The 230,686-nt window shown below is 36.6% G+C and carries 179 protein-coding genes and 10 pseudogenes (1 of these 189 cut by a window edge); 148 read left to right on the forward strand and 41 right to left on the reverse strand.

The annotated features are described in order from the left end of the window. Positions 1 to 608 precede the first annotated feature (608 nt). Both ACI6MV_RS00005 and ACI6MV_RS00010 read right to left on the reverse strand, forming a co-directional pair. Positions 609 to 776, reverse strand: coding sequence for a hypothetical protein (locus ACI6MV_RS00005; protein ID WP_407267714.1), 168 nt, complete (start codon positions 774 to 776; stop codon positions 609 to 611). 62 nt (positions 777 to 838) lie between these two features. Continuing rightward, positions 839 to 991 (reverse strand): hypothetical protein, encoded by a 153-nt coding sequence (locus ACI6MV_RS00010; protein ID WP_407267715.1) that lies wholly within the window; start codon positions 989 to 991, stop codon positions 839 to 841. A 558-nt stretch (positions 992 to 1,549) separates the two neighbouring features. Between ACI6MV_RS00010 and ACI6MV_RS00015 the strand changes: the two genes are divergently transcribed. Beyond that, complete coding sequence (locus ACI6MV_RS00015) at positions 1,550 to 2,032, forward strand: GIY-YIG nuclease family protein (RefSeq protein ID WP_407267716.1); 483 nt, start codon at positions 1,550 to 1,552, stop codon at positions 2,030 to 2,032. 119 nt (positions 2,033 to 2,151) lie between these two features. Further along, positions 2,152 to 4,110 (forward strand): Ig-like domain-containing protein, encoded by a 1,959-nt coding sequence (locus ACI6MV_RS00020; protein ID WP_407267717.1) that lies wholly within the window; start codon positions 2,152 to 2,154, stop codon positions 4,108 to 4,110. A gap of 411 nt (positions 4,111 to 4,521) precedes the next feature. Here ACI6MV_RS00020 and ACI6MV_RS00025 read toward each other — a convergent pair whose 3' ends face one another. After that, complete coding sequence (locus ACI6MV_RS00025) at positions 4,522 to 5,679, reverse strand: DUF6932 family protein (RefSeq protein WP_407267718.1); 1,158 nt, start codon at positions 5,677 to 5,679, stop codon at positions 4,522 to 4,524. 780 nt (positions 5,680 to 6,459) lie between these two features. Between ACI6MV_RS00025 and ACI6MV_RS00030 the strand changes: the two genes are divergently transcribed. From ACI6MV_RS00030 to ACI6MV_RS00040, 3 genes are all read left to right on the forward strand, one after another. Beyond that, complete coding sequence (locus tag ACI6MV_RS00030; RefSeq protein WP_407267719.1) at positions 6,460 to 8,463, forward strand: ATP-dependent nuclease; 2,004 nt, start codon at positions 6,460 to 6,462, stop codon at positions 8,461 to 8,463. Beyond that, positions 8,460 to 10,274, forward strand: a complete 1,815-nt coding sequence (locus ACI6MV_RS00035; protein ID WP_407267720.1) for an ATP-dependent helicase — start codon at positions 8,460 to 8,462, stop codon at positions 10,272 to 10,274. The genes ACI6MV_RS00030 and ACI6MV_RS00035 overlap by 4 nt, the downstream gene beginning before the upstream one ends. A gap of 390 nt (positions 10,275 to 10,664) precedes the next feature. Continuing rightward, the gene (locus ACI6MV_RS00040) at positions 10,665 to 12,128 is read left to right on the forward strand and encodes an ATP-binding protein (RefSeq protein ID WP_407267721.1); all 1,464 of its coding nucleotides are present in this window, start codon (positions 10,665 to 10,667) and stop codon (positions 12,126 to 12,128) included. A 989-nt stretch (positions 12,129 to 13,117) separates the two neighbouring features. On the opposite strand, the gene ACI6MV_RS00045 is transcribed toward ACI6MV_RS00040, so the two are convergent. Beyond that, a complete protein-coding gene (locus tag ACI6MV_RS00045; protein WP_407267722.1) occupies positions 13,118 to 13,942 on the reverse strand; it encodes a DnaD domain-containing protein in 825 nt (274 codons plus the stop codon). A gap of 991 nt (positions 13,943 to 14,933) precedes the next feature. Between ACI6MV_RS00045 and ACI6MV_RS00050 the strand changes: the two genes are divergently transcribed. Beyond that, a complete protein-coding gene (locus ACI6MV_RS00050; protein WP_407267723.1) occupies positions 14,934 to 15,944 on the forward strand; it encodes a hypothetical protein in 1,011 nt (336 codons plus the stop codon). Beyond that, positions 15,925 to 16,128, forward strand: coding sequence for a hypothetical protein (locus ACI6MV_RS00055; RefSeq protein WP_407267724.1), 204 nt, complete (start codon positions 15,925 to 15,927; stop codon positions 16,126 to 16,128). Before ACI6MV_RS00050 ends, ACI6MV_RS00055 begins: the two co-directional genes overlap by 20 nt. A gap of 377 nt (positions 16,129 to 16,505) precedes the next feature. Here the strand turns inward: ACI6MV_RS00055 and ACI6MV_RS00060 are convergent, their stop codons facing one another. Beyond that, entirely contained in the window at positions 16,506 to 17,039 is a 534-nt protein-coding gene (locus ACI6MV_RS00060) for a hypothetical protein (RefSeq protein WP_407267725.1), read from the reverse strand. A gap of 268 nt (positions 17,040 to 17,307) precedes the next feature. Between ACI6MV_RS00060 and ACI6MV_RS00065 the strand changes: the two genes are divergently transcribed. The 21 genes and pseudogenes from ACI6MV_RS00065 (at position 17,308) to ACI6MV_RS00165 (ending at position 37,587) form a co-directional block, all read left to right on the forward strand. After that, the gene (locus ACI6MV_RS00065; RefSeq protein ID WP_407267726.1) at positions 17,308 to 18,201 is read left to right on the forward strand and encodes an LCP family glycopolymer transferase; all 894 of its coding nucleotides are present in this window, start codon (positions 17,308 to 17,310) and stop codon (positions 18,199 to 18,201) included. Beyond that, a pseudogene (locus ACI6MV_RS00070) lies at positions 18,188 to 18,841 on the forward strand (GlgC family sugar phosphate nucleotidyltransferase); the annotation flags it as partial. The gene ACI6MV_RS00065 and the pseudogene ACI6MV_RS00070, both read left to right, overlap by 14 nt. Positions 18,842 to 19,045: 204 nt before the next feature. Continuing rightward, positions 19,046 to 19,201 carry a hypothetical protein gene (locus ACI6MV_RS00075; RefSeq protein ID WP_407267727.1) on the forward strand — a complete coding sequence of 52 codons (156 nt, stop codon included), beginning with the start codon at positions 19,046 to 19,048 and terminating at the stop codon, positions 19,199 to 19,201. A gap of 261 nt (positions 19,202 to 19,462) precedes the next feature. Next, entirely contained in the window at positions 19,463 to 19,861 is a 399-nt protein-coding gene (gene tnpA, locus ACI6MV_RS00080) for an IS200/IS605 family transposase (protein WP_407267728.1), read from the forward strand. Positions 19,862 to 19,872: 11 nt separating this feature from the next. Then, the gene (locus ACI6MV_RS00085) at positions 19,873 to 20,985 is read left to right on the forward strand and encodes an RNA-guided endonuclease TnpB family protein (RefSeq protein ID WP_407267729.1); all 1,113 of its coding nucleotides are present in this window, start codon (positions 19,873 to 19,875) and stop codon (positions 20,983 to 20,985) included. Positions 20,986 to 21,140: 155 nt separating this feature from the next. Continuing rightward, positions 21,141 to 22,163, forward strand: a pseudogene (glmM, locus tag ACI6MV_RS00090) (phosphoglucosamine mutase); the annotation flags it as partial. A 183-nt stretch (positions 22,164 to 22,346) separates the two neighbouring features. After that, positions 22,347 to 24,314, forward strand: coding sequence for an immunoglobulin-like domain-containing protein (locus ACI6MV_RS00095; protein WP_407267730.1), 1,968 nt, complete (start codon positions 22,347 to 22,349; stop codon positions 24,312 to 24,314). A gap of 1,503 nt (positions 24,315 to 25,817) precedes the next feature. Beyond that, on the forward strand, positions 25,818 to 25,994 hold the full coding sequence (locus ACI6MV_RS00100; protein WP_407267731.1) for a hypothetical protein: 177 nt from the start codon (positions 25,818 to 25,820) through the stop codon (positions 25,992 to 25,994). Continuing rightward, positions 25,978 to 26,475: an aspartate/glutamate racemase family protein gene (locus tag ACI6MV_RS00105; protein ID WP_407267732.1), complete on the forward strand. Its 498-nt coding sequence runs from the start codon at positions 25,978 to 25,980 to the stop codon at positions 26,473 to 26,475. The genes ACI6MV_RS00100 and ACI6MV_RS00105 overlap by 17 nt, the downstream gene beginning before the upstream one ends. Positions 26,476 to 27,110: 635 nt before the next feature. Next, positions 27,111 to 27,818, forward strand: coding sequence for a biuret amidohydrolase (gene biuH / locus ACI6MV_RS00110; protein ID WP_407267733.1), 708 nt, complete (start codon positions 27,111 to 27,113; stop codon positions 27,816 to 27,818). A gap of 122 nt (positions 27,819 to 27,940) precedes the next feature. Continuing rightward, positions 27,941 to 28,945 (forward strand): ABC transporter substrate-binding protein, encoded by a 1,005-nt coding sequence (locus ACI6MV_RS00115; RefSeq protein ID WP_407267734.1) that lies wholly within the window; start codon positions 27,941 to 27,943, stop codon positions 28,943 to 28,945. 114 nt (positions 28,946 to 29,059) lie between these two features. Continuing rightward, positions 29,060 to 29,881 (forward strand): ABC transporter ATP-binding protein, encoded by an 822-nt coding sequence (locus ACI6MV_RS00120; RefSeq protein ID WP_407267735.1) that lies wholly within the window; start codon positions 29,060 to 29,062, stop codon positions 29,879 to 29,881. Beyond that, the gene (locus tag ACI6MV_RS00125; protein ID WP_407267736.1) at positions 29,878 to 30,633 is read left to right on the forward strand and encodes an ABC transporter permease; all 756 of its coding nucleotides are present in this window, start codon (positions 29,878 to 29,880) and stop codon (positions 30,631 to 30,633) included. The genes ACI6MV_RS00120 and ACI6MV_RS00125 overlap by 4 nt, the downstream gene beginning before the upstream one ends. Continuing rightward, the gene (gene atzD / locus ACI6MV_RS00130) at positions 30,630 to 31,691 is read left to right on the forward strand and encodes a cyanuric acid amidohydrolase (protein WP_407267737.1); all 1,062 of its coding nucleotides are present in this window, start codon (positions 30,630 to 30,632) and stop codon (positions 31,689 to 31,691) included. The genes ACI6MV_RS00125 and atzD overlap by 4 nt, the downstream gene beginning before the upstream one ends. An 87-nt stretch (positions 31,692 to 31,778) precedes the next feature. Beyond that, positions 31,779 to 32,210, forward strand: a complete 432-nt coding sequence (locus ACI6MV_RS00135) for a cupin domain-containing protein (protein WP_407267738.1) — start codon at positions 31,779 to 31,781, stop codon at positions 32,208 to 32,210. 15 nt (positions 32,211 to 32,225) lie between these two features. Next, positions 32,226 to 33,863 (forward strand): PucR family transcriptional regulator, encoded by a 1,638-nt coding sequence (locus tag ACI6MV_RS00140; protein WP_407267739.1) that lies wholly within the window; start codon positions 32,226 to 32,228, stop codon positions 33,861 to 33,863. A gap of 20 nt (positions 33,864 to 33,883) precedes the next feature. Beyond that, positions 33,884 to 35,671 carry an allophanate hydrolase gene (gene atzF / locus ACI6MV_RS00145; RefSeq protein WP_407267740.1) on the forward strand — a complete coding sequence of 596 codons (1,788 nt, stop codon included), beginning with the start codon at positions 33,884 to 33,886 and terminating at the stop codon, positions 35,669 to 35,671. Between the two features lie 287 nt (positions 35,672 to 35,958). After that, positions 35,959 to 36,258, forward strand: a complete 300-nt coding sequence (locus ACI6MV_RS00150) for a magnesium chelatase subunit ChlI family protein (protein WP_407267968.1) — start codon at positions 35,959 to 35,961, stop codon at positions 36,256 to 36,258. A gap of 1 nt (position 36,259) precedes the next feature. Further along, positions 36,260 to 36,640 (forward strand): annotated as a pseudogene (locus tag ACI6MV_RS00155) (transposase); the annotation flags it as partial. 307 nt (positions 36,641 to 36,947) lie between these two features. Then, positions 36,948 to 37,172: a type II toxin-antitoxin system HicA family toxin gene (locus ACI6MV_RS00160; RefSeq protein WP_407267741.1), complete on the forward strand. Its 225-nt coding sequence runs from the start codon at positions 36,948 to 36,950 to the stop codon at positions 37,170 to 37,172. Positions 37,173 to 37,221: 49 nt separating this feature from the next. Next, positions 37,222 to 37,587 carry a toxin-antitoxin system HicB family antitoxin gene (locus ACI6MV_RS00165; protein ID WP_407267742.1) on the forward strand — a complete coding sequence of 122 codons (366 nt, stop codon included), beginning with the start codon at positions 37,222 to 37,224 and terminating at the stop codon, positions 37,585 to 37,587. 212 nt (positions 37,588 to 37,799) lie between these two features. Here the strand turns inward: ACI6MV_RS00165 and ACI6MV_RS00170 are convergent, their stop codons facing one another. Both ACI6MV_RS00170 and ACI6MV_RS00175 read right to left on the reverse strand, forming a co-directional pair. Further along, positions 37,800 to 38,297, reverse strand: a complete 498-nt coding sequence (locus tag ACI6MV_RS00170; protein ID WP_407267744.1) for a toxin-antitoxin system TumE family protein — start codon at positions 38,295 to 38,297, stop codon at positions 37,800 to 37,802. Then, the gene (locus ACI6MV_RS00175) at positions 38,287 to 39,060 is read right to left on the reverse strand and encodes a MerR family transcriptional regulator (protein WP_407267745.1); all 774 of its coding nucleotides are present in this window, start codon (positions 39,058 to 39,060) and stop codon (positions 38,287 to 38,289) included. The genes ACI6MV_RS00170 and ACI6MV_RS00175 overlap by 11 nt, the downstream gene beginning before the upstream one ends. A 588-nt stretch (positions 39,061 to 39,648) precedes the next feature. Between ACI6MV_RS00175 and ACI6MV_RS00180 the strand changes: the two genes are divergently transcribed. The 11 genes from ACI6MV_RS00180 to ACI6MV_RS00230 all read left to right on the forward strand — a co-directional run bounded on the left by ACI6MV_RS00180 (position 39,649) and on the right by ACI6MV_RS00230 (position 53,340). After that, a complete protein-coding gene (locus ACI6MV_RS00180) occupies positions 39,649 to 41,148 on the forward strand; it encodes a CehA/McbA family metallohydrolase domain-containing protein (RefSeq protein WP_407267746.1) in 1,500 nt (499 codons plus the stop codon). A gap of 22 nt (positions 41,149 to 41,170) precedes the next feature. Then, positions 41,171 to 42,256, forward strand: a complete 1,086-nt coding sequence (locus tag ACI6MV_RS00185) for a Gfo/Idh/MocA family protein (RefSeq protein WP_407267747.1) — start codon at positions 41,171 to 41,173, stop codon at positions 42,254 to 42,256. A gap of 17 nt (positions 42,257 to 42,273) precedes the next feature. After that, positions 42,274 to 43,176 (forward strand): hypothetical protein, encoded by a 903-nt coding sequence (locus tag ACI6MV_RS00190; protein WP_407267748.1) that lies wholly within the window; start codon positions 42,274 to 42,276, stop codon positions 43,174 to 43,176. After that, positions 43,169 to 44,161, forward strand: a complete 993-nt coding sequence (locus ACI6MV_RS00195) for a Gfo/Idh/MocA family protein (RefSeq protein WP_407267749.1) — start codon at positions 43,169 to 43,171, stop codon at positions 44,159 to 44,161. The genes ACI6MV_RS00190 and ACI6MV_RS00195 overlap by 8 nt, the downstream gene beginning before the upstream one ends. Positions 44,162 to 44,192: 31 nt before the next feature. Continuing rightward, positions 44,193 to 45,080, forward strand: a complete 888-nt coding sequence (locus ACI6MV_RS00200; protein WP_407267750.1) for a carbohydrate ABC transporter permease — start codon at positions 44,193 to 44,195, stop codon at positions 45,078 to 45,080. Beyond that, positions 45,080 to 45,913, forward strand: a complete 834-nt coding sequence (locus ACI6MV_RS00205) for a carbohydrate ABC transporter permease (RefSeq protein ID WP_407267751.1) — start codon at positions 45,080 to 45,082, stop codon at positions 45,911 to 45,913. Before ACI6MV_RS00200 ends, ACI6MV_RS00205 begins: the two co-directional genes overlap by 1 nt. 16 nt (positions 45,914 to 45,929) lie before the next feature. Continuing rightward, positions 45,930 to 47,285, forward strand: coding sequence for an ABC transporter substrate-binding protein (locus tag ACI6MV_RS00210; protein ID WP_407267752.1), 1,356 nt, complete (start codon positions 45,930 to 45,932; stop codon positions 47,283 to 47,285). 127 nt (positions 47,286 to 47,412) lie between these two features. Then, positions 47,413 to 49,185 (forward strand): cache domain-containing sensor histidine kinase, encoded by a 1,773-nt coding sequence (locus ACI6MV_RS00215; protein WP_407267753.1) that lies wholly within the window; start codon positions 47,413 to 47,415, stop codon positions 49,183 to 49,185. Next, positions 49,182 to 50,714 (forward strand): response regulator transcription factor, encoded by a 1,533-nt coding sequence (locus ACI6MV_RS00220; protein WP_407267754.1) that lies wholly within the window; start codon positions 49,182 to 49,184, stop codon positions 50,712 to 50,714. Before ACI6MV_RS00215 ends, ACI6MV_RS00220 begins: the two co-directional genes overlap by 4 nt. 58 nt (positions 50,715 to 50,772) lie before the next feature. Beyond that, positions 50,773 to 52,077, forward strand: coding sequence for a sulfatase family protein (locus ACI6MV_RS00225; protein ID WP_407267755.1), 1,305 nt, complete (start codon positions 50,773 to 50,775; stop codon positions 52,075 to 52,077). 942 nt (positions 52,078 to 53,019) lie between these two features. Further along, positions 53,020 to 53,340: a hypothetical protein gene (locus ACI6MV_RS00230; protein ID WP_407267756.1), complete on the forward strand. Its 321-nt coding sequence runs from the start codon at positions 53,020 to 53,022 to the stop codon at positions 53,338 to 53,340. Positions 53,341 to 53,672: 332 nt separating this feature from the next. On the opposite strand, the gene ACI6MV_RS00235 is transcribed toward ACI6MV_RS00230, so the two are convergent. Both ACI6MV_RS00235 and ACI6MV_RS00240 read right to left on the reverse strand, forming a co-directional pair. Next, on the reverse strand, positions 53,673 to 55,325 hold the full coding sequence (locus tag ACI6MV_RS00235; protein ID WP_407267757.1) for a sensor histidine kinase: 1,653 nt from the start codon (positions 55,323 to 55,325) through the stop codon (positions 53,673 to 53,675). An 85-nt stretch (positions 55,326 to 55,410) separates the two neighbouring features. Beyond that, positions 55,411 to 56,943 carry a response regulator transcription factor gene (locus ACI6MV_RS00240; protein WP_407267758.1) on the reverse strand — a complete coding sequence of 511 codons (1,533 nt, stop codon included), beginning with the start codon at positions 56,941 to 56,943 and terminating at the stop codon, positions 55,411 to 55,413. 287 nt (positions 56,944 to 57,230) lie between these two features. Between ACI6MV_RS00240 and ACI6MV_RS00245 the strand changes: the two genes are divergently transcribed. From ACI6MV_RS00245 to ACI6MV_RS00270, 6 genes are all read left to right on the forward strand, one after another. Continuing rightward, a complete protein-coding gene (locus ACI6MV_RS00245) occupies positions 57,231 to 58,559 on the forward strand; it encodes an ABC transporter substrate-binding protein (protein ID WP_407267760.1) in 1,329 nt (442 codons plus the stop codon). 83 nt (positions 58,560 to 58,642) lie between these two features. After that, positions 58,643 to 59,509, forward strand: a complete 867-nt coding sequence (locus tag ACI6MV_RS00250) for a carbohydrate ABC transporter permease (protein WP_407267761.1) — start codon at positions 58,643 to 58,645, stop codon at positions 59,507 to 59,509. Further along, a complete protein-coding gene (locus tag ACI6MV_RS00255) occupies positions 59,506 to 60,321 on the forward strand; it encodes a carbohydrate ABC transporter permease (RefSeq protein WP_407267762.1) in 816 nt (271 codons plus the stop codon). Before ACI6MV_RS00250 ends, ACI6MV_RS00255 begins: the two co-directional genes overlap by 4 nt. A 41-nt stretch (positions 60,322 to 60,362) precedes the next feature. Beyond that, positions 60,363 to 61,781: an ABC transporter substrate-binding protein gene (locus tag ACI6MV_RS00260; protein WP_407267763.1), complete on the forward strand. Its 1,419-nt coding sequence runs from the start codon at positions 60,363 to 60,365 to the stop codon at positions 61,779 to 61,781. Positions 61,782 to 62,075: 294 nt separating this feature from the next. Beyond that, positions 62,076 to 63,491 (forward strand): sulfatase family protein, encoded by a 1,416-nt coding sequence (locus tag ACI6MV_RS00265; RefSeq protein ID WP_407267764.1) that lies wholly within the window; start codon positions 62,076 to 62,078, stop codon positions 63,489 to 63,491. Positions 63,492 to 63,721: 230 nt separating this feature from the next. Then, entirely contained in the window at positions 63,722 to 64,753 is a 1,032-nt protein-coding gene (locus ACI6MV_RS00270; RefSeq protein WP_407267766.1) for a zinc-dependent alcohol dehydrogenase, read from the forward strand. Between the two features lie 385 nt (positions 64,754 to 65,138). Here the strand turns inward: ACI6MV_RS00270 and ACI6MV_RS00275 are convergent. Continuing rightward, a pseudogene (locus ACI6MV_RS00275) lies at positions 65,139 to 65,261 on the reverse strand (glycosyltransferase); the annotation flags it as partial. A 580-nt stretch (positions 65,262 to 65,841) separates the two neighbouring features. Next, on the reverse strand, positions 65,842 to 67,029 hold the full coding sequence (locus tag ACI6MV_RS00280) for a PrsW family intramembrane metalloprotease (protein ID WP_407267769.1): 1,188 nt from the start codon (positions 67,027 to 67,029) through the stop codon (positions 65,842 to 65,844). Positions 67,030 to 67,210: 181 nt separating this feature from the next. Here ACI6MV_RS00280 and ACI6MV_RS00285 point away from each other — a divergent pair, with 181 nt between their 5' ends. Continuing rightward, entirely contained in the window at positions 67,211 to 67,366 is a 156-nt protein-coding gene (locus ACI6MV_RS00285; RefSeq protein ID WP_407267770.1) for a hypothetical protein, read from the forward strand. A gap of 238 nt (positions 67,367 to 67,604) precedes the next feature. Here the strand turns inward: ACI6MV_RS00285 and ACI6MV_RS00290 are convergent, their stop codons facing one another. Beyond that, the gene (locus ACI6MV_RS00290) at positions 67,605 to 67,976 is read right to left on the reverse strand and encodes a zinc-ribbon domain-containing protein (RefSeq protein WP_407267771.1); all 372 of its coding nucleotides are present in this window, start codon (positions 67,974 to 67,976) and stop codon (positions 67,605 to 67,607) included. Positions 67,977 to 68,046: 70 nt separating this feature from the next. Continuing rightward, the gene (locus ACI6MV_RS00295) at positions 68,047 to 68,490 is read right to left on the reverse strand and encodes a hypothetical protein (RefSeq protein WP_407267772.1); all 444 of its coding nucleotides are present in this window, start codon (positions 68,488 to 68,490) and stop codon (positions 68,047 to 68,049) included. A gap of 785 nt (positions 68,491 to 69,275) precedes the next feature. Between ACI6MV_RS00295 and ACI6MV_RS00300 the strand changes: the two genes are divergently transcribed. The 7 genes from ACI6MV_RS00300 to ACI6MV_RS00330 all read left to right on the forward strand — a co-directional run bounded on the left by ACI6MV_RS00300 (position 69,276) and on the right by ACI6MV_RS00330 (position 77,422). Then, positions 69,276 to 70,295: a tripartite tricarboxylate transporter substrate binding protein gene (locus ACI6MV_RS00300; RefSeq protein ID WP_407267773.1), complete on the forward strand. Its 1,020-nt coding sequence runs from the start codon at positions 69,276 to 69,278 to the stop codon at positions 70,293 to 70,295. Between the two features lie 92 nt (positions 70,296 to 70,387). Beyond that, positions 70,388 to 70,852, forward strand: a complete 465-nt coding sequence (locus ACI6MV_RS00305) for a tripartite tricarboxylate transporter TctB family protein (RefSeq protein ID WP_407267774.1) — start codon at positions 70,388 to 70,390, stop codon at positions 70,850 to 70,852. Positions 70,853 to 70,855: 3 nt separating this feature from the next. Beyond that, positions 70,856 to 72,358, forward strand: a complete 1,503-nt coding sequence (locus tag ACI6MV_RS00310) for a tripartite tricarboxylate transporter permease (protein ID WP_407267776.1) — start codon at positions 70,856 to 70,858, stop codon at positions 72,356 to 72,358. 43 nt (positions 72,359 to 72,401) lie between these two features. Then, complete coding sequence (locus ACI6MV_RS00315) at positions 72,402 to 73,847, forward strand: sulfatase family protein (protein ID WP_407267778.1); 1,446 nt, start codon at positions 72,402 to 72,404, stop codon at positions 73,845 to 73,847. An 89-nt stretch (positions 73,848 to 73,936) separates the two neighbouring features. Further along, positions 73,937 to 74,959, forward strand: a complete 1,023-nt coding sequence (locus ACI6MV_RS00320) for a LacI family DNA-binding transcriptional regulator (protein ID WP_407267779.1) — start codon at positions 73,937 to 73,939, stop codon at positions 74,957 to 74,959. Between the two features lie 21 nt (positions 74,960 to 74,980). Then, positions 74,981 to 76,018, forward strand: coding sequence for an aldose 1-epimerase family protein (locus ACI6MV_RS00325; protein WP_407267780.1), 1,038 nt, complete (start codon positions 74,981 to 74,983; stop codon positions 76,016 to 76,018). Between the two features lie 21 nt (positions 76,019 to 76,039). Continuing rightward, entirely contained in the window at positions 76,040 to 77,422 is a 1,383-nt protein-coding gene (locus ACI6MV_RS00330; RefSeq protein WP_407267781.1) for a sulfatase family protein, read from the forward strand. 306 nt (positions 77,423 to 77,728) lie between these two features. Here the strand turns inward: ACI6MV_RS00330 and ACI6MV_RS00335 are convergent, their stop codons facing one another. The 3 genes and pseudogenes from ACI6MV_RS00335 to ACI6MV_RS00345 form a co-directional block, all read right to left on the reverse strand. After that, a complete protein-coding gene (locus tag ACI6MV_RS00335) occupies positions 77,729 to 78,019 on the reverse strand; it encodes an ATP-binding protein (protein WP_407267783.1) in 291 nt (96 codons plus the stop codon). A gap of 248 nt (positions 78,020 to 78,267) precedes the next feature. Next, positions 78,268 to 79,221 carry a formylglycine-generating enzyme family protein gene (locus ACI6MV_RS00340; protein ID WP_407267784.1) on the reverse strand — a complete coding sequence of 318 codons (954 nt, stop codon included), beginning with the start codon at positions 79,219 to 79,221 and terminating at the stop codon, positions 78,268 to 78,270. Positions 79,222 to 79,248: 27 nt separating this feature from the next. Then, positions 79,249 to 80,067, reverse strand: a pseudogene (locus ACI6MV_RS00345) (sulfite exporter TauE/SafE family protein). Positions 80,068 to 80,250: 183 nt separating this feature from the next. Between ACI6MV_RS00345 and ACI6MV_RS00350 the strand changes: the two are divergent. The 7 genes from ACI6MV_RS00350 (at position 80,251) to ACI6MV_RS00380 (ending at position 88,876) form a co-directional block, all read left to right on the forward strand. Beyond that, entirely contained in the window at positions 80,251 to 81,135 is an 885-nt protein-coding gene (locus tag ACI6MV_RS00350) for a LysR substrate-binding domain-containing protein (RefSeq protein WP_407267785.1), read from the forward strand. 462 nt (positions 81,136 to 81,597) lie between these two features. Next, positions 81,598 to 82,614, forward strand: coding sequence for a LacI family DNA-binding transcriptional regulator (locus ACI6MV_RS00355; protein WP_407267786.1), 1,017 nt, complete (start codon positions 81,598 to 81,600; stop codon positions 82,612 to 82,614). Position 82,615: 1 nt separating this feature from the next. Then, positions 82,616 to 84,106 (forward strand): sulfatase family protein, encoded by a 1,491-nt coding sequence (locus ACI6MV_RS00360; protein ID WP_407267787.1) that lies wholly within the window; start codon positions 82,616 to 82,618, stop codon positions 84,104 to 84,106. A gap of 177 nt (positions 84,107 to 84,283) precedes the next feature. Beyond that, positions 84,284 to 85,168 carry a carbohydrate ABC transporter permease gene (locus ACI6MV_RS00365; protein WP_407267788.1) on the forward strand — a complete coding sequence of 295 codons (885 nt, stop codon included), beginning with the start codon at positions 84,284 to 84,286 and terminating at the stop codon, positions 85,166 to 85,168. Between the two features lie 13 nt (positions 85,169 to 85,181). Beyond that, positions 85,182 to 86,000, forward strand: coding sequence for a carbohydrate ABC transporter permease (locus tag ACI6MV_RS00370; protein ID WP_407267789.1), 819 nt, complete (start codon positions 85,182 to 85,184; stop codon positions 85,998 to 86,000). 98 nt (positions 86,001 to 86,098) lie between these two features. Further along, positions 86,099 to 87,541, forward strand: a complete 1,443-nt coding sequence (locus ACI6MV_RS00375; protein ID WP_407267790.1) for an ABC transporter substrate-binding protein — start codon at positions 86,099 to 86,101, stop codon at positions 87,539 to 87,541. A gap of 33 nt (positions 87,542 to 87,574) precedes the next feature. Next, positions 87,575 to 88,876, forward strand: coding sequence for a sulfatase family protein (locus tag ACI6MV_RS00380; protein WP_407267791.1), 1,302 nt, complete (start codon positions 87,575 to 87,577; stop codon positions 88,874 to 88,876). A 1,119-nt stretch (positions 88,877 to 89,995) separates the two neighbouring features. On the opposite strand, the gene ACI6MV_RS00385 is transcribed toward ACI6MV_RS00380, so the two are convergent. Beyond that, a complete protein-coding gene (locus tag ACI6MV_RS00385; RefSeq protein ID WP_407267792.1) occupies positions 89,996 to 90,121 on the reverse strand; it encodes a hypothetical protein in 126 nt (41 codons plus the stop codon). Between the two features lie 373 nt (positions 90,122 to 90,494). Here ACI6MV_RS00385 and ACI6MV_RS00390 point away from each other — a divergent pair, with 373 nt between their 5' ends. From ACI6MV_RS00390 to ACI6MV_RS00435, 10 genes are all read left to right on the forward strand, one after another. Further along, entirely contained in the window at positions 90,495 to 91,271 is a 777-nt protein-coding gene (locus tag ACI6MV_RS00390) for an IclR family transcriptional regulator (RefSeq protein ID WP_407267793.1), read from the forward strand. A 201-nt stretch (positions 91,272 to 91,472) separates the two neighbouring features. After that, positions 91,473 to 92,822, forward strand: a complete 1,350-nt coding sequence (locus ACI6MV_RS00395; protein WP_407267794.1) for a sulfatase family protein — start codon at positions 91,473 to 91,475, stop codon at positions 92,820 to 92,822. A 71-nt stretch (positions 92,823 to 92,893) separates the two neighbouring features. Continuing rightward, on the forward strand, positions 92,894 to 93,346 hold the full coding sequence (locus ACI6MV_RS00400; RefSeq protein ID WP_407267797.1) for a tripartite tricarboxylate transporter TctB family protein: 453 nt from the start codon (positions 92,894 to 92,896) through the stop codon (positions 93,344 to 93,346). A gap of 15 nt (positions 93,347 to 93,361) precedes the next feature. Beyond that, a complete protein-coding gene (locus tag ACI6MV_RS00405) occupies positions 93,362 to 94,870 on the forward strand; it encodes a tripartite tricarboxylate transporter permease (protein ID WP_407267799.1) in 1,509 nt (502 codons plus the stop codon). A gap of 53 nt (positions 94,871 to 94,923) precedes the next feature. Further along, on the forward strand, positions 94,924 to 95,934 hold the full coding sequence (locus ACI6MV_RS00410; RefSeq protein ID WP_407267800.1) for a Bug family tripartite tricarboxylate transporter substrate binding protein: 1,011 nt from the start codon (positions 94,924 to 94,926) through the stop codon (positions 95,932 to 95,934). Positions 95,935 to 96,218: 284 nt separating this feature from the next. Further along, positions 96,219 to 97,409, forward strand: a complete 1,191-nt coding sequence (locus ACI6MV_RS00415; protein ID WP_407267801.1) for a mandelate racemase/muconate lactonizing enzyme family protein — start codon at positions 96,219 to 96,221, stop codon at positions 97,407 to 97,409. A gap of 26 nt (positions 97,410 to 97,435) precedes the next feature. Then, positions 97,436 to 99,220 carry an alkaline phosphatase family protein gene (locus ACI6MV_RS00420; protein WP_407267802.1) on the forward strand — a complete coding sequence of 595 codons (1,785 nt, stop codon included), beginning with the start codon at positions 97,436 to 97,438 and terminating at the stop codon, positions 99,218 to 99,220. A 225-nt stretch (positions 99,221 to 99,445) separates the two neighbouring features. After that, positions 99,446 to 100,390 carry a sugar kinase gene (locus tag ACI6MV_RS00425; RefSeq protein ID WP_407267803.1) on the forward strand — a complete coding sequence of 315 codons (945 nt, stop codon included), beginning with the start codon at positions 99,446 to 99,448 and terminating at the stop codon, positions 100,388 to 100,390. Between the two features lie 9 nt (positions 100,391 to 100,399). After that, positions 100,400 to 101,050: a bifunctional 4-hydroxy-2-oxoglutarate aldolase/2-dehydro-3-deoxy-phosphogluconate aldolase gene (locus ACI6MV_RS00430; protein ID WP_407267804.1), complete on the forward strand. Its 651-nt coding sequence runs from the start codon at positions 100,400 to 100,402 to the stop codon at positions 101,048 to 101,050. Positions 101,051 to 101,427: 377 nt separating this feature from the next. Then, the gene (locus ACI6MV_RS00435; protein ID WP_407267805.1) at positions 101,428 to 102,168 is read left to right on the forward strand and encodes a sulfite exporter TauE/SafE family protein; all 741 of its coding nucleotides are present in this window, start codon (positions 101,428 to 101,430) and stop codon (positions 102,166 to 102,168) included. 321 nt (positions 102,169 to 102,489) lie between these two features. Here the strand turns inward: ACI6MV_RS00435 and ACI6MV_RS00440 are convergent. From ACI6MV_RS00440 to ACI6MV_RS00455, 4 genes and pseudogenes are all read right to left on the reverse strand, one after another. Continuing rightward, positions 102,490 to 102,651 (reverse strand): annotated as a pseudogene (locus ACI6MV_RS00440) (IS3 family transposase); the annotation flags it as partial. Positions 102,652 to 102,681: 30 nt separating this feature from the next. Beyond that, positions 102,682 to 103,347, reverse strand: a pseudogene (locus ACI6MV_RS00445) (IS3 family transposase); the annotation flags it as partial. A gap of 109 nt (positions 103,348 to 103,456) precedes the next feature. After that, entirely contained in the window at positions 103,457 to 103,645 is a 189-nt protein-coding gene (locus tag ACI6MV_RS00450; protein WP_407267806.1) for a transposase, read from the reverse strand. Positions 103,646 to 104,190: 545 nt separating this feature from the next. Continuing rightward, positions 104,191 to 104,442, reverse strand: coding sequence for a hypothetical protein (locus ACI6MV_RS00455; protein ID WP_407267807.1), 252 nt, complete (start codon positions 104,440 to 104,442; stop codon positions 104,191 to 104,193). 253 nt (positions 104,443 to 104,695) lie between these two features. Between ACI6MV_RS00455 and ACI6MV_RS00460 the strand changes: the two genes are divergently transcribed. After that, entirely contained in the window at positions 104,696 to 105,115 is a 420-nt protein-coding gene (locus ACI6MV_RS00460) for a hypothetical protein (protein WP_407267808.1), read from the forward strand. 219 nt (positions 105,116 to 105,334) lie between these two features. After that, a complete protein-coding gene (locus tag ACI6MV_RS00465; RefSeq protein ID WP_407267809.1) occupies positions 105,335 to 105,580 on the forward strand; it encodes a hypothetical protein in 246 nt (81 codons plus the stop codon). An 816-nt stretch (positions 105,581 to 106,396) separates the two neighbouring features. Here ACI6MV_RS00465 and ACI6MV_RS00470 read toward each other — a convergent pair. Continuing rightward, the gene (locus tag ACI6MV_RS00470; protein WP_407267810.1) at positions 106,397 to 107,347 is read right to left on the reverse strand and encodes a hypothetical protein; all 951 of its coding nucleotides are present in this window, start codon (positions 107,345 to 107,347) and stop codon (positions 106,397 to 106,399) included. A 578-nt stretch (positions 107,348 to 107,925) separates the two neighbouring features. On the opposite strand from ACI6MV_RS00470, the gene ACI6MV_RS00475 reads away from it, so the two are divergent. Then, positions 107,926 to 108,120 carry a hypothetical protein gene (locus tag ACI6MV_RS00475; protein WP_407267811.1) on the forward strand — a complete coding sequence of 65 codons (195 nt, stop codon included), beginning with the start codon at positions 107,926 to 107,928 and terminating at the stop codon, positions 108,118 to 108,120. A gap of 439 nt (positions 108,121 to 108,559) precedes the next feature. Here the strand turns inward: ACI6MV_RS00475 and ACI6MV_RS00480 are convergent, their stop codons facing one another. Continuing rightward, positions 108,560 to 109,072 carry a hypothetical protein gene (locus tag ACI6MV_RS00480; protein WP_407267812.1) on the reverse strand — a complete coding sequence of 171 codons (513 nt, stop codon included), beginning with the start codon at positions 109,070 to 109,072 and terminating at the stop codon, positions 108,560 to 108,562. A 59-nt stretch (positions 109,073 to 109,131) separates the two neighbouring features. Beyond that, the gene (locus ACI6MV_RS00485) at positions 109,132 to 109,650 is read right to left on the reverse strand and encodes a hypothetical protein (RefSeq protein WP_407267813.1); all 519 of its coding nucleotides are present in this window, start codon (positions 109,648 to 109,650) and stop codon (positions 109,132 to 109,134) included. A gap of 313 nt (positions 109,651 to 109,963) precedes the next feature. Between ACI6MV_RS00485 and ACI6MV_RS00490 the strand changes: the two genes are divergently transcribed. From ACI6MV_RS00490 to ACI6MV_RS00565, 16 genes are all read left to right on the forward strand, one after another. Beyond that, positions 109,964 to 111,271 carry an alpha/beta hydrolase gene (locus ACI6MV_RS00490; protein ID WP_407267814.1) on the forward strand — a complete coding sequence of 436 codons (1,308 nt, stop codon included), beginning with the start codon at positions 109,964 to 109,966 and terminating at the stop codon, positions 111,269 to 111,271. Next, complete coding sequence (locus ACI6MV_RS00495; protein WP_407267815.1) at positions 111,252 to 111,401, forward strand: hypothetical protein; 150 nt, start codon at positions 111,252 to 111,254, stop codon at positions 111,399 to 111,401. The genes ACI6MV_RS00490 and ACI6MV_RS00495 overlap by 20 nt, the downstream gene beginning before the upstream one ends. Before the next feature lie 94 nt (positions 111,402 to 111,495). Beyond that, positions 111,496 to 111,705 (forward strand): hypothetical protein, encoded by a 210-nt coding sequence (locus tag ACI6MV_RS00500; protein WP_407267816.1) that lies wholly within the window; start codon positions 111,496 to 111,498, stop codon positions 111,703 to 111,705. 155 nt (positions 111,706 to 111,860) lie between these two features. Further along, positions 111,861 to 112,481: an NAD(P)-dependent oxidoreductase gene (locus ACI6MV_RS00505; protein ID WP_407267817.1), complete on the forward strand. Its 621-nt coding sequence runs from the start codon at positions 111,861 to 111,863 to the stop codon at positions 112,479 to 112,481. 1,582 nt (positions 112,482 to 114,063) lie between these two features. Continuing rightward, a complete protein-coding gene (locus ACI6MV_RS00510; protein WP_407267818.1) occupies positions 114,064 to 116,331 on the forward strand; it encodes an ATP-binding protein in 2,268 nt (755 codons plus the stop codon). Next, positions 116,328 to 117,044, forward strand: a complete 717-nt coding sequence (locus ACI6MV_RS00515) for a LytR/AlgR family response regulator transcription factor (protein WP_407267819.1) — start codon at positions 116,328 to 116,330, stop codon at positions 117,042 to 117,044. The genes ACI6MV_RS00510 and ACI6MV_RS00515 overlap by 4 nt, the downstream gene beginning before the upstream one ends. Before the next feature lie 199 nt (positions 117,045 to 117,243). Next, a complete protein-coding gene (locus ACI6MV_RS00520) occupies positions 117,244 to 118,239 on the forward strand; it encodes a LacI family DNA-binding transcriptional regulator (protein ID WP_407267820.1) in 996 nt (331 codons plus the stop codon). Between the two features lie 311 nt (positions 118,240 to 118,550). After that, positions 118,551 to 119,789 carry a substrate-binding domain-containing protein gene (locus tag ACI6MV_RS00525; protein WP_407267821.1) on the forward strand — a complete coding sequence of 413 codons (1,239 nt, stop codon included), beginning with the start codon at positions 118,551 to 118,553 and terminating at the stop codon, positions 119,787 to 119,789. A gap of 63 nt (positions 119,790 to 119,852) precedes the next feature. Beyond that, positions 119,853 to 121,349: a sugar ABC transporter ATP-binding protein gene (locus ACI6MV_RS00530; RefSeq protein WP_407267822.1), complete on the forward strand. Its 1,497-nt coding sequence runs from the start codon at positions 119,853 to 119,855 to the stop codon at positions 121,347 to 121,349. Next, the gene (locus ACI6MV_RS00535; RefSeq protein WP_407267823.1) at positions 121,330 to 122,325 is read left to right on the forward strand and encodes an ABC transporter permease; all 996 of its coding nucleotides are present in this window, start codon (positions 121,330 to 121,332) and stop codon (positions 122,323 to 122,325) included. The genes ACI6MV_RS00530 and ACI6MV_RS00535 overlap by 20 nt, the downstream gene beginning before the upstream one ends. Positions 122,326 to 122,424: 99 nt before the next feature. Then, entirely contained in the window at positions 122,425 to 123,273 is an 849-nt protein-coding gene (locus ACI6MV_RS00540; RefSeq protein WP_407267824.1) for a sugar phosphate isomerase/epimerase family protein, read from the forward strand. A gap of 34 nt (positions 123,274 to 123,307) precedes the next feature. Continuing rightward, positions 123,308 to 124,171: a sugar phosphate isomerase/epimerase family protein gene (locus ACI6MV_RS00545; RefSeq protein WP_407267825.1), complete on the forward strand. Its 864-nt coding sequence runs from the start codon at positions 123,308 to 123,310 to the stop codon at positions 124,169 to 124,171. Positions 124,172 to 124,183: 12 nt separating this feature from the next. Continuing rightward, entirely contained in the window at positions 124,184 to 124,780 is a 597-nt protein-coding gene (locus ACI6MV_RS00550) for a gluconate 2-dehydrogenase subunit 3 family protein (protein ID WP_407267826.1), read from the forward strand. A gap of 16 nt (positions 124,781 to 124,796) precedes the next feature. Beyond that, positions 124,797 to 126,470 carry a GMC family oxidoreductase gene (locus tag ACI6MV_RS00555; protein ID WP_407267827.1) on the forward strand — a complete coding sequence of 558 codons (1,674 nt, stop codon included), beginning with the start codon at positions 124,797 to 124,799 and terminating at the stop codon, positions 126,468 to 126,470. A gap of 822 nt (positions 126,471 to 127,292) precedes the next feature. Further along, positions 127,293 to 128,432, forward strand: coding sequence for a Gfo/Idh/MocA family protein (locus ACI6MV_RS00560; protein ID WP_407267828.1), 1,140 nt, complete (start codon positions 127,293 to 127,295; stop codon positions 128,430 to 128,432). Positions 128,433 to 128,693: 261 nt separating this feature from the next. After that, the gene (locus ACI6MV_RS00565) at positions 128,694 to 128,819 is read left to right on the forward strand and encodes an LPXTG cell wall anchor domain-containing protein (protein WP_407267969.1); all 126 of its coding nucleotides are present in this window, start codon (positions 128,694 to 128,696) and stop codon (positions 128,817 to 128,819) included. Between the two features lie 129 nt (positions 128,820 to 128,948). Here ACI6MV_RS00565 and ACI6MV_RS00570 read toward each other — a convergent pair whose 3' ends face one another. The 6 genes from ACI6MV_RS00570 to ACI6MV_RS00595 form a co-directional block, all read right to left on the reverse strand. Next, positions 128,949 to 129,965: a Gfo/Idh/MocA family oxidoreductase gene (locus ACI6MV_RS00570; protein WP_407267829.1), complete on the reverse strand. Its 1,017-nt coding sequence runs from the start codon at positions 129,963 to 129,965 to the stop codon at positions 128,949 to 128,951. 339 nt (positions 129,966 to 130,304) lie between these two features. Further along, the gene (locus ACI6MV_RS00575) at positions 130,305 to 130,928 is read right to left on the reverse strand and encodes a YesL family protein (protein WP_407267830.1); all 624 of its coding nucleotides are present in this window, start codon (positions 130,926 to 130,928) and stop codon (positions 130,305 to 130,307) included. Positions 130,929 to 130,993: 65 nt separating this feature from the next. Then, positions 130,994 to 131,836 carry a carbohydrate ABC transporter permease gene (locus tag ACI6MV_RS00580; RefSeq protein WP_407267831.1) on the reverse strand — a complete coding sequence of 281 codons (843 nt, stop codon included), beginning with the start codon at positions 131,834 to 131,836 and terminating at the stop codon, positions 130,994 to 130,996. 13 nt (positions 131,837 to 131,849) lie between these two features. Then, the gene (locus ACI6MV_RS00585; protein ID WP_407267832.1) at positions 131,850 to 132,803 is read right to left on the reverse strand and encodes a carbohydrate ABC transporter permease; all 954 of its coding nucleotides are present in this window, start codon (positions 132,801 to 132,803) and stop codon (positions 131,850 to 131,852) included. A 64-nt stretch (positions 132,804 to 132,867) separates the two neighbouring features. After that, positions 132,868 to 134,238: an ABC transporter substrate-binding protein gene (locus tag ACI6MV_RS00590; protein ID WP_407267833.1), complete on the reverse strand. Its 1,371-nt coding sequence runs from the start codon at positions 134,236 to 134,238 to the stop codon at positions 132,868 to 132,870. A 269-nt stretch (positions 134,239 to 134,507) separates the two neighbouring features. Beyond that, positions 134,508 to 136,817 (reverse strand): helix-turn-helix domain-containing protein, encoded by a 2,310-nt coding sequence (locus tag ACI6MV_RS00595; RefSeq protein ID WP_407267834.1) that lies wholly within the window; start codon positions 136,815 to 136,817, stop codon positions 134,508 to 134,510. A gap of 322 nt (positions 136,818 to 137,139) precedes the next feature. Between ACI6MV_RS00595 and ACI6MV_RS00600 the strand changes: the two genes are divergently transcribed. Next, on the forward strand, positions 137,140 to 137,478 hold the full coding sequence (locus tag ACI6MV_RS00600) for a class II aldolase/adducin family protein (protein ID WP_407267836.1): 339 nt from the start codon (positions 137,140 to 137,142) through the stop codon (positions 137,476 to 137,478). 273 nt (positions 137,479 to 137,751) lie between these two features. Here ACI6MV_RS00600 and ACI6MV_RS00605 read toward each other — a convergent pair whose 3' ends face one another. The 3 genes from ACI6MV_RS00605 to ACI6MV_RS00615 form a co-directional block, all read right to left on the reverse strand. Further along, the gene (locus ACI6MV_RS00605; protein ID WP_407267837.1) at positions 137,752 to 141,555 is read right to left on the reverse strand and encodes an InlB B-repeat-containing protein; all 3,804 of its coding nucleotides are present in this window, start codon (positions 141,553 to 141,555) and stop codon (positions 137,752 to 137,754) included. A 489-nt stretch (positions 141,556 to 142,044) separates the two neighbouring features. Next, positions 142,045 to 142,641: a PIN domain-containing protein gene (locus ACI6MV_RS00610; protein WP_407267838.1), complete on the reverse strand. Its 597-nt coding sequence runs from the start codon at positions 142,639 to 142,641 to the stop codon at positions 142,045 to 142,047. Between the two features lie 23 nt (positions 142,642 to 142,664). Then, positions 142,665 to 143,123 (reverse strand): helix-turn-helix domain-containing protein, encoded by a 459-nt coding sequence (locus ACI6MV_RS00615; protein WP_407267839.1) that lies wholly within the window; start codon positions 143,121 to 143,123, stop codon positions 142,665 to 142,667. Between the two features lie 479 nt (positions 143,124 to 143,602). On the opposite strand from ACI6MV_RS00615, the gene ACI6MV_RS00620 reads away from it, so the two are divergent. The 6 genes from ACI6MV_RS00620 (at position 143,603) to ACI6MV_RS00645 (ending at position 150,624) form a co-directional block, all read left to right on the forward strand. Next, positions 143,603 to 144,439: a hypothetical protein gene (locus tag ACI6MV_RS00620; protein WP_407267840.1), complete on the forward strand. Its 837-nt coding sequence runs from the start codon at positions 143,603 to 143,605 to the stop codon at positions 144,437 to 144,439. 1 nt (position 144,440) lies between these two features. Next, entirely contained in the window at positions 144,441 to 145,583 is a 1,143-nt protein-coding gene (locus ACI6MV_RS00625) for a M20 peptidase aminoacylase family protein (protein WP_407267841.1), read from the forward strand. Positions 145,584 to 145,634: 51 nt separating this feature from the next. Continuing rightward, positions 145,635 to 146,528: a MurR/RpiR family transcriptional regulator gene (locus ACI6MV_RS00630; RefSeq protein ID WP_407267842.1), complete on the forward strand. Its 894-nt coding sequence runs from the start codon at positions 145,635 to 145,637 to the stop codon at positions 146,526 to 146,528. A gap of 14 nt (positions 146,529 to 146,542) precedes the next feature. Further along, on the forward strand, positions 146,543 to 147,568 hold the full coding sequence (locus ACI6MV_RS00635; RefSeq protein WP_407267843.1) for a dipeptidase: 1,026 nt from the start codon (positions 146,543 to 146,545) through the stop codon (positions 147,566 to 147,568). A gap of 374 nt (positions 147,569 to 147,942) precedes the next feature. After that, positions 147,943 to 149,082: an o-succinylbenzoate synthase gene (menC, locus tag ACI6MV_RS00640; protein ID WP_407267844.1), complete on the forward strand. Its 1,140-nt coding sequence runs from the start codon at positions 147,943 to 147,945 to the stop codon at positions 149,080 to 149,082. A 90-nt stretch (positions 149,083 to 149,172) separates the two neighbouring features. Next, positions 149,173 to 150,624 carry a serine hydrolase domain-containing protein gene (locus ACI6MV_RS00645; protein ID WP_407267845.1) on the forward strand — a complete coding sequence of 484 codons (1,452 nt, stop codon included), beginning with the start codon at positions 149,173 to 149,175 and terminating at the stop codon, positions 150,622 to 150,624. A gap of 137 nt (positions 150,625 to 150,761) precedes the next feature. On the opposite strand, the pseudogene ACI6MV_RS00650 reads toward ACI6MV_RS00645, so the two are convergent. Beyond that, positions 150,762 to 150,962 (reverse strand): annotated as a pseudogene (locus tag ACI6MV_RS00650) (Abi family protein); the annotation flags it as partial. A gap of 1,266 nt (positions 150,963 to 152,228) precedes the next feature. On the opposite strand from ACI6MV_RS00650, the gene ACI6MV_RS00655 reads away from it, so the two are divergent. Continuing rightward, positions 152,229 to 158,669 (forward strand): glycoside hydrolase, encoded by a 6,441-nt coding sequence (locus ACI6MV_RS00655; RefSeq protein WP_407267846.1) that lies wholly within the window; start codon positions 152,229 to 152,231, stop codon positions 158,667 to 158,669. A 178-nt stretch (positions 158,670 to 158,847) separates the two neighbouring features. Here the strand turns inward: ACI6MV_RS00655 and ACI6MV_RS00660 are convergent, their stop codons facing one another. Together ACI6MV_RS00660 and ACI6MV_RS00665 are read right to left on the reverse strand one after the other, a co-directional pair. Continuing rightward, on the reverse strand, positions 158,848 to 159,939 hold the full coding sequence (locus tag ACI6MV_RS00660) for a M15 family metallopeptidase (protein WP_407267847.1): 1,092 nt from the start codon (positions 159,937 to 159,939) through the stop codon (positions 158,848 to 158,850). Positions 159,940 to 161,075: 1,136 nt separating this feature from the next. Beyond that, on the reverse strand, positions 161,076 to 161,861 hold the full coding sequence (locus ACI6MV_RS00665) for a DeoR/GlpR family DNA-binding transcription regulator (RefSeq protein WP_407267848.1): 786 nt from the start codon (positions 161,859 to 161,861) through the stop codon (positions 161,076 to 161,078). Between the two features lie 361 nt (positions 161,862 to 162,222). Between ACI6MV_RS00665 and ACI6MV_RS00670 the strand changes: the two genes are divergently transcribed. The 13 genes from ACI6MV_RS00670 (at position 162,223) to ACI6MV_RS00730 (ending at position 179,281) form a co-directional block, all read left to right on the forward strand. Beyond that, entirely contained in the window at positions 162,223 to 163,173 is a 951-nt protein-coding gene (locus ACI6MV_RS00670; protein WP_407267849.1) for a carbohydrate kinase family protein, read from the forward strand. Beyond that, positions 163,166 to 164,014 (forward strand): class II fructose-bisphosphate aldolase, encoded by an 849-nt coding sequence (locus ACI6MV_RS00675; protein ID WP_407267850.1) that lies wholly within the window; start codon positions 163,166 to 163,168, stop codon positions 164,012 to 164,014. Before ACI6MV_RS00670 ends, ACI6MV_RS00675 begins: the two co-directional genes overlap by 8 nt. A gap of 368 nt (positions 164,015 to 164,382) precedes the next feature. Further along, positions 164,383 to 165,342: a tripartite tricarboxylate transporter substrate binding protein gene (locus tag ACI6MV_RS00680; protein ID WP_407267852.1), complete on the forward strand. Its 960-nt coding sequence runs from the start codon at positions 164,383 to 164,385 to the stop codon at positions 165,340 to 165,342. A 77-nt stretch (positions 165,343 to 165,419) separates the two neighbouring features. Further along, on the forward strand, positions 165,420 to 165,878 hold the full coding sequence (locus tag ACI6MV_RS00685; protein WP_407267853.1) for a tripartite tricarboxylate transporter TctB family protein: 459 nt from the start codon (positions 165,420 to 165,422) through the stop codon (positions 165,876 to 165,878). A 158-nt stretch (positions 165,879 to 166,036) separates the two neighbouring features. Then, positions 166,037 to 167,551 carry a tripartite tricarboxylate transporter permease gene (locus ACI6MV_RS00690; protein WP_407267854.1) on the forward strand — a complete coding sequence of 505 codons (1,515 nt, stop codon included), beginning with the start codon at positions 166,037 to 166,039 and terminating at the stop codon, positions 167,549 to 167,551. 111 nt (positions 167,552 to 167,662) lie between these two features. Beyond that, positions 167,663 to 169,075: an aldehyde dehydrogenase family protein gene (locus ACI6MV_RS00695; protein WP_407267855.1), complete on the forward strand. Its 1,413-nt coding sequence runs from the start codon at positions 167,663 to 167,665 to the stop codon at positions 169,073 to 169,075. Positions 169,076 to 169,102: 27 nt separating this feature from the next. Beyond that, positions 169,103 to 170,176, forward strand: a complete 1,074-nt coding sequence (locus tag ACI6MV_RS00700) for a tartrate dehydrogenase (RefSeq protein ID WP_407267856.1) — start codon at positions 169,103 to 169,105, stop codon at positions 170,174 to 170,176. 285 nt (positions 170,177 to 170,461) lie between these two features. Continuing rightward, on the forward strand, positions 170,462 to 170,875 hold the full coding sequence (locus ACI6MV_RS00705) for a MarR family winged helix-turn-helix transcriptional regulator (RefSeq protein WP_407267970.1): 414 nt from the start codon (positions 170,462 to 170,464) through the stop codon (positions 170,873 to 170,875). A gap of 15 nt (positions 170,876 to 170,890) precedes the next feature. Further along, a complete protein-coding gene (locus tag ACI6MV_RS00710) occupies positions 170,891 to 172,072 on the forward strand; it encodes an MFS transporter (RefSeq protein WP_407267857.1) in 1,182 nt (393 codons plus the stop codon). Next, a complete protein-coding gene (locus ACI6MV_RS00715) occupies positions 172,069 to 172,215 on the forward strand; it encodes a hypothetical protein (RefSeq protein ID WP_407267858.1) in 147 nt (48 codons plus the stop codon). The genes ACI6MV_RS00710 and ACI6MV_RS00715 overlap by 4 nt, the downstream gene beginning before the upstream one ends. A 50-nt stretch (positions 172,216 to 172,265) precedes the next feature. Further along, entirely contained in the window at positions 172,266 to 172,439 is a 174-nt protein-coding gene (locus ACI6MV_RS00720) for a hypothetical protein (RefSeq protein ID WP_407267859.1), read from the forward strand. A 618-nt stretch (positions 172,440 to 173,057) separates the two neighbouring features. Then, a complete protein-coding gene (locus ACI6MV_RS00725) occupies positions 173,058 to 177,860 on the forward strand; it encodes an immunoglobulin-like domain-containing protein (protein WP_407267860.1) in 4,803 nt (1,600 codons plus the stop codon). Between the two features lie 230 nt (positions 177,861 to 178,090). Then, entirely contained in the window at positions 178,091 to 179,281 is a 1,191-nt protein-coding gene (locus tag ACI6MV_RS00730) for a PQQ-dependent sugar dehydrogenase (protein WP_407267862.1), read from the forward strand. 452 nt (positions 179,282 to 179,733) lie between these two features. On the opposite strand, the gene ACI6MV_RS00735 is transcribed toward ACI6MV_RS00730, so the two are convergent. Further along, positions 179,734 to 182,016 carry an outer membrane protein assembly factor BamB family protein gene (locus ACI6MV_RS00735; RefSeq protein WP_407267864.1) on the reverse strand — a complete coding sequence of 761 codons (2,283 nt, stop codon included), beginning with the start codon at positions 182,014 to 182,016 and terminating at the stop codon, positions 179,734 to 179,736. Positions 182,017 to 182,918: 902 nt separating this feature from the next. Between ACI6MV_RS00735 and ACI6MV_RS00740 the strand changes: the two genes are divergently transcribed. The 14 genes from ACI6MV_RS00740 to ACI6MV_RS00805 all read left to right on the forward strand — a co-directional run bounded on the left by ACI6MV_RS00740 (position 182,919) and on the right by ACI6MV_RS00805 (position 201,592). After that, on the forward strand, positions 182,919 to 183,503 hold the full coding sequence (locus tag ACI6MV_RS00740; protein ID WP_407267866.1) for a hypothetical protein: 585 nt from the start codon (positions 182,919 to 182,921) through the stop codon (positions 183,501 to 183,503). Between the two features lie 420 nt (positions 183,504 to 183,923). Further along, the gene (locus ACI6MV_RS00745) at positions 183,924 to 187,685 is read left to right on the forward strand and encodes a cadherin domain-containing protein (RefSeq protein WP_407267971.1); all 3,762 of its coding nucleotides are present in this window, start codon (positions 183,924 to 183,926) and stop codon (positions 187,683 to 187,685) included. Between the two features lie 371 nt (positions 187,686 to 188,056). Continuing rightward, on the forward strand, positions 188,057 to 189,973 hold the full coding sequence (locus tag ACI6MV_RS00750; RefSeq protein ID WP_407267868.1) for a hypothetical protein: 1,917 nt from the start codon (positions 188,057 to 188,059) through the stop codon (positions 189,971 to 189,973). 134 nt (positions 189,974 to 190,107) lie between these two features. After that, complete coding sequence (locus ACI6MV_RS00755) at positions 190,108 to 190,818, forward strand: N-acetylmannosamine-6-phosphate 2-epimerase (RefSeq protein ID WP_483880215.1); 711 nt, start codon at positions 190,108 to 190,110, stop codon at positions 190,816 to 190,818. A gap of 160 nt (positions 190,819 to 190,978) precedes the next feature. Continuing rightward, positions 190,979 to 191,842, forward strand: a complete 864-nt coding sequence (locus ACI6MV_RS00760; protein WP_407267869.1) for a MurR/RpiR family transcriptional regulator — start codon at positions 190,979 to 190,981, stop codon at positions 191,840 to 191,842. Between the two features lie 118 nt (positions 191,843 to 191,960). After that, positions 191,961 to 193,373: an extracellular solute-binding protein gene (locus ACI6MV_RS00765; protein WP_407267871.1), complete on the forward strand. Its 1,413-nt coding sequence runs from the start codon at positions 191,961 to 191,963 to the stop codon at positions 193,371 to 193,373. A 111-nt stretch (positions 193,374 to 193,484) separates the two neighbouring features. Continuing rightward, positions 193,485 to 194,363, forward strand: coding sequence for a carbohydrate ABC transporter permease (locus ACI6MV_RS00770; RefSeq protein ID WP_407267873.1), 879 nt, complete (start codon positions 193,485 to 193,487; stop codon positions 194,361 to 194,363). Next, positions 194,364 to 195,209 (forward strand): carbohydrate ABC transporter permease, encoded by an 846-nt coding sequence (locus ACI6MV_RS00775; RefSeq protein ID WP_407267874.1) that lies wholly within the window; start codon positions 194,364 to 194,366, stop codon positions 195,207 to 195,209. Between the two features lie 62 nt (positions 195,210 to 195,271). After that, positions 195,272 to 196,828, forward strand: coding sequence for an FAD-dependent oxidoreductase (locus ACI6MV_RS00780; protein WP_407267875.1), 1,557 nt, complete (start codon positions 195,272 to 195,274; stop codon positions 196,826 to 196,828). 32 nt (positions 196,829 to 196,860) lie between these two features. Continuing rightward, positions 196,861 to 197,739 (forward strand): ROK family protein, encoded by an 879-nt coding sequence (locus ACI6MV_RS00785; protein ID WP_407267876.1) that lies wholly within the window; start codon positions 196,861 to 196,863, stop codon positions 197,737 to 197,739. A gap of 18 nt (positions 197,740 to 197,757) precedes the next feature. Then, a complete protein-coding gene (locus ACI6MV_RS00790) occupies positions 197,758 to 198,738 on the forward strand; it encodes an acetylxylan esterase (protein WP_407267877.1) in 981 nt (326 codons plus the stop codon). 45 nt (positions 198,739 to 198,783) lie between these two features. Beyond that, positions 198,784 to 199,665: an N-acetylglucosamine-6-phosphate deacetylase gene (gene nagA, locus ACI6MV_RS00795; RefSeq protein WP_407267878.1), complete on the forward strand. Its 882-nt coding sequence runs from the start codon at positions 198,784 to 198,786 to the stop codon at positions 199,663 to 199,665. A gap of 53 nt (positions 199,666 to 199,718) precedes the next feature. Beyond that, entirely contained in the window at positions 199,719 to 199,946 is a 228-nt protein-coding gene (locus ACI6MV_RS00800; RefSeq protein WP_407267973.1) for an amidohydrolase family protein, read from the forward strand. 5 nt (positions 199,947 to 199,951) lie between these two features. Further along, on the forward strand, positions 199,952 to 201,592 hold the full coding sequence (locus tag ACI6MV_RS00805; RefSeq protein WP_407267879.1) for an alpha-glucuronidase family glycosyl hydrolase: 1,641 nt from the start codon (positions 199,952 to 199,954) through the stop codon (positions 201,590 to 201,592). A gap of 543 nt (positions 201,593 to 202,135) precedes the next feature. On the opposite strand, the gene ACI6MV_RS00810 is transcribed toward ACI6MV_RS00805, so the two are convergent. Further along, positions 202,136 to 202,378, reverse strand: a complete 243-nt coding sequence (locus ACI6MV_RS00810) for a hypothetical protein (protein WP_407267880.1) — start codon at positions 202,376 to 202,378, stop codon at positions 202,136 to 202,138. A 64-nt stretch (positions 202,379 to 202,442) separates the two neighbouring features. Further along, positions 202,443 to 202,709 (reverse strand): hypothetical protein, encoded by a 267-nt coding sequence (locus ACI6MV_RS00815; RefSeq protein ID WP_407267881.1) that lies wholly within the window; start codon positions 202,707 to 202,709, stop codon positions 202,443 to 202,445. A gap of 632 nt (positions 202,710 to 203,341) precedes the next feature. Between ACI6MV_RS00815 and ACI6MV_RS00820 the strand changes: the two genes are divergently transcribed. From ACI6MV_RS00820 to ACI6MV_RS00865, 10 genes and pseudogenes are all read left to right on the forward strand, one after another. Further along, entirely contained in the window at positions 203,342 to 203,770 is a 429-nt protein-coding gene (locus ACI6MV_RS00820) for a hypothetical protein (RefSeq protein WP_407267882.1), read from the forward strand. 181 nt (positions 203,771 to 203,951) lie between these two features. After that, a complete protein-coding gene (locus ACI6MV_RS00825; RefSeq protein WP_407267883.1) occupies positions 203,952 to 204,092 on the forward strand; it encodes a hypothetical protein in 141 nt (46 codons plus the stop codon). A gap of 209 nt (positions 204,093 to 204,301) precedes the next feature. Continuing rightward, positions 204,302 to 204,400, forward strand: a pseudogene (locus tag ACI6MV_RS00830) (transposase); the annotation flags it as partial. Between the two features lie 10 nt (positions 204,401 to 204,410). Next, complete coding sequence (locus ACI6MV_RS00835) at positions 204,411 to 204,647, forward strand: BrnT family toxin (RefSeq protein WP_407267974.1); 237 nt, start codon at positions 204,411 to 204,413, stop codon at positions 204,645 to 204,647. A 2-nt stretch (positions 204,648 to 204,649) separates the two neighbouring features. After that, a complete protein-coding gene (locus ACI6MV_RS00840; RefSeq protein ID WP_407267884.1) occupies positions 204,650 to 204,952 on the forward strand; it encodes a CopG family antitoxin in 303 nt (100 codons plus the stop codon). A 170-nt stretch (positions 204,953 to 205,122) separates the two neighbouring features. Then, positions 205,123 to 205,644 (forward strand): annotated as a pseudogene (locus ACI6MV_RS00845) (gamma-glutamyltransferase); the annotation flags it as partial. Between the two features lie 441 nt (positions 205,645 to 206,085). Beyond that, entirely contained in the window at positions 206,086 to 206,364 is a 279-nt protein-coding gene (locus tag ACI6MV_RS00850; protein WP_407267885.1) for a YesL family protein, read from the forward strand. Between the two features lie 58 nt (positions 206,365 to 206,422). Further along, positions 206,423 to 207,265 carry a helix-turn-helix domain-containing protein gene (locus ACI6MV_RS00855; RefSeq protein ID WP_407267886.1) on the forward strand — a complete coding sequence of 281 codons (843 nt, stop codon included), beginning with the start codon at positions 206,423 to 206,425 and terminating at the stop codon, positions 207,263 to 207,265. Positions 207,266 to 207,743: 478 nt separating this feature from the next. After that, positions 207,744 to 209,510, forward strand: coding sequence for an ABC transporter ATP-binding protein (locus ACI6MV_RS00860; RefSeq protein WP_407267888.1), 1,767 nt, complete (start codon positions 207,744 to 207,746; stop codon positions 209,508 to 209,510). Beyond that, positions 209,507 to 211,336 carry an ABC transporter ATP-binding protein gene (locus ACI6MV_RS00865; RefSeq protein WP_407267890.1) on the forward strand — a complete coding sequence of 610 codons (1,830 nt, stop codon included), beginning with the start codon at positions 209,507 to 209,509 and terminating at the stop codon, positions 211,334 to 211,336. The genes ACI6MV_RS00860 and ACI6MV_RS00865 overlap by 4 nt, the downstream gene beginning before the upstream one ends. A 376-nt stretch (positions 211,337 to 211,712) precedes the next feature. Here ACI6MV_RS00865 and ACI6MV_RS00870 read toward each other — a convergent pair whose 3' ends face one another. After that, the gene (locus tag ACI6MV_RS00870) at positions 211,713 to 213,968 is read right to left on the reverse strand and encodes a helix-turn-helix domain-containing protein (RefSeq protein WP_407267891.1); all 2,256 of its coding nucleotides are present in this window, start codon (positions 213,966 to 213,968) and stop codon (positions 211,713 to 211,715) included. Positions 213,969 to 214,320: 352 nt separating this feature from the next. Between ACI6MV_RS00870 and ACI6MV_RS00875 the strand changes: the two genes are divergently transcribed. From ACI6MV_RS00875 to ACI6MV_RS00895, 5 genes are all read left to right on the forward strand, one after another. After that, a complete protein-coding gene (locus ACI6MV_RS00875) occupies positions 214,321 to 215,229 on the forward strand; it encodes an ABC transporter permease (protein ID WP_407267975.1) in 909 nt (302 codons plus the stop codon). A 38-nt stretch (positions 215,230 to 215,267) separates the two neighbouring features. Beyond that, complete coding sequence (locus ACI6MV_RS00880; protein ID WP_407267892.1) at positions 215,268 to 216,137, forward strand: carbohydrate ABC transporter permease; 870 nt, start codon at positions 215,268 to 215,270, stop codon at positions 216,135 to 216,137. Between the two features lie 41 nt (positions 216,138 to 216,178). Then, positions 216,179 to 217,723, forward strand: coding sequence for a type 2 periplasmic-binding domain-containing protein (locus ACI6MV_RS00885; protein WP_407267893.1), 1,545 nt, complete (start codon positions 216,179 to 216,181; stop codon positions 217,721 to 217,723). A gap of 305 nt (positions 217,724 to 218,028) precedes the next feature. Then, complete coding sequence (locus ACI6MV_RS00890; protein ID WP_407267976.1) at positions 218,029 to 218,088, forward strand: helix-turn-helix domain-containing protein; 60 nt, start codon at positions 218,029 to 218,031, stop codon at positions 218,086 to 218,088. A gap of 287 nt (positions 218,089 to 218,375) precedes the next feature. Continuing rightward, positions 218,376 to 219,020, forward strand: coding sequence for a YesL family protein (locus tag ACI6MV_RS00895; protein ID WP_407267894.1), 645 nt, complete (start codon positions 218,376 to 218,378; stop codon positions 219,018 to 219,020). Between the two features lie 98 nt (positions 219,021 to 219,118). Here ACI6MV_RS00895 and ACI6MV_RS00900 read toward each other — a convergent pair whose 3' ends face one another. Beyond that, positions 219,119 to 220,000: a LysR family transcriptional regulator gene (locus ACI6MV_RS00900; RefSeq protein ID WP_407267895.1), complete on the reverse strand. Its 882-nt coding sequence runs from the start codon at positions 219,998 to 220,000 to the stop codon at positions 219,119 to 219,121. Positions 220,001 to 220,333: 333 nt separating this feature from the next. Between ACI6MV_RS00900 and ACI6MV_RS00905 the strand changes: the two genes are divergently transcribed. The 9 genes from ACI6MV_RS00905 to ACI6MV_RS00945 form a co-directional block, all read left to right on the forward strand. Next, positions 220,334 to 221,794: a sulfatase family protein gene (locus ACI6MV_RS00905; RefSeq protein WP_407267896.1), complete on the forward strand. Its 1,461-nt coding sequence runs from the start codon at positions 220,334 to 220,336 to the stop codon at positions 221,792 to 221,794. 33 nt (positions 221,795 to 221,827) lie between these two features. Continuing rightward, on the forward strand, positions 221,828 to 222,064 hold the full coding sequence (locus tag ACI6MV_RS00910) for a DUF1450 domain-containing protein (RefSeq protein ID WP_407267897.1): 237 nt from the start codon (positions 221,828 to 221,830) through the stop codon (positions 222,062 to 222,064). Then, entirely contained in the window at positions 222,061 to 223,620 is a 1,560-nt protein-coding gene (locus ACI6MV_RS00915) for a sulfatase (RefSeq protein ID WP_407267898.1), read from the forward strand. The genes ACI6MV_RS00910 and ACI6MV_RS00915 overlap by 4 nt, the downstream gene beginning before the upstream one ends. Positions 223,621 to 223,666: 46 nt before the next feature. Further along, positions 223,667 to 224,653 carry a tripartite tricarboxylate transporter substrate binding protein gene (locus tag ACI6MV_RS00920; protein WP_407267899.1) on the forward strand — a complete coding sequence of 329 codons (987 nt, stop codon included), beginning with the start codon at positions 223,667 to 223,669 and terminating at the stop codon, positions 224,651 to 224,653. Between the two features lie 67 nt (positions 224,654 to 224,720). Continuing rightward, entirely contained in the window at positions 224,721 to 225,224 is a 504-nt protein-coding gene (locus tag ACI6MV_RS00925) for a tripartite tricarboxylate transporter TctB family protein (RefSeq protein WP_407267900.1), read from the forward strand. A gap of 15 nt (positions 225,225 to 225,239) precedes the next feature. Then, a complete protein-coding gene (locus ACI6MV_RS00930; protein WP_407267901.1) occupies positions 225,240 to 226,736 on the forward strand; it encodes a tripartite tricarboxylate transporter permease in 1,497 nt (498 codons plus the stop codon). A 27-nt stretch (positions 226,737 to 226,763) separates the two neighbouring features. Next, complete coding sequence (locus ACI6MV_RS00935; protein WP_407267902.1) at positions 226,764 to 228,020, forward strand: ROK family transcriptional regulator; 1,257 nt, start codon at positions 226,764 to 226,766, stop codon at positions 228,018 to 228,020. Positions 228,021 to 228,041: 21 nt separating this feature from the next. Beyond that, positions 228,042 to 228,911, forward strand: coding sequence for an aldose epimerase family protein (locus tag ACI6MV_RS00940; RefSeq protein ID WP_407267903.1), 870 nt, complete (start codon positions 228,042 to 228,044; stop codon positions 228,909 to 228,911). Positions 228,912 to 229,923: 1,012 nt separating this feature from the next. Next, positions 229,924 to 230,686 carry the beginning of an Ig-like domain-containing protein gene (locus tag ACI6MV_RS00945; RefSeq protein ID WP_407267904.1) on the forward strand. 3,164 nt of this gene lie beyond the right edge of the window, so 763 of the gene's 3,927 nt are visible here — the first part of the coding sequence; it begins with the start codon at positions 229,924 to 229,926; its stop codon lies beyond the right edge, outside the window.

The raw sequence follows: 230,686 nt of genomic DNA on the forward strand, positions 1-230,686 counted from the left end.
ATTTTACCTCCCTCGCCATATAAAAGTGTTTGCCAATAAATGTACCGTACAATGCCATTCCGTCTACCAACTATAATAAACCCTACAGATTCTGGGTTTAATAAACTGTAGGGTTTTGCTGTTATGTTGCTGTAATTAGAGTTGAGAATAATTCATGATTATTTTTCTTGAATATACATAAATGTCCTGTTCGGTCTATTTATTGAGGAAAGGCTTCCTATCCTTAGATATTCAGGAGCTTTGTTGTTAGTTCATTACGGAACGGGTGCCAGTTCTTTAACCACACCAGAAAAGTATTCCTGCATCAGCTTTAGAACCATTTTGTATAAGGCAACTCAATTGTACCTCCTCTGCCAAGTTTCTTACCAGTAGTTACCACGGAATTTACCACTTGCTGTCAATGTGTTTACCGATAGATTAAAGTGTTTTAAAAGTAAAAGACATAATCATCTATATTATCATCGTAGAATTAAGCTTATAAAATTCCGCAATCATTCTAGGTTGCGGAATTTTTATATATTGAATGGTATTGTTGTATCTTACAATACATGAATTTTATTATACGTTAGTTGATATTCTATAGAATAATCAACTATAAAAAAAACTTCTTACCAATTCTCATCTCCAGTATCTAGATCTTCTTTGGTTGGACCGTATTCTTCTACGTCTTTTTGGTCTTCCCAATTTCCGCGGTCCGAATCGTCAGTTCCAGTTTCAGCTTGGTAATCTTGCCATTCCTGATCGCGGTCAAACTCAAATGTTTCAGGATCTCTCATTATACTTTCCTCCCTTTATCAATTATTGTGTAATTTTTCGACAACATAGGATATCCTTTCACTTAATTTGGAAATCCTATTTCATCAGCACAGCTATCATAATCTTGATTAAAGTCATTCCAATCAATCTGACCGCTACTATTAGAATAGTCCTCAGGGTCTGGACCCTCATGTCTTAAATCTTCTAAATAATCTTCATTTGGATCAAATCGCACACTTTCCACCTCCTTTCAAAATAAGCTAAAGTCGTTGTTATTACCCAGCGTTCCTTTTCGTCTTCAAATGAAACAGATGCTAACGAAATTTATCATTACCACCTCCTAGAACAACAAAAAAGCCATGCTCATACGAAATATAAGAAATTAAACAAAAGTAAACATCCTTGTTAATTGACGTTTTGATACTTTTTAAAAGTAATTTCTTATTAATTTAACTCGTAGACATAGCTTAAATATTAGTTATTTAGTTACACAAAATGTTTTAGTATTACCTACGACCGTAATTCTAAAAGCATTTTATCGTTAAATAGTATTACCACTATATAACAACTTTATTCATAATTTTTTTACTTTAACTGAAGTTTGTCATAATGTAATGACTGGAGATTGTAGAATTTGAAAGTAATACTTTTGGTGTTCTGTGTCACTCATCAGCCTAAAAAGACGTATTCGTCAGGCCTGAAGATTCATCAACAATAGTTCACTAGTGCTAGATTCAATGTGGTATATTAAAATAAGGTAATGCGCTTTCATATAACACATAGGAGTGAGGAAATGGGTATTTTAAATAAGGTGTTTAAAGGAGCAGGAAAATTAGCATCTGAAGCAGTTTCACAATCACAGAAATCTGTCTATCGCCAAAGTCAGAAAAGTGGACAAAAAATCGCTGGTAAAACAATTCAAGAGTGGGATAGGGAATGGCGATATGTTGGAACATTAAGTCGCATTAACTTAACAGATTTTAATAAATACGTTGGTCTCTATAAAGCAACACTTGCTGGAGAAGTAGTTTATATTGGTAGAGCAATAGAATGGAATAATGGTGGATTTAGAAAGAGGTTATCAGATTACAGGCGAGAAAGTAATAGCGCAAGGATGCATGAATCTGGACAAAAAATGTATCAATATAGAGATGATTTAAGCATTGAATTACTAATAATAGGTAGTAATGAACAGGCTGCAAAAGTCACAAGTACTATAGAAGGTATGATGGTAGGAAAATATGCCCCGAGTTGGAATAAAGTAAGAAACTTTTAGAGAAACATTGGTCAGAAAATGAGTCAGAATACATATGTGATGATGCAGGATATCAAGCTATGCTAAAGAATTAATGAGATGTGGTTTTATAGAAGTTAACTACAAGGAGAAAATTGAATATGGGATTACCTAAGACAGTAGCAGAGCTTGACCGAATCAAGGGAAGATGTCAGGAAATAGTTAAAGCAAGAGCAAGAATGTCCGGAGCCTCATCATTCGTTCCGGTTCCAGGAGTAGATATTGCGACAGATATTACCGTTTTTATTGAATTAATTCCAAGAATAAACAGTGAGTTTGGGTTAACAAAAACACAGATAGACCGCCTGGATAATCACTTGCGAAAAATAGTATTCCGTTCCTTGCATAGGATTTCTACCCGTTACGGAACAAACCTATTAAATGAGACAGTTGGTAAAAACATAAGAGGTGCTGTTCAAAAAAAATTAGCTGCAGCAATACTAAGAAAGCAAGCGGGAAAGCAGTCTGGTAAGCAAATATTAAAATATATTCCACTTGCTGGGCAAGCTGTGGCAGCAGGACTTGGATATATGTCAATCCAAAAGGCGGGAAATGAGCATATTGAAAGCTGCTACCAGCTAGTAAGAGAAATTATTAGAGAAAGAGAAAGATATGAGCAAGAATTAAGGGAAAAGACGAAGAAAACAACAAAGCGAAAAAAATGGGTATTTAAACGTGTGTTTGGAATGTTATTGGCTACAGCTATTGTAGTAGTCCTGTTTGGCCTGTTAGTACCAAAATTTTGGGAGTTACTACCTTTGGACCAAACCGATCCAGTTGCAGTAGGTGCCGTTTCCGAATCAGCTAAAGTTGGGGATGTCGTCATTGCAGTAGTGGAGGATGTTGCAGACGAAACTATAAACATAAAAGATCCTGAGTCGAAAAGAGAAGCCCCCGTTTCAATAGAAATAGTAAACCCAACATCTAAAATAAGAGTTAATCAATCTTTTCCATTGCAAGTGAAGATTGAAAATTCACCTGAAGGACAGAGCGCATATATAACGTATGAGTCAAGCAACCCCGAAGTTGTTTCTGTAAACAATCAAGGTGTTGTTACAGGTGTCAATAATGGCAGCGCGACCATAACAGTCAAAACGCTAGGAGAATCGTCTTCCTTTAACATGGAAGTTTCCAATATTATTTGGACTGCTGATATAGATTATTTAGAGAAGAGTGCTAATATTACCTGGTCTACTGGTGAAGAGTGGGTTGGAATTGATTCACGCCTTATAAACAATAAAACAGGAACTTTAGCAAAAGAATACCAAGGGATTATTCATTTTTACTCGCAGGGTTTACTTGAATTTGAAAAAGATTTTGTGAAGTTGTATGATACGGATTTAGTTCCAACTGAGGAGATAAGATTAGTAGAAGAAGGAGACTATTATTCTGGATATGATAATAGAGTAGAAAAGCATTATCAGAAAGTTTCTAATGATGGTTCTAGGTTGTTTTTTACAACTCATGCAGGAGAAAAAATGCAATATAATTTATTAACAAAAGAATTGGAACATGTATATGAGGAGTATATGACGATATTGGGGTGGTTTGACCTGAGTTCTGATAATAAGCAAATTGCAATTAACTCTGGTGATAGAATCAATATCTATGATGTAGCTAGTAAAGAGGTCGTCCAAATTCTTGATCATGATGAATATATAATTGATTATGGGATTTTTCAGCCGAATGGTAATCAAATAGCAACGATAAATTATTATAATTATAATAAGAGCGTTTATATATGGAACAATCAAGGGGGTATTATTGAACATACATTTGAATCTCCGGAATCCACGGATATTGCATATAACTATGACGGTAGCAAATTTGCCATAAGTAGTGAAGATGGAAGTATATACTTATATGAAACAGAAACCTATAGCCTAATAGATACAATTACTACTGATTATAATAAACAACAACAAGAATTTGAAAAAAGGGGAAACGAAGTCATTGCTCTATCATTCAGTCCCTATAGTGATAAATTATTAGCTGTTTATCAAGTCGGGCTAAATGATGAACCTGAGGTAGTGGTTTGGGACGTTTCAGGTAGTAATTAATAGTATGCAATTTTAGTATAAGGTTCATTTAATATAGTGCTTCTGCCTGTCACATCCCGTATTTTGGCATATAATGTCGAACGAAGTTCGTTTAAGGATAAGCACTAGATGTTAAAATTTGGCGCTGTTACAAGACATGGAAAGTGTTTGTTTATGGAGTATAGGGGTCAGTCCCTCCTCATAAAATTATTGTAAAATATGTAACCAAATATTAACAGGTCTACTCTGATTAATTTATTGATAAAACCAAGGATTAACTGTTCATATTCAAATATTATAGTATAGGATGGTTTCATATACTTGCTAATACAATTTATTAAAGTAAGACGCGGTATTATTACCGCGTCTTATTTGAAAATGAACTTTTTAATTGTAAACGAAATACCATAAGTTAAACAAAGATACTATTTGCTATGTACCTTTTATCCACTCCTCTTCATAGGAATTCCTATTAGCGTTAAGATATGGCATCCACTTACTCTGTATTACATCTCTTCGGATGACATTATTATGAGTAAAGATGTTGTTGGTAGATTCTGTTAAGATTTCACTCTTTTTATCAAAACCATCTACACCTGACTTACCCATTAATTTGTCCATTCCCCAAAGTGTCTTTATATTACTATTAGTTATAGATTTCACCCATTGATCATTTAAAGTTCTTTCATTTAAAACTCTTCCAATATTTATACCTCTATGTTTTTCCCAATCAAAATTCGAATTAATTATTGAACCAGTTAATATTATACTATTAAATTTTACAGGTGGCTTTTCAAAACCTTCTAAGTAGGATGCAAGTATGTACGTTCCAAAAGAGTGTGCGATAATCGATATATTATCCTCATAATTATAATTAAATCTATCAGATAATTCATGTATCCACTCTCTAAATAAGTCAACTATATTATGTCTTTTATGTCGGTTAATTAATAATTCTGGAGTATTTCCTTTATAAATATATGGAGCAACTATCCATCCTTCACTACTGGCAATAGGAGCTATCTCTTTATTCCATTCTGCAGAACTAAGCAAACCATGAACTGTTACGAGAATTCCTTTTGGTTTTCTTAGATCAATAAAGTGTCTATTTAAATAAGCACGTTTTACTATTTCATAATCTTCATAACCTGGTTGTTTGATTATCCATTTTTTATTTTCGTTGTATAAGTCGATTTGAACTATACCAATTTCTTCATCTACCCTACTGTTAGTTAATAAACGAACATATGAATTCACAATGTTTTTGTTTTCTAAGGAAGCAAACATAATATCAAGTTTAACTCCCTCTATCATCAATCTATCAGTTCTTGATGGTATATGCTTGTCTTTAGAAAATACAATTAAACAATCTATATCATTAGGTTTGTTATTGTTTGAAATAAATGAGCCTCCAAAAAATACATACTCAGATCCTCTTTGCACTGCATAATCCAAAATATCAGATATACTCTTTATAAACTGTCTCCTATAATCGGAATTGCAAAAATGATTTATAAACTCATCCCCAGTTGTAATATGGACCCCTTTTGGAAGATAATCTCTATTCGTGAAGTCTGGTATATTTTTCATTATTCATCTCCTATCCAAAATAACTAATTTGTTAATTCAAAATGCTACATAATCATTTGTTATTTTATAGCAATAATAGAGAAATAATTTAGCATATTTGATAATACTAGTAACTATTCTAATTTCTAAAACAGTCTTCAAAATATGACATGCTGTATAGAAAATTAACATTTAAGGTCTTGCTTCGACTATTTTATATATCTAATACATATTTTAACATAAATATCTATATAATCGCGGAACTTTACTTTAAATAATCTGTGCCGATTGTCTCAATCTACCACCACTTTGGATATTAGGATCAGTAAAGGTATGGGTGCCTGGTCACTTCCCGGATTATGCGTATTATGTCGAAAGATGTTTGTGAAGGGATAAGTTTTTAGGAATTTAAAATTAAAGGTTTTAATTGGGTTATGTGGGCTGTTTAAAGCCAGAGCTAAGTTTTGTGTCTTAAATCCATCTTTAGTGAAATAGGAGAGTTAGTGTTTACTTCGTAATCAGATTTATTTTTCTTTAATATGGCTTTATCTTATTTGATATCTAATGCCATACACTTTTTGAACATTTGGATCAGTTATATTAACCATAATCATCAGACGTGTGCAGAAAATCCAAGTTTAGTCAAACTTATTTAGTGACTATACGTAGAAAATTCTGATAATATAAGTGCGTGGATAATCTATACAAAACCAACGGTTTTAGAAATCAGGGCATCAGTACTTTCCTACGACAATTTTTATTAGATGACTGTAACATAGATAAATAAAGGGAGAAGATATCTTGAATCTATCAAATGGTCCATACATTTCAAATCTAAGCATAAAAAATTTTAGGAATTTTAAAGAAACAAAGGTGAATTTAAGCCATAAACAGGTCATAATTGGCGAAAATAATGTTGGGAAAACAAATTTAATAAAAGCGCTACAACTAATTCTAGATCCGAAGCTCTCAGATGATGACCGTTATTTAGTTGAATCGGACTTTTTTGAAGGTTTAGATTCTCCGATGGACAAAGGTGAAGAAGTTGAAATATCCATAGAGATCAAAGGTTACGAACATAATAAAACACTTCTTGCAGTCCTATGTGATAGCTCAATTAATAGTGACCCTGCTACTTTACGATTAACATACAAGTATTTTGCTGAAGAGAATAGTGATGGAACGTATAGCTATCAATATAAAATATATCAAGGTAACAATGAAGATAATCATTTTACACATTATCACCGACGCTTTCTGAACATGAAAGTTATACCAGCAATAAGAGACGTGGATTCGGATTTAAAGAACATCCGGAAGTCACCGGTTAATCAGTTGTTAAAAAGTTACGATATTCGAAAAGAAGAATTAGAAACAATTGCTGCCGAACTGAAAGAAACAAGCGACAAGGTTTTAAATACAGATGAACTCATCCATTTAACCAGTAGCATTAGTACGAGGTTTTCGGATATTATTGGTGAGCAGGTTGATTCAAGTGTTTCTTTGGAGACAATTGACTTGGATCCTAGCCGTATTTTAAACTCTTTAAAAATCATGATGGGTAAAGGCAAACGTCCCACCAGTGAAACTTCTTTGGGGTTAACTAATATTCTTTACATCTCATTAATTTTGTTATTATTAGAGGATAAAACTATTCCATCTATATTGAATGAAGATACTTATATAAAGCTTTTAGAGGAACAAGATAGTGGGATTTTACCTCAGTGTTATGTTAAACGAGATAGTGGAAAATATGTTGTTAAGGAAAATATAGAGAATGATTCAGATGAATTTTATGCACTGTATGGATTCATGGAAGATCATTATTCATCAAACAACGGCTTCACCATACTTGCAATAGAAGAACCGGAAGCTCATCTACATCCGGCTCTTCAAAGGATCATTTTTAAAGATGTGATGGAAAATAGTACTTCTGTTTTAATGACTACTCATTCGCCATATATTACTTCAGTTGCACCGTTAAACTCTATTGTTCACTTGCGTTTTAATAGTAACGGAACTAGTGTTAAAACGACAGCATCATTACAATTAGAACCAAGAGAACGAAAGGATTTAGAAAGATATATTGATGTAAAAAAAGGTGAATTATATTTTGGGAAAGGTGTAGTTTTAGTTGAAGGGGTTGCTGAAGAATATTTAGTCCCTAAGTTCTCGGAGCTATTATTAAATCCGTTAGACAAAAAAGGGATTATTTGTTGCAATATAAATTCCACAAACTTTAAACCATATGTGCATTTTTTGAATGAGCTAGGTATACCTTATGTAGTTATTACTGATGGTGATTATTATTACAAGGTATTAGAAAATGATACGTTGGTGAAGAAATTTGGGTCTATGATTAAAAAAGAACATACTGATTTCGGATATGACGGTCTTGATCGGACTGAAAAACTACTATTAGAATTAGGGATGGTAACAAAGGAAGAAATACCTGAAGATTTAAATGAACGTGATGATTTTTTCGCGGATTATTATTTCTTTATTGGACTTCATACATTAGAAATTGACTTAATGCATGATTCAAAATTCAAAAACTCTGGTAATGTTATAAAGAGATTATTTGATGAACTGACATCTGGAGGACAAAGACAGAAAGAAAATTTCAATCAAGAATTTGATGCAAAGAACTTTGTGTCTTGCTTGAAAAAAATAGAAAGTAAGCATTCTAAGATTGGCAAAGGGCGTTTTGCTCAGGCACTGTCAACTGAATGTACAAAGGAAAATATACCGGACTATATAGAAACGGCAATAGACAACATTTATTCGAGAGTTGATACCTTGTGAATGAACTATTTAATCTGAAATTAGAGCAAATAATGAAAGACGCAGATCAATACGCGGCATTTAATGCAAAAGGAAGTACCGTAGTAAAGGCGGGTCCAGGGAGTGGAAAAACTACTGTATTAACACTCAAGATCGTTGATTTGTTGAAAGAAAAGATAAAAGCTCCAAGAGGTCTTGCTTGTGTTACATATAGTAATGAAGCTGTCAAAGAGTTTACAAACAGACTAAGAAAATTAGGACTACAAAAAAGAAAGAATGTTGTGCTAAGTACTGTTCATTCTTTTTGTATATCTGAAATATTGATTCCCTTTGGAGAAATGTATATTGAAGGCTTTTCACTTCCATTAAGAATTATTCAGAATGCAGATAAAAATCGTATGTTTAAAAATGTACTTAAGGATTTAAACATTGAGGAGGATCAGCTAAGTGTTACAGAGATGGACAAAGAAAGAAATCAATCTATTGGACAAGATAGCACAGTCATAGTAGAATCCTTCGACATAGCAAAGAAAGTTGCAATAGATTATGAAAAACGATTAAGCGATACAGGCAAAGTTGATTTTATAGATATTGTCAGAATGTCAACGAAAATCATTAAGGAACAACCATATGTAAGAAAATGCTTGGAAGCTAAATTTCCTTGGATACTAATAGATGAATATCAGGATCTCGGAAGACCACTTCATGAAATGATATTAACATTTTATACAACTACAAATATAAAAATATTTGCAGTAGGTGATCCTGATCAGTCCATTTATGGTTTTCAAGGTGCAATTCCAGACTATCTATTAGAGATTTATGATAATCCCAATATCAACTCGATAACCCTAAAAACAAATTATCGAAGTAATCAGGATATAATAGACCTGTCTACAATTGTATTAAATATTGATGATAGAGAATATAAAGCAGGGACAAGACACGGAGAAAAAGCTGAAATTTCATTTGTAACATGTGAAGCAGAGATGGAAGAACAATATGATTATGTTATAAATGAGATTATCCCTAAGTGTATCGAGCAAGAAATACCTTATGATGAGATTTGCATCTTAGCAGGAAAGGGCAGTGAACTAAAAGAATTAGCAAATAAGATGGAAGAAAATCATATACCTTATTATTTTTCAAAATATGATTTTTTAAAGAGTAATGTTGTTCTATGGTTAAAGGATTGTGCAAGTTGGATTGTTGGTGACCCGGATGTTGAATTTGGAGAACTGAATGATTTTTTGCAGGGCTTAATGACAGATGTTACAGATGAAAAGATTATTAAAGAGACAAAATCTTTATTCCAGACTCTAACAGTTAGTAAGAAATTTCAACATAACTTATGTAAATGGGTGATTTTTCTAGTAAATGAACTCTCATTAAAAGAAAAGTTGGAAAAATCGAACAAGAACAACGGTGATATAGAAATATTTAATAAATTTATTACGAAGACTATTTATGGCGAGTTAAAGGAATATAATATTCAACAATTTTCCCTTTTAGGAAATGCTAATGATCAAGTTACACTGTCCACAAGACATAGTTCAAAAGGGTTGGAGTTTGAAGTTGTCATAATGCTAGGATTGGAAGAAGGTAATTTTCCTAACTTTAGAAACGTAAACGATGATAAGAAGTTAAATGAAGAAAGAAGAGTCTTTTTTGTATCGATAACAAGGGCAAAGCGCGTTTGTTATTTGTTAAGGTCAAAGAGAATTACTTATCATACAAAAAAGGGGATTTATACTTTTAATAAAGAACCGTCAATGTTTTGGGAGGAATTGTTGGAGGCTTATAATTTCAAACAAGAGCAGAATCAAAAGTAGTGATCAAATAATAATGGAGTGACGAGAATGCTGTTTCTGTACCATTGCTCTAAAAAAGACATCTTCCACACAATATAAAGAGTTCAGGTGTTAGACCCCGCCAGGGAAGACAACTGATATTGAGTCTTTTATTATTTATTGAAAGTGAGTGGGTTATACCCGCACCGTGTTGGTATAATATATTGTTGATTGATAAATGATTAGAATTACCAATATATACCAAATAACATCTTGTGTTTGTTTTTACTATAAATGACAATAAATATTTGTTATTAACTAACAAATTATTAAAGGATAATGATACATGGATATTGAATTTATTAAATAAGATTCTGTGAATAGATCAAAGGAAGCATAATAAAAAAATTTTTTAAAAAAGGAGGAGAGTATATGTTTCGAGATGAAGATTTTCTTAGAAGTCTGCTAACTGAACTTCGAGGGCTGCCGAAAGAAACGGGATGGGTGGAGTTTAAACACAACAATGCCCAACCAGAGATGATTGGCGAGTATATCTCAGCACTTAGTAATACGGCTGCCTTAGAAGGAAAAAAAGATGCTTATATAGTATGGGGTATAGAAGATGATACTCATAAAATTATCGGTACTATTTTTAGTCCTAGTGAAGTGAAAAAGGGAAATGAAGAGCTTGAGAACTGGTTGTTGAGACTTTTATCGCCACGTATCATGTTTAGGTTCTTTGAACTGGAGACTGAACATGGTTTTGTAGTAATACTGAAAATCGAAAGAGCCACTAATAAGCCAGTGCAGTTTTCTGGGCAAGAGTTTATTCGCATAGGGTCATATAAAAAGAACCTAAAAGAATATCCCGAAAAGGAACGTGAGTTATGGCGCGTTTTTGATAAAACTCCATATGAAGATTTATTATCTTTACAGAAAGTACAGGAGAGTAAGGTTCTTAGTTATTTAGATTATCCTACGTATTTTGAGTTGCAGGATATCCCATTGCCAGAAAATCGAAAGTTAATTTTAGAACGATTAGTGGAAGATAAAATGATAATAAAAAATACTGCTTCCGGATATGATATTACAAACTTGGGCGCTATCTTACTCGCAAAAGAGCTATCAACATTTCCTAACCTCAAACGAAAATCAGTACGAGTAGTAATTTACAAAGGAAAAGATAGAATTGAAACTGTTCGTGAACAGGAAGGTGAAAAGGGTTATGCTTCAGGATTTGAAGGTTTAATTGGGTTCATTGATAATCTTTTACCAAGAAATGAAGTGATAGGGAAAGCTTTAAGAAAAGAAGTGCCAATGTACCCTGAACTCTCGGTACGTGAATTAGTAGCAAATGCAATTATTCATCAAGACTTAACTTTACGTGGAACTGGTCCAATGATTGAAATATTTACAGACAGAATGGAAATCACTAATCCAGGTACACCCCTCGTTAATACAGAACGTTTTTTAGATAGCCCCCCTAGATCAAGGAATGAATCACTGGCTTCTTTCATGCGAAGAGTTGGAATATGTGAGGAACGTGGAAGTGGTATAGATAAAGTTGTGTCTCAAACCGAATATTATCAATTACCTGCCCCTGTTATTGAAGAAGTTAGTGATGAACATACTCGTGTTACTCTATATAGCTACAAACCATTTAATGAAATGGAGAAAGAAGAGAAGATACACGCATGTTATTTGCACGCCTGTTTAAAATACGTTTCAAAAGATTATATGACTAATTCAAGTCTTAGACAAAGATTTGGTTTAGATAATAAAGGAAGTTCTACTGCGTCTAGGATTATTAAAGATGCTGTAGATGCAAAAAAGGTTAAACCACTAGACCCAACCACTGCACCAAGATATATGAAGTATATTCCTTACTGGGCTTAAAGGAACACAGTATTTATTTTGTGTACAATTCAAACATATATTCTAGAAATATTTATTGATAATTGGTGAATAATAAATCTCACAGTATTGTATAGTCAATTTTAACTTACCGGTAACTTGCAGAACAGTTTCAAATAGTATAAATAGGTAGCGTAAATAGCTAAACAAAGGTCCAGTTTAACTTGCTGGTAACTTGCAGAACAGTTTCAAATAGTATAAATAAGTAGCGTAAATAGCTGAACAAAGGTCCAATTTAATTTGCTGGTAACTTGCAGAACAGTTCCAAATAGTAAAAATAGGTAGCGTAAATAGCTAAACAAAGGTCCAGTTTAACTTGCTGGTAACTTGCAGAACAGTTTCAAATAGTAAAAATAGGTAGCGTAAATAGCTAAACAAAGGTCCAATTTAACTTGCTGGTAACTTGCAGAACAGTTTCAAATAGTATAAATAAGTAGCGTAAATAGCTGAACAAAGGTCCAGTTTAACTTGCTGGTAACTTGCAGAACAGTTTCAAATAGTAAAAATAGGTAGCGTAAATAGCTAAACAAAGGTCCAATTTAACTTGCTGGTAACTTGCAGAACAGTTTCAAATAGTATAAATAAGTAGCGTAAATAGCTGAACAAAGGTCCAGTTTAACTTGCTGGTAACTTGCAGTACAAATTCAAAAACAGTAAAAAACTATTGGAAGTCCCATTGCCCTTCCCGAAGTCTGTCATAGTTAGTAAGTATGGGTGCCTGTAACTTCCCGAATTTTGGTGTAATGTGTCGAATGGGTCTGGAATATTGGTGTTAGGTACTGGTTTGTTGTCTGTGTAGTGCATCTGTTTTGGATTGGGGTCAGTGATATTAACCCCATAGAGTGGGCATAATGAAGAATTTGTCTGCACAGAGGGATACTTAAGATGTTCTTGTTGTTCACACTAAAGGTGTACTGTCAAAGGTTGATCTATATTTGATGATTTAGTTGGTCAGTGTGATTTTTAACTCATCATTGTACCAGACGTGACTGATATTTCAACATCACCTCACTTATATCTGGCAATGCTGCTGAGGTTGTTGGGGTATTGTTGGTTACGGATTGCCCACGTTTTTCAAACCAGCCTGGAACGACGTCTTTTTTACCAGTCCAAGCTGTCTTTTTCTTTTTCTTTTGCGGTTTGTGTTGCGTTAGAAAGGCAATTCGCTCTTGTCTAGCTGCCTCCACAGTCGTAATTCCTTGATGTAGCCACGTCTCCAAGATATACTTCACATATCCCCAGTGTTCTTTGCCTTGATCCAACGCTCTTTTCATTGCTTCAACGACCATATCATCACCAAGCTTCGCTATCCGATTCGATAACTCATTTTGCATGTAAGCACGGATTTCACCATAATTGTCACGATAAAACGCGTGGGCGTCTGTTGTTGGTATCTTTTTTTCTTTTTCTATATCTTTTTGTTTAATTAATGGGTCCGGTTTGTGATCCAAGTTGCGGTTCACTTTGTCGTCCATATTGTAGTCCGAATTGTCATCCGCGCTGTGGTCCATCATCGCATACAGGCTGGTCATCTGATAGATGGGTGCTTGTCTGCCGCGTTGTGATTCAAAGGTGATGTACCCTTTTTCTACTAGTTCCGTTCGTGCACGCTTGAATGTGCTTTCCGTCAGATTAGCTTTATAGCAAAGCACGGATTGCGCGACGGTGAATGTTTCTTGCCAACACGTTTTATTGTTCATATGCATGAGCGCGTGCCATAAATTGCTGGCAGGTAGCGAAAGTGGATTGATTTCGATTTGGTGGTAAAATGCGTTGATTTCTTTAATATAGTTCATTTGGGAACATCCTTTCTAATATCGGGGATTTTTTTTCGTAGGTTACTAACCGTTTTTAACAGCAGAAGAGAAATGATAGATACACGTCGCAGTGCGGTGCATTTGTTTTTCGAGTAGATAATAGGATTCCTTCATATTAAGAAGTTGATCAGATTGGAAAACAATCGAAGCTTGAAGTCGCGAGCTGGTAGTATGGCCATGGTGGATGGGTTGATCATGTAATTGGGGCGGATTTCGGGCATGTAGCGGGACAACTCCTTTGTATGGGGATGGTGGTGAGAAGTACTTGGTGTGATTGATAGAGAATGAGTATGAGAATCTGGTAGCAGGCAGGTGTGTTATGGAAATCTATGCAGATTTGTCTGGCGTTTTCCTATCAATCTAGTTGCTCATCGATATCAGTGTGAGCCTCATTGATCGATGCATGGAAATCTTGGATATCAATTTTTAATGTCAGGATCAAAGAGGGAAATAATAGGTCTATGCAATGAAATAGTAAATTAAAGAGGATATTTTAATTTTATGGAGAATATTTTAACTAGATAATATATTCATATAGTCAACTGAATCCAATACAAGAAGAATCAAAAAATTATCTAATATGAGTCAATTTCATAATTTCCATATACAGTTATCTGTATCCATATATAGTTCGGAGGTGGTCTAATTCGACTATATATGGATGCGGATAGCTAAAAATCAGTATTATGAAATTGACTAAATCTAATAAACTTAGCTCTATTGAACCCTTTGTACATGTCTAAGTAAACCTAATGAATATTTAAAATCTGACGTTGATTGTGGAAAGGTGGTTTTTCGTCTGTCAAATAAACCAAATTATCATAGTTTCTTATTTAATTTTGCGCCTAAAATAGATAACGTTCTAGATATTTTCCGAGTAGAAAATTCAAGAAATGATGTAACACCTAACACAATCCTTCAGTGCTTTTTTCTTGTTTTAAGAGAATTTAAAAATTTGATTCCCTCTTTGATGAAAATAAATAAAATGAAAGATATAAATCTAACAGGGTTACCGGTTATAGGAGGAATGGTTACTGCAGTAATAATATGGTTTGTGAAATTAAACTTATTATGGACGATAGTTTCTGCATTAACTGTTTTTATTTTTTTATTTGTGATCTTAATTCCGCATTATTTATGGAAAATGATTGATATTTATAGTCCGCATTTTCATTTACCTACTTATAAGAGATTTCGACCAAATGAGTTCGAGTTACTGAATCAAACAGTATTAGATAAACAATTTTCATACTCAGGTTTAGCAGAGTATGTGAACGGCGTCGTAACTAAGCAAGCAGATGAGTTAAAGGTAGTAGAGGCAATTATTAAGCAATTCAATTACGAAAAAGAGGAATATAAGCGAGAAATACAAAAACTAAATTCTAAAGAAAAAGAAATAATAGAAGAATTTACAGATGCAATAGAAAACCTAGATGATGAACTAGAATGGTCAGAAACAGTTATAATGTACTTAATAGAATTTATACAGGATATTTATGTTGTTATGCATCGCATTGCTTCGGGTATATTTAACTATTCTGACTTAAAATTAATATCTGGATTTACTATATACCAAGTAGAAGACAATGAACTTAGGCGTATAGCTGATGAAGGCACAACTGGACAGACACCAATTCATATTAAACTTAATAGACCTTATCATACTCCTTGGGTCCAAACTATAGTAGATGCAGCTAAGAATAACAAACAACTAGTATTTCTGAGTAATCAGCCTAGAGCAGGATATCATGTAGTTTCATTTAAATTTTTCTTGCAGAATAGTAAGAAGACTTGGGTCTTTTCCTTACAAATACATGAATCTACTAACCAGCGTGGTTTTCTATTATCACTATCAGATGATATAATAGATCAAACGGTTATTTACGAGATGCTTTATGGATTGTGTATGATACTTGATGATAATCAAGAAAAAAAGAAAATAAAAGGGGGTAAATCTAGCCATGGAAATGAAGCCAAATAATAATTATGTTGGTAGAACAAGTGTAGAGCTTAAACGAAAATCTCAAGCTGAGATAATCTCGACTCGTAGAAAGGCTAGAAGGGCTAGGATTAATGCTGTACAAATAGGAGTAAGAAAAACATCGAATGAATACGGCTCTGATTATTTCACTTCTTTAGAAGCAGCAGCTACTACCGAAGAATAAAAATAGATATATAGTTTATAAATTCTGATAACTGTCAATACTTGCTAGTAAAATAGCAAGGGAGAGTTATTAAATGAAAGGTAAGGTTATTAATTTAAATTCCAAGTCTAAAGTGCTAGAAAGCCGCTCGCAAAGCAAAATTATTGCTGAACGAAGAAAGCAGAGAAAAGATAGATTGAATTCTCTATTAAAGAAGATGAGGTAGATTAGGTGGTGGTACTCGATTTGATATGAAGATAAGGTATACAATACTAAAGGTCTTACCATTTTGGGCACAAATGATAGATTGTCGGTTAATTAAGGCTTAATGAAATGGAGCTTAATCTTGAAATTGTTTATTTAAATCATCGCTATAACTTTGTAACACATTTAGTTTACTAAAAAACCTCATCCCTAGAACCGCTATCAAGTATTTCTGGATTCTCTAAGAAGAGGCAGTCAATTAATTTGTCACATCGCTGTACAATCTTATTAACATATTCAGACACTTGTTTTTCGTTTACAACACTCTCAGTTGTATGCTCCAATAACTTTATAAAATTTTCCACAGCTTTGTCTTCTTCGCTTACATCCCTTACTATTCTGTTAAATTGATTAGTTATTTTACGTAATGATGCTTGCTTAAGTTTATTTTCCTCCTGGTAGTTTCGCATCCATTCTTGTATTTCCTTCTCTTTTAGCTTGGCTATATAGTCTATTTTTGTTTTGGGATAAGTCTTAATTCTCAAATTGGATGGTGGATCTATTTTCTGATCATGCGGAAGAAAAATGATTCGACCTGCGTATGCTGCTTCTGAATTAGACAGATTGAATTGCCTAGTTAACCGCTCCATTGCTTCTTCTAATAGCTGTTTATCCTGCTCGCTTAGTCTTTCTTCAGTATCTTTAAGTTTATACTCCCTTGATCCCATGCAACATTACCTCCCTTTTTTAGATGCTTATTGAGATAGGGGATTGTCCTATGCATGATTATTTAAAAGTATTATGTGAAGCACCAGGCTCTGTAGACATTGGGCTCAAAATCACTTATCGGTTTAGGTGCTGCAGTCACTTCTCGAAGATTTCAAAATATGACAATTGGATAATTTTAGTATTTAAAAGGAATACACTTTCCAGTTGTTATGTTAAAATAAACTAGTGATTTTCGAGTAATAATATGTAAGTTACATGGAGGACAAAATGAAGAAGCTTATAAAGAATAAAGTATTCCAGGTTTTAATGGCTGTAATCTTTGTTGCGGGGCTTTCTATTGGTGTATATTCAATAAGTATATATCAAAATGCTGCCAAGACGGTTAATGAAAAAATCTATCAACCTGTTCAAACAATTGAACATGATTTCGTTAAGAAGAAAATAAAAGAAGAAAAACCACTTAATATATTGTTATTAGGGGTAGATGAACGCAAAGGTGATGTAGGTAGATCAGATGCTCTAATGGTACTTGCTCTAAGTCCTAGCGAAGACAACGCAAAGCTTATCAGCATTCCACGGGATACCCGCACCGAAATTATTGGTAGGGGAACGCTAGACAAGATTAACCATGCGTATGCTTTTGGTGGACCTGACATGTCAATTCAAACAGTCGAGCATCTACTGGATATTCAATTGGACTATTTTGTTAGAGTCAATATGGAAGGATTGGCAGAGGTGGTTGATGCTATAGGTGGCATTACTGTTAACAATGATATTAAGTTTAATAACTTCGATACTGGTGAAGTATATTTGAGCGGTACCGAAACATTGGAATATGTTCGTATGAGAAAGCAAGATCCTAATGGGGATTTTGGTAGAACAGAGCGTCAGCGAAAAGTAATTCAAGAAATTATTAACCAAGGGGCCAATATAAGTTCTGTTACAAAGATCCATGAATTAATCGATGTTCTAGGTAATAATGTAGCAACAAATATGGACTTTGAAGATATGAAAAACTTATTGTTTAATTATAAGAATACAAGAAATAACCTTACCACATACCAACTACAAGGAAAAGGTACGATGATTAATGGCATTTGGTATATGAACGTCACAGAGGAAGAAGTGGAAAAGGTTCATAACATGATTGTCGAAAGCTGAAGAAATCATGAAAAAACGCATTAATGAGGAGCATATGAGAAATGGCGTGACGTTAATTGACCCTGTACATGCATATGTGTCTGCAGATGCTGAAATCGGACAAGATACTGTGATTTATCCAGGGGCCATGATTTTTGATGATGTTAAGATTGGTGCAGAATGTACGATTGGGCCGAACGCGGAAATTAAGGATAGCGCGATTGGTAGAGGTACTGTTGTTAAACAATCTGTTGTCCATGATAGTGAAATTGGAAACAATGTCAACATCGGACCATTTGCTCATATCTGACCAAACTCTGTGTTGGGAGATAACACGAAAATTGGCAATTTTGTTGAAGTGAAGAAGGCAACGTTTGGTGCAGGGAGTAAGGAAGCTATACCGGGGATGTATAAATTGGTAACAATGTAAGCTTAGGTTGTGGATCGATTACTGTTAATTATGACGGTAAAAACAAGCATCTGACGAATGTTGGAGACAATGCTTTTGTCGGTTGTAACGCTAATTTAATTGCTCCTGTAACAGGGCGCCTATGTTGCAGCAGGGTCAACGATTACGGATGATGTGCCTGGAGATTCGTTGTCAATCGCATGGGCGCGTCAGGTGAATAAGGAAGAGTATGTTGTGAAAAAGAAAAAGTAATAATTGTGGAAGGCGTAAGTTGAGAGTTATGCCTTCCTATATTGTTCATGGAAATAGGACGAGTATGAATATTAGACAAGAAACGTTTGTTTTCACTAAAATATTGTAAATTTCTTAATGTAATTGGAAAATATATGGTATAATGTTTAAAGTTGGTATCAGAAATAAATAAAGCTTTAAAAAGTTATTGGAGGATAAGAGCATATGAAAGAAATGAGCAATGAGGCAGATCAGTTAAGAAAGTTGCTTTTTAACGCACATAATGAAGGGTGCAATGGCGCATCATTCGAAGAAGTGTTTGAGCTTTTAAAAGAAGAATTACCTAAAATTATCGTACAGAAAGAAGTATCCATGAAGTAATTAGCTGCACTCCTTGATTTATTTCCTAATTGCATTTCCTCATCCTACTACATATTTTCAACACAAATATGAAATCGAGATCCAGTAATTTTTTTAACGTACTTCCGAAAGAAGTCTCCCTCTTCAAGCGTGTGAAGGGCGTAGCCCAACGGTAAGGGGGAGATGAATTTCGGTTGGGAGACAGCCCAAAGGCTTTTTTGTTTTGTCTTTTTCCTCAATATGATATAATCAGTCTTATAAAATATAAAGGTTGATATAACAATGAAATTAGATAGTAACAACCATTCAGTATTCTTAATGTATTACCATCTTGTGTTAGTGATTAAATATCGAAGAAAAGTAATAGATGATACGGTTTCGGATTATGCGAAAGATAAATTTTTGTCATTGAGTGAAAAATATAATATCACATTAGTCGAATGGAATCACGATATTGACCATGTTCATATTTTGTTCAAAGCACAACCTAACAGTGAATTATCGAAATTCATCAACGCCTATAAAAGTGCCAGTTCAAGACTTATCAAGAAGGAATTCCCCCATGTTCGTAAAAAGTTATGGAAAGAAATGTTTTGGTCAAGAAGTTTTTGTTTATTGACGACTGGCGGTTCACCTATTGAAGTCGTGAAAAAATATATTGAAAATCAAGGGATAAAGTGAGGTGATTTGATATGGCTAAACAAAATAAAGCGTACAAATTCAGAATGTATCCAACTGATGAACAGGCTTTGATTATACGCAAAACTTTCGGTTGTGTTCGTTTTGTCTACAACAAAATGTTAGCAGAACGAAAAGAAACGTATGAATGTCCAAAAGATGATAAAGAAGTTTTGAAAAAGGTAAAACATCCTACTCCTGCTAAATATAAAAAAGAATTTGAATGGCTAAAGGAAGTAGACTCTTTAGCGTTAGCGAACGCACAATTAAATTTGGATAAAGCGTATAAATCCTTTTTCAAAGGCAATGCTAAATTTCCGAAATTCAAAAGTAAGCGACACAAACAAAGCTACACAACAAATGTTGTAAACGGGAATATTCAGTTGTTGGAGGGTCGTATCAAATTACCTAAGCTAAAAATGGTCAAAGTCAAACAACATAGAGAGATACCATCAGAACACAAAATCAAAGCTTGTACTGTATCCATGAGTTCATCAGGAAAATACTATATCTCTATTCTGACAGAGTACGAGATGGAGATTGAAAGCAAGGAAATCGAAAAAGTAGTTGGATTAGATTTTGCGATGGATGGATTGTTTGTCGATAGTGAGGGTGAGAAAGCCAATTACCCTAAATTTTATCGACAAATGCTTGAAAAATTAGCAAAAGAACAACGTAAATTGTCTCGCAAGAAGAAAGGTTCTTCCAATTGGAAGAAACAACGGATTCGAGTGGCGAAAATTCAAGAAAAAGTCGCCAATCAACGTAAGAATTTCCTTCACCACAAATCAAAAGAATTAGTAATGAACCATGATGCGGTTGTGATTGAAGATTTAGATATGAAAGGTATGTCGCAAGCACTAAAGTTTGGAAAAAGTGTTGCTGATAATGGTTGGGGAATGTTCACTTCTTTTTTACAATACAAACTAAAAGAACAAGGGAAACAACTTGTCAAAATAGATAAATGGTTCCCATCCACAAAAACTTGCTCGAAATGTGGTTCGATAAAAGAAATCAAACTATCAGAGCGTACCTATCAGTGTGCTTGTGGGCTGGATCTCGATAGAGATTACAATTCAGCACTCAATATCAAAAAAGAAGGCATTCGCTTATTAGCAAGTGCCTAATAAAAATATAAAACTTTTGGAACAAGAGGGTTAGCTTGGTCAATTTCGTCAGCTACTAAAAGTGGCGATTACCCAAGAAGCCCCCACTTCAAGCAACCCGTAAGGGTGGTAAGTGGTGGGAGTAGTTCACAAGTGAATAGCGGAAGAGACATATGATGAAGAAGTTTTTTGGAACAGATGGCATACGAGGTGTAGCCAATAGTGAACTTACGGCAGAATTAGCTTATAAAATTGGTCGTTTTGGTGGTTTTGTATTATCAAAAGGTGTAGAAAATCCAACTGTTTTGGTTGGCAGAGATACACGTGTATCTGGGCAAATGTTAGAAAGTGCGCTCATTGCTGGCCTTTCTTCCATCGGTGCAGAAGTGGTCCGATTAGGAGTCATCTCAACGCCAGGTGTTGCCTTTTTAACAAAACAACTGAATGCACAAGCAGGTGTTATGATTTCTGCTTCCCACAATCCAGTTGAAGATAATGGCATCAAGTTCTTCGGTTCTGATGGGTTTAAATTGTTGGATGCTGTCGAGCAGGAAATTGAAGAATTGCTGGAAGGTGATATCGATATTTTACCACGCCCAGTAGGCCGGTCTTTACGATTGATTCATGATAATGAAGCAGCAAGCGAAACGTATTTAGCATTTTTAAGATCTACTATTGAAGAAGATTTTTCGGGATTGCATATCGCGCTTGACTGTGCACATGGAGCTACGTCTCCGCTAGCACCACAGCTGTTTACAGATTTGGGGGCGACTGTATCCTTGATGGGCAATGAACCAGACGGATACAACATAAATGATAAAGTAGGATCAACTCATCCAGAAGAGCTAGCAGCATTTGTCGTTGCTCAAGGTGCCGATCTTGGATTAGCGTTTGACGGAGATGGTGACCGCTTGATCGCTGTTGACCAGCAGGGTGAGATCGTTGATGGAGACAAAATCATGTACATTTGTGCTAAATACATGAAACAACAAGGTTCTTTGAACAATGATACCGTTGTTTCTACGATAATGAGTAATCTAGGTTTCTATAAATCTCTTGAAGCAGAAGGGATTCAGAGTGCAAAAACAGCAGTTGGTGACCGCTATGTGATGGAAGAGATGCGTAACAATGGCTATAATCTTGGCGGCGAACAATCCGGGCATCTGATTTTCCTTGACCATATTACGACTTCCAGTGGATCAGCGGGTCAGGTTTACTGTTCCGGTCTAGGAGAGTAAAACATTAGGGGGACGACAAACCTGACCCCGCGTTCCCCTCCGTTCCAAAAAAATAAACCTAAAGTAGTATAGACAATGTTCATGAAGTAGATATATATTAACATTGGAAGATTTATAGTTTTCTAAAAATTGAATAGAGTAGGGATGACTGTGAGAGGGAAAGGGAAAATATTTTCTCTAATTGTGATTGCACTTGTTACTTTTGTATCAGGCTGTTCTACAGTTGTATTTAGAGGTAGTTTATCTGATGGTGAAAGTTTTTATTTGCAATCGGTTTCAGGGGCGACTACATTAATGGAAATAAGTGAAAATGTAGTCGAAGTGGATGAGCAAGATACAGTAGGAGGATTTATTGAGTCTCCAATTGGAGACTCAACCGTTTATTGGGTACCAGATTACACGATGTCGACTAACGGAAATACGAATTATCAATTAATAACAGATGAGGGAAAACCTACAAAAATAGCTAAACATGCTTCATTCAATGGTTTGTTGATTGATCCAATGGACCCGAATCGTATTCTCGTATCCATCAATGTGTTAGATGAAAATAATGAAAATGTTGACGGTTATACGCATGTTTACGTAAAAGAATCAGATCCAACGCAGAGTATTTCATTTTTTGATTTTGATCATGTAGATGTTCCTAATATTCAAATTACTAGTGGAGATTTACAAGAGAATGATCAACTTGCTACTGAGCCGTTAGGCGAAGGATGGAAAATGGCTGACTCAACGTCTACAATTTTTGGCTACTATAACGTTGGATCTGACTTTTTCGACAAATTAGACGGAATTAGTAATAGCTTTAAAGAAACGATTAATCCATTACTTGAAAGCCTTGGGGAAAATACTGCAAACCCTCAAGAAGGAGTCTCTCAAATTCTAGTAAACATAAATGATACTGTTTGGGCTAATGACAGCTTCTCATTAAACCTAAGCTCTGGTAATAGCAATGCTTTAGGAACCGTTCAGGTCCCACTGCCAAAATTGACAACTACTTTAACTGGTAAAGCAGGGAAAGTAAGTATAAGCTGGCCAGAAGTGTTTGGCACTGTAGAGGGATATAAGATTTATCAAGATGGTGAGGAAATCGACACGGTGGATTCAGGGGTAACGAGTTATGATGTGGAAGGATTAACGATTGGACAATCGTATGAATTCTCTATCCGTGGAATCATTCCAATGGAGGAGGTGTTGGTCCGTGCTTTAGCTGCACCTGATAATACTGTTGAAACGGTGTTTGCTTTATCAGCTAATCAGCTTGTAGAGGATGATGAAAACCCAGTTATCACTTTAAATGGAGAAAATCCTTTAACACTAGCATTCGGAACACTCTACGAGGAGCCAGGTTACAGCGCTTCTGACAACTCCTCCACAGATTTAACGGATGAAGTAGTCGTAACAGGAACAGTCGATAACAATGTACCGGGAACTTATACGTTAACTTACACTGTTTCCGATGCTGCAGGTAACCAAACAGCAGTGACAAGAACTGTGCAAGTTGTAGACGCGGCGGCACCAGTTATTACTTTACATGGAGATAACCCGCTTACGATTAAAGTAGGAAGTAAGTATGAAGAACCAGGCTATACAGCTGTGGATGATGTGGATGGAGATGTTGCTGATCTCGTAGTAGAAACAGGAACAGTCGATAACAATGTACCGGGAACTTATACGTTAACTTACACTGTTTCCGATGCTGCAGGTAACCAAACAGCAGTGACAAGAACTGTGCAAGTTGTAGACGCGGCGGCACCAGTTATAACTTTACATGGAGATAACCCGCTTACGATCAAAGTAGGAAGTAAGTATGAAGAACCAGGCTATACAGCTGTGGATGATGTGGATGGAGATGTTGCTGACAAAGTTGTTGTAACCAGTGATGTTGACACGAATACACCTGGTGAATACACCGTGACGTATACGGTTTATGATCAAGCGAGTAACAAAGCTGAATTAACCCGTATAGTCATCGTTGAAGCTATAGCTGATGGAGTTGTTTTACCTAACACAGCAGCAAACCAATATAACCTGTTATTCGCAGGTGCTCTGTTTGGTTTAATCGGATTTATGACGTTGTTGGTTAGGAGAAGAAAGAGTATAAATTAATTAGTATGGCCAGACCAAATCCAATGGTGGATTAGGTCTGGTTTTTATATTGCATGTAGGTGGGGGGTGCAGACTACTATCACGTCCCGGTATTTGCCATTTTTCCGGTGTGCTTGGAATATACTTATCTAGCTTTATAAAGAGGAAGATGATTATGCCATTTGTTTATATGAAGGAAATCTTTCCAATGAAGTTAATCAGAATAAGTTTTTTATATCCCTAGTGACCGGCCTTATTCAGTACTTCAGGATGATAAGCATAGGAGTAAAAAAGAAGAAATGGAACGGATGTTACCATTCTTTAAAGATATTTAATTAAGGAGAGGAAAGCTTAAGAAACTCATCTTGGTATAGTGCTGAATACTATTCGAAGATGAGTTATTTTTTCTATTAATTATCAAAAAATTAATCAATCAACTATACGCAAAGGCATGAATGATTTATGTGGTCTAGAGCATACCATGCAAAGTATTTGGTATGTTGATCCCAATTCATGCGACTTTAGTACCGATGTTTATTTTAATGTTAAACCTTGGTTTATTAAAGGATTTGCTTCTGATTTTACACCTAATAGGTTGGGAAATGTATATTATTTAGATAAACTTATTGCAAAAAATAGTATTAAGCATTAGCGTAGGTGCCAGTCAGGTCCTGAAGCATGGCATATCATGGGTAATGTAAGGGGCATAGGGTTTGCTGTCCATGTTCTAGATTGAGGATTGGCATTTCTTTAGTGGTTTTTCTGAATGGAGAGGTTCTAACCATCATATGAGTAATTGTTCATATGATGGTTTAGAACCTTATTTGCGAGAGAAGGTTAAAATAAGAGACCTGACCTCATGGACCATAAGTGGATCTATTAATTTAGAGATAATATAAATTGGAAAGAGAATCTGGTCATTGTCTTTTCCGATTGAAACAGTTCGGATGGGAGCACTAGGTGGGAGGAGTGGGATATCAGAGATATTATTTAATTCACAATAAATTAATTCTGTATGATGAAAGAAGCATTAGTTCATGACAGTCACAATCATCTTCTTTTGGTGGCCACTGCAATTCTGTTTTTCACATTAGTATTTCTAATTATTCGAGGTGAAACAAAACATGGACTAATATTTTTATACCTGAATTAATTATTGGATTAATAATGGCGATTTGTTTCAAATTTTATCAAACGAATTATTCGAATAGTGCGATCTTTAAAAAAGTAACAGAACGAAATGGTTATACGTTAACGGAACAAGCAACAATAGAATTTAATTTTTTATTCAGCCTGAGAGGATCAATGAAATGGAGCAGGAAGAGGAAATCATAAATAAAGTAGTTGCAGAAGAAAGTAACACAACTATTTTGCTTAAAAAAGTGACAAAAAGAGAAAATGATATATATTTCCACTTTGACACATTTCCCAAGTTGGAACGTGAAAAAAGGGAGTTTCCTAGCTCATGTTGCTTATCATGAGGGTGGAACGATACGAACGCTCCCACTAACTGGAGACTTTACAATGACAAACAAAAAAATTAATATCGTTCAAGGTGGCGGTAGCGCTCCGTCCAGCTTTGGTTTTGCTATTCCCGATCAAGATTGCAACAAAATCCATCTCCAGATCGAGACTATTTGGAACAGCGGGTCAGGTTTACTGTTCCGGTCTATGAAAATAAAACATGAGTTGGAACGATAAACCTGACCCCATGTTCCAAGGTGCCGATGCCATTTTGAACCAGTGCTCTTCTGTAGGAGAAGCCGTTGATATAGCAAGAAACATGATAAGCATTCCTTATGTAAAAGTAGATGAAGCCATGGCTGAGGAAGCTGTGAAAATTGGTGGAAAGGTTTCAGTTATTGCAACAGTAGAATCAACTATGGCACCCAGTGTGAGGTTAATAGAAAGAACAGCTGAGAAATTAAATAAAAAAATTGAAATAAATCAATGCTTAGTAGAAGGTGCATTAAATGTTTTGATGAAGGAAGGAGATAAAGAAAAGCACAATCAGATGGTTCTAAGTGAAATAGAGAAGGTTGAACACGAAAGTGACGTTATAGTACTCGCACAGGGAAGTATGATTGTTTTATTACCATATCTAAATCATATAAAAAAGCCAGTTCTTACTAGTCCAAGATCAGGAGTGATGGGATTACAGCAAGTTTTACATGATAGGTAATTTTTGAAATCAAATACGTGAAAAATATTTAAGGCGTACCGATATGGTGCGTCTTTATCTTTTGGTGTGCCCGGCATGGGTGCAGGCTTTTGGGTGAAAGTCCCGAACAGTGAAGGCAGTAGTAGCTGTAGCTTATGGCAAGGTTATGGAGGGCGACCTTCATGGCTGAAGGAAGCCGGCGGTAAACTTCTGCTCCAGGATCATGTACCTCATGGCTAGTTGGTACTGAAAGAGTCTGCCCTCATTTAGTGTAGAAGTTTCAAGAAAAGATAGTCATTTCCGGAATTGTATCTAATTAGAATTATCAGACTCCGTTCCAATCGGATAGTAATTAGATTTTCTATTATCCCCACGATTTAATTGGTACTCCAAAACTATGATGTAATAGTCCAATCATAAAGATCTGCAAGCAGTACTGAAGTTAACTTTTCAGCTCTTGTATGTGAACTTACATAAACCTTACTACCTTCATTTGTGATAATTAACAAACCAAGTAGAACAAATATTGTGAATATTCATAAAGACATAGATTGATAAATGGTTTATAATGAGAAACAAGTTAAATATAATTACATTAGATGTTACTAAACCTAACACACGGAAAAAGTTAGTAACTTTTGAAAGGAGTAATTTTGATGCAAGTAGATGCGTCCCCGTACAATTGGCCATTTAACGGTGAGCTAGATCCAAAGAAAACCGCATTAGTAATTATTGATATGCAGGTTGATTTTTGTGGGAAAGGTGGCTATGTCGAACAGATGGGTTATGACATCTCGTTAACCGCAAAAGCAATCAAGCCTATAAAAAAACTTCTGGAGAAAGCTAGACTAATAGAAGATTTTACAATTATTCATACGCGAGAAGGACATCGCCCTGATCTATCTGATTTACCAGAAAATAAACGGTGGAGAAGCAAGCAAATTGGTGCTGAAATTGGCTCAGAAGGTCCGGCTGGAAGAATCTTAGTTCGTGGAGAGCCTGGTTGGGATATCATCGATGAGTTAAAGCCTGAGGAAGGTGAAATAATTATTGATAAACCGGGGAAGGGTAGCTTTTACGCGACGGACCTTGATTTGATTTTAAAGAATAAAGGTATTACGAATCTTATTCTGACAGGTATTACTACGGATGTTTGTGTTCATACGACGATGCGTGAGGCGAACGACCGCGGCTATGAATGTTTAATCCTTGAAGATTGTACGGGTGCTACAGATGATAATAATCATTTAGCGGCACTACACATGGTCAAAATGCAAGGTGGCGTTTTTGGAAGTATTTCTAATTCGGAGTCAGTATTAAAGGCTTTGAATCCATCTATAAATCTAGTAACCGAGTCAATTTGATCATTTTCATATACAGTCTTTTGCAAGAAATTATAGTTTGGAGATAGTTTGTCCAACTGCTAGTTGTTTCTAAGGCACACAACCAGAATTTGAATGAAATAAAGATAAAAAGGGGATATTTTATGTTAATCAAAAAGCTTTCCGTATTTTTAATGGTAACTGTGATCATGTTCTTGGCTGCTTGTAACGGTACTGCTAATTCACAAACAACAGATGGTACGGGTGAGGAAGAAGAATTAGAGAAAGTGGTGTTAAGACTGAAGTGGATTCACCAAGCGCAATTTGCTGGTTTCTATGCTGCAAAGGAAAAAGGGTTTTATGAGGAAGCGGGACTTGATGTTGAGATTAGACCAGGGGGAGCGGATTTCCCATCTGTACAAATGGTTGCGTCTGGAGATGAACACTTTGGTGTAACGGGAGCAGACCAGATCTTACTAGCTCGGGAAAAAGGAGTTCCGGTAAAAGCTTTATCTGTCATTTACCGTGATTCACCGTTTGCGCTATTTAGTTTGAAAGATTCTGGAGTGGAAAGTATTGAAGACCTGGTTGGGGAAACAGTTGGTGTTAAGTTAGGTGGTAATGAAGAGCTTACATACCGTGCGATGGTTGAAAATGCAGGGGTGGACGGTTCTGAAATTACTGAAATGCCAGTTAAATACGATCTTAGCCCATTGTTAAGTGGTCAAGTGAAGGCATGGCCTGGTTATGTGATCAACGAAGTTATTTCAGCGCAGGAGCAAGGTTATGAAGTAAATGTGATTAGCCCGAGTGACTATGACATTAACTTTTATGCAGATACGATATTTGCTAAAGATGAATTAATAGAAAATGATCCTGAATTAGTAGAAAGCTTTGTGCAAGCATCTATGAAGGGTTGGCAATATGCACTAGATAATCCAGAAGAAGCGGCGGAATTCGGACTTGATTATGGAGAAGATTTAAGTCTAGATCACGAGATTGCGATGATGAATGCAAGTGTTCCATTACTTCGTCCAGAAAGTACGCCACTAGGGAATATGGATGAAAGTGAGTGGGCAAGTCTGCAAGATAACTTACTACAACTAGAATTTCTAACAGAAAAACAAGATTTAAGTGATGTATTTACGAACGATTTTATCGCTGAATAATAGACATCAATGATGTTTCGATAGGTAAAGACTAGTCTTGACTAGGGTGTAACACATCAGTGGGGGCAATCCCCCGTTGGTGCATTTTTGATTATTATCATAGGAGTTGTTCACATGATACAGCAAGCTCAAAGCACGATTGAGATTGGTTCTTTTCATGATCCGGATAGCCAGCAAGTAGATCATGAGGTTGCGGTTTCTCTGAAAAACTGCTCACTTTCCTTTGACGACGTTAAAGTGTTAGATGATGTTTCATTGGACATTTATAAAGGTGAATTTTTATCGATTCTAGGACCAAGCGGTTGTGGCAAATCTACAACATTGAGGCTGATGCTCGGTTTACTAAAGCCTGACGGTGACGGCGTCGTGTCCTATGATGCAACGAAAGAATCAATCGGTATGATTTTTCAGAAGCCAGTGTTAATGCCATGGTTAACTGCTTTGCAAAATATTGAGGTGCCTCTTAACCTTGGTCCAGAAAAGAAATTTAATAAAAAGCAACGACGTGAAAAAGCGAATCATGCATTAGAGTTAGTAGGGTTATATGATTTTAAAGATCATTTCCCCCACCAATTGAGTGGTGGAATGCAACAAAGGATTGCGATTGCTCGTGCCTTAGCAGCTGAACCTACCATTCTATTAATGGATGAACCGTTTGGAGCGTTGGATGAATTTACAAGAGAAAAGCTTAATATGGAATTACTTCGGCTATGGAAAAGCCCGGATAATAATTTAAAAACAGTGGTGATGGTGACACATTCGATACAAGAATCGGTTTTATTGTCTGACAGAATCGCGATGATGACACCACGACCTGCTGCAGTAGATGAGATTGTAACCGTGCCATTATCACATCCAAGAAACATTGATATGGAAGAACAACCGGGCTTTTATAAGACAGTGAAAACGTTAAGAAAGAAGGTGAAACAACAATGAACAAAATGGTACTCAAAGATAGTATGTATCCGATTATTTTTGCTGTTGGAATATTTATCCTCTGGGAATTGGTTGTTCGAATCTTTTCTGTTCCAGTTTATTTATTGCCGGCACCAACATCAGTGATTGCTACCATCGATAGTTCGTTATTAGGTCATATGATGGTGACACTTTATGAGTCCATTGTTGGTTTTATCATTGCAAATATTTTGGGATTCGCTACGGCGGTAATTTTTGTCCATTCGAAGCCGATCGAAAAAGGGATGTATCCTTTGGCAATTGCATTAAAAACAACACCGCTTGTGGCGTTAGCGCCTCTGCTAGTTGTTTGGTTAGGGACGGGATATTCTTCAAAGATTGTTGCATCTGTATTGATTTGCTTCTTTCCGATTTTAGTTAATAGTGTAAAAGGCCTTAAGGCAATTGAACATGAAGCTTGGGAACTTTTCACAACATATAAAGGCACAAAGTGGGAGATCTTTTGGAAACTACGTCTTCCGACAAGCTTGCCATATGTTATGTCGGCATTGAAAATTTCAAGCTCACTTGCGATTGTAGGTGCAATTGTTGGCGAATTCGTCGGTGCAAATAAAGGTCTAGGATATGTAGTGCTCGTTTCTTCCTATCATATGGATACACCAGTAATGTTCTCCGCTATTTTTGCTTCTGCGTTATGTGGACTGATGTTATTTTGGACAGTTAGCTGGATGGAAAGAAGATTAATCTTTTGGCAAAGGGTGGATGAAGTATGAAGTGTTCCGTTGTTCGGGTTCCACATGCAGCACCAGATGATGTACGTGAACTAAAGGCCCAAATAGAAGCGGGAGTAATAGATCCGACGAAGGTAATAGCGGTAATGGGAAAAACGGAAGGCAATGGCTGTGTGAATGATTTTACACGAGGATTTGCGACACGGTCACTGGATAGTTTTTTTGCCAATTACAGTCCTGCTTCACCTATATCGTATGTTATGTCTGGTGGGACAGAAGGAATTCTTAGTCCACACTTTACAGTTGTAAGTAGAGATGATGACGAAACGAGTGGTACAGCCAACCTTGAAAAAGCACTTGCGATTGGTGTAGCGAAAACACCGGCTTTTCTACCAGAACAGATTGGGAGAATGGAACAGGTACATGCTGTTGCTAAAGCGGTTGAAGCAGCAATGCAGGAAGCGAAAATTGAAAGTAAATCAGACGTTCATTTCGTACAAGTCAAATGTCCGCTGTTAACATCTGATTTGATTTATCGTGCAAGAAGTGAAGGTCATGCGTTAGTTACAGAGGATACGTATAAGTCGATGGGCTACTCGCGCGGTGCTTCAGCGTTAGGGGTAGCAGTTGCGCTTGAAGAAACATCACGTGAAAACTTAGATGAGTCAGACATCTGCCATTCCTGGGAGAAATTTAGCGGAGTGGCATCTACTTCAGCAGGAAGTGAACTAGATTATTGTGAAGTAATTGTTTTTGGTAATTCAAAAAGCGCAGTAGGACCCTTATTTATTGATCATGTTGTTATGCAAGATGCGATTGATGGGGTGGTTGTGAAAAGCATGATCGACAAGTATCCAAATGCAAGTATTATACAAGTATTAGCAAAAGCGGAGGCGGATCCGACAGGTTTTGTTCGCGAACGGAGACATACGATGCTAAATGATTCTGATATTAACCATACAAGACATGCCCGTGCAGTTGTTGGCGGAGTGTTAGCTTCGATCAGTGGAGACCCAATGATCTATGTGTCAGGAGGGGCAGAGCATCAAGGTCCTTCTGGTGGTGGTCCTGTAGCAGTGATTTTTCAACAAAATAAATAGAATGCTGATTTTTGGCTGTATGGATTCACGTATAGTCTGGTTAGAATCGTTACAGAAAATAAATGTACCCAACTAGGAGGAATAACGATGATTACTACGAAAGAAACAAAAGTGCTACAAGGCGATAAAATGAAATGGGCGCCAATGCCGGATCATATTAATTTATACCACCGTGAAATTGTATCTGCGCAAGAAGCGGATGATATGGGAATTAGTGCAAGTTCATTTTTATGGGAACTGATTGATGTAGGAGGGCAGGTTAGACCTCATTATCATGATGTTGCAGAAATCATACATATTACCAAAGGCAAGGTGAAGGTCCTTTGTAACGGCGAATGGAAATCGTATCAGGCAGGTGACACGATTCAAGTTCCAGCGGGGGCGATCCATTCTGTTGCAAATGATGATGTTGAAGCAACGGAACAACTTAGTGTATTCATTCCTGTTCAAAAAGAACAGCCGAAAAATGCTTTCTTTCATACGGTAATCGTTGAAGCGGACAACTATCCTAAAAAATGAAAAGTGTGATAAGCGATGATGAATAACAATTTAGGTTTTACATGTAGTGATGTTTTGCTCATTCCTCATTTTAATGAGGCGGTTGTACTAGCTGGTTCCAAAGGCATGCACCGGACTATTTCCCGTGTTAACGTCATGGAAGTGCCGGATGTGGTTGATTGGGTACGGCCTGGTGAATTTCTAATCACGAGCGGATTTCCATTTCAAGATCACCCAGAAATAATTACTGACTTGATTCCACAGTTAGTCGATAAAGGTGTAGCTGCTTTTGGCATAAAAACGAAGCGATATATCGATAAAATTCCTGATCGGGCGTTGGAATTAGCAGATAAGCTAGATTTTCCTATTTTCGAACTGCCGCCATCAACTTCTTTTTCTGATGTGGTTAGGGAGATTATGGAACGCGTGCTCGTTCAAGAAGCTAGAAATCTATCGGTTTTACAAAGTCGGGTACAGAAAATGTCGCAAAAGCTACTGCAAAGTGAAGGGTTAGATGAATTTCTGCGGTCATTAGAGGAAATGGTAGAAAATCCAGTCATGATTGTAGACGATGTTAACCAAGTTATTTTGTCACCAGAGGCTAAGCAACTGATCAATGTGGTAGGTGATCATTCTTTCTTATATAAATTGAGAGAGGATAGTAAAACAGGTGTTTCCTTTATCAATATTCATGATCGAAGGATACGCGTCTACATTGCAAATATTAATACCAAACAACATCATCACTGTCTGTTGCTTTTGTTTGAATATAATAAAGAATATGCGGTCGTTGATCAGTTGACCATTGATCGGATCAGCATTTTAGTAGGGCTCGAAATGATGAATATCAATGCTCGGAAAGAAGTCGAATCGAAATACATCGACCAATTTTTGCAGGACTGGTTAACAGGAAAAATAGGTAATGATACTGATTTAAAAATGCGTGCAGATGCCTGCGGTTATCCATTAGATGATAATTCATCTTTCGTTGTTAGTGTTGCCCGGTGGCTCGGGAAAAAGCCAGATTCTGATTCTTTGCAACAACTAATCAAGCAGAACAGATCGCAGTTTTTGTTACATGGCATTCACGTTACTCTGCTAGAAGGTGAACTTACTTTTTTACTTTCAAAATCAACAGAAACGGATCCAGAGATGCTGCTGGACAGTATTCATCGTCAACTAGAGGGACAATTCCAATTATGTATAGGAAAAAATGTGATGTATGTGAATCAAGTTTATGATAGTTACTTACAAGCGAAAAAAATTCATCATATTAGTACGATTTGTAATTTAGAGGCTGCTAACATGCGCTTTAATCAATTGGGTGTTTTTCAATTACTTTTCTTATTACCAGAGTGTGAAGAATTAATTGAGTTTAGAGCAAGGTTTATTACGCCGATTATCCAGTACGATCAAAAGCATAATACGATGCTATTCGAAACATTAAAGGTGTACTTTAAAAATAATAAAAGCACGAAAAAAGCGTCAAAGGAATTGTTTACACACTACAATACGATTGGTTACCGGATCGAACGTGTATGCGAAATTTTGCAATTGAAATTAGAAGATGGTGACGATATGTTATTACTTCAGTTGGCTGTTAAAGTGTATGAAATGAGCCCACAAAACAGTCGAACATTTGAACACAAATTAACGCCAACTGTCAGCCATTAATTTTTAGAAGGGAGACAATGATGGTGAGTGAAAATTACCCAGCACTATTATCAATACAAGAATTAAAAAATAATTATATAGAAAAAAAGTGTACACCTGAAGAGGTAATAGCAGCGATTATTAAACGAGCTAACGATGATGAAACGATGAATATTTGGATTGAAGCTCCTTCTATCGAAAAGATTCAGCCGTATTTAGAACAATTAGAATCGATAGATCCAGAACACGCACCACTCTGGGGTATTCCATTTGCGATTAAAGATAATATTGATTTAGCAGGTGTACCCACTACTGCTGGATGTGCAACATTTGGATATGAGCCGGACGAACACGCGACTGTTGTCGGAAGGCTTATCGCAGCTGGTGCCATACCGGTTGGTAAAACGAATCTAGACCAATTTGCAACAGGGTTAGTAGGCACAAGAAGTCCGTATGGAGAAACACATAACGCACTGCGTCCTGAGCTTATAAGTGGCGGATCAAGCGCGGGCTCGGCAGTAGCGGTAGCAAGAGGACAAGTGGCATTTGCTTTAGGGACAGATACAGCAGGTTCCGGTAGGGTGCCAGCAGCACTAAATAACCTTGTTGGGTTAAAAACTAGTGTTGGCGCGTGGCCTACAAAAGGGGTAGTTCCAGCTTGTGCAAGTATAGACTGTGTCACAGTGTTTGCTAATAGTTTAGAAGATGTCGTGGCGGTTGATGATGTAGCTCGAGGAATTGATAAAAATGATCCTTGGTCTAAGTTGGTTGCTAAGCCAGGATCCGCTTTACCAAAGAAAATATGTTTACCTAAAGGTAAAGTTGCCTTTTATGGTCCATTTGCCGATCAATATGAAGCTGCCTGGAATCGAACATTGGATATGATTACAGCGCTTGATATCCCAGTTGAGTATATTGACTATCAACTATTTAATGATGCGGCGGAAATTTTGTATGGAGGACCTTGGGTAGCGGAACGCTGGTCTGATTTAGGAGAGTTTATTGATGCGCATCCAGGAGAAATATTTCCCGTAACAGAGCAAGTGTTACGGTCAGGTTCAGCAGAGCAATATGATGCTGCTTCCGTTTTTACCGCAATGCATAAATTACAAGCGTATAAAATGGAAGCTCGGAAATTACTTGAAGATGCAGTTTTGGTATTGCCAACAGCAGGTGGAACGTGGACACGTGAGCAAGTTAGGCAAGATCCTATTGCAACGAATAGTGACATGGGAAGTTATACCAACCATTGTAATTTACTAGATTTGTGTGCCATAGCCATTCCAGCAGGGGATGCAGAACCACACACACCATTTGGAATCACGATGTTTGCTTTGGCGGAAAATGAAGATTTGGTCTTAGGTGCTGCTGATTTATTTTTACATGATGGGTCTGAAGCGCGTGCTGAACTAGATGAAGAAAGTACTACACTTGTTGCGGTATGTGGCCTTCATATGCGAGGCTTTCCACTAGAGAAGGAGATGCTTGCTTCAGGTGCAACCTTTGCGCGAGAAGCCACCACGGCAAGTAAGTACCAATTTGTTAAACTGCCAACCACCCCACCAAAACCGGGTCTTATAAAGAAGGAAACTGGTGGCGGTGCTATCGAGGTAGAGCTCTGGAAAATGCCTAAAAGCGCTTTTGCAAATTTTGTACTATCTATCCCGGCCCCACTAGGTATTGGTAAGGTTGAACTTAGTGATGGGTGTGAGGTACCTGGATTTATATGTGAAGGGTATCAGTTGGAGGGTGCAGAGGATATTACGGCGGTTGGTGGTTGGAGAGCGGTCGGTTGTGGGGTGCCTGTCACTTCCCGAAGTTTGTCATAATGTGTCGACTGGAGAGTGTAGGATTTAGAAGGAACACTTTTGGGTGTTCTTTTTTTATATGTCAATGATTGTTCATTCATTAACTGTTTTGGTGGGTAAGTGGTTAATATGTCTAAAGTGTCAATTTGATTTTGTTTGTTTAGTGGTTTTTGGATTTTTCTCTATGGGGAATTGTAATTTGATAGGTGGTAGCAGGTCTAAATTGTTATTCTGGGATTTTTACACTTCTGGAGAAATGGTTTATCTTATGGATAAACTGAATTGTACAAGAGGTGTAATTGATTCAGGTGATAGCTAGTATAGGGCTAAAGGGAATCGAAGGGGACCGAGTCCAAGTGGAAGTGCAGCTGCTTCCTGGGGTGGAGGGTGTTGGATTTATTATCTTAAATGAAGAGCAGCGAAAGATCGTACAGCAATGGGAAAGCGAGTACAATTGTAGTACAAGGGTACAGATGAAGATTCTCCGGCTTGCAAGAACGATCGCTGATTTAAGTGGCAGCGCACATATAACGAGCGAATCAATCTGGGAAGCAGCTAGCATGCGTCGCAGCGGATCACGTATACCAAAGAAAGGAAAGGTGCAATAAATTGGCAAGAAAGAAACGAATTTGGATACCGAACGCCTTCTATCATGTTGTTTGTCGCGGAAACCGCCGCGATGCTCTTTTTAAAGATGAAGGTGATTTTAAGATTTTTCTCCATATGCTCCACAAAGTAAAGGAAAAGACCTCATTTGAACTAGCCTCCTACTGCCTAATGACCAATCATTTTCATCTGCAATTACGCTCCAAAGAGCAATCCATTTCAAAGGTAATGTCCCTCCTCAACAAACGGTATGCCGACTATTATAATACGAAAAACCGAATTACTGGCCACGTCTTTGAGAAGCGTTATTATGACAAGATCATCGACTCGAAGCAAGGCATGCTTGAAGTAAGTCGCTACATACACCTGAATCCTTTCGAAGCATGAATGACCAACAAGGCTGAGGATTATCGGTGGAGTAGCTATCGGTATTATCTGTATGCGTCTGGTTCACCGGTAGTAAATACGAGTTTTATAATGGATTACTATTCGGGGAGTATGTGGGAGAGGCGGCGGAAGTATAGGGAGTTTGTAGAGCGTGATGATATGAGGTTTGGACCTCGTACTTAAGTGAATTAGTTTGATAAGACTGTGGAAGTGACAGGGACCTAATAAAGTGAAATGTACTCAGAATACAACTTGAGTAGTGATACTAAATATGATACTATTCATGAAAGAGAGGTATATAAATTTGACCAGCATTTATAAAATAATTAGTAAAATGAAGCAACAACCAAGAGGAATTAGCTATAGTGATGCGGCAAAAGTTCTTGTTTATTATGGTTATGTGCTTGTTCGCAAAAGAGGATCTCATCGATATTTTCGCAATGATGCTGGTGAATTAATCATGATAAAAGAGAAGAATCCACTCAAGATTTCTTATGTAAATGAAATTTTAGAAAGGATTGGGGAATAATCTCATCATATAATTTAAAATATCCTTACAATCAAGGGGCGTATGTCTAATGAGTAATATAATTACGAAAGACCTTTCTTATTACTTATCTTTAAACTATACAGTAATGGTCAATAAAGTTAACGAAGAGCGTGGCGCGTACTACTTTGGCAAGATTGCTGAATTAGAAGGTTGTCATACGGATGCCGAAACAGTAGAAGAATTAATGGAAGAACTTGAAGAGGTTAAAGAAGAATATTTAAAAATTAAATTGGAACACGGTGATCTAATTCCAGAACCAAATGATATGCCAAGTGGGAGAATTGTATTAAGAATGCCTAAAACATTACATTGGAGATTAGCAGCAGAGGCTGCACAAGAAGGCGTTTCTTTAAATCAGTATATGATTTATAAATTGTCGCAAGGGTTGGAGTAAGATGGGTGCCACTTCCCGAAGTTTCCAATGGAACAGCGGGTTTACTGTTCTGGTCTATGAGAATAAAACATAAGGTCCTGTTGGGACGATAAACCTGACCCCACGGCCAACTAGGCGGTGTATTCAATCAGAGGATAGGTCATTTTGGTGGGATGACAATAGTATTTAAAAATAGAGTATCAAATTGCATAACAATCTAATACTCTATTTCTCTATGGTTTATACTCTTCACCACTTCGAATAAAATGAGCAACAAACTGAAAAGCATCATCTAACGTCCATACATCCCAATTATCTTGTCTTCTATTCCAATCGCCAGGAAAGTAATGATGGTGATGTGGTTCTGAATCGAACTGTAATTCAGGTGGTGTGTCTTCGGGGTTGTGGGGATCATTCCCCCATGCAGAAATGTGTTGTTTATGTTTTCCTTTTTTCGGTATAATAACTCTCCAATGGTACATATATTTAATAACTCTGCCATCTTTATATTTTTCGACGGCAAGCAACCCTGTTTTTCCATAAACCGGGTGCTCGATTAAAGGAAATAAAACCGATAATACATTTGATGTTAATTTCATTCTTGGGTACACCTTATCCTTACCGGGTACGTAAGCGTATTTTTCAAATATATCTTCATATTTTTCTAATATAGCAGGAATGTCAGCAGGATGGAGGAGCAAGTCAACATCGGTATAAGTTCTACTCTCCATTTTTCCAATCTCCGTAAACTTTATTCTTTAAATCTCGAAGTTCTTCTTCTAAACTCTCCCATTCGTAATAGTCCAACAGGCTATCCTCTTCATTGTGATTGTGATCTAATGTTGGGAAGGCTTCTTTAACTGTATCAACTTTATATTTCATTTGAAATTCTAACAGTTCTTCCACAATTTCCTTCAACCGTTCTTCCGGTTTTTGATTCCATAACTTTCTTTGTTGATACATCATTTGTATTTTAATTGCATATACCGTATCATGCCATAATGGTATCATGTGTTTTGGGATGCGATGGTGGGATTTATGGTCAATATATTCGAATCCGTCTTTTACATATTTATTTAAGGTTACAGTTGAAACCCCAAGCTGTTCAGCGGCTTCTGACGGTGTTAATAGATAAGATTTATGATAGTTGAAGGAAATCTCTCGTCCACCAATTTGATAATACCATTGTTCAAAGTCTACTTTTAACTTACCAAATTTATAATCGTCGGTGGCAGGGTGGTCCATGCTAATTAATCGTTCCAGCCATTTCAGTAGGGTTGTCCGATTTTTTTCGGATGTGATAAACATTTCATTAAAATGAAGATGTTGTGTATTAATATGCACACTTTTAATCCGGTCACTAAATACTCCCATCATCATCATAACTAACTGACTAAGGATATAGCTAGTTTCTTTTTCAATCTTTGGCTTGTTCTGCTCCTTGTATGCCCGATCAATATCTTTACCTGTCTCTTCATATACAGCTAAACTCATAATACCCACACCTCCTCACCTCCATTATAGCTTGGTCCTTTGTGAAAGGTCAACTTTACTAACTTAATGAATATATTATTTCATTAACTAATATACCCATACAATCCTATGTTCTATACTATACACAAATCATTTTGACACATATAATCACCAACTACTCCTAGAATATATGCAAGGGGAACTACAGATATAACATTGCCGCGTGGAGCGTAGCTATATTAGTGCCAGTGCTTAGCCACTTCTTTATAACAAATGAACATGTCAGAAGAGCAGCGGGTGGAACAGAGGGTCAGGTTTACTGTTGCGGTCTATGAGAATAAAATTTAAGTTCCATGCTGGAACGACAAACCTGACCCCGCGTTCCAATTTAACTTCATATAACCTTAAACCTTGTGTTGATGACGCAAGGTTTTTTTATGTTGTAAAAGGTTGGACTGTATGCTTTTATCACTGGAGTTTCTCAAGACACAAAAAATTCAGGTCACAATAGTACAAGAAACGGGTCACTATTATGGGTGCTGAGGTTTCTAAAAAGATGATAAATTCATAGTAGTTACAAAAAAACGGATGGATTGGAGGAGTAAAATGATGAAGTTATATTGGGGGGACTTGCATAATCACTGTGGAATTAGCTATGGTTTTGGAAGTCTAGACAATGCATTAATAGCTGCAAAAAAGCAATTAGATTTTGTTTGTATTATCGGGCACGCTGCATGGCACGACATACCTGATAGAACAGAAAAACTGGAATTTTTAGTTGATTTTCATGAAAAAGGTTTTAATAAACTGCAGGAAAATTGGAATGGAGTACGTGAAAAAGTGAAGGAAAGCAACATTCCACATGAATTCGTTACATTTCAAGGGTATGAAGCACATTCAAGTGAGTATGGTGATCATCACATCATTTCTAAAGATGATGATTTACCACTAATTCAGGAAAAATCACCCTACGATATTATGAAAGCGTTACAAAATTATGATGTGTTTGCAATTCCACATCATGTAGGGTACACACCAGGTTATCGTGGAGGTAATTGGGACACTTTTGATGAACAAATAAGCCCGGTCATTGAAGTGTTTTCAAAGCATGGGAGTGGCATGTCAGAAGATGCTCTTTACCCCTATTACCACGATATGGGTCCAAGAGATTCGAAGAGTACAGTGTTCGAGGCATTACGAAGAGGGCATAAATTTGGATTTGTTGGTTCGACAGATCACCATGCAGGATACCCGGGGTCTTATGGTGATGGTCGTCTAGCCGTATTAGCAAATCAGAAAACCCGAGATGATATTTGGGAAGCACTTAGAGAACGCAGAACTTATGCAGTGACTGGAGACAAAATTGAATGCGATTTCAGAGTTAATGATAGTTTAATGGGGAGTGAAATCAGAGCTTCAGGGAATCGCAATATTAAATTTTCAGTTAAAGGTGAAGATTTCTTAGAAAAAATAATTCTCTATAAAAACTTAAAACCAATGGTTGTCGTGAATGGAGAAGATTTAGATGTGGCGAAAAGTAAAACAAGCAAATACAAACTCCGAATCGAAATGGGGTGGGGCAATGCTAAAGAAGGATTTGTTTGGAAAAGCAAAGCTGAAATCTCCAACGGAAAAATCTTAAAAGCAGAACCGTGTTTTAGAGGTAGAAGTGTATTAGCTCCTACGCCTGAAATGAAAGAAGATCCTGATATGAATGCATTACAAAATGAGATGTACAACGTTACCGATCAAGTTGTTGAATGGGATGCAACTACGTTTAAGAATCCTACAACGCTTCACCCTCATACAAGTGCAATGATCTTAGAGGTGGAAGGTGACGAAGAAACGGTAGTTAAGACAACTATAAATGGTGTGAAAGTTGAGACGAAGATAAAAGATATCAGAGATAAAAATATTACGCGCCACTTAGAAGAATATAACTCAGAAGCATTTGTGATTCATAAAGCAGTACCTGAAGAAGCTTATACATTTGTAGGTGAGTGGAATGATGAACAGAAGGAAAATGATATAGATATTTACCATATGGAAGTAAGGCAGAAAAATCAACAAATGGCTTGGATTTCTCCAGTCTTTGTAAAAGCTGAATAGTTAATCGGAAGAAGGTGTTACTTTGGGAAAAAAATTAAGATTTGGAATTGTTGGATGTGGTGGAATTGCGCAAGCTAAGCACTTTCCGAGCTTATCAAAGTTAGATGAAGTAGAGTTATACGGGTTCTCGGACCATGATGGTGAACGAGCACTTGAAGCTAAACAGCAATTTGGAAGCAAGGAAGCGAAAGTATTTCCTACTTTTAAAGAAATGATTGCTGACAGTTCGATTGATGTCGTTCATGTATGTACAAGTAACGATTCACATGCGGATTTAACAGTTCTAGGTTTAGAGGCAGGGAAGCATGTAATGTGTGAAAAGCCAATGGCTATTACCTCTTCCGAAGCAAGAAGAATGAATGAGGCAGCTGAGAGATCCAATAAGAAATTGACCATCGGCTACAATAATCGTTTTCGAAAAGATTCCATGTATTTAAAAAAGTTATGTGAACAAGATGCTCTAGGTGATATTTACTTTGCAAAAGCACACGCTTTACGACGTTTGGGTGTACCAACTTGGGGAACCTTTTTAGACAAAGATATTCAAGGTGGTGGACCACTTATTGATATTGGTACCCATGCACTTGATTTAACGTTATGGCTAATGAACAACTATAAACCAAAGGTGGTTCTTGGTCAGACATTTCATAAATTAAGTAAGTTAAAAGGGAGAGCAAACCCATATGGGGAGTGGGACCCAGAAGATTTTTCTGTAGAAGACTCCGCATTTGGAATGATCAAAATGGAAAACGGGGCAACCATTACGTTGGAGTCAAGTTGGGCATTGCACGTAAGACATGATGGAGCGGCAAAGACGACACTGTGTGGAACTAAAGCCGGAGCGGATATGTGGGATGGTCTTCATATAAACGGAGAAGAAAACGGCGAACTATATACAAGGCATATTGAACTCGAAAAGAAAGAAGTTAATTTTTTTGAAACAAAGCCTAGTACGCCAGGGGAAGTGGAAGCACGTATGTGGGTTGAAGCGATCTTAGAAGATAAAGAGCCAGTTGTCACAGCGCATCAAGCTCTTGTTGTTACTGAAATATTAGAAGCTTTATATGAATCTTCTCGAACTGGAAAAGCTATTTACTTTAACGAATAAAAGAGAGAGGTGTGAGGATGAATGCTCTTATATATGGAATACATCCCAATACCAATACTTACATTGATGCACTAAAACAGTTAGGTGATGTGATGGAGATCTTTTTGGTAACAGACAATAAAGATGAGCAAGTTGAGCTAGAGGGTATTCACTATATTTCTAGTCTTCCAGAACAGAAAGTAATCGACAGCCTTGATCTAGTAATTGTTAGTGATCAGATTGCTAGTGCCAGAGATGAAGTATCCAGCCTTGCTTTACAGGGGATACCGGTAATTATAGATAATCATATCGTGAATCAACTGGGGTCTTATCTTGAACTAATTGATAGAAATACTCCTATTTTAATTGCAAATAGTACCCTTTTTGATCCGCAAGTATTGGATGTTCATAGAAACATAGAAAAAGGTATGATCGGTGAATTGGCAGTAGCTAATATAAAGCGATATACATTAAGTGAATATGACCATCATGCAGCGTTACATGCTGAATTAATTGCGCTTTATCCTTACTCATCAAAGGTGAAAAAAGTTTTTGCAATGGAACGCAAAATTGAAGATCAAAGGTATAGCACGATAACGCTGCGCTTAGATACAGGAGCAATTATTAACATTGAAATTTTCACCGGGGCTACAGCGTTTATGAGGAACGGTGAATATGCAGGACCAAAAGGGATTGTAAGCTATTCATCTGAATCACAAATGTTGAATTTAAAAACAACTGGAAGTAATAGTAACTTTACGACAACAAAACTAAGTGCAAAGAAACAAATGATTCAGCATTTTATTAACAACAGAAGTAATCGAGAAGATTTAGCGAACTATAATCAAATTCATCTTGCGTCTCTTCAAATCATCGAGGCAGTGAAGCGCTCTGTAGAAACAGCATCACCTGTCTACTTAGGGGGTGATCACCATGAATAAAGTTAAAATTGGAATGTTGAGCTTTGCGCATATGCATGCTTTTAGTTACTTTGATTCATTAATCATTCGTGGTGACGTAAGTATTGTAGGTGTTAGTGACGATAGTAAGGAGAGGGTACAACAGATTGTTGAACAGCACAATATTCCCTATTTCAATAAATATCAGGACCTTCTTAAGACGGATGCAGACATCATCATTATCAATTCTGAGAATGTTTTCCATGCCGAGCACACGATTGCTGCAGCAAATGCAAAAAAAGATGTGATGTGTGAAAAGCCTCTCGGTACTAGCGTGGTTGATATGAAAAATATGATCAAAGCATGTAAACAAAATGGCGTTCAACTGATGACTGCTTTTCCTAATCGTTATGTTCCATCCATCATTGAAGCAAGAAGACTGATTAATGAGGGCGAAATTGGAGAGCTAATTGCTGTCAAAGCAACGAATAATGGTGCAATGCCAGGCGGGTGGTTTGTCAATAACGACCTTTCAGGTGGAGGTGCTATGTTAGACCATAGCGTACATGTAGCAGATATTTTAAATTGGATTCTTTCCTCTGACATAGATGAAGTTTATGCAGAGAATGGAACGTTGTTTTATAGAAATCTACCATCCGATGACTCAGGCATGATTACGATGCGCTTTAAAAATGGTGTAGTGGCAACGTTAGATACGAGTTGGTCAAGAACCGAACCATATCCATACAAAAGGGATTTAACAATGCATTTTGTTGGAACAAAAGGAACGTTATATATTGATTACTTTAAGCAAATATCAGAAGTGTACAGCAAAGATCTAAACCATGCTGAATGGAGTTATTGGGGAGATAACAAGGATGAATTGTTAATTGAGGATTTAATAGAACGTTTAAAATCTGGAAAGCAAGTTGCGGTTACGGGAGAAGATGGATTGGCTTCAGGTAAAATCGCATTAGCCGCGTATGAATCCGCAAGAAGCGGTAAGCTAATAAAAGTCAAAGAATAACTTATGGGACAAACTTTAAAGGAGGTGCAGTATGAACAAAAGAAAAAGAAGAATAAAGAGCGGTTTAGACTACTGGATGTTTGTAGGACCAGCCTTCTTATTCTTTATATTAATCGTTATTATTCCATTTTTCATAGGAATTTACTATTCATTTACAAATTGGAATGGTGTAGACAGTACGGTTCTCTGGGTGGGCTTTGACAACTTTATCAAATTATTTACATCTGACACTGCCTTCCTGAATTCATTTTGGTTTACGCTGAGATTTACAGTAACGGTTCTGATCCTTACAAATGTAGTTGGATTTATTTTTGCCCTGTTAGTTACCAATCATTTGAAAACACAAAACATGTTAAGGACCGCTTTTTTCATTCCTAACGTGATTGGTGGGTTAATACTCGGGTTTATCTGGCAATTTATCTTTGTCAGAGGTTTTGCGAGTATAGGTGAAATCATTCCTTTACCTTTTTTTCAAGCACCATGGCTAGGAGACCCTAGGACGGCATTTTGGGCGATGGTAATAGTATTTGTATGGCAGTTAAGTGGTTATATGATGATAATTTATATTGCCGCATTGCAAGGGGTAGATGAGAGTTTACTAGAAGCTGCAAGAATCGATGGTGCAAATGCTTGGCAACAGCTTTTCAAAGTGGTGATACCATTAATTGTTCCAGCATTTACAATATGTTTGTTTTTAACAACCTCAATGGCATTTAAAGTATTTGACCTAAATTTTGCCTTAACGGGTGGGGGACCATTTAATTCAACAGAATCATTGACAATCCATATTTTTGAACAGGCCTTTAGTTTTAACAATTATGGTCTAGGATCTGCTAAAGCATTAGTATTCTTCATAATTGTAGCACTTATTACCTTGTTACAAGTTAATTTTACAAAGAGAAGGGAGGTGAATATGTAGTGTTTACTTCAAAATATACCTTTAAGATTGGACTTGTTGAATTCTTTACAATCATTCTAGCGTTAATTTTTCTTGTTCCATTTTATATTGTTGTTATAAATTCATTTAAGGATTTTTCTAGTATTTTAATGAATGCTACAGCATGGCCAGAGAATTTCTTATTTTCAAATTACATCGAAGCATGGCACCTAATTAACTTTCCGCAAGCACTGTTTAATTCTACTTTTGTAACAACTTTAAGTAATATTGGCCTGGTTATAATTAGCTCCATGGCGGCTTGGAAGTTGGCAAGATCAACTGGCAAGTTTAATAACATTTTATTTATGTTATTTGTTTCGGCGATGGTTATTCCATTCCAATCAGTCATGATTCCGCTGGTTATGTGGGGGAAAGAAATAGGAATTATGGACAGTAGATTAGGTCTAGTAATGATGTACTTTGGTTTTGGAGTATCACTGAATATTTTTCTTTACCATGGATTTGTTAAGTCGATACCAAAGGAGATTGAAGAGGCGGCAATTATAGATGGTTGTAATTCCTTTCAATTGTTTTGGAGAATTGTTTTTCCTTTACTAAGGTCAATTACAGTAACAGTTATTATATTGAATTCTTTATGGATTTGGAATGACTTTATGTTACCTATGATTGCAGTTACAAGTGATGAACTACTGACAATACCTCTAGCTATCAATAAGTTGTTTGGTCAATTTATGAATCAGTGGGATAAAGCATTGCCAGCTATGGTTATGAGCATTGTTCCAATTATCTCGCTTTATTTCTTCCTGCAGCGTCATATTTTACGAGGTATTGCTGCTGGAGCAATAAAAAGCTAAAACAAACTTTAAGGAGATGAGTGTTTTGACATTTAAGAAAAGAATAGTATTGACGTTACTCGTTTTATTTACGGTACTTATCGTTTCGGCATGTGCTTCAGATGATGGGGCTAGTTCAAATGACACGTCGGATAACCAGAATGAAGCGCAAAACAATGAAGAACCTGCAAATGATAATAGCAGTAGTAATGAAGCTCCTGATGACGGGGAGAAAATTGAGTTGAATGTTTTCCAATTTAAAGCTGCTATTAGTGAGCAAATGGAAGACATGGAAGCGGCATATGAAAAAGAGCATCCAAATGTTGAATTAACGATTGATACGGTTGGTGGTGGCGCAGATTGGATGGCCAACCTAAAAACTAGATTTGCATCTGGTGAAGGTCCTGATGTGTTTGTTGTAGAAGGTCCAGCTCAATTGAAATTATGGGAAGATTATTTAACGGATTTATCTAATGAGGAATGGGTAGATCATTCACTGCCTTTTGCGAAAGAAAAAATGATGATGGATGACAAACTCTATGGTATGCCAATGAACATTGAGGGCTTCGGGTTCATTTATAATAAAGATTTATTTGAAGAAGCGGGCATTACGGAATTACCTACAACGCAAACGGAATTAGAAGAAGTCGTTGCTAAATTGAATGATGCCGGCATTACACCGTTTGCAAATGGATTCGCAACATGGTGGGCAATTGGATTACACTTACCTAATGTTGCGTTTGCGCAACAGGATGATCCGATGAAATTTATTGAACAGTTATCTGCTGGAGAAGCAACAATGGCTGGAAATGAGCAGTTTGAGGAATTTCAAGATTTATTAGATTTCATGTTAGAAAATGGTACGCCTAACCCATTAAGTACAGATTTGAATACACAGTTAACTTTATTCGCGTCTGGAGAAGCAGCAATGGTTCACCAAGGAAACTGGACTGAACCTACGATATATGGAATTAATCCAGATATTAATCTTGGTTTACTTCCTGTACCTTTAAATGACAATGCTGAGGAAATGGATAAAATCCAAGTTGGTGTTCCATTTAGTTGGGTTATTAATAACGAAACGGAGCACATGGACGAAGCAAAAGAATTCTTAAACTGGATGGCGATGTCTGAGACTGGTCACAAATATATTACGGAAGACTTTATGATGATTCCAGCATTTGATCATATTGACGCATCAGGACTGGGAGACGTTAGTCAGGTGATTAATAAGTACTCAAAAGAAGATAAGACACTTGACTGGATATTCCCTTCTTGGCCAGACGGTTTTGGAGATCAAACATCTAATTTACTTCAAGGATATATTGGAGATCAACATGATTTTGATACTGTCCTCGAAGAAATGGATAAAGCTTGGCAAGAATCTAAGTAACTAATAAAGTTCTGGCTGTTGATTTCAGCCAGAACTTTAAGTTATTGTTAGTTTACAGATCATACAGAATATAGAGGGAAGAGATATGATGAGATTATCGATAAAGAATAATATACGAACTAAATTATTGTTTCTATTATTAATCATCATTATATTTCCAATCGGTGCTTCTACTGTTTTGAATCATTATCAAACAAGATCTTCAATCGAAGAAAGATCGATTCAAGAGAATGCTAACTTACTTTCGCAAGGACGAATGAATGTAGAAAGTTATTTGAAAGCGGTTAATCAGTTATCGGTATCAGTTTATTCAAATACAAATCTGCTAAATATGATGAGATCGGACAACAGTGATGACTATTTTTTGTCTACTAATGAAATCACGCGAACCATCGTTGACCTTCTTTACTCTAATGAGGGCATTGAACAAGTCTTTCTTTATGCTCATAACCAAAAGCAAGCATATGCCTTGTCGCATACGACAGAGTTTAAAGCAAAAAAACTAGATATAAATAATTGGACTTACGATCGAGAACTAGAAAATGACCAAATTTTAATTGAACCACCACACCCTTTACATGGTTATAGTTTATCAGGTACGGATAGACAATCAGCAAAATCAGTACTTTCGTTTCATAGAGCATTATATGACATTCCATTACGTGATTTTATTGGCTATTTAATATTTGATATAAATATAGATCAAATAAATAAGATGGTGGAAGATCTTTACATTCAAGGAAGTGAAGATTTATATTTATTAACGAATAATAATGCCGTGATTTACTCTTCCGATGGCAAGAGAGAAATGAGTGCTGATCATGATTGGTTGCAGAAAATAGATGATTCTGATTCAGATAGTGATGTTTTTGAGTGGGAAGATAAAGAAGGGAAATATTTTATTTTCTATGAAAAATTACCAGAAAATCTCGGAGGTTTATTAATTGTTAAGAAAACACCTCATAACTTTCTATTCGAAAGTATAAATGAAATTTTGCTTACAAATATAATAATTGCAGGATTGGCATTGATTTTTGTTATTGGTGCTGCTACTTTTGTATCCTTCAAAATTACAAAGCCTATTAAGGTTCTGGCAAATAATATGGAGCGGATCGGAACAGGAGATTTTTCAGTAGAGTATGATAGTCTAGGTAAAGATGAGATTGGACAATTAGGTGACCGCTTTAAACAAATGGTAAAACTATTAAATAATTATATAGAACAAGTGTATGAGTGGGAACTAAAGAACAAAAATAATCAACTAAGAATCTTACAGTCGCAGATCAATCCGCATTTCTTATATAATTCGTTACAAACAATTGGTACTTTGGCATTGAAAAGTAATAAGAAATCCATTTATCAACTATTAAATACTTTGGCACAAATCATGCGATACTCAATTAATTATAAAGAAGATTATGTAACACTAGATAAAGAATTTAAATACGCAAAATCATATTTAAAACTTCAAAAACAAAGATTTGGTGATAAATTCAAATATGATTTGGATTTAGAAGATAGTGTAAAAGAGTACAAGGTTCCGAAAATGTTGCTCCAACCGCTAATTGAAAATTATTTTAAACACGGGTTTAACAATGGTGATGGGGAGATTCAAATTTGTGGTAAAGAGAAACAGACTGACCTCGTTATAGAAATTAGTGACAATAGTGGAAAGCTAACTGATAAGGTAATTGAGAGAATAAATTATATTTTACATTCTGATGATGACAACTTATTAAACAGAGAGGAAGGCAGAGGTATAGGGTTATATAATGTGGTTTCAAGAATTCGGATATTTTACGGAGATCAGTTTAGTATTATTCCTTTAATGAATAAAGATCGGGGATTGACCATTAGAATTATTATTTTTTCACATGATAAAGGAGAAGATATTCCTTGAAAGTAATAATTATTGATGATGAAACTCATGCACGGGATGGTATTCGTCTTTTGGGTGATTGGGAACAACTGGGAATAGAAGAGATACTCGAAGCGGATAACGTTGATACAGCTAAAAAAATTATTAAGCAACACAAACCAGAAATTATAATCACTGATATGAACATGCCAATGAAAAGTGGTATAGATTTAATGAAATCATTGCAACAATTATCACAGCCTCACAAAATTATTGTTATTAGTGGCTATGATGATTATAAATATACGAGGAAAACAATTCAATATGGTGGGTTTGATTATTTGATGAAGCCATTGGATGAAGATGAACTGAACGAAGCTTTGACGAACGCAATTTCTGAATTGAGAATAACGGAAAAAGATTCGATCGTAGCCACTTCAGTTTATGACGATCAGCGTATGTCAGATATATTTAGTGGGAATTCAACAACTATTCCAGAATACATTAAAGATTATTTTGACTCCGTTAATCAGATTCGGATTATAACTATTGAATTAGAATTGAACGTTCATCATAGTTTTTTTGAAGGAAATACTCACTCTAGATATTTGCAATTTAAGAAAATAATGAATGAACATTTACTTAAAAAGAAAGCGATTTCATTTTATTATACTCATCTTTCGGATGTATTGATAATGATATATCCTGACAATTCATATAGTAAGCAAGAGATCAGTGAGATCTATTATAGTATTAAAAAGTATACAAAAAATCTATCGTTCTATGTTAGTGAATGTGGGTCTTTTCCACAGGATTTAGTTTATCTATTTAATGAGTCTTTAAGCATTAGTAAAAGAAGAAATTTATATTCAAAAAAACACTATTCAATTTATTATACAGAAGATACATGTAATGAAAGTTGGAATATTGTAACCTCGCTTTCTAATTTAAAGCTATTTATTATTAGTGGTAATTTCAATCAAGTTTATGAAGAATTGAAGTTAATGTTTGAGAAAATAGAACAAAAACAATGCTTTAATTTAGAGCAGATTATAATTTGGGAGGAAGAACTTGCAAGTCTTTATCGCCAATTTACAAAATCAGATGCCAATTCGAATAATAGAACTTCTTCTATTAACTATCTGAATACAACGGGAAAGTTCTCTAATGAAGTTTTATTTGACAGCTTATGTAAAGAATTAATGGGATTAATAGAAAAGACAAACGATAAAAAACAAAAAAAAAATATAAATGAAGAAATGAACAAGGTTAAAGAATTTATTGAAGAAAATTACAAAAAGACACTCAAAACTAGTGATATTGCAGATCACTTATATATAAGTAGAGAGTATTTAAGTCGACAATTTAAAAAAGCTACAAAAATGACAGTCGGCGACTATATTATGGAAGTTCGCTTAAAGCATGCAGAGTATTTACTGGAAACAACAAATCTTAAAATATCTGATATAGCTTATCAGTCTGGCTTTAGTGATGAAAGCTACTTTAGTAGAGTATTTAAAAAATATCGTGATCTATCTCCTAATCAATATCGGAATAAGAGTGTAAAATAGCTTTTATAATTAGAGAAATCTCACTCTGATAAGTGTAATACACAAGAAAGGAGAACATATGATTAAACCAAACATAATAATGGTTATTTCGCATGATACTGGTAGATATCTAGGAACTTATGGTAAAAACATAAAAACACCTGCGCTTGATCAACTTGCTGAAGAAGGCATTCAATATGATAACTACTTTTGCACACAACCGCAATGTAGCCCAAGCAGAGGAAGTATTCTTACTGGCATGTATGGACATAACCATGGAATGATGGGCCTTGCTCATTTAGGCCATTCGATGAAAAGTGATATAAAAACCATACCATCTGAAATGAAAAAAGTAGGTTTTGATACATGGCTATTTGGATTTTCTCATGAATCTATTAACGGGAAGAGAGATGCCGATTTGTTAGGGTACGAGCATTTTTTTGAAATCCCAGGAAATGCAGCAAATGATGTTACTGATCGATTTGAAGGATTCCTAAATGAAAGAGCTGAATCAACTGATCGCACACCTTTTTATGTTTCAGTTGGTTTTGAAGAAACACACTTGCCGGTTGAACATTTTGACCCAGATCCAATCGATGACATTCAAGCTCCACCATACCTTCCGAATACAGACGGCATTCGAAACGATATTGCACATTTTCATGGCTCAGTTAAAGAACTGGACAAAGCTGTTGGAAGAATTAATCATAAATTAAAAGAAACAGGTCTGGATGAAAATACAATTTTAATTTACACAACCGACCATGGAATTCCTTTCCCACGTGCAAAAGGAACTTTATTTGATGCAGGTTTGGAAACCGCCTTGATAATGAAATTCCCTGAAGGCCTGATTGAAGGTCCAGCCAAGTGTAAGGAACTGTTGTGTAACATTGACTTAATGCCAACATTGCTGGAATTAGTGGGAGCTGATGTTCCAAATGAAATCGATGGATACAGTTTTTTGTCATTATTACAAAATCGAGATTACCAACCGAGAGAGAGTTTTTTCTGTGAGTTAACATGGCATGATCGTTATCATCCAATGCGCGGAATCCGAACAAGAGACTATAAATATATTCGTAATTTTGAAGATGGCCCAAAAGTTTATATTCCTCTGGATATCCATCAAACCTCATCCGGTAAAGATGTTAGGGAAGCATACTATGTGCCCAATACTATAGAAGAATTATATGATTTAAGCAAAGATCCGTTAGAACAAGATAACCTAGCGGAAAATAGTAATTATGCTTATATATTTAAAGATCTACGAGAGCGAGTAGAGAATTGGATGATAGAAACAAATGACCCATTACTAATGGGGCCGGTTCCAGGAGAACAAGCTCTAGGATGGGAAGAAGAAATTAAGAATGGAACTGTCTATTGATTATTTGAACTAGGTAATTTTTCTCCCCAAAACACAGGAGTCAGACTTGCGTCATGGACTTTTTTTGGCTTTGTCTTTATAAGAAGAACACTTTTTGGTGTTCTTTTTTTGTGTGAGTGATTGTTAATTTATGGTTTTATAAGGGATGGAGATTACTTGAATTGTAATGTTGATAGGGTGCTAAGGTTTGTGTTTTTTATGTCGACAAGGGCCTGAAAGCAATCATTGATGGAAAAATTGTAACTGAGCGTGAGATGGAAGGATAAAGGATATTGCTTTCCTCTACATCTAAATCTATTTTTACTTATTAATACCAATATGGCTGGAAACGGTCCACCCTACTTTACTTTGATAATTTCGTTTCTAATCCTTTCCTAATTGCATCCTTGTTAAGATTATCTTTGCTTAAGTTCATTGTAATGTTTTGAGAAAATTCAATTTCATCTAATCGGGATGGAAATTTGTGTGAATCAATAATGCAATCTTCTATATTATAACAACAATCGAACTGTATACTGTGGAGGATCGAAACTACTTATATATAGCCATACACATATTTAGGAGATTTGTCTCTATTAATTGCTGTTAGTTCTGTAATTATGATGGATGGTAATGGTAGGTAGGATTCTTTTATGTGAATCTATTTTAAAAGGAGACAGACAATAGTAACACAGTCTATAAGCTTATTTTTTACAATATGTGGTAAAGGAGGGGTGGATCATCTGGGAGGGGATAAATAAGGTTGTTTATAATTTTTCCAAATAGTCATGGTGCTAAGGATATCAGAAAAGTAATTACATTTTCAAAAACTTGGAAGTATTGTGAAGGGGATTCTTATCTTCTGTCGAAATAAGTGACAATTAGAACTCTTAATATATACAGTAGAGAAACTATATCAATCCGGGGGGGAAATGGAAGTACAGCGTTGCTTATCCGAAAAAGATGAATGCAGCATTTATTAAAACGATTGCATCCAATTTTGAAATTGGTTTAAAGCTCAATCGTAAGCATGGATATTCCGTCTTCATTTGTGAAATATCAAATAAAAGATGGATGATGGTAGATATGAAAGATCAGGCTGATGATGGCAATCCCCACTTAATTATTGTTATCGATATAAAGGCTAACAGCATGAGTGAAACTGAAATAGAATCATTAAGCCAGATCCCGGGAAGGCATAGTAACATCCGACGAACATGTTTTTGGATCAACAAAAACAGAGACGCGATACATATGATGTGGATGACGACATTGCTTTCATGATTTTGATAATGAGGGATTTAAAGCATTGCTACAGAAAGTATATTTGTCTTTTAGATCCAGATAGTCCGTGTCAAACTACAAATAATTTACCAAATGAGCAATAATTCTAAAACGAGATACATTATAGAGGGTAAAAGGCTGGACACCATAGGTACCGCGACCACAGTTTTGTAGTGTTTGAACAACAATATGAACATAAAAAAGTGATCGTAATACTAGTAAACTCACTTATACAGTCATTAAAAAATTCTCGGCACTACAAAAGGACAAATTCTTTTCTGTAGCGCCGACATATTGTGTGGATTAGGAAATATTTATGTGTTTTCGCACCTTTACATATAAGGTAAACGGAAAATGACGGTGGTTCCCTTATCTTCCTCACTCATAATAGTAATACCATAATCTGAACCATAGATAAGTTGAACACGTTCCATAACATTCTTTAATCCAATATGGTCTTCATCTGTACGAGTAACCAAGGCTTCCTGGATAGATTTCAGTTCTGTTTTAGGTATTCCAACGCCATTGTCTTTAATTGTAATTATTACTTCATTCTCGTGCACAGTAGCTTGTATAAGAATTTTGCCCCCGCTCTGTACTAATTCAAGGCCATGGTAAATCGAATTTTCAATAATGGGCTGAATAGATAGTTTTGGTATTAAATATTGATTTAATGCCTCGGCGATGCTTAGTGTCAGATCGAATTTATCGTCATATTGTATCTTTTGGATGTCTATATAACGTTTTACCTGGTCTAGTTCCTCCTGCAAGGGAACCATTTGACTGCCATTAGAAATACTATAACGAAACATACCGGCTAACATTTTAGACATTTTTGATAAGATGGGTACCCCTCTCAAGGATGCTATGGCACTCATAGAATCTAGTGTATTATATAAAAAATGAGGGTTAATCTGTGAGTGAAGAGCCTTTATTTGGGCTTCTTTTCTAGTAATTTGTAATTTGTATACATCATTAATTAGAGTTTGTATTTTCTTAGTCATAGAATTAAAACTATTCGTAAGTGACCCTATCTCATCGATCTTTTTAACGGGAACTTGGTGAAAATGCCCTTTCTCAAATCTGTTCATTGTATTTTTTAAGGCTAGAAGAGGGTTAGTTATTCGTTTAGCGATAAAGATAGCTAATAGAAAAGCAATCAATACTCCAAACAAACCAACTCCCAAGATCAGATGTCTGAAATGAATTGTATGTTTTTTTATTTCAGACATCTGATCAAAGGTCACCAATTTCCATTTTGTTTTATCCGAATAATACTCATTCGCAAAAAGCTTCGATCCTTGATGCTCGATCCAACCATCATACCCATTTTCGTTAGGTTGTATTTCTAGTTTCTGTCCTATTAAGCTTGGTTCTGCGGAAAAGATGATTTCTTTATGGTCATTGATTAAATAGACCTTTTTTTTACTTTCGGTAGTAATGTTATCAAACAAGTTTGCAAGGTCTTCGATTTTAAAGTCGATAAGAAGAACTCCAAAATCATTTCTGTCAATTCTGTTATCAATCCGGTTGTTGATTTTCCTAACCAAAGAAAAAGTATATGAAGAATCACGATTTGAGATATGGTTATATGGCCTGTTATTAGGACCGAAGATGAAAGGAGTCCCCAAATTATTAATAGCTTTCTTATACCAATTCATCTCTTTGAACTTAAACTCCTCATTAACGGGATTAGAAGAAACAATTTTTCCGTCTGAGCGAATAAATATAATATTTTCTACCTCTGATTTTATACCCATATAGCTATACCACTTTTTGAATTTATCGAAGAGAAAATTTTTGTAATTAATATATTTAACAGGATCAGAAGGAATATCTTGATTAAGTAATACTTGAATTTCTTCTAAATAAATAGATTGAGAGAATAATTCAAGTTGATTGACATAAGAATCTATTTTTTCACTCATAAGTTTCATTAACATGGAACGGTTCTCTATGGTTTGGGCTTCTGAAATATTGTTCATCGATATAAATAGAATTGAACCGAATATACTAAGTGGTATACAAACAATCAATAGATATGAGATAAGTAATTTATATTTTATGCTTTTACGTATTTTCTGTAGCAATTTCAGTATCCTCCTTATATTCTTGAGGAGTGCACCCATAATGCCGTTTAAATAGTTTTCTAAAATACTTTAAATCTTGGTATCCACTTAGAATAGCAACTTCTTGTATTTTTTTATTGGGCTGTTTTGCCAATAATTGTCCAGCATATTTCATTCTTAAATTAGTTAAGTACTCCAAAAAGTTGACTTGATAATTTTGCTTGAACAATATACTGAAATAACTAGGGCTAATATAAAATCTTTGGGCCAAATCAGATAAACTTATATTTTCAAAATAGTGATGATCAACATAATCTTTTGCATTTTGAATTAAGTCGTTAACTTTCATTCGTTGTAATTTCGTCTTATTTTCTAATACTTCCTTAAAAAATGAAGTAATAACACGTTTTTTTTCATTTAAATCCTTATTAAGTGGTATTTTTTTTGCTATTTCACATGCATTAACAAATTCTTTTTCCTGAATTATACTCATTTCGTATAATTCACTAATTCCTTTTAAGAAGATGTAAGTGAAAAATCCATCAATCAGATGATGGTTAGGAGGATTGCTGTTTTTAAATATATCAAGTATGTCATGGAGTATTAGATTTGCCTCATCCCAGTTGCCTTCAGTAAATTTTTGTAACCATTCATGTTCTAAATTTCGATTGAATTTCAATTTTGCTAATGATGTAGAATGCATTTGTTCATATGTTATAGGTTCCGTATGGTCAGAGTAGGACATACTTTTTTGAAGTGTATAAGTATCAAATGCCATTCGAACTGAATCAACCAAATTTTCCATTCCTTTAAAAACAGGTCCAATGCAGATGGCACCGCAATAGAAATCGTTATTAACTCTTTTAAGTGCATCCGAAATAAATGTCACATCAGTTAATGTTCCGCTGACAATAAGTAGATGGACCCCTCTAGACTTCATTTGCATAGTCTGACAACCCACGAAGTAACTTTCTATGACTTTGGTCGCTTCATCAGGTAGATGTTCTAGAACAATTGCACAAACGGGATTATCTAATGAGCCGAAGTGAATATCTTTAAAAATTTCATTCAGTTTTTCATCACTTTCATTAATAAATCCTAGGTATGTGTAAAAAAAGTTTTCCCTTAATTTATCTAATGTTGTATGTTCCTCTTGTTTTATTGTCAATCTTTTATTGATAGTTTTTTCTAAAGCTTGATTCAATTCAGACTCCTCTACAGGTTTTAGAATATAATCAACAGCATCTAATTGTAGGGATTTTCTAACATATTCATAGTCTCCGAAACCGCTTACAATTATAAAAGAAATATCCTCGAATTCATCATTTGCTTTTTCTGCCAATTGCAATCCACTCATTAAAGGCATTCTGACATCTGTAATGATAATGTCTGGAGAAGTCTCCCTGATGGATTCATAGGCTTCTTTTCCATTAGTGTACTCGCCTACTAATTTCAGACCCAGTTGATTCCAATTAATCATGTTTATTATATTTAATCTGGAAAGGCGCTGATCATCAACCACCACTACATTCACTAGAAATCACCATCCAAGTTGTATTCTATCCGTACTTTTGGTTATTGTATCATAATGAGAAAAAACAAAATATTAAAAATTCAAAAAATCATCCCCCTGATTATTAAAAAACCTCACCTTCTGAATTTAAGCGCTTTCATATATACTGAGGTAGAACTAGATTAATACTAACTTTTTTATTATTTGAAAGAGGAGGTTATTCTGATGGATTTGCAATCAAAGGGGATTAAGGTTGACAAATTAAATGCAGTCTTAGAAAAAACTAATTTAAATGGGGAGGAAGAGAAATGAAAAAATGGTTTAGCACGTTTTTTATGGTATTTATAATCGTCGGCTTAATTACGGGTTGTTCTGGGGAAAACCAGGAATCGCAAGAAGAAGATAATACATCACAAAGTCAAGATACTAACACTGATAATGACAAGCCGTTTGAAGGTGAAAGCCTAACTCTTTACCTAGCAAACCATGTTTGGGGTGAGGGCATTGAATCACTTTTACCAGAGTTTGAGGAGCAGACAGGAATTGAAGTTGATCTACAAAGTTTTGCTGAAAACCAATTGACGAGTAAGGTCACGGTGGAGTTGACAGCAGGCTCTGATACGCCAGACGTGTTCATGTTCCGTCCAGGTAATGAGGGAGCTTTGTTACTCGAAAATGGTTGGGTTGAACCTTTGGATGAATATGTAAATAGAGATTCTTCTTATGACATCAATGACTTTTCAAAGCCATCCTTATCGGCTGTAACTTTTGATGATAAGTTAATAGGAATTCCAGGGGTAACAGCACAACATATTTTATATTATAGAAAAGATTTATTAGAGGAAGCTGGTGTTTCCGTCCCTCAAACAATGGATGAATTAAAAGAAGCTGTTGACAAAGTGCACGATCCTGAAAATGATGTCTATGGGTTTGTTGCCAGGGGTCAGACCGCTGCACTTGTGACAATGTTATCATCCTTTATTTTCTCTGAAGGTGGAGATTTTATGGATGGTGATAAAGCAACTGTTAATAGTCCGGAAGCCGTTAGGGCAGCCACTACCTATGGGAATTTATTAAGTGAATATGGACCACCAGGGGCAATGAATATGGAGTGGCCACAAGCTACAGCGCTTTTTGCTGAAGGGAAAGCGGCCTTTTATCCAGATGGATCTCCAATGTTTCCAAACTTTACTGATCCTGAAAGTTCAAAGATTACGGATGTAGTAGGCTATGCATCTATTCCAGCGGGGGAAGCGGGTTCAAGACCTTTTAATGTAACTCCATGGGGACTTACCATGAACTCTAGTTCATCTAATAAGGATGCTGCATGGGAATTGATGAAGTGGATTACTAATAAAGAGAACACACTCAAAACACAGCAAATGGGCAATGCTGGTGCCAGGATGTCTGCATGGGAGCACCCAGATGGGGCTGAAGCATTTCCAAAAGAAATTGTTAAGGTAATCCAAGCTGCTGGGGAAAATGGTGTGGCTCACCAATTACCAGAGGTAACTGCAGTAGGTGAATCCCGAGATATCATTGGTAAAATTGTCAATGATATCATGCAAGGTGAAGATCCACAGACCGCTGCGGATAGACAGAACGCTTTATTCCAAGAAATAATTGACAATGAGTAAATATGGATAAGTTGAATGGAGGCTTGGTACTTTAAGTACCGAGCCTTATAGATAAGAAAGGGGGAGCAAGATTGCTAGCTTGGATGGATAAACATATAAAATGGATCTTTACTTTACCGGCTGTTATTTTCGTGTCAATTATGATGGCTTATCCATTAATTTATACTTTTAGGATTAGTTTTTATGAGTGGAGTATGTCATCCGTTTCAGCTCCAAAATGGGTTGGACTGAACAACTATACTTCGTTATTACAGGACGAACGTTTTTGGGATTCTTTATGGATCACTTTTTATTATACATCTGCATCCCTTTTCATTGAAATGATCTTGGGAGTAGGTATCGCTCTATTATTTTTTCGAGGGTTTAAATGGGATCAAGGAGCAAAAACCGTTTTAATGTTACCAATGGTAGCAACTCCAGTAGCAATAAGTATGGTATGGATGCTTATCTACGAACCGACCATGGGGATTGCAAATAGGTTTATTACAGCTTTAGGGTTTGAACCTTTGGAATGGTTGGGTTCAACAAGCCAAGTTATTCCCTCATTAATCATAATCGATGTATGGCAATGGACTCCAATGATTGCAATACTCGTCATTGCTGGCTTAACTACGTTGCCTCAAGATCCATATGAATCGGCAGCAATTGATGGGGCTTCTGCGTTACAAAAATTAATGTATATTACGCTTCCTCTGCTACGACCTACTATTATAGTCGCGTTAGTACTACGGTTAGTAGAATTGCTAAAACAATTTGATGTTATTTACTCTACGACAATGGGTGGACCGGCTTCGGCTTCGGAAACAATGAATCTATTATCGTATATTACAGCATTTGAGTACTTTAAAATGGGATCTGCCTCTGCTTTATTAATGATGTTCTTTGTCCTAGTAATTGGCTTGATACTATTGTTACTTTGGATTCGCAAACGATTGGGGGTACAACTATGAAACAGTCTATGGCAGCAAAAATCACAAAAGCTATATTAGTGATAATAATCTTGGCAATATTTACTTCACCATTTATTTTAATGTTTCTTGCATCTTTCAAAACGCAGTCACAGATCATGTCAGCTGACAATCTTTTTAATTTTACTCCGACTTTGAAAAACTTTGTTACAGTATTCCAAGAACATAGCTTTTTTAAGTATATGTTAAACAGCTTTATTGTGGCAACTGGGGCTGTTGGTTTTGCACTGCTTATTGGGCTTCCAGCATCCTATGCGATCGCAAAATATCAGCTTCAGGGCCTTGGTGTAGTAATTTTAATTGTTAAAATTATTCCTGGCATTATGTTTCTAGTTCCTTGGTTTATGCTTTATTCAAATATGGGGTTAGTTGACACCTATACTGGTTTAATATTGTCTCATATGTTGATTGCGCTTCCTTATATAGTGTGGATCATGATTCCATTCTTTGAGTCTCTTCCTAGGGAAATCCAAGAGGCTGGTCTAATAGATGGCTGTACAAATGTCCAAGTGTTTACACGTATCGTTTTACCTGTTGCTGCTCCGGGATATATGACTTGTTCATTATTAGCCTTTATCCATTCCTGGAATAATTTTATGTTTTCTCTAACTCTCTCAGGTAACGATACTAAAACACTTCCTGTAGCGATGTTTAACTTTATGTCCTATGCTCAAATTGACTGGGGTGCGATTATGGCTGCAGCTACGATAATTGTCTTACCTGTTATGTTATTGGCTCTTCTTACTCAGAAATACATCGTTTCTGGATTAAGTGCAGGTGCAGTGAAAGGTTAGTAAAAATAAAAAGAGTGATGATGAATTAGATGGTGATGTGAATGAATCTTTTTTCTGCTCGAATTTATAAATGGATTGTTTCTGTCTTTGTTTTGAGTATTATCATGCTCTTTTTATCTAGTTGCTCTGAGACTGATAAGCCTTTAATAAAAGCGGAAAAAATCAATTTAACACTGGCTATTACAACTCCAGAATCAGTTAAGGAGGAGATGATCTGGGATTCCATAATCAATCAGTATATGGATATTAATCCGAAAGTGTTAATTCATATAGAATATCTCCCAGCAGATAATTCGACATGGCGTAGTAATATCAGTACAACTCTTGCGACAGCAACGGCACCGGATATTTTTCAGACACGGTATACTTGGTCACAGGTTGATTTCAGAAACCTTTTACTGACGGATCTGACTCACTATTACGATGAACCGAACCCTTATCATGAAGGTGAAGATTGGAGAGATTCTTTTAAGCATAACATTATATCCAAACTAAGAGATTCTACGAATGGAGTTATATCCGGTGTTTCCTTATACAAATACGATTCACGGGTCTATTACAATAAGGATTTGTTTGACTCGCTTGGTATCGATGTTCCAAAAAACTGGTCAGAGTTTATTGAAATTCAAGAAAAAATCCAAGACCATAAAATTACTCCGATGGCCATTGGCAACGCTAGAACATCGGATTCACAATTTCTATGGGTAGTTAATCACCTAATCAATCAGTATGCTTCGGAAGAGATAAGCCATATGGATTTAAATAAAGATAATCACATTAATATGAATGAAATTGTGGGAGCGATAGCTCAAGGAAATATTGACATGGAAAATGAAGAATGGAATGGATTTATGCCACATATTAAAAAGTGGTCTGAGTATTGGGTTGATGATTATAATGCTATTGATTCCGAAGGTGCATTGAATTTGTTTTTTAACGGAGAAACAGCAATGGTTATGGCAGATAGCAGCCAATTCAAAAAGCTTTCAGATTCCGAATCTACGCGATATCAGTCATTTCCTTTACCCGTATTCGATAAGGGGCGTGATAGATTAATGAATATCGATAGTGGGGAACTGGATGGTGTTTTTTCAATTCCGAATAATGTTCAGGGAAAACAGCTAGAAACAGCAGTTGATTTTTTAATGTATCTATCATCGCCAGGACCGACACATCAATTAGTAAATAAAATGGGTCGAATCCCAACAACGATACATGAATCTTCGATAAAAACATCCCATACTGATAAAGGGATTGTTATGAACTTATTTGGTCCAGAAGTCGATATAAAATTGTATGAAAGTTTAATAGAGGTTGGGCGACTTTACTTAGATAATACAATTTCCTTAAAAAAATATATGATTGAACTAAATAGAGTATTGGAAGAAATATCAACACGGAAAATGGCGGAAAATAATTGGAATGAGAGAAATGGGTACGGTGTCAGGAATAATCAATAATTTTTTAATATAGGAGTAGTGTTTATAAGTGAATTGTTTTGAACGTCTTAGGTGTTAAAACAATGTTGGCAGAACCTCATCATGATTAGCTACAAATGATAAGTAGGATTCAAGAGGGCGCCGATTATTTTACTGTTTTTAATGTGTTCAAATCAATTATTGGACCGTTTCAACGAGTAAAAATTCCTGTCTACAACTCATCTTGGGGAAAAACAATACATAGTCGAATGACTAGTGTTTATGCATAAAATTAATTTCTGAAGGGCCTTTTAAAAATGCGGAGGTGCAAATTATATGGAAGATAAACGACCGAATATATTATGGATTTGTACGGATCAACAAAGGTTTGACACAATTCATTCTTTAAATAACCCCTCTATTAATACACCTAATATCGACTCTCTGGTGGAAGAAGGAGTTGCTTTCAATAGAGCGTATTCACAGTGTACGGTGTGCTCACCGAGTAGAGCCAGTTTTTTAACGGGACGTTACCCAAGAACAACTCGGGTTACAAAAAATGGTGCTCCTTATTTTCCAGAGGATGAAGTATTAATCACTAAACTGTTAGCAGATACAGGTTACGATTGTGGATTAATTGGGAAGCTACATTTGTCCGGTATAAGTGGACGAATCGAGCCACGAAATGATGATGGTTATCGTCTGTTTAAATGGAGCCCTGCACAGCGGGATGCTTGGCCTATAGGTCATGATTATCAAGTATGGCTGAAAGAACAAGGGGTGGACTGGAATACCCAAAATAAAGGTAGAGATGGTGGATTAGAAGCAAAATACCATCAAACAACTTGGTGTACAGAGGAATCGGAAAAGTTCATAAGACATAATAGTCAAGAGCCTTGGCTATTAAGTGTAAACGTCTATGATCCGCATGAACCCTTCGATCCGCCACAGGAATACAAGGAACGTTATCGTGCGGAAGACATGCCATTACCCAAATGGATGGAGGGAGAACTGGATAATAAACCAAAAATACAACAAGAAGATTATGCCCATGGAGGGCAAGGTGGCGTAGGTCCAATTTGCTCAGATATGACTGATTTGGAAAAGAAACAGTATGTAGCTGATTATTATGCCATGATTGAGTTAATTGATGATAATGTTGGGAAACTATTGAATGTGCTTGAAGAGACAGGTCAAAGAGAAAATACTGTCATTTTGTTTATGAGTGATCATGGTGAAATGTTGGGTGATCATGGTCTAATTTTAAAAGGAGCGCATTTTTATGAAGGACTTGTCCACGTACCTTTGATCTTTTCTTGGCCCGGACATTTCAAACGAAATCTTCAAAGCAACGCACTTGTCGAATTGGTTGATATTGCACCAACCTTACTGGATTTAGTTGGAGAAGAAATTCCATATTATATGCAAGGAAAGAGCTTGTTACCTATTTTAAATGGCCAATCTAATCCTGATGTCCATAAAGACCATGTTTATTGTGAATATTATTACGCTCTTAAGGGTTCACATGATAACATTTACGCCACGATGTATTATGATGGCCGATACAAATTAGTTGTCTATCATGGTGAAGAGCTCGGAGAATTTTATGATCATGAAACAGATCCAGATGAATATATCAACTTGTGGGACCGGAAAGATTTAATGGAGAAAAAATTAGAACTCATGAAAAGAAACTTTGATTCTAGTATTCTTACTGTTGATCCTAAACCTCCATTGATCATGAGAGCTTAATGTATGTATCCTGAGGGAGTGTGGTGCTTCAACCTAACTCCCTTACAAGAAACACTATAGGTCTGCAATGGATGAAATATGAAGGTGCTTATGAGAAGAGCATTTTGTCATCTAGTTTGTCTAGAAGTCCTTCTATTATTAATTATCCAACAGAATTGATAGTCGTACGATTGGTGGCATTGCTGTATATTCTTTAGTTTTTGTAAAATTATTTTATGGAGGGTTTTGTATTGAAAGCATTATTGAAACTTGATAAAGGACTTAAAAATGTTAGCTTAAGGGAAGTGCCTGAACCTGATGTGAAAGGTGATGAAATAAAGATTAAAGTACATGCAGCTGGAATTTGTGGGACAGACTTGCATATTATTAAAGATGAATATCCAGCTAACTATCCTGTAATCATGGGTCACGAATTTTCTGGAATAGTTGAAGAGGTAGGCAGCAATGTAAAAAAATTCAATGAAAATGATCGTGTTGTATCTTTAACAGCTGTTGTTACTTGTGGAAATTGTAAATATTGTAACACGGGTCTTCTTATGCTTTGCGAACAACGTAAATCGATTGGATCAGGTGTTAACGGTGCATTTGCTGAATATATTTCAGTTCCAGCAAATCTAGCGTTTAAATTACCGGCAACTATTAGTTTAGATGAAGCAGCATTAACAGAACCATTAGCTTGTATAGTGAGATGTGTGATTGAAAGAGGGACCGTCAAACCTGGTGATAATGTAATCGTATCTGGCCCCGGCCCTATCGGGTTGTTGACTGCACAAGTTGCTAAAGCAAGTGGTGGACATGTTACCGTTTTAGGTATAACTAATGATAGCAAAAGGCTTGAATTAGCTAAAGAATTAGGGGTAGATGAAGTAGTGATGATTGATACTGACAAAGGTGTGACTAAAATAAATGAAATAATGGAGTCAAAAGGTTTTGATGTCGCATTTGAATGTTCAGGTGTAGAAGCTTCTGCAAATAATTGTTTAAAATTTTTAAATAAAACGGGATTATATGTTCAAGTAGGTTTGTTCGGTAAAAGAATTTCATTTGATATGGATTTAGCCTTAATGAAAGAAATTATGATTACAAACGGTTTTGCTTCTGAACCTACTTCTTGGGAAATCGCATTACGTTTATTAGAACGTGGTCAGGTTAATGTAAGACCATTAATTTCTGACAAACTATCAATTAATGAATGGAAAAAAGGTTTTGAAATAAGCGATAAAAAGAAAGGTTATAAGGTACTTTTAGACCCTAATATGTAAAATTGTCGGGGATTTTCTGAAGTGATATCTTTTGAATTTAATTGTAACAAAAATTTTAAACCAATCACAGATGTTGCATAATGTCTTCTGTCGCGGAAACCGCCGCGATGCATTGGTCAAAGATGAAGGTGATTTAAAAAAATGATAATACTCTGTTGTTGCAAATATTTAGGGAAATGGTGAAGGGTTTTCATACGATGTGGCTTTTTTCTTTGGTATAGGGGGGTTTTAGCTTGTATTATCCAGCTATTGGTCCAACTAATTATGGTAGGCTTGCAACGAGATGTTGACCATCCGCATCAAGGGATACTAGAATATCAAAAGAAGCAGCCTGAAAGCCAGTGATCAGGGCTACAGTTGGCCCCGAATTTTAGTATGTGTTTGACTAATTTAACTCTCTCCGTCTGTTGACTATCACCACTGTGTTGTCTGTACTACAGTCGTCTACTACAATGATTTCGGCATCCCGAATATTTTCAGCAATTTGTTCCAATACAACAGCAATCGATTTCCCTTCATTATCGCCCTCTTACTAAGATCCTTGTTAAAAATCCAAAATTTAAGGAAACAAACTATATTTTAACATAAAGTTACTTATGTAATTGCCTAAAATGAAGAGGATTATTTATTACCCTCAACAAAAATGCAGGATGATTGGGATGGGAACGCTTTTTATCGCTATCAATTAGCTGGTACCTGAATTTATTGAGAATCCAAAATTACTTGAAAATAGCATTTAATGAATGTGTTAACAAAATATATCATTACCTGACAGATATAACTTTTAACGAGTATTTTTTACTGGTACCCTTAACTAGAGGTACTATTACCGAATGATGAAAAAGCTATCCAATGTTTAGTAATCTTAGTTTACTGTTAGGACTGTGCAATAATTAAAGTATTGGTACAAAATTTATTAAGAACGCGCATTCAGCAGGAAGGTAATTCTAAGAGGATTTTAGATATGTAAGGTATAAGGTTGAAATGCTACTCAGAGTATCATTAGGTAACCAAATGTTGAGATGGGGACATCGATGAAATTTGTAGATGTCCCATCTCTAATGTAAAATTATATTCCATTTGAATTTCTATTGATCCATCGTAGTCCCTTTACCTCCCATTTTAAGCATAATCGGATTCATTTCTGGATCATGATCAACAGTTAGTCTGATAATCTGTTTTAACCCTGCATTAATTAGGGTGAAAGTAAAAATCCAGGCAACAATAATCAAGACAAGATAAATAAAATGATATTGTTGTAAAATATACAGCGGCATATCCCATATAGCATGGAGAATAATAGCTACAGAGAATAATCTTATAAACTTATTATCAAGAAAATGATTCTTTTGAAGCGTTGAATTTCCTTTAACGTAAACTAACGCAGCACCTGCAATTGCAGACCATATTACATGTGTTCCAATAGACATCCAAGCTCGGTTGAAGATAATAGAAATCATTGCTTCATTACCATACAATAAGCCAAAGTTGAAAGCATAACCTGCCGATTCAAAAGCAGCAAACCCAGCACCAATTGCTGCTCCTATCAGAAGTCCGTTTAATATAAAGCTTGTGTTTAAGCGATTTACGAAATAGGCAATAATCATCAATTTCCCTACTTCTTCAACAATTCCTACTGTAATAGCCGCTAAGTAACCTAACTCAAAAACTGGTAAAAAGGAATATAACAGTAGTGTGATAACTAACGAAGAGGTCCCACCGATAAAAAGCATTTTTACGACTTCGTAAATACTGATATTTCTTGGAGCATTCGTTTCCCAGAAGAATATAAGTAAAGAAAATGGTACCAAGAAGGACCCAATCATCATCAATCCTGGTATTGCATTTGAATTCTGAAATGTGTACACGCAAATATACAGTAATATGTATGTAGCGGCCAAAACTAAAAATACTCTTGAGAACAACCATGGCTTAGGCCATGATGTTGTTATCTCATTTTCCTTTGGTGTTGTTTGCTTTGTGCCTGAAATAAATAATGCTTCTCCCTCTTCTTGCGTATGCTTCTTAAAAACATCAGAGAACACATCCTTTAAGTTCATGTCAATACTTCCTTCCTCGCCAACCATACCATTAATGGCTCGGGTTGTTTTGGAAAAGGCATCCTTTACTTGAGAAGAAAAGTCTTTTTCAAGTTCTACTTCTTTGTCTGCTGAATTTGGACTAGCGCTTTCAATTGCTCTTAGCTTTACACCACAAGACGTACAAAATTTACTGCTGGGGTCAACCACCTTCACACCACAATTAAAACAAAACACTACGAGCACATCCTTTCCTATCGATCTTATTCTCTAAAACCATTATACTATAAGAATTTAAGTAATAGTCTATGGGAAAGGAAGCCTGCAGAGGAAGGTAGTGGGTGCCGTGTTGTTGGGGGTGGAAAGTATTGTTAGTAGGATTTATGAAGGGGAGAGTGGACCATTTTACCTTTACTAATTGTCAGAATTAATATACTCTGCAATTGCGGTTGATAATCAAGAATTAATTTCAAGAATTAATATCTTTGATATTCAGATGAACAATGAGAATTCCCCTAAAGGTAAACAGGTTTTTGATTTCTTTCTGTCTACGATTGGGGAATGTTCATTTTGAATAGTTCATATTTAATATAGTTCGGCCCCTTGACGTTCAAACATTACAGTGCCATCGAATATACTCCAATTTTCGTCACTTGATTCTGTTATACTAGTCGAAACAAAGACCTCTGTATCATTTAGCTCTATCAATCCTGTCCCTTTTGAGAACCATCCATCATACAATGTTATAAGTATGAAAATAAGGATGCTTGCAATTTAGGAAGCATCCTTATTTAATGATAAAATAAAACTTTCTAATAACCCGCAGCACCTACTATAAAACCTAATAATGTGCCTAGCAGTAATCCTACAACACCCATTACCATAAGTATAACACCATGTGTTGTTCCTCTTGTCTTATATGTTAGGAAGCCCATAATAAATGCACCTGCACCAAAAAGAATTGGAATAAATAATAAAGAAATAGCAAAGAAAACCCAACCTAATATAACGTAAACTAGTCCATTTTTCTCCTGGCTAGTTTGGGTTTGCGTTTTATGGTAGGAACTATTTACGAAAGGTGTTTCTTCTGTCGTATGTTTATTTTCGGTAATTGTCTTTGCACCGCAATTACTACAGAAAGCTGCATTTCCTGAAAGCTCTTTACCACATTGAGAACAATACAAATAACCCACTCCTTGTTATAAATCTTATAAGTATGATTGTAATTAGTTCTGACACTACAAGTATATGAAACTAGCTAATGCTAAATGTACCCTCGGCAACCAAATCTGAACCATCAGCAAATATTCTAACTATATAATCCCCAATTTCAAATTTTCCATCGCGATCAACAACCTGGAACTCATATACTAGTGAATTCCAAGTCGGATCAACAGTATCAGACCACTCAACGTAGAATTCCTCGCTCCCATCACTGTTACTTTTAAGAATAATAAATTTAACATCAGATGTTCCAAACGGTTCATTAAGAGTTACGTCCAATAAGAAATCATCATTTTCTGTAAACACGGATTGATATGTTGTTATACCTTCATCAAATGTTCCTGGACCAAACAAAATTTCACCTGGCCCATTAACACTTTCAACAGCATTATTAAAAATATTAGTTCCAGCACCACAAGCAGTAATAATAAATGTAATGAGTAATAAACCAACTGCACTAACAATTCTATTCACAAAAATACCCTCCTTTCGTTCAAACGTGTTTTTAAAAAACAAATATCCTACTAATTTTACCATATAAGAGTGGATAAATTTAACACTGTTTTCATTTTTATGTACTGTCATATCTGAACGTGCTCTCCGTCAGATTAGCTTTACAACGTGCTACGATGATTGTCGTCATATGCATTAGTACGTGCCGATTGTTGGCAGGTAGAGAAAGTGGATTGATTTCAATTAGTTTTGTACATGTGATAAATGTATTGGCAGTTAAGATTCTTCTGTATGAACCTAATGTAAAAGGAGACCACCGTTTATGAGTTTTTTTACAGAGTGTGATAAATGGGAGGGGGAATTTCTTGTGGGTTGTGAATAGCGGCTGTTTTACACCGTGTTGAATTATTTTGGTGGCCGGGGATGAGTACATTTTCAAAAAATGGTAGATTATTGCAGGATATTGATATCTTCTGTCGAAATTAAGTGATGTTGAAATAAAGTGACAATTAGGCCTCTTAAAATTAGAGTAGGGAAACTATTTCAATTTGGGAGAATGCACCAAGGTGATTATGAAACAAGGTTCTCTATGTTAATGTAATTAGAATAATACGGAGTTTAGAATAACATTGATAGATGGGTGCTCCCGGTGTAATTTTATAAATCTATATTAATTTTCCGACAAATTTGTTGACTATACCGGTGAAAGATAATACAATGTAAAATGTTAACGTTAACGGCAAACGCTTTCATAAAACGTTAACGTTAACGACAATAAACTATTCAAGGTTGAGGAGGAATTTAGAATGAGAGGTAAATCAATTATTTTTAGTTTAATTATTGCTTTCGCAGCTATGTTTGTATTGGCTGGCTGTAATCAGTCCGACGGAGAGCAAAGCAATGGTGAGAATGAGCAGGGAGAACAAGAAAAAGCCATCGAATTTGATGAAGATATCACAGTGTATGTTCCATTTAAGGTTGGTGGAGCTCTAGATACAAGAGCTCGTGTTGTTGCAAAGTATTTAGAACAAGATCTTGATGTAACAGTGACTGTAGAAAACCCAACTGGGGCAGGTGGAGTAGTTGGTACAACTGAATTCTTAACTAAAAATGGTGGGCCTTATGATTTAATATTTAGTGGTGTAACCATTCTTACTCTTAACCCATTAATGAGTGATGTTCCGTATAACCCGGATGATATTACACCAGTTATTTCTAACGATAAAGAAGTTTTCGGATTATATACAAATCCTGATGCTTCTGGTATTAGTACATTCGAGGAATTAGTTGCATATGGAAAAGAAAATCAAATTAAATTTGGTAGTGGTGGACCAGGAAATATCACGCATATGGTACAAAAGGCTTTATATAAAGACCTAGGAATGGATGCAGAAACGGTTCCGCATAATGGTGCTAATGAAGGCTTGACCAATGCACTTGGTGGTCATGTGGATGTAACTCTAGCAGGAGTAGCGCTGGCTAAAGGTTTTGTCGAAGAAGGAAAATTAACCGCTATCGCTCAATACGGTTCTGAAGAATATACAAACTATGAAGGTGTTGACCCTGTACCTACAGTTGCTGAAGTAGGTCATGAAGATTATGTTTATGAAAGTCTTATGTTTTTTGGTATGAGAAGCTCCACAGATGCTGCGGTTGTACAAGCAATGCATGATGCTATTGCCAAAATCTATGATAATCCAGATGCAGTTGCTGACCTTGAGAATCTGGGAGTAGATAACATAGTTGAAATGAATACAGAAGAAATTAATTCATGGGTAGCGGACGAAAAGGTGTTTATGGAGAAGCTAGTTGATTTAACTAAATAAAGATAATTGCGTGCACCTCGCTATTTTACAAGAATTGTAGTTCTGCTAAAGAATGCGAGGTGCCTTTTATTAATTATATTTGGGAGGTTGTCATGGAAATTAAAGTACCTACCAATTTGGTGGGAGGCATTTTAATAATGCTTCTTTCACTAATTATATGGTTTCTAATACCAGTGCAGATACCTATTATGGCTACATTTGAAGGCAAGCTTATCGATTCAAGATTTGTACCCCGGTTACTTGTTGCTACCATGTTTCTTATTAGTGCAATATTGATTATTTCTAGCTTGGTTTTTAAAAAAGAAAAAACAATTGTCTATAATGTCCGGTCAGAACTGAAAGGTATTCTATATCTATCCATTTTGGTGATATACATCTTATTAGTAAAATACATTGGTTTTTTAATTGCCTGTTTACTATTGGCGATTGTAACGTTGATTTATTTTAAAGTAAAAGCAATAAAATACTATGCAATTACGTTAAGTGTATTTGTTGCTATTTATCTAATCTTTTATTTTATTCTAGAAGTCCCATTGCCTGGGATAATGGGAGTGTAGATAATGTTTGATATATTTATGAGTGGACTTGCTCAAATTTTTGATTGGAAAATCTTAATATTTATGAATATCGGTTTGTTAATCGGTATTATTTTTGGTGCAATACCTGGTTTAACAGGGAATTTGGGAATTATTATCTTCCTACCTTTTTCCTTTGCCATGGAACCAGCAACGTCCATCATCTTTTTGATGGCTATTTATATAGGTGGGGAGCTTGGTGGATCTGTTAGTGGGATTCTTATCGGAACACCCGGAACAAACGCAGGTGCTGCTACCATGCTAGACGGTTACCCATTGGCTAAAAAGGGGCATGGAAAAAAGGCACTATTATCTGCATTCCTATCATCAACCGTTGGAGGGGTTATTAGTGCAATCGTGCTTCTCATAGCTGCCCCTTCTATAGCAAATTTCACCATTCATTTTGGTCCGCCTGAATATTTTGCGTTAGCAATATTTGGGTTATCTATTATAGCCGGAATAAGTGGTAAGAACATGTATAAGGGATTGATTGCTGGTTGTATCGGAGTATTACTTTCCATGGTTGGAATGGATAACATGAGTGGTTCATTAAGATTCACATTTGAAAGTGTAAAATTAATGAATGGCTTACCATTATTACCTTTATTAATTGGTATTTTTGCGATACCAAGTATTATGGAAAAAACAGAGAGCAAAAAGTCTGATAAAGTTAGTGAAAAAATAAAAATGAACGAAAATGATACTTTAACAAAAGAAGATATTAAACGAACGACACCTGCTATGCTGAAGGGGTCATTGATTGGCACGATCATCGGTGCTATTCCAGGTGCTGGTACTGGTATTGCATCCTTTATTAGTTATGATGAAGCTAGACGTTCGTCCAAAAACTCACGTAACTTTGGGAAAGGTGAGTTAGAAGGAGTAGCTGCTTCGGAATCTGCTAATAATGGCGTGGTTGCTGCATCATTAATTCCACTATTAACATTAGGTATTCCTGGAAGTCCTGCTGCGGCCGTATTAATTGGTGCATTTATGATCCAAGGTATGGTTCCAGGGCCAACTTTGTTTCAAGACCAGGGCGTTATTGTTTATACCATTATGATTGGGATTCTAATTGCTAGTATATTCATGTACCTACAAGGTAGAGTACTTGCTAAATATTTTGTAAAGGTTACACATGTCCCTCATCAAATAATGGTTCCGGTGCTTGTGTTAATGTGTACAGCCGGAGCATTTGCTGCAGATGATTCTGTATTTGGGATGAAAGTCTTTATTATATTTGGGATCATGTCTTATATATTAATGAAGCTTGATTTCCCTGCTGTACCAATTGTACTTGGTTTTGTATTAGGTCCATTATTAGAATTTAATTTAAGAAGAAGTTTAGTAATGTCAGAGGGAGAATGGAGTATTTTCTTTACAAGGCCGATCAGTCTTGTGTTTATTGTTATTACTCTAGTAATTCTCATTTACTCTACAATAAAAAGTAAGAAGGAAAATAACGAACTATTGGATGAAAGTATTTAGTAAGGATGTGAATATAGTGTCTGATTTTGATGTTTTAATTTTTATGAGTGATCAACATACTGCTGATATAGCAGGGTTTATGGGGGATCCAGTTATTAGAACTCCTAACTTAGATAAATTAGCCGAGGAGGGAACCGTTTTTGATGCCGCTTATACGTCCTGTCCTTTGTGCGCACCGTCTAGGACCTCTTTCTTAACCGGTCAGTATCCGTCTAAAATGGATGTCTATGGCAATGAAACACCGTTTCCTTCTGATCAAGTAACCTTTACCCATACACTAGCATCTCAAGGGTATGATACGACTCTTTGTGGACGGATGCATTTTATTGGTGAAGACCAAAGGCATGGATTCGCAAACCGATTAGTAGGGGATATATGTCATCCATTTTGGGGAAATACCCATGATGTAAGAGAGGACATTGGTAATTTTGGACCTGCATTTGCGGCTAAACGCTGTTTAGATATTATCGGTAAAGGTGATTCACCTGTATTAGCCTATGACAGAGATGTCGTAAAAGCTGCCGAAGATTATCTTAATAAAGACTATGAAAACCCTCAGTTTATGGTAGTTGGTACCTATGCACCGCACTTCCCTTACGTGGGTTCGCCAGACTTAGTGGATTATTACAAAGAAAAAATGGATGATCCAAAAGCAAATCTATCAACAATGAACTATGATTTAAATGCTATAAAACACAAATTTGACAAGACATCTATGGAAAACATAAAAGAACTAAGAGCTGCTTATTATGCTATGATTGAGACCATCGATAAACAAGTAGGACAAGTAAGGCATTCGTGGGAGTCTTACTTAAAAAGAAATAATAGGCAAGGAATTTTTATCTATCTATCAGATCATGGCGATCAAATTGGTGAACGAGATCTTTATGGAAAACAAACTTTCTTTGAACACTCTGTAAAAATACCTGTAGTTATGCAAGGGGTAAACATACCAGAAGGAAAAAGGATAAAGGATTTAGTAAGCATTATGGATTTTGGCCCAACTCTATGTGAATTTACAGGAGCAGAGCTGCCACCTGATCAAGATGGGATCAGTCTAGTGGAAACAATCCAGGGACAGAAAAGCTTATCCAATCGTGTGGTTTGTTCTGAATTTATGGAAAAGGATTATAAAGGAGAACTTATGCCATCAAAAATGGTGAGAAAGGGCAATTGGAAACTCATTTCATATCAAGGCTATGAAGAAGAAGACTTACTTTTTAATCTTGAAGAAGATCCACATGAATTAACCAATGTTGCTCGTGTTTTCCCAGGAATTCTTGAAGAATTGAGAGAGGCATTACATGCGTCATGGGATACTGAAAAAATGATTTCAGGAGCAAAGAAAAAAGAGAAGCATATTGCATTGTTGAAAAAATGGGGTAGTAAAGTTAATCTTAGAAGTGAAGATGCATGGAAATCTCCAGAGTCGGTTAAAGATGCACCAAAAGAGGCAATAAAACGAACAAACGACTATTATCTTCTCTAAAATATTATGGTACTAGGAATACCTGCACATATCATAGGAAGAGAAGATGTGAGAATTTCTAATGAACATAATGGTATAGGAGTCTTGATATGGCTACAATCAAACAAATTTCAGAATTAGCAGGAGTCTCAATAGGAACAGTAGATCGTGTGTTGCACAATAGACCAGGTGTAAGTGAGAAAACCAAAGATAAGGTTTTAAAAATAGCAAAAGAACTAGGTTATAAATCGAATGTTATTGGAAAGGCTCTTGTGAATCAAAGAAAACCTAAGGTATTAGGTGCTGTTATATTGTCTGAAAAAAGTGGCTATTTCAATGCACTAATAAAAAATGGTATGGATCAGGCAATGGAGGAAATAGGACAATTTGGTATAAAAATTAAATACTATTTCCTTGATTCCATTGATGTAAATAAAGCTCGTCATCTAATGAAGAAAGTAGAAGAAGATAACCTTTCAGGACTTATTATAAGACCGATGGATGATGAGAAGATTAGAGAATCTATAAATCAATTTGTTGCCAAAGGTATACCTGTCGTAACTTGTTCCTGGGACATTAAGAATTCTAATCGGATGTGCTTCGTAGGGCATGATCACTATAAGGAAGGTAGAATAGCAGCAAATCTACTTACGAAAATAATGAGAGAACCAGGTGAAGTTGGTATCTTATGTAGTTCTTATAATGTGTTAGCACAAAGACAAAAAATTACGGGGCTAACGGATTACTTAAACGAAAAAGAATTAGGCGTTGAAGTAAAACAAATAGTGGAAACCTATAATGAAAAGCAGATGATTCTTGAGAAGACTTTAGAATTATTACAATCGAATCCGAACATTAAAGCATTAGCTATACAGACTTCCTATGCAGAGGTTGTTTGCCAGGTTGTTAAACAGTTAGGATTGGAAAGAAAGCTTATTATATTTCATTATGGTTTATTAGAACCCAATTTGTTAACTGAGAATTTAATAGATTTCGTGATAGAAGAAAACCCTGCTCTAAATGGTTACAAGGCTGTAAAAGTTCTCTTCGATAAACTATTTTATAACAAGGAACAAACAGAGAAATTTATCGCTATTGAATCTACCATTAAAATAGAGGAAAGTATAAAATAACCATTGGTTGAGGAGAAGTACATGAATGTATTAGGTCTAAATAGTAAACTTGATATACATGAAAAGCTTGGAGATCTAAGACAAATAGCCTCCATTGAATGTATGGAAGTAATGGAGGCTTCTGGTATCAAAAATCAAATTATCCAAGTAAGAAATGGAATCGGGTTACGCTTTGAAATAAATGTTAGTAGAGGGTTTGATATTGGTTTGTGTGAATTGCATGGTATTCCAATTAGCTGGGTGTCCTCAACAGGACGAGTGGCTCCCTTTTTTTATGAAAAAGAAGGAAACGAATGGAACAGAGGCTTTGAAGGCGGCCTACTTACCACATGCGGATTACAACAGGCTGGTAAGCCAAGTGTTGATGAAGAACAATCCTTTGGTCAGCATGGTAGAGTTTCATGGATACCAGCAACTGTACTTCAAACAGAAGTTAAATGGGAAAATGATACCTATATAATGATATGTAAAGGTAAGGTTGTGGAAAGCAAAGCAGGTGGTGAAAAGCTTGTTTTGGAGAGATCTATTATTACCTATGTGGATAAAAATAGGATAGAGGTTTCAGATAGAGTAGTGAATGAGCAATTCCATGATCAGCCGCACATGATTCTTTATCATTGGAATTTTGGTTATCCATTGATTGATGAAAATACAGTTATCAGTGAGTTGAAAAGCGATAAACAGTTGATCAATGGAAATGATTCACATTATTTGGAAACAATGGGTATGCCAAAGGTGTCTCAGGATGCTAAACCTTCCTTAATTTTACATGAAAATATTTATACTCACGATGATAACATTCGTATTAATATGAAAAATAACATTCGCCTGCTAAATGAATTAAAAACTTTAGAGGTAGAGATTTCCTATGATAAAAATCAATGTCCATATCTTTCGCATTGGAGAAACAGTAAAAAGGGAATGAATGTCATGTCATTTGAACCCGGAAATGTCTCTACTAAAGGAAGAAAATTTCATAGGGAGAATGGTTCGCTTCCCACACTTTCATTTGGTGAGGAGAGAACCTATGACTTTACAATTGAATTTAAAATTGACTAAGTAAAAGGAGTGTAGATAATAATGGAAGATCATCACGTTACAAGAACACCGAATGTCATTGTTTTCTTTACGGATCAACAAAGGCATGATACAACTGGTGTTCACGGAAATCCACTAGATTTAACACCAAACTTTGATTACATGGCAAAAAAAGGTACCCATATTGAAAACTCATTTACGTGTCAACCTGTATGTGGTCCAGCACGTTCCTGTCTCCAGACAGGTCTTTATGCTACTACGACAGGATGTTACCAGAATAGAGTGCCTTTACCAAAAGGGTCAAAAACACTTGCTCATTATTTTAATGATGCAGGTTATAAGACTGGCTATATAGGAAAATGGCACCTTGCTGATGAGGAACCTGTAACAGAGCCCAATCGCGGCGGATATAACTACTGGCTAGGCTCTGAATTACTAGAATTTTCTTCTGATGCATATGACACTGTCTTATATGATAATGATAATCAAAGTGTAAAGTTGCCTGGCTATCGGGTGGATGCGATGACTGACGCTTCTATTCGGTTTATCGACCAGAATCAAGACGAACCTTTCTTTTTGTTTACATCTTATATAGAACCACATCACCAAAATCATATGGATAATTATCCTGCTCCTAATGTATACCGTGATAAATATGTAGGTCGATGGACACCACCAGATTTAGAGGCTTTAGGTGGTACTGCTCCGCAGCATTTACCAGGTTATTATGGCATGGTAAAAAGATTAGATGATGCACTTGGAAGAATCATGGATACATTAGTAAGCTTAAATCTAGATAAGAATACCATTATCTTATTTACTTCTGACCATGGTAATCATTTTAAAACACGTAATAGTGAATATAAGCGATCACCACATGATAGTTCCATACGTGTTCCTACTGCTTTTATTGGTTCTATATTTAATAATGGCGGGCCTATCGAAAACTTAGTTAGTCTAATAGATTTACCTCCAACTTTACTTAATGCATGTGGAATACCAGTTCCTGAGGAGATGGAAGGAAACTCTATAGTGCCACTTGTGAAAAGGGAAGAAACCAACTGGCAAGACGATGTATTTGTACAGATTAGTGAGGATCAAATTGGACGTGCAATTCGTACGGACCGATGGAAATATGCGGTTTATGCTAAAGGTAAATCGGGCACAGATGCTCCAAACGCAGAAGTCTATGACGAGTTATACCTTTATGATCTTCACGCCGATCCTTATGAATTAACCAACTTGATAGGTATTAAAACGTTTGATCCTATTTGTGAAGACCTAAGAGAACGTTTATTAAATCGTATTGAGAAAATCGAAGACTATCGACCAACAATTAATACGGCCACACCTCGCGAGGAAATTCAAAGGCGCGCAACAAATAAAGGAATATATGAAGATTTGCAACAATTAGGTATTAATTGATTTCAGCCATCTAATTGAACCAGTTGTGGCCTCTTTTTTTAATCCATCCTCCTATATAATGAGGGTGCACATGAGTGCAAATTCATTATATAGGAGTTATTTTGTGATTAAATATCGAGAAATATTAAGATTTTATGCAGTCACACTGAGTATTGCGGACAGTTTTTATCACTCTTTGCGAGAAATTTACCAAGTGTTGCGTATAAATTTACCAACATCTTATAAAAGGCATGAACACGCTCATTCTTTCTCGGTTCATGCCTTTCGCCTGTTCAACTCCAAGGAATTGAAGTATTCTTTTAAACTCTATTCTATTGTAGTTATTAAACCAAATTTTTCACGCATGTAAACTGTCCCATCAATAAAAATTTCGTAGGAATTATGGATAATCCTATCTAATATAGCTTCTGCCAGGGTACCGTCTCCCAGTTTTCCGTACCACCCTTTTATATCAAATTGAGAACAGAAAATATTCGACTTCTTTGCGAGATAACGTGAATTTATAATTTCTAATATTAAAGTTGCTTCTTCTTTTGACAGTTCGTATAAAAGCCATTCGTCAAGAATTAAAAGATCAATCTTTATAAGTGTCTTCATCAATTTAGGAAATTAAATAGGTTATTGGAAGGTTGAGTTATTATTCTAGATTTTTACACCTTTGGAAAAATGGTTTATCTTATGGACTCAACTTTCACGCATAAAATACATCTTTAATCCAAGCTAGTCAAAGATGTAATTTAAACGTGAGATTTTCAAGAAAAATGCGCAAAACCTCTAGGAAAGTGTCATGTAACTAATATAGAAATGCCGGATGAAGTTAATCATCCGGCATTTTTGATGTATTGCTACACTTCCGCGACACAACGAAAACCGAGATTTCCAGTTGAACTGTCTGGTGTGTTCGAACTTCGAGCGGCTACACGATATCGATTGCAGTAAGATTTGTGACATAGATAGGAGCCACCTCTCATTACTTTTCCTGTGCCAGAAGATGGTCCTGTAGGGTTGTCATCATGCCCTTCCTGGTAATAAGTTGGACTAAACCAATCGGCACACCATTCCCATACATTTCCGGCAACATTATACAATCCATATCCATTTGGTTCATAGCTGTTCACAGGTGCTGTTCCGATATAGCCGTCAGCTCCTGTATTGGTCCTTGGAAACTCACCTTGCCAAATATTACAGCGATGTTTCCCTTTAGGGCGAAGCTTATTTCCCCATGCATATTTTCTTTGTTCGAGCCCACCACGCGCTGCTATTTCCCACTCGGCCTCTGTAGGCAACCGTTTACCAGCCCACGTGCAATAGGCTTGTGCGTCATTCCATGATATGTGGATAACAGGGTGATCCATTCGACCACTAAGTGTTGAATCAGGTCCTTCGGGATGTTTCCAGTTAGCGCCTGTAACATTGCACCACCATGGTGATCCTTGAACTACTTGCGTGACTCTTTTAGCTTGGTCCGGAGATAAAAACATATAAAAAACAAATGACCAACCAAATTTTTCTGCTTCGGTAACATACCCAGTAGCTTCAATAAAATCGCTGAACTGCTTGTTTGTGACCGTATATTTATCGATATAGAAAGGATTAATTTTCACTTTGTGAACGGGGCCTTCCCCATCAGCGGCAAAACCGTCTGAAGCATCTGTACCCATGAGGAATTCGCCGCCTTCAATCAGCACCATCCCGTCCTTAGACGTTTCTTTTTCAGAAGTCTTAATCGTTTGTGTGGGATGTGATGTCGTTTTGTCAAGTGTGGATCTACTAGCTGCACAACAGGATTTTCCTTCCATTTTAACTCCTCCTTCTAGATATATATTTTAGCCGAAATACATACGAATACCAATAATTACTAATAATATCGATAGCATTTGAATGATCACTTTTCCGGGTATTTTTTGTGACAGAATTACGCCAATTTGAGAACCAACGATCACACCAATGCCACCCCAAATCACAGTCATCAAGTCAATGCTACTATAAAACAATTGGGTAATAACCCCTACGGAAGAATAGATACATAACGAAAAAATCGATGTTGCTGTTGCGTTATGTGTTGAGACTTTGAATAAATAAATTAAGATCGGTACGAGTAGCTATCCACCGCCAATACCTAGATAGCTGGATAAAATTCCCATGATAAAACCTAACGGGATTAACCACGTATTTGATAATGAAGGCGTAGTTTCATCTACAGAGCTTACATGTGTGTCGGCACCTTCACCTGCAGTTTCTCTAGCTAATTTCTTCTGTTTAGATTTTAACGAAATAGGTGAGTTTTTGCTAAATAGAAACATACCTAAAGCAACCAGGATAGTAGCAAAGATGATATAAAAGTATTGCGATGAATACACTTGTAGCAGCCATACTCCAAGTAATGATCCTGGTAGTGCGCTAATTCCGATCGTGAGTCCAGTCTTATAATTTATTTTTTTCTGTTTGGTGTATCCTATTACTCCTGAAATGGAATTAATTAGTACAATAACTAACCCTGACCCAGCAGCCACCGCAGGATCCATATGCAGAATCAGTAATAGGGCAGGAACAAAAATAAAACCACCGCCTGCTCCTACAATTGTCCCATATCCTCCTGCTATTATACCAATCATTAGAAGTAATAGTCCTGTTGAAATATCCAATATAGTTGCCCCCTAAGTTTTTAATTAGAATAATTGTCTCAGAGGGAACACGGAGAGTAAATTCACATTTTATTATAGGGTATAACCAAACTGGATTTGGCTTGATTCGATTTAACAAAGAAATTAAGCTATTATTAGAATGGATACTAAAGAAGTTTGTAGTAATATAAGGTGGTTTAAGGAATGAACTTTGAGAGTTTACGAATGTTTTGTCATGTTGTGGAAGAAGGCAGCATTAGTGGTGCAGCACGCGCAAGCTTCGTTTCGCAGCCAGCGGTTACAAGACGTATTCATCAGCTTGAAAATAGATACGGTACGTTACTGTTTGATCGATCTGAGGGTAAGTTAATGCTCACAGAGGCTGGGAAAATTCTTTATCCATATGCTAAAGAGATATTAGAATATGAGAAAAAGTCTGTAGAGGCTATTGAAGAGATGCTTGGAACCCGTGAAACTGTCTTGCGGGTAGGAGCAAGTCTAACCATCGGAGAGTATTTACTACCAGGATTGTTAGGTAATCTTAAGAACCGGTATCCTGATTTACAATTTAGCTTGTCGATCGGTAATACACCTTTTATTTTAACTAAATTAGAAGAAAATGAGATTGACTGTATTGCATTGGTAGAAAGTTTAGTCGAAGATACAGCATTAAACTTTCAAAAATTTGCCGATGACGAACTAGTATTAGTAACGTCTGAGCTTCATCGTTGGAAAGACCGAGCGGAAGTTTCCATTAATGAACTAACAGAAGAAAAGATGATTTGGAGAGAGAAAGATTCTGGAACACGCCTGTTGGTGGAAAAGGAATTGAATAAATTAGGAATCTTAAATCAGATTGAAAATGCAATGGAGCTTGGAAGCATGCAGTCCATTAAAAGTGCTGTAGAAGCAGAATTAGGAATTAGCATCCTACCAAGGCTAACAGTAGTAAAAGAGTTGAAGTACGGCACTTTACGCGAAGTGAAAATTAAGGATTTTATCTTAATCAGAGATCTATGGATTGTGCAAAAAAACCAACGATTCAAAAAAGCTGCCCAGGTAAATTTTGAAGCATTTATTTTGCGGTGACCATTAGACTATCAGACCCATCCGAAGCGTTCGCAAAATTTGTTGGTGTTGGGGCCTAGGCCCCAACACCAACAAATTAAAGGAAAACCTTATATGGCGGTTTCACAAAGAGTGTTGCATTTACTATTGCAATTTAGGATTAACAAAAAAATCTGAATATTTTATAAAATGTACTGACAACCTATAAAAGATGTGCTAATATTGTCAGTGTTAAACACTTTCGGTAATGTACCGAAAGTGTATCGGAAGTTTTTCGGTAATATATTTAAATAAAATTATTAGTCAATCTGAGTTAGTCAATTTCATAATACTGATTTTTAATTATTCATATCCACATATAGTTGGATAAACCATTTTCGAACTGTGTGTGGATATAAATAACGGTGTATGGTAATTATGAAATTGACTCGAGTAAAGATCTATAAAAATAATTGTAGCTAAAGTATGACAGGAGTGTTGGATATGAATATTAGAATAATTGCTAAGGCTTGTGATGTTTCCCCATCTACAGTGTCTAGGATTCTAAATAATAAGCCTGATGTAAACCCAGAGACTAGAAAAAAAGTAATTGAAACAATGGATGAAATGGGATTTAGACCAAGTCTAGTATCAGGAAATCATGAATCAATTGGCATAATTACCCCACAGGTTATTTTTACAGAGTTTATGGGAGAGCTTCTTATTGCAATAATGGAAACCGCTTATTCCATTAACAAAAATTTAACACTGATCCCTATTGGAGGTGAAGGTCTAAGAGAAGGCGAAAATATAACTCATTTTTGCCGTCAACGTGGCTTAAGTGGAATAATAATGATTGCTCCACCGATTGAGTCTAAGCTACCTCAACAATTGTCGGAAACTGATATACCGCACGTTATTGTAGCAGGTACATATAAAGAGAAAAATATATCATGGGTTGATGTTGACAATACTGGTGGTGTTGACGAAGCCATAACTTATTTGATGGAAAGTGGTCATCGGCGAGTTGCTCTTATAAATTCTAAATTATATACGCAGTGCTTGAAGGATAGGGTTGATGGATATTATAAAGCTCATAAAAGGTACGAAATAGAACCCGATCCGAATATTATTTTCGAAACAGTAGATGCAGGAATGAACTTGTCGGATGTAGTAGGATACCTGGTCAAATCCCCCAATCCACCAACAGCGATTTTTTGCACAACATATAGGGATAGTATAAGCGTATTGAACCAATTGCAAAAAGAAGGAGTAAAAGTTCCTGAAGAGATTTCTGTTGCTGGTTTTGGTGACTACCAAGTGTCTCCATATACCAATCCACCAATGACTACCGTTCATCAACCGATATATGAAATGGGAAGATCTGCTATAAACCTCTTTAATGAAATTAGAAATGGTGACAGACGAGAGAATAAATATGAAATGCTCTCTACAAAATTAATGATAAGAGATTCTACTAGAGCTTTAAATAAAAGTGAAATTACAGGAGAGGATGTATGAAATGAATGATGTTACCAAGCCTAATGTACTTTTGATTATGACAGACCAGCAAAGGTGGGATACCATTCATGCTGGTGGTAATGATTATATTGAAACACCAAATTTAGACCGTTTATGTTCAACGGGGGTTCGTTTTGATAACGCTTACAGTGAATCGCCTGAATGTGTACCAGCTAGGGCATCAGTTTTAACTGGGAGATGGGGCCATGATACTGGGTGCTTACATAATACAACACCTTTATCGGAAGAAGTACCCACTTTTGTTGATTCATTATCTGATTCTGGTTACTGGACAGAAGCAGTTGGTAAGATGCACTTCGAACCAGTTCGTACTTCACATGGCTTTAAAAAGATCCATTTATCTGAAGAAATTCCGGAGTCTATGGAAGGTGATGATTTCTTACAATATTTAAAATCTGTTGGTTACGGAAATGTCCATGAACCTCATGGCGTTCGACATGAATATTATTATGTTCCGCAGGTGTCGCAATTACCAAATGCGCATCACAATACGACTTGGGTGGGAGATAAAACCGTTGAATTCCTTAATAAAAAGAAAAGAGACCCGTGGTTTTTCTTTACTTCTTTTATAAAACCACATCCGCCATTTGACGCAACCATACCATACCTAAATATGTATAATCACGAAGAATTACCACTCCCAAGTCGTTCAGAAGAAGAAAAGAAGCATTTGTTTGATCTATTAAATTGGCAAACTTATACAAAATGGATGGAATCAGTAGATGACAATCTAACTCGTTTAATAAAGGCAAATTATTATGCCTGTATAACACAGTTAGATACTCAAATAGGTAGGATTCTGGATGTCTTAGAGTCAACAGGACAAAGAGATAATACTTTAATAATTTTTATGTCGGATCATGGTGAATTATTGGGCGATCATTTTCAATGGGGAAAAAGGTGTTTTTATAACGGAGCAATGCGAATCCCATTAATACTTTCTTGGCCAACAAGAATACCTCAGGGAGAGGTTAGAGATCAATTTGCTAGTCTAATTGATATTGCACCAACGATATTGAATACTTGTGGTTTAGTTGAACAGTCGAATAAACTACCAGGTGATAACATTGTGGAGTTCGCGCTGAACAAGGAAGTTTCGGGAAGAAAAATAGCATTTGGTGAGTTTGGTGTGAAAGAGAAAGCAATTTATATGGCTTGGGATGGAGATTGGAAATATATTTATACACCAAATGGTTCTAAAGAAGGCTTATATTACTTACCTGAAGATCCTAATGAATTAAAAAACTTAGCAAGTGATAATAAAGTATTAAATAAGAAGATGCATTTAAAAAATGAACTTATCAAATTCTTCAAAAAAGAAAACTATGATGAAGCCTTAAGTGATGATAAATATGATTTACTAAGCCTACCTGAAACTAATATTCCTGATTGGAGAAACAGGCAATATGCTAAATGGACAGACGTGCAGGTAAAATATAATGCGACTGATATATATGCAAGTAAAAACTAACTTAAAAGACTAAAAATTTATATTTTTTCTTAGATTAGTCAATTTAATAATACTGATTTTTAGCTATATACATACAGTCGGATTAAACCGTCTCCGAACTATATGCAGATAGCTGTATAAGGTGTTTATGAAATTGACTCAGATGTCGAATTAATAAGTTGAGGAGGTCATTTGATAATGAATCAAGTAGTCAGAAAGATGTTTATTGCTTACATTTTTTTATTACCGGCAGTACTTACGTTAGGTATTATAAAATACTTTCCATTCGCTCAAGGTGTTTATAAATCTTTGTTTAGTTGGAATGGTGCAAATGTAGACAAATTTATAGGACTTGATAATTATATAGAACTATTTCAAGATCCTGTATTTCTCACATCCTTACTCAATATCGTTATCATTACAATTAGTTACTTAATAGGACAAATAATTTTTCCGTTAACAGCTGCAATTGGTGTATTTCACTTGCCGAAAAAGATTCAAAGTGTTTATAAAACATTATTTATTGTTCCGATGATTGTCCCTCTTATTATTATATTTCTATTGTGGAGATGGATTTATATGGGGGATTATGGGGTTATTAATGAATTGTTAAATGTAATTGGGCTAGAGAACTGGGCTAGGGATTGGCTAGGTAATAGTGAGACAGCATTGTGGTCTATTGTATTTGTTAACTTCCCGTGGATAGGAACAATCGCTTTCTTAATATTCTTAGCGGGACTGATAGCTATCTCTCCGGAGCTATACGAGGCAGGTAGAATCGATGGAATGGGGGTATGGCAGAGAATCAGATATATAGAATTGCCACTTATAAAAAATCAAATTCGCCTAGTTGTTATTTTAAGTGTTATTACTCCATTTCAAAGCTTTGAAAACATTTTAATTTTAACACAAGGGGGTCCAGGATATAGGACAATGACTCCTGCTTACTATCTATACAAATCCGGATTTGAGTATAACCAGTTAGGTTATGCGTCAGCAATCGGGGTAGTAGTATTCGTCATATTGATTACCTTCACCATTTTAGCTAACAAATTTATAAAACCGTCAGAAAGATTAGATTAAAGGAGGGGTATAAATGAAAGTGAAACCAACGACACTTTGGAATTTTTGTTTTGTTACTTTTCTACTATTATTAACATTATTTCCTTTTTATTTGTTAATTATAACTTCATTTAAATATCAAGATCAGATTATAAACCATTTCTGGATACCTATTTTTCCGTTACATCTTGAAAACTATCTAAACGCTTTTATGCAAATTTGGAGATTTATTCTAAACTCTGTTGTTGTTACAGGTGGCATTATTGTTGGAGTAATTATTAATTCCACAATGGCTGGTTATGCCTTTTCTCGATTTAACTTTATAGGGAAAAACTTCATGTATTATTTCATCATTATGTTAATGATGGTTCCAGGATTCTTATTATTAATACCCCAATTTATTCTTTTTCGTGATCTTGGATTAATTAACACATATGCAGCTCAGATCTTAGCACCAATGGCTTTTGGTACTGCATTAGCTACGATGTTAACTAGAACTTTTTTTGAGGAAATTCCTAAGAGTTTATTAGAATCTGCTGAGATGGACGGTGCAAATGAACTGCAAATTTTCGCAAAAATATTTATTCCCATGTCAAAACCTATTATTGCTACTATAGCGGTGGTAAACGCCATCACAGGCTGGAATAACTACATTTGGCCATTGGTTGTTACCTCAGGTGATAAAGTAAGACCGGTTATCCTAGCATTAAATAATATATCTGGTCCTCTAAATGAAGTGCAGGGTATTGAATTTGCTGGATATGTCATTGCTTCTATTCCTATTCTTATATTATTTTCATTTGCAACTAGACCATTTGTAGCAGGCTTGACATCGGGTGCTCTTAAGGGATAAGAAGAGTTATTATTCTAGGAGGTGATCGTCTTATAAGCATTTTATAAGCTCTCTTAAATTCCGCGCAATAATAACTTATAGAAAGGATGTTATTAATTATGAAAATGAAAGCGCTTTTAGGTAGTGTGTTGTTAGCATTGCTGATTCTAGTGGCAGGTTGTAGTGATGATTCTACTACAGGTAATGACAGTGATACTAATACTGATGGAGGATTAAGTGGGGATCTTGATGTAACCATTATAACGGAATACGGAGGCGATGGTGAAGAGGTAGATACTATTGAATCTATGGTTAATGATTATATGGAATTAAATCCAAATGTAAATGTAAATCTTCAGATTGAACAAATTAATACGAATGACCATCGAACCTGGGTAACGACACAACTATTGGGTGGTACTGCTCCGGATGTATTTACGACGAGATATGTTTGGGACCAAGAAGATTTACAAAAGGGTCTTTTGACAGATTTAACTCCATATTTCCAGGAAGAAAATCCATATGCGGATAACCAAGTCTGGGAAGATACTTTTCAAGAATCGGTATTAGAGCAATTAAAAGGTGCAGATAAAAGCTATGCAGGGGTTCCTCAATATGTAAATGCCGTACGTGTTATTTATAACAAAGATGTATTCGAAGAAGTTGGAGTTGAAGTGCCTGAAACTTGGAGTGAATTTATAGATACTCAAGAGAAGCTTAAAGAACATGATATTGTTCCATTTGCTATGCCTAATTCAGGATTAGGAGATAATGCACTTAACTGGGCAAGTAGAATACTAATAGATCAGTTGCTAAAGGATAATCTGGATACGCTTGACCATAATGGTAGTGGCGTTCTAGACTTAAATGAATATGTGAAAGCGGTTGAAGAAGGTCAGATTGACAATACTAAATCTCCATATAAGGATGTTTGGACTATTTTAAAAGATTGGAGTCCTTATTGGTCTAATAGTTACAATGGTTTAAATTACGATAGTGCAGTTGATATGTTCTTGCGTGGCGATTCTGCTATGATGCTAATGGCCTTATCGGCTTATAAGAGTGTAGATAAATCTGATGCTAGAGATTTTGAAGTAGGTGCTTTTCCTATTCCAATATTAACTAAAGACATTCACGAAGATGCTAGTGAGAGAGTAACTGAATTGGGTACGGTTCCACAAATGCCTTTAGTTATACCTGCTGATATTGATGAAAATAAAAAAGAACTGGCTATTGATTTCATTAAGTATACTACATCTCCTGAAGTACAGAGTATGAATGCTGAAAAGTTATATCGTGCGCCAGTAGTTAAAGATATTCCATTACCAGCTAAGCTAGAAGGTTTTCAGTTAGTTGGTGACAACTATACTTTTAAACTCTATGCTCCGGCATTTGATAGAAACTTAGCTGAAATAAGTATTAACCAATCCCAACTTTATTTGCAGGACGATATAACAAATACGGAGTTTATGGAAGTTATCAATGAAGGCATGAGGGATGGTGTAAGCCAAATGATGGAATCAAATGATTGGAATGCAGATAACAATTATGGACTAGAATAACATCTTTTTGTGATTCGTTTTGAGGAGAATGTAATGAATAATAAGCCGAATATTATCTTTGTTTTTGCCGATCAATTACGAGCTGATGTGCTTCCATGCTATGGAGATATGCAAGCGATTACTCCAGGTTTTGAGAAGCTAGCATCAGAAAGTCTTGTGTATCATAATGCGATTGCCAATGCTCCTGTGTGTGGACCATCCAGAGCCTCGTTATTAACTGGATGCTATCCACTTGAACACAAAGTAGTGGTTAATGATATGCCTTTAACCACGGAGCGAGATACTATAGCGAAAAAATTAAAACAAACTGGTTATAAAACAGGTTATATTGGGAAATGGCATCTAGATGGAATGCCTAGAGATAAATTCACTCCCCCAGGAGATCGACGCCAGGGTTTTGATGACTATTGGGCTGTATATAATTGTAGTCATGAGTATTTCGATACAAAGTACTATAAAAATAACCCGGATTTGATTACTAGTAATTCTTATGAGCCTGTACATCAAACTAAATTAGCAATAGAGTGTATTAATGAATGGAGTAAATTCGACCAACCATTTTGTTTATTTCTATCATGGGGTCCACCCCATGATCCCTATGATCAGGTACCAAAGAAATACAAAGAGCTCTATTCTAATATAGAGCCTAAGGATAATTGTGCGTCCTTTGATCATGACCAATTACGAGACTATTATGCACAAGTATCAGCATTAGATGACCAATTGGAATTATTACTAGATTGTACAAAGGATCTCGGTATAGAAGAAAATACAATTTTCGTATTTACATCTGATCATGGGGATATGCTAGGTTCTCATGGCTATCAATTAAAACAGCTTCCTTTTGAGGAGTCGATACATGTACCATTATTTATTAAGTGGACCAATCATATTGAAGCGGGAGTAACTGATGAGCTTATAGGTATTACAGATTTGACACCTACCATTCTAGGTTTAGCAGGTATTGATAGTAGCAGTGAAATGTCAGGTGTAGACTTAAGTGCAAACATTACAACTGGATCAGGCATACAGCGAGATTCAATACCCATTATGAATATTGTGCCAGGCGGAAATGCTTTTAAATATGGAGAAAGTGAACCTTGGCGAGGGATTAGGACGAAGCGTTATACGTATGCTAGGTTTAGAAGCACGCCATGGATTTTATATGATAATACAAAGGACCCTCAACAACTTAATAATATGATAGATGATGAAATTTATAGTGAAATTAAAGATACTTTAGAAAAAGAGTTAATAAATTGGTTATTCTATTTAGATGATGAATTTTTATCGGGAGAAGAGCACTTGAACAAAATCTTAAATCAACAAATATAAGTGGAACGGTGCATGTTATACCATTAGTATGCACCGTTTTTGGTGTGCTAGGGACACACACATTCTCTCGTACATTTGAATATGGCAAGTGAAGATTCAAGTATCTAGTGCTTTAATAATTTTCTTGTGGTATCACTACTTAAAGAATACCCACGTATACGGAGCGGCATTTTCTTAATTTATTGACTGTCTTAAAGTTCGAAATCCGAAAGTTCAAAATGACTACAAGGTGGTGGGAAAATCTGAGAAAATAGTTGCTTTGCCATATGACGGCTACTGGAAGGTCCTTGGCACGTGTGCTTGGGGCTTAAATGAAGCCGCCGTATACCGAACGGTAAGTATGGTTAGGTAGGTTGTGATATGAGTATTTTATAAAAGATTTATACGAGGAGTCTGAGGGGATTCCCTAATAAATTGTAACTAAATAAATTATTTAATATCATATAGCGAACGAACATCCATAAAAGCAAGTAAAGCTCACTTGGAAAAAATACTCACTAAACGACCAGTTATTCTCCATCTGGATCATACTCAGTATATGGAATTGTACCAGTTTCATCCACATCATAACCCCATTATTGAATATAAACATCACCATGTAAAAAGTCATCATTATAATATTGGAGTAATTTCTCAAGTTGACTATCTAACTCCTCGATACCATTGCTAGTATCAATTAGGTTATACAATAGCCAAGGACCTTGAAGGTCTTTTACATAGGTGTAACACTGAGTGTAAATTCTTCGATATTCCTTACCATTTTCATGAATTTTCCATTGACCAAAAAGATGTATACATTATATCAAAACAGCCTCTTGTAGTTTGGAATATTCACCCTTTAAATATGGTGTTAAACTAATTCCTTCAACATGTTGAGGTATATTGTATATTACAAAGTTCCAAAATAGTTGGCATTATGTCAATTGTAGAAATTGGAGAAGTAACATGTTGCTCTTTAAAATCAAATAGTTTTGGATAGTGCATTCAAAATTGTACTCGAATACTTTCGTCCCAAGGTCTTTGCGTATTTAGATGTCCGTGTGAGCCTAACATATCACTATGGTCAAATGAATAGATAAAGATTGTATCTTCTTCTATTCCCGTTTCAAGAATTGTCTCCTAAAATTCACCTGCATAATTGTCTAATGCTGAGACGTGAGCATAATAGCCAGCTAACATTTCCTGAACCTTCAAACTACATTCTTTTACATCATCTCTCAGTTCAAGCTGTTCTGGGCTATACATGGCTTGTTATAGGTTGTTGATTATTACCATAGTAGAAATCTGCCGCGACTAATTGATGAATATGATAGATTGAAATAAACTTAGAAAAAGCTAAGCTTTGTGCTTGGATTATATTTTGATATGATAAGTAAAAGTAAAGAAAAAAAGAGTCAAACGCCGGACAAGTAGAAAGGGTACTATGTTATTAATATTCAGACAATAATTAGCAACTACAAAAACGGAAAAATGAATCCAACTCCAGCTAGCAGAATACATAAATCTTTAATATCAAAGAATATTTATTGACCTTACTAGAATTTACAACTATTCTATATATAGAATAGTATTTTAAATATAAAAAATAGGTTATTTTTTGAAAGGTGTGTTGTGTAACATGGAGGCTAAGCAGAATGGCTCTTCCAACTCTTCCTTGAAAACGATAGATATATTAGAAGCGCTAATGGACTCAGAAAATAAAGAAATGGGAATAACGGAGGTTGCAAATAAAACTGGGCTAAATAAAAGTACTTTGCACAGGATTATGCAGGCTTTAGTAGAACGTGATTATATTATAAGGAACGAACAAACTAAAAAGTACAGGTTAGGTTATAAAATCCTCCAGTTTAATTTTGCACTTTTAGATAATCTCGAGGTGAAAAGAGTTGCCCATCCGTATTTAGTTGAACTAGGTAATAAGACAGCAGAAACGATTCATTTAATTCAGCGTGATGGTAACAACGCTGTGTATATTGATAAGATTGACCCACCCCATTCGGTTGCGCTGCTATCCTACGTTGGTAAAAGAATATTGTTGCACGCCACAGCGGGTGGGAAGATTATTTTAGCTCATTTATCGAAAGAAGAGCGCCAAGAAATATATGATAAGGTTGGTTTGCAGAATAAAACAAAGCGAACAATTAGTGATCGGGAAACTCTAGAAAAGGAAATTGTGGAGATACAGCAGACAGGATACTCCTATAATTTAGCGGAAGATCGAGAGGATGTTAATGCTGTAGCTGCTCCTATATATGAGGTAGGAGGCAGACTTGCTGCGGTTGTTGTAGTTGCAGGACCTTCTTATCGACTGACAAAGGAAATGATTGATACGCACACCGAACTCTTGCTGGCAACTGCTAAGACGATTTCTGAGAAATTGGGTTATAAAGCCTAAGATTTTATAATTCTAAGTAGTAGAAAAACCTGTTGGTCACACAACGGGTTTTTTGTATTGCAATAATATTAGGAAAAAAATTAATTGAAAGTGTTTTCATTGATAAGGTTGACAGCCATAAATACAAGTGCTATATTCTATATATGAAACATCATTCCAATTATGAAATAATAATTTATTATTTGGAGGGAGTGAACGAAGTTGGATAACCGCCCGAAAAATGTGGTATGGGTTTTAGTTGATCAAATGAGAGCACAAGCTATGAGTCATAGAGGAGATCCCAATATCAATACTCCTAATTTAGACAAACTTTCCGTTGATGGAGTTAGTTTTAATAGTGCAGTTTCTGGGGCACCATTATGCTCCCCGTTTAGAGGTTCGTTGCTGACTGGAAAGTATCCTCATCAATCATCAGTGCCTGGGTTAGGATCACCTATGTCTACCGAAATACCTACAGTTGCACACGCCTTTAATGAAAGTGGTTACAACACTTGTTGGATTGGAAAATGGCACCTAGACGGTGAAAGACCTGAATTGGATATGAGCTTAGCGGAAAATCACCAAACAAGAAGAGTGATTCCTGAGGAACGTAGAGGGGGCTTTCAAGATTGGTGGGCCTATGAAAATAACAATAATCCATTTAATTGTACGATTCATACTGGTGATAATGAAAACACACAATCGTATCGATTACCGGGCTATGAAACGGATGATCTGACAGATTTGCTAATAGATTACATGACAACTCAAAAGGAGCAAGAAGATCCTTTCTTTGCCGTCTTGTCTGTTCAGCCACCGCATAATCCTTACTTAGCACCTGCAGAGAATATGGCAAAGTTCAATCCAGCTTCCATGCAGCTACGTCCGAATGTTCCGGAGTCATCATCGGTAAAGGAAAGAGCGCGTCGCGAACTTGCAGGTTATTATGCCGCAATTGATCGGATTGATTTCAATTTAGGCAGAATTTTGAAAGCGTTACGCAATCTAGAAATAGATCAAGATACATACATCATATTTTTTAGTGATCATGGTGATATGTTAGGGTCTCATGGACATTTTAGAAAAACAGTACCTTGGGAAGAATCTATTCGTATTCCTTTTATTGTTGGAGGTGGAGAGATTGAGGCACAAAATAGCGAACCAAGGGAAAATGACTATTTAATAAACCATGTCGATATTGCACCTACAACATTGGGACTTTGTGGAATAAATAAGCCTAAAGGTATGGTTGGATATGATTATTCTAAATCTATTTTACATCCTGGTTCTGATACAAATGCTCCTGATAGTGCTTATATTGGATTACCTGTTCCATCGGATAAAGGTTATAGCGTCGATCGACCTTATCGAGGAGTGATAACGCAGGACGGTTGGAAATATACATCGTTTGAAAACGGACCTTGGCAAATGTACAACTTGAATGAAGACCCTTATGAACAAGTTAATTTAGCGATTCATACTCGACACAGGCCAATGAAAAAGAAGCTGAACGATCGATTAAAAAAATGGGTGGAATCAACTGGTGATGATTTTCAATTACCTAATATATAATTTTACGGTAGATGATCACTGCACAAGTTTGATTAAGTGATAAACAATTAAATAAGAATTGGAGGGTACCCATGGATTCTAAAAAAGCTACCTACTGCGCATTAGTTTTTATTATGCTTTTGGATCTCGTTTATTTTATTAATATCAATTCAAGTTCTTCCGGGATGAGAAATCAAAATGGAATGGGACCTGAATACTTCCCGAACATATTAGCTATTTTGTTATTTGTTCTCTGTATATTTAGCATTGTTGATACATTTCGTAAGGAAGGGAAGAAAATTACAGTTTCAAATTTGAAGTACATCTTGTTTACGATCTTTTTCACAGCTTTATTTATATTAAGCTGGCAAGTAATTGGAATGTTTTATCTTCAATGTTTTCTTTATCTTGCGATTCTGTTTACCGTATATAGGTGGAATGTGGGACAGAGAAGCGTTACGTTATTAATTAACTTTTCTATTAGTCTTTTTGTCACCGTTTCCATATGGGCTGTTTTTGGTTTAATTATGAATTTTTCTTTCTAAGTGAGGAGGTCTTCCGTGGATATTTTTAACTTTGACTTGATGAGTCTATTTACGATCAACAATATTCTAATGATATTACTAGGAACATTTGTCGGTCTTATATTTGGTGCAATTCCAGGTTTGGGTACGATGGTCGCCATCATACTACTTTTCCCATTAACTTATGGAATGTCTCCACTTGCTTCAGTTCTTATGCTTGTTGCCGCTTATCAGGCTTCAGAATACGGAGGCTCCATTTCATCCATTATATTAGGTATACCTGGGACACCTGCAGCAGCAGCTACGCTTCTGGATGGAAATACGTTGGCAAAGAATGAATCACCTGGGAAAGCATTAACCTATTCCTTAACTGCATCAACAGTAGGTGGGCTAATAGGTGGAATCGTATTGATCTTTTTGTGCATCCCTCTGGCCAAATTTGCTACAAAACTATCTGATCCAGAATTTTTCTTAATTGGTGTCTTGGGCCTTATAGCAGTTGGGATGTTAAGTACGAAGGATAAATTAAAGAGTATGATTTCTGTGGTGCTTGGGTTAATGATTGGTACTGTAGGTTTGGACTTACTCACTGGTATGCCAAGAGTAACGTTTGGATCAATGCAATTAATGGATGGTATTAATTTAATTGCATTATTAATCGGTGTATTTGCCCTGTCCGAATTGTTTAATATGATCAATACTGGCTTAAATAAACGACAGATTGTTCAATCTGAAAGGCTTAAGACTGGACTAACAGCAAAAGAATACAAGCGTATTATAAAACCGATGGGATTGGGGTCAATTGTAGGCTCTATAACAGGGATCTTCCCAGGATTGGGTGCAGGTGCGGCATCCTGGTTTGGCTATACGCTAGTGAAAAAGTTTTCCAAAACAAAAGATACATTTGGTAAAGGGAATCCTGAGGGAATCGCTGGACCAGAGTCAGCCAATAATGCGGTAGTTGGTGGAGCTTTAGTACCATTACTTGCGCTTGGTATTCCGGGGTCTGCCTCAACAGCGATTATATTGGGAACTTTTATTGTTCATGGTATACAGCCTGGACCAAATGTTCTTAGTACAAATTCAGATTTAATTTATGGCATATTTTATGGTTTTTTATTAACAACAATTGCTATGTATATTGTCGGAAGGTTTGTTACGGCCTTTTTCTCCAGAATTTTGACGATACCAAATGCGATTTTAGTACCGATAATTTTAATTTTCTGTGCAGTAGGTGTGTATATTTCGAAGAGTTTGTATTTTGATTTATGGTTTGCATTAATCACAGGTGTTATTTTCTTTATTCTTCACAAGCTGGAGTTCTCATTACCATCTGTCATTTTAGCGTTTATTCTATGTCCAATTATTGAAGAAAGCTTGCGACGCACTTTAGTGATATCGGATGGGAGCTATTCTGTTTTTATCACACGTCCTTTTTCGCTATTGCTTTGCCTAGTAATCTTGGGCATTATCATCCTCGGAGTTGTACAAAGGTTTAGGAAGAATCAATCTAAATCTAATTCTGATGAGACAGTGAAGCTGTGAAAGAAATGAAGTGTGACACTTGTTGATATATAAAATTAGGAGGGGTTTAAGAAATGAATTTTTTTAAAAAATCTATTGTTCAATCATTTGTGTTGGTAGCGATTTTAATAGCTGTACTTGCTGGATGTGCAGACAGTTCGAATCAGAATGGTCAAGATGCAGGTGCGAATAGTCAATCAGATTATCCGCAAAAAACAATCACTTGGATTGTGCCATTTTCACCAGGTGGTAATTCAGATGCAATTGTTCGATCTGCCGTACCTTTTTTGAAAAAGTATTTACCTAACGATGTAGATGTTGTTGTAGAAAACAAAGATGGTGCTGGTGGTACGATTGGTCTGACTGCCCTTAGTAGTGCTGACGCAGATGGTTATACCATTGGCCAAACAGCAGCCGGTCCAATTGCGATTCAACCGAACTATTCTACCACCAGTTATGCTTATGATGATTTTGATACCATTGCGAATATGGCGAGTGTTGCACAATTTCTTACGGTACCTAAAGATGCACCATATCAAACATTTGAGGAATGGGTTGATTACGTAAAAGAAAACCCTGGATTTAAAGTAGGCGTTACTGGTGCAGGTAATATGCAACAAATGGCGATGGCTCAATTTGCCGATGAAATTGGTATAGAGTTGGAATTTGTTGTTTATAAAGGAGCAGGTCCAATTGTTACAGCTCTCTTAGGTGGGAATGTACAAAGTGGTGTGTTAGCTCACCCGTTGGTAATTAATAATCAAGGTGATATGAACCCATTAGTAAATGTTACGAGTGTAAAGCCCGAAGAACTTTCGGATATTCCAACATTTGCAGATAAGGGCTACAGTTCTGAAGGGGTATTCTTTAATGGTGTTATTGCACCAAAGGGATTGCCAGATGATGTTAGGGATACATTAGCACAAGCATTCAAAGAAGTTGTTCAGGATGAAGAATTTAAGACGAAAATGGATGAACTTGGTCAAATTATAGATTACAAAGCTCCTGAAGAATATCAGGAATTGATTACCAAAACGTATAACAGCTCTGGAGAAGTCTTGGAGAGTCTAGGACTCCTAAAATAAAAAAATGAGACGAACAAATAACAGTTGTTCGTCCTAATCGAATCGTTGTAAATCGATAACACTTTGCTAGTGATTTACTAACACTATTATACTCGATTTTTAATTTTTGGGGAAATGAGCTTACTTTAGTTGGTTATTAGTCAAATATATTGGTAGGAGGGTGCATACACATGCACCCTCCTTTCAAAAAAATTGTGAACATTATTAGAGATTTTTTTAAAAAAGATAGATTAGTCAATTTCATAATACTGATTTTCAACTATTAGTAGCAGTGTAAGGTAATTATGAAATATAACTTAAAAGTAGGTGAATGGATAATGAAAATTGTTGATGTAATACCACATGTGATTAGTTCGCCAATTCCAGAACCATTTTCATTTTCACAAGGATGGGTAGAGAAAAGAAGTTCCATGATTGTGGAAATCGTTACAGATGAAGGAGTTATTGGCTGGGGAGAATCGCTTTGTCACGGTCTACAGCCACCTGAAATCGCAGCTTCCTTTGTGGAGTTTTGTTTTAAGCCAATGCTAATCGGTAGAGATCCATTTGACGTTGAAGTGCTTTGGGAAGAGCTGTACAACAGAACCCGACCATTCGGTCAATACGGTGCAGCAGTAAACGCGATAAGCGGAGTGGATATAGCGCTCTGGGACATTATCGGTAAAGCTGTAAATAAACCAGTTCATAAACTGTTAGGCGGGGCATTTCGAACAGAAGTAACTCCATATGCTACAGGCTTTTATCGAAAGCAAGGGCTTAAATACCCAGAAGCAGGTGTAGAAGAAGCGAAGCAGCATATTGCCAATGGTTTTAAAGCGTTAAAACTGAAAACTGGTTTTGGGGTCGAGGAGGACATTGAATACGTTTATGCAATTCGTGAAGCTGTTGGGGATGAGATAATGCTTATGATGGATGCCAACTGCGCATACAATGTACCTGCCGCAAGACGAATACTACTTGAAACTGCAGCAGCAAAGGTACACTTTTTTGAAGAAGCATTAGCCCCTGAGGATATGGAAGGTTATCGTCAATTAAAAAATCTAACTTCTACTTATGTAGCTGCAGGAGAGAATATCTTTGGTAAAACTGGCTATCGTAACTGGATATCTACCAATGCACTTGACATATTGCAGCCAGATTTAATGTCGTCAGGCGGTTTTACAGAGTGTAAAAAAATTGCTGCCATGGCGCAGGCATACAATACGATGCTTATTCCACATGTCTGGGGATCGGGAATCGGTCTTGCCGCATCGCTACAGTATATTGGTAGTTTACCAACGACACCTATGTCATTAAATCCTATAGAACCAATGTTGGAATACGATCAATCCTCCCACCCATTTCGGGCGGAATTAATTCACAATCAGATTTCTCTAGTTGACGGAAAGGTCCAAATTCCGCAAAAACCGGGTATTGGAGTCGACGTAAACAGGGATGTATTGAAGGAATATGGACAACAAGTATTTGCTAAATAAATCGTAGAGAGTTAGGAAGTGTAAATATGGACCAAAAAGTGATTGTATTTGGTGTAGATGGTCTAATACCAGAACTAGTTTATAAATTTGCAGATGAAGGACATTTGCCGAATATATCACAATTACTAAACCAAGGTGCTTGTACGGAATTACTCCCCTATATTTCGACCTGGGGGGATGTTAACTTCGTATCAATGATTACGGGTCAGGCACCAGGAACGAGTTGGAAAGGACAACGAATTGCTCCGGATAATCATGATAATTTACTAGGATATATGAATAAACAAGCGAAGAAATGTGCATTGGTCCATTTTCCAGAAACCATTTCCACAGAAGGCACAGACCATTTTGAATTTGCACCATATTGGAGTGGAAAAGGTGGAGCTCCTTTTGAAGTGGCTGCACCAATGGTATATAGCACGAATATAGATAAATGGCCAAGTCAGCAGAAACATGAATATCTTGGTTGGCCACCAGCGGGGGAGACATTAGCCTATCATGAGAAGGCTAATCGAGATAAGATCGAGATCGCGAATCAAAGCTATCATTTTTCCATTATGACAAATGATAATCATCAAGAACAAGTGCAAATTAATCTAATAAATAAGGAAGAAATTAGCCTCCAATTTCGTGACGGTAGCACTGTAAGTGTGTCGCTTGGAAAATGGACGGATTGGCTGGAAATTCCGCTAGGCGAAAAAGTAGGGGTCGGACGATTCAAATTACTTGCTTTTGACCATGAGAAGCAACAGTTAGATTTATTACAGTCACAGGTTAACGATAAGCATGCTTATTCGAATCACAAAGAGCTAGAAAAGGAATGCATCGATCATTCAGGGCCGTTTATTTCCAAGTGGTCGATCTCAGCAGCTCCTGACAATTTATATATGGAGACAGGCATTGAAGAAGCGGAATATCAAGCTAATTGGTTGGCTGAGACAGCACTTTGGCTCTTAAATGAGAAGGAATTTGATTTATTTGCTACAGTATTTCGTCTGAATGATGAAACCCATCACACTTGTTTAGGAGAATATGATCCAGCATCGCCATTTTATACACCAGAACGAGCAAAGCTGTCTGAGGAAGTGATGCAAACGGGATACAAAGTATTAGATTGCGCTATCGGAAAGATATTGGCTAACAAGTCTGACGATACATTGTTAGTACTGGCTTCGGATCACGGAAACGTACCTAACGAATACATGTGTGATATTTATAGCCGTCTAGAGGAAAAAGGACTATGTATATTGGATGAAGCCGGTCTGCCAATCATGAGTGAATCAAAAGCGTATTTAAAAGAAGAACGTGGTGGTATGGAGATTTTTGTTAATCTAAAAGGTCGGGAAGTTTCGGGAATTGTTGACCCAGCTGATTATGAAAAGGTTCAAACGGAAATCTTCCATGCTATCACGACATGGTATCACGAGACAGCTGAAGGTTTAAAAAATGTATCTGGAATTACCGTGAAGAAACAAGATGCAGTACCACTTGGCTTCTGGGGAGAAGAGGCAGGAGATGTATTGTTTGCTTATAGTCAAGGATTTGTTTGGGGATATAATACAAATCGTGAGGTCGTAGCTGCTGTATCTTCACCAGGAGCAAATCATGGTCCACAGATCCCAACTGCTTCAACCTTGCATTCTTCTAATTATGGCATTGCATTGTTCGACGGTCCAACTGTGCATAATGGGGTAAAACGGAACAGAGATAAACCATATAAAATGAATGATATGGGTACGACCATAGCGAGTATATTAGGATTGAAAAATTGTAATCAATTGGATGGGCGTGTTATGAAAGATTTATTATAAACAGATAAGAGTCAATTTCATCATTACATTACACTGCTTTTTGCATCCCAATATTATTTTGAGGAATTCAACTATATTGGGATGTAATAACTTAGAATAGTATTATGAAATTGTTATAGAATTATCGGAATTAAGTGGGGTGTTACCATTCCCCCCGCGTTCCGATTTTATTTGTCTGGAGGAAAATAATAAAAAAGATAGTAAATTAGGTCGGAGGTGGAATGCATGGATGTTATTACAATAGGTGAAAGTATGGTGCTATTCAAACCTAATTCTGTAGGCCCGCTTCGTTATGCTAATAGTTTTACAAAAACGGTCGGGGGAGCTGAGTCAAATGTTGCAATTGCTTTGGCTCGGCTTGGTCATAAGGTAGGCTGGATTTCTACATTAGGGGACGATGAGTTTGGCATATATGTTCGAAATTTCATTAGGGGCGAGGGTGTAGATACGAGACATGTAGCATTCGAGAATTCTGCACCTACTGCAGTATTCTTTAAAGAAATGATCGCTAATCAAGATCCAAACATTTATTATTATCGTAAAAATGCTGCAGCTAGTTTGTTACATCCAAGCGACCTGGATGAGTCATATATTAAACAAGCTAAATATCTACATGTAACTGGTATTACGCCTGCATTAAGTGAAAGTTGTAGAGAAACTATTTTTTATGCGATGGAAAGAGCGAGGAAAAATAACCAAAAAGTGGTCTTTGACCCTAATGTTAGGCGCAAGCTTTGGAGTGAACAAGAAGCCAAGAAAGTTTTGGGTGAAATGGCACAAAAAAGTGATATTATTTTACCTGGCTTGGATGAGGGTGAGCTTATGACCGGTGAATCGAAACCAGAAAACATTGCCGTAAAACTATTAGAGATGGGAAATCAGGTTGTCATTGTCAAGCTAGGTGAAAAAGGCGCTTATTATGCAACGAGAGACAAATGTGAATATGTTGCAGGAGAAAGTGTGGACCAAGTTGTGGACACTGCTGGTGCAGGAGATGGATTTGCAGCAGGTGTTCTTTCTGGGTTAATAAGAGGTTCGGATATCAAAAGCGCTGTACAACTTGGGAATGCGGTTGGAGCGTTCGCTTTATCAGTTGCCGGTGATGTGGAAGGCTATCCATTTTGGTACCAAGTAAATCCAGAAGCATCATACAATAAAATCAATAGGTAAGGAGAGATTATGATAGTGAAAGAGAGTTTTTTAACTAGATTAGTAGAAAATGGCGTAGTAGCGGTAATTAGAAAGGTAAAAGAAGATAAAGTGCTTGAAACAGCCCAAAGCTTAATTAACGGTGGAGTAACAGCATTAGAAGTAACCGTAGATGAACCAGCAGGTTATCAAATAATAAAGAAGCTATCTGAAAGATTTTCCGATCAAGCTGTCATCGGAGCAGGAACGGTTTTAGATAGCGAGGCAGCTAAAAAAGCGATAGAAAATGGGGCGGAATTTATTGTAAGTCCAGTGCTTAAAAAAGACGTAATCCAAACCACATTACGTTACGGAAAAATATCCATTCCTGGCACAATGACACCAACGGAAGCATTGAATGCTATTGAATATGGTGCAGATATTGTTAAAATATTCCCTGCTTCAGCTGTAGGAGCTACCTTTATAAAAAATATTAAAGGACCACTACCTCAAATTCCAATCATTCCTACAGGAGGGATAAATATAGATAATGCCGCTGATTACGTGAAAGCTGGAGCAATTGCTATAGGTGTTGGTGGTAACCTAGTAAATAATGAACAAATAAATAACGGTGAATTTCAAGAGATTGAGAAGAGAGCTAAGCAGTACTCCGATATAGTAAAAAAAGCACGTGCGGAATAGAAGAGTGGTAAGTGGGCCCTGTCATTTTAAGAAATTTATCATATGCTGTCAAATGTGTAATCGTTCCGGTGCCCATGATCAATACCCAATTTTACCAACTAGATAATTGTTTTATTTTCAAGGGAAATATCGGGTGTTCCCTTGGGAGTACTGAATGTATAACCAGTGTTAGTAATTGTGGATAGGTTGTTCTTTACTTTACTTCCTTATTTTGTTTTAACGCGTTGGCTTTAGGGGCTAATAGACCCATGAGGTAGTTGCATCTTTTTCTGGTCAATGTCTGGTGATCCAGAATCCTTTGCCCATATCCCAATTCATTATTACGATAGCAAAGATTTTAAGCAAGTGTTAGGTCAAAAATAAGGAAGGGTTTGTTTATGTGGGAACAGATTGTAATTCTGTTTATTATTTTTCTAGGGAGTTTTATTCAAGGATCGAGCGGATTTGGCTTTGGCTTAGTTTGTATGGGTGTTATTTCGATATTTCTCTCTGTAGAGGAAAGTATGTTGATTGTACTTGCTTTGACAGCTTTCTTGTCATCTGGAATCCTACTGAAATATAGGCGGTATATAATATGGAAAGATATCGTACCAATTACTATTAGCGCAAGTATTGGTAGAGCACTTGCATTTGTATTTGTCATATACTTTGGAGAAACAGAATTTATTAAAATCATTCTTGCACTTGTTTTAATATCTATGGTGGTTTATCTGTATAAGAATCGGCAACTTTCCGAAACCTCCAATACATCCAACAATTATATCATTTCTCTGTGTGTCGGATGTATTGGAGGTTTTATTGGAGGTGCATTTGCAATAGGAGGACCGCTTTTTGTTATATACTTTCTAATGCGATATGAGGACAAACGAAGTTATACGGCGAACCTCCAATTAACATTTATCCTATTAAATTTATTTACGATCGTTGCCCATTGGATTAACGGTGATTTAACAGATTCATTTTACCACTATTTTATTTTAGGAACAGTTATTGTCCTTATTGGTGTTACACTAGGATTAAAAATATTTGATTTATTATCAACAAAGATCATTCAAAATATTGCATTTACAATCATAACCCTAGCAGCAATTAATTTAATTGTAATGTCGTTGCTTTAGGGCGTTCCAGTTTCAATCAAAAATGTACAAACTGATTTAGTCATTAGATGGGTGCCTGTGGTGGTCAATACCCAATTTCTCGGACAATAAATGATTCGACAAATTGACTGTAAATGACAATCTTTGAGTTGATCTATTCTAATGTAGGGGCACTTCACCGTGAGTTTGACATGGAGCCTTGTACGGGCACGATTTCTTAGCCAAGGCGCCAAGTTATAAATACATTGGCACGCTAAAACGGAGTATCATGCCCGGTTTCTCCATATAAAGCTGCTCATGGCAATTGTACGCTTGCTAAGACGATTGCCTGTAGTAGTGCTCTTATGCCACCATAGAATGAAAATATTCGATTGGAGACATCTCGTGTAATCTTTCTTGATATCGTTGCTCATTATAATATGAAATGTACTTTGCTATTGTTTTATAGGCTCCTTTGACTGACTGGCATGGAAATAGAATAAAAGCCTCTGATTTGAAGTGCGAAAAGAATCCCTCTGCACATGCATTGTCTAGTCATGTGCCTTTTCTAGACATGCTTGGCGTAAGGTTGTATGCCTTAATTAATTGGTTGTATTTGTTTGAGCGAGACTGCATGCCTTGATCACTGTGTAAAATGGTATCCGTGGCTGTTCCACTGTTTTTGAACGCTATTCTCATGGTATCTTCCACTAGTTTTATATTGTTCTCTAGGCTTGATTTATAGGCGATAATTTCGTTGTTAAATAAGTCCATGATGACAGATAGATAAATAGTTTGATTGCCTACCCTAAACTCCGTGATGTCGGTCACCAATTTTTCAAATGGTGTATCTGCATAAAAATATCGATTTAATAGATTGTTGTAAATTCTGCCAGCGGTGGATTGGCGGTATTTTTTCGTATGTTTCTTCTTGCGAATATTGGCCTTTAAACCAAGCTTTTTCATGATCCGATATACTTTCTTATGATTGATGTTCCAGCAATAATCCTGGCGTAGCCTTAGTTCGATTCCCCGCACTCCTAATACGCCTTTATCTTGGTGATAGATATAAGATATAAGCTCTTCCTCATCCTTATCTTTATTGGGACGCTTGCGATAATCATAGTACCCACTACGAGAAACGCCCATGGCCTCACATAAAGCATTGATAGGATAACCCTCATGGCGTAGCTGGTCAATCACTTGATATTTTTTTCTTCCCCCTTTTGGCGCAAGATTTCTACATACTTTTTTAACGCTTCAACCTCTATCGCCAATCGGTTTACTTTTTCATCAGTTGATGGGCAGGATTCTCCTTTTTTAGGTCGTCCTATGGAACGATCAAAGGCCACCTCACCATTCTTTTGATATTTCTTGATCCACTCATAATCGTTGTCCTATTACGAATACCGAGTTCATCAACGACTGTCTGTACAGCTTCATCTTCCTCTAAGACACGTCGAATTGCTTTTAGTTTTATTTCCTTACTATATCGCTGTTGCTTCTTCGCTACAGCCATTCCGAATTCCTCCTCATACTTGCAGTGTAAATGTCGAAACATTTATGTGTCCAGTATAAGTGGTACGGACTATGGTCACTTCCCGAAGTTTGTCGCAATGTGTCGGTTGGGGGATGTGCTATTTTTGGACATTGGGCCTTTATCCGTGCATTCTCATAGTTAATTGTTGGAGTGAAAGGATTTCACTGCCATCTAATCTCTAACTCACCATGTCCAATATTTATGTGAACTGACAGAGGAATGTTATTCTATTCTAGCTTTTCCTGTTTCAGATGTAGATTTAGAAAATACCTAGTTATGCGGTGGTTCCAGAGAACTTTTAGGTCGAAAAAAAATAAGTTCTCAGGATGGTAGGATGAAGTTAGAGTGCGTGGGTGAGACCAACCCCCATGGACTGCGCATACATGATAAGCAACTATTGTAAATCACCTTGTGTAATGGATTATACTGAACAAACACAACAAGAAGACGTCCAAAAGTCCTGGATGTCTTCTTATTATAAAACGCAACAATTTACGACGCCAAATTCTCAAGATAGGCTTTATTTATTTTTGTGATTTCGTTTCTAATCCCTTCCTAATTGCATCCTTGGTAAGGCTATCTTTGTTTAAGTTCATAATAATGTTTTGAGGAAATTCAATTACATCTAATTGGGATAGCAATTTGTGTAAATCAATAATGCAATTTTCTATATTGTAACAACAATCGAACTGTATACTATGGAGGATCGAAACTACTTCTCTTTTCAATTCAATAATCTCCATTTTAGTTAAAATATCGCCTTCTAGTTCTCTCACTACACCACTCCTATTTTATATTTCGAAAATACGTTAACCATTTATATATAATGTATACAGTTCTATCAAACCGAGTTTACAAAGTGCATCAAAAGTAAAAAGTTACTATAAAGACGAAAAGAAAGTTTTAACAGCTCTACTCTGAAGAAAGTTACCTTCTTATGTTTGAAGGAAATATTAGCTTTTTGTCGAAATTTATCATTAATAGATATAGTTTTAAGAAAGGCTGATATGAGTGAATAACCGTTGATGGATGGAAAGCTCACATTTAATTGAAGAAGAAAAGGCAGCAATGGATGACCACATGATTTTTGTGAAGAACTCACTGCATTTATTTATGCAATTTAGTCCAGTGTGCCAGCTATGTTTAAAATTTAATCAAAAAGTATTAGCCGATGAAGTAGAGCAAATGAATGATCTTCAAAAAGCAAAGTACATGAAAGAGATCCTTTATGAAGTAGACCTATCTGACATCAGTACAAAAAGCAATGATTATCTTAATGAACTTTTAATAACTGCACTAGATAAGATGTTCCAGTTAATGGGGGACAAGATGACGGAACTGATAGAACAGTTGAATAACTTTTTATACGAATATGACCAGAGTGAATTTCAAAGTGTTCTAGATTTTACGAAGAAGCGATTAGTTTTTGCGCTCTCTACCCAGGATTAGTAACTCCGTCAAATAGAATACAAGTTTAAATCATTTAGAGATGAATATCCTACCTTTTATTCCGTTATGTCGAAAAGGGAAAAGCCTTTTCAATTTAATAGAAATAAGCACAACAATTATATTTCTTACTATCTTAAGAATTTTTTGGAGCTTCATAGTTGCGCACTCAAAGTTATTGAAGAACTAGATGCCAGCTACAGTAAAGTATTGGATGACTTTTTGTCAGAACTTAAACGGTTATCCTTAAAGCACAATGATAGAATTAGCGAAGCTGTGGATTATGGTTTTGATTATAAGAATTACATGGATAGGTTAAAAGCGGAAGCCCAAGAGTTCGATAGGGATCGAAACCCTGAGCATGTTGAGATGGGCAAGCAGTTATATAATAACATTCTTGATGAGATGATTAAAAATGGGCTATCGATAAGGTCGGAAAATTATATAAGGACGATGTATGGGTTGTGAGATAAACTGAAATTATTGATTAGATTGGTGTTTTTATGCCTATACAGCTTAGGGTGTCATCACGATTGATAAAAAACTTTAAATGTTTCTAGAAGAACGGAAAGAAGGGAAATTGGTATTGTTGAGGGTGATTAGGATTAGCTTTAATTAGTAAGGAATATTATCCAATGGATGGTTAAAAAATGGCTGCGAGAGTGAATGGAACAGAGGGTCAGGTTTGCTGTTCCGTTCTATGAGAATAAAATTTAAGGTCCTGCTGGAACGACAAAACTGACCCCGCGTTCCCTAATCTGTCTTGTCGGATTAATCATTCAAAAGCTGATGCCTGGTTCTGAGAAAATTCTAGAGTGGACCAGTGTAGGGACGGAGGGTCAGGTTTCTCGTTCCAACAAGTTGTCCAACTTGTTAAAATGAATAACAGTCCTTTTGAGAAAAGAAGGCTTGTAGCTATGTGATAGAGGTGTCACCAGAGTGAAGGAAGTAATGGGACGAGAAACCTGACCCCGCGTTCCCATTATTTATCTCAGGAAGATTTATCCTAAGTTAAGAGAATCATTGTCCAGGTATTTAGATAACCCAGGTATGAAGCGATACACTGGAAATGAACTGATAGCTAAGCGTAATGGCATCATTATGGCTATGGTGTCAGGTGCCGTTCGTGGACAGTGGGGTTGATTTGTACATGTAGGAAGAACAGGTCTGACCCCGTCGATGGATAAAAAGGCTAAATCTTCAAGTCCAACCAAAAAGACGTCTCTTCAGAATTCCGAAGAGACGCTTTAAACGTCACGAGCATTTTATCGATGCAAAATCAGTCTATTGTTGTTCTAAATACGCTATTTTCCACTCGCCATTTTCATCCTTTGCCATATCCACTTTAAAGATGCCGTTATCTAATGTATGTCTTTCGCCACTTTCTGTAATTCCTGTAGAACTCACATATGCTTGATAACTAAATGCACTATCGTCGTTAGCTGTAATCATGCCAGAATGAAAATTCGACTCGATATCAACGTACTCGAAGGATAGATATGTGTCTGCGAGTGATTGATAGGCTTCTGAATAGTCTGCTGGATTTAAGAAAGTATTACTGAGAATGTCACCAATTTGGTCTGCACTCTCAATCGTATAAAGCCCATAAAGACTTTCCCAACTCTTCTCTGCTTCATCAAGCAAATTCTCCTCAACTATCATATACTCTGATGGTAGAATTTCATTTGATTTGATATCATCTATTTTCGCTTGAATCGTTTCTGTATTATCAATATGGTAGAAGTCATCTGACCGTGTTCCAGCCCCATCGAGGTAAATGACTTCCATATTGTAGCTATCGCCCTCAAGCCACTTAGCCTCTTCGTTATGGAAAATAGTAGCTGAAGTAAATTCTTGATTTATGTTATCATTTTCATTATATTCTTGAGCCATGACTTTTCCTTTAACGATTGCGAGTGCTTCATTGTCTTTTACGTATACCACTTCTAAACTTGTAAGGGTAATGGTAGGGTGTAAATCAATAAAATCTTGAGTGTCTGTTTGATCTTCTTCATCAAATTCATGGTAATAAGATAGTACGGATTCTAAATCACCACTATTCATCGCCTCGTACTGTTCTTCAATCGATACTGTAATTGCTTCGGCTGTAGATTCTTCGACGCCGTATTCGTTTACTTCCTTACTAGCAATGTTTGTTTCTTCGGTATTTGCGCTACCGCATCCAGCTACAACAAGAGTTAAGCATAAAGTGGTGAAAATTGTTCGTAATTTCATAGTAACCTCCATGATGTATAATAGTATGAGTTTTATAAGCTATTAAATTATAGAGCAAAACGGGTTTTTTGGGAAGATTTTTGTTGTGGAATTCCACTTACTTGTGCTAGTGCCTGCCACTTCCCGAATTTTGTCATAATGTGTCGGCTGGAAATCGTATAATTTAGAAGGGACATTTTGGGTGTTCTATTGTTACATATGAATGATAATTCATTAATAAACTAGATTGGTGGGTAAGTGGTTAAAATGTCTGGAGGGTCAATTTGGATTGTATTATTGTCTGTATGCAACAGGATCACAGGTAGTAAAAACAAGCATTACTATACAGGGAGTATGTGGGAGAGACGGAGGAAGTATAGGGAGTTTGTTGAGATTTTTGAGTGACTTAATATGACAAAATTCGCGAAGTGACAGGGGATTTTCATTCCGCTATTTTTCTTTTAACACTGGTATGACTGAAGATGGGCGCATTTAAGCAATTGTATACGAAAAAAGTGAAAAAAGATTCAGACCGTTTACTGGATGGGATACCACTAGTAACGAAAAAAATCTTATAATAAAAGGAGGAGGTATTGATTATGAGTAAAAAAGACAGCGCAGCATCAGTTGAAGAGCAATATGATGAAAGAGGAAGGCTTATCATTACCGATCCCAGTCAAATTCCAGAAAATATGACAGAGGAGGAGGTTGTTGATTTTTGGGATAAGTATGCGATGAGTGAAGAGTTGCTTAATGAAAGCTATATAGAAGATGATGATTTACCCCCCACCTAGGAAAAGCGCTACAAAACCAATTAACCTACGAATTGAAAATGACTTACTGAACCGCTTGCAAAGATTAGCTGAATCTATATAGATTCCTTATCAAACTTTATTAAAACAATTCGTAGCCGAAAGAGTATATGAGGAAGAAAAAAGAGAAAAAATATTTTAACTCCTTTTAAGTAGTTCCAGAAACTTCTCGAAGTTTGGAACAGCGGGTCAGGTCTACTGTTCCGGTCTATGAAAATAAAACATGGGGGGACGATAAACCTGACCCCGTGTTCCACGCCGTGTTCCCCGTGTTCCCCGTGTTCCACACATTTTTTCAGCTGAATCCAATCTTCGACGTTGATAGGCTACTTCAGTAATCATTGTGATGGAAATGGGAATTTTTGAACAACCGCTATAAGCTGTTTCTGCCATTTGCTCCATATCTACGAAATAAAGTTTTCTACTGTAAATCTATGACATATTCATTACCAGTATCTTTATTTAAAAAATAACTCGAATATATCAATTGTGCTGGCTTTTCTCCTTTGTCAAACATTAAAGACATTTTACCGCTATTGCTTCCTTCTGGTCGGATATTAGCACTTTTATAATCTCCTAAACTACCTACCACAGCATAAACCTCTGTACCATTTTCATCATAGACATTAAAGTTAGCACTGCCAAAGTAACCAGATAATATTTCAACATCGCTAGTATTATTGATGATTAAATCATATGTGATAAAACTATAATTTTCATTATCACTAACGTTCTCGACAAATTCAATATTAGAGATCGTTACATTTGCTGTAAATACCTCACCATTTGCTCCATCTTTTCCTACAATATCAAATGCTTCACCTTCATTTACATCATAGGTTTTACCGAATTCAGGTTTACTAGATGGTGCTTCAGAGCACGCACCTAATAGAGTAATTACGAGAACAAGTGTTATAGTTAGTAGTTTTTTCATGTGTTTACCTCCTGAGTCAATAGGGACTGTTTTTTTGTACCACTTTTTCTTTTGTCCGTTTACCAATTATCATGATCATTCCAAGACGAGGCATGTTCGTGAAATTCTCTTTCCTGCGTTTCCATCACGTCATCCAATACATCGTGTGACCTTCTTGAACTTCCTGAATATCCAGAGCTGCTGGCAGAATACCCCTTTTTTGAACGACCAATAGATGCATACTCTACTGTAAAGAAAAAGGATTCAATCGGGGTGGCTAATAAACAGAATGCTACGACATACCCAACCGTTACGTTTTTGTCGATGAAGATAATATAAAGATAGGCTGTGATAAATGCGAATAAAAATAAAGAACCTCTTATGTATTTCCTCTGTGCGAATTGTCCAGCGCATGTGAAGACCGCAGACAATAAGGCCGGAAACAGCCCTCCAGTCATTGGCTTTGTATTCCTCACCACCAGGAATACAAGTAGGTTAACGAATAGTATAATACCCATCCCTATAAGTGCAAAAGGGACTTCTTCCAAGGTGAAATAACCTTTATCCATGAGCCATCGTGCTATTAAATACAACCCCATAGTTAATCCTGCTTCCTTTCTTATTAGAGGTTCAAAAAATCCCAATTAATCACAATGATTACTCAAGTAGCCTATCTACGTTGAATATTGTATTCGCCCGAAAAATCCGGTCCTCACGTAGGCTCTGTCTACTCTCCGGTCGTCTTTTTCTAGTTTTATCCAAGCTTCTCGGTGCTAATAACGGAACTTTTTGAACACACACTATTAGATAATTATCTCTAAATCTAGTTTTTCTTAGTTGCATCGCGTTATAAAGGTACATAAAATGTTATCATAGTCATTATTACAAAATCATTACACAACAGGAGGAAGCATGAAGACCGTTGAGCTACTAGATGCAACATTGCATTATAAGATAACCGGTAAACATAGAGAGGATAAGCCTACGCTAATATTCCTGCATGGAGTGGGATTGGATCATACAGAATTCAACTTTATCATTCCGTATCTAGAAAACTATCGAATTATTACATACGATCTACGCTGGCACGGAAACTCTATCGGCGAATTTTATGATAGAGATGAAGAGAATTGGAATGCATTAAAGAATGATTTTTTAGCTATAGTCGAGCAGGAAGCTGTTGGTAAGCTGCATCTAGTATCCCACGGAATTGGTGCACAGTTAGCGGTAGAGCTCATTAGTCGAGAGCTAATCAAACCAACGACAAACACAATCATCTCCACTCCTTTTTATTATCCAGAAGCTGTCGCTAAAAAAGGTATGCAATATCGAGCGGAAAAGATAGCGGGAATGTCAGGAGCAGAGCTTGGTACGTGGATGATTCCTCAGATTATGGTAAATACAGATGAGGTAAAACACGCGACGATACAGCGTGCGTTTGAAAAAGTGCAAATGGATTTATACATGGATATATTTCGATTGCATGCAAACGCCATTTCATTAGAAAAATTAAAATATGTGACAGTACCTACGCTACTTCTTAATGGGGAAATGGATGTGAATTATCCCCCAGAATTAACGAATTTAAGTATAAGATACTTGCCTAATACACAGTTAAAAGTCGTTAAACATGCTTCCAATATGGTTCATGTGGATCAACCTGAGCGGGCAGCAGCACTTTTAGAAGAATTCTTTCACATGTATGAAGGTGACAGAAGTGACCGAATAGGAGCGTTGGATCTGCCATACTTAGACTTGCTTCACGAACAATTAGACTCATTTAAAATAATCGTTCGAATTGATTTTTTAACTATTTTTTCGATGCAAGTAAATGGGAAACAGGTGGAAGGAAAATGGAATCAACGAAAAGCCAAGGAACTTATTGCTTATCTAGCTTTTCATGGGAAATCAATGAAAGAAACGATAAGTGAAAGTTTATGGCCCAATAGGACAAAAGACCACGCGCAAAATCAACTGCGTGTAGCGATTCATCACCTTCGTACGATTCTTAAACAAGCTGGGTTAAACGAATTTATACATACTGATTCTCAATATGTTTGGATAACTGATCAAATTGATTTGAATTGTGACGTAAAAGAGGCGCTGGAAGGTAAGGTGTCACTTCCACCTGCCGTCCAACTTTTCACCGATCTGAAGTCGGACTGGACAATGCCGATCCAGTATCGACTGGAGGATGTGCATGATTCGGGTGTCAGTTGATGTTGGTGGGGGTATGACTTCAGGGGTAAGTGGAACAGGGTCAGAGTGGAACAGAGGGTCAGATTTACTGTTGCAGTCTATGAGAATAATACATAAGGGGGACGATAAACCTGACCCCGTGTTCCAATAAATCTGACTCAATGTTCGCACACTTAACAAGTAAACAAATTATATGATACTATTTTAGTAGAAAGTTGTTCGTATTCATGAAGGAGTGTAAACACATGAAGTTCGGAATGAGAAGGCCAAGTATCAAGCGGTCTATTAAAGCAAGAACGACTGGAAAAGCGAAAAGAGCTGTAAAAAGTGCGCTCATCCCTGGATACGGTAAGAAAGGGGCTGGTTGGGTGAAAAACCCCAAAAAAGCTGCGTACAATAAAGTTTATAACAAGACTTCATTTAGTCTATGGGATCTCTTAAAAAAATTAAAGTGAGCAAGACTTGAGGCACAGTATTTTTGAAAACGGGGACACTACAGATCAGTGTGCATCCATGGTATCCATAAAAGAGGAAAGGTACCGTAGATGCAAATTATAACTGAAACAACTAACCTGACCCCGTGTCCCACTTCTAAAGGAGGCTTTTTCTTATGAATATTTTACTTTTAGGTGCAACTGGACGAGTTGGAAGTCGAATAGTTACTTATGCAATTCAGAATGGACATCAGGTTAACGTATTAGTTCGTACTCCAGATAAGATTCAAATAACTAACGAAAATTTAACCATTATGCAAGGAAATGCTTTAAATGAAAATGACATCATCCGTTCAATGCATGGGATTGATGTAGTTATTAGTGCACTAAATACCGATGGCACAACCACTCTATCAGAAAGTATGCCACTTATTATCAAAGCAATGGAAAACGAAGGTATAAAACGTATAATCACTATCGGAACCGCGGGTATCCTGCAAAGTAGAACCACGCCAAATTCTCTGCGTTACCAAACAAGTGAATCAAAGCGTAGATCAACTCGTGCAGCGCAAGAACACCATAAAGTTTACGAAATGCTCAAACATTCAACCCTCGAATGGACGATTGTCTGTCCTACCTACTTGCCGGATGGAGAAAGGATAGGCAAATATCGTGTAGAACGAGATTTTTTGCCAGTGGATGGCGTTAAAATATCCGTCCCAGATACAGCAGAATTTACATTTAGACAGATTAATACAAACGATTATATAGGATCACGTGTAGGTATCGCCTACTAATAATACGCTTATACTACTTTCGTATTGGATTAAATCGTTTGTTGAAAAAGGAAATGAGATAGGGAAACAATCTCCGCTCCCACTAAAGCATCCCTTTCTGTCCTACCTAAAATATGAATTAGAGTCATAACAAGTAAGGGGGATGCGTTTGGGTGGGTAAGTGGTTAATATCTCTAAAATGTCAATTTGGATTAGGTTTTTTTAATGATAGAATCCCCCGGCGTAGCCCCCGACTCTTTCCGGCGAATGAAAAGAATAGGGCAACTCAGCAATCGTTGACTCTAAACGGACCATGTAAACAAATCAAAACGCTCGTTATTTTTTCTGAACTCAAATTTTGCACAGTTAAGCTACTTTCATTCCAGATGACTAATCCTTTCTTCTAGTATTTCTATTTGACGAATTGTTTCCTCATCTTTTACAATTTTTTCTTTACCATGGATGATAGTTTGATAGACTCCCTCATATATGCTGCTGTAATCGCCAATTTCTGAAACAACTTTCTCTTCATGATATCCACCAGCTTCGTCTGTAAAGCTATTATCAATGCTAGATAGAAAGATTGTTATGACCTACTATTCATATTGGTGGAAAAATTAGAATTGCTTAGATATATATTTAGGCGAGCTAGCATAATCCTAATCCAATCCAGGATAAACCCGAGCACACCTTTTGTATGATAAGTAACATACAAATAAATATCAATATCTTCATTAAGGTTCCGTGTCTTCCCGGGGATTTTGGGTCAGGTTTGGCGTTCCAGCTAGAATTATCTACTAAGTAAATGGAACGTGAAACCTAACCTATATCCTTTTATTTGGTAAAAATCTGTTCGGAATGAGCGTGATTTTGCCGTGCTAAAAAATATATTATTAGATTATTTTTATTGATTACATCTTGAATTAATCCCCATATTGATCCTACGAGCATTAACTTCTGTCAAACTTCTCTTTTAAATCCGTTTGATAGGGGCAGGTTTTTTCGTCTCAGCTACGATTTTTTATTAAGGAAATGCAACGTGGAACCTGACACCTTATCCCTTCTAAAAATAGATAAATATGGAAAAGATTGAAAAACATCTAAAAATTTAATATCGCTCCCGGAGTGAAACCGTTTACTTTTCTTCTTTTCATTGATTGGATATTTGATATAATAAAATTAAATATGTTAGATACTGCAAAAGATAAGACACTAGTTTACAACATATCGATAGATTTTTAAACTCCCAACTTTATACGTTCTAAAGCCTAATCCAAGAGTCTCTCTAAAATTGATCATCAAGCAACACATCACTCATCTCTTGTAATTTTTGAAATCATCAAGTTAGATATTAGTTATTTTTTCGTCAACTTATAATATTTCGGAGTTTATAGGATTCAACTAATTCACTTTATTATTTTGTAAATATAGAAGAGAACTAAATAAGAAAGTTGTGTATTCCTGTCCATATCGGTTATCTTTTGGACAGGAACCACCTGAAGTTCTATTGTAAAGGATTTTATTTTATACTAACCTATTGTTTTTTGAACACTCTTATTATTTTACAAGCTTGGCTATTTTAAATTAGGGAAGGTGAGTGAAATTGATTAACTCTTTAAGTTCGAATTTAGAATTAAAAAATATTGGAATGACATATAGAGTTATTAAAAAGGACGAAAATTTTATTCATACTTTTTGTGAAGGAAGGTTACTTTATCGATTAGGATTTACACCAGGTGATATAATCAATCAAACGTTGTTTGATATTTATCCAACTGATGTTGCAAAATCCAAGTCTGTATTCTATGAAAAGGCCTGGAAAGGACAATACATTCAATATGAGACAAAAGTTGAAGATATACATTATATTGGTTATTTAAATCCCATTTTTGACGGAGATAAGGTAGTGGAATTAATTTGTTTTTGCGTAGATATTACTGAAGTTAAAATTCTTGAACGGAGGGTTGTAAAACAGGAAAACTTGTACAGAGATGTTTTAGAAAATTTGTCAGAAGGAGTACTGATAGTCAAAAGTGGAAAAATTGTTTCTTTAAATGATACTGCAAAAAAGTTATTAGGCATTGACACTGGATTTTTCAATGAATATTTTTATAATAAGCTAAACCACAAGTTTATAAGAGAAGATGGGGCGCTTATCCACTATTCAGATTTGCCTGGTGTAAAGACACAAAAAGACGGTATATCATTTTCTGATTTCGTATGTGGGGTCAAATATAATAATAATATTACTTGGATTTCTGTTAATTCCAAACCACTTGAATTACATGGAGAAGATGAGAATGGTGCACTTTTAACTATACATGATATTACCCATAAAAAACTACAGGAAACAAAGTTACACGAATCTTACAGGTTGCAGAATGCCTTAATTAACAAGTTAGATAAGGGTATCATTGTGACAGATAAACATATAAAAATAATTATGATGAATCAGAAGTTTTATGAGATGTTTGAATTAAATGAATATTTAGAAATGTATATTGGTGAAAATGCCTCAGATATTCATTATCTATTTGATGAAGCAAAGGCCGAAAGTATAAGTAAGCTCAAAAAAGAAATTAATATAGGAAAAGATACAATTCTACAATTTAATTATTCTTTATTTAATAATGGAAGCGATTTCGAATTGATTTTGTGGGAGTTTGAAGACGTTACTGATAGTAAGTTGATGGAAATGGCACTTGTTGGAACTAAAGAAGAAGCAGAAAGAGCAAATAGTAGAAAATCAGAATTTTTAACAAAAATGAGTCATGAGCTTCGAACTCCTTTAAACAGTATTCTTGGATTTGCTCAAGTGTTAGAAAGAGATGAAACATTAAATGAGATACAACAGGACAGTGTACAAGAGATATTAAAAGGTGGATACCATCTCTTGAACATAGTAAATGATGTTTTGGATTTATCAAGAATTGAAATAGGTAAAATACAAATTTTGATTGAAAAAGTAAACTTTTTAACTGTTTTACAAGAATGTATAAGTATAGTTACCCCACTTGCAAACAAAAAAAATATCACTATTCTTAATAATACCGTTCAATATAAGCACCTTTTGGTTCTTGTTGATCCAGTTCGTTTAAAACAAATTATAATAAACTTGCTTGATAATGCAATTAAATATAACAAAAACGGTGGGGAAGTTATCATATCTGCTTATAACAAGAATAATAAGATAAATATTCATATAGTAGATACAGGTATTGGATTTTCTGAGTTAGAAGCAAGTAAAATATTTGATCCGTTTTATAGAATTAAGGGTGAAATGGAAGCGGGAACTGGAATTGGTTTATCGTTAGTTAAACAACTCGTAAATTTAATGGGTGGGGAAGTAACTGTCAAAAGCATAAAAGGGAGAGGTAGCAATTTTTCATTTAGTATTCCTATTCACCAAGAATACATTGGGGAAATAGGTGGAAGTGACAAATTTGAAAGTCAGGTTAATATCTACAAAAATAATTCGATGTATAAAATTCTTTATATTGAAGACAATCAAGCAAATATTAAACTAGTACAATCAATATTTCAAACAACACCCAATTATTCACTCTTAACCTCTTTCAATGGCAAGGATGGTCTAGATAATTTAATAAAGGAAAAAGTTGATTTAATTTTGCTTGATCTTAATTTGCCTGATATGAGCGGATATGAGGTAATTGAAGTTATAAAAAGACATCCTAAGATAAGAAACATACCTGTTATTGCTTTGAGTGCAAATGCAATGCCTTCTGAAATTCAAAGTGCGATAAATAACGGATTTGATGATTATATAATAAAACCAATTAATGTGAGTGAATTTTTAACTAAATTAAGAGAATTACTAGCAAATCAAGTGAATAAGGAGAAGAGTAAATGAAAATTGTAATCGCCGAAGATAATGCTTCTTCTAGAAAATTATTGAAATACCACATTTCTAATGTTCCAGATTATCAAGTAGTTGGAGAGGCTGCCAATGGGGAAGAATTAGTGACTATTGTAAATGCTATCAAACCAGATGTGGTTGTTGTCGATATAGAAATGCCATTATTGGATGGAATGGAAGCGGTTAAATGTTGTAAGGAATTGCTTCCTGCTTTACAGGTGATTTTTACTACTGGTTACGACCAATATGCTATTGAAGCATTCGATGTAAGTGCCATTGATTATATTATCAAACCTATTGAAAGGAAAAGGTTGTATAGTTCTCTCGAAAAAGCAGCAAAAAGTGTGAACAATAAAGGAATTTCATATAAAAGGAATCAAATCAAAAAAAATATAATGCTAAAACAAAAAAATAACTTTATATTTATTCCACTTGACGTGATCATATTTATTGAAAAGGTAGACCGAAAATCTGTAATCCATACATTAAATCATAAATTTGAGACATATGAATCATTAACTACGCTTGAGAATGACCTTGATTCTAGGTTTATAGCATCTCATAGAGCTTTTATTATTAACATTGACTATTTAACAAGAATTGAAATAAATGGTCAAGGATATAAAGCTCATTTTAAACATTACAATGGAGTAGCAAAGGTTTCAAAATATAAATTATCAGACCTACAATATTTTAAAACATTGTAAGTATAGACTTAGCATAGATGCTGAGTCTATTTTTTTTATTTTGATAAAAATTTATGAAATTTATGATTCAGTGGATTAATCACATGATTGAAATGATAATTACGTGTAATAAATAGGGAAAACAATTGCATGAAGTAAGTTAGACAACAAAAATGATAACGATTACAATGTAAAAAAGTTATAGAGAAGAGAGTGCTTGATGGTGAGAATAATAGATGTAGCACAAAAAGCTAACGTTTCTACTGCTACCGTTTCGAGGGTGTTGGCAAATTCCTCTATTGTAAAAGAAGAAACGAAAAAAAAAGTATTAAAAGCTATTAAAGAGTTAAATTACCAACCTAACGTTCTAGCGCGTCAACTTAGAACCTTAGAAGCAAAAACAATTATTGTTGTTGTGCCAGACATTTCAAATCCTTTCTTCTCAAATGTGCTTAGAGGTATAGAGTCAGTAGCAAAAGAAAAGGAATATCTAGTTCTTCTTGTAGATGCGGATAACGACGTTGAGCAAGAAAGCAAGTGCTTGAATATTCTACGCCAAAAAAAAGCAGACGGAATGATATTATTAACAGCTAAAATGGACGCAAATATGCTAGAGCGAATGGCAGAAGAATATCCAATTGTTGTAGCGTGTGAATATTTCGAAGGATCTAATATACCGACAGTATCTGTTGACAATATCAGTGGTGCTAGGAAGGCAACAGAATTTTTGATTAATCATGGTCATAAAAGAATTGGAACTATATCAGGACCACTTGATAGTGTTCTAGGGCAGGATCGATTGAAGGGTTTTTGTCAAGCAATGACAATCTACAATCTATCTGTTGATCCGATACTAATTCAAAAAGGGGATTTCTCTTATGAAAGTGGCCTTAAATTGACGAAAGACTTGTTGGCTCTTAATCAACCTCCAACAGGAATATTTGCAGCTAATGATGAAATGGCATTCGGTGCAATCAATTCGATAAAATCAATAGGCTTAAATGTTCCTAATGATATATCTGTTGTCGGATTTGATGACATCAAATTTTCATCTATTTTTGAACCATCACTAACGACCATCTCTCAACCTGCTTTTGAGATTGGAATAAATGCAATGACTACACTACTAAATATTATTAATAATAAAGATTTAAAGGAAAGGCAAATGGTATTGTCTGGAAAATTAAGAGTAAGAAACTCATGTGCAGTACTGTAAAGATTGATATAGATAACCTTCAGACATAGTGGCCTAAATGGAAAAAGGGTGTAATATTACGCTTTAACATGGAGAGTCTAGTGAGCTGATTATTGCTAACAATTTTCAAACTAAATATTTAATTTTCGTAAAGATGTAATCGATTTAATTACTGCTCAATTTATGCTTTGAAGGGGGGGATAAGCAAGGTAGCAAAAATATGAAAGTTTAAAGATTAAATGGTTGATTACTTTAAAGGTGTAGTTGTGAAGTTAGGTTAACAAAAGACAAGGGGAATGTTTTAAATTCATACTAGCTAAGGAGGAAAATAAATGGGAATCTTTTTAGGGCGTATTAAGAAAGTAACAATATTTTTCGTCATGGTAGGTATATGTGTAGCGTTAGTTGCTTGTTCATCTGACAATAATGCTTCGTTAGATAGTAGTTCTAACAATTCTAATACTAGCGGTGGAAACAAAGAAGATATTAAAATTGACCATCCACCATGGTATAAAGAGCCCTCTGACCGAGTTAAAGAGGTTGCAAAATTACCAGATTTGACTGGAAAGACGGTAAGTCAGGGTCCAAATGGATCAGATCCATTTCCAGCTAATGAATTAGAGTTAACTGAAGAAGATATTTCCGAACTAAAAAAAGGGAACTATACAGCTGCTATTTCTTTTCATTATTTAGGAAATGATTGGTCAACATTACAAATGAGGGCAATTAAAGATCAGATGGGTGAGTATGGAATAGAAATTATTGCTACTACGGATGCAGGCTTTGAAGATATGCAACAAATAACAGATATTAAATCAATTGCTGCAAAGAAACCAGATATTCTTTTCAGTATCCCTGTTAACCCATCAACAACAGCTAGTGCATATAAAGAAATTGCTGAAGATGGGACAAAAGTAATATTTATGGATCAACCAGCCGAAGGTCTAGAACCCGGAAAAGATTATGTTTCAGTTGTTTCTTCAGATAATACAATAGCTGGTATGATGCAAGCAGATTTTATGCATGATGCTATAGGTGATAATGGAGAGATAGCAATGCTTTACTATGGACCAGATTTCCTTGTAGCAAACCAAAGATATGAAGGTTTTATAGCTAGAGCCCAAGAAAAGTACCCAGATATGAAAATTGTAGAAACACAAGGTTTCACAGATGTAATGGATACACAAGGTATAGCTGCAGGATTACTAACAAAACATCCTGATTTAGATGGTATGGATGTGAATTGGGATGTACCAGCTATGGGGGTGGTTGCTGCAGCTCGTGTTAAAGGAATAAAACGAGAAGATTTCGCTGTTACTCATAATTTCTTAGGAAATGAAGCTGCTTTGAACATGGCTCAACATGGATATATAAAAGGAATTGGCGCACAGACACCTTATCAGCAAGGTATAGCAGAGGCGAAAGTTGCAGCACTCGCATTATTGGGTAAAGACACTCCAGTCTATATTGCTGTACCACCGGTTGGGGTAACTAGAGATAATCTTTTAGAATCGTATAACTATATATACGGAAAGGATCCTGCAAAAGAAATAATAGATGCTCTAAACTAGAAAGTAAATGCGTTTGATCACTGGTGGTGTAAACTAGTTCAATACTTATAGCAGGTGATAAAAATGTCTGAAGAAAATGTTTTAGAAATGAATGGGGTTTATAAATCTTTTAAGAGCGTTAAGGTATTGGAAAACGTGGATTTCTCATTAAAAAAGGGAGAAGTTCATGCTTTACTCGGTGGAAATGGTGCGGGGAAATCAACTCTAATGAAAATATTAACGGGGGTATATAAAAAAGATAAAGGTGAAATTTACTTAGATGGGAACCCGGTTGATATAGATTCAACAGACGATTCTGAAAGATTAGGAATATCGATGATCTTTCAGGAGTTTAGCTTAATTCCTTCATTAACAGTTGCTCAAAATATATTTTTAAATAGAGAATACAAAAAAGGGAAGTATTTTATTGATAATCAAAAGTGTATCGAAAAGTCAAAAGAAATTCTAGCATCCCTTGATGTAGATATAGATCCTAATACAACAGTAGATTCATTGGGAGTCGGTTATTGGCAGGTAGTTGAAATTGCTAAATCCTTGTCCAAAAATGCCAAAATACTAATTATGGACGAACCTACTTCTTCGCTGTCAGCCAATGAAACAGAAACCTTGTTTAATATGGTTCGCCAATTGAAGGAAAAAGGAATCTCAATTATATACATCTCACATAGAATGTCTGAAGTGTTTGAAATATGTGACAAAGTAACAGTGTTAAAAGATGGAAGAGATGTATATACCGAACGCTGTGAAAATGCGACCATGGAAAAAATAGTTGAAAATATGTTGGGGAAGACAGTAAAGAATTCATTTGTATGGCACGAGAGAAAGTATGACAGACCAAAGGAACCAGTTCTTAAAGTTGAACAATTATCTTATGGTTCTATTGTTAATAATGTGAGCTTTGAAGTATATCCAGGAGAGATTGTTGGCTTAGCTGGATTAATGGGGAGTGGGCGTACGGAAATTGTTGAATCTATTTTTGGAGTCCGCAAAAAAAAATCAGGAAATGTCCTTGTTAAAGGCAAGATAATTGAAAGTACTCATCAAGCTATTAAATCCGGACTTTCATTAGTTCCTGAGGATCGTAGAAAACAAGGTTTAATACTTTCGCATTCTCTTAGAAATAATTTAATGCTACCGTCAATTAATCAACTTGTCAAGGGATTATTTGTTAATGATAGACGTGGTGATAAATTGGTAAATGATTATATTGATAAATTGAACATTAAGACGGATAGTCCAAATAAAATTTCTGAACAACTATCTGGTGGTAATCAACAGAAAATTGTTCTTGCGAAATGGTTAGCTCGTAACCCTGAAGTATTAATTTTGGATGAGCCTACAATAGGTATAGATATTGGTTCAAAGACAGAGATCTTAGAAAACATAAGATCATTAGCTGATAGCAATATGGCAGTTCTAGTTATTTCATCTGAGTTGGAAGAACTATTAGCTATCAGTGATAGATTGTTAGTTATTTACAAAGGTGAAATCATAAAAGAAATGTATAGAAATGAAATTAAGTCAGAGGAGGTTCTACATCATGCAATTCAAGCCTTCTAACCGGCAACCGATAGTCATAAATAGACAACCATATTTTGTAAATTTACGATTAGATTGGCGCGATTTTATAGTATACCTTGCTTTTGTAACAGTGTTCCTATTTTTTGCGATAACAATTGGAGATCAAGGTTTTCTTACTATATCTAATATCTCTAATATCATTCGTGCAACTACAATGATAACAATAATGGCTACAGCTATGACATTTGTTATTGCATCTGGTGAGATCGATTTATCAATTGGTGCCACAGTAGCATTTGCAGCACTTTGCACATCCTTAGCGATGCAGGCAGGACTGGGCTTAATAGGTGGTATAGTGTCAGGCTTATTGGCTGGAGTCTTAATAGGAAGTATAAATGGATTTTTAACAACAATTGTAGCTATCCCATCATTCCTTGTTACATTAGGAATGATGCAACTTGTTCGTGGCGTTGCAATGTGGATGACAGATACTTCTCCCGTACCAGTAAATAATGAGAATTTTCTTAAAATATTTGGAACCGATAGTATAGGACCAATACCTACATTAGTCATATGGTCAGTTAGTGTATTATTTATTGGCCATATATTATTAAAAAAAACATCATTCGGTCGAAAAATACTTGCTACTGGTGGGAATTCAATTTCAGCTAGTTATTCTGGTGTCAACACTAAAAAAGTTAAATTCTATGCTTTAATCATATCAGGTATTGGTGCAGCAATAGCAGGAATGTTGTATTCAGGTGCTATGCAAAGTGCTAGATATACTTTTGGTCAAGCCGATGAGTTAACAGTAATTGCTGCAGTTATTTTGGGAGGTACAAATTTATATGGAGGGAGAGGTTCTGTTGCAGGAACAATAGCCGGATCCTTACTTATAGGTACAATCAACAATGGACTGATCATTATTGGTTTGAGTGTAAGTCAGCAAATGGTCATAAGTGGAGCTATCATCATACTAGCAGTTGCTTTTGGAAAGAAAAGGACATCTGCATGACAAGAAGAAATACTTGGTGTTCATTTAAGGGGGTGAGCAAAAAAAAAATCGGATTTTCATCTGCATTATAAAATTTTATTTAAATATGGAGGTAATAAAATGGCGAAGTTTAGAATTTCTGCAAATATGGAATTTGTAAAAAGTGCTGATAAGTCTTTTGTTGAAGGAGTTAATATTGCATCTGAGCTAGGGTACAAATATGTTGAACCTATGGTCCATACTGGGTGGGGTTTATTAAGTGAAGTTGGTTATTTTCACTCATTTTCAATGGAGGAAGATCCATTATTGATGAAGGAAATTTGTGATGAAGCAGGGGTTAAAATCTCTAGTTTTAGTGGACATAGTCCATTAATGAAACCTGAAGCTGCTGTACCAAGATTAACTAGAGCAATTCAGTTTGCAAACGCAACTGGTGCAAAGTTTGTTAACTCAGACGAAATGTTAAAGCCTGATTGGATGAATGACAAAGACGCCTTTGAAGCAATGAAATATTCACTTACCAAAGCAAACATGGTTGCAAAGCGGTACGGTGTGTACATTTGTATTGAGCCACATGGAATTTATACGAAAACAGCACAAGGGCTTTTAAATATCGTAAATCTTGTTAAATCACCAAATATTGCTGTTAATTGGGATACCGGAAATTCTTATTTAGCTGGGGAAGAAGATCCTTATGAAGGTTTGGAATTGGTGAAAAGCCATGTACGTCACGTTCACGCAAAAGATATTAGCATGAACCACAGTGACAAAGAACGTGGAAAAGTTACTGGAACTCCAGTAGGCTGTGCATGTGGTGAAGGAGTAGTTGATTGGGAAAGGATTATTCATATTTTAAAACCACTTGATCGTGAAATTTTCTTTAGTGTTGAATGTGGAACAATTGATGAAGCTGATCGTAGTATTAAATTTCTTAAAAAGGTATTTGGATCAGACCTAATTGATGATTAATTCATCAACCTATAACTGAGAAAGGGTGAATGAGATGGGACACCATTTTTATGTAGAGGATACTTGGTTTTATAATACTCTAGGTTGTTATGAATTTGAAGAGCGATGCGAAATGGCGAAAGAATTAGGATATGAAGGCATATTCTTTACTATTTTCACAGAACTTGGTTGGAAAGATGTTCCTAAGATTAAGACCGTCAAAGAAAGATATGGATTAGAAGTATCTGGGGTTTATGTGATGCTTAATGACCCCAAGGATGAAGAAGAAATTAGTAAATTTATCAATTTAATTGAATCCATTGAAGGATGTAGTCAAATTAATTTGGCTATTGTATCAAATGGAGAATATGAAAATTCTGATGCAAAAGGGGATGCTGATGCTATTAAAGCATTACGTAGACTATTAGAAGTTGCTGAAAAACATTCTACTATCATTTCGTTATATTCACATATTCAATGTTGGATGGAAACAGTAAATGACACTATTAGACTGTGTCAAAAGATAGATCACCCATTACTGAAAATAAGTTTTTCTTCTTATCACTGGACTATTACCGATGGTAAAAGTCTTATACCTACAATAGAAAAAATTAAACCACATTTAAGTTTAGTTAATATCTGTGGGATTCGGGTAACTAAAGATGATTTTCGCGGTTATCGAGAAGCTGTTTTAGATGAAGGTGAAATTGATCCATATCCAATTTATGATGCAGTAAGAAGCGCCGGGTTTAATGGGCCTATAGGGGTGCAGGGGTTCGGAATAGCAGGTGATATTTATCCTAAACTTGAACGGTCGCTAAAACTTTTAAAGAGTATGGAAAAACGTCATATTGAACATCCGACATGGGGTAAGCTACGTCCAGATCCACTACCTTTACCTTCAGGTGCTGATAGATAGGAGGAATTACAAATGAAAAAAGATGCTGAAAAGTTATTTTTTAATGATCATCAATGGAACACAATTGCAGCAGCTATGGCTCGAATTATTCCTAGTGACGAGACTCCTGGTGCAGAAGAAGCGGGTTGTATAGTATTTATTGATCGATATTTATCGGGTACAGACTATATTTATGCAAAACCGGATGGAAGCGGTTTTATAGAGTTGAAGGGTAAAGAGTTAGAAGCATATAAGAAACGTATTGGAATGTTACAAAAAAAATATATATACGGTATTCAGACATTAGATCGTTTAAGTAATGCATCTTTTAAAGAAGTTTTTTGTAACCTTTCAGAGGAAAAACAGGATGAGATTTTAAGACAGATGGAGAAAATTGGTCAGTCCAAAGAATTATCTCCTCAGCAGGTTCTACCAGAAGAAGACTATGACTTTTTTAGTCTATTGGTAATTCACACCCGTCATGGATTCTATTCAGACCCTGTATATGGTGGAAACAAGGATCACATAGGTTGGAAATTAATAGGATTCCCGGGTCCTAAATCTTTAAAAGAAGCACATTCTGGAAACTATACAACACTTCCTTACTTTGCTTCGAATACTGAGAATTAAGATAGGAGGTAAGAAAATGAGTCAAGTTAAAAAAAACGATCGAGTTGAAGTTTGTATAATTGGTAGTGGTGCATCTGGAGGCGTCGCAGCAAAAGTATTAACTGAGAAAGGATTTAAAGTTGTAGTTTTAGAAAGAGGAAAGCATCTAAAACCAAAGGATTTTGGTGCGGACGAACTTGCTAATGTTAATAGATATTATACTGTTCCAGATCCATTAATTGCTCCTAGAACGCTTCGTTATTCATCTCATGAAGAAGCAGAGGTAAGACAATTTTCTCCATTACCTTACGTTGTTGGTGGAGGTACATCAAAGTGGACTGGATGGGTACCACGCTTTACATCTAGTGATTTCGTACAAAAATCACTTCATGGTGACATCGATGGAGCTAATGTAGCAGATTGGCCTATTTCTTATTATGATCTTGAACCTTACTATGACAAAGTGGAATGGGCATTAGGTGTATCTGGAAAAGCAGGGGCTAATAAATATGAATCTCCACGTAGCCGAGATTATCCGACACCTCCATTACCCAATACTAAATATGCTGAAAAATTTCACAAAGGGTGTAAGGAGCTTGGATGGAATTCGTATCCTACGCCATCAGCGATGCTGTCAAAACCATATAATGGAAGACGAGAAAGCGTTCAAAGTGCATTTACCCAACATCATGGAGATCCTACTGGAACAAAATCAAATGTGTTGAATGTGTTTCTTCCGGATGCTTTAGCTACTGGTAAACTTGATCTACGCCCTGACTCATATGTTAGAGAATTAACAGTGGATAATCAAGGACGTATTAAAAGTGCAGTATATGAAGATATAGATGGAAATTTAATTGAACAAGAGGCTGATATTTTCATAGTTGCTTGTAACGCAATTGAAACAGCTCGTTTATTGTTGTTATCAAAATCTGGTAAATTTCCAAATGGACTAGCTAATAATAATGATCTTGTTGGAAGAAATCTTAGTTTACATGAATATTCAGTTGCTTTCGGTGTATTTAAGGATGACCCAGTATATGGTTGGGCAGGTGGTGGCTATATATCTGGAAGTACTCATAAATTTTATGAGACTGATTATAGCCGTGGATTTATTGGAGGAGGTCATATCGCATCGACTGGAGCAGGTCTTCCACTTCCAATTGGCTTCTCAATTCCTAACAAACCATCTTGGGGATCTGATTCAAAAAAATGGGATCAACAATACTTCAATCACACGATGGCTGTGGGTGTAGTAATCTATGATTTACCTCAACTAGAGAATCGAGTTGATCTAGATCCAAATGTAAAAGATGCGTGGGGACTTCCAGCATCACGAGTTACTTATGATTTCCACAAGAACGACCTCGCTCAAGCTAAGTTTTTGGTTGACCGAGCTGGAGAAATCCTTGAAGCTTCTGGAGCAGATACTGTCAACAAAGTATATATTGAAAAAATTTCAGGAAATGCTTTACACCAAATGGGGACAGCTCGAATGGGGAATGATCCAGAAACATCTGTTTTGAACAAATATTGTCAAGCTCATGAAGTAGACAACCTTTACATTGCAGATGGAAGTTCATTCCCGACATCTACTGGGGCTAATCCAACCTTATCAATTATGGCAAATGCATGGCGGGTAGCAGAACATATTGCAACTACTAGATCAGGAGCATATAGTAGGAAAATGGCAGTAATGGATGAGTATTAATCGATAGAATCAATAGATTTAGTTAATTGTGGAAGTGCTGATTTAATATTAGGACACCCCTTATTTTTCATGTGAATTGTGATGCATTGGGTGGATACAGTTCTAAGTGTAGTAGATTCTAGAATAACCAAATTAATCGCTGATATAGATACTATAATTCCTATGCTAAAAAAGCCTGTCGATAATGTAAATATATTTAGTGCTAGCCAAAATAATGATGGAAATAAAGTTATACTTTCTACAGAAGACTATGATTCGATAATCTTTCGAATGGGGAATGTGATGCACGTGGTTTTTTACTGTATCTCAGATGGATGCAGGATTAAAAAATAAACTATCCTTTCCCTTGAGTATATGAAACTATTTTTAAGTATTAAAGGAAATTGGCTGTAAGTATAAATAATAGTTTCTAGATAAGTTGTCAAGGCAAAAAGATTGATTTATTTCAATATAAAAAAGAGATAATCAAAGCTAAAATATAGAGAAGCATTGTGAAAGTAAAAGTGTTAGACAACTTGATAATATACTGATTGTTTATTATTTATAAGACTTAATAATGAACAATCAGTATAAAACTAAACAAAGAGAACTCAAATCATTTTTCTAATGAAGATTAAATAATGGATTATAATCCATTATTTAATCTTCAAGTTACTGTATTATTCACCTCCATTTATATTGTTTGTTTTACTGTATTGGTGACTCTTTGATGATGTATAAGAAAAGTAATGGAAGTAGTTTTCGTCTCCCTTTTAATGAATTCATTACTTTATTCAATGTAAAGTTATTAATTAGAAGTTTAGGAAATGTAGGTGAGGAGAAGTGAGAAAAGTAAAAGTTGGGATCATAGGAATAGGTTTTTCGGGATTAGCACATTTAGAAGCTTTAAAACGAATTCCAAATGTTGAAGTTGTTGCAATATCATCTAGGGAACAAGAAAAATCTAATCAAATTGCAGCAAAATTTGGTATTCCTAAAGCATATAATAATGCTAAAGATTTAATTAATGACTCTGAAGTTGAGGTAGTTCATAACTGTACACCAAATCATCTTCACTTTCCGTTGAACTGTGCGGTATTAGAAGCCGGGAAACATCTAATGTCAGAAAAGCCATTAGCGTTAAATAGTGATCAGTCAAAAGTACTGACAGAATTAGCTGAAAAACATGATGTAGTAAGTGGTGTATGTTTTAATTACCGTCATTATCCAATGGTAAATCAAATTAAGGATGAAATTTCCTCCCAAAAACATGGTAAGGTTCAATTAGTCTATGGTGGTTATTTACAAGATTGGTGTTTGTATGAGTCTGATTATAGTTGGAGAATGGATCGTAAACTAAACGGGCCATCACGCGCCATAGCAGATATTGGCTCACACTGGTGTGATACAGTTCAATATATTTTGGGTAAGAAGATTATAGAAGTTTTTGCTGATTTAAAAATAGTGCACCCAATGCGAAAGAAACCTAGGCATCAAAATACTAATAGTTTTGTTCAAAGTGGACAAGCAGAAACAGAAAGTATCAATATCGATACAGAAGATTATGGAAGTGTACTTGTACATTTTGAAGATGGAACGCAAGGTGTTTTTACTGTTTCACAAGTAAGTGCTGGAAGAAAAAATCGCTTGCATTTTGAAATTGTAGCAACAGAATCAGCTTTTATGTGGGATCAAGAAGATCCAAACAAATTATGGATTGGAAAGAGAAATGAAGCAAATAAAGAATTGTTGCGGGATCCGTCTTTGTTATCTGAAGAAGCTGAAAAACTAACTCATTATCCAGGTGGACACCAGGAAGGGTGGCCAGATGGTTTAAAAAACCTTCTGTTAGATTTTTATAGAACTATTAGAAGTAACGAGAAAACAGCCTCATTCGCAACAATTGATGATGGTCATTGTATCATGCAATTAGTGGATGCAATATTGGAAAGTCACCGAACAAAAAAGTGGATAAAAATTTAAAGGATAGAGAGGTAATTGACATGAAATTAGGTGTTTTTACCGTACTTTATCAGTTATTACTTTAAATGGAGAAAACCCGCTTACGATTAAAGTAGGAAGTAAGGATGAAGAACCAGGCTATACAGTGGTGGACGATGCGGATGGAGATGTTGCTGGCAAAGGTTGTAACCAGTGATTGTTGACACGAATACCGTGACGTATACTGTTTATGATTAAGCGAATAACAAAGCAGAATTAACCCGTACAGTCATCGTTGAAGCTATAGTTGATGGAGATGTTTTACCTAACACAGCGGCTAACCAATATAAGCTGTTATTAGCAGGTGCTCAGGTAGGTTTAATCGGGTTTATGGCGTTGTTGGTTAGAAGAAGAAAGAGTGTAAATTAATTAGTGGGGCCTGACCAAATCCAAAGGGGTTGGGTCTGGCTTTTTAGTGTCAGTTCCTAGTCACTTTCAGAGGACATTTCACAGCTCCACAATCGAAGACTCAAAACGGATCATTCTAACGCACTACATTTATTCCAGATGACTAATACCCTCTTCTAGTATTTCTATCTGACGAATTGTCTCCTCATCTTTTACAATTTTTTCTTTACCATGGATGATCGTTTGATAAATTCCCTCATATATGCTGCTGTAATCGCCAATTTCTGAAACGACTTTCTCTTCATGATATCCACCATCTTCGTCTGTATATGTTAATACACCATAATGTTCAGGAAGATCTATGCCAAAATCTGCATTTGTTGGCATATAAAATAACTTTAAGTGCTCTTCTTGGCGATCTTTGGTTTGTTTAACAAATACCCCATTTTTACCATAAACTACGAAACTCGGACGCTCTTTTAAGCGAAAAAAACTTGATTTAACAGAAACCTTCAAGTTACCTTCATAATAGAAATCCAAATCAAAGTAATCATTCATTCGATTGTTTCCTAGCAGTTGGCGAACATCATAATCAACTTTGGTAGGATTTCCAAAATAGGAAAGAACTTGATCGACAGTATGACAACCATGACCATACAAAAAACTATTAATCCGAGAAAAGTGATGTGCGTTTTCCGGAGTCTCCGGTCGATAATAATCAAAATGCATCTCAACTTCAAAAATATCTCCCAAAACCCCACTATTAATTACTTTCTGAACCGTTAGAAAATCCGAGTCAAACCGTCTATTTTGGTAACATTGAATAAACAGGCCCTTTGCTTTTGCTAAATCAAATAATTCGCGCGCTTGTGCAGCTGTTTCAGTGAATGGCTTTTCTACAAGCACATTTTTGTTGTGGTTTAGCGCTTCTAACGCTAATTCATAGTGGCTCTCTGAAGATGTACTCACAACAACTAGCTGAATTTCTGAATCATCCCAGACGTCATTAATATTATTAACATAAGACACATTATCTAATTTTTCCCAATCACTATTGTTACTTCGGGAAAAAATTGTCTTAATACGAATATGCTTGTTCTTACTTGCAAATGGAATATGGTATCGATTTGTACTCTTACCGTTACCAATATAAGCGATCGTTAACATCTTGTTATTCCCTCCATTAATACTCCTATTTGTGCAAATAAATACGTGGACTTTTCCATTATCTTATTATAGCACGGCTTTGTTCGAGGTCCTGTCAATTCCCGCTGATGAAGGGAAGCGGTCTATACCCCTCTTTTAACAATGTGGTACATGGAGGTTTTTTTGAAGTTTTAAATAAGAGTGTGTATGGATTTTAGAAAGAATAAAGAGGCATTCGGAGACGAAGATTATATATGAACTACTATATTATAGTAAGGAAAAAAATCCAAATGAACAAGGGTTCCTTCATTGGGAATCAGAACCTCCCCAACTAGAAACCCTTTTTCTATATCTTTTACATCATACAATTCTCTTCATATCAATTCTCTTAAAAGATAGTCCAGCCATATAGATGCCTATCAAACTTAGCAAACTAACAGAAATAAATGGAATAATCCCTGGTACCAATAGCAGAATATAAAAAATGAGTAGGTGCATCAGCATCATTAAAAATGTTCGAAATGGATGAAGCACTCCAATAAATAGGGCATCTTTTATAGCATCAAGTAAATTCATGCGATAATGGGTATATACAGGAAAGATATACATGACGACAATCCCGTACATAAATAACATACCAATTAAGATAATTTCAGAAGCTGTGGCAACAATTCCTGATTGTGTTTGAATAAATTGGAAATCGATCCACAAAATAAACCCTAGCAATAACAGCAAATATCCTAGTATATTGGAACGAATAAAATATTCACGATAGCTTTTCCAAAAGGTCCGCAAGACAGGAATTGTCTCATCTCCATTTAGCCAATGACGAGTAACGGAAAACAAAGCTTGTGTCGCAGGAAATACCCCCAATATCCCTCCGCCTAATGCCGCAAATATAAACCATAATAAATTAACATACACGAGGCGGACTCCCCATTCAGAGAAATGATAAAATGCTCCTAGTACCCCAGTCATTTGCATAATTGAATCTCCTTTCAAACGCTCAAACAAGCTTGTTATCCATACTCGATTTTAAATAAACGAGATTATTCCTTCACAGCACCAGCGGTTAATCCAGATACTAAAAACTTTTGGAAAAATAAAAACAAAATAACAACCGGTAATGTAGCAGTTACGCTAACCGTCATAATACTTGCCCAATCATAAGAAAACTCGCCCATATACGTAATTGATATCCCAGGATTTAACGTCCGCAATTCATCCTTATTAATTAGTGTTAGTGAGTATAAGAAATCATCCCATGAAATGATAAAAGCATAGATACCAATCGAAAAAATACCGGGCTTAGATAACGGGAAAACAATTCTTAACAAGATTCCAATTCTGCTACAACCATCGATCTTGGCGGATTCTTCAATCGTGATCGGAATGTTATCAAAAAATACTTTAATCATCCATATCGCAAATGGTAAAGCAGCTGTTGTCAGTGCAAGGATTAACCCAAATCGATTGTTTAATAATCCGTAGCTGTTGTACATTGTGTATAGTGCAATCAATATTGATACAACCGGAAGCATTTGGGTTGAAAGAATCGCAAACATTGCTGCTTCCTTTGATTTAAATTCAAAACGAGAAAAGCCATATCCCGCCAGCATCGCCAACACTAATGTTAATAACGTCGTTCCCAAGGTGACAATGATTGTATTTTTATAATAATTAAGAAATGTGCCATCACTAAACAACTCTATATAGTGCATTAATACTGGTTGAAGTGGAATCCATTCTGGTGGAATGTTGAACAACACAGAATTATCTTTAAACGATGTTATGAACATCCAATACAATGGAAATAGAAGGAATAACAAGAAAGCTGCGATAATTATGGTTACTCCTATTTTTTGAGCAACTGATTTTTTTTCTACACTCATGTGATTTACCTCCTTACACTTTATTCGAGCCAAGTTTAAACATCATATTATATAGCCAGGCGACAACTAACATGATTACCAGCCAAATAGCTCCTATTGTTGCACCTAGTCCTAAATCAAGATCTGTAAATGCTGTTTCATAGCTTAGTATTGCTAATGTTGTCGTTGAATCTAAAGGTCCTCCACCTGTCATAATCCAAAATAATGGAAACATTTTAAAATTCTCGATAATAGCAATTAAGGATACAGTTTTTATCGTTCCTTTTAACATCGGTAAGGTGACATGCCAGAAAAGCTGTAGTTTGCTTGCACCATCTATTTTTGCTGCTTCATATAGCTGCTCTGGTATCCCTTGCAAACCTGCCAAAAGCATTGTAGACATAAACGGTAATTGCCGCCATAAAGCTGTAACGATAATAGCAGGCAAAGCTAAGTCAATACTTTGCAGCCATTGGTTGGGTTCATTAATAATGTTCAACGATTGAAGAACATAGTTAATCAAACCGTATTGTGGTTGGAATAACCACATCCATAAGAGTGCCGTAACAATTGTCGGAACAATCCAAGGAAGTAACACAACTGTCCGCAAAAATCTTCGGAATCGAATATTGGAATTTAAAATTAATGCCAATAATAATCCAAAAGCAAACTGTAGCAGTACTACAATAATGACATATTTAAACGTAATGTACGTGGAATGAAAAAATTCTGGGTCAGTAATCACCTTTTTATAGTTGGCAAACTGGTTCCACGTATAATCGTTCATGCTTAGTAGTTTAACATCAAAAAAGCTCATATATAGTGATTTCACAATCGGTATTCCAATCGTAAAACACAGTAGTAAAGCGGCAGGTAACAAGATGGAGATTAAGAAAAATTTATCTTTTGTTTTCTCAGTTAGTCCTTTACGATTGTTCAATTTATACGCCAGACCATCACCTTTACTCACTTCTACATCATTTTTCAAGTGTAAACACCTCCGTATTAAAAAGTTCGGGTGTCAGTAAGCTGACACCCAACCTTTGAAGAGCCTATTTAAAAATTCCCTTTAATTTTTCATCCAGTTCTTCTGCTACTTTAGCTGGATCTTCCATGCCTACCGATACTTTTTGTACAGCCTCTGCAATTTCTAAAAGAGATGGCTCAAGTCCAGGATTGTTAGCAGGAAGTGGATGTAATTGATTCATTTGTTCCAGTAATACTTTATCAAATTCGGTATCGTTAAATGCATCTAGTTCTGATAATGATTTACGTGCAGTTAGTACATCGCTTAACTCATGATATTGAACAATCGATTCTTCATTTGTTAAATGCTTAATAAATGCTGCAGCAAGCTCTTGATGTTCGGAATCCTTTGTAACGACTAAACCATGCGCTTCTCCAATAGAGATGCTATCTCCTGTTACATTAGCAGGAATTAATGAAGCTTCCCAAACTTCGTCAAATGCTTCACCTTCTCCACTTAAGTTGCGGAATACAGCTTTACCGTAATAACCATCCGCATACATACCTAAGCGACCAATGGAGAATAGGTTTCGTAAATCTTTTAGTTTAGCACCTTGAGGAGTTAGTTCTTCTTCCGCAAGTTGTTTATAAAATTCGAGTGTTTCAATTACTTCAGGTGTGTTTACGTTCACATTTCCGCTTTCATCAAGAATTGATCCACCGAAACTATAAATATTACGAAGTGCGACAAGTCCGTTAATAGGCAATTTCTCAGTTGCTTCACCAAGTCCATAAACAGGTTCGCCTGATTCTGTTTCTAAATCTGAAATAGCACGAGCGAATTCCAGCATTTCTTCATATGTTTCTGGTGCTCTATCTGGTAGTCCTGCTTGTGCAAACAACTCTTTGTTTCGATATAAAACATATGGGGATGGTGCCCAAGGTACACCCATTAAATTACCATCGTATGTGTAATCTTCTTTAAATGAGTCCATGATATCGTTTACATATTCTTCCCCTAATAAATCGTCTAATGGAACGATGATGTCAGAAGTTGCATAGGTAGAAAACCATGCTGAGTGTGTTTGGATAATATCCGGTGCATTACCAGATGACGCCATGACAAACGTTTGTTGTTTAATATCACCAAAAGGTATCCCGACAAATTCAATGGTTACATTTGGATGTTCAGCTTCAAAGCTTGCCGCCATTTCTTCTAATGCAGCTTTTGTTGCTTCTTCACCAACACTCCATGCTGCAAATTGTAACGTTACTGGATCTTTTGTATCTTCTGGTTGTTTTTCCCCCTCATTGGTTGCTCCTTCGTTTTCTGTTCCTGGATCGTTTGAAGTTTCCCCACTTGATTCTTCCCCTTCTGAATTACAAGCTGATACAATGAAAGCTGCAAACAGGAGAACCAAAAACATAAATAAGTACTTTTTCGAAAACTTTTTCAAAAAGACCCCTCCTATATTGATTTGTTTTTGCTTGACTGATCTGGCTGTTTGGTACATGTTAATCATATGACGTCAATGTAACGTATGTAAATTTCGCATTTTTTACTATTATCTAAAAAAAGTGATATTAGCATGTAGAATTAGTGATTTATAAAATATGACTTTTCAATTTTGTAAGCGATTTTGCACAAGTCAGTATTTTTATATACAAGTCAGAATTTTAATATTAACCGTATAAAAAAGCGTTGAGATCAATCAACTCAACGCTTTTAACTCGATAACCGATTTTTTCTATACTCTCCAGGTGTCATACCTTCATATTTTTTAAAGAAGCGAATATAGCTGTTCACATTATTGTACCCAACAGACTCTGCAATTTCTTTCACTGTTAAGGTGCTTTCACTTAGCAGTTCGACACTTTTTTGCAGTCTAATTTCCGTTAAATACTCAACCATCGTCTTTCCAACACTTTGTTTAAAAATCCTACTTAAATAGGCAGGATTTAAATTTACTGATTCAGCAATTTCCTCAACAGATAAGTCTTGTGTGTAATGGTTCTTCATATATGCTAGCACGATATCGATCTTTGATTGGTTCTTATCACTACGTTCTTCAGAAATAAATACTGAAATTCTTACTAATACATCTGCGATCCATTCATGAATGTGGTCGACAGTTTCTCTTTTTGCTAACTCTTGATACAATATATAATTGTCACCAAACAAATCACTAACAGAACCATTATGCTCGGTTAATGCCTGAACAGCGGCATCAAGGAGTCTACTATACAATCGATAAATATTTTCATGAGTAAGGTTTTTGCGATTTTTCATTTCATTTTTTATATCATGAGCAAATTGAATTATTTTTTCTTCATTTCCAACTTTGATGTAGTTAACGAAATTTCGTTCTAGTTGACTCGGATAAATGTAATTAATAATTTCGTTATCTTGATGGTGATCATAGAAAATTACAGCATTGTTTCCTGAGACAACTTTACGCTTTATTCCATTTAAGGCTTCATGGTAAGACAAGAAAACTTGTGATATATCTTTGTATAGCCCTCCGATACTTATCGAAAGTGAAATACCAAAAATATCGTGTATTGTTTTTTGTGATTGCTTTACCAAATCCTCTATGTTTTCCTGCCAGTCATCCGCTTCCGTTTTAATATTCACAAGAATGACATTTTGTCGTTCGTTAATGTCTGTGCACATACATGGATAGCATTTTTTAACGATTTCTTCTGCAATATTGTTCATCGCGAATTTGTATATACTAATCTCTTCCATCGGGTATTTTTCTTTCAATGAGAAATAATCATCTAGTTCAACAACGATGGCAATATAATTTTCTTTACTCAGATTTAGCTGGAGTGAATTCATTTGTTTTTGAATTTCTTCTACGCTAACAAATTTATTGTGTAAAAGATTAAACATAAATCTTTCTTTTAACGCAGGGGCGTAAGCTTTTATTTCACCTTCTAAATATTTGTTTTTAATAACGGCTTTGTCCATCACCCCAGATAAAAAAGAAAAATCGTTCCCTTCATGAGGCATCTGTATAGCCAACTCTTTCTGATACCTTTTTGATTTCTCCAACAACCTTTTAATTGGATTATACATCGAACGTGATAAGAAATAAGAGATGATAATACCTACAAAAATTAACACGCCGCATATTAAGTTTGTTATATTTTTAATATAAGATAATCTTTCCATCAAGTAATTTAAATGCGTCTCTGAAACTAACATCCAATCATTATTGAGTCCTTTTACATAGCTGACGAGAGTCGCTGGATCGCGCTCACGATCGATAAATGAGCCTTCGTCACCTAATTGCTCAATCGCGTCTAAATGATCATCAATACCTGTCAACTCTTGTTGAATAAACGATGATATTTTTTCACCAGTTGCGCTAGCGATATATACATTTACTCGATTATTGTTTTCCATCTCTTGCATAATCCGAGCGAGCTTGTCTTCGTTAAGATTAATCGCAATAATGCCATGTTTGTCAGAAAAGGCTACTGGAAGTCTTCTTACTAATGTAACTACTCGTTCCGCTTGTCCATCTGAGTTTAAGATTTCCCGTGTACTCATCCAAAAGTGATTTGGGTTAGAAGCTTTCATTTCTGTTACCCAAGAATCCCCAAGGCCTTCTATATAGGTATGTGTTAGTCCTGCTGACGAGAGGATTTTATTATTATCTTTGAAGTAAATCTGAATGGAATGAATGTCCTGATTAGAACTCGTGATTGTTTTAATTTTGTCCCTAATGTCATTTAATAGGAAATGATTACTAGTATCGCGTGAATAAGCGTATAGTTCACCATCTAAGCCAATTTGTACAGAGATTGTATTCACTTCATTTAATACATCATTAATAGATCGACTAATTTGCTTTAAGGAATTGGTATTGGCACGACTAATTTCATCTTCCACTGTATCCATAAATACGTAGTAGGAAAAAATACCGATAAATAAAATAGGAATAATAATAACAGTTAAATAGGATAGGAAATAAATCAAGAATATTCGATTTTGATGAAAAAACTTCTTTGGACTAAGTTTACCCATATGACATGACCCCTTTTGCTCTCCCCATATTTGTATTAGCTTAGTAAACTTGCCGTAGTAATAGTAAAACGCTATTCTTACTAGTTTTACTTTGAAAGCGCTTTACAAAGATTCTATCATTATTTCAACGAATGTAACAAAAGTCAAGAAGCTAAATTATACTAGATTATTCATTTTAGTGCGTTCTCTATATTCTGTTGGCGGGATATCAAAGCAGTTATCAGAGGTGGAAAGTAGATAAAGAGAATCGTATTGTACTTCATTGTCATCCAACTTACACAATTGCTATGAGATTTATGACGAAAAAAAATTCACTAAAACCATGTGGTCATTAAAATCTGAATGTATATTAGTGTTCACGGAAGGATTAGGTCTATTGCCTTGGATGGTTTGTGGAAATGGACCAATAGGGGAAAAGACAGTGATAAAAATGAAAGAATTTCGAATTGTTCTTTGGCCCCATCATGGTATTCTAGCCTGTGGTCAAACTGTAGATCAAGCACTAGGATTAATTGAAACTGCTGAGAAGTCTGCCCAAGTGTATGTTGTAACAGAAGGAAAAAGAAATCAAGTAGTGACAGATGAACAGATAATGGAATTAGCAAAGGCTTTTAACTTAAATCCACGAGAAGGTATAATCAACAGTTATTCATTAAACTAAATAATGAAGGCAGAGGTAGGGTCATAAGCTCTACCTCTTTATTGTATTTCTTGGAACAGCGGGTCAGCGTTTACTGTTCCGGTCTATGAAAATAAAACATGAGGTGGAACGATTAACCGGACCCCCTGTTCCACTCGTTCTATGAGAATAAAATTTAAGGTCCTGCTGGAACGACAAAACTGACCCCGCGTTCCTCGGTGAGTTAATGTGGTGCAAGGGGGAGCCCCTTTGAGCCGCAGAATAAACCACCAGTTCACACTGGTGGTTTTGATTTTACATATCGTATTTCCGCTTTGACAGATATACGAGAACTATTCCTATAGCTAAAATGATTATACCAACTAATAGCCAGCTATACATACTGGAAGCAGTATTTGGCAATTCCTCACTATTTTCATCCGTCATCTCGTCTTGATTGGGTTGACTTGTGTCCTCGTTAAAAATGCTTTCATGAAAGACTGCAAATATACTAAAATGGTTTGTACTCGTCTTTACCTCTCCATCTTCAAATGAACCACCTAAGGCTTCCCATTGTTCATCATTCTCATTCCAATAATATACTTGTAATCCATTTGTACGTTCAGATTCTGGAAGAGAAAAATACATCGAGATGGAATCATCGAATTGATGGATTTCAGTACCATTTTGTTCTAAAGTAAAGTCGTATATATTACTTGCGGCTTCCTTTGCATGTGGTAAGTCTAAATCTTCTAGTTGTTCCACTGTCAAAATCAGTTCGTTGTCTGTGTTAAAAATATGTGCAGGTATTTCTAAACGAACAGGGCCCTTTTGTACAACAATAGTTACATTCCGGTTGAGTAAGTGTTCCAACTGCTCGGAAGTAAGCTTTAATTGTTCGGTACTTGAAAGATTTTCTGGTATGTCGATGATTAAAGTTCCGTTCTCATGAAGTATAAACGAATCATTGGACAGGCTTAAATAGCCATCTATCAGATCTGGTACAACAGTTAAAGTGTCTGCTAATCGAGTTACTTTCAATTTATACTTGTTCTCTGTTCCATCTTCAGCAGTTACAGTTACGACTATACTGTTTATGCCTGCAGATAAGGGGACTGAATGTGAAGGAATTGCATTGTCCACAGACTGCTTATCCACGAGAATCTTTGCATTGTCTTGAATTGCAGTCGCGGTAACCTGAATCTCTTCTACATCATGAGCTACTTCTATTGAATAGTCCGTGTGATATGGATCAAATGCTGTGTCGAGTATACCATCGCTAATTGTTAGCTCACGTAATGTAGCATTATTACCGATCCACTTTGCATAAAGTGTCGTGTCATCCGTCACCGTGTCAGAATCAAAATCCCATTTCTCGTTAAAATCTTGATCTGAGTACCAGCCACCAAAAGTGAATCCGGTTTTTGTAGGGTGATCTGGCTCAGCGACAAGCTGGTTGTAGTCTACAGATTGCGCATCAACAGCAGAACCATCGTTTGAATCAAAATTTACTAGATAGCTATTAATTGTCCATTTGGCATAAAGAGTTATGTCATCCGTCACCATGTCAGTATCAAAATCCCAAGCGTTGTTAAAATCCGGGTCCGAGTACCAACCATCAAAGGTGAATCCCAATTTGATAGGCTGTTCTGGCTCAGCGACAAGCTGGTTGTAATCTACAGATTGCGCATCAACAGCAGAACCATCATTCGAATCAAAGCTTACTAGATAGCTGTTAATCATCCATTTTGCATAAAGTGTCGTGTTGTCCGTCACCGTGTCCGCATCAAAATCCCAAGAGTTGTTAAAATCCGGGTCCGAGTACCAGCCACCAAAAGTGAATCCCGTTTTTGTAGGCTGATCTGGCTCAGCGACAAGCTGGTTGTAATCTACAGATTGCGCATCAACAGCAGAACCATCATTCGAATCAAAGCTTACTAGATAGCTGTTAATCGTCCACTTGGCGTATAGAGTCGTGTCATCCGTCACTGTGTCCGAATCAAACTCCCAAGCGTTGTTAAATTCCGGATCCGAGTACCAGCCATCAAAAGTGAATCCTGTTTTTGTGGGGTCATCAGGCTCTGGGACAGACTGATTGTAATCTACAGATTGCGCATCAACAGCAGAACCATCATTCGAATCAAAGCTTACTAGATAGCTGTTAATTGTCCACTTGGCATATAGAGTCGTGTCGTCCGTCACTGTGTCTGAATCAAAATTCCAACCGTTGTTAAAATCCGGGTCCGAATACCAGCCACCAAAAATGAATCCCGTTTTTGTAGGCTGATCTGGCTCTGGGACAAGCTGGTTGTAATCTACTGATTGGCTATCAACAGCAGAACCATCGTTCGAATCAAAGCTTACTAGATAGCTGTTAATTGTCCACTTGGCATAAAGAGTTATGTCATCTGTGACCGTGTCAGCATCAAAATTCCATTTCTCGTTAAAATCTGGGTCCGAGTACCAACCATCAAAGGTGAATCCTGTTTTCGTAGGCGCATCAGGTTCAACGACAACATTATTGTATTCAATGGACTGCCGACTGACGTCACTTCCACCATTCGTATCAAAGGTTACATTGTGCAAAAAGGTATAAGTTTCTTCTAGCACTTCAGATTGGTTTCCTGCTCCATCAACCTGCACCGCTTTTAGCGTTGAAGGACTACTTATATCGATTGGTGAAGTATATACATTACTCGCATTCGTTGGATTGGATTCATCTAACGTATAATAAATTTCAGCACCTAGCTCACCAGATAAGGAGATAGTTACCGGATTAGTATATGTATCACCATTCATGTTAACAGTTGGCTTAGACGGGGCCATGACATCAAAATTATCATCTTGTGCAATCGCTTTAAGTTTTGGATATTGACCAGGCAGCCAATCCCACACAGTTTCATTCCAACCAGCAGTATCGTAAGTATTTTGATCAGCTAATTCAGCGGTTGTTTTTCCTTCGCCGCCATTGCTTGTCGAATAGCCCGATGTATTCATATCCCAAAAAGAAGCGGATACTTGTGAATCATCAAGATGATTTTCACCAATCAATCCTCCTTTTCCCCAATCCTTCACTTCATTTCCATTAACATTACCAACACTGTATGTTTCTACAACTGTTCCAAAATTTTCACCGATTAATCCACCCGCATAAGGCTGAGTCGCTGTTGTATCCCCGACAGCATAAGATTGTTGAATGGTATCATTATTGTGCCCAACTAATCCACCGATTTTATAACTGCCCGATACATTACCAGTTGCATAGGACTGTGTAATTGCTCCTTTGGAAAGAACTCCAACTAACCCACCAACTTCAAATGAACCATTTATTTCTCCAGTAGCAAAAGATTGTGTGATATCGCCACTTTCCACTCCGCCAACTAATCCACCGATTGAGTCAGTGTCACGTACGTTTCCAGAAGCAGAGGAAGTTTTTATAGTTCCGCTTACATAAATCATTTCATACTTATTAAAATCGTATGTGCTTTCACCTAGTCTACCTACTAGTCCTCCGGCATAATTGTAAGCACTGTTCCCCTCGACATTGGCAGATGAATGGGAGGACTCAATCGTTCCAAGATTCACTCCTGTGAGTCCACCAGTATCTCTGACGCCTGTTACATACCCACTCACATCGGCATTTTTTATCATTCCTTCATTTTGCCCAACTAAGCTACCTACATAATAATCTCCTGTTACATGCACCGATTCCAATCTTACATTCTCAATTATTCCATCTGATAGACCGAATAAGCCAGAATATTGAGTCCTATACGGCGGATCTACGTTATTGACATTTAAATGACGAATAACATAACCATTCCCATCAAAGTGACCAAGAAATGGATCATCATCATCTCCGATTGGTGTCCAATCAGTGTAATCTGATAAATCGATATCGTTGGCCAATTCAAAATATACGTTCGGATCATTAAGATAATTTCGAACTTCATCTAGTTGGTCTGCTGTAGAGATCTTGTAAGGAGAATTGCTAGTTCCATCCCCGCTTCCGGCATATGCCGCGCCATAAACACTTGGACTGTATACTGACGTCATAAAATAAATAACTGCAAAAAGTCCAACGATTGAAGCGAAAACTCCATTTAATTTTTTTGACATGCACTCATCCTCTCTATTTTTTGCCCGTCTAGTTGTCTATGAAAATATATTATGTTGTGGGGAAATCGTGTGTATGGAGAAGGGAGATAAGCAGATTCGTTAATACCTTAACAAATAGAATCATGGATGTCAAAGCGTGATTTAGGAGAACAATATCACCATTAGGAATTTTATAAGTTTACTGTTTTTTATATAGGATAGGTGTTTGCTTTAGGAGCAATTCTGCCGATTGGCCATTCATTTGATTCCACGTTCCACCCACTTGCTGGAACGACAAAACTGACCCCGCGTTCCACCTAGAAAGTTGGAAGGGAGTTACTATCTATGGATGAGAGATATTGGAACAGATACGCGCCATGTAGTATTTTACCAGCATTAATGCAAGATACTTAATTGGATGTGATGGGCATGTATTAATTGTGGAAACCTATGTCAACCCTGCTTTTCTGCAAGCGGGTATTAAAAAAGACTACTCATTGATATTAGTGATTAGGCTTCTTCTGCTTCCTGTTCCAATCTGTAGAAATCTTGCACCATCCCTTGAAAAGTAATATCATCATGAATCGTTCTGTGACCATCATCGGGTATTTTGATGTATTGATTTGTTTTCATGCAGTAAAGTCGTTCTTCCCCAGCAGGGAATAGCAATGGGTACAAGATAAAGTCCTTTACATTTGAAGTGACAAGAATGCTATCCTTATAGTAAGCTGTATATAAAATTCTTGCATCTGAAGCTTTAAGATACTCCACTTTATCACTGACTAGGAGTCCTCTATGCTGCGCTCGAATATACGCTGATAATTTTCGTAAACTGAACTCAATATCTATGTTAAAATGCTCTGGTTCTATCTCTCTGCACATTTCCAGTAAGTCAGCAATTTTTTCATTTTGATTCTCTTTTAAAGTAAAAGATTGCACCTCTAATTCTCTAACAACTTCTTTGGGAACTAGCAAAACAGCGTGATGGTTATATACCTCTTCAATGATTTTGTTCCATAAGGAGCGAGCACCAGCTTGTAAGTCTGCTGAATCATTTGCATTAGTTTTATGCCGAAATATATTGGTATCTAACATATACTGTTTCAAAACTCTCTGTTCCCCCTATGGCATTATTCTTGATTCAATATATCCAAGTTTTGATCCATGAACCTTGCTATATCTTTAGATTGCTTTTGTATTTGAAGGCGGTTTTCTAAATATTCAGTCCAACCTGGATATTTCATAAGTTGTTGAGTTTGAATACGCCATTTTCCACTGCCAGGCATTGTTTGAACAGCGTCTAGTTGACCTTCTGCACAAAGTTTTCTAACACGTTGTACGGTTACACCGATTATTTCAGAAGCATCTTTAACTGTAACAGTATCTGGAATGCTATAAAGTCGCTTAATTACTTCAAAAGTTTCTTTTCTATCTTCTTCAGTGAGATGTTGATAGGTATTTTTAATTTGATTAAGGATCTCTTTTTGCAATACCATCAAATTAACGAAATTCTTCGCTGCGTCACTACTTACATAATCAGCTTGTTTTGTTTTGAATTCATTAAGAATTGCAGTCATGTTTTTCACCATCCCCATTACCTCCATTATATCATATTCATCTGGAAAAAAAGGATAAAAACGAAAAAAAGGAAACACCATCTCTAACATTATACTCATTCATCTATATAAAGATACATATTAAGTGAAAATATTGGTGATGGTTGATGGTTGATGGTTGGTCTGGGTGCCTATAGTCACTTCCTGGATTACCTACCTAATGTCGCTTTGTAACTAGCAAAGAACGATCATTCACTTGTAATTTACGTCATGGAACAGAGGGGCAGGTTTGCTGTTCCGTTCTATGAGAATAAAATTTAAGGTCCTGCTGGAACGACAAAACTGACCCCGCGTTCCCCTTTATTTTCTGATAATTATGATCACTCAAAAAAGTCTGTCACTTTTCTGTTAGGTTCGTGTATAATAAAAGAAGTTAAAACTTTAAAATATTCAAAAAATAAAGTGTATACTTCATATGCATATCTTTAGTGCGGGATGGGGGTTGGTAGATTATGAGTATTCCTAATTTAATTACGTATAAACAAATTGATCAGATAGAGGACATTGATAAGGTAGTCGAACTCCAAGCAAGTATTTGGAGTCGCGAAATTGTTTCTCCTCAGCCACAACTAATTGCATCTATTCACCATGGGGGCATCGTGATGGGCGCCTTTGTTGAAGAAATGTTGGTAGGTTTTTGCTATGGTTTTGCTGGATTTAAAGATGGAGAGTCCTATTTGATTTCTCATATGACAGGTATTTTGCCAAGCTACCAAAATAGTGGAATTGGTTACCAGCTTAAGATAAAGCAACGAGAATGGGCAATCAATCTTGGTTATAAAAAAATTGTCTGGACGTATGACCCGTTAGAAATTAGAAATGGATATTTTAATATGAGCAAGCTAGGAGCATATTCGAAACGTTATATCCCTTCTTATTATGGAGAGTTGAACGACAAATTGAACAAAGGGCTCCCATCAGACCGATTGTTAATCGAGTGGGATATTTGTTCGAAGCGTGTAGAAGACGCCATTTTTAACTTAAAAAAAGATCACATTAACGTTGAAGCTAAAACACTACTTCATTGTGACCAACGAAATGAGTATCCGAGCCCAGAACTTATCGACATGAAACTTGAACAAAACTACCAAAGATATCGGGTTCCTGTCCCTACAAATATTCAATTTTTAAAACAACGTAATCCAGACCTAGCAAAAGCATGGAGATATGCCTTACGAACTACGTTAAGTGAAGCTTTATCAAGTGGTTATAGCATCACCGGAGTTCAAAAACAGCACCATTCAAATATCCATTTTTACATACTTGAAAATAGTACAGTGGAGGGATGACGTGATTAACGAAATTAATAATTGGGTTAAGAAAAATGAGGAAAAAATTAAGGAAACGTATCGTCATCTACATACAAATGCAGAAATTAGTTGGAAGGAAACAGAGACGACAACGTTTTTATGTGCAAAGTTAGAAAAATTGGGCATTCGTTATGAGACATTTGAAAACCAAACGGGCGTAGTTGGGTATTGGGGGGAGCGAAAAGATGGGCCGACTGTAGGAATTAGAGCAGATATAGATGCTCTGTGGCAGCTTGTGGACGGAAAGTGGCAAGCAAACCACTCCTGTGGTCATGATGGGCATATGACAATGGTGCTTCATGCGATCACTTGTTTAAAGGAAATTGGCTTTGAACCAACGGGCGTGATTAAAATTATTTTTCAGCCAGCTGAAGAGACAGGAAATGGGGCAAAAGCGATCATTAAAACCGGTGTCATCGAGGATCTAAATTACCTTATTGGCCTTCACGTTCGTCCCGTTCAGGAAATGCCCTTTGGTGTTGCTTCGCCTGCGATTTATCACGGAGCAACGACGCATCTAAAAGGTGAAGTGAAAGGCACACAGGCACACGCATCGAGACCGAATCTGGGCATTAATGTAGTGGACTCCATTGGGGCGATTATTCATGCTATAAATTCGATCAAAATTGACCCAACTGCCTCTGCATCCGTAAAGATAACAATGGTAAGGGCTGGTGGAGATAGCTTTAATATTATTCCTGATTTAGGAGAGTTTGGTATTGATGTAAGAGCGGAAAGCAATGCAGTGATGGAGGACTTGCTCGAAAAAGTTCAGCATGCAGCGCTTACAGCAGGAGCAGCCAATTTTGCAATGGTTAGTCTTACTACACAGGCGTCGATGGTGGCCGCTGAATCCTGTCAGATGCTAGAGGGAATTGTAGAAGAGGCAATCGTTGAAGCGCTTGGAGAGAATGGGCTTGTGCCACCTTTTGTTACACCAGGAGGAGAAGATTTTCACTTTTACAAAAAGAATTATCCGAACTTAGAGGCAACAATGGTTGGTCTAGGTACTGGATTAGCTCCTGGCTTACATCATCCCAATATGACCTTCAATCTTGATGCCCTTTTAAACGGTGTGAAAATCTTGAGTTTTTCACTTGTGAAAGTGTTGGAGAAGAATTAACTATCTTTACAGCATGAAAAATTTTTTTCATAAAGGAAGGATTCATTATAGATGGAACAATATCAAGACAAAATTAGAAAAAAATTTACTAGTTTTACGAAACGTCAAAAAGTAATTGCAAGATATATTGTTGATTTTCCAAAGGATGTAGCCTTTCAAACTGCTAAACAAATTGGAGCATCTTGTGAGGCAAGTGAGACAACGGTGATTCGACTATGTTGTATTCTGGGCTATTCGGGTTTTAGTGAACTGCAGAAGGAAATCCAAACGAGCTTACTAGAAGACGCAACAGGTACATCAAATCCAGTTGGGAATTATCGTGAAATATCCAATAAGTTACAAGATTCTAATATCATTCAATATGCGATGGAACAAGACAATGCATATGTAAAGGCGACTTTAGAGGATATAGATTTGAAACTACATAAGCAAACAATTGATACATTGATCGAAGCAAATAATCGTATTGTACTCGGCTTTCGTTCATCTTATGGGCCGGCAAGCTGGCTCGTATTTGCCTTAAATATCGTCGTTGGAAATACCACACAATACCGTGGTGAAATTGAGGATGCTAATTACTTATTATCAAATGTCAATGAGCACACTGTAGTAGTCGCTATTTCCTTTCCGAGATATGTGGAGGAGACCCTTTCATTTGTAAAAGCTGCGAAGAAAAAGGGTGCATGCATTATTGCTATTACCGATGATCGATTATCTCCTGTTGGACAATATGCGGATATTTTATTTAGGGTCATTGCACCAAGACCAATCCCGCTAACAGGAATTACCCCTACCTTTTCACTACTAAATTTGCTCGTAACAAGTATCGCAGCTACAGACAATCCGAAAGTACAAACCCATATGGCAACATATGACCAAAATAGCGGTGATTTTTATCCATTCGCTTCGAGAGGAAAAAAAGCAGATAATGACAATTTATTTTAAGAAGAGGTGAGAATATGAATAAAAATCACTCAACCAATTTCCTGCATAAAACGCTCGTAATCGATGGTCATTTTGATTTGTTAATGGATGTTCAAATCCAAAGAGAAAAAGGGAGAACAAAGGTTATTGAGACGGACTATTATCCACGTTTTATGGAAGGTGGTGTGAATATCATTGTCGCGTCTCTCTTTGTTGATAGTAGTTTTCTACCAGAAATGGGACTGCGAAAAGCGTTAGGCCAAGTTAGTGCCTTATATGAAGAAGTGCGTGAATCTCCTGATAAGTTAATGATTTGCTTTAATGGTGAAGACATGAATACAGCTAAGCAATTGAACAAGATTGGATTTCTTCTATCCATTGAAGGAGCAGAACCGATTGGGACAGACCTTAGTTTGTTACGTGTTTTTTATGAGTTGGGAGTTCGCAACCTTGGACTCGTTTGGAGCAGGCGGAATGCGGTTGCAGACGGTAGCTTCTTTCACCCAACAAAGGAAGGAAAGAAAGGCGGAATAAGTAGCTTTGGTGTCAAGGTCTTGGAAGAAGCAGCAAGACTTGAAATAACCATTGATGTTTCTCACTTAAATGACGAAGGGTTTTGGGATGTAATAGAAATGGCAACTAAGCCAGTAATTGCATCGCACTCGAATGCTCGCTCCCTTTGTTCAACGATGCGAAATTTATCGGATGAGCAAATAAAGGCAATTGCAAAAACCAATGGAGTGATAGGACTAAATGCAGCGAGTATGCTTGTTGGAGAAGATGATGAACGTTCAAATTTGGAAACATTAATGTACCATCTTGACCATCTTGTAAAAGTGGCGGGTATTGAACATGTGGGACTTGGGCTTGATCTTTGTGAGGACTTTATGAAATATATCTCTCCAGATGATCTAGCAAGTTTACCGCGGAAACCATTTGATGTTATTAAAGGTCATCAATCTATCCCAAAACTAGTTGAGGGCCTTATGAAAAGGGGATATTCCGAGACTGAAATGGAAGCATTGCTAGGGAGAAATATACAAAGGATCTTCATGAAGTAAAAGGTATTTTTAGTGGTTTTGGAAATTGTTGTTAATTACTGATTTTATCTAGACTCCGTCGTAACTTGGAGAGTGCTTGCACCGCCGCTCCGGAAATCCACTTCGCGCACCTTAGGGGGGCTAGTGAGCCTCCTCACGCTACGCGCTGCGGGGTCTCACTTACGCCACTAGTCCCGCAGGACAAATGTTTTCGGTGGGACGAGTAATCGCAGTCCCAAGGAAAGCTACGACAGCGATACATCGCACGAAGAAAATTGGGTTGTATTTTCAAGGAGTCGAAGTGGATTTCCTACGCTACGTCGCAGTTTACATCAATTCCCAATAGGAACAACAATATTTACGAAAAGTGCCGATTGGATAAAAGGAGAGATAACATGAGCGATAAATCATTTTCTGTTCGCAAGGTAACCCTACACCGAATGGTTATGCGATTAAAGTCACCATTTACAACCAGCTTTGGAACATTTGATGTGAAAGAGTTTTTTGTAGTTGAAATAGAGGATGAAACAGGAGTGATTGGATTTGGAGAGTCAGCTGCTTTCTCGAGCCCTTGGTACAGCGAGGAAACGGTTGAAACAAACAAACACATCATGGAACAATTTTTAATCCCGTTATTAATGGAATCGCCGATTCATCATCCCGATGAGGTTTCACAACGATTTTCATCCATTCGGAGAAACAATATGGCGAAATCAGCTTTAGAAGGTGCGGTTTGGGATTTGTTTGCCAAACGAAATGATAGCCCTTTATACAAAGAACTTGGTGGGAAAAAGAAACAAATTGAGGTTGGTATCAGTATTGGGGTTCAACCAACAGCTAAGCAACTTGTTAAAGTGGTGGAAGGCTTTGTAAATGAAGGTTATAAGCGCATGAAGGTGAAAATAAAGCCTGGTGCTGATTATGAAATGCTGAAAGAAGTAAGAAGACATTTTCCAAATATATTGCTGATGGCAGATGCTAACTCGGCCTATACGTTAGATGATATAGACATCCTCAAAAAACTGGATGAATTAGACTTAATGATGATTGAACAGCCCTTGGCCCATGATGATATTATCGACCACGCCAAGTTACAGTCACAAATAGTTACGCCTATTTGTTTAGATGAAAGTATTCATTCCTTTGAGGATGCTAGAAAAGCGGTTGAGTTAGGTAGTTGTAAAATCATTAATATAAAAATTGGTCGTGTTGGGGGAATCACAGAATCTAAGAAAATCCATGATTATTGTGCCGAGCACGGAGTTCCGGTTTGGTGTGGCGGAATGCTAGAAGCTGGAATTGGACGTGCCCATAATGTTGCCCTAACCACGCTTCCTCAGTTTGTCATGCCAGGTGATACTGCAGGTTCTTCTAGGTATTGGGAGCAAGACATTATTGATCCTGAAGTAATAGTAGAAAATGGAGTGATACAAGTTCCGAACAAACCAGGTATCGGCTATGAAGTAAACAGACAAGCACTTGAGAAATATCGAGTGGATCAAACCGTTTTTACAAATGAGAACCTATTAGCATGATTCCTGTTGTTTTTATGCACACGGTTGTAACTTGTACGAGTAGTACAAGTTTATAATAAAAAAATTTAAGGAAAAGGGAGAGGTCTTAACATGACACAGAAAACAGTAACGCGTGATTTCGAACAATATTGCCAGGAGATTGTAGAGAAGTTTGAAATACCAGGTTTTTCAATTGGCTTAGCGAAAGATGGTCAAGTATTTTATGAAAATGGTTTTGGTTACCGCGATGTCGAAAACAAGCTCCCCTTGTCACCTGATACCGTTTTTGGAATTGGCTCTGTAACGAAATCATTTACAAGCATAGCGATTATGCAGCTTCAAGAAGCTGGAAAGCTAAACGTAAATGATCCGGTTGTAAAATATTTACCAGAGTTTAAAACACCAAATGAAGCATATACAAAACAAATGACGATTCATCATTTCCTAACACATTCATCAGGATTACCAGCATTACCAACTCTATTTAAAGCATTAAGTAAGAGTATTGCTAAAGATGCAATGTCTGAAGATGATGGTCAAACAAAAGGGGATATTGGGGCAGTTGAGCAGGGTGCACAAGAGCAACAAATCGAAAGTGTTGATACTTTTGAGGAGTTAATGGCAGACATTGCAAAGCAGGAATTCACATTACTCGGAGCACCAGGAACAGTGTTTAGTTACTCCAATGATGGGTATGCGCTTTTAGGTGCAATCATTGAGAGAGTTAGTGGGATGACCTACGAACAGTATATAAAGGAATATATTTTAGATCCGGCTGGGATGAAGCATAGTGTTTTCCATTTGCATGAGTTAGTTGATCATGACGATACTACTTCTCTCTATAATGCGCAGATGAAAGACGGTGAAGCGATTATTTTTAAATCGAATAACCCTTGGGATGCTCCATCGATGCGTGCAGCAGGGTTCTTAAAATCTACGGTAAACGATATGCTTAAGTATGCAGAAATCTTCAGCAGTAATGGTAAAGTAAGAGATGCTCAAATCCTCGCGCCTGAGAGTGTTGCATCAATTACTACACCGTACATGGAATGTGACAAAGACCGTTACTATGGATATGGTGTCATGATTATCCCTGACTTTTATGGATGTAAATTAATTGAACATGGTGGTTCTGTTAAAGGAGTGGAAGCACATTTAACTATGATACCGGAGCTTGGACTATCCGGTGTAGGCTTGGCAAACTTAACAGGTGTACCATCTATGAAACTGTTATTTAGTGCTATGGCCGACCAGTTAGGAAAATCAGTTACTGATTCTCATTTTTCCTATGAAGTAGTAGACGTTCCGGAATTGGAACTAAAGCAATATGAAGGAGATTACATTTCTGGTGAAGGAGCGAAATATACAGTTGTTATTGAGGAAGGTAAGCTCCAACTTAAAGTGGAAGGTGCTGGTACTATTCCTGATATCAAACCAATTGGTAATGATACATTTATGGTTCCGTTTAGAGAATCAGAACTTTCTTTACGTTTTGCAAAAGACGAAAACAACAAAGTGACCCGTTTAGTATTTGGATTTAGACAAGTACCTAAAGTTTCATAGGTGTCAGGTACGGTGTGGAACAGAGGGTCAGGTTTACTGTTCCGGTTTATGAGAACAAAACGTAAGGTCCTGCTGGGACGATAAACCTGACCCCTCGTTCCATTTGGGACGATAAACCTGACCCCTCGTTCCATTCTTGGATATAAGAGTGTTTTAAGGTTTGTATCAAACTCATACACCCCAACAACCTCATCAAAGTTGGTATAGGGAATTTGGTGATTTGCCTGTCCGATAAAACGATAGCCTTTATATCCATGATAATATCCGATATTTAATAAATCTTTCTTCTGTTTGCTGCCGCTAATTTCTATGCCATGCTTATCCCTAAGATGACGCATTAACCCATTGGTTGTTTTCCCTTTTACCCAAATAAATCGCTTTCATTTACAACTAATATCCTAATTATAATGGTTAACTTCCAAAAAAACTACAATTCTATTATTCAATTACAGTTGGAAGATTGTTCTTTTTGTCTATTATATTTCCTGAGAACGGGGCAGTGAGCATGCCCCCTATCACTGAACAAAATCAGTGTTTTGTCTGCACTAGGAGCCCGTCGATAGGTAAACCGTTCTAATTCGCACTTAATATGAGTATATGAGCATGTATGGTTTTTGTGCATAGAAATACTAATTTCAACTAGAGAACATATGAAAAAGTCCTGCAATGGCAATATGTTGACTATCTTTAATATTTTCTAAAAATAGTACAATTTTCTAAATAAATTACAATCAATCTATCACCGGTAAAAACAAACCTAAAAATAATCAAACTAATAACTAAATATTTTAATAACGGTCATTTTTAGAGAATGCTATACTGTAAGGAAAACGCTTACAAATAAAAGGGGGTAATTGCATCCTCAAGTTTCAAAATATTCTATGAATAAATTGGACATCAAAAGCAGCAGATATTGCTGCTGCGGGGTTGATGATGTGCGTATAAACAGTTGTTACTAGAAAAGTAATAGAGTTTTCATCTGTCCCCTTTTTTACAAGATAAGAAAGTATATAAATTTTACAAGTGTCTAGCTCCGAGCGCCAGAAACTAGGCGACTTCACGAATCGACCTACGATAAGTCATCATCGATTCGTGTTTTATCGAAAGTCGACTAAAAGCGGACTTGTCGTCCAACATCGACATACCCCCTATGCAGGGGCATGATCTACGTTTCTATACGGCGCTCTGTGCTTTTCTTTTCTACCTTTCATCATGAATCTACATATTTAAGATACAAATACATTTTTCATCTCTTAAGAAAGTTAACCGACACTTTCTTGAATATCGTTTTTCTAAAAAAGGAGCCATTCCCTACTTATAAATGAAAGCGTTCTACTCAAGTGATATAGTCTGTGCACGTGTTCGGAACGACACAGTGAACTTTAAGGAGGTGATGTTTCGTTTAAAGTTTAAAGTAACCAAAATAAGTCGACATCAGGAAATGGACTCGAGGACTGTGGGACTGTAACTCAACTCGAGCTCTTATAACAATTCTATGTATTTTCCTGCATTATAGAGCCTTATCACAATAGAATACATAACAATTGAGAGTTCTGTATGTTTAGAAACTATGAAGAATGCTATTACGAAAGGAGCAAATTCTATTGCGTACAAAGAATGTAAGAAATCTATCAAAAAAATTATTTGTTATCGGAACAATTTTCGTTCTTCTGGTCGGTTTAATTGCGCCTGCAGCGATTGTTGCAGCGGAAAATGACCAGCCAAGCGATGCTGATAAGACGATAAAGCTTGATCCAAGCTATCAGCAAGAACCGTTTGAAGGATGGGGAACGGCATTAGTATGGTTTGCGAATGTTACTGGGGGATGGCCGGATCAGGTTAGAAATGAATTGGCCGATGCCCTTTATGGCGAGGATGGATTGAACTTTAACATTGCCCGCTACAATATCGGCGGTGGGAACGCACCTGAAACAGAGCCATACTTGCGTCCGGGGGCGGATGTGCCAGGTTACTGGAACCGTCCAGAAGAATTCGGACCGCCGGCTGATGCAGATGACAGTTGGGAAGAACAAGAAGGCTGGTGGGACCCGACTAACCCTGATCATTGGAATTGGAATGCAGATGCGAACCAGCAGTGGTGGCTGCAGGCTGCGAAGAATAGAGGAGCAGATATATTTGAAGCATTTTCAAATTCTGCACCATATTTTATGACCCAAAGTGGCTATGTATCTGGGAACATTGATTCATGGGATGACAACTTACAAGCAGATCAATATGAGAACTTTTCTACATATTTAACGAGCGTAGTAGAGTACCTGAAAAATGACCTTAATATTGATATCCGAACGCTGTCTCCAGTTAATGAACCGAACACGGGCTACTGGGGTGCAGACGGAACACAGGAAGGGTCCAACTGGGCACCTGCTTCCCAGGCAAAAATTATTAATGAGGTAAGTGAGGATTTAGGAGAATTGAATTTAGATACAGTCGTTTCAGCAATGGATGAAACGAACCCGAATAAATACAGAAATAACTGGTCACAGTATGATGCTGCTACAAAGGCTAACATCGGTCAGATGAATGTGCATACGTATTGGCCGGGAGAGCGCACGTCTGTAAGAGATTTAGCTAAGGCCGAGGAAAAACGTTTATGGATGTCAGAGGTTGATCTGGGTGGCAGTGTTCCACAGGACTTTGACAGTATTGAGCCGGGACTTGATTTAGCTGAGCGAATTACTTCAGATATTACCAATCTCGAGCCGAGAGCATGGGTAATGTGGCAGGCGGTTGAAAATGAAACAAATATGAATGCTGACAACGAGAACTCAAACTGGGGACTGATCCAAGTACCATTTGAACCGGAAGATGCGAGTGAAGTAGAAATTAAAAAGAATAAGAAATATTACACAATGGGTAATTATACGAAATTTATTCGACCTGGATACCAAATGATTAATTCAAATGATGCTAATACATTAGCGGCAATTGATAAAGACAATGGTAAGATCGTCGTTGTGTATACAAATCAGTCTGATGCGCCGCAACAAATAGACTTCGATTTATCGGGCTTTGCGTCAGTTGGTCAATCAGCATCAGCAACTCCTTATGTAACGTCAGCTGCAGAAAATATTGCACAGCATGACAATATAGCGGTTAATAACAATCGATTATCTACAACGGTAGCTGCTAAGTCGGTTACTACTTTTGTCATTAATGACGTGTCTGGTGTAAATCCAGATGAAACATTAATCGATTCTGATTTGGAGTATAAAATAGTTAACAAGAATAGCAACAAAGTTATGGACTTAAACGATAATGGTACTTCTGTTGTGCAAAACGCGAATGCGCATGAAGAGGGTAACCAAAAATGGACAATTGCAAAGCTGACAAACGGCTACAGCAATACCGAAAAATACAAAATTGTTAACGCAGCGACAGGAAAAGTGCTAACGAATAATAACGGATCCGCTGTCGTAGCAGCCGATCAAGGTGATGAAACCCAACAATGGATTTTGTCCACAAATGGGACAGGAGAATTTACATTTATTAATGGTTCAAGCGGCACTTTATTAGAAGTCGGTGGACAATCAAAACAAGACGGGGCTAGTGTTGGTCTATGGCAAGCTAATTCCGGTACTAATCAGGCTTGGAGATTGATTCAATCTGGAATCACAGAGATAGCACCTGTCAATATTTGGACTGTTCCAGATATGCTACCAGAATTACCGAGTCAGGTAACGGTAAGCTATGGTGATGGGTCAACATCTGTTAAAGATGTCGACTGGGATTCAATTGATTCAGCTGACTACGCTACAGAAACACAGTTTACAGTAGAAGGTTCAGTTGCGGGAACATCTATAAAAGCAACAGCTGTAATCACAGTAAGTGACATTGCAAGTATTCATGATCGTAAGGTGAAAACTATTTCAGGTGTAGCTCCGATACTTCCTGAAACTGTAGTGGCAGTGACGAATTTGGATACAACAGTGGAATTACCTGTTACCTGGGAAGAAATCGATCCAGCTCTTTATGCAGATTTAGGGCAGTTTACGGTGACGGGAACACTTGCAGAAACAAGTATGGAAGCTAAGGCTTATGTACAAGTAACCGAACGCGGACTTGAAAACGTTGCACTTAATACGGATGGTTCTGCATATCCAAAAGCAAGCGCATCCTTTACAGGACAATGGGATAATGTGAACAATCTTAATGATGGTGTCGTAACCGGTGATGCACGTTGGACGAACTGGGAATCGAACAACTGGCGAGAGAACGAGTGGGTACAAATTGATTTTGGTGAAGATGAGACTATTTCTCAAGTGAAATTTGTTTTCTATGATGATAATGGAGGCACAAGGCCACCTGAATCCCTGAATCTTGAGTATTTGGATGGGACGGAGTGGAAAACAATTGAAAATACACAAACAAACATTAATGGTGAAGATGAAGCAGTGATCGATTTTGACGCGGTGACTACTTCTAAAGTAAGAGCTAACTTAACTGCTATGGCTGATACGTGTATTGCGATGCGGGAAATGGAAGTTATGGGCATCGGTGATGTTCCGAGTGTGAGCAGTGATGCAACACTAGAGTCTATTCTCGTAAACGGCGAAGCACTTGAAAACTTCGAAGCAGATACTTTCGCATATGAAGTCGAGTTGGAACAAACGACTGTGCCAACAATCGCTGTAGAACTGAGCAACATGTTTGCGAGCTATGACATAAACTTGCCAACATCAGTGCCTGGCACTGCTACAATTACGGTAACATCAGAGGATGAAACTGCAGAGCATACGTATGAAATTTCATTTACGGTTCGTGATGATTCCTCAGAGGATCAGTATACTGGCGTTCCAGTCGGACAAACGTGGTATGATACAGATGGAAATCCTATCCAAGCGCATGGTGGTGGTTTCCTTGAGCATAATGGCTGGTATTACTGGGTAGGTGAAGATAAGTCAGATAACTCCCATAATACACACGGCATTAATTTGTATCGATCTAAAGATCTATTAAATTGGGAGTTTGTATCTACTATTTTGTCAGATATAACAAATCCTGGTGAAAATACAGAAGGCAGTCCTGGACTGGTAGATACTGAAACAGGTAACTTTAATATGGAACGTCCAAAATTAATTTATGATGAAGACAGTGGTAAGTTCGTTTTATATATCCATTGGGAAAATGGTGAAGGTTATACAGCATCACAATTGCTTATTGCTTCAGCTGATACGGTAGACGGACATTACACCATTCATCATAATTACCACCCTGGTGGTTATACATCTCGTGATTTTACTGTTTATCAAGATCCAGATAGTGGAAAAGGCTATCTTGTCAGTACACAGGATGGATCAAACATGCGTCTGTATCCATTGACAGAAGATAGTACCGATGTTGATGCGGATAATTCTTATTTACTTTTCAGTGGTGCCAAAAGAGAAGCACCAGCATTAATCAAGAATAATGGTGTGTACTACATTGTGACATCAGGTCAATCTGGATGGTATCCGAATCAGGCGATGTATTCGTACAGTACCGATATTACGAATCCGGACAGTTGGTCAGCACTTGAACCAGTTGGTAACAACACAACTTTCTATAGCCAGCCAACAAACATTATGGAAGTTGACGCAGCTGATGGTACAACGCAATACGTATACATGGGAGATCATTGGAATCCAAGCGCACTTGGTACATCCACTTATGTATGGTTACCATTATCAATCGATAGTGAAAAGCATACGATGGAAATGGAATATACACCAGGATGGTCACTTGATTCGGATACAGGCAAAATTGAACTTCCAGACTTAACAAATGTATCTGAAGGGAAACCTGTCGAAGGTGAAGACAATGTTGTTGCAGGGAAATTACTCGAATACATTACCGATGGTGAATTTTTCGAGTCTGATACGTGGTCGCCTGACACGAAGTATTATCAACAAAATAAGGTGCCGTGGTCAGCAACAATTGATTTGGAAAATGTTTATGATCTTGCGCGAGTAGATCTAAGCTTTAAACAATTCAATGGTTCTGAAGCGTATTATCAATATACAATTCAAGGTAGTAATGATAATGAAAACTGGACTGTCCTTGCTGATGAATCAACTAACATGCAGACTGGTTTCAAAACAAATGATTTAACTGGCAAGTACCAGTATGTAAAAATAAATGTTACTGCTGTGAAAAATGCACATAACAATAACTCAACGGCCGACTGGGAAAATGGTCTGTTGGAAATGCAAGTATATGCAAACGACCTTAACGAAGAAATTACTGCATTGCCAGTAGCGAATAAGGAAGGAAAAACATACACATCTGAGCAATCTGTCACGCTTTCCAGTCCGACTGCAGGTGCTGAACTTTACTATACGATTGATGGAACGGAGCCGACAGATCAAAGTAATCGATATGAAGGTCCAATCTCCATTGGTCTTGGTGAAACAACACTTAAGGCAGTGGCGTATGCGGAAGGCATGGCATCAAGTGGAGTGATGACTGAAAAGTATACAATCATTTCACCAGACACGATTGTATCTGTTAGTGGTCCAACAGAATTTGCGGTTACAGCTGACGAAGCGGCATCTGGCCTTCCGGAAACACTTGAGGCACAAAATGCTGCAGGAGAGACAGTGGATGCTTCCGTACAATGGAACACCGATGATATTCAGTTTAGTGCCTACCATTCCGTAGTTGTAACGGGAACATTAACTGGTGGATTTGAAGTACAGGCTACGGTTGATGTTGTAGATCAAGATACAATCTACTTTATTCATGGTGCAGCAACGGATGATCCATTCTTTGAAGCAGCTAAGGAAAAGCTTGGCAGCCAACTTCGTAATACGGTTCCTGACCAAGCGTATGATGGAGAATGGGGTTATACTGGTGTAATCGGAACTGACATAGGTACCCGTGGCTCTTCTTCTACTAATATATATGATAGTGGATGGTGGGCTTACGGAAATAAGAGTATTGACTACACGATTCATTTGCAATCCGGAGAATATACACTCGTCTCTGGTTACAAGGAATGGTGGGGAGCAACACGTAATATGCAGTTCTCGGCTAAAGACTCTGATGGGAACGCACTCGCTTCCGTTGATTTTACAACGAACGGGAATACTGTTGCCCACCAGGAAGAAATAAGCTTTACACTTGAAGAAGCAGAAGATGTACAAGTTAGTGTTAGTAAACTTGGCGGCAGTGATCCAGTACTTGCTTGGCTTGCTGTTGAAAAGACATCATTTGCAGATAAATCTGCACTAGAACAGTTAATTCAAAGTGCACAGGCAATGAAAGATGCAGGAAAGCAAAATTATACAGATGACAGCTGGAGTGCATTTATCGAGAAACTTGAAACAGCGCAGGCCGTTAACGCAGAACGTCATGCATCACAATCAGAAGTTGAAAGTGCACATGCTGCATTGCAAACTGCAGTTGATGGTTTAGTTGAGAATGACGACCAAGGTGAAGGCGGAGACCAAGGTGAGGACGGAGACCAAGGTGAAGGCGGAGACCAGGGTGAAGACGATGACAATTTACATGTAACAGCAAGCCTAGGAACGGCTGTTAAGGTTTATCCGAATGGAACAGTGTCCGTGACAGGAACGTCTGTAAAAGTTATATTGCCAGCTGATTTACCAGAGGGAACAACTGTGACTGTTAACAAGGCAAAGCCAAGTAATACAAATGGTCAAGGACTTGCTGTGGCGGGTGATGTTTATACTTTTGAATTCCATTTCCCGGCAGGTCATGAATCATATACTGGTAAGTTTCTGTTAACGTTGGGTTACGATGATGACAAGTACGAAGCAGAAGATGTAGCAATTTACTATTTCAATGAATCTACTGACAAATGGGAATACCAAGGTGGAAAAGCTGAAAATGGTACTCTTACATTAGAAGTTAATCATTTCTCAACTTATGGTGTCTTTGCGGAAGATCAAGAGAAGCAAAGTGATGAGAATGATGAACTGCCTGATACTGCTACAAACTTATATAATTACTTATTACTAGGGTTTATCCTGATCGTAATAGGTGGAGCTAGTATGATGTTTGCGAGAAAGGCACGTAAAGAATAATTGGCACGGAAGCACGGGGACGGTTCTCGTGCTTCTTTTTTTGCGAGTGGCAGTGGAACAGAGGGTCAGGTTAACTGTTCCATTCTATAAAAATTAAACATAATTGGCACGATAAACCTGACCCCTTGTTCCACCTATCAAAACAAAAGAGTTGCTGGGATTTCCAGCAACTCTTTTGTTATTGTGATTCGGATACAGGTACAACACCCATGTATTTCTCCAATGTAATTTCTTTAGATGCGATTTCTTGGGCTGTGTCTTTTCCGACATAGCGCATGTGCCATGGCTCGTATTTGTAACCAGTGATGTCTTCTTTTCCTTTTGGATAACGGATAATGAACCCGTATTCCGAAGCGTGTTTGGCGAGCCATTTAGCTTCTACTGTATTGGCGAAGCAATCGCTGATTATGCACTGGCTACTTTTACCAGCAAGGTCAATTGCGAGCCCTGTTTGGTGTTCACTGTGTCCTGGAATGGCGCTATACGTTTTGGCTTTTTCTTTTCCGTCACGTTGTACATAATAGTCAAAAAGTGATTTCTGCGTTGCATAGGAGCGATATCCGGAAGCACCGAGTAAATGCACCCCGTCCTTTTCAGCTCCGGCAAACATTTTTTCTAGTGCATCAGCTGCTACTTTGCGCATTTGACGCTTCTCTCGCTTATCATTAAATGTAAACGGCACATCTGGATAAACTAAATCAGTAGGGTCATAACCATCTGGTAGCATGTACTGTTTATTGACAAGGACTGCTACACTAGTTGGATTGGCTACTACGTGGACGGCATCATCATCCCCTGATTGGCTATCTGTGCTCTTGTTCGAATCTGACCCTTGACCAGAATTGCCATCAGCTGTTGACTGGTCCGTTTCGTTTGATGAGCCCTGCTCAGAATTTGAGTCATCATTATCGTTTGATGAGTCCTGTTTAGAATTTGAGTCATTATTATCGTTTGATGAGCTTTGGTCTTTTTTTGAATCATCATTTTCGCTATGATCAGATGCTGAGTCATTCTGCTGATCCTGATCACCGGCGTTGTTAGAGGTACTGTTGTCAGACTGGTTGTCCGAGCTATCGGGTTTGTCAGCCTGATCATTAATTGCTGAATCATTTGTATCGTTATTGCCGGTATTTTCAGCTGGTTCGTTCGTATTTGTTTCATTGTTTTGACTATCTTCTTGGTTCTGTAATTGGTTATCGCTGTTGCCACACGCTGCGATTACCACCATGATCAATCCAAGAAAAAGTACTGCGATAATTGCTTTTTTCAAAATTAGCCCTTCTTTCCTGCGAAAACTAGGATGTCACTCTTGAGAATGTGGAACGGAGGGTCAGGTTTATTGTTCCAGTTTGAAATTAGATGCAGAGCAACACCTCTATTACATTAGACGTAAATTACGACAGATTGTTTCACTTTTAGGGAAAGTGGATTGAGATGGCCTAATATAGTAAATAGGTTCAATTGAATATAAAAAGACCACCGTTTTCATAGTAAAATAGAAGTACCTATCACAGAACTTCCAATTACTTATCCCAACCAAAGGAGTTGAAAACGATGTTTTATCAAAAGTACGAGCTCATTTAGATAACCCAATCGTTTATTATCAAAGTAATATTAGACAACCATTTCCTTAGACTTTTTAGAACTGATGAAGCTCAAAAATCAGGAGTTTTGCTGGCATTATTAATGTTCTATATATAATTTTTCGAATGGGACAGTGTGGTGATCCCGAGGGCTTAGTCAATGGACACAGGATTTAAATAATTGTAGCATCTCTACTGATTGGGATGCAAAAATAACTAAAAGTAGTTTCTGTAGAAAGCTCATACTCATGTGAGTTTTTCATTTGAGACCAAATTATACACTGGAATGGTCTCATCGTTATCATTCACTAAACTGTACAATGTATCAGAGTCTAGTAGCCACTTACAAACTGCTTGAGCTGTCTCATTATAGTAGAGTAACGCCTAGCATCAGCCTATGCAAATTTAAATTTATTAATAAATTCATCATAGCTTAAAACTTCTACTTCCCTATTATTTGATGCTTTTAGATATTTTGAGAAACTCTTTTTTTCACTCCCAGGAAAACCGATACACTGTTCTGATTCACTGCATAATAATCTTTGAGAAATATAATTAATTTCTTTGTTAAGTAATCTAATTCATGAACGATCTTCTTTATAACATCTTTTTCAATAAAAGAAAAAAGGTTCTTGTGAATCCGACAATTTTACCAGCAATTAAATAATATATAAAGACTTAACCCTAAAACTCCAATGCTTACAATTATCCGCTTATGCGAGTGTTCAATAGGATCCTGGTAATTTTACAAGACCATGACACTGTGCTACATTTAAAAGCGTTTTTATGAAATGCATCCGCCTTTCATTATTTTTTATTTCTATTATGAAAAGGAACTAGTTTTATTAGTAAATATACATTTTACTCCAAACTTATTAAAAGTATCTACATACTTTGGATCTTCAATTGGTGATTCTGTGATGATATAATCTATATCTTCAAATTCTGCAAATAGGCTTATGCCAGGTTTGTTAAACTTTGAGGAATCGATAACGGCATAGACTTCTTTTGCCGAATTCATCATACTTTGTTTTACATTTGCTTCTAATGAACTTAAAGCAGTTAATCCTTTAGTAGTGTGAACTCCACTAGCGCCAATAAAAGCTTTGTTTACTTGAATATTACGAAAGTATTTTTCCGCATCAGGCCCTTGAGTGGACATGTTTTGCCCCAAGAGCATTCCGCCGGATAAAGATACAAGAACTTGACTATTAGCAAGAGCATGAGCTACTTCTAATGAATTTGTTAATACCGTTAAATTTGTTCGAGATACAAGTAAACGAGCAATTTCAACCGTTGTTGTTCCTGAATCTAGTATGATTGTGTCCCCATCTTCAATAACATCAACAGCTGCTTTAGCTATTGCCCCTTTTGCCCCTTTATTTATAGTGCTGCGAGATTCAAAGGGTACTAGTTTCTTTTCATTTTCTACATGATGTACTTCTCCTCTAGTGCGGAAAACAAGAGAAGCTTCCTCTAATATGGTTAGGTCTTTACGGATTGTAGCTGGTGTAACATTGAATAATGGAATAATATCATTAACATTTACAGAAGATTTCTCCTTTATTATTTCGTAAATTTCATTTTGACGCTTGTTAATAAAGACCATAATTTAATCAACTCTTTTTCATATTGTGAATTTATATAAAACATTATGATGCATTGTGAAGGTTAATGCAAGTCGCAAAAGTAGTATTTAGAAAAATTTTGAAATGAATAGGTACGATTATAATAGTAGTTAAATTTAATATGGACCGACTATAAATAGAATGAATTATAAAACACTTTAGAAATAATATATTAAAAGTAATATAAAGAATAATTTGAAACCACAATAATATTTTGAAAATTTTAATGAATGATGTTGACGGAGAAAAAATACTATGATATTCTCTAAAGAGAAATAAAAGAAAATGATACTTTATGAAGATTAGTGAAAGTTAACGTTGATGTTAGTGAGGAGGGATTAAGTGAAAATATTGTGTGTTGGAGAGCTGGTTGCAGATATTGTTGCGAACCCAGTCACAAATATAGATTTTACAATTGACAACATTGGTGTAGAAGAGATTTCCCTTAAAAATGGTGGGGATGCTTTAAATACATCAGTCAATTTAGCTAAACTTGGAAGTGATGTATCGTTTATAGGAAAGGTAGGAAAGGATATATTCGGAGATTTCTTAATAGATAAGGCTGAATCAGTTGGAGTTAATATGGATCATATCAGACGTTCTGATCACTTACCAACATCAAAAGTGATAGGACTAATTAAGGAAAATGGTGACCGATGCTTTATCCAAAGTGCAGGAGCTAATTCGGAATTCTCTATCCACGATATTGATTTATCCTTATTAGATGAATGCAGCATTTTACATATTGGCGGTACATTCCATTTGCAAAATTTTGATGGAGTAAAAGGATGTGTAGAGCTACTTAGACTTGCTAGGGAAAAAGGTATCATTACTACAATGGATGTTTGTTGGGATCATTCGGGAAAATGGGCGGAAGTTATTTACCCCTGTTTCCAATATTTAAATTATATTATTCCGAGTATAGGAGAAGCAAAGCAAATTACCGGAAAAGATAATGTAGAAGAAATGTGTGAGTATTTTAAATTCGCTGGGGTTGAAAGCGTAATCATTAAGATGGGTGAAAAAGGAACCTATTGCTCCACTTGGGATGGCGATTTCTATTGTGGTAGTTATAAAGTGGATGTAAATGATACTACTGGTGCTGGTGATGGATTTGTTGCAGGTTTTTTGTTTGGAATAGGTAATGATTTGAAGGTGGAAGAATGTGTAAAGATGGGAACAGCGGTCTCAGCTTTTGTTATTCAACATATTGGTGCAACAGACGGATCACCAACATTTTCAGAGATTGTTAGCTTTATAGAAAAAAATCAACTGGAGGTAAGGTATGAATAATTATAATAACAAAATGGTTTTGAAAGCCTACGAGTCTGGTTATGCCATTCCAGCTTTCAATTATTCTGATATTTGGGAGCTATTAGCAATAACCGAAGCTGCTAATGAAGAACAAGCAAAAGTATATATATCTACAAATATGCCCGTAGTAAACACAATAGGAGTAGAGCACTGTGCGGCATTGGGCAAAGTCTCTTATGAACAATCGGGTAGGAATATTATTAGTCACCTCGACCACTCCACGGAAGTAGAGCTGTGTAAAAAAGCGATAGATAACGGATATATGTCTGTTATGATCGATGCTTCTGCAGAATCATTAGAAGTAAATATAGATAAGGTAAAAAAAGTGGTGGATTATGCACATGGAAAGGGTGTTGTAGTAGAAGCAGAAGTTGGAAAAATTAGAGGGAATAGTGAAGAGGGCTCATTTGATGGAGGCGAATATTTGGCTGAAGTCGACGAGGCTGTTGAGTTAGTGAATGCAACTGGTGTTGATTCTCTTGCTGTAGGAATTGGTAACGGACACGGTTTTTATAAGACAAAGCCAAATATCAATATTCAAAGATTAAAAGAAATAAAAGAAGCTATCTCCATACCATTAGTGCTTCATGGCGGAACAGGATTACCTTATGATGTAGTTCGAGAATGTATTGGACTTGGAATGTCTAAAGTCAATGTAGGTACTATTTTACACAGTACTTATCTTGACGAATTAAAAAAGGAAATAATGAAGGAACGATCTAGTCACAGTATCGCAGATATATTCGTTCCAGTAAAAAGTGAAATTAAGAAAGTAGTAAAGGAATGGATTAAAGTATGTGAGTCTGGTAATAGATCTTAATTGCTGCATAATGATTCATCGTGGGGGTGAAGAAATGGTGCACTATCTCCTGAAAATCACATTGTTAAATGTAAGCGTTATTAATAGGTTTGATTGTCAGTAACTTCCATGGTTAACCTTCAAGTATATTGATGGAATGTATTTAAATATTGTAATATTTTACAGCTATTGTTGAACCCAACTTAAGATTAAGGGATTAATTATTTATTTATGATCTTAATACAAAATGAAATTTATAGCTAAGAATATAATCAATTTTTCTTATGAGCAAATGGATTTATTTTTGTGTGCGCTTTCATGTAGATAATGAAATAGACTTCAATTAGGGTTTTTATGGAAAAATAATAATAGAGGGAGTGTATATAGTTATGAAGAAGATGTGTTTGGTTGTTTGTATGTTATTTATTGCAGTTGTAGCTTTGGTAGGGTGTAATTCAGATTCTGCATATCCTAGTAAGGATATAAAGACGATTGTACCTTACGGTGCTGGTGGAACAACAGATTTAACTGTAAGAGCACTATTTGATGCTGTTCCTAAAGAGGATATGCCCAATAATTCCAGTTTCCTTGTTTCGAATGTAACTGGAGGGAGCGGCCTTGTAGGTGCTAATGAATTTACAAACTCTGATTCGGATGGATATACCTTAGGTGTACTTAATTGTGATTTACTGTTAAATGAAGTTCTCGGTAATACGGAAATAACAGTAGATGATTATGTTCCATTAGTAGCAATTCAAGATGATCCATATGCGGTAGTCGTCAGTGCGGAAGCGCCATTTCAAACTTTCGAAGAACTTATTGATTATGCCAAGGAACATCCTGGTGAAATAACAATTGGAGATTCGGGAAGTGGCAGTGCTAACAATCTAGCTGTACGGGCAATGGAAAAGTTTTTAGGGGTTTCATTTAATAAAGTATCTTATGATAGTTCTGCAGATTCGGTTATTTCAGTAGTAAGTGGTGAAATAGATGCCACAGTAACACATACTTCTGCAGCTACAGGACAGTTGGATGCTGAGAAAGTTAAAATATTGGCGGTTACATCAAATGAACGTCTTTCTACTTATCCTGATGTCCCAGCAATTGGAGAATTATATGAAGAAGCGTCAGATATGAAGGTAGATAGCTGGATATTTTTAGCAGCGCGTCCTAATACGGAACAATCGTCAATTGAGTTCTTACAAGATACTTTTTCTGAAGCTGTTAATTCAGATAAATTCAAAACTTCCATAAAAAACTTTCATATGCAGGAAGTGAGCATGACTTCAGAGGAGATGAAAGAATTTATCAAAAGCCAAAGAGAATACTATAAAAAAGTTCTGAATTAATTGTTATAGTAAGAAGCCGTCGATACAGTTATAGATTGTTTCTGTATCGGCGCATGCCTAGAAATGGGGTAATTTAGATGAATAAATATAACAATATGTTGATATCCATTATTTTGATATGTATTTCGGGTGCGGTTTTCTATGGGACTAAGGATTACGAGTCATCCGGATTAGAATCTATCGGAGCAGGGTTTTGGCCAAGATTGTTAGCGATCACACTCTTTATATTATCTGTAGTCCTATTTATTCAATCTATTTTTCAAAAAGGTGACGGTAACTTCAAACTGGTTAATTTAAAATCTCCTGGTATTATTCGTGTGATTAAAATAAGCTCGGTATTATTAATATTTTGTATCATATTAAAAGTGTTTGGTTTCCTTATAGCTATCTTATATTTGGTGCCTCCTTGTATGTATATATTGGGTGAGAAAAGAATTGGTTCGATAATTGGTGTTACTGTAAGTGTGGTACTTTTAGTTTATGTCGTTTTTGTAGTTCTTCTAAAAATACAATTGCCAGAAGGTATTCTCTTCTGAAAATTATTGGAAGAGTTAATGTCTCGCTATTTATAGATTAAGGAGATGAATCAAGAAAAGCTTCATAGTGCTTCACTAATTAAACACTAAATTGCCATAGTTATAGTGCATTGGCCAATTACGTAGAATTAATTCTGTGAAGGGAGGAGAGCAATAAAATGCTAGAATTTTTCAGTGCGTTCTCAAGTATATTGCAGCCAAACATAATTATATATATTTTTCTCGGAACGTTGGCAGGTGTGTTGGTAGGGTCAATGCCGGGTTTATCTTCAATTATGGGTCTGTCCATTTTGATGCCTTTTACCTTTTCACTAGGCGGAGATACAGGAATCTTAATGTTACTAGGAATGTTTTGTGGAAGTATCTTTGGCGGTTCTGTAACAGCTATATTAATAAATACCCCAGGGACAGCAAATTCAGCAGCAACATGTTTAGATGGATATCCAATGGCTAACAAATATGGACAACCAGGTAGGGCTTTAAGTATCTCTATAATGGCTTCAACTTTTGGAGGAATATTTAGCGCTGTTATGCTACTTTTTACTTCTCCGATTTTAGCTAAATTCGCCTTGAGATTCGGATCGCCAGAGTTTTTTGCATTAGCTATATTTGGTCTTAGTATTGTAGCAGGAATATCATCAAAATCACTTGTAAAAGGTTTGATTAGTACTCTAATTGGTCTTTTACTAGCTACGGTTGGGATTAATTCATTTACAGGAGAATTTAGATTTACATTTGATTCGGTGTATTTATCTGCTGGAATTTCATTTGTACCGGTACTAATTGCGCTTTATGCATTTTCACAAGGATTAGCGATGGTTGAAAGTGGTGAATCAAGTAAAAAGGCAAGTGTTAAAGTTAACAAGGTCTTTCCTAGCATAAAAGATGTAAAACGAGTATCACCCACTATTTTAAGATCAAGTTTCTTAGGAACAGTAATAGGAACGATACCTGGCACTGGTGGCGATATCGCATCTTGGGTCGGTTATAACGAGGCAAAGCGTTGGTCGAAGAACCCAGAAAAGTTTGGCGACGGTGCACCAGAAGGTATTGCTGCACCTGAAGCAGCAAACAATGCTATCTCTGGTGGGGCACTAATCCCTCTTTTAACGTTAGGAATACCTGGCGATGCCGGTACTGCCATTATGCTAGGGGCATTAATGATGCAAGGGATTATTCCTGGGCCCTTATTATTTGAACAACAAACAGAAAAGGTTTATATAATTATCGGTGGATTAATATTAGCTAATATATTCATGTGTATTATTGGTTATTGTGGTGTTAAATATTTTTCAAAGATTACAACGATTTCAAGTAAGATTTTGACACCTATTATTTTTATTTTTTGTTTTGTTGGAACTTTTTCGATCAACAACAACGTAAACGATATCTATTTTATGATAATTGCGGGTATCATAGGTTATATTTTAATAAAAAATGAATTTCCATTACCTCCGATTATTTTAGGGTTGATTTTGGGTGGAATAGCGGAGAAGAATTTAGAAAGGTCTTTAGCGCTTTCGGAAGGGGATTTGATGATATTTATTGAAAGACCTATATCATTAACACTACTAATAGTAGCGTTAATATCAATGATATACCCCATCATTCATTCGAAAATTAGAAAAAGGAAATCGATTATAGATAGCATGGACTCAGGTAAAGATTTATAAATGAAATTCGAATCTAAAACGGTGGCTTGATAAAGCAATTAAGAATCGATGGGATAAAGTACTCTTTTTATTGGAGGAAAAGTACTGACAATAATGATCTGGAGGTAGATTATGAAGAAAAAGATTTTTATAGATGGGAAATGGATAGATACAAATTCCACTTATTCTATTAAAAATAAATTCACAAATGAATTGTTTGTAGAGGTTTGTGAAGCGGGGGGGAAAGAAGTGGATTTGGCTGTGGAATCTGCTGTAAAAGCTTTCCGAAACTACTCATTTACTCCTGCTCACCGTTATGAAGTGCTCGCAAAGGTATCGAAGTTACTTAACGAGAATATAGAGGAATTGGCGACGACAATAGCTATTGAAGGTGGTAAACCTATTACAGATGCTAGAGTTGAAGTAAAACGTTCTGCGGAGACTTTCTTATTGGCTGCTGAAGAAGCGAAAAAGATTACTGGAACTCAAATCCCAAATTATAATGCAACAAATCGATTTTTTTATACGATAAAAAAGCCCGTCGGCGTTGTTGCGGCAATCACTCCATTTAATTTTCCGATGAATCTTGTTGTGCACAAAGTAGCACCTGCGTTAGCTGCAGGTAACCCGGTAATTCTCAAGCCTTCATCAAATACATCTGCTGTTGCTCTTAGGTTATGTGAGATACTTGAACAAGCTGGAGTTCCACAAGGATTTCTCCATTGTGTAATCGGCGGAGGGAGAACAGTTGGTCAGCAGTTGTTAGAGGATTCAAGAATTGCACATTATACATTTACAGGTTCTCCAGGTGTAGGTAAACATATTCAACAAACGATTGGTCTACGGAAAGCGACATTAGAGCTCGGTTCTAATTCTGCTACGATTGTTCATGGTGATTGTGATGTTGAGAAAGCAGCTATGAAATTAGCAAAGATGGCATTTGCGCATGCAGGGCAAATATGTATCTCTGTTCAACGAATTTTTGTTCAAAAATCTGTTGAGGAAAGGTTTATGCAACTATTTTTGGATGGTGTATCTAGACTGAAATTAGGTGATCCGCTCGATGTGGAAACCGATGTTGGTCCAATGATTAGTGAAGCTGAAGCGGTTAGAATAGAAGAGTGGATTAATGAAGCAAAATATTCCGGTGCTAAGGTAATAACTGGTGGAAACCGAAAAAGAAATCTATTTGAACCGACTGTGATAACAAATGTAACGAAAGATATGAAAGTAGTGGCAGAAGAAGTATTTGCGCCGGTAGTGTCTGTTACTAGCTACAATGCGATTGAGGAAGCAATAGACTTAGTTAATGATTCCAAATATGGTTTGCAGGCAGGCGTCTATACGCGAGACATGAATCTAAGCTTTAAATTGCCTCATTTACTGGAAGTCGGTGGGGTAATTATTAATGATACATGTTGCTATCGTGCGGACCAAATGCCTTACGGTGGTGTAAAAGAAAGTGGAAATGGCAAGGAAGGACCAGCTTTCGCCATGCAAAGCCTCATGGAAGAAGTTGTAGTTGTTATAAACTTAGAAGAATAGTTGATTTAGTTGTGGAGTGGTATAGAGATGAAAACTTATAAAATCGCTGTAATTCCAGGTGATGGTATTGGACCTGAAGTATTGGAAGCGGGCGTAAATGTGATGAAAGTCATTTCGGAGCTGGACGGTCGCTTTCGGTTTGATTTTACTTTTTTTCCCTGGGGTTGTGAATATTATTTAAAGCATGGAAAAATGTTAGCTGATGATGGAATGCAAACATTGAAAAAATTCGATGCAATCTATTTGGGAGCTGTGGGGGCACCGAGTGTCCCTGATCATATCTCGTTGTGGGATTTGTTGCTTCGAATAAGAAAAGAATTTAATCAGTATGTGAACCTTCGACCTATTACCTTATTAGAAGAATCGCTTTCTCCTATAAAAGGCAAGGGTATGAAAGAAATAGACATGCTAATCATTCGTGAAAATAGCGAAGGTGAATATGCTGGAGCAGGTGACCGGTTGTTTAAAGGTACAAAAGAAGAAGTTGCGCTTCAGACTGGAGTCTTCTCCAGAAAGGGAACAGAAAGAATCATTCGTTACGCGTTTGAAGAAGCGAAGAAAAAAGGAAAATCTTTAACTAGTATTAGTAAAGCAAACGCATTGAATTATTCCATGGTGTTCTGGGATGAAGTTTTTGAAGAGGTTAAACAGGATTATCCAGAAGTTCCTACGTATTCTTATCTAGTTGATGCGGCGGCCATGTTTATGGTGAAACAGCCGGAGAGATTTGAGATAGTTGTCACTTCTAACTTATTTGGAGATATATTAACGGATTTAGGTGCTGCGCTATCTGGTGGCCTTGGTCTTGCTGCAGGGGCTAACATAAATCCTGAAAAGGAATTCCCTTCAATGTTCGAGCCAATTCATGGATCTGCTCCTGATATAGCTGGGAAAGGTATTGCAAATCCTTTGGCTGCTATTTGGTCAGTTAGTCAGATGCTTGACTTCTTTGATTACGAAGATACAGGCAAAATCGTATTAGAATCTATTCAGAACGTGCTAAAAGAAAGAGAGTTTCTGACACCAGATATGGGAGGCGATGCTACTACTTCACAAGTAGCTGAAAGAATAATCAAACGGTTAATACAATATTATAATTAAGAAATAAAATTGACTGTTTTTAATAGAATACAGTCAATTTTATTTTTATATGGTTTTGGTTTCGTATATGGGACTACTGTCACTTCTCGAAGTTTGTCACAATGTGTTGTCGACTGAGAATTGGAACATGGGGTCAGTTTTACTGTTCCGGTCTATGAAAATAAAACATAAGGGGCACGATAAACCTGACCCCATGTTCCACCAGAGCATTTTGTTTTACAACTATGTAATTATTAGCGTATCTTATTAAGGTAAATAGTTAGCTAGGTAAATAATTTAGTGGGGATGGTTTCCATGGATCGAACTGAGTTAATTCATACGCTGAACCAACAAGTGAGGTATATAAACAAACAATTAAATGAGCAGTTGAAAAAGCATAAGCTTTATCATTCTCAGTGGTTGATTATCTATTGTCTACAACGTTTTGGGCCAATGACACAAACGGAAATTTGGCAGTATTTAAACGTTGAAGCTCCAACTGTTACAAGGACACTTAAACGAATGGAAGAGAATGGTTGGATTATTAGGAAGCAAGGAGAAGATAAGAGAGAACGACTCATTTTATTATCCAATTCTGCCAAAGAGAAATATGACGCTATTAAACAATCTGTAGAACAGTTCGAAGTAAACATACTTAAAGCATTTACAGAGGAGGAGCAAGTTCAATTAGCGACATTGATAAAGAAGATTGGCGAGTGATTGAGGGGGAACAGCATGACTAAAACAAGAGAACCAATCTGGACGAAAAGTTTTATAAGTATTTCATTAACACAATTTATGGTATTTGTTGCTTTTTATACGCTATTAACTACTTTACCCATTTATATTATCAAACATTTAGGTGGAACGGAGGCACAAGGGGGCCTGATCATTACCTCCATCCTTGTAGCTGCTATCTTAATACGGCCATTTTCCGGGAAAATATTGGAACGAGTAGGTAAGAAAAAAGGACTTGTATGGAGTGTAGCTATTTTTACCGCAACTTTATTTCTTTATATTTGGATTGATTCATTTATTCCACTTCTGGTATTACGGTTTTTCCATGGTCTTTCGTTTGGGATTGTTACTACAGCAACAGGTGCAATAGCGGCTGATGTGATTCCGGACGAGCGTAGGGGAGAAGGGCTTGGCTATTTTGCGATGGCTATGAATCTCGCAGTTGTAGTGGGGCCGTTTATAGGCTTGACTTTATTGCAATTTGTTTCTTTCCAAGCATTGTTTGTATGTTTAAGTATCGCGATGTTAGGTGGCGTGATATGCGCTATTTTAGTAAGAGTTCCTATTGATTTGGAAAAATCTATTCTGGAAAAAGGTAAGCTGTCGATTCATGATCTTTTTGAGGTTCGGGTTTTGCCGATCGCGTTGATCAGTAGTCTTGTTGCACTTTCTTATTCAAGTGTTATTTCCTTTATTTCTTTATATGCAGAAGAGATAAACTTAGCAACAACCGCTAGTTATTTCTTTCTTGTATTTGCTGTTGTAATGATTGGATCGCGTCCATACTTCGGGCAGTTATTTGATGTGAAAGGTGCTCCGTATGTGATTTTGCCGTGCCTGCTTATTTTTGGATTGGGATTAGTGCTTCTAAGCTTCACTAGTACGTCTTGGATGCTACTTTTATCTGCAGGAATCATAGGGTTAGGCTATGGGTCCTTGCTACCTAGTTTTCAAGCATTAGCTATTCAATCAGCGCCGAAAAATCGAAGTGGTCATGCTACAGCAACATTCTTTATGCTTTATGATGCGGGAATAGCTATAGGCTCATACACTTTAGGTGTTATTGTTACGTTATTTGGGTTTCAGACTTTATATATTGTATGTGCACTACTTACTTTAGTTATATTCGGTTTGTTTAGGCTTTTGCAGGCGGGAATGAAGTACACACACATACGATGAAGGAAGGTAACGAGAATGCAGATAAAGTAATAGATAAAGTAATACCTTGGCTCGAACAACATAAGGATGAAGACAACTACTTCTTACACATTCAGTTGTGGGATCCGCATGCGCTTTATACTTGTTTAGTAGAATATACTTAAGATTGGAAGAAGGAAACTGCTTCTAGCTTTTCTAGTGAAGTAGTTACGAAATGTATCACGAAGGACTTTATGATTTTCCTCCAGTTGCTTTGTATGATATGGAAAATGATCCATATCAGCAGTATAACGTTGCCGTTGAACTCCCAGAGTTCGTGCAAATGGTGAATAATCGATTAATACAATGGGAGCAGGAGTATCAAAGTTATCCACTTAGAAGCTTCTGAACAACTAGAAGCTAAGTATCGTAATGCTGATAGCGTCTCATCAGCATATAGGAATTGAGTGAACAAAGCAGAGAGCAGATCTTTAGGAAACAATTGGAAGTTTGCGAGAAAAGGAGGGCACAACTAGCTTCTAAGCTTCTGTGCCTTTTTTAAGTGTTAGTACTTTCATTCTTGGGTGTGAGTACCTCTGGGCCAATATAGATAATTTCCCTACTGAAATAGTACTATTCAAGTTATTTAACCGGTAAGTTTGAAGCAGAAATGGAACAGCGGGTCAGGTTTACTGTTCCGATCTATGAAAATAAAACATGAGGTCCTGTTGGGACGATAAACCTGACCCCATGTTCCACCCCGCCGTGAATTGAATTTTCTTAATGGGTTTTCGAATTTCATATTGGTAAATTAAAGAACAGAGAAAATTCAGCAAAGATAGCATGTTAACCGAATTTAAAACGGAATACCTCAAAAAAACACGCTTATTTTTAAATACAACTCAATCTAGTGAACCCTATAATTTTATATGAAAGATAGAAAAAGATTATTGAGGAGGAAATAGGCATCCCTGAAAGGCTAGGTAGATGCCTTGGAATCTACCATTAAATGTAAGGAGGTCTAGCTTTGAAGCATATAATCAAATGGAGCAAAAAATGCATGATTGTAATTTTAATAGCTTTAGTCATTGAAAGTGCATTATTTAATTTTGTTGCAAATTTTAGCGTTTCAGCGGCCGAAAACAGCGCGAATGATAACCAGGTAGCATCAACCGATTCTGCAAATGAAGAAACGCTAATGGAGACACCATTTGAGCTTTTACCAGTCGGAAGTGTAAAAGCTAAAGGATGGTTGTTACATCAATTAGAGCTGCAGAAGGAAGGTTTAACTGGCCACATGGAAGAAATTTCACCAGATTTGACGAGTGATAGTGGCTGGCTTGGTGGTAACGGGGAAGATTGGGAACGTGGTCCATATTATGTAAAAGGGTTAGTAGCACTAGCCTATACATTGGATGATGAGACATTGAAAGAGAAAGCGCAAAAGTGGATTGACTGGTCCATTAATAGCCAAAAGGCGAATGGGAATTTCGGTCCGGAAAGCAATAACGATTGGTGGCCAAGAATGCCTATATTAAATGCGATGCAGGATTATTATGATGCTACGCATGACGAGCGCGTTATTCCTTTTATGACCAACTATTTTCGCTATCAATTAAATACACTCCCATCAAGACCACTATCCAGTTGGGCAGCTGCAAGAGGTGGAGATAACATCTATAGTGTTTACTGGCTGTACAAGCATACTGGTGATGCGTGGTTATTAGATCTTGCTAAGCAATTACATGACCAGTCAGAGGATTGGACGGGTGCTTTTACAAATAATAATTTCTTTGATTCGCATGTTGTAAACATTGCACAAGGAATGAAATTACCAGCATTGTATTATCAACAATCTGGAGATCCAAAGGATTTACTGGCACTTGAGAAAGGGAAAGAGCATTTACTTCGTGAACATGGCCGAATTGATGGCATGTATAATGCGGATGAAGCATTAAGAGACATCAGCTCTACACATGGAGTTGAATTGGATGGTATAGCTGAATTCATGTTTTCTAATGAAATTGCTTTATCAATTCTAGGAAATGCAAGCATTGGCGATGATTTAGAGAAGGTTGCCTTTAATGCTTTGCCAGCGACCTTTAATGCAAACATTACCGGTTACTCTTACTTTGAGGTACAAAATTCAATTTTAAATTCTGTAGGTGTTCACGGCTTTTCTAATGATCACGGTGATAGCTCTGTATTTGGTGCTCCATCAGGCTTTGAATGCTGTTTTATGAATTTACACATGGCATGGCCTAAGTTTGTGAAAAACATGTGGATGGCTACTAAGGAAAAAGGACTCGCGATTGCAGCATATGGTCCTAGCGAAGTAACAACAGACGTTGCAGGTGGACAACAGGTCACCGTTACAGAAAATACAAATTATCCGTTTGAAGATCAAATTCATTTTACTGTGCACACAGACGAAAATGTTTCTTTTCCATTCCAACTAAGAATTCCGAGTTGGAGTGAAAATACAGAAGTTCTTGTCAATGGGGAAAAGCAGGAAGGTATGAAAGCTGGTCAATACTTTACAATCGACAGAGAATGGTCTGATGGTGATGAAGTTGTACTTAGCGTACCAATGGAAATAAAAACATCATCCTGGGAGAACAATTCTGTTGGGGTGGAAAGAGGACCATTAGTTTACTCCTTGCAAATAGAGGAAGAATGGAAAGAATACGAAGGAAACGATGCAAGAGAAATCAAATTACCTCATCCAGAAGATTTTCCATTAGAAGAAGTTGTACCAGCATCTGATTGGAACTATGGATTACTTGTAGATCGAAATAATCCTGAATCGTCTTTTGAAGTATTCGAGAAGGATATGCCTTATCAACCATTTAGTAACCAGGATTCCCCAATTGTGTTGAAAGCAAAAGGTAAACAGATTCCTGATTGGGGTCTTGACGGAAATGTAGCGGAACAATTACCGATGAGTCCAGTTGCTTCTAGTGAACCAGAAGAGGATATTACCTTAATCCCTTACGGAGCAGCCAAGGTCCGCTTAAGCCAAATTCCACAAATTGGTGAGCCATCATTGACGACCACACGTGAAGCGGAAACAGCAACTGTTAAAGAAGCTCAGCTCAAAACAGACTCGACGGCATCTAATGGAAAGTATGTTGATATGGACCAAACAGGTTCAGTTACGTTTGCCAATGTTACCGTTCCGTTAGCTGAAAGTTATACCCTAACGGTTCATTATGCTAATGGTGGGACACAAGATGCGATTAACGACTTATATATTAATGGCAAGAAGGTTAACGCAATACAATATCCGAAAACTGGAGAGTGGCATCAGTTTTCAAGTGAAAATGCGCTCAAGATAGATGATGTAAGCTTAAACGCTAACTTCTATAATGCGATATCTTTACAACAAAATAACAACAATCGTATACAAATAGATCGTATTGAAATTACTCCTGTTGGGACAATTACAGAACCAAAGGTAACGTCCGTTGAAGCTGAAGATGATGATGGGATTAATTTGCATACGAATGTAGCGGCAAACATTGGCTCATACAAAGTACTTTACGGGAAAGAAAGTGGAAAGCTAACGACTACTGCCTACGGATTTAACTCTGAGGATGCTAATATCACAGGACTTGATCCAGAGACTACTTACTACTTTCAGGTTGTAGCCAATATTGGAGGGCAGACAGTAAGCTCTATTGAAGTTTCAGCCACTACGAAAGCAGCTGATGAGGAAACACCTGCACTAGATGCAACTTTTTTAGATGATTTTGAATCAGGTAACGCTGATAAATGGACGGAATATGGAGACACAAATCAAATATCCGTTGAAAATCAAGCGTACGCATTTGCTCGAAGCACAAATGTCAAAGCCGTTGCAGGTAATCCGGATTGGACTGATTATGTCGTAGAAGCAGATATACGTCCTGAAGATATTAGTCGAAATAATGCTGGAATCATGTTCCGTGTCACTGACTCTGCTTCAGGTCCAGACAGCTATCATGGTTACTTTGCTGGAATCGGTGAAGCAGGAGGAGATGGCAAAGGACTATTGATTGGCTACGGAGATGGTGGCTGGCATAATATTAAATTAATTAAATTTGATGTAGAGGCGAATAAATACTATCACTTAAAGGTAGTTGTATATAAGAAATACATTCAAGTCTATGTTGATGGCGAAAGGAAATACGCCTTTTACGACGATAGGTTTAAGCAAGGACAAATAGGCTTGCGGGCTTATGATACACCATTTACTGCCGATAATGTTTCAGTTCGGAATATCGAAGATGCGGACATTGCTGACTATGAGGAACAATCTTTATCAGTCGCACCACAGGTATCAGCAGTTAGAAGCCACGGTATCGTAACGATCAAATATGAAAAAGTTCCGGCTACCTCTTATAAGATAGAATATGGTACCGAGAAGGGGAACTACACACATGAAAAATATGACGTTGAATTCAATTCATATAAAGGTGGTAATCCTTTCAACTTTGATCGGACAAGTATCGATGGGTTAGATGATAATGTGACTTATTATTTCAGAATAGTTCCCTTACAAAATGGACTAGAATTAACACCATCGGAGGAAATAGTTGTTCTTTCAAAAGCAGGATTAGAAAGCTTACTTGCGGAAGCGAAAGACATTTCGAATAATGAAGCTACTTACACGGTTGAATCCTATCAAGCATTGCAGTCTGCAATAGCTACTGCTGAGCAAGCATTAGCAAGTATTGAAACAGAAGAAGAGCTGAATACAGCTGTTGAAGCTCTACAAGAAGCAATCGATGGACTTGTAGTTAATGAACCATTTGTTGATGCATCCGAACTAGAGAACTTAATTAAACAAGCAAAAGCATATTCGAATAATGATGGGAAATATACAGAAGATTCCTTTTCTTCTTTACAAGAAGCAATTTCAGATGCGGAGGCAGCACTAGATAACATAACAACAGTAGAAGATGTAACAATAGCAGTCGATGCACTGCAAAAAGCTATTGACGGCTTAATAGTTGATGACAAAGCGATTGATACAGAAGAACCAGTCATTACACTACTAGGTGATAATCCAATAACCGTTCGTTTACACGATACGTTTGTCGATCCTGGTGCAACTGCTGAGGATCAAGCCGACGGTGACCTTACTAATGAGATTCAAGTTAGTGGAACAGTTGATACAGAAAAGCCTGGCGAATATACACTCACTTATTCTGTGACAGATCGTTCAGGTAATCAAGCAACTGCGATTCGCAAGGTAAAGGTTGTTAACGATCTAACTATTTATCTTGGAACAGAAAGGGAGGTTAGTAGTGGTGAGTTGTTCACAATTGCTGGTACTAACAGCTCTATATTAATGCCAGATGATTTACCAAGCGGTACAAAAATAATGGTGAATAAGTATCACACTGATGATATAAATAAAGCGGGTTTAACATTAGCTGGTGATGCATATACCATTACTGTTACGTATCCAGAAGGATCAAAAGCACCTAAACAAGGCTTTGTACTTACCCTCCAGTATAGTGATGATGCTGTGGAAGATGCCATAAATATCTACTATTATGATGAGGACTCAAATAAATGGGTGCTGAAAGGCGGACAGGTAGCTACCGATCGTAAAACAATTACCCTGACCGTTCCGCATTTTTCCACTTACGGTGTATTCCAGGAAGGAAACCAAGAAGAGGACCAAAATCCAAATAACGGAGAAGATCAAAGCGACGATGAGAAAAATGGAAATGAATTACCTTCTACTGCATTAGGCATGTTTAATTGGATGCTTATCGGTCTTGTGATGTTCATATTAGGTGGAATTGTATTAGTTCGTGCTAGACAACGTCACATATAATAAAAAGCATTGCAAATGTAGAGGTAGAGAAGCTATTTAGCTCTCTACCTCTTTTAATTCACAAGAAGGTGTATTTTGAGATAGAACGTATTGTGCTGTGGGGAGTGGATGTTGGAATTGGTTGAATCCAACGATATGTGGATAGCGAAAAATAAATTTGATGAGATTGCCTCATGTAAAAAATTAAAACCCTTTTGAATGTTTAGAAAATATTTAGTGTGGCAACACTAATGAAAAAAATTCGAATATTTAGAGGTGGTTTTTTGAAAAAATCTAGTTTTCTTACAATACTAGGTATTATTTCTTTAGTAGCTGTTGTTTGGTTTGTAAATACAACTGGAGAACATAATGCCGAGGATGAAACGGATCAATCAAATGATGAGCAACAAGACACGTACAACAAAGAAGCAGTTCAAGTAGGTGCAGATTCCATAGAAGTTGTTACTGGGGATGGCAATATTGCTGTAAATCATTTGTTTATACCATGGACGATTAATAAGCATGAGCAAACCTTTTATTTAAGTCAAAGAGAAGGATCTGTCATTGAAATTGATGGGGATTTTGGGTTAGTTCATGTGCAGGAAGTCGACGTGACGGAGAACATTCAACATGAAGGAGAAGGTGGTTTCCTAGGGTTTACCCTTGCGCCGGATTTTGAGCAAACGAAGAAAGCATTTGCTTACCATACGTATGAAAAAGATGGCGAAATTCAAAATAGAATTATTTCATTGAAGCTACAGGATAACGCCTGGGTAGAAGAAGAAGTATTATTAGACAACATACCTGGTAACGTGATCCACAACGGCGGACGACTTAAAATTGGTCCAGATGGAATGTTGTATGCTTCAACAGGCGACACCGGTCAAGGAGAATTGGCTCAAGACCTCGATAGTTTAGCTGGCAAAATATTAAGAATGAACCTAAATGGAAATATTCCTGAAGATAATCCTTTTGAAAATTCCTATGTTTACTCCTATGGTCATCGGAACCCACAAGGTTTTGCGTGGAATAATAATGGTGATTTCTATAGTTCGGAGCATGGAGAATCCGCTCATGATGAAATCAATTTAATCAAGGCAGGGGAGAATTATGGGTGGCCCGTGATTGAAGGGGATGAAACCGCAACGAATATGGTCAGTCCAGTTTATCAATCAGGTGATGATACGTGGGCACCTTCAGGGATGGCCTATCATGATGGACAACTGTTTATCGCGTCCTTAGCAGGTTCTAAAATTATTACTTACGATATCGAGAAAAAAGAAGTAGAGGAATTTTATGGTGATGCAGGCAGATTAAGAGATGTTCTTATAGATAACGAGGATATATTTACGATTACAAGTAATCAAGATGATCGTGGCGAACCAGGTAAAAAAGATGATCGGTTAATTCAGATACCATTAACGGAAAAGGTATCTAATTAAAATCTTATGCAAATGACAATAGATATTAAGGGGGGAATCGCCAAACTTGAGCGATTCCCTTTTTGTAAAGACAAGATTTCATAGCAATTTGAAGATGTCTAGCTCCAGTGCTAAAGCCATAGCGAGACTTCCCTCACCAGGGTGCGATAAGTTAACATCGATTAGAATGAAGGAAGGCCGACTAAAACCGGGCATGTGCCCAACGTCGGCATACCCCAACGGATAGGCATGTTTCCTTACTCCATCGAAAATACAGATCAATTTTCTTCGTGCGAGGTAAAGCTTCCGAAGCCTACTTTGGTCCTACGGCTCAGTCCAAATGTTTTCGGTGGGACGAGTAATCGCACTAAGGAAATCTTCATCTGAATAGGCACCGCAGAAACAAGAGGTTTTCCTTGTTTCGAGTCCCAGTCCGTACGTTGCTAAACGGGCGCTCTATGCTTTTCTTAATCTTAGTCGCCTTCCGTAGCTAATCCCATGATATATTCAGCTACCGCATTAATTTCTTCCTCTGTTAATGTTCCTTCAAATGGTGGCATCGTGCCACCTCCATTTTTTATCTGATTGATTACTTTTTCTTTATCATTGATTATGTCGCTGTCAACTAAGCTTGGCCCATTATGTCCACCTACACCTTCAGCGCCGTGGCATGCCAAGCAATTATTTTCATAAATAGTCTCTCCGGCACTTACTTCGTTCATTTGTTCTTTGTTTTCATCATCACCTTTATTACCTTGATCACCATTGGTTTCTTCCTTGGTTGGAGGTGAATTAATGTCATCACTTGGAATGTCTTCTAAGGATTCATAGTTACCTTCTAAAGAAAAGGTATAAATTTTATCTCCGTGTTTTGTTCCAGCAAGCGTATTTCCAGCTGAAAAAATAGCTATATATTGTTTACCGTCAATTTCATATGTGATTGGTGGTGCGTTTGCTCCTGCATCGGTTGTAAATTCCCATACTTGTTTCCCGTTCGTAGCGTTGTAAGCGATAATGCGACCATCATTATGGCCAACGAATACCAAGTTACCTTTCGTTGTCAAGATGCCACTATACGCTAGAGAATCCCATTTTTTTTGCCAGACGATCTTATTGGTTTTGATATCAAGTGCCGTTACAGTACCTCGACTCGGAGAATCTTCAACAGGTTGCCATACACTACCAATATATTCCTTTCCTTCTTTAAACTTTTCGTCCTCATCTTCACCATAATGAGCATAAGCGAAATAGTTGTCATTCCCTAACACATAGAAATATTCCGTGTTTGGATTATATGCAGATGGTGGCCAGTTCGCTCCACCCTGTGGTGAAGGCTTTAACGTTACGGGTTCATCCCAAAATGGGTCAAATAATTTTCCGATTTTACCATTGAAATCTTCCGGTAAATCATTTTTTACATCTTCTTCAGTTACTTGTTGCGGGACAAATGCATCACCAATTGGATACGGCTGCGTAGGTGATGTTTTTTGATTTTCACTTTGTGGCACAGGTTTTTCTTCTATTCCTACTAAAGGCTCACCATTCGTTCGATCCAATATATATACCCAGCCTGTTTTTCCGGCCTGGGCAATGCCTTTTCTCATCTTTCCATCCATTTCGACGTCAAATAACACGACTGGATTGGCAGGATCCAAATCCCAAATATCATGATGTACTTCTTGAAAATGCCATTTATATTCCCCGGTATTTACATCTAATGCGAGGATAGAATTCGCATATAAATTATCACCTTCTCTATTACTTCCGTCCAAGTCAGGAGAAGTATTTCCCGTTGCGAAATAGATAGTTCCTAATTCCGGATCTATAGCTGGCGTTTGCCATATTGGTGCTCCGCCAGTTAGCCAGTTCCGACTGTCTTCCGGCCACGTTTCGGATCCTTCGTCACCTGGAGCTGGGAGTGTATTCATTCGCCAAATTTCTCTACCAATTTTCGCATCATAAGCTGTCAATCGGCCTCTAATGCCATATTCACCACCAGCTACACCGGTATATACTTTTCCATCATAATAAAGTGGGGCACTTGTAATGGTATATCCTTTATCCCATTCGGCAACCTTAGTTTCCCATACTAATTCTCCGGTCTTTTGATCCAATGCAATGAGCCTTGCGTCTAATAGGCCAACAAAAACCATACCATCGCCTAAAGCAACACCGCGGCTTGTCCATCCGCAGCAGACAGTGTCTAATCCTTCCGCAAGTTTTGGTTTATACTCCCAAATGAGCTCACCGGTCTTCGCATCGATAGCAGATACATTATGGGCACCAGTAATCATAAACATAACACCATCATATACCACTGGTGTAGCTTCACCGGAATATTTAAATTCCAATCCAGATCCTAGGCTAGTTACCCATTCCGCTTTAAGGTCAGAAACATTGGAAGTATCAATCTGTTCTAACGGCGAATAACGGCTATTATAAATATCGCCGCCATTGGTAATCCAATTGCCAGAAGGGGCTTCTGCCAGTTCTTCTGCCGAAAAGTCTGGAGCAACCTTTCCTTCATACTCGATATGCTGAATCGATGTATGTTCTTGATTCGTTTCGTCTACATTGGTTTGGTCTTCATTATCCGGATTTTCTGTTGTTTCTCCCTGTTTTTCACCGTTTTCATCTTCTGTTGGTGGCCGAGCAGTATCATTAGTATTGGGAATAATTACAAAAGCAACAACACTAACGATAATGACAACAACTATTCCGGAAAGTAATAACCATGCAGTTTTATTATTATTCATATAACTAAATGCTCCTTTCTTTTGTAGTAATGAAAATATTCTTTTGTAATTTGCCCGTATATTCATAATTTAGTCAGAGATGAGAGATGGGTGGGTGCCTGTCACTTCCCGAAGTTTGTCACAATGTGTCGTCTGAGGGATTGGGTTATTAGAAGGAGCACTTCGGGTGTTTTTTTGTGAAGGATGAGTGTGTATTCATTCATTTTTGTGGTGGATTGCTTTCCTTTCCAATATTGTTGTAATGGCATTGAGTAGTGGTGTGGAGATAAAATGTCTAAAGCGTCATTTTGGATTATATTTGTTTAGCGGTTTTTGGATTTTTCACAAGTGGAAATTGTATTTTAATAGGTTACTTCAGTGTTAAATTATTATTTTGAAATTTTTACACCTTTGGGAAAATGGTTTATCTTAAGTTTAAACACAAGAGTACGAGAGGTGTGTATTGATGGTAACGGTGATATCTAGTATAGGGTTAAAGGGAATGGAAGGGTACCGAGTTCAAGTGGAAGTGGGTTAGTATCGTGCGTCCTCCAAGTAAAGGAATCAAAAGATCGCGTTATGGTTGCTTTATACGCAGCTGACAGTACTGTTCTAGATAAAGGATTGTAATTAAGAAACGAAGCTGAAATTATAAAAAAAGATCAGATGAAAAATATGAATTAAAGCGACCTACTGAGAATAAGCATCTAAGTTTTTGATGGTCAATTGGTGGGTTCTCTTTGCTGTGCTCGGTTGTATTATAAAAAAGGTAGAATTTATATACCAGTTTAGTATTAGTATAATTAAGTATAGAAGAAAAAATAAAAAAGATGACTCAGCCCTGCAATAACGGTAGCGGGGAAAGAAACATTATTTAAATTTAGTTACTGTGTAATTAATTATATTATAACTTCTATAAATCATTGTCAACAGATACGACAACAAATATAACCTGGGGCATTATGAATTATTTAATTTACTTTGATGAAAGCAATAAAATAGATCAATTCAATAAGGAATATTCATATTATGGTGCTTTTGGTGGTTTTGATACATCGTTAGCAAAATTAGTGAAAAAGGTGGGGCAAATATACAAAGAGAATAATTCTGTGAGTGAGCTCCATTTTACCGAGTACAAAAGTGATAATAATGTAAAAAATTTTTTTCAAGTTCTACATTCAGTATTACAGGAGAACATTAGAATCAATATACTGATCGTTAATAATAAAGATGCACTTAGAGCTGCTGACAATATTGGTTTGTCCACTAAAGAATTAAGAAACTTATTTTATATTAAAATTCCTGAAAGGTTGTTTTATGGAATTACCAGGGATTTATTTTCCTACGTATCTAAAGAAGAGACAGTCAATGTTAAAATCAAGATTGATTGCAATGACGAGTATGACAACTTGGATTTAAACAAAAAATTGATCGAACAAATGAATTCTCACTCAGCTTACCGTAATAAAAATTATAGAGTCAATAAAGTGATTTCACAGGATTCATAGAAATCTATACCACTTCAAATCATTGATACGTTTATGGGCATTGTCGTATTTTTATTAGAAAAAGGACATATGGAAGAATCAATTGTAGCTAGAGTAAAAGCGGATCTAATTTACAGGCTACTCTCGGAGCAAGATAACATTTTTCGTTTTCAAGAAAAAATTCGATTGTTTAAATGGACTGTGGAACAGGGGGTCATGTGGAACAGGGGGTCAGGTTTACTGTTCCGGTCTCTGAAAATAAAACATGAGTTCCTACTGGGACGATAAACCTGACCCCGCGTTCCCCTCTAAAAATTAAAGCGTTTTCTATTGTAATAGTACGGTAGAAACAATAAAATAAGAAAGATATGTGGTGCAGGGGGTTTAGCTTGGACAAGGCGGCTGTGCCCGCGAAAAATTGGATGGGGGAATAATAATTTGGTGAAAAAAATTGGTTCTTTATGTTTAGTGTTTCTGGTATTGTTTACTACCGTTTTTACGAGTCCAGGAATGATACCGGTAAAAGCTGCGAGTACGACAAAAATCGTATACGTGGGAGAAGAGGTATCCTTATCTGCTAATGATTTAGGACAAGAAAGTTATAATTATGTCTATTTTGAATCCGTACCGAGTGGTTCGCAGCTTGGGATTGGTTCTGCTAGCAATTCGATTCAACCAGGCTTTAGTTATAATAAATCTAACCACGTAGACACAGGAGATATTAAATTTAGAGCGAACAGTGTCGGTACATACACATTCAACGTACGGTGGGAAAAATATCAAGGACTAATCGGCGAATTAAGAGATCCTCATACCGATATTTTCACGATTACGATTAAAGTAGTCGAACGGGCAAAGGATGCGCACTTGAAAAGCTTAGCGTTAAGCGATGTGAGCCTTCAACCATCGTTCCATCCGGATACGACGAATTATACGGCTGATGTGAAAAGTATGGTAACAGGAATGGGTATTACACCTGTACTCAACAATGCCAATGCCACAGTGACGGTGAATGGAAGCAGTGTAGCAAGTGGTGATGTGCACCCATTAGCTTTGTCACCTGGTGCGAATACGATACATATTTTTGTAACAGCCGAAGATAAGATTACAACAAGATCATATAGCTTGGAAGTCTATCGAAATCGTAAACCAACGCTAACTGAGGCAACTTTCACAGTGGAAGAAAATGCAGCGAACGGCACGGAAGTAGGCACCGTGAATGGAAATGATGCAGACAGTAGAGATACCCTAGCCTACAGCATTACTTCAGGAAATAATGACGGTATTTTTGCGATTGATGATAGTGGAAAAATTACAGTGGCGAATCACAATATATTAGACTACGAGAGCACCAATCGTTACACCTTAACGGTAAAAGTGGATGATGGACTAGAGACAGCCAGTACAGCGGTAACAGTGAATGTACAAAACCTCAATGATAATACTCCAGTGCCAAAAGGCTTTACTACAACAATTGACGAAAACACAACAAATGGAACAGTGGTCGGAACTGTCAGTGCCACAGATGTTGATGACGATACTCGTTTTACATATCAAATCACCGATGGGAACACAACCAACGCCTTCGCGATCAATGAAACTACCGGCGAAATAACGGTAGCGGATGAAACACAACTAGATTACGAGGCAGTAATGGCCTTCACCTTAACGGTAAGAGTAAGCGATGGATTGCTTCATCAAACTGATACGGCAACGATTAACATTCAAAACGTAAATGATAACGAACCAGAAATGCAAGATTACACGTTCAACATAAATGAAAATGTAGCAAACGGCACCGAAGTAGGTACCGTGAGCGGAAGTGATGTTGACGGAGATCCACTATCTTACAGCATTACCGCAGGAAATGAGGACGGAATTTTTGCCATTGACAGCAGTTCTGGAAAAGTGACGGTAGCGGATGGAAGCGAGCTAGACTACGAAGATACAAAAAGTTATACGTTAACGTTGGCTGCTGATGATGGAAATCACACGGGTAGTGCAACTGTAACCATGAATGTGCAAAATCTTAATGATAATGCCCCAGTGCCTACTGGCATAACGGCAACGATTGATGAAAATACAGCAAATGGGACGATCGTTGGGATTGTCCGTGCAGCGGACGCCGATGCGGGAAGTAGTTTTACTTATGAAATGACGAATGGAAATGGCAGTGGTGCCTTCGCGATTAACGAAGCTACCGGCGAAGTAACAGTAGCGGATGAAACACAACTAGATTACGAGGTGGTAAAGGCATTCGCGTTTACAATCCAAGTAAGTGACGGCGTGCACAGCGAAACGACAACGGTAACGATTGATCTAAACAACGTGAATGACAACCAACCAACGATGGGAGATTACACGTTCCAAGTGGATGAAAATGTAGCAAATGGCACCGAGCTAGGCGTAGTGCATGGAAGTGATGCCGACGGGGATCCGTTAACCTATTCGATTACCGCTGGGAATGATGACGGGATTTTCACGCTTGACGGCAGTAGTGGAGAAATCACTGTTACTAATGGTAGTCTTCTAGATTATGAGGACGCCAAGCAATACACCTTAACGGTAACTGCGGATGACGGGAAACACACCACAAGTGCAACGGTAACATTGAATGTGCAAAACGTGAACGACACTGCTCCAGTTCCAAGTGGCTTTGACGCAACGATAGAGGAGAACACGGCAAATGGAACGGTAGTCGGAACAGTAAGTGCAACAGATGCCGATGGTGATACTAGTCTCCTGTATAGAATCACCGACGCAAACACAGCCTTTGCGATTAACGAATCTACTGGCGAAGTAACGGTTGTAGATGAAACAAAACTAGATTATGAGACCGTGCAGGATTTCCAGTTAACGGTCGAAGTAAGCGACGGCGTGCACCTATCTACTACAAGCGTAACAATTGCGCTAAACAACATGAACGACAACGCACCGGAAATGGAGGATTTTAGCTTCATTTTGGATGAACAAGCAGCGGACGGCACCGAAGTTGGTGTAGTGAGCGGAAGTGACGTGGACGGAGATCCCTTAACCTACAGTATTACCACGGGAAATGCGGATGGAATCTTTGCCATCGACAGCAGCACGGGGCAAATCAGCCTTGTTGATGCTTCTTTGTTGGATGCGAAGACGAAACCAATTCATGCGTTAAGCACTACCGTAAGTGACGGCATTCACCATATTACCCGTGAAACGAGCATTAGCCTATTATCGGGTGACGCAACACTTAAGAATCTGAGCCTGAATCATGGAAGTTTACATCCAGCTTTTGACCCACATGTTCAAGCATACACGGTGACTGTCGGACATCAAATCGATCAAATCACGGTTATTCCGACAGCGAGTGAAGCAAATGCGACCATGTTTGTAAATGGAAAAGCGGTTGACAGCGGGCTGGAAAGCAGCAATATACCGTTAAATGCTGGGGAAAACGAAATCGTGATTGAGGTAGTTGCGCAAAATACTAGTATGAAAATGTACACAGTAATGGTGCAAAGGTTGCAATCGATTGTAACTACTTCCCCAATCCTCGAGGGCACAACAGGAACCGTCACTGATGAAGATGTTGGCCATATCGACGATGACGGTACGTTGGTAATAGATTTGAAAGAAAATGATGAGATCGAACGGATCATCCTTACTGATGAACAGCGTACCCTTTTACATGAGAGAAATGCGACCGTAAAAATCATTAAAAAAGGTGTAGAAATAACGATTCCAATAGCCAATTTCAAGGGAATCGGTATGCTCGAGGTTTTCATCAAAAGATTAGATAAAGATATAGAAAAAATTCCTGCTTCCCAATTAGCTATTAGTGACATCTATGATGTTACCGTCCTATTAGATGGGAAAATGATTAGTCAGTTTGATCATGAAATAGAATTGGCATTTCCAATTGACCAACAAAAATATCCGAACCCTGAAACGATGAATGTGTACTACTGGGATGAAGATAGTCAAGCATGGCAAGCTGTTCGTGGGACGTATGAAGACGGAATGGTAAAGGCATATACGAAACACTTCACTACCTTCGCAGTCTTCTATCCAAAAGATCTGGAAAAGGATGGGTCAGATGCTAATGAAGACGAGCTTCCTGATACATCTACGAGTATGTTTACCTGGATGCTTATCGGATTGATTTTGCTGGTGAGTGGTGTAGTGGGATTCATTTTTCGGAAGGAACATGATTTGAGATTTTGACCGGAAGCGGCAATCTTTAAGTTGAAGTATAAGGGGTACGGACTAATGTCACTTCCCGAGTTTTGTCATAATGTTTCGGTTTGATCCTGTGTATGAGGAGGTTAGTATCATTTCCCCCCGGAAGTGGACAGTTGTGTAGTTTATACTGTGAGGATATATAATTCTAAGCGCAGGTATTTCTGCGCTTTTTTTATTTTGTTTATTACAGCATAATAAATTTGAGGTGAGATGATAAAGTTATCAGAAAGTTCAATTTAAAGAAAGGGTTTACAAATTGCTAATAATATGTTTTCATAATATTAAAGATATTATCCAACATTATTTGTTGTTTAGGAGGAAAAATCCACTTTTGTGATTTCGGGGTGTGTATAATGAAAAATGGTAAGGTAGCAGTCATAAGTGAACACGATAGTGACCTTTTACAAGTTTTTAAAAATGTTTTCCAGGAGATCAAATTGATTCAGCCAAATGAAATTGTAAATGAAAATCTCGATTCATACGATAGTATCGCTATATTAGGTGGAACGGATGATAACCCGCTATTATTAGAACCTCCATCTAGGAGAGTGATAGAAACCCAGATTCATAATGGGAAAAAAGTATTTGCTGAATATGTTGCAAGTATTGGAAATGTATACTTTAACTTGCCTGAAAGCACTCGCTACAACAGACTAGCATATACAGCAAATGAGTTACATATAAATGGCTTAAAAGTTGGTACATTAATAGATGATCAATGTGGAATGCGTATAAGACCTCATGATATTTCCTGTACAAAAAACATTCCAATTCTACAATATGTACATGAAAATGCACATGACCACGTAGAAATAACTGAAAAAATCCTAGAGAAAACATCAGATCGTGCATTATGGTTTGATCAGCCAAACAACTTGTTCATATGCTCATTCCGATTAAGTAACTTTAAAAAAGCACGGTTTACCCCGTGGGATAGCATTAGCAAAGTCGTTGAATTTATTGTTGGCTGGTTAAAGGATGAAAAAGTAACTCTAGATGACTACGAGGCTATCTATCAAATAGGCGTTAATTCTGATGATAAACCTTTGAAGGATCAGATTGAAAATAGTATTTCATTCGCAATGGATTGGTTTAGTGATGCTGAGATTTTACTAAACAACGGGAAAAGAGGAGCACTTGAAGGATTTGGTACGGAGGTATACTCCGATGGTAGCCAACGAATTAGTCAGTTGTTACGTGTGGATTGTATCGGAGAAATTTCTCTACCATACTTTTTTGATTATCTTCTAACAGGGAACAAGGAGAGTCTGGAAATTTCAGATAATTTAACAGACTACTTGTTTGAAAATTTCTTATGTAAAGAAGATGGTAATTTATTCGGTATGATGAGATGGACAAATGAGGCGTGGGGTGTATGTTATCAGGATGATGTTGCAAGAGCAATTATCCCCCAGTTGTTGAAGTGTTTTCTTCATAGGACAGATAAACACCTAGAAGCATGTGTAAATGCGCTTCAGTTTCTCGTTAATACAACAGGAACAGATGGCACTAGACCATTCCGGTCAGATAACTTGGACTTAAATGATGATGAAATTAATCAATTACGTAGTAATCCAGGGAATTTACCAAGCGCCCATTATAATGCTTATTATCATGCTGCTTTGTTACTAGCTTATAAGCTTACTAATATAATAGAATTTAAAGATACTGCAATTCGGGGTTTAACATCAATCATGGATGTGTATCCAGAAACAACGAGAGAACAAAGTGAAACCCAAGAGTACTGTCGCCTAATTTTACCATTAAGTTGGTTATATTGGACTACGGGTGAGGCTACTCACAAAAAGTGGTTGTATAAGGTAACAAAAGATTTAGAAGAAAAGAGGCATGAATCTGGAGGCTATTTAGAATGGGACACCGGATATAAAGCGAGCATGCGTCATGCAATGGGTGAAGGAGAAAGTTCTTTACTTACTAAAAACGGTGATCCTGTAGTCGATTTATTGTATTCGAACAACTGGTTGCCTATTGCTTATATACAAGCTTACTTAGTGACTGGTGATGATACCTTTAACCTTTTATGGGAAAGTATAGCGAAATTCTTCATCAGCGCGCAGATTCATAGTGACAATAAACAAATTAACGGAGCTTGGGCAAGGGCATATGATGTAGAGAGAAACGAAGTGTTCGGCTCACCAGCAGACAAGGGATGGGGTCCATGGGCAATTGAGTCAGGGTGGACAGTAGCAGAAGTAGCTTCGGGATTGTATATGGGGTTATTAAAGGACCAACTAGAAAAATTTTATTAATAATCAACGATATATTTTTTTGAGTATTAATGAAGAAATAATCCACTTATTAACTTAAATATAGCGGAGATATTCACGTTTTTAGCCGTAATAATTATTTCTCCGCTAAAACTATGAAAAAAGTAGGTAATTCAATGATGGATAAGGGAGAATTTTTAAGTTTAATAAAAAATCAACTCATTGTTTCATCTCAAGCGTATCCTGGTGATTCTTTATATGGATCAGACGTGATGGCGAAAATGAGTCTTGCTGCCAAAGAGGGAGGTGCCGTTGCTATTCGGGCAAATGGAAGAGATGACATTATCGCTATTAAAAAATCGACAAAACTTCCCACGATTGGGATTGTAAAACGAAAATATAAAGATAGTGAAGTTTACATCACCCCTACGTTAAGAGAAGTTACCGAATTAATTGATTCTGGTACCGAAGTTATAGCACTTGATGCGACAAAAAGAGACAGACCTAATAAAAGCTCGTTGAGAGACTTGATTACCTATATAAAGAAAAATAGTGACATTTTGGTAATGGGGGACGTATCAACAGTAACAGAGGGTGTGGCAGCAATAGAAGATGGTTGTGATTTTGTTTCAACTACTCTTTCTGGCTACACGTCATACAGCAGAAGTTTGGATGGACCAGACTTTACACTTATTGAAGAGTTAACATTATACCCGCATATAACTGTTATCGCGGAAGGAAAAATTAGCACCCCTGAAGATGTACTTCATGCATATTCTAAAGGTGCACATTCTGTAGTTGTAGGAACAGCGATTACAAGGCCAGAGGTAATCACTAGTCGTTTTGTTAAGGCAATCAAGCGAATGCGAACGTTGAAAAAATCGTAATTTATTTTAGTTTAGTCAATTTCATAATACTGATTTTTAGATATTTGCATCCATATATAGTCGTATTATACCGTCTCTGAACTGTATATGGATGCAGATAGATGTATAACGTGACTGTGAAATTGACTCAGTTATTAAATTAATTGAAGGAGTCTTGAAAATGCAAGCTGAAAATGGAAAAAATTCAAATCCTCTTGTCCTAATCTCAAGTAATTATAAATCGATGACAAAATCGGAACAAAAAGTAGCGGACTATATCAATGAAAAGACAAAAGAGGTTGTCTATTTAACGGTAACAGATTTAGCTGAAAAAATTGGTGTAGGAGAAACGACAGTGCTCCGATTTTGTCGGAAGCTCAACTATCGTGGTTATCAAGAATTTAAAATGGCAATTGCTCAAAGTTTAGTCGTTTTAGATGAACAAATTGAAACAGAAGTAAAAGAAGGCGATTCTATTGATGTAATGGCATCTAAGATTACACAACAAAACACAAAAACATTAAAAGATTCGTTAGAAATTTTGGCTTTTGACAGCATTGAAAAATCAATGACTGCCATAACAAAAGCAAACAGTGTACATTTTTTTGGTATCGGATCTTCTGGGATAACAGCACAAGATGCTGAACATCGATTCATGCGAATGGGGTTCAATGTATACCAATCATCTGACGCGCATGTGATGGCGATGAAAGCGTCATTAGTCTCAAAACAAGACGTAGTAATTGGTATTTCAACTTCGGGAAGTACGAAAGATGTCGTCGATGCGATAAGAATTGCTAAGGAAAACAATGCGTACGTTATTTGTATTACTAATCATGCTAGATCACCGATTACCCAATATGCTGATGTTATTTTGCTTGCTGCTTCAAAAGAATCACCACTTCAAGGTGGGGCTTATTCATCTAAAATTGCTCAATTACATGTATTAGATATTCTGACTAAGGCAGTAGAAATGGAAAGGAAGGACGAGTCGTTTGCTTCTATTAAGAAAACTGCCGAAGCAGTTCTAGATAAAATGTATTAGGATAGTCACTCCTAATATTTACTTTGAGGGGGTGGTGGGATCAGAACCAGAAAGTTGTAAGTTAGTGGTGAATCTTGTTTATAAGGGGATCTATCAAATAAAATTGGAGGAAATTGTTATGAAGCGATTGCTTATCTTTTTTGCTTTATTTTTATTACTAGTAGGATGTAACATTCAAGAGGATAACACAAATTCAAACACAGGTAACACGAATGGTAACGATACATCTAATTCTGAAAATTCATCTAACACGAATGATGAAGGTTCTGAGGAAGAACAGCTGGAAGGTGAAATAAGCCTTATGATGTTTGAAGGTGGATTTGGTTCCGACTGGGTTAAAAGAAGTGCTGCAGAATTTGAAGAAATGCATCCTGAAGTAACTGTAAATATAACAGCGTCACCTGATATTCACACACAACTTCAAACACGTTTTATTTCTGGGGATGTTCCAGACATCATGAATCCAGGTGCTAAAGTTGATATCCAAGGGCTTGTAAATCAAGGAGAAATTCTTGCGCTTGATGACTATTTAGAGGAACCATCATTTGATGATGAGAGTGTAAGTTGGAGAGATTCGTTTATCCCTGCACAGTTTAAGCTTCAAAAAGATGGTCAAACATACGGCATTCCAACCATTTTTGGTGCAGGCTATTTATGGTGGTATAACGCTAAAGTATTTGACGATAACGGTTGGGAACTACCTCAAACATGGGATGATGTAGAAGAATTAAAAGAAAAGGCTGCAGAAAAGGATATGGCATTATTTGCACTGCAAGGAAAGTACCCTGGTTACTATTTTTATGGATATTACTTACCGCTTGTTCAGAAAATTGGTGGTACTGACGCTCTGTTAAACGCATTCAATCTTGAAGAGGGTGCTTGGGAGGCTGAACCATTCCTAAAAGCAGCTGAAATAACAGCTAATTTAAGAGAAAAAGATTTTTTGCTAGATGGTACACTTTCTCTTTCTCATACAGATTCACAAACGCAGTTTTTCTTAGGTAATTCGGTTTTCGTTTCCGCAGGTACATGGCTTGAAGGGGAGATGCAAGATGTCATTCCTGAAGACTTCAAGTTACGTGCAATGAACCAACCGGGCTGGGAAGGGCAATCTGAAGAAGAAAATAATGCGGCACCAATCACTTCTGGTTGGGGAGGTGCCTTCTACATTCCTAGTAAGGCAAAAAACCCTGATCTAGCTGCGGAGTTCTTAAAATATTTAACAGCCAAAGAATCTATTTACAAAATGATGGAGCGTGGTTTAGCTAGTACTGTTAAAGGTACAGAGGATGCCATTCAATCTGAAGCACTTGCAAGTTCTTTAGAAGTAATCAAAAATGCTGATTCTAAAACATACTTGCCAACAAGTATTAATGACTCTTATCCAGAGCTTGCTAACAATCTACTAAATAAACTTCAAGGTGTTCTGACTGGTGATGTTACGCCAGAAGAATTTGTACAATATGCAGAAGAAAAAGCAACGGAAGTGCGAGAAGATTCTAGTATTGAAAAGGTTGAGTTTAACTGGTAAGGCTGAATAAACAACTTATGGATAATTAGTTAGTGTTATACCCCAAAGAAGGTCTAAGCATGGTTCTTTTGGGGTATAACCAAAATTACTAAGAAAGTGAGCCGAGAGTAGATGAATATAAAAATACAAGATCGGATATTTATTCTAACTTTCCTACTTCCACCGATTCTGATCTACACGGTATTTGTCGTATATCCAATCCTATCCGGACTGGCAACAAGCTTTTACCAGTGGCGAGGAACAGGTGATAAGACTTGGATTGGATTTGAAAATTATATAAAACTATTATCTGATGAAAATTTTATAAATTCGTTAGTTAATACAATTAAATATTCAGTTGTGCAAGTGCCAATTATATTATTTTTAGGACTATTGTTCGCAATTTTAATAAGTGGTTCTAGTGGCTCAAAATGGATCAATTTCTACCGATCCAGCATATTCATGCCTTTTGTATTACCTGGTGTAGCAATAGCTTTATTATGGTCGACGATATTCAACCCAATATCTGGGTTATTAAATCTCGTATTAGAGTCTGTTGGTTTAGGTGCATTAGCTCATGAATGGCTTGGTGATCCAACTACTGCATTTTGGGCAATTGTTTGGGTTAAAACATGGGCTACAGTAGGTTTTTATACACTATTATTAATAGCGGGTATTTCAAACATTCCGAAAGAAGTTCTGGAAGCTGCAGATATTGACGGAGCATCTAGGTGGCAAAAGAGTGCGAGGATTATTATTCCGATGCTTAGTCCTGTAGTGAAAGTTGTTGTAATATTCTTAATCCTTAACAGCTTGAAAATGTTTGAAGAGCCACAACTAATGACAGGTGGAGGACCGAACCGAGCCACAGAACCTGTTTCCTTATATATGTATGAACAGGCATTTTCTAACTTCAACTTTGGCTATGCTTCAGCAATAGGGGTAGTATTCTTTGTTCTTACTTTTATCTTCAGTATCTTTACGATTAAAACAATGGGGGGAGATGATTAGATGGGTAAAAAGAAATTAAAAAGTCGTAGTAGCAACTGGTCTACCCATGTTATTTTAACCGCGTGGGTTTTACTCATTATAATTCCCACTTTATGGGTAGTTTTGAACTCATTAAAGTCATCAGCGAATATTTTAATAGATCCCTATAGTTTACCTGTCCCTCCTCATGTTGAAAATTACGAAAATGCGTGGCTTGATGCAGGGCTCGGAAGAGGATTTATAAATAGTATCTATATAACCTTTTTATCTGTTTTTAGTATTGTTTTCTTTGCTTCTCTACCAGCCTATGTTATGGCAAGGAAAAAGTTTGCTGGTAAAGCTCTAGTTTATTACTATTTCATCAGCGGTTTAATGTTTCCGACATTTGTAGCAATGGTTCCACTATTTCTACTGATGGCAAAACTAAACCTTTTGAACAACCATTTTGGATTAATTCTCGTCTATACAGCATATTCATTGCCATTTACAATATTTATTCTCTATGCATTTTTTAAAGCATTACCAAGGTCCTTGGAAGAGGCGGCGGTAATTGATGGAGCAGGCCCTTTCCGAACGTTTTTCACGGTTATGCTACCACTTGCAAAACCGGGATTAATATCTGCAGCAATATTTAATGTTGTTGGTATATGGAATGAGTATGTGCTCGCATTGATTTTGATTCAAACACCGGAATTAAAAACATTACCCGTTTCTATCGCAAACCTAATGTTAGTTATGCAATATAAAACGGACTGGGGAGCTTTGTATGCAGGTTTAATCATGTCAATCATTCCGGTTGTTATTATATATTTAATTTTCCAACGTCAATTGGCGGAACAAACTACAGCGGGTGCAGTAAAAGAATAGATTATTTCAATAATACTAAAAAATGGTTTGTTTAATTATTAAGAGAAAGGCAGGAAGTAGTAATGGACATCTTGAATAAAGACCTTATTATAGTAGGTGGTGGGTTAGGTGGTTGTGCTGCTGCACTGTCTGCATGCTCAAAAGGGTTGAATGTATTAATGATAGAGGAAACAGATTGGATTGGTGGTCAAATTACTTCACAAGGTGTACCGCCTGATGAACATCCGTGGATGGAGAATTTTGGATCAACGGCAACTTATCGTACGTACAGAAATCGTGTAAGAAACGTATATCGTGAAAACCTTCAAAGTGTGTCGGAGGATGAATACTTAAATCCTGGAAACGGTATAGTAAGTAATATATGTCATGACCCTAGAGTTACGTTGCATGTATTAAATGAAATGCTCTTACCTTATACATTAACCAGCCAGTTAACTATCGACTTAAATACTTCTGTTATATCGGTGGAACGAGAAGAACGAAGTCTAAAAAAAGTAGTCTGTCAAAAAGCAGAAAAAAGGTTCGAGGTTACTGCACCATATGTGATAGATGCATCAGAAACAGGAAACATCCTGCCGCTAGCTGGTATGAACTATGTTACTGGAGCAGAAGCGAAATCCGATACGAACGAACCGCATGCTCTTGATCAGGCAGACCCTGAAGATATTCAAGCATTTACACATGTACTTGCTATGGAGTATAGAGAAGGAGAAGACCACACGATAGATGAGCCGGAGATGTATCAGTTTTGGCGTTCGTTTCATCCAGATATATGGCCAGACAAATATTTAAGTTTTTACGCTCCACACCCGATTACGAAGGAAAAAAGGAAATATACACTGTTTAGAGAAGCGGAAGGATTTCCATTATGGGAATATCGGCGAATCTTGGACACAAAGCAATTTAAGCAGTTCGCTAATATTGGTGAGATAAGCTTAATGAATTGGCCGCAAAATGACTACTTTTTAGGAAACGTTTATGAAGTTTCGAAGCAAGAAAGACTAAAGAATGAGTATCAAGCGAAACAATTAAGCTTGTCACTATTTTATTGGCTACAAACGGAGGCACCAAGACTGGATGGTGGACAAGGTTATCCTGGCCTTAGGCTTCGCAAAGATGTATTCGAAACAGATGATGGATTAGCAAAGGCTGCATATATTCGCGAATCAAGAAGGATAAAAGCAGAATATACGGTTGTTGAACAAGATGTTTCTCCTGATTTCAACACAGGTAAAACAGGAAAGCTTTACGAAGATTGTGTTGGGATTGGTTCTTACAGTATTGACCTGCATCCAAGTATGAAAGGTAGGAACTATTTAGATATTAAAGCTTTACCTTTTCATATACCACTAGGTGCTCTTATTCCGAAAGATGTAGATAACTTGCTAGCTGGTTGCAAAAATATTGGAACAACTCATATAACAAATGGATGTTATCGACTTCACCCGGTTGAATGGAATATTGGAGAAGCCTGCGGTGCATTAGTAGCATTTTGTTTACAACGTAATTCGAGCCCGAAAGAAGTTCGTTCTAACAAACTATTAGTAGAAGAGTTTCAACAAGTCTTAAGAGATGATGGTTTTGAATTGGAATGGCCAGCTGAATTTTACGAAGATTAATGCATTATCTTTTATAAGGATTGAGGATGTTGATGAAAAAGTATTTGTCTTTTGACATTGGTGGTACCCAAATTAAGTACGGAATTGTGAATGAAAATGGAGATGTTGTTTTTCATTCATTAATGGATACGGAAGCGCATATTGGTGGTATGTATATTATGAAAAAAATCATAGAATCCGCTAAAGGGATCATGAAACGATACCAAATTCAAGGAATTACAATAAGTACTGCAGGTGTAGTGGATGCTGATAAGGGGATTGTTTTAGGTGCAAGTGATGCCATTCCAAATTACACAGGGCTAAACATTAAAGAGATTTTATTGAAAGAACTCCATCTACCTGTGACAGTAAGGAACGATGCTGACTGTGCAGCTTTGTGTGAGAAGTGGCTAGGTGGGCACCAAGTTGACAACTTTATTATGCTAACGATTGGTACTGGTGTCGGAGGTGGCATAGTTATAAATGATGAACTCTACTCTGGACATTCCTTTAGTGCGGGTGAATGGGGGTACATGAACATTGAAGGTAGCCCATTTCAAGAAATTGCGTCTATTACGGGACTAATTAACATGGCAAAAACACTTAGTGATAGTCGAGCGTGGACAGGTAGAGAGATATACGAATTATATGATAAGGGCGATGAATCTATTACTAAAGTAGTTAGTAGATTTTATCGTCATCTTGCTATTGGAATTTCTAATTTAATTTATATTTTCAACCCACAAAAAGTAATTATCGGTGGAGGTATAACTGCACGTGGAGATCAGTTTGTATGTGAAATAAAAGAAGAACTTCGTAAACATATAAAAGAATCATTCTATCGTGAAACAGATCTTGTGCTCGCAAAATATTCAAATCAGGCTGGTTTAATTGGAGCGGTCTATAACTTTATTCAAGAACAATCTAACTAATTGTGTGAGGTGAGAGTGATGGGGAGGCATGTGGGGGATTTATCTTTAGAAGAATTGAAGGTGTATCGTCCCGAGTTAAAATATAAACCAAATGATTTTGATGCATTCTGGGAAAATATTAAAGCGAAAATGGATGGTGAAAATCCAGTTGTTCGGATGCAAGCAAGAAAGACAGCAATACCAACTATTGAAGTGATAGATATTGAGTTTGAAAGTTGGGATGAGACGCCCATTAAAGGAATGATTGTGAAGCCTAAAAATGTAGATGACTGTCCAACAATTATTAGCCTTCATGGATACACGGGAGACCGTGGTCTACCTGTGGACTATTTAAAATGGATTCCATTGGGGTTGGTGGTAATTTCATTTGATGTTCGTGGACAAGGTAGTTCTCCGGACTATGCTCGGTATCAAAATGGAAGTAGAGTACCGGGCTGGATGCTACAAGGTATAAGGAATCCAGAAAATTATTATTATACAAATGTTTACCGAGATATTTTACTTCAGTTAAAATGGATCCGATCAAAAGATTGCCCGCTTAATCCAACAATACTAGGGCTTACTGGTTCATCTCAGGGCGGCGGATTGGCGCTTGCCACAGCAGGACTAGACAAAAATATTGATTTTGTTACAGCGGAATTGCCATTTATTGCTCACTTTGAACGTGCATTAAGTGTAGCATTATCCGGCCCTTATTTGGAAATTGTTAATTACTTTAAATTTAGTGATCCTAAATACAATACATATGAAGAAGTGTTAAAAACATTAGGATATATTGATTGTGTTCATTTTTGCAACTCTATAACGTGCCCTGTTTTAATAGCATCAGGATTAGAAGATGCAACGTCACCACCGTCAACAGTATTTGCTGCTTACAATCATATTCCATCTGAAAGTAAATTTATTGAAGTTTATCCTCAATATAAACATGAAAACATTCCATTACATGAAGAAAAGAAAATAGAATTTATAATGGACATTTGTAGGAGAAATATGTGACCGATGGATGGGATTTTTATGGTTGGAAGGATAGTCTCTTTCCAAATGAGGAGGGCTAATGTATTTTATTTATTTGGAAGCGTAATCTCAGATGCATTAATAATGACCAATACTTATGTGGAAGTTACTAATAGCACTATTACGTATGTTGGCAAAGAAAAGCAAAACTCTACTTATCCAGTAATAGACGTGAATGAAGCTTATATTTGTCCTGGTTTTATAGATAATCATGTACATGGATTGAGTGGATATGATTTTATGGATGATGAATTTGCAATAACAGCCATTGCCAATGGCCTTCCGGAATTTGGAGTAACTTCTTTCGTTGCAACTACACGGACAGCTCCTCTTGAACAAATAGAAGAAGCATTAAGAAACGCAAATAATTATTTGTTAAGTAAAATTGGAAAGGCGGAATTACTAGGCGTTCATCTTGAAGGTCCTTGGATTAGTCAAAAGTACTGCGGTGCTCAAAAGAAAGAGCTGATCCGCAATCTTACTTGGATGGACCTAGAAATAATTGATCGTTATATAGATATCATATCACTCATAACATTAGCGCCAGAAGAAATTGATGATTTGTCTCTTATCACATACTGGGGTCAACAAGGAATACATTTATCTGCAGGACATACCGCTGCTGATGTAGAAGAAATGGAAGCAGCGAAGGAGGCTGGGGTAAAACAAGTAACACATATGTTTAATGCAATGAGTAGCTTTCATCATCGAACACCTGGCACTGCTGCAGCAGCATTGTTGTTTGATGAGATCCAATGTGAATTAATTGCTGATGGCCATCACGTCACTCCTAAAATGATTGAACTACTATATAAAGTAAAAGGATTTAAAAAAATAAACCTTATTTCTGACTGTACGGGATATAATCATTTGGAGAATGGATTATATCATTTTAGAAAAAAGAATTAATTAAAGATGGTAATAAAGTAACTTTAGCAGACGGGACATTAGCAGGGAGTGCTATTACTTTAGATAAAGGGATAAAATACGTTGTAGAAAACTGTAATATTCCATTACCAGAAGCGATATATATGGTGACTCAATCACCTTTAACGGCAATTCGAGCGAACAGAAAAATTGGACAGATAGCTAATGGTTTTAAAGCAGATATAGTTATTTTAAATCAGAACTTAGATGTTTTAGAAACGTTTATTAATGGAAAATCAGTATTTAAGAAAGATAAGGGGTAATATAAATGGAGAGCATCATTTATCGGGATAACTATGAAACTACGATATTTGCAACTAAGGAATTGAAGAGGCTAATGAAGAAAGCAGGCATTGACTCTGCTATAAAATACTGTAATGATGACAATTACTATGGAGTGGCGATCCATTTAATTACCACTGAAACATACAACTCTACAATACATTCGAATGAGCAAGTAGACGTTGATAAAGATGGTTTTGCGATAAAAGTAAATGGAAAAGAAACGTGGATTATTGGGAATAAACATCGATCCATTCTTTATGGCATTTATCAATATTGCAAAATACGGTTTGGCTATCGATGGAATAACCTTGGAGAGGAATTGTTGGAAGAGGTCCGTGTGAAGGGCGTTAGCAGTTTAAAGTATGAACCTCGGTTTTCCAGACGAGGAAACATTATTGAGACAATCGATGATGTAGGCTATATTAACTCTCTCATCGATTGGGGCGTAAAGAATGGGCATAACGAGTACTTTTTTACATTTTTTTTGTGGGAGAAAATAAAAAGCGAAGTGTCTCCGGAGTTGAAAAAACGGGATTTTCAAGTTACATTAGGTGGTCATAGTTTAGGATGTTTATTAAAAAAAGTTATGGGAGAAGGTCTTTCTCAGGCTACGAAGTTCCATTTTTTTTCAGAGGGAACCGATGTGCAAGACAAAGTGATAGATAAAATAGTAGATATTTGTAAAAGTTATTCGGTAATAAAGCGAATATCGCTATGGCCAGAAGATGTAAAAATTGAAGAAAAGAGTGCGGAGTGCTTTTTTGGTCCTTATATGCGATTTATGGAACGACTAAAAGCGGCTTTATCCGAATACGATCTTGAAGTTGAAGTCGAGCATATCGTCTATAATGCGGGATTGGCATGGCATATGTTAGAGAGAGGAGAAAACGTTACTGCTTCAGAAAAATTAGATATTTTATATGCATATTGGGGTAGGGACTATTCGGAGAAACTTAATTCTCCCGATTCAAATCAAGTGAAAGCTTTGGAAAGTTTGAAGGATTGGAACAAACAGGCGATGAGTAGATACAAATCCTTAACCGTATTGGAGTATTATAGTGATCATTTTATGCTGACTCACCTTTTTCCGCCTCTGATGAATAGAATTGCATGTGATTTAAATGATTATGAAGATTTGGAAATAGATGGTGTGCTGAACTTGATTGTCCCTATACATAAAAAAGGTCAAGATCCTGAGTTGGAAGGGGTGTATCCTTGGAAATGTATTCATCATTTGAATAATTATTTTTATACGAGACTCGCGTGGGGAGACGAATTTGAAACTGTCAAGGAGGAGTATTTTGCTGACGTTGAAGATGGCAATTGGTACCTTGATAAAATCACTGAATTGGAACATGTAACTGCAAAACTAACGAAGTGGAATGTTCCGCTGTTTCCTGCGAGAATTGTAGATCCAGAGAAAGTGAAGCTTGAAGTGCCAGAAGTGCAACTAGAATTGCGGGAAATTTACACTCTGATTTCCAGTTGGGGTTTGCCTGAACTTGAACAACTGATTGATAGATTTCGAAAAGATCAGTATGGACCATTCACAACTGAAGAAAAGTTGCTGATATATTTTGAGTTGTTTAAGCGAAATTCTAATTACTACAAAAATTTATGGTAGATAGGCTAAAAAGTCAGTAGGTACGGTTCTCCCGTCCCACTTGTTAAGGCCACTGAAAAAGTCTTTGTCTGTTAAAAATGAAGTTTTTTCAAAAACACTATCCCAAAATCTTGCTACTTTTCTATAGAAAAGTGGAGAAACCAGTTCGATTTACTTCTGATTTTTAGGCGGAAAGTGGGGATGGATTTTTTTGGTATTCACTCTTTTCAAAATTTATCGGACTTTTTCAGTGGCCTCCACTTGTTTATAGGGTGATTAACTGCTGTCTTTAAGTGTGGAGAGTAAGAATGGTACCTGTCTCTTCCTGAAGTTTGTCATAATGTGTCGATTGGGTCCAAGATATCGGTGTTAGGTATTGGTTTGTCTATGTAGTACATTTGTTGTCCATTGAGGGCAGTGAAATTATCCGCATAAAGTGGATACAATGAGGGACTAGTGTGCACAGAAGAACTCTTAAAATCTTCTTGTTGTTCACACTTCAGATGTACTATTGAAAGATTTATATATTTGATGATTTGATTGGTCACTGTGACTTACAACAAATCACTGCACCATACGTGACTGATATTTCAACATCACCTCACTTATATTCAGCAACGCTGTTGAGAATGCTGGGGAGTTGCTGATTACGGATTGACCACGTTTTTCAAACCAGCCTAGAACAACATCTTTTTTACTAGGCCAAGCTGCCTTCTTCTGTTTCTTTTGCAACTGCCGCTTCGTTCGAAAAGCAATTCGCTCTTGTCTAGTTCCCTCCACAGTCGTAATCCCTTGTTCAAGCCACATTTCCAAAATGTACTTCACATATCCCCAGTGTTACGTCCCTTGATCCAATGCACTTTTCATCGCTTCAATGACTATAATCATCACTAAGCTTCGCTATCCAATTCGACAATTCATTTTTTACGTATGCATGGATTTCACCATAATTATCACGGTAAAACGCGTGGCGTCTGTTGTTGTTATCTTTTTTTATTTCTTTCAATTCCTTTTGTTTAATTAATGTGTCCGGTTTGTGGTCCATGTTGCGATCCACTTTGTGGTTCAGTTTGTCGTCTGTATTGGGCTCAGGATTGTCATCCGCGCTATGGTCCATCATCGCATACAGGCTTAGCATCTAGTGGAACAGCCGGTCAGGTTTACTGTTCTGGTCTATGAAAATAAAACATTAGGTCCTGTTGAGACGATATACCTTACCCCATGGTCCACTAATAAGAGTTAAGATCATTATGCGGAATATGGATACTCATCGGCTCAGATAAACAAGGAGTTGTTCTTCATGAAGATTTATGTAAAAAATTACAATGGAAAAATTTTAAAGCTCGTCAGATACATGAAAACAAGTTTACATTTAAAACAGAAAATAAAACATTTGAACTATCTATTGCAGAGTCGAATGATGTATATGATTTAAGTGCATTATCAGAAAAACAACAAATAAAAAAACGACCAAAGAAATTTTCTCAAATAGTGAAATACTCGAACAGTTAAGAGATGCTCAAAAAAATAGAGATAGTAATTTTATATATTATAGTGGAAATGAAATTGAATTTGATAAATTAGTGGATGAAGTTAACGATGAAGGATAGAGAAATAAACTATATCGTCGTTTGGGTGCAAAAAGCATGATACAGAACGTCTTTTATCATGTTGTCTGTCACGGGAAATCGTCGTGATGATCTCTAAAATAAGTGAACAATTGCAAATAACTAAATTAAATTTGTTATAATTAGCCTGAGGTGATGTCAAATGAACACTTTAAGTGAAGATACTAAACAAGAATTAATTAATGCGTTAAATGGAAAGCAATCTGGTTTTTTTGTTGTAGATGGTAAATTAGTCTCCGTAGAAGTTGAAAATAATGATTCGGATAATGATTTATCACAGGAAGATTTATCCCGAGAGATGGAAGTTTATCCTGAGTTAAGAGAATCATTGTCCAGGTATTTAGATAACCCAGGTATGAAGCGATACACTGGAAATGAACTGATAGCTAAACGTAATGAAAAAAATTATAAGGGATATCAAGTCCTTTTCACCGAGGAATTTGAATTATGCTTAGATAATATTCAACGTTTTTTTCTAAACAAGGGGAACAAACATTGCAGTGGTGGTAATCGAGAGAAGATGAAATTATTGCATACATTGAAGCCCACCTTTCTGAGAATTCGTTTATAGGTAGGGCGGTTGAAAGTGGTAGTTTTAAAAGTCTAAGAAGAATTACCTATGGGAAAAGCAGGCATATCATGTATATAATTTATTATGCAGTTCATGAAAAAGATGGATATGTAGACGTCATTAACATTCTACCTTCCAGAACAAAACGTAAACGTATTAGAAAATAGTGGAGAACAACAATATGAACGCTATTATATCAAATGAATATGATATGGAATTTATTATTCTAAATGAAGAGCAGCGAAAAATCCCACAGCAATGGTCAAGCACGTACAAGTGGAGTACGAGGGTACTGATGAAGATCCTCCGGCTTACACGATAAGTGGTAGCGCACAATATAACGAGTGAATCAATTTGGGAAGCAGCTAGCATGCGCCGCAGTGGATTAACGTATGCCAAAGAAAGGAAAGGTACAATAAAGGATGACAAGAAAATAACGGATACCAAACGCCTTTTATCATGTTGTCTGTCGTGGAACAGCGAGTCAGGTTTACTGTTCCGGTCTACATATGCTCCACAAAGTAAACGAAAAAAACCCCATTTGAATTAGCCTCCTACTGCCTAATGACGAATCATTTTCATTTGCAAATGCGCTCCAAAGACCAATCCATTTCTAAAGTAATGTCCCTCCAGAAATAATATTGAACATATTCAAAGACACGAAATAACACCACAGGAAGCAGAAGAAGTTTTTTATGACCCAAACCGGTGTAAACATAACGCATACGGTGGAAGAGTTAAAATCATAGGTGTGACTGAAGATGGGCGCATTTTAGCAATTGTATACGAAAAAAGTAAAAAAAGATTCAGACCGTTTACTGGATGGGATGCCACTAGTAACGAAAAAAAGTCTTATAATAAAAGGTGGAGGTATTGATTATGATTAAAAAGAACAGCGCAGCATCAGTTGAAGAGCAATATGATGAAAGAGGAAGGCTTATCATTACCGATTCCAGTAAAATTCCAGAAAATATGACAGAGGAGGAGGTTGTTGATTTTTGGGATACATATGCGATGAGTGAAGAGCTGCTTAATGAAAGCTATATAGAAGAAGATGATTTACTACCACCTAGGAAAAGCGCTACAAAACCAATTAACCTACGAATTGAAAATGACTTACTGAACCGCTTGCAGAAAATAGCTGAATCTAAACAGATTCCTTATCAAACTTTATTAAAATAATTCGTAGCCGAAAGAGTATATGAGGAAGAAAAAAGAGAAAAAATATTTTAGCTTCTTTTGAATAGTGCCAGTAACTTCTCGAAGTTTGGAACAACGGGTCAGGTTTACTGTTCCGGTCTATGAAAATAAAATATAATTGTGACGATAAACCTGACCCCGTGTTCCACCCAGAAGGAAATATGGTTTCCTATATCCAAAGTAATTACCGAGGTTTCGGATCGGGGATTGTTGTGCCAGGAACTGGAATATCTTTGCAAAACAGAGGTTGCGATTTTTCTTTAGATTATACCCACTCTAATCGTCTTGAAGGAGGCAAGCGTTCCTACCACACGATCATACCAGGTTTTTTAACGAAAGATAATGACGGAATTGGGCCATTTGGTGTGATGGGTGGTTATATGCAACCGCAGGGTCATGTGCAAGTAATTATGAATACAATTGATTTTCATTTAAACCCTCAGGCAGCTCTTGATGCTCCAAGATGGCAATGGATAGAAGGGAAGAAAGTAATTGTGGAACCGAATTTCCCTATTGATCTTGCACAAGCATTAGCAAATAAAGGTCATGAGATTGAAATTGCACAAGACTCAATGAGCTTCGGTAGAGGACAGATTATTTGGAAAGACCCAGTAAGTGGTGTCCTAGTAGGTGGTACTGAATCAAGAACCGATAGTGCTATAAGTGTTTGGTAGTGTTCTTGGTGTTCCAGTGCTTTCACTTCCCGAAGTTTGTCGAATGGAAATTGTAAAATTATAAAATATTTTTCCAATAGGTGTGTTTCTTCAGTGGCTGTGCAAAGTTTCCAGCCTCTTTTCGCATTTCTGCAACGCTAGTAACCTCTTGCTTCTTCCAGTTTATTAGGATCTTTATCACAAAACTTCAGGATAATTTATGATAGTTCAGTGCACGTTTCGTTACTTTCATCACTAAATCATTACCGGCTTCGGATAATTATTTTCTAGCTCACTTCGGATGTATGGGTGAATCTCTCCAAAATGTTGTTCATAAAACGTGACTGCTTCTGTAGTGGGTGTGTTTTGAATTGGTGGGTTAGGTACTTTTTTATGGTTGACATTGGGGGGAATATCTTTTCTACCCGGGGGTGATCATTGCGCTGCAGTGTAATCTTCTTCATGATCACACTGTATATTTTCCCTATATTTGTTCACTATGAATTAAAATTTATTCTTTACATACGAAATGCATTTTTATTAGGTATAATGAACCCTATATTAACAATTGTGATGGCAATAGCTTGTATAGTAGTATATTATATTCTTTATTTCGTTCCCGGATTAATCCCGTTTTTTGGCGGAAGTTTATTCAGTATTGTTGTCATGTGGTTATCCTACCGAGCTTTCATCAGTATTGAAGCGATGAATAATAAGCTAGAAGAAGATTCTAGTGGATGAATAAGTTACATTTCATATAATTCGAACTTATGCTCCACATGCAAGGAGGGGGAAGAAGTTGTTAAAACCAGTTGAAATCGTTGCCAAATTAAATCGTTTTGTTTTCTCGATTGACTTAGTTGGGTACCCTAGCCATCAGTCAGACTGGTACCAGAAACCTAGGCAACAAAAGTTTTACACGGTTTGGCTAATTTCAAAAGGTAAAGGAGAAATTATTATTGACGGAAAAAGCTGGATTGCTGAGCCTGGTAAGCTTTTTGTTTTTGTGCCAGGAATGGTAACGGAAAGAAGGAATTTATTAGACTCCCCTTTTGAACATTATGTAATAAGATATTCCTTTACAGAAGCATATCAGCAACAAGGTCAATGGATATTTAATAACGATGTAAACTTTCCTTTACAAGGAAACTATACGATCCAAAACGTACCTCAAATTCTTCATATATTTGAGGAATTGTATCATTTATGGAAACGAAAAGGACCTATGATTGTAATGAGAAAGGATATTCTTTTTAAAGAACTTTGGTTGTTAATTGCTCAAGATTTCCGTTCTCAAAAAGTGGAGGGGAGTACGACTAATTCTATTAACTTGACTATTGATTATATGGTTAATCATTTTCGAAAAGAGTTATCACTTGAAGAATTATCTGCCATTGCTGGTATTAGTAAAAGCCATTATTCGAGATTATTTAAGAAGTATACAGGGTATAGCCCTATCGAATATTTAACACAACTTCGCATAGGTCGAGCAAAAGAATTAATTACGCTTTCTGATTATAAGCTGAAGGAAATAGCTCATGCGGTCGGTTACAAAGATGAATTCTATTTCAGCAGAATGTTTAAAAAAAATGTAGGAATCTCCCCTTCTGAATATTCCGATGTACATACTATTAATAACTAAAAGACTTTGAAACCTGGGCATGTTACCCAGGTTTTTTCATCGTCCAAGAAAATTATAAAAATAAACAGTTGTGGATATCTTGCTTAGTTATTTAGCCGCGGCCAGCTTCGAGCGCCAGCGACTAGCGAGACTTCCCTCACCTCCGTACGATAAGTCAACATCGATTCAAGTTTTATGGAAGGTCGACTAAAAGCGGACTTGTCGTCCAACGTCGACATACCCCTTATGCAGGGGCATGTTTCCTTTATCTCCTGCGGTTCAGTCCAGTCCGTACGTCGCTAACCGGCGCTCTGCGCTTTTGTTCTAGAAATAGCATTATAATCCATGGAAAATAATTCATCTATGCATGGTTGCTAACTATTGTGGACGGTATAATGAGAATTATCACAATTTTCAAATGTATTTAAGATGCTTTTTGAACGCATGAATGTCCAAGGTTTTAAGGTTGTGGAGATTATTATTCTATGGAGGTTACGGCATGAAAGATTTCTTGAAAATTAAATCGTACTTTTTGCCTTACAGGCGTTACTTAATTTTGTCAGTTATTTCTTTATTGGCTATGACTGGAGTTGGAGTAGTTGCTCCCCTTCTCACTAAATATCTCATTGATGATGTAATCTTAAAAGAACAATATTCACTCGTTCCGATCGTATCTTTATCTGTAATTGGCGTTGCAATTGTTAAAGGATTGTTTCAATTTATTTCACAATATTTAGGCCATCAATTTGGGATTGAAACGGTGTATGACTTAAGAAACATGCTGTATAAGAAATTACAATATTTATCATTAGGATATTATAGTCGAGCAAAAACAGGAGATTTAATGGCTCGGCTAACAGGCGATGTTGAGATGATTCGCAATTTTTTGTCTAACGGAATTGTACAGTTTTTAAGAGTATTATTTATGTTTATAGCAGTATTAACAGTAATGTCCTTTTATAGCATCCGATTAACATTAGTGACTTTAGTTGTCCTTTTATTATTGATTATCGTTTCATATCGATTCCAGAAGGTGGTGCGCCCGTCCTTTAGAGATATTAGAAAAAGCGTCGCAACCTTGAATGCAGGGATACAAGAAAATATTATGGGAATTCGCACGGTTAAATCTTTTGGGAATGAAGCGTTTGAGACAGAAAAATTTTCTCAGCATAACTTAGGGTTTAAAAATGCGCAATTAAATAGTGCTCGCATTTGGTCGAAATATTTTCCGGTTATGGAAATGCTAGGAGGATTTTGTGTCGTTATATTACTAGGATATGGTGGTATTTTAGTTGTAAATAATGATATTTCCATAGGAACGTTAGTAGCATTCTTTAGTTTGATTTGGATGATTGTGATGCCTTTGGCGAATATTGGTTTTATTATCAACCAATTTATGCAATCAATCACCTCGGCAGAGCGACTAAATGAACTATTAGAGACGAAAGAAGAGATTTTAACTCCTGAAAATCCTATTAAGTTAAAGAATGGGATGACTGATATTCGTTATAATCACGTTTCATTTGGTTACTCGCAAATGAAAGGTACATTAGAAAATATTAATTTAGACATTCCATCTGGAAAGACGATTGGACTACTAGGTGCAACAGGTTCAGGGAAAACGAGCATTATTAATCTGCTTTTTCGAGGGTACGACACATCAGAGGGTACTGTATATGTAAATGGCTATGATACGCGTCAACTATCACTTTCTATGTTACGAAAAGATATTGGAATTGTCATGCAGGATCCGTTCATTTTTTCAGCGACTATTAGAGATAACATTTGCTATGGTAACCCTCGTGCATCAATGGACAAAATTATTCGCGCAGCCACATTGGCTGATGCACATGGTTTTATTTCAGAATTACCGGATGGCTACGATACCGTAGTTGGAGAACGTGGATTAGGGCTTTCAGGAGGACAGAAACAACGAATTGCAATTGCAAGGGCGTTACTAGTTAATCCAAAAGTCTTGATTTTAGATGATGCTACAAGTGCATTAGATATGGAAACAGAGTACCACATTTTATCTAATCTTAAGTCATATTTCCAAAATAGAACGACATTTATTATTGCACATCGAATATCTTCTTTAAAAAATGCAGATGAAATCATTGTATTAGATCAAGGGCACATAATTGAAAGAGGATCACATCAACAACTTCTGAATCAAAATGGCGTATACCGTATGACTTATGATGTGCAACACGCCAGTCAAATAGAAGGGAATAACAAGGTGACTAGAGGGAGTCGAGCGCTATGAATGAAGCATCACATATTAACCTAAATAAAAATGTAAGGCGAGATCGATTCGTTTATCCAGATGATAACGCAATAGAAAAGCCATTTAACTGGTGGATTATGGTTCAATTATTAAAATATATTAAACCGTATCTATTTTCATATTTTCCTATTGCTGTCATTACGTTGCTTCTAAGTACTGCAGTTAAACTTGTTGTTCCGTTTATCATTGGCTATGCGGTTGATTATGCCTTACGCCCACGCGATGTTTCTCTTTTGACTACACTAGTTATAACAATTGCAGTTTTATATCTATTGCAGTGCGTTGTAAACGTGATTCGAATTCGCTATACGACAATTCTAGGGCAAAACGTGGTATATGACATTCGGGAGAAGCTATTTAAACATGTTGAAAATTTATCGTTTCGCTTTTTTGATAAACGTACAGAGGGCTCTGTCATTGTCCGACTGAACAATGATGTAAACAGTCTGCAAGAGTTATTTACGAATGGACTCATTAATATTTTAATGGATGTTATTATGCTCATCGGTATTGTATCCATGTTATTTTACTTAAACGGGAAGTTAGCATTCGCGGTTATGATTGTTGTACCTATAATGTTTTTGTTATCTACAAAAATGCGAAGGAAAATTCGTCGTGGTTGGCAGCGAGTTCGCCTTTTTCAATCGAGAATGAATTCCCATTACAATGAATCTATTCAAGGTATAAGAGAAACGCAAACCTTTGTTCAAGAAGAAGAAAATATTAACTACTTTAAAGGAATCAACCAACGTAATACAGACGCCCTTCGATACTCAACTAAAATTAGTTCGATGCTGCCACCTTTTGTGGAAGTAACAGGTGCGTTTGGAACAGCCGCTTTATTCTGGTATGGGGCACATTTATTACAGGCAGAAGAAATATCTATTGGTATTATAGTTGCGTTTGCTAGTTATATTGGAAACTTTTGGCAACCTATATCCCGCTTAGGAATGATTTATAATCAATTGCTACGTGTTATGGCTTCCTCTGAAAGAATTTTTGAATTTCTAGACGAGAGACCGCAAATTAAAGAACAACCATCTGCAAAGCCACTAGCTGTTAATGGAGGGAATGTGACGTTTGACAAGGTTGGTTTCTCTTATGAAACGAACCGGACTGCATTGACGGATTTTACATTACAGGTGGAAGCAGGAGAAACGGTGGCGCTTGTCGGCCATACTGGCTCTGGCAAAACGACAGTTGTAAATTTATTATGTCGATTCTATGATACTAGTTCAGGTAGAATTTTAATCGATAATCAGGATATTACAAAAGTAACGATTAACAGCTTAAGAAGAAATATAAGTTTAGTTATGCAAGATGCTTTTTTATTTTCTGGTACGATTATGGAAAATATTCGTTATGGTCGTTTAGATGCATCAGATGATGAAGTGATGGAAGCTGCTAAGGCTGTCCAAGCAGATTCCTTTATTAAGCAACTTCCAAACGGATATGAAACAGAAGTGGAAGAGCGAGGTAAGATGTTATCTGTTGGACAACGACAATTAATTTCATTTGCAAGAGCGTTGTTGGCCGATCCTAAAATTCTAATCTTAGATGAAGCAACATCAAGCATTGATACAGAAACAGAAATGAAAATACAGAACGGCATGGAAAAACTAATGAATAACCGGACTTCATTTGTAGTAGCCCATCGATTATCTACTATTGAAAATGCCGACAAAATAGTTGTGCTTGATCATGGAGAGATTGTTGAAATAGGAAATCATAAGTCATTAATGGAAAAGCAAGGGGTATATGCCAATTTAGTTAAAATGCAGAATAGGTTTCTTAAAGTGGAATGAATAAAGTAAGCGAATGAGTTAATTTCATAATTACCTATACAGCTATCCGCATCCGTATATAGTTCGGAGACGGTTAATCCAACTATATATGGATGCGGATAGCTAAAAATCAGTACTATGAAATTGATTAGAATAGTAGATTGTGTAGAGAAACCCTTGCTTGAAAAATAAAGCAAGGGTTTCTACGCAAGATGTAAATAATAATTCTGTACATAAGTCTGAAAATTGCTAAGTAGTACTATTTTCATTGATTTCATTGGAAAGTCAGTTGAAAAAAGCATTTTCCAGCGTTAAATTCTTGATAAGAATCCACGTATAAGATTTTATTTCATCATACATGCATTTCTGTAAATGAATGATTTGTATAACTCAACATTTATTCCTTACTTTCCTGTGATGTTCGATACTTGCCAGGAGTAACACCAACTTCTCTTTTAAAAGAACGGATGAAATTTTGTGAGTTTGTAAAGTTTAACTTTTTTGCAATTTCATTCACAGTTAGCTCCGATTCAAGTAGCCACTTTTTGGCTACATGTACACGACACATAGTCAGGTAATCTGTAAAGGACATTCCTTTCTCCTTGCGAAATATCTGACTTAAATAGGCTGGGGAATAGCTTAGCTTTCTACCTATTTCTTCTAATGTGATCTCAAGGTTTTTTTCTGTTTCAACGAGACGAATGATATCATCTGAAATTCTTTTGTACTGTTGGTTAGTTTTCTCTTGAATAAGTTCCATAATTGGTTCAATAACTTGCTTCATAAACCAATGATGAATTTCACTTATCGTTTGCAACTCTAACAATTCTTTAGGTAATGATTGGCCGTGCAAGATCATTGTGTCGTTCCCAACATTATAAACGTCCATGATCTCACCAAGCAAACGAATTAAAATCATTTGATAATCTGTTACACTACCCTCATTGTCAAACGTAGCATTAATAAATTGTTTTAATAGTTCTTCCGTCCGTTGCTGATCGTTTAATTCAATAGCATCTTTGATTTGGTTAGATAGTATATCTGGGTATTTAATAACTCGGTTGGTTGATGTCGGTTCCACGTCCTCAAAAAATAACACAGCGTTATTACCGAATCGAACACGATATTTTAAGGATTTTAAGCCTTCTTCAAAGGCAGCTTTTGCATCTTGAAGCTTTGTAAATATTCTGCTGACTCCTACACTCACAGATAATCCTTGAAAATCCTGAATGTTTTGTTTTGTGTTATTAGCGAAATAGAGCAAATCCTTTCGATTTTTACTGTACTCATCCTTCTCTAAACCAATTAAGCATACTAACGATTGGTTAATAACAACAAGTGATAAGCGCTTTTTTTCAGAAATTGTCTCTTCGGCAATGTTCATGATGTTGAATAAAAGTAAATCCCAATCAGAATTAGAATAACTTGAATTTTCCAACGTATCGATTTGGAAAATGAAGACAGCATATTGTTCGAAATTATTGATGTGTGGATGTGTTTCTATAATATTATCCTCTAAATCTAATGACAGTTCTCCGTGAAATAGCTTTAAAACATAGAATTTATGAAGCTCTTTCCCCTGAGATATGATTTGTTGCTTCATATTAGCCAAGGAATTATGAATGAAATTAATTTCATCCCAATGGTGTTCATCTCCTTTGGCATTGGATAAGGCTTTAGACAACCTGAAAATAGGAGAATACATTTTCAATGAAACTCTATAGGATAAGAACAGCAAGATTAAAATAATGCCTAGGCAGGTGTATAGCATCAACCAACCGATGTCAGCGCTTTCTTTCGCGATTTGTGATTTAGGAACAACAGATAGATATGTCCAGTTGGTGTAACCTGACTTTTTGTAAAACAGATAATATGTATTTCCGTTATAACGGGTTTCAGCATATCCCTCTGAAGTAACATGATCTAGTATTTCTTTCGTAGCAATACTTTCTATACCTTGGTACTGAGTTGGTTCTTTTACATTTGAACCAATCACTTGCATTTGATTATTTAAAATATAAGTGTTCCCGAGTTGTTCAGGACTGGCTATCCAACTATTTAACTGAGAATAATCGATTCTAGCCAGGATAAGGCCGTTTGGGTTAGTCGAATAGATTGGTGATTGCTTTATCATAATTAAACCATATGGTATGTCCCATTGGTTGAATGTGTAGAGACTGTATTCGTTGTTGTCAACTAGTAAAGGATATCTACCGAATTGTTCGATGTTTTCTTGGTATACCTTATAATATTGCTCGTTTAAAGGGGTAACCCTGTCCGGATAAATGACCCATTCGTTTCTAAAATTAACAAAATAAAGCTCTTCAATTCCTAGGTTTTTGGTCTGGGTGTATTTCATATAGAGATCGACATCTTGGATCATTTGGAATTGACTTTCATTTAAAGGTGATTGAAATGCCTTGTGGATAATAGGTAAAGAGATTAATTGATTTAGGGATTGTTCAATAACTTTAACATTTTGCTCGGCAGTAATTTGTGTTTGGGCAAGAAGTTGCTGTGTACTTTTCGTAACTTTATCTAACACGCTTGTTGAAGCTTTCCAATAGGAAAATGTACCAAGAACGAGAACAGGAACCGTAGAAATAAGTAAAGTGAAGATGAGTAACTGAAGAAAATATTTTGTCTGTCTCATTAATGATACCTCCTTTTGTCAATTTTATAATACATATAGCTGTATACCTTATATTAATCAAAATATTAAGAAAATGAAAGATTTTAAAGAGAATCTTTTTGATAGTCCCCTTTTATAAATTCATGATTATTTGCCTATTATGATGATTATTCCTACATGAACGCTTGATATTAAAGCACTTTCAAACAATCTATAAAACTGATTGTATACTGTTATACCATTTAAACTTATGATTGTGAACATAGAAAGTTCGGAAAATTCAATAATATTACCGTGGAAAAGGAGATTTCATATGTCTGCTAATAGCATAATTGAAAATGAAAGAAAGTTAACACCTTCCCCTAAGAAAAAAATGAATAATAGATTTATAAGGAATGTGAAATCTAATTTTTGGCTATATCTTCTCGTTCTACCTGGTCTTCTTTATTTTTTAACCTTTAAGTATTTGCCTATGTGGGGGCTTACATTAGCCTTTAAAGACTTTCAACCATTTGTAGGGTTTTTTGGTAGCCCATGGGTTGGATTCGAACATTTTGAAAGACTTTTTTCAAATAACGATTTTTGGATGTTGTTTCGAAACACCTTATTAATCTCGTTGTACAAGCTTGTGTTCTTTTTCCCATTTCCTATTATTATTGCACTGATGTTAAATGAAGTTCGACGTCAAGTTTTTAAACGTGCGATTCAATCCATTATTTATATTCCACATTTTCTATCATGGGTCGTAATCGTTGGTATTACTTATGTTCTCTTTACTACAGAAGGCGGTTTAGTGAATGAATTAATTGCACAAACGGGGAATGAAAAAATTAATTTTCTAGGAAATCCAGATTGGATCCGAACCATGCTAACCTCTCAAACCATTTGGAGAGAAACAGGTTGGGGAACAATTTTATACTTAGCAGCCATGAGCAACATTGACCCTCAATTATACGAGGCGGCTAAGATAGATGGTGCTGGAAGATTTCGACAGATGTGGCATGTAACTATTCCTTGTATTCGAAGCACAATTGTTGTGTTATTTATTCTTCAGTTAGGTAATTTTATGGATCTTGGGTTTGACCAAGTTTACAATATGTTGAATCCTGCCAACCGAGAAAATGCCGATGTGTTTGACACGTATGTGTATGTGACAGGTATTACACAGGGTCAATTCAGCTATAGTACAGCTGTTGGGATGTTTAAATCATTGGTTGGCCTAATACTTGTTGTGGTTGCTAACTATACGACAAAACGTCTTGGTGAAGAAGGGATCTTTTAACAACTTATAAATTCTAGTACAAAAGGAGCGTGGCAGACATGAAAATAAACAGAAGTCTTGGTGATATAACCTTTGATGTTGTTAACTACACATTATTGCTATTAATTGCATCTATATGCATATTTCCCTTCATACAAATTATCGGTGGGTCTTTTGCTACGACCCAAGAGCTCGTTACTAAAGATATAGTTATCATACCTGAAACCTTTTCTTTAGATGCCTATAAGGTGATGTTTGCAGATGGAAAAATTCCTAGAAGCTTACTAATTACCGTGTTTATTACTTTTTTTGGAACACTTATCAATTTAGCTATGACTTCTACAGCTGCATATGCCTTATCTAGAAAAGGATTTAAAGGTAGACGTTTTATTATGTTTTTGATTGTTTTCACCTTGTTATTTGAAGGTGGATTGATTCCAACATATCTTGTTGTAAAAGAACTTCATATGTTAAACACCTACTGGTCAATCATGATTCCTAATGCAATTAATGCATTTAATCTTATATTAATGCGAAACTTTTTCATGCAACTGCCAGAGGAACTGTTTGAATCTGCAAAAATGGATGGAGCAAATGAATTGAAAATATTTTATAAAATTGCACTACCACTTTCAAAAGCTTCCCTGGCAACATTTGCATTATTTTATGCAGTGACACATTGGAACAACTTCTTCCATCCATTTTTATATTTAAGTGATTCTGATATGTGGCCAATACAGGTTTGGTTAAGAGAACTTATTATATTGTCTTCCGGAAGTTTTACAAATCCTGGATTCGCCGTTGATGTGCCAACTCAAAGTTTGAAAATGGCCACTATCGTTGTAGCTACAGTACCAATTTTAATCGTATATCCATTTGTTCAAAAGTATTTTGCAAAAGGTGTCATGGTTGGTTCGGTTAAAGGATGATTTTCTTCATCTTTAACATAAAAAACAAGGGGGTAATTAATGTGGGAAACAGAATTTCACGAATGAAATTGTTACTATTTGTAGTTATTTTTGCAATAGTAACAGCTGTAGTAGGATGTTCGGACAATAGCACAGGTTCAGAGGACAACAATACAGAAACAAATAAAGGAGGGAATAGCGAAGGCGCTGACAACGAAAACAGTGAAGAGCCTATAGAAATTAGCACGTTACAACCGTACTGGGGTGATATGCCTGATGAGGATGGTCCACTATTTAAGAAAATAGAAGAAATTATGAATGCTGACATCTCTCCTCAGTTTGTACAAGGACCGAATATGATGGATAAGGTTAACGTAACGCTATCTTCAGGACAATTACCCGAAATTCTAGTTGTGTTTATGGGAAATCAACCTTCTATTATTAACGCTATCCGTGCAGGTGCATTTTGGGATGTTGGTAGTTATCTAGATGATTATCCAAACCTTAAAGGTAGTCGTGATGAAATCAGAGATTCGAATATTTCAGTGGATGGTAAAGTATGGGCATTATATCACAAGGATAGTATCGCTAGGGAAGGATTTAACATGCGAGAAGATTGGTTGAATAATTTAGGATTAGAGCAACCGAAGACAATAGATGAATTGTATAATGTATTGAAAGCGTTCACTTATGATGACCCTGATCAAAATGGTAAAGATGATACGTTAGGTTTGGCAACCGTACTATCTCAGAATGCAGGGAATATTCCAGCGGCGTTTAAATTCATGATATCTAAATTTGGTGCGCCAAATAATTACAAGGTTGAAGATGGAAAGTTTATTCCTGATTTTACAACAGAAGAATATCGTGAAACGATGAAATTCTTTAAAAAATTATATGATGAAGGAATCATGAATCAAGACTTTACCTATGCGAAGTTGGATCAAGTACTTCAAATGGTTAGGAACGATGAAGCCGGCGTTTGGATGGGAAATATGGACCAAATTTGGGACCCGTTGTTTGATATTAACCCAGATGCTAAAATGTTGGCATTTTCAGATCTAGAAGGACCAAACTATCAATATGCTAAATTAGGTTATTGGAGTACATTAATGTTCCCTAAAAGTAGTGTGGAAACGGAAGAGGAATTGCACAAGATTCTAGCAGGGTTAGATCGACTTGCTGCCCCAGAAAATAAAGAATTTAGATCCTTTGGTATTGAAGGAGTAAATTATGAATTGCAGAATGATGAGCATGTATTTATTGAAGAAACAACTAGTAGAACATTAGAAAATTTAGGTCAAATATTTATGACGGATGTAGAAGTAGTTTACGAAGGTAAGCCGGAATATATTGTCAAACAGTTGAAAGCAATACAAGAAAATGAAGAAGATCCTGGTTTAATAGGAGATCCATCAACAGGTATAATTTCCGATACTAAAAATAAGCTTGGTAATGAACTGCAAACGATGATAGGAGATGCGGTTAGTCAATATATCATAGGCGATATCGATGATGCAGGCTTTGATCAGGTGATTGAAGATTGGAGAGCTGCTGGTGGAGATCAAATGCTTAAAGAATTTGAAGAAGCGTATAAAAATAAATAATATCCAAGTAAAATAGGCATCTATCTAGGCTCTCTATTTACCTGGATTATCAAAGGGATCTAACTGAGGAAATTTAATCTGCTAACAACTTATAATATGAAAGTATGAAATAGAAGTATTTATTACTTTATCACTTCCGACAGAGCACTCCCTCTTCAATCGCGTGAAGGGCTTTAGCTCAGCGATAAGGGGGAGATGAATGTCGGTTGGCGATAGCCAACACACGCACCCTCACGGTATAGTTAGAATATATGTTCTTGTTAGGTGAGGTGATTTCATGTTAGTAAAAAAGGCGGTTAAATTTCATGTTTAATAGGACAATTGGATGCTCTAGGTTCGTATTCAACTACTTCCTTACTAAGTAGAAGCAAAGCAAAATTATGCTTACTGGTTCATCGTCGAAGACTTACCGATAGCGATCAATTAGTATCTCAATCTGGGAAGCTACCAATGGTTTCTCCAAATTATCAAAAGAGACTCGAGCGTTCGGACTACAACTGGATGAACTTGAGTGACAAACGACCATATTAATTTTGGTGGTGTCTGACATGCATAAATTGCTTGGAGCTGCTTACAAAACGGAAAAAGCTGCTCATATTTAGATAACTAAATCATATTGTTTAAATAAATTGATATAAGGTGGTGAACATCAATGGAAATAAAAGGGTGGGCAGGTGGGTTCAATCAAGTTGCTGAATGGATCATGCGCCTTGCTTATATAAACTTATTATGGATATTACTTACGGTTTTAGGTTTAGGAATATTCGGTTTTTTTCCAGCTACAATTGCGATGTTTACGATGATACGTAAATGGTTATTAGGAGATTTTGAAACGCCGATCTCCAGAACATTTTGGAGAACGTATAAAAAGGAGTTTATTAAAGGTAATGTACTTGGGATGTTACTCATTATTATAGGGATTATTCTCTACGTAGATGTGAAGTTTTTTCAGTCTCAAAGTGGCATATTATATTGGGTGTTATCTTGCTTCTCTATTGTTTTGCTGTATATGTATCTTTTGACTGTATTATTTTTCTTCCCAGTGTTTGTCCATTTCGAATTAAAAACAATGCAGTATATGAAGCATGCATTTTTATTTATGGTAACAAAACCAATTGGAACAGTAATGATTGTCATTGGAATTTTTGGTGCTTCTTATTTATTAATGCTTGTACCTGGATTGATTCCATTTTTCGGTGCTAGTTTCCCTGCTTTAGTAATCATGTGGTTTGCTTATCGTAAATTTAAGTTGATCGTACCTGTCACTTCCCGAAGTTTGTCACAATATGTCGACTAGAGATTGTAGAATTTAGAAGGAACACTTTAAATGTTCACTTGTTAATTATGAATGTCTGGGTGGGCAAGTGGTTAATATGTCTAAAGCGTCAATTTGGATTATTTTAGTATGAATTCAGCAAATGCCTGAGCGCTTTTTTTACTAAATCGTTGTTGTTTTCTTACTAACCACAAATCTCTTTTAAAGGAGATGCCTTTTATTTTTGCTTCACATAATACACCTTGATTTATTTCTCTAGCAACGGTTAGTCTTGAAACAATACTAATACCAAGACCAGCCTCTACTGCACTTTTTATAGATTGGGTACTGCCTAAATCCATATATTGATTTATTTTGTCAAAGACTCCATATTGCCTTAAGAAATCCTCAATAATTAATCTTGTCCCTGATGTAGGTTCTCTCCATAGCATTCTTTCATGAGCTATTTCTTCAATATCAATTTCATTTCGTTGCTTCCATGGATGATCTGGAGCATGGATAAGAATTAATTCGTCATCAGCCATATTTTCCACCAACAGTTTTTTATCTTTAACAATACCTTCTACTAATGCAACATCAATAACACCTTCTACTAATGCTTCTAGAACCCGTGGAGTATTCTCAACCATTAATGAAAAATTGATATCAGGATGGTTTCTATTATATTGTCCCAATAGCCCTGGTAATAGATATTCCCCAATAGTTAAGCTAGCACCTACTGTTAATGTTTCATGATAACCCTTACTATTATCTAAAACTGCTTCTTGTGATCTTCTAAAATCCTCAACAATTGTCTTAGCATACGGGTAGAGAACCTTACCGCTTTCCGTTAAAACCAAGCGTCCGTCCTTTCGATCAAAAAGCAAAACCTCATATGTACTTTCTAATTGATGGATTTGTTTAGTAACTGCTGGTTGAGAAACATAGGATAATTTTGCTGCTTGGCTAATACTACCCACTTCAACAACAAGACAGAATGCTTTTAGTGTATTTATGTTCATGCTTCCCACTCCCCTCTTAACAATACATTTGAGTATAGTGAATCTTCAAAGCAATCATATTGAGTATAACAAGAAGTTATACCCTATAATTTTTTTTGACTTCTAATTTTAAATAATAGATGATAGGATAACAGTAAGTTAATTTCAAAACGAAAGTAACTTGTCGAATAGTGTGTGGCAATTAGATTGTATTATAAAATGCAAGCACTTTCAAAGGTTTTTTTATGTTTGTCGGTCTATGAAGTAATTATTGTAACCGTTTTTATTTAGATAGTTAATTTCAAAATGATTTTAAGTTAATGTTAATACATGAAAGCATGGAGGTGCTGATAAGTGAAAATTATCTATATTGATATTGACTCGCTTCGACCTGATCATTTAAGTTGTTACGGGTACAAGCGCAAAACCTCTCCATATATTGATTCAATAGCAGAGAAGGGGATGCGCTTTGATGGATGCTATGCGGCTTCATCACCTTGTCTCCCATCTCGAGCTAGCTTTATGTCTGGAAGGTATGGGGTGAATCATGGTGCAATCACACATTGGGGTCCGGGAAGTGACTTCTACTATCCAGAGGGAGATGGACACTCAACTAAATATCCTTTCTTTACTCGATACTTAAGAGAAGCAGGTTATGAAACGGTAACTTTTTCTTCATTTGGAGATCGTCATCATGCATGGTGGTATTTTGCTGGTTGGAATGAAGTGCATACACATACCATGCAGGAAGGAAATGAGAATGCTAATGAAGTGGTAGACAAAGTTATTCCGTGGCTTGAAGACAATGGTAAGAATGATAATTACTTCCTACATCTTCAATTATGGGATCCACACACTTTATACACATGTCCCGTTGAATATGCTGAACAATGGCAGGACCATCCAGCACCATCATTTCCAAGCGAAGAAGTAATCAAAAAACAGCAAAATGATAGCTTCCCGCGGTCAGCAAATTTTTTGCATACAGTTGATAATTTTCCAGATACAATGCCAAGAAAAATCAACTCAAGAAAAGATTATGAAAAACTAGTCAATGGCTACGACGGGGCTATAAATTTCATGGATGAACAAATTGGTAGAATTCTAGAAACGTTAAAAAAGCTAGAGATTGATGATGAAGTAACTTTTGTAATATCGGCTGATCACGGCGAATCGTTGGGTGAACATGGTATTTATGGAGAACATGCATCTGCTACTGAATCCGTTCATCATTTACCATTAATTATTAAATCGCCAAACGTAACCCAGCCTAATTCAGATTATAAAGGTCTCTTATATAATGTTGATGTAATTGCTACGATTACGGATATGGTTGGATTAGATATTCCATTGGGATGGGATGGTAAGTCATTTTTACCAAGATTAAAGGGTGAAAAAGGAACGTTCAGAGACCATTTAGTAATGGATCACGCTCTATACACTTGCCAGCGAGCCGTTCGGGATGAGAAGTGGTATTACATTCGAACGTATCATCCTGGTTTGTACAAATTCGATCAAGTATCTTTATATAACATGGAGGATGATCCATACCAACAAGAAAATGTCATAGCAGAACACCCTGAAGTGGCAAAGGAAATGGATCACAGGTTAATGGAGTGGCAACAAGAGAATCTAGGTGTGAATCTAAATCGAGTAGATCCACTGCAAGAGGTCATAAAAACAGGTCCTTGGAAATACGTGACCTTAGATGGATGGATAGAACATTTACGAAAGAATAATTGGTTTGCAGCGATTGAGGAATTAGAAGCCCTATATAAAGAAGATGATGAGGCGGCTTCTGTGTATGGAAGTTGAACAGCTGTATTGTTAGACGAAGAGGTGAATGTAGTGAAAAATCAGACCAAAACTTGTAAACCTGAATTTTCGTTTTGTGTTACAAATCTGGATATGTATAGTAACGAGGCGGAGATTGATCTAAGAAATGAAGGGTTTAAAACGATTGAATTTCATTGCCTCGGCCTATGCGTTGATTGCATGCAAGGGCCAGTGGCATTGTTAAATAATAAAGAAATGATTGATCCAGAGTATTGGATTGATAACGAAATAAGGGGGCATAAACGTTGAATGTTATTTGTTTGTTAAGTGACACTTTTCGAAGAGATCACTTAGATTTTTATAATCAACATAAGCATGAATTAGATCTGCCAAACTTGGAGAAGTTTGCAAAAATGAGCACCATTTTTGATAACGCATTCATTGGATCATATCCTTGTATGCCAGCAAGAATGGATCTATGGACAGGTCGGCTGAACTTTTTAAGAAGAGGCTGGTCTCCGCTTGAGTATAAGGAACAAGATTTAATCAATAGAATTAAGGAACATGGTCATAAATCAATGCTTGTTACCGATCATTATCACTTATGGCAGGCGGGTTCTGGAAACTATCATTTTTCATTTGACGGAATGGATTTCATTCGAGGTCAGGAAAATGATAATTGGATCACTGATGCTGATATTGATGTTAGATGGCCTGCATCAAAAGAGAAGCTTAGTAGAAATTGGGATAAATATGCTAGAAATACAGCTTATTTTTCCAAAGAAGAAGATTACTTTACTCCTAAAGTCTTCCAAAGTTCAATGAACTGGTTAGAGAAGAATCAAACGCTAGAAGAATTCTTCTTAATGATTGATTTATTCGATCCGCATGAACCGTTCGATCCACCGGCACCATATAATCGAGCGTTTGACCCAGATTATGATGGAGAAGAGGTCATTTGGCCGAGTTATGGAAAAGCAGATCGATATACAGATGCAGAGCTCAAACACATCCATGATTTATATAAAGGTCATTTATTGGTCATTGATAAGTGGTTTGGAAAGATGCTAGATAAATTGGAAGATCTAGGTCGCTTGGAAGATACAGTAATTATCTTAACCAGTGATCATGGATTTATGTTTGGTGAGCATAACTGGATAGGTAAGCATAGTCCAACTTTATATAACCATATTACGCATACACCTTTAGTGGTTTACCATCCAGATGCGAAGCCAAAACGTGTGCAGTCTTTGGTGCAAATGGCAGATTTACATCCAACGATACTAGATTCTCTTCACGTACCATTGCCAGATGATATACATGGAGAGAGCTTGTTGCCTATCGTTCTTGGTGAGAAAGATTGTACAGATAAAGATAGTGTCATTTTTGGTGTATTCGGTGGAGCAATTTACGTAACGGATGGTAAGTGGGTACTTGTTAAGAGACCTGAAAAGTCTGGTCCATTATATTGGTACACAGATTCTCACTACCAAGTTTGGGACTTTGGTCAGCATGTTGACTTCAAGGAGTCCAGAGAACGATTAAATAGCATGCAGGATGGTAGGTTTGAAGTAACTACTTTGCATCAAACAACATTGAGTGATGGTAATGCTCGTTCTCCGCAAAGAACAATGGAACGTTATCAGATGAAATCTGAGGATGAGTTAAAGTTTACTCTACTGCCAGATGAACTGTACCATATGGAATCAGACTATGAGCAAGAACATAATGTAATCGAGTCTTTTCCAGAAGAGGTACAACGGTTGAGGCGCTGTTTAGCAGATAACTTATTTAAGTATAATGCACCAGAGGAACAGTTTGAACGAATGGGGTTAGCAGAGTTATATAAGGAGATACAACGCTAGTAGCGTTTATCATAGTTAGTAAATAAAACAAAGGGGTGTTTTTACAGTGAGATTCAAAAATTTAATGTACGTGTCTTTTCTCGGAATTATGATGTTGTTTATAGTAGCTTGTGGCAATGAAGGGGCAAGTGGTTCGGAGGATGCGAGTGAATATCCTACAGACGACGTTCATATCATTACACCATTTGGCGCAGGTGGTACAATGGACCTTGCAGCGCACGCACTAACGAAGGAATTTGAAAATATTACAGGTCAATCGCTTGTTGTTGAGAATATGCCTGGTGGAGCTGGTGTTCCTCCTACAATGGAACTAATAAAAGCAGATCCAGATGGTTACACACTAGCAGTGCTTCCTAGTGGACAGCTATCATTACGTCCTTTACTTCAAGAAGTAGATTACACGTTCCCAGATGATTTTACAACAATAGTTGGAATAGGGGATTTCCAAATGCACCCAGTAGTGGCTGGTGATGCGCCGTATGACACGATGGCTGAAATGGTAGAGTACTTTAATGATTCTGGAGAAGAGATTAGAGTTGGAACGCCTGGTGTTAACACGTTCAGTCACCTTTTTGCTGAGCAGCTTCACCAAGAAACTGGCGTAAACTATCGTCACCTTCCATTTGAAGGTGGTAAGAAGGTGGTATCAGCTATCCTAGGTGGGCATGTTGAGATGGGTGTTATTAATGTATCGGATGTCTATCAACAAGTGCAAGATGGTGAATTGAAAATACTAGGTTTCCCAAGTGCAGAACGTTTTGAAAACTTCCCAGATGTTCCTACGTTAAAAGAACAAGGAATAGATATCGTGGGAGGACCGACATTTGGCGTTTATGGTCCAGCAGGTATGCCTGAGGAACTAGTTAGTCAATTAAAAGATATTTTCTTAGAAGCAATGGAATCAGATGACTTTAATCAATTTGCTGACAATAATAACATTTTAATTACTAAAACAGAACCAGACACCATGCAAGAGCAGATTGTAACCAATCAAGAAAACTTGACAGAGCTTATAGAAGTAATGGAAGAATAGTAATTGGTGAAGGAAGGCGATTATGTCTTCCTTCCTATTTATTAATTCCTTGAGGGAGGATTTATTCATGATGAATAAATTTATAGTATATGTAGAATCACTTGTCATATTTATGTTCGGTTTAGCTATTCTTTACATTATAAATTTTCAAACGAACATTGCAGAGGATTTAAAAACCGGATTGGATAGCCCGATTCTTTTTCCAAAATTAGTAGCGGGTCTATTGATGTTCTTGGCGATTTTTCAGGCTGTTGCACATACTATCAAGAAGAGAAGTATGGAAAATACAGAAGAAGTCCAAAAGCAACAGCAGCCACAGGTAGCAGAACAACAACCTAATAACAAGGCGCTGTGGCAAGGCATTTTTATCTTAATCGCATTTGTTCTTATTATTCCAGTTTTAGGATTTTTAATAGCTTCCTGTATAAGTATGTTTGCGTTAGTTTATGTATTCCAAAAAGTAAAATGGTATAAGGCAGCAATTTATTCTGTCGTATCAGGAGTGATTATCTGGAGTTCATTTGAATTTTTGTTACAAATTTCTTTGCCAACTGGATTTTTTGGAATATAGAAAGGGTGTTAAAATATGGGGAATTTATTTGAAGCAATGCAAACGATAGCTGATCCTTATATCATATTATTAATGGTTGTTGGAGTATTACTAGGATTAATAATCGGTTCTTTACCTGGCCTTACGGATCCGATGGCCTTAGGATTAGCCATTCCATTTACCTTTGGGATGGAGCCAATAGCTGCAATTTTGTTACTACTTGCGATACATTTTGGTGCGCTATACGGTGGGTCAATGACAGCAATATTAATAAATACACCAGGTACTCCAGCCGGAGCAGCTGCAGGTTTAGATGGGTTCCCATTAACACAAAAGGGTTACTCCAAAAAAGCATTACAAATGTCAGCTTTTTCTGCATTGTTTGCTGCAGTTGTATCGGTTATTGCGTTAGTACTTTTTGCTCCATTACTAGCTAAAGTAGCACTACAATTTGGTCCATCAGAATACTTTGCACTAGGTTTATTTGGTCTATCGATCGTAGCGGGTGTCGCAGGTAAATCACTAACAAAGGCATTGATAGCTGCAACGTTAGGTATTTTTGTTTCTACTATAGGTGCTGATCCTCTCTTTGGTGTAGAGCGCTTCACTTTTGGAAGTTATTACTTATATGAAGGAATTGATTTGGTTACAGCGCTAATTGGATTATTTGCAGTCACAGAGATATTCAAACGGTTTCAATTTCCGCAACAACTTGATCCTAGTAAATTAGGTGGGAATTTAGGCAGGAAAGGAGAAGGTCTAAATAGAAAAGAAGTGAAAGGGTCACTTAAAACGTTGTCCAAAGGTAGTGTAATTGGTGTGTTAGTTGGTGCCTTGCCGGGAACTGGAGCTGTTATTTCATCATTCCTGAGTTACGGTGAAGAAGTTAGATCATCTAAAAAACCTGAAAAGTATGGAAAAGGTGAATTGAATGGTGTTGCTGCTGCAGAATCAGGTGCAATCGGCACAGAGTCGGCTGCTCTTATTCCACTACTTACTTTCGGAATACCAGGGGATGTTGCAACGGCAATATTGTTAGGTGCTTTTACTCTACATGGTATTCAAATTGGACCTGATCTGTTTGACGGTTCAACTAATGTACTGATGATGATAATTATAGGTATTTTGGTACTGGAAATTTTTGTATTTACCGCTGGGTGGTATGGATCTTCCTTAATAACTAAGATTGTGAAAATTAAAAATGCTTATCTATTTCCAATTATCTGTGTCCTTGTAGTTGCAGGTTCTTTTGCATTAATGACTAGCTTGTTTAATGTTTGGGTAACACTAGCATTCGGGGCAATCGGATTTATCTTGCTCAAGTTTGGTTATCCATTACCCCCGTTATTGCTAGGGATAATTCTTGGTCCAATTATAGAACATAACTATTTATTAGCTATATCTTCAACTGGAGGAAATGTGATGGAGATTATAACTAGACCAATTACCTTGGGTATTCTTATCGCAGCTGTAATTATGATGATTTTATCAGTTAAGATGAGTAAAAAAATTAGAAATTCTACATCTGACTAACACTACAATGATAGGGAGAGGGAAAAATTGGGTAATCAAACAATTAAAAAACTACATGCCAATCAAATAATAAAATTAGTTAAAGAGTCAGGTCCAATCTCTCGTATTGAGATATCAGAAAAAATAAATATCCCTCAACCTACCATAACAAGAATAACGGAAGAACTATTAAAAATGAATATTATCAAAGAGAAAGGATTTGCACCTTCTAGCGGTGGAAGAAGGCCAATACTCTTAGATTTCAATGAAAATTGTTATTACTCACTAGGTTTTGAAATTGGAAGAACAAGTATGAAGTTAGCACTAACTAATTTGAATGGAGAAATACTTGCTTTTCGGAAGAAATCCTATCAGTCAACGAATGCGATTGATGATATTCTATTGTTCTCGAAAAATTCTGTTACAGACATGTTAGAAGAATCGGGTGTAAATAGGGATAGATTATTAGGGATGGGTGTTGGTCTGCCCGGACCATTATATCTAGATGAACACAACTTGAAGTCGCCTAACTTTATGAAAGGGGAGCTAACAAATCTACCGCGAAGATTAAAGGAATACTTTAATTTTCCAATCGAATTTGATAAGGACGCTAACGTCGCTGCATTAGCGGAGAAATGGTTTGGTAAGGGTGTGGGATGCTCAAATTTTATTTACGTGATGGCAGATGAAGGTATTGGTTGTGGTATCTTTTTGAAAAATCAACTTTATCGTGGTGTGCACGGAGAAGCGGGTGGTTTAGGACATAGCGTAGTTGACTTATTTGGTGCTAAATGTACCTGTGGAAACTATGGTTGTCTAGAAACGTTAGTATCCAAAGAGAAGATCATTGACAAGGTAAAATCACAATTAAAATTAGCAACGAACGAAGAAAGATCCATGTATTTCCAAACAGATATAGAAGATGTGACAATAAAAAACATTAGACAGGCTGCAGAGAAAGGTTCGCTGTTGGCACAACAAGTTTTGAGGGAATCAGGCGTGTTTTTAGGTGTTGGCCTCTCCAATATTGTAACTTTCTTCGATCCGGAGCTAATTATTCTAGGTGGTTCAATTGGGTCGGCTCACGATGTAATCAAAGACTCTGTCACTAATTCCATTACTGAAAGAGTTTTAGGTACTTATGGTAAGAATATAAAAATAACGTTGTCTAATATAGAGGAGAGTACAGCCTTAGGAGCAGCTGCTTTAATCATTGATAAGAATATGAATTTATTCTCCAATCACAGCTATATACTCAATCGAGCGAAGAAAGATTCGAACAGTATAGCAGAAATAGAAAATTAATGCTTATTTAGGAGGAGAAAAGTGTACGCGTTAAACACTTATATAGATGAATCATATGAAATGTATACATTTCTAGATACGGATTCCAAATCTTGGCTGACCGTATGTCCTGGACGAGGAGGACTAATCACAAGTTTTGGATTAAAAGGAGTAGAGCTTCTCTATCTTAATAAGGATACGTTACACGATGAGAGTAAAGAAATTCGTGGTGGAATCCCCGTGTTATTTCCAGTGTGCGGCCAGCTAACAGATCAACGCTATCACTGGAAAGGACATACATATTTTATGCCAATCCACGGCTTAGCGTTGAATCGACTATGGAGAGTTGTAGAAGCGGAATGTGATGATGCTGCTGCATGGATCACGTTAAGCTTCAGTAGTGATTCTGAAACGAAAAAAGCTTATCCATTTGATTTTGAACTATTGTTTACTTATACACTTTGTAAAGATAAGTTAACTATAAAACAAGTTTATCGTAATCATTCCCCTGAACCAATGCCATTTTATGCAGGCTTTCACCCTTATTTTAAAACAGAAAAGAAAAGCTTTTCTGTTAATTCGGATGCAACAATGTATCTCGATTATAATGATCTTAAAATGAAAAAATTTACAGGCTCTGTTAATATGACGGGTGTAAAAAAAGCATTTGTATTACCGGATGGTGGTAATAAAAGTATCATAACAAATTTATTCAGTTCCCAAGGGATACTGATAGAGACTAGTTCAGCATTTAAATATTGGGTTTTATGGACACAACCTAATGATGATTTTGTTTGTGTAGAACCATGGATGGCCGATCGAGATGAATTAAATCGAAAAGAAGAATTGGCGATGGTAGGTGCGAACAGCCAGATGGAAGAGTTTGTTGAGATAAAGTTGAAGGATTATTGAAAGTTTAAACCATAATATAACAGGCAGGTTAATAATGCTGCAATTCTTAATAGGGAATTGTCTATGAGAAGCAGTATTATAAGCGTTGGATTAATACAGATGTGTAGAAGATATTATCCTCTCTGTTAGGAGAAGGGATGTCTCCCTTTTCCTAACAGAGAGGCCAGCAAGCGAAGCACGGTAGGGAAAATCAACTTTCTCCCTATTCGTTGTGTCTATTTTCTTGACATAATATCAGGTAGGGATGCGGAAATGATTGTGGATTCTCTATGCCTAATAAAGCAACCATCTTTGGCTTAATGAAGCTTAAGATTGGTTGCTTTATTTTTGATTGATGAAAAGGGAATGATCGATGGATTTTAGGTAAGGTGGAATTTAAGTAAAACAGCGAGAATATTTAGAAGTAAATGGTAATTAGTTGCGCAAAAACCCGCAAAATATTGATCCTGAAAAAAATCTAATCTGCCAAAAGTAGTTCCCCACCTTGCCATACAAACAAGACAGCTCCATTCCTAGAAAACAAGTATGTCTTCAATGGAAGAGGTGCTTATTTAGGTTGAAGATACTTTACTACATTCGGACTATTCATCGCATGCCATTACTTATTTCAATTTTTACGATATATATACAATATTCATAATTTCTTGGAACAGGTAAGAAAATAGTAAAATTGCAAATAGAACTTATATCTAATAAGAAGGTATGATAATTGAAAGCTTAGGCTTATCTGTCCTCTAACAGTATCTTAAATATCCTGATCAGGTATCCTACGCTCAAAATGAATAGATGGAGGTGAACATGAGCAACCCTTAATGAATCATAAAGACTTCCACAATATTCAGGCACAGGCTGAAGAATCGTCTGAAGGAATAGGAAGAGATGAGCAGACTGAATCAAGAAACTCTCTGTAACACGGACAGCATTACCCAAATGGTACATAGTGGGTAGGTAAGTCACGAATTTAATTATCTATTTTATTAGAATTATTTTCGAGAGGATGAGGAACAACTTGATGAAAACGAGATATCGATATTTGTTACAAGTACTTACGGTAATTGTATTAGTGACATCGATGATTCTGCCGAGCGGGGCTGTGTTAGTAACGAATGCTGCCGGGGCAACCCAATTGATTAGCTTATTTCCTGCAGATACGGAGTGGACGGCTACGCGCGGAAATGCTGGAGACCCTGAAGTAGAGATTTCCACTTCTAGTGGGAATACGAATATTCACACGGTTATTGGGGATTCAGCAGAAACGACGATTACCGTTGACCAGACAGCAAAATATGATGTGAAGCTGAATGGGTTAAAGACTGGTCACTCTGGCATTTATACCATCGAAATAGATGGAAATACCTTCCAAAACGAAGAGGGAGCAGATAAAACATTTGATTATTTTCTCGCAGATGAACTGGAGCAAACCACAGTGGATCTCGGTGAAATGCGGCTAGAAGCCGGCGATCATACCCTGAAGATAAACGCAGTGGATTCCAATGCAACATCTACTGATTCAGAAGGAACAAGAGCGCGGATTTATGTCAAAGAACTTATTTTAAATGAAGTAGGCTCTGAGAAGGACTTATCTAGCGTGATCATGACGACAACTTCGAATTACTTAACGTTAGATCAAACCGCTCAGCTTACGTTGAGAGGGATATTAGAGGATAGTACTGAAGTGGATCTGACTTCACTAGAAGGTGTAACGTACACCAGTGAAGATGAATCTGTGATTACAGTTAGTGATACAGGGCTTGTCACTCCGGTTGCCCAAGGGT

It is taken from the genome of Radiobacillus sp. PE A8.2 (assembly GCF_045635475.1).
Lineage (GTDB): Bacteria > Bacillota > Bacilli > Bacillales > Amphibacillaceae > JBJGXI01.

Bases quoted from the DNA above. Each gene is read 5' to 3' on its own strand.
- ACI6MV_RS00005 (WP_407267714.1), bottom strand. From the start codon at position 776: ATGAGAGATCCTGAAACATTTGAGTTTGACCGCGATCAGGAATGGCAA.
- ACI6MV_RS00015 (WP_407267716.1), top strand. From the start codon at position 1,550: ATGGGTATTTTAAATAAGGTGTTTAAAGGAGCAGGAAAATTAGCATCT.
- ACI6MV_RS00020 (WP_407267717.1), top strand. From the start codon at position 2,152: ATGGGATTACCTAAGACAGTAGCAGAGCTTGACCGAATCAAGGGAAGA.
- ACI6MV_RS00025 (WP_407267718.1), bottom strand. From the start codon at position 5,679: ATGAAAAATATACCAGACTTCACGAATAGAGATTATCTTCCAAAAGGG.
- ACI6MV_RS00040 (WP_407267721.1), top strand. From the start codon at position 10,665: ATGTTTCGAGATGAAGATTTTCTTAGAAGTCTGCTAACTGAACTTCGA.
- ACI6MV_RS00045 (WP_407267722.1), bottom strand. From the start codon at position 13,942: ATGAACTATATTAAAGAAATCAACGCATTTTACCACCAAATCGAAATC.
- ACI6MV_RS00050 (WP_407267723.1), top strand. From the start codon at position 14,934: ATGAAAATAAATAAAATGAAAGATATAAATCTAACAGGGTTACCGGTT.
- ACI6MV_RS00055 (WP_407267724.1), top strand. From the start codon at position 15,925: ATGGAAATGAAGCCAAATAATAATTATGTTGGTAGAACAAGTGTAGAG.
- ACI6MV_RS00060 (WP_407267725.1), bottom strand. From the start codon at position 17,039: ATGGGATCAAGGGAGTATAAACTTAAAGATACTGAAGAAAGACTAAGC.
- ACI6MV_RS00065 (WP_407267726.1), top strand. From the start codon at position 17,308: ATGAAGAAGCTTATAAAGAATAAAGTATTCCAGGTTTTAATGGCTGTA.
- ACI6MV_RS00075 (WP_407267727.1), top strand. From the start codon at position 19,046: ATGAAAGAAATGAGCAATGAGGCAGATCAGTTAAGAAAGTTGCTTTTT.
- tnpA (WP_407267728.1), top strand. From the start codon at position 19,463: ATGAAATTAGATAGTAACAACCATTCAGTATTCTTAATGTATTACCAT.
- ACI6MV_RS00085 (WP_407267729.1), top strand. From the start codon at position 19,873: ATGGCTAAACAAAATAAAGCGTACAAATTCAGAATGTATCCAACTGAT.
- ACI6MV_RS00095 (WP_407267730.1), top strand. From the start codon at position 22,347: ATGACTGTGAGAGGGAAAGGGAAAATATTTTCTCTAATTGTGATTGCA.
- ACI6MV_RS00100 (WP_407267731.1), top strand. From the start codon at position 25,818: ATGACAAACAAAAAAATTAATATCGTTCAAGGTGGCGGTAGCGCTCCG.
- ACI6MV_RS00105 (WP_407267732.1), top strand. From the start codon at position 25,978: ATGAGTTGGAACGATAAACCTGACCCCATGTTCCAAGGTGCCGATGCC.
- biuH (WP_407267733.1), top strand. From the start codon at position 27,111: ATGCAAGTAGATGCGTCCCCGTACAATTGGCCATTTAACGGTGAGCTA.
- ACI6MV_RS00115 (WP_407267734.1), top strand. From the start codon at position 27,941: ATGTTAATCAAAAAGCTTTCCGTATTTTTAATGGTAACTGTGATCATG.
- ACI6MV_RS00120 (WP_407267735.1), top strand. From the start codon at position 29,060: ATGATACAGCAAGCTCAAAGCACGATTGAGATTGGTTCTTTTCATGAT.
- ACI6MV_RS00125 (WP_407267736.1), top strand. From the start codon at position 29,878: ATGAACAAAATGGTACTCAAAGATAGTATGTATCCGATTATTTTTGCT.
- atzD (WP_407267737.1), top strand. From the start codon at position 30,630: ATGAAGTGTTCCGTTGTTCGGGTTCCACATGCAGCACCAGATGATGTA.
- ACI6MV_RS00135 (WP_407267738.1), top strand. From the start codon at position 31,779: ATGATTACTACGAAAGAAACAAAAGTGCTACAAGGCGATAAAATGAAA.
- ACI6MV_RS00140 (WP_407267739.1), top strand. From the start codon at position 32,226: ATGATGAATAACAATTTAGGTTTTACATGTAGTGATGTTTTGCTCATT.
- atzF (WP_407267740.1), top strand. From the start codon at position 33,884: ATGGTGAGTGAAAATTACCCAGCACTATTATCAATACAAGAATTAAAA.
- ACI6MV_RS00165 (WP_407267742.1), top strand. From the start codon at position 37,222: ATGAGTAATATAATTACGAAAGACCTTTCTTATTACTTATCTTTAAAC.
- ACI6MV_RS00170 (WP_407267744.1), bottom strand. From the start codon at position 38,297: ATGGAGAGTAGAACTTATACCGATGTTGACTTGCTCCTCCATCCTGCT.
- ACI6MV_RS00175 (WP_407267745.1), bottom strand. From the start codon at position 39,060: ATGAGTTTAGCTGTATATGAAGAGACAGGTAAAGATATTGATCGGGCA.
- ACI6MV_RS00180 (WP_407267746.1), top strand. From the start codon at position 39,649: ATGAAGTTATATTGGGGGGACTTGCATAATCACTGTGGAATTAGCTAT.
- ACI6MV_RS00190 (WP_407267748.1), top strand. From the start codon at position 42,274: ATGAATGCTCTTATATATGGAATACATCCCAATACCAATACTTACATT.
- ACI6MV_RS00195 (WP_407267749.1), top strand. From the start codon at position 43,169: ATGAATAAAGTTAAAATTGGAATGTTGAGCTTTGCGCATATGCATGCT.
- ACI6MV_RS00200 (WP_407267750.1), top strand. From the start codon at position 44,193: ATGAACAAAAGAAAAAGAAGAATAAAGAGCGGTTTAGACTACTGGATG.
- ACI6MV_RS00210 (WP_407267752.1), top strand. From the start codon at position 45,930: ATGAGTGTTTTGACATTTAAGAAAAGAATAGTATTGACGTTACTCGTT.
- ACI6MV_RS00225 (WP_407267755.1), top strand. From the start codon at position 50,773: ATGATTAAACCAAACATAATAATGGTTATTTCGCATGATACTGGTAGA.
- ACI6MV_RS00230 (WP_407267756.1), top strand. From the start codon at position 53,020: ATGAATGCAGCATTTATTAAAACGATTGCATCCAATTTTGAAATTGGT.
- ACI6MV_RS00235 (WP_407267757.1), bottom strand. From the start codon at position 55,325: ATGAACAATATTTCAGAAGCCCAAACCATAGAGAACCGTTCCATGTTA.
- ACI6MV_RS00245 (WP_407267760.1), top strand. From the start codon at position 57,231: ATGAAAAAATGGTTTAGCACGTTTTTTATGGTATTTATAATCGTCGGC.
- ACI6MV_RS00250 (WP_407267761.1), top strand. From the start codon at position 58,643: ATGGATAAACATATAAAATGGATCTTTACTTTACCGGCTGTTATTTTC.
- ACI6MV_RS00255 (WP_407267762.1), top strand. From the start codon at position 59,506: ATGAAACAGTCTATGGCAGCAAAAATCACAAAAGCTATATTAGTGATA.
- ACI6MV_RS00260 (WP_407267763.1), top strand. From the start codon at position 60,363: ATGAATCTTTTTTCTGCTCGAATTTATAAATGGATTGTTTCTGTCTTT.
- ACI6MV_RS00265 (WP_407267764.1), top strand. From the start codon at position 62,076: ATGGAAGATAAACGACCGAATATATTATGGATTTGTACGGATCAACAA.
- ACI6MV_RS00300 (WP_407267773.1), top strand. From the start codon at position 69,276: ATGAGAGGTAAATCAATTATTTTTAGTTTAATTATTGCTTTCGCAGCT.
- ACI6MV_RS00305 (WP_407267774.1), top strand. From the start codon at position 70,388: ATGGAAATTAAAGTACCTACCAATTTGGTGGGAGGCATTTTAATAATG.
- ACI6MV_RS00310 (WP_407267776.1), top strand. From the start codon at position 70,856: ATGTTTGATATATTTATGAGTGGACTTGCTCAAATTTTTGATTGGAAA.
- ACI6MV_RS00315 (WP_407267778.1), top strand. From the start codon at position 72,402: ATGAGTGATCAACATACTGCTGATATAGCAGGGTTTATGGGGGATCCA.
- ACI6MV_RS00320 (WP_407267779.1), top strand. From the start codon at position 73,937: ATGGCTACAATCAAACAAATTTCAGAATTAGCAGGAGTCTCAATAGGA.
- ACI6MV_RS00325 (WP_407267780.1), top strand. From the start codon at position 74,981: ATGAATGTATTAGGTCTAAATAGTAAACTTGATATACATGAAAAGCTT.
- ACI6MV_RS00330 (WP_407267781.1), top strand. From the start codon at position 76,040: ATGGAAGATCATCACGTTACAAGAACACCGAATGTCATTGTTTTCTTT.
- ACI6MV_RS00335 (WP_407267783.1), bottom strand. From the start codon at position 78,019: ATGAAGACACTTATAAAGATTGATCTTTTAATTCTTGACGAATGGCTT.
- ACI6MV_RS00340 (WP_407267784.1), bottom strand. From the start codon at position 79,221: ATGGAAGGAAAATCCTGTTGTGCAGCTAGTAGATCCACACTTGACAAA.
- ACI6MV_RS00350 (WP_407267785.1), top strand. From the start codon at position 80,251: ATGAACTTTGAGAGTTTACGAATGTTTTGTCATGTTGTGGAAGAAGGC.
- ACI6MV_RS00355 (WP_407267786.1), top strand. From the start codon at position 81,598: ATGAATATTAGAATAATTGCTAAGGCTTGTGATGTTTCCCCATCTACA.
- ACI6MV_RS00360 (WP_407267787.1), top strand. From the start codon at position 82,616: ATGAATGATGTTACCAAGCCTAATGTACTTTTGATTATGACAGACCAG.
- ACI6MV_RS00365 (WP_407267788.1), top strand. From the start codon at position 84,284: ATGAATCAAGTAGTCAGAAAGATGTTTATTGCTTACATTTTTTTATTA.
- ACI6MV_RS00370 (WP_407267789.1), top strand. From the start codon at position 85,182: ATGAAAGTGAAACCAACGACACTTTGGAATTTTTGTTTTGTTACTTTT.
- ACI6MV_RS00375 (WP_407267790.1), top strand. From the start codon at position 86,099: ATGAAAATGAAAGCGCTTTTAGGTAGTGTGTTGTTAGCATTGCTGATT.
- ACI6MV_RS00380 (WP_407267791.1), top strand. From the start codon at position 87,575: ATGAATAATAAGCCGAATATTATCTTTGTTTTTGCCGATCAATTACGA.
- ACI6MV_RS00385 (WP_407267792.1), bottom strand. From the start codon at position 90,121: ATGTATAGCCCAGAACAGCTTGAACTGAGAGATGATGTAAAAGAATGT.
- ACI6MV_RS00390 (WP_407267793.1), top strand. From the start codon at position 90,495: ATGGAGGCTAAGCAGAATGGCTCTTCCAACTCTTCCTTGAAAACGATA.
- ACI6MV_RS00400 (WP_407267797.1), top strand. From the start codon at position 92,894: ATGGATTCTAAAAAAGCTACCTACTGCGCATTAGTTTTTATTATGCTT.
- ACI6MV_RS00410 (WP_407267800.1), top strand. From the start codon at position 94,924: ATGAATTTTTTTAAAAAATCTATTGTTCAATCATTTGTGTTGGTAGCG.
- ACI6MV_RS00415 (WP_407267801.1), top strand. From the start codon at position 96,219: ATGAAATATAACTTAAAAGTAGGTGAATGGATAATGAAAATTGTTGAT.
- ACI6MV_RS00420 (WP_407267802.1), top strand. From the start codon at position 97,436: ATGGACCAAAAAGTGATTGTATTTGGTGTAGATGGTCTAATACCAGAA.
- ACI6MV_RS00425 (WP_407267803.1), top strand. From the start codon at position 99,446: ATGGATGTTATTACAATAGGTGAAAGTATGGTGCTATTCAAACCTAAT.
- ACI6MV_RS00430 (WP_407267804.1), top strand. From the start codon at position 100,400: ATGATAGTGAAAGAGAGTTTTTTAACTAGATTAGTAGAAAATGGCGTA.
- ACI6MV_RS00435 (WP_407267805.1), top strand. From the start codon at position 101,428: ATGTGGGAACAGATTGTAATTCTGTTTATTATTTTTCTAGGGAGTTTT.
- ACI6MV_RS00450 (WP_407267806.1), bottom strand. From the start codon at position 103,645: ATGGCTGTAGCGAAGAAGCAACAGCGATATAGTAAGGAAATAAAACTA.
- ACI6MV_RS00460 (WP_407267808.1), top strand. From the start codon at position 104,696: ATGGAAAGCTCACATTTAATTGAAGAAGAAAAGGCAGCAATGGATGAC.
- ACI6MV_RS00470 (WP_407267810.1), bottom strand. From the start codon at position 107,347: ATGAAATTACGAACAATTTTCACCACTTTATGCTTAACTCTTGTTGTA.
- ACI6MV_RS00475 (WP_407267811.1), top strand. From the start codon at position 107,926: ATGAGTAAAAAAGACAGCGCAGCATCAGTTGAAGAGCAATATGATGAA.
- ACI6MV_RS00480 (WP_407267812.1), bottom strand. From the start codon at position 109,072: ATGAAAAAACTACTAACTATAACACTTGTTCTCGTAATTACTCTATTA.
- ACI6MV_RS00485 (WP_407267813.1), bottom strand. From the start codon at position 109,650: ATGGGGTTGTATTTAATAGCACGATGGCTCATGGATAAAGGTTATTTC.
- ACI6MV_RS00490 (WP_407267814.1), top strand. From the start codon at position 109,964: ATGAAGACCGTTGAGCTACTAGATGCAACATTGCATTATAAGATAACC.
- ACI6MV_RS00495 (WP_407267815.1), top strand. From the start codon at position 111,252: ATGATTCGGGTGTCAGTTGATGTTGGTGGGGGTATGACTTCAGGGGTA.
- ACI6MV_RS00500 (WP_407267816.1), top strand. From the start codon at position 111,496: ATGAAGTTCGGAATGAGAAGGCCAAGTATCAAGCGGTCTATTAAAGCA.
- ACI6MV_RS00505 (WP_407267817.1), top strand. From the start codon at position 111,861: ATGAATATTTTACTTTTAGGTGCAACTGGACGAGTTGGAAGTCGAATA.
- ACI6MV_RS00515 (WP_407267819.1), top strand. From the start codon at position 116,328: ATGAAAATTGTAATCGCCGAAGATAATGCTTCTTCTAGAAAATTATTG.
- ACI6MV_RS00520 (WP_407267820.1), top strand. From the start codon at position 117,244: ATGGTGAGAATAATAGATGTAGCACAAAAAGCTAACGTTTCTACTGCT.
- ACI6MV_RS00525 (WP_407267821.1), top strand. From the start codon at position 118,551: ATGGGAATCTTTTTAGGGCGTATTAAGAAAGTAACAATATTTTTCGTC.
- ACI6MV_RS00530 (WP_407267822.1), top strand. From the start codon at position 119,853: ATGTCTGAAGAAAATGTTTTAGAAATGAATGGGGTTTATAAATCTTTT.
- ACI6MV_RS00535 (WP_407267823.1), top strand. From the start codon at position 121,330: ATGCAATTCAAGCCTTCTAACCGGCAACCGATAGTCATAAATAGACAA.
- ACI6MV_RS00540 (WP_407267824.1), top strand. From the start codon at position 122,425: ATGGCGAAGTTTAGAATTTCTGCAAATATGGAATTTGTAAAAAGTGCT.
- ACI6MV_RS00545 (WP_407267825.1), top strand. From the start codon at position 123,308: ATGGGACACCATTTTTATGTAGAGGATACTTGGTTTTATAATACTCTA.
- ACI6MV_RS00550 (WP_407267826.1), top strand. From the start codon at position 124,184: ATGAAAAAAGATGCTGAAAAGTTATTTTTTAATGATCATCAATGGAAC.
- ACI6MV_RS00555 (WP_407267827.1), top strand. From the start codon at position 124,797: ATGAGTCAAGTTAAAAAAAACGATCGAGTTGAAGTTTGTATAATTGGT.
- ACI6MV_RS00570 (WP_407267829.1), bottom strand. From the start codon at position 129,965: ATGTTAACGATCGCTTATATTGGTAACGGTAAGAGTACAAATCGATAC.
- ACI6MV_RS00575 (WP_407267830.1), bottom strand. From the start codon at position 130,928: ATGCAAATGACTGGGGTACTAGGAGCATTTTATCATTTCTCTGAATGG.
- ACI6MV_RS00580 (WP_407267831.1), bottom strand. From the start codon at position 131,836: ATGAGTGTAGAAAAAAAATCAGTTGCTCAAAAAATAGGAGTAACCATA.
- ACI6MV_RS00595 (WP_407267834.1), bottom strand. From the start codon at position 136,817: ATGGGTAAACTTAGTCCAAAGAAGTTTTTTCATCAAAATCGAATATTC.
- ACI6MV_RS00600 (WP_407267836.1), top strand. From the start codon at position 137,140: ATGTGGTCATTAAAATCTGAATGTATATTAGTGTTCACGGAAGGATTA.
- ACI6MV_RS00605 (WP_407267837.1), bottom strand. From the start codon at position 141,555: ATGTCAAAAAAATTAAATGGAGTTTTCGCTTCAATCGTTGGACTTTTT.
- ACI6MV_RS00615 (WP_407267839.1), bottom strand. From the start codon at position 143,123: ATGGTGAAAAACATGACTGCAATTCTTAATGAATTCAAAACAAAACAA.
- ACI6MV_RS00620 (WP_407267840.1), top strand. From the start codon at position 143,603: ATGAGTATTCCTAATTTAATTACGTATAAACAAATTGATCAGATAGAG.
- ACI6MV_RS00630 (WP_407267842.1), top strand. From the start codon at position 145,635: ATGGAACAATATCAAGACAAAATTAGAAAAAAATTTACTAGTTTTACG.
- ACI6MV_RS00635 (WP_407267843.1), top strand. From the start codon at position 146,543: ATGAATAAAAATCACTCAACCAATTTCCTGCATAAAACGCTCGTAATC.
- menC (WP_407267844.1), top strand. From the start codon at position 147,943: ATGAGCGATAAATCATTTTCTGTTCGCAAGGTAACCCTACACCGAATG.
- ACI6MV_RS00645 (WP_407267845.1), top strand. From the start codon at position 149,173: ATGACACAGAAAACAGTAACGCGTGATTTCGAACAATATTGCCAGGAG.
- ACI6MV_RS00665 (WP_407267848.1), bottom strand. From the start codon at position 161,861: ATGGTCTTTATTAACAAGCGTCAAAATGAAATTTACGAAATAATAAAG.
- ACI6MV_RS00675 (WP_407267850.1), top strand. From the start codon at position 163,166: ATGAATAATTATAATAACAAAATGGTTTTGAAAGCCTACGAGTCTGGT.
- ACI6MV_RS00680 (WP_407267852.1), top strand. From the start codon at position 164,383: ATGAAGAAGATGTGTTTGGTTGTTTGTATGTTATTTATTGCAGTTGTA.
- ACI6MV_RS00685 (WP_407267853.1), top strand. From the start codon at position 165,420: ATGAATAAATATAACAATATGTTGATATCCATTATTTTGATATGTATT.
- ACI6MV_RS00690 (WP_407267854.1), top strand. From the start codon at position 166,037: ATGCTAGAATTTTTCAGTGCGTTCTCAAGTATATTGCAGCCAAACATA.
- ACI6MV_RS00695 (WP_407267855.1), top strand. From the start codon at position 167,663: ATGAAGAAAAAGATTTTTATAGATGGGAAATGGATAGATACAAATTCC.
- ACI6MV_RS00700 (WP_407267856.1), top strand. From the start codon at position 169,103: ATGAAAACTTATAAAATCGCTGTAATTCCAGGTGATGGTATTGGACCT.
- ACI6MV_RS00705 (WP_407267970.1), top strand. From the start codon at position 170,462: ATGGTTTCCATGGATCGAACTGAGTTAATTCATACGCTGAACCAACAA.
- ACI6MV_RS00710 (WP_407267857.1), top strand. From the start codon at position 170,891: ATGACTAAAACAAGAGAACCAATCTGGACGAAAAGTTTTATAAGTATT.
- ACI6MV_RS00715 (WP_407267858.1), top strand. From the start codon at position 172,069: ATGAAGGAAGGTAACGAGAATGCAGATAAAGTAATAGATAAAGTAATA.
- ACI6MV_RS00720 (WP_407267859.1), top strand. From the start codon at position 172,266: ATGTATCACGAAGGACTTTATGATTTTCCTCCAGTTGCTTTGTATGAT.
- ACI6MV_RS00730 (WP_407267862.1), top strand. From the start codon at position 178,091: ATGAAAAAAATTCGAATATTTAGAGGTGGTTTTTTGAAAAAATCTAGT.
- ACI6MV_RS00735 (WP_407267864.1), bottom strand. From the start codon at position 182,016: ATGAATAATAATAAAACTGCATGGTTATTACTTTCCGGAATAGTTGTT.
- ACI6MV_RS00750 (WP_407267868.1), top strand. From the start codon at position 188,057: ATGAAAAATGGTAAGGTAGCAGTCATAAGTGAACACGATAGTGACCTT.
- ACI6MV_RS00755 (WP_483880215.1), top strand. From the start codon at position 190,108: ATGATGGATAAGGGAGAATTTTTAAGTTTAATAAAAAATCAACTCATT.
- ACI6MV_RS00760 (WP_407267869.1), top strand. From the start codon at position 190,979: ATGCAAGCTGAAAATGGAAAAAATTCAAATCCTCTTGTCCTAATCTCA.
- ACI6MV_RS00765 (WP_407267871.1), top strand. From the start codon at position 191,961: ATGAAGCGATTGCTTATCTTTTTTGCTTTATTTTTATTACTAGTAGGA.
- ACI6MV_RS00770 (WP_407267873.1), top strand. From the start codon at position 193,485: ATGAATATAAAAATACAAGATCGGATATTTATTCTAACTTTCCTACTT.
- ACI6MV_RS00775 (WP_407267874.1), top strand. From the start codon at position 194,364: ATGGGTAAAAAGAAATTAAAAAGTCGTAGTAGCAACTGGTCTACCCAT.
- ACI6MV_RS00780 (WP_407267875.1), top strand. From the start codon at position 195,272: ATGGACATCTTGAATAAAGACCTTATTATAGTAGGTGGTGGGTTAGGT.
- ACI6MV_RS00785 (WP_407267876.1), top strand. From the start codon at position 196,861: ATGAAAAAGTATTTGTCTTTTGACATTGGTGGTACCCAAATTAAGTAC.
- ACI6MV_RS00790 (WP_407267877.1), top strand. From the start codon at position 197,758: ATGGGGAGGCATGTGGGGGATTTATCTTTAGAAGAATTGAAGGTGTAT.
- nagA (WP_407267878.1), top strand. From the start codon at position 198,784: ATGAGGAGGGCTAATGTATTTTATTTATTTGGAAGCGTAATCTCAGAT.
- ACI6MV_RS00805 (WP_407267879.1), top strand. From the start codon at position 199,952: ATGGAGAGCATCATTTATCGGGATAACTATGAAACTACGATATTTGCA.
- ACI6MV_RS00810 (WP_407267880.1), bottom strand. From the start codon at position 202,378: ATGTGGCTTGAACAAGGGATTACGACTGTGGAGGGAACTAGACAAGAG.
- ACI6MV_RS00815 (WP_407267881.1), bottom strand. From the start codon at position 202,709: ATGCTAAGCCTGTATGCGATGATGGACCATAGCGCGGATGACAATCCT.
- ACI6MV_RS00820 (WP_407267882.1), top strand. From the start codon at position 203,342: ATGAACACTTTAAGTGAAGATACTAAACAAGAATTAATTAATGCGTTA.
- ACI6MV_RS00825 (WP_407267883.1), top strand. From the start codon at position 203,952: ATGAACGCTATTATATCAAATGAATATGATATGGAATTTATTATTCTA.
- ACI6MV_RS00840 (WP_407267884.1), top strand. From the start codon at position 204,650: ATGATTAAAAAGAACAGCGCAGCATCAGTTGAAGAGCAATATGATGAA.
- ACI6MV_RS00850 (WP_407267885.1), top strand. From the start codon at position 206,086: ATGATCACACTGTATATTTTCCCTATATTTGTTCACTATGAATTAAAA.
- ACI6MV_RS00860 (WP_407267888.1), top strand. From the start codon at position 207,744: ATGAAAGATTTCTTGAAAATTAAATCGTACTTTTTGCCTTACAGGCGT.
- ACI6MV_RS00865 (WP_407267890.1), top strand. From the start codon at position 209,507: ATGAATGAAGCATCACATATTAACCTAAATAAAAATGTAAGGCGAGAT.
- ACI6MV_RS00870 (WP_407267891.1), bottom strand. From the start codon at position 213,968: ATGAGACAGACAAAATATTTTCTTCAGTTACTCATCTTCACTTTACTT.
- ACI6MV_RS00875 (WP_407267975.1), top strand. From the start codon at position 214,321: ATGAATAATAGATTTATAAGGAATGTGAAATCTAATTTTTGGCTATAT.
- ACI6MV_RS00880 (WP_407267892.1), top strand. From the start codon at position 215,268: ATGAAAATAAACAGAAGTCTTGGTGATATAACCTTTGATGTTGTTAAC.
- ACI6MV_RS00895 (WP_407267894.1), top strand. From the start codon at position 218,376: ATGGAAATAAAAGGGTGGGCAGGTGGGTTCAATCAAGTTGCTGAATGG.
- ACI6MV_RS00900 (WP_407267895.1), bottom strand. From the start codon at position 220,000: ATGAACATAAATACACTAAAAGCATTCTGTCTTGTTGTTGAAGTGGGT.
- ACI6MV_RS00925 (WP_407267900.1), top strand. From the start codon at position 224,721: ATGATGAATAAATTTATAGTATATGTAGAATCACTTGTCATATTTATG.
- ACI6MV_RS00930 (WP_407267901.1), top strand. From the start codon at position 225,240: ATGGGGAATTTATTTGAAGCAATGCAAACGATAGCTGATCCTTATATC.